This is a genomic window from Vreelandella gomseomensis, from assembly GCF_031451645.1.
In the GTDB taxonomy this organism is placed as follows: Bacteria; Pseudomonadota; Gammaproteobacteria; order Pseudomonadales; family Halomonadaceae; genus Vreelandella; species Vreelandella gomseomensis.
Window position 1 is genome coordinate 228,718 of sequence record NZ_JARWAI010000002.1, and the last position, 188,576, is coordinate 417,293.

Sequence of the window (188,576 nt, forward strand, 5' to 3'; positions counted from 1 at the left end):
TAGCACGACTCAATACCGCCGAGGCGGATTTTACCGCCCGTCTGGATAGCCTGCTTGACTGGGAGGGGGTGTCCGACAGTGCCGTTCAGGCGCGGGTCGACGACATTCTTGCCAGCGTAAAGCGTGAAGGTGATGCAGCGGTGATCGAGACCACCAATCGCTTTGATCGCGTATCGGTGACTTCGATGGACGAGCTTCGCCTGACCGCCGAACAGCTGCGCCACGCCTTCGAGCAGCTGCCGACGGCGCAGCGCGATGCCCTGGCCAGCGCGGCCGAGCGTATTCGCCGTTATCACGAGCACCAAAAGCCGGGTTCCTGGCAGTACGAAGAAGCCGACGGCACCGTGCTTGGGCAGCAGGTCTCGCCAATCGACCGGGCGGGCATTTACGTACCCGGCGGCAAGGCCGCCTATCCGTCTTCGGTGCTGATGAACGCCATTCCTGCCCATGTGGCCGGGGTTCAGGAAATCATCATGGTCGTGCCGACCCCCGACGGGGTGTTGAACGACCTGGTGCTGGCGGCGGCGCATGTAGCCGGGGTCGACCAGGTGTTTACCATCGGCGGTGCCCAGGCCATCGGTGCGCTTGCCTATGGCACCGAGAGCGTGCCGCGGGTCGACAAGATTGTCGGGCCGGGCAATATTTACGTGGCCACCGCCAAGCGGGCGGTGTTTGGTCAGGTGGGCATCGACATGATCGCCGGCCCCTCGGAAATCATGGTGGTATCCGACGGCCTTACCGATCCCGACTGGCTGGCCATGGATCTGTTTTCCCAGGCGGAACACGACGAGGATGCACAGTCCATTCTGGTCAGTTGGGACGCGGATCACCTGGCCCAGGTGGAGGCGGCCATTGAGCGCCTGCTGCCGACGCTGGAGCGCGCGGATATCGTCCGCGAGTCACTGCGCCGGCGTGGCGCCCTGATCCAGTGTCGTGATGCGGCAGAGGCCATCACGCTGATTAACCGCGTTGCTCCTGAGCACCTTGAGTTATCGGTGGAGACGCCGGATGCCTGGCTTGCAGACATTCGCCACGCCGGGGCGATTTTCATGGGGCGCTACACGGCCGAGGCGCTGGGCGACTACTGCGCAGGGCCCAATCACGTGCTGCCCACGTCGGGCACTGCGCGATTCTCATCGCCGCTTGGCGTGTACGATTTCCAGAAACGCTCGTCGCTGATTCACTGTTCCGCCGAGGGCGCCTCGATGCTCGGTGAGGTCGCCTCTGTGCTGGCACGGGGTGAATCGTTGACCGCCCACGCGCGTTCTGCCGAGTACCGCATCCGTCGGTCGTGAAGCGTGCGCCGGCGACCCTTCCGCGCTGCTAGGGCTGGGGTGACGGGTCGCCGCTTCGCCGCGTACCGTCGGTCTGCGGCAGCGATGAGGGAATGGGCCGTTCACCGACTTCCAGTGTCATCTCCTTGCGCTCACCGTCACGCACGATGGTGAGCGGCAGCGAGGTGCCCGGCTTGATGGACGCGATGTCGCTCATGGTAGCGCGGGCATCCAGGATCGGTTGGCCGTCGACGGCCAGCAGGACGTCGCCGGGCAGCAGTCCTGCCTTTTCGGCAGGCCCGCCGTCCACGACGCCCGCAACAATGACGCCCTGGGGGGTACGCAGTCCGAACGAGGCGGCAAGCTCCCGGGACAGCGCCTGGGCTTCAATGCCCAGCCAGCCGCGGATGACGCGGCCCTGAGTCACCAGTTCGTCGAGAACACTGTGGGCCAGGTTGGCCGGAATGGCAAAGCCGATGCCCTGCGAGCCGCCGGATCGCGAGAAGATGGCCGTATTGATGCCGACGAGGGCGCCTTCAGGGTTGACCAGCGCTCCGCCCGAGTTCCCGGGGTTGATGGCCGCGTCGGTTTGAATGAAGTCCTCGTAGGCGTTCAGCCCCAGGTGGCTGCGACCGGTGGCGCTGATGATGCCCATGGTCACGGTCTGACCCACGCCGAAGGGGTTGCCGATCGCCAGCGCGACATCGCCAACCGCCACATCGGTGGAGTTGCTCAGCTCGATGACGGGCAGTTCGTCCAGATCGATTTTCAGTACGGCCAAGTCGCTTTCCGGGTCGGTGCCGATCACCTCGGCAATCACCTCTCGCCCATCACGCAGGGCCACCTGAATTTCATCGGCCCCGTTGATCACGTGATGGTTGGTAAGGACATAGCCCTCTTCGCTGACGATGACGCCGGAGCCCAGGCTGGATAGCATGCGCTGGTGGGTGGTGGCATCATCGCCGTTGAAGAACTGCTGAAAGAACGGGTCCGACATCAGCGGATGTTCGTCGCGCTCGACGATGCGCGATGAATAGATGTTGACCACGGCAGGGGCTGCCTGATTGACCGCGTCGGCGTAGCTGGCAGGGCCTTGGTTGCGTGCCAGGGGAGCGGCTTGGCGAATGTCGGGGGGCGGGCGATCCGGGTCGCTTTGCTCGTCGGCGGTCGTTACCAGCGAAGGCGGTGGCTCCACGGTCTGTGGCGTCGAATTCAGGAAAGGCAGGGTAAAGCGATCTGGAAAGGCCAGTAATACCAGTGCTGCCAGCAACAAGCCTGTGATGATGGGCCATACATAAGGCAGCACATAGCGATGCATTGGACGTTCCTTTGATGATTGCAAAAGCGACGGAAGATTAGCACTGACAAGCCGTCAATATTAGACTATGAATGGTAACACTTTATGGGTTCATGTCTCATGGGTGCCGGCAAACCTCGAGGAGTGACGGTGATTCAACGCGATAGTTTAGTAGCGGCCTGTGACCATCAGCTGCACGCTTCACAGTTCAAGGATTTTACGCTTAACGGCCTGCAGGTGGCGGGCCGTGAGCAGGTGACACGGGTTATGACCGGCGTGACGGCCTGTCAGTCGCTGCTTGACGAAGCGGTGCGCTGGGAAGCCGATATGCTGATTGTTCACCATGGCTATTTCTGGAAGAACGAGCCCATCGCGATTACCGGCATGAAACACCGGCGAATCAAAACCCTGATGGATCACGACATCAACCTGCTGGCCTACCATTTGCCCCTGGATGCCCATCCCGAGATGGGCAACAACGCCGAGCTTGCCCGTCGGCTTGGCTGGAAGGTCGAAGGGTGCCTGGACGGCGAGCTGGGTGAAGGACTGCTATGGTCGGGGCGGGTGGCCAAACCGCTGAGTGCCAAGGCGCTGGCGGATCAGCTTGGCCAGGCCCTGGCGCGCGAGCCGTTACTGATCGAGGCGCCCGGCGTGGGCGATATCGAACGAATTGCCTGGTGCACGGGTGGGGCGCAGGACATGATCAGTGCCGCCTACGAAGGCGGCGCCCAGGCGTTTGTTTCCGGCGAAATTTCCGAGCGAACGACGCACCTGGCCAGAGAAATGGGCATTCACTACTTCGCGGCGGGGCATCACGCCACAGAGCGCTATGGCGTTCAGGCGCTGGGCGAATGGCTGGCCGATGAATATGCGATTACCCATCGCTTTGTCGATATCGATAACCCGGCTTGAGAGAGCCGCCCCGGTCGTCGCTGGCCAGGGGCGGTTTTGTTCGGTAGGCCTCAGTAGCGCGGTGCCGTTGCGGTCTCGTCGCTTGCGGTCTTGTCCTTGAGACCAAAATCCTCGGATAGCGTGCCGTTCTTGCCATCGGCGTAGTCCCGGGGCATGGCGGGTTCGCTGGCAGTGTCAGTGGGTGCCGAGGTTGTCGGGCGAAGGTCGCTGAGCGCGGCAGGATGATGCGTCAGCCTGTCGAGCTGCCACTGCCCGGCGTCTTCCTGGAGCTTCTTTTCCAGCTCGTCGGCTTCCTGGCGGATGGTCGCCAGCGATTCATGGACGCTGGACAGCTGGTTGCTGACGCCGTTTTTAAGCGACGCCACCTGATGCTCGCGTTCCAGCAGCGATTGACGCAGTGAGGCAAGCTGGCGCTGGCTCTTGCTGAGTAACCGGTAGCATCCTGCGCCGATTATCAGGCCGATCACCAGGCCTATTGCTGCATAGGTTAATGACTCGCTTTCCACATTGATCTCCCTTGATGCCTGCCGCTGCTCGTCGTGACAGCGTGTAATACAGTCGAGTGCCATTATAGGCGTCTTCATGATGGTTGGGTCAATGCTCATGCGCCAGCGCGCGGAACCACGTACAATTAGCGCTTTCATCGATAGCGTATGGCGCTTTTCAGCGATGTTGAACGGCAAGTAACGGGAGAATTGAACGATGAGGGCAACGTCGGCCGGCGGTGAATCTGCGCCTGGTGCGGCAACGCCAATGGGGCGTTATCGCGAGGACTTGGAGCGAGAAGGGTTTGAGTACGACGCCGCGCAGGAAGCGGCAGTGGCGCATTTGCAGCGCTTGTACGATGCGTTACTGTCCACGCCGACCACGGTGCCTAAAACGGTCCTTGCCAACAAGGGGCTGAAGGGGAAGGTGGCGGGGCTGATGGGCAAGAAGTCGGCACCCGCCGAGCCGGTGATGCCCAGCGTGGAAGGCCTGTATTTCTGGGGAGGGGTGGGCCGTGGCAAGACCTACCTGGTCGATACCTTCTACGAGTCATTGCCGTTTGCCGACAAGATGCGCACCCACTTTCACCGTTTCATGCAGCGGGTGCATAACGAGCTGACCCATTACAAAGGTGAAAAGAATCCGCTCACGCTGGTCGCAAGCAAGTTTGCCAGCGAAGCCCGCGTGATCTGCTTTGATGAGTTCTTCGTCAAGGACATCACCGACGCGATGATTCTGGCCAACCTGCTCGAGGCGCTGTTCGAGCGCGGCGTCGTGCTGGTGGCGACGTCGAATATCGTACCCGATGATCTCTACAAGGATGGCCTGCAGCGCGCCCGCTTCCTGCCGGCCATCGATTTGCTCAATCGCCATTGCCGCGTCGTGAATGTGGATTCGGGCGTCGACTATCGTCTGCGCGCCCTCGAGCGTGCGGAAATCTTTCATTCGCCGCTTGATGAGGCGGCCGAGCATGCGCTCGCGCGCAGCTTCCGGGAAATCGCCGGGCATGCAGGGGAGGCCAATGCTCCCCTTGAGATCAATCAACGCGTGCTGACGACGCGCCGGCTACACGACGACGTTGCCTGGTTCGAGTTTGCGGAACTTTGCGATGGACCGCGCAGCCAGAACGATTACATCGAGCTGGCGCGGGAATTTCACACCGTTATCGTCTCCAACGTGCCCACCATGCGCGGTGGCGATGACGATCAAGCTCGGCGCTTTATCAACATGGTTGATGAGTTTTATGACCGTGGCGTGAAGGTGCTGATGTCAGCGGCCGCGCCGGTGGAGTCGCTATACCGCGATGGCAAGCTGACCTTTGAATACCAGCGTACGCTCTCGCGTCTCCAGGAAATGCAGTCCCACGATTACTTGGCATTGCCGCACAAACCCTAAGTCGCGTAAGCCGTCATTGTCGTGCGGTGAATAGAGCACCGAAAAAGTGTCTGATGGGTATAGAAAGGCTTAACTTGGCGAATGGCTTGCTGTAGAATGCCGCCTCGCTACACGTTGTGGGGTCACTTGATCCGCAACCAAAAAAAATAGGGATGGTGCAACGCCGCTGATCGGCGTGTAGTACCCAACACATTTTAATTGGTGATTTCATCCATGAAGACGTTCAGTGCTAAGCCGCAGTCCGTCCAGCGTGATTGGTACGTTGTTGACGCAACGGACAAGACGCTCGGTCGTCTGGCTACCGAAATTGCTCGCCGCTTGCGCGGTAAGCATAAGCCCGAATTTACCCCTCACGTTGATACCGGTGATTACATCGTGGTCATCAACGCTGAAAAAGTCCAAGTGACCGGCAACAAGGCGAAGGCCAAGACCTATTACCGCCACACTGGTTACCCGGGCGGTTTGCGCTCCATGACGTTCGACAAAATGCTCGACCATGCCCCCGAGCGCATCATTGAGTCTGCCGTGAAAGGCATGCTGCCGAAAGGCCCGCTGGGCCGTGCCATGTACTCGAAACTGAAAGTGTACGCTGGTGCCGAGCATCCGCATGCTGCCCAACAGCCGCTTGAACTGAACATCTGAGGAACTCTTCGCCATGACACAGCAGTATTACGGTACCGGGCGCCGCAAGACTTCCACCGCGCGCGTCTTCATGAAGCCGGGTTCCGGCAAAATTACCGTCAACAACCGCGAGCTGGACCATTACTTTGGTCGCGTGACGGGCCGCATGGTCGTGCGCCAGCCGCTAGAGCTCACCGAAACGCTCAACCAGTTCGACGTTTACGTCACGGTTGAGGGTGGCGGTGGTTCTGCGCAGGCCGGTGCGATTCGCCACGGCATCACTCGCGCACTGATGAACTACAATGAAGACCTGCGTCCGACACTGCGTGCGGCGGGTTATGTCACCCGCGATGCGCGTCAGGTTGAGCGTAAGAAAGTCGGCCTGCGCAAAGCGCGTCGTCGCCCGCAGTTCTCCAAGCGTTAATCACGCGCAAGACTGTGGAAAACGCCCGGGCCAATGGCCCGGGCGTTTTTTTTTGCTACGACAACCACTTTTGCGGTCTGTGTAAAAGATGGGGTGGGTCTGGCGCTCAGTGTGTGGATTCAACTACCTTAATACAGAGACGACCAATAACAATACGAACCCTCGTCTGGGCAGCAAGCGATAGGCGAGGCTCAAGGGTGAGGGAGTGGATATGGCAAATGGCGGCGTTAACAGGGGGCGGCGTCGCTTCCTGGTAGGGGCAACGACCGTTGTCGGCGCAGTGGGGGCCGTGGGCGTGGCGATCCCCTTTGTGTCGGCATGGCAACCTAGCGCCAGAGCGCGGGCAGCGGGTGCCCCTGTTCAGGCCGATGTGTCGAAGCTCGCTCCCGGCCAGCGCATGACGCTCGAATGGCGAGGGCGACCAGTGTGGATCATTAATCGTACGCCCGAAATGATCGAGCGCACCGAAGCGTTTGCCGCTGACCGTCTCGCCGACCCCGACTCCAGGTCGTCGTTGCAGCCTTCCTACAGTACCGGTCAAATGCGCTCCATTAGGCCTGAAATAGGCGTGCTGATTGGTATCTGCACCCATCTGGGCTGTTCGCCTGTGTATCGGCCCGAGCCCGATGCGGACGGCGTAGGCGTTGATGACTGGCCCGGTGGTTTTTTCTGCCCCTGTCACGGGTCGCGATTTGACCTGGCGGGGCGAGTGTTCAGCAACGTACCGGCGCCGACCAATCTTGAAGTGCCCCCTTATCGTTTCGAGGGCGATAACATCATCATCGTTGGCGAAGATGAGGAGACGGCCTGATGGGTAATCCAAATAAAGCCAAAGCCCCACGCGGCCTGATGCGCTGGGTCGACGACCGCTTGCCGGCAACGCAGTTCTTTCAGGATCACCTATCTCACTATTACGCCCCCAGGAATTTCAATTTCTGGTATTTTTTCGGCTCGCTGGCGCTGCTGGTGCTGGTCAACCAGATCATCACCGGCATCTGGTTGACCATGAGCTTCAACCCCAGCGCCGAAGGGGCCTTTGACTCCATTGAGTACATCATGCGCGACGTGGAGTGGGGCTGGTTGATCCGCTATATGCACACCACCGGGGCTTCGGCCTTCTTCGTGGTGATCTATCTGCACATGTTTCGAGGCCTGCTCTATGGCTCCTACAAGGCGCCGCGCGAGCTGGTGTGGATATTCGGCATGGCGATTTATCTGCTGCTGATGGCCGAGGCGTTCATGGGCTACCTGCTGCCCTGGGGGCAGATGTCGTACTGGGGCGCGCAGGTGATTATTTCACTGTTCTCGGCCATCCCGGGGATTGGCCCGGATCTGGCGCAGTGGATACGCGGGGACTACCTGATTTCGGGCATTACGCTGAACCGCTTTTTTGCGCTCCACGTCGTGGCGCTGCCCATCGTGATTCTGGCGCTGGTGGTGCTGCATATCATCGCGCTGCACGAGGTGGGCTCGAACAACCCGGACGGCATCGATATCAAGCAGAAAAAGGACGAAGCCGGTAACCCGCGGGACGGGATTCCCTTCCATCCATACTACACCGTGAAGGATCTGGTGGGCGTGGCGGTCTTTTTATTCGTGTTTTGCGTGGTGGTGTTTTACTTTCCGGAAGGCGGGGGATATTTCATCGAGACGCCGAACTTCGAGCCTGCCAATCCGTTGCAGACGCCCGACCATATTGCCCCGGTCTGGTACTTCACGCCGTTCTACGCAATCTTGCGCGCGATCACCTTCTCGATATTTGGTCTGGAGGCGAAGTTTCTGGGGGTGATGTGTATGGGCGCCGCTATTGCGATACTGTTTGTGCTGCCCTGGCTGGATCGCAGTCGGGTGCGGTCAATGCGCTATAAAGGCTGGATCTCCAAGTTGATGCTGGCGTTATTCGCGGCCAGCTTCGTGACGCTTGGGGTGCTTGGGGTGTTGCCTTCAACCGGCGCCAGAACGCTGCTGGCCCAGGTGTGCACGGCGATCTACTTTGCCTATTTTCTGCTGATGCCAATCTATACGCGGCTGGAAACAACAAAACCCGTACCGGAAAGGGTGACTGGCTGATGAAAAAACAACTGATCGCGCTCATTGCCATCTTCGTGCCGCTTGCCGCCGTGGCTGCCGGTGGCGCCAGTGTGCCACATTCCATGGAGCCTGACTTGCAGGACCGAGCGTCGTTGCAAAATGGCATGAAACTCTACGTGAACTACTGCATGGGGTGCCATTCGCTCGAGTACCAGCGATTCTCGCGCGCCGCCGAGGATCTGGGAATTCCCCGGGATATTGCTGAAAACAACGTCATCTTTTCGCCGGACTTGGCGTTTAACGACCAAATGCAAACGGCGATGGACGAGGTCAACGGCGAGACCTGGTTCGGGGCTGCCCCGCCGGATCTGACGCTCTCTGCGCGCCTGCACGGTACGGACTGGCTGTATTCGTACCTGCTCAGTTTTTACCAGGATCCGGAGCGCCCCACGGGGGTTAACAACACGGTGTTTGAGCTGGTCGCCATGCCCAACGTACTTGAGCCTTTACAGGGCGTGCAGGAAAAGGTGTGCGATGACGCGGCGGCCTCCGAAGATGGCGAAGCGTCCGATGCTGACTGCAGGCTGGAGGTAACCGAGCAGGGCGAGCTATCCCCGGAGGCGTTTGAGCGCGCCGTTTATGATTTGACCAACTTCCTTGCTTATGTGGGAGAGCCTTCAAAGCTTAAGGCCCAGGCATTGGCGCCCAAGGTGCTCATCTTTCTATTTATATTTGGCGTGATGGCGTATTTCCTCAAGCGAGAGTACTGGCGCGACATTCATTGAGCGCATTGCTACAGGGCAACCCGGGGCGTGCGGCCAGACCGCGCGCCCTTTGCGTGTTAGCCTTGGCCTTAAAGCATGGCGTCGCCTTCCCCAAAGGTGGGGTGGACGTGTTATTATCCAAGATTGATTCGCTGCGAGGATGGTTTCATGGGAGTTGTGGCCAAACGGTCGTCAATGATTTTTTATTCAGGTAATGATGATCATTTCAGTCATCGTGTGCGCATTGTGCTGGCTGAGAAAGGCGTGGCGGTCGATGTCGTCGATGTATCCGGCGAGAATGTGCCTGACGAACTAGCCGACTTGAATCCCTATAACAGCGTGCCCACGCTGCTCGACCGCGATCTGGTGCTTTACGAGTCCAAGGTCATGATGGAGTACCTGGACGAGCGTTTTCCGCATCCGCCGTTACTGCCCGTGTATCCCGTCGCGCGTGCACAGAGCCGCCTCTGGATGCACCGCATTGAGCGTGAATGGTGCCCGATGGTCGAGCAGATCGTCAGCGGTGGGAAAAAGGATGCAGAGAAGGCGCGCAAGGAGCTACGCGAAAGCCTGATCGGCATTTCGCCTATTTTCGAAGATATGCCGTACTTCATGAGCGACGAGTTCACCCTGGTGGACTGTTGCCTGGCGCCCATTCTATGGCGCTTGCCTGCGCTGAATATCGAGCTGCCGGAAAAACAGGTGAAGCCGCTGTTGAGCTATATGTCACGTGTGTTTGAGCGAGACGCTTTCAAGGCCGCGTTGAACGAGCGCGAGAAAGAAATGCGTGCTTGAACCCACACGGGGCCTCGCCTGGCGGGGCTCGTCTGTCAGGAGGAGCGAGTCTAGATGAAATCGAGCCGTCCTTATATCGCCCGAGCGCTTTACGAATGGCTGGTGGATAATGAGCTGACCCCCCATCTGGTGGTGGATGCCACCCAGCCGGGTGTCGAGGTGCCGCGCCAATTCGTCCAGAACGGCCAAATCGTTTTGAACGTCGCGCCGACGGCGGTGCGCGACCTGTTCATGGAAAATCAGGCTGTCGGCTTTAACGCCCGGTTTGGCGGTCAGCCGATGCAGGTCATGATTCCCACGCCGGCGCTCATCGCCATCTATGCCCGTGAAAACGGGGCTGGGATGGTCTTCGGTCACGAACCGGAACTGACCTCGCTGGAAGAGGAGGAGCCGCTTGACGAGTCGCCTGCCCCTGGCAAGCCGACGCTTTCGGTGACCGATCCGACCCCTGATGCGGAGCCATCGTCGAATAACACGCCGCCGGACGTGTCTGACGATGCAGCCAAGGGTCAATCAGGCGGCAAGAAAAAGCCCTCGCTGCGTGTGGTGAAGTAGTCGTTTCTTAAGCACTGCGTTACCAGTGGATATAAAAAACCTCGCTGTCATGCAGCGAGGTTTTTTTGCCTAGCGCGTGGCGTCAGTCGATATATTCGAAGACTTTGACGATGCGTTGCACCCCCGCCACGTTGGAGACCGCGTTGACAATGCGATCCGCTTCCCCTCGGGTCACCATGCCCATGATGTAGACGCTGGCGTTTTCGGTGGTCACCTTGAGTTTCGAGGAATCGATGCTGTCGTTGGTGGCTAGCCGGCTGATCACGTTGCTGGTCAACCAGGTGTCGGTGAGGCGCTGGGTGGAGGGCAGGCGGGCGGCTACCGTCAGTTCGTTGTACACGTCGTTGACGCCGCGCAGGTCAGCGGTGACGTTTTCTGCCATGTCCCGCAGCTCTTCGCTGGGCACTTGGCCCACCAGCAGCACTGTGCCGTTGAAGCTGTGCGGGCGAATTCTTGCATCGCCCAGGCGTCCGTCAGCCCGCTCCAGCGCGTGCCCGACTTCCCGTTCGATGGTGGCGTCTACGGCCGCCACGTCTTCGCTACGCTGGCCGTAGTGGGATGAATCAACTCGGGTGTCGGTTGCACAGCCGGCCAGCAGGACGCTTGCACCCAGGGTGGCCGCCATTAGCAGGCGGGATAGACGCGACGAGGAAAGTGATAAGCTCATCATAAACAGGTTCCTTTTCATTGACGACGCAGCGGGGCTAGCCGCCGAAGAGTTGCTCATCGATTAGATCGCACAAACAGTGAATGGCCAGCAGGTGAACCTCCTGAATGCGTGCAGTAGAGGTGGCGGGAACGCGAATTTCGCAGTCGTCCTGGCCTAGCAGCGAGGCCATGTCGCCGCCGTCCCGGCCGGTGAGGGCCACTACCGTCATCTCGCGGTCATGGGCGGCCTGGATGGCCTGAACGATATTGGCCGAATTGCCGCTTGTCGAGATCGCCAGAAGGATATCGCCGGGTTGGCCCAGCGCCCTGATCTGCTTGGAGAAAACTTCGTTGTAGGTATAGTCGTTGGCGATTGAGGTAAGCGTTGAAGTGTCCGTGGTCAGCGCCAGCGCCGGCAGGCTTGGCCGTTCACGCTCAAAGCGGTTGAGCAGCTCGGAGGAGAAGTGCTGGCTGTCGCCAGCACTGCCGCCGTTGCCGCAGGCGAGAATTTTTCCTTCGCTCACCAGACACTGCACCATCATCTGGCTGGCGACTTCGATGAAAGGCGGCAGCACCTCGCTGGCATAGGTTTTGGTATCGATGCTGGCGTTGAAATGACCCAGTATGCGTGATTGAAAGTCCATTAGGGCTTCCTGATTGTGAATTCAAAAGGCGTCAAACGCGGCTTTCACCCACTCGATGTCGACATCAGGGGGCGTGCCGGTCATGGCGACAACATCAAAACGGCACGGTACAGGGTGACGCAACGCGGCCAAGTATAACCGTGCGGCGCGTATCAGTCGCTGCTGTTTCTGAACCGTCACCGACTCAAGTGGGTGTCCATGGCGACTTGATTTGCGGTGTTTGACCTCGACAAAGACCAGAATATCCGCATCCTGCATGATCAGGTCAAGCTCGCCGCCCTTGACGTGGTGGTTGCTGGCGATCAAGCGCAGCCCATGCTGCTGGAGCCATTGAGCAGCTAGCTGCTCAATGGCCTGGCCGCGGGCGCGTGCGGTTTTCGGGCTAGTCGCCATTGCGCTCGTCGTTGTCGGCTTGGTTCCCTTGCGTATCGCCCAGCAGGCCGGGGATCAGAATCGGCGAAGGGACACCGTTCTGGAACTTGGCCCAGGGAAGCTCGCGATAAATCCGTCCGTCGCTGGTGAGAAACAGTTTGCCGGTGCTGCCGTCGAAGCCTTGCAGTTGGGAAAAGTCCGACAGCCGGGTGGCGATTTCGTAGGCATCGACGCCCATGGCCATCAGCCGGAACATGGAGGCATCGGACTCTTCGCGCAGGCGCTGGTAGCTTGCGTAGAAGGGTAGTACCTCTTCGCCACCCACGGCGGCGTCGGGGATCTGCCAGGGAATATCCATGAACATGACATCGTTGAGATCCTGGTCAAGACGTATCTGGCGGGCCCCGTCGTGGAGATGAGAGGTCGCGTAGACGGGCAGATCCTGAGCGTAGTAGTAGTCCATGGTCGGTGGTACCTGGCGCGCGTATTCAGGCAGCGCGAGGAGGAAGAGGGCGTCGATATCATCAAGCCGGGCGCGTTCGCCGCGCACGTTTAGGGCGGTCTTTACCGCGTCGGAAACGGGGTTGCCCGGGTTGTAGCGCACTGCATTGGTGATATCGCCGCCTTGGCGCTGCCACTGATTCCAGAATGCTTCGCCTACGCGCTGCCCCCAGTCGTTGTCCGGCACCATCAGCGCCATCCGGCGGTGGCCATCCTGCCAGGCGCGACGGGCGGCCTGACGCGCTTCATCCTCGGCGGACAGGCCGTACTGGAAAAGCCGCTTTGCCTGGTTGCGCTCGCTGCTGCCGTAGTTGAGCGCCAGGGTGGGCACCGGCACGCTATCGCGTTGCTCGAGCTGGGTGACCTGTTCCTTGCTGAGTGGGCCAATCATGACCTGGGCGTTCATTTGCTGGACGCGGTCGTAAAGCTCGTCAAGCGAATATTGTGTGGCATCGAGGAAACTCAGCTGCACGTCATCGCCCTGGATGTCATGATGGCGACGCATGGCCGACGCGAGGGCCTCGGCCAGGTTGCTGAGGGCACCGGATTCGGGCAGTGCCACGGCGATCCGATTGATTGTCTCGCCTTCGAGTTCGGGTAGCGCAAAACGCTCGGGATCGGGCTTGTCGAGGGTCTCGCGTGCCCAGCGCTGGCGGTCTTCAAGGGTACGCTGGGCACGCGAGGGCATGGGCAGCTCGTCGTCAAGCACCTGGGTGGCGCGCAGTACGCTGTGGGGGTCGTCGAGTGCGCGAGCCAGCTCAGAAAACAGCAGCGCCCAGCGTACCCGATCTGACTCGGGCAGTGCCTGCTCGTCGATATTCCCGGCAGTCTCGAAGGCATCCTCACGCTCACCCTGACGGGCAAGGATGTCGGCCGCCTCGAGGCGCGTCATGGCTGCCTGTTCGGGCACCTGTTCCTCTGCCTGGCGGAGCAGTTGGCCGGGGTCTCGGTCGGGGGCCCGGTCGACAACGCTGGGAGACTGCGTCGCACAGCCCGCAACGAGAAGCGCCATGAGCGTAGCGGCGAGAAAGCCACGTAATGACTGTTTCATGTATCCTTCCTTAGTTTCCATTTGCGCCATCGCTGCTTGTCAACGATTTGACGGCTTCTGCACAAGCATAGCGTACCGAGGGGCAAGCCATTGACGAATTGGGAGTCACGATGACACAGACACCACCGGGAACATTGTACGTGGTCGCCACGCCGATTGGGAATCTGGATGACCTATCCGCCCGCGCGATTCGGCTGCTTGGCGGCGTCGCGCGAGTTGCCGCCGAGGATACCCGCCACAGCGCACGCCTATTGTCTCATCTGGGCTTGAACAAGCCGATGCTTTCCTTGCACGAACACAATGAAGCGCGACGGATTGACACCCTGGATCGTTACCTCGCTGAAGGCGAGGATATTGCCTTGATCAGCGATGCGGGCACCCCCTTGATCAGCGACCCCGGCTTTGTCCTGGTTCGCGAGTTGCGAGCCCGCAACCGCCACATCGTGCCCGTGCCAGGCCCCTGTGCCCTGATTACCGCGCTCTCCGGGGCGGGGCTACCAACCGATCGTTTCGTGTTCGGCGGCTTTCTGCCCGCCAAACCGGGGGCGCGCCGCCAGGCACTGGAGGGCTGGAAGACCCGCGAAGAGACGCTGGTGTTCTATGAATCCCCACACCGTATCGTGCATACCCTCGAGGCGCTCAATGAGCAGCTGGCCGAGCGCGACGTGGTATTGGCTCGCGAGTTGACCAAGACGTTTGAAACCTTTCTCCATGGGTCGCCAGCGTCCTTGCTTGCGCAACTGGCCGATGACCCCAATCAGGCGCGCGGCGAATTTGTGGTGATTGTCGCCGGTGCTCCCCCGGCGGTGCAAAGCAAGCAGCAGGCGATTGACGCGGATACCCTGCTCGACGCCCTGCTGGCCGAAGGGGTCGGCGTCAAGCAGGCGGCCGGGGTGGCCGCGCGCTTGTTCGGCGGCCGCAAGCAAACCTGGTATGCCCGGCTGCAGGCAATCAAAGGCGAGCATTGAGGCGAACGTAAGGCGCTGGTATGCTTGCCGCCGGAGTTGGCCAGACAGTCGCCGCTGACACCCCTCAAAAGGGGTCGGGGGAGGAAAGTCCGGGCTCCACAGGGCAGAGTGCCAGGTAACGCCTGGGCGGCGTGAGCCGACGGAAAGTGCAGCAGAGAGTAGACCGCCTACGCCTTTCGAGGCCGGTAAGGGTGAAAGGGTGCGGTAAGAGCGCACCGCGCGCCTGGCAACAGTGCGTGGCAAGGTAAACCCCACTCGGAGCAAGACCAAATAGGGATCCAATGGCGTGGCCCGCGCTGGGTTCGGGTAGGTTGCTTGAGCGCTGGGGTAACGCAGCGCCTAGAGGAATGACTGTCCACGACAGAACCCGGCTTATCGGCCGACTCCCCATCCACAAGGGCATGCCCCGGCATGCCCGCTTAATATCCTGTGAGTGTACTATGCCGTCACCTGACGTCGATCAGGCTAGCGCCCATTTCGAGCATACCAGCGTGCTACTGGACGGTGCCGTCGATGCCCTCGTGCATCAACCCGGTGGCGTGTACCTCGACGGCACCTTTGGTCGCGGCGGGCACTCGCGGGCGATTCTTTCACGCCTGAATGAAGCAGGGCGCTTGATTGCCCTTGACCGGGACCCTCAGGCCGTTGCCGCCGCCGCAGAGATTACTGATGCCCGTTTTAGGATGGTTCAGCGCGATTTCGCACGCCTGGCCGAAGTAGCCTACGAGCAAGGGGTGCACGGCAAGCTGGCCGGTATCCTGCTGGATGTGGGTGTTTCCTCGCCGCAACTGGACGACCCCGAGCGTGGTTTCAGCTTCATGCGTAACGGACCGCTGGACATGCGCATGGATCCCACCCAGGGAGAAAGCGCCGCCGACTTCCTCGCCCATGCCAGCGAGTCAACCATTGCGCAGGTGTTTAAATCCTACGGCGAAGAACGTTTTGGGAAACGGCTGGCGCGGGCGGTGGTGAACCGGCGCAGCGAAAGACCCTTTACGCATACCGTCGATCTGGCCGAGGTGTTGAAAGCGGCGCACCCCGCCTGGGAGAAAGGCCGGCATCCCGCCACCAAGGCCTTTCAGGGGCTGCGCATTTACCTGAACGGTGAGCTGGAGCAGTTGGATGCCGCCCTTGAGGCGGCGCTTGAGGCCCTGGCGCCGGGCGGCCACCTGGTGGTGATTAGCTTTCATTCACTGGAAGACCGCCGCGTAAAGCGGTTCATTCGCCATCACGTCCGGGGCGATACGCATTTGCCACGCGGCGTGCCGATTCGCGATGACCAGCTGAACCGTCGTCTCGAAGCGCTGGGCAAGGGAAGACGGCCGGGTGACGACGAAGTAACCGATAATCCACGTGCCCGCAGCGCGGTCATGCGAGCGGCGCGTAAACGAGTGTGATCAGGTCATCATGAGCATGGAGCAACTTGATCGTTGGCTGTCCACGTTGCAGGCCGAGTGGCCTTTTACCTTTCGCCTGAAGCCCTGGCCGGTAGCGTTCAGCTTTATGTTTATGGCTTGCCTGGCCACGGCGTTCTGCGTTGTCGTCACCACCCACGCCACGCGTGTACAGTATGCTCAGCTGCAGCAGTTGGAGCAGGAGGAGAATCAGCTCAACACCGAATGGGGCCAACTGCTCCTTGAAGAAGGTGCCTGGTCGACGCCCGCCCGGATCGAGCAGATTGCCACCCAGCGCCTGGGCATGCGTATTCCCGACGTCAACGACGTCGAGGTCATCCGGCCATGAGCTTTCAGCGCCGAGGCGTCAGCTCGCGCCAAGCCCCCGTCGCGCCGCCTCTGCCGGGAGGACGGTTTTTCTTTGTTCTGCTGATGATTGCCATCGCTTCGGCCATCCTGATAGGCCGTATTACCCTGCTTCAGGTCATTGACCGTCCGTTTTTGCAGAGTCAGGGCGACGCCCGCACGCTGCGCAACGAGACGATTCCCGCCCATCGGGGTATGATTACCGACCGCAACGGCGAACCACTGGCCATTTCGACGCCTGTCGTGACTCTATGGGCCAATCCTCAGGAGCTTCCCGACGACGCCATCCAGCGCATCGTATTGGCCCAGGCGCTGGGCATGTCGTTGGAGGCTTTCGAAGCCCGGGTGGCGCGCTACAGTGAACACGAGTTCATGTATCTGCGCCGTCAGATGACCCCCGAGGCTGCCCAGCGCATCCTCGACTTGCGCACGCCCGGTGTCTACCCCCAGCGCGAGTACAAACGCTATTATCCCGCCGGTGAGGTGGCCGCTCAGCTGCTCGGTGTGACCAACGTTGATGATGTGGGGCAGGAAGGTCTTGAGCTTGCCTATCAGCCACATCTGGCCGGCCATCCCGGCCAACGGCGTATTCTCAAGGATCGCCGGGGGCGGCTGGTCAGGGAGCTTGACGTGATCCGCGAAGCTCAGCCAGGTGGTGACCTGACGCTCTCGATCGATCAGCGGCTGCAGTACATGGCCTATCGTGAGCTGCGCTCGGCGGTTGCCGAAAACGACGCCGATGGTGGCATACTGGTCATGATGGACGCGCACAGCGGTGAAGTGCTGGCCATGGCCAATTTGCCGTCTTACAACCCCAACAATCGCGCCGGGCTCGATCCGCGAGGGCTGCGTAATCAAGCGCTGGTTGACGTCTTTGAGCCCGGCTCGGTGATGAAACCGCTGGCCATGTCGGCGGTGCTGGAAAGTGACGGGTTTGATCGACACACCGTCGTGGATACGTCGCCGGGCTGGATGCGTATCGATGGGTACACGATCCGCGATTTTCGTAATTACGGCGAGCTGGATCTGGCGGGTATTCTGGAAAAGTCGTCCAATATTGGTATGTCTCGCCTTGCCCTTGAGCTCGATGACACGGCGATCTGGGAAAAGTACCGGCAGCTTGGCCTTGGTCAAAGTACCGAAACGGGGTTCCCCGGGGAAGCCACCGGCCACTTGCCTTCACCGATACGCCTGTCGCGCAGCGAACGGGCTGCACTTTCCTATGGCTATGGCGTGTCCGTGTCGGCTGTCCAGTTGGCAAGTGCGTATACCGCCATTGCCAACGAAGGCACCCGCATACCGCCGTCCCTGTTACGCTTGTCCTCTCCCCCCGAGGGAACGCCGGCAATGCAGCCCAGCGTGGCCAATGACCTGTTGCATATTCTGGAAGACTCGGTGGCTGCCTATACCGGGGGGCGTCGCGCACGGGTGGAAGGCTACCGCGTGGGTGGCAAGACCGGCACCGTGCGTAAGTCCGGTGAGGGAGGCTACGCCAAGGATGCTTACCGGAGCGTGTTTGCCGGCATTGCGCCGATTTCGGATCCGCGTATTGTTACAGTGGTCATGATCGATCACCCGAAAGCCGGCGAATTCTACGGTGGCGCCGTGGCCGCGCCGGTGTTTTCGAGCGTGACCGGCAATGCGCTGCGGCTGTTGGATGTGCCCCCCGATCATGAAGTTGAATAGTGGGAAGGAGATTGCATGACGCTCAGCCCGAATGAGGTAAGACACGCCTTGACCAAGGTGTGGCCCGCCGGTGAGTTACCCCGTGAGCTGCCGGCGTTGCCCGAGCGCTTCGAGATTACCAGCGATTCGCGTCAGATCACGCCTGGCGATATTTTTGTAGCCGTCCCCGGCAGTCGCTTTGATGGTCGCGACTTTATCGACAAGGCGCTAGAGGCAGGGGCCGGACTGGTACTTGCCCATGCCGGGGAGGGTGACGTGACGCTCAGCGGCCGGGTGCTTGAGCTGCCGTACCTGACCCGTCGACTGGGAGAGCTTGGGCGAGCGCTCTTCCAGCAGCCTGATGGCCCGATGGTGATTGGCGTGACGGGCACCAACGGCAAGAGCTCGGTGACGCATTATATCGCTGCGTTGAGCGACGCGTTGGGCACGCCTGCCGGGGTCATCGGCACCCTGGGCGTTGGACGGCTGGGGGCGCTACGCGATTCGGGGCTGACCACGCCAGGGGCGCTTGCCATGCATGCGGCGCTGGGCGGGTTGGCGCACCAGGGCGTGCAGCGCGTCGCGCTTGAAGTCTCCTCCCATGCCCTTGACCAATCCCGGCTGGACGGCGTGGATATCACCACAGGGGTGTTCACCAACCTGAGCCGCGACCACCTGGATTACCACGGCAGCATGGCCGCTTATGCTGCGGCCAAGGCCAAGCTGTTCCGGCGCACAGAGCTTGAGCTTGCGGTCATGAATGGTGATGATCCGCTGGTTCGCCTGATGCTGGCCGGCTGTGATAGCGGCGTGCGCGTGCTGGCAACGGGAGGCGACGAGGCCGTCACGCTGCGCGTCGTGGGCTGGCACCCCCACAGCCAGGGGCAGGAGGCGTTGATTGCCACCCCTGAAGGTGAAAAAACGCTTTCGCTGGCGCTCATGGGGCGCTTTAACCTGGATAACGTGTTGCTGGCGATGGCGACCCTGCATGGGCTTGGCGAGCCGCTGGACGACTTGTTCGACGCCGCAGCGTCGCTTTCGCCGGTGTCCGGGCGCATGGAAGGCTACCGTCAGGCGGGCGCGCCAAGTGTTGTGGTCGACTATGCCCACACGCCGGACGCGCTCGACAATGCCTTGCGCGCGCTGGCGGGGCACGCGGGTCGTTTGTGGTGTGTGTTTGGCTGCGGCGGTGAGCGCGATACCGGCAAGCGCGCGGAGATGGCCCGCGTGGCAGAAACCCACGCCGACAGCGTGATCGTGACCGATGATAATCCCCGGGGGGAGGCGGCCGAGGAGATCCGTCAGGCGATTCTGGCAGGCTTCAGCGCCAAGGCGCAGCCGCTGGAAATACCGCAACGCGCTGAGGCAATTGCTTACGCGGTTCGCCAGGCCGAACCTGGCGATGTCATTCTGGTGGCAGGCAAGGGCCACGAGCCCTACCAGGAAATAAACGGGGTTCGCCACCCCTACCACGATGGCGAGGCGGTGCGAGCCGCCTTCGCCGCTCGCGAGGCGCGCTGAATGGACTGGACGCTAGGTCGTGTGGCCGATGCGCTTGCCATCGAGTCACCGTCTGCATTAGCGGCTACGCCGCTCAGCGGTGTGGTCACCGACACCCGTGACATGGTGCCCGGCGGGCTGTTTGTGGCGCTCAAGGGGCCACGGTTCGACGGCCACGATATGCTGGAAGACGCCCGCCAGGCGGGCGCCGTAGCGGCGCTGGTGGAGGCGCCGGTTGATAGTCCACTGCCGCAACTGGTGTGCCCGGATACTCGCCTGGGTCTGGGGTTGCTGGCCTCAGCCGCGCGTGACGCCTGGCCGGGGCCGATGGTGGCGGTAACCGGCAACAGTGGCAAGACCACGGTAAAGGAAATCACCGCCGCCTTGCTTGAACCCCTGGGCGCCGTTCACGCCACGCGTGGCAATCTGAATAATGATATTGGTGCGCCGCTTACCCTGTTGGCCCTGACCGCCATTCATCAGGCCGCCGTGGTCGAGTTAGGCGCCAATCATCTGGGCGAGATTGCCTGGACGACGCGCCTGGCGCGCCCCGGGGTGGCGGTCATTACCAACGTGACCGGTGCCCACGTGGGTGAATTTGGCGGGATGGGGCAGATTGCCCAGGCCAAGGGCGAGCTACTGAGCGGTTTGCAGCCCGATGGGGTGGCGATTTTGAACCGCGATGATCGTTACTTTTCCTACTGGCGCGCCTGTGCGGCGCCGCGCCGTGTCATCAGCTACAGCGTTGAGGGGCCGGCGGATATCTGCGCCCAAGCGCTTTCCTGTGACGCCCAAGGGCGTTATGCTTTCACGCTTGTTTATCAAGGCCACTCCCTGGGTCGGGTACAGCTACCGCTGCTGGGCAGGCATAATGTCAGCAACGCCCTGGCGGCGGCGGCGGCGGCACTCACCCTTAATGTGAATGCCGCGCAGGTAGTAGAGCGATTAACGCGCTTGACGGCGTTGCCCAACCGGCTGAGCGTTCTACCGGGGCTACGCGGCGCAAGCCTGCTTAACGACACCTACAACGCCAATCCCGGGGCGGTAAAAGCCGCCCTGGACACTCTGGTTAGCCTGCCTGGCCCCCACTGGTGCGCGCTGGGTGCCATGGGCGAACTGGGTGACGCGGCCCAGGAACTGCATGCGGAGATTGGCCGGTACGCGGCCCAACTGGGTATCGAGATGCTGGTTACCCTAGGCGACGCCGCGCGGCCGGCCAGCGAAGCATTTGATGGTGGACTGCATTTTAATGATCACGCGACGCTCGTGCGTCATCTTCACAATACGTTGCCGCCCCATGCCAGCTTGCTGGTCAAAGGGTCGCGCAGTGCAGGCATGGAACACATTGTCACCGCCCTGCGCACGGATGAAATAAGGTAAACGCCGTTCATGTTACTTCACCTGGCGAATTTTCTTGCGCAGTATCAATCTGCCTTTCAGGTCTTCAACTATTTAACGCTGCGGGTGATTCTGGCCGCCCTGACGGCACTGTTCCTGTGTCTGTGGCTGGGCCCGTGGGTGATCAGGCGTCTGGTTGAAGGTCAGATTGGTCAGGCGGTGCGCGATGATGGCCCCCAGTCGCATCTTTCCAAGGCCGGTACGCCTACCATGGGCGGCGCAATGATTTTGATGGCCATATCGATCAGCACCCTCGTCTGGGGGGATCTGACCAATCACTACGTCTGGGTGGTGCTGGGGGTGACCCTCGGTTTCGGCGCCATCGGCTGGATAGACGACTACCGCAAAGTCGTCGAGAAAAACCCCCGAGGGCTCCCCGCGCGCTGGAAATATTTCTGGCAGTCGGTGGTGGGCTTGGGTGCCGCCGTGATTCTGTACCTCACCGCTGCCTCGGCGGTGGAAACCAGTCTGTTGATCCCGACGCTCAAGGACGTTGCCATTCCCCTGGGCGTCTTTTATATCCTGTTGACCTATCTGGTTATCGTCGGCAGTTCCAACGCGGTCAACCTGACCGATGGCCTTGACGGCCTGGCCATCATGCCGACCGTGCTCGTTGCCATGGGGCTGGCGGTATTTGCCTATGCCGGGGGCAATACCCTGTTTGCCGACTACCTGCACATACCCTTCATTGCTGGAACCGGCGAGCTGGCGGTGTTTTGCGCCACGATAGCGGGGGCAGGGCTGGGCTTTCTATGGTTCAACACCTATCCTGCACAGGTGTTCATGGGCGATGTGGGGGCGCTGGCGCTGGGTGCGGCGCTGGGTGTCGTCGCGGTTATCGTCCGCCAGGAAATCGTACTGTTCATCATGGGCGGGATTTTCGTCCTCGAAACCGTTTCGGTCATTCTGCAGGTCGGCTCCTACAAGTTGACGGGGCGCCGCATCTTCCGGATGGCGCCATTGCACCACCATTATGAGTTGAAAGGCTGGCCCGAACCGCGCGTGATCGTGCGCTTCTGGATCATTACCGTCGTGCTGGTGCTGTTGGGACTAGCAACGCTCAAGGTGCGTTAAGCATCTAACACTTTCTTTCTTTTAATACCGTCGGGCCTTTAGCGGCCCGGTGTAAGGGAGCCGGGATGGTTCGCGTTCCACCAGGAATGACGTTAGTAGTGGGGCTGGGGATTTCCGGGCGAGCGATATGTCGCCATCTGACGCGCCAGGGAGAGCCCTTCATGGTGGCCGATACCCGCGAGCAGCCACCCGGGCTTGAGGCGTTCTGCAACGATCACCCCGAGGTGGCCGTGCATTGTGGTTCGCTTGAAGCGCTGAATCTTGAGGCTGCGGAAGAAGTCGTGGTCAGCCCGGGCGTCGACCCCTCTCACCCCGTGCTGGCGCCGCTGGCTGCGCAGCTCAATCCACGCACCGGCGAGCCTCGCCTAGTGGGCGAAATGGCACTTTTCGTGCGCGCCACTTCCGCTCCGATTGCCGCCATCACCGGCTCCAACGCCAAGTCCAGCGTGACCACCTTGCTTGGGCAGATGGCCCAGGCGTCGGGCATCAACGCTGCCGTGGGCGGCAACCTGGGAACCGCCGCGCTGGATCTTCTGTTACAGCAGCCCGACGCTGAGCTGTTCGTTCTTGAACTCTCCAGCTTCCAACTGGAAACAACGCCTCGCCTTGGCGCGAAGGTGGCGGCGTTTTTAAACCTCTCTGAAGACCACCTGGATCGACACGGCGACATGCTGGGCTACCGCAACGCCAAACAGGGCATTTTTCGTGGCGCTCAGCATGCCGTCGTCAATGCGGATGATCCGCTTACCTTTCCCGCTCAGCCGGTATCTGACCTCACGCGTTTCGGCCACCAGCCGCCCAGCGGCAACGACTGGGGGCTTGCGCAGGAGCAGGGGCGGTTGACGCTGATGCACGGAGCGACGCCCTGGCTCGGCGCTGACGAGCTGGCGATGATTGGCCAGCATCATTACCTCAATGCGCTAGCCGCCCTGGCCATGGGAGACGTGCTGGGGTTTTCCAGGCAAGCGATGTGTGACGCGGTCAAAGCCTTTACGGGCTTGCCCCATCGCAGCGAGTTGATTGGTAAGCTTAATGGGGTTCGCTGGGTAAATGACAGCAAGGGCACCAATGTGGGCGCGACATTGGCGGCCATCGAAGGTATTGGCGCCGATTTGCAAGGGCGCCTGATTCTGCTTGCGGGCGGGGTCGGCAAAGGGGCTGACTTTTCCCCTCTGGTGCCACCGTTGAGCCGGTCGGCACGCTGCGCGCTGCTGTTCGGCCAGGATGCACCGCAGTTGGAAGGGGCGCTGGCGAGGCATGTCGAAACGCGCACCCTGGCGACGCTGGAGCGTGCCATGGAAGCGGCTTACGCGCTCGCCGAGCCCGGGGATTGCGTTCTGCTTTCGCCAGCCTGTGCCAGTCTGGACCAATTTGCCAACTATCAGGCAAGAGGTGATGTTTTTCGACGCTGGGTAGAAGACAAGGCCCGGCAAATCGGTGAGGCCACCGCATGAAACGCTTACACAGCCTGCGCCAGAAAGTGTCGACACAGGGAATGTCCTGCGATGTCTGGTTGATCATGGTCGCCGTTGCCCTGGCCGGGTTTGGCTGGGTGATGGTGAGTTCCGCCTCGGTTGGGCTATTGGACGATAGTTATCATTACGCCCAGCAGCATGCACTGTTTTTACTGCTGGCAGTCCTGGCCTGTGTGTTTATGCTGTGTATCCCATTAGAGGTTTGGCGCCAGAACGCCGGGCTGATCCTGCTAGTGAGTATTGGGCTACTGACGCTGGTACTGTTCATCGGTCAGGAAATCAACGGCAGCAAGCGCTGGATCGCCCTGCCCGGGCCGCTACCCAGTCTACAGGTGTCAGAATTTGCCAAAATTGGCCTGATTCTTTATATGGCGGCCTTTATGTCGCGTTTCGCTTACGATCTCCGGCGCAAGCCGTTCAGCATGTGGCGGCCGCTCGCCGTGCTGGCCGTGCCAGCGGGCCTGTTATTTCTGGCGCCCGACTTTGGCGGCATGGTGGTGTTCACCGTCTGTGTGATCGGCATGCTGATGATGGCGGGGGCGTCGCTCACCCTGCTGGTCGGCAGTGGCAGTCTGCTGGCTACCGGGGCGGTGATGATGGTGGCACTGGAGCCCTATCGTCTGGCGCGCTGGACCAGTTTTCTTGATCCCTGGGCTGACCAGTTTGCCACCGGGTATCAGTTGACCCAGGCGCTGATTGCTTTTGGCCGCGGCCATGTAACCGGCACCGGGCTCGGCAACAGCGTGCAGAAGTTGCATTACCTACCCGAAGCCCACACCGACTTCATCTTTGCGGTGGTCGCTGAAGAGCTTGGCATGTTGGGCGCGATTACCGTGGTGTTATTATTTACCTTGTTAATTTCAAGGGCCATGTGGGTGGGGCGCCGCGCCGAGCTGTCTGGTCACCTGTTCGGTGCCTACGTCAGCTATGGTATCGGCTTTATTATCGCCGCTCAGGCCTTCATCAACATGGCGGTGAGTTCCGGACTGTTGCCTACCAAGGGGTTGACGCTGCCGCTGATGAGCTACGGCGGCTCAAGCTTGCTGGTGACGGGCGTGATGATAGGCTTGCTGCTGCGTACCGATGCGGAAACGCGGCATCTTCCCAAGCGTGCTCCGACACCCTACCGGTCTCGTCGTGAACCGCGCCTTTCATCATCAAGGTAAGGAGTTGCCTGTGACACAACCGACGCGCCGAGTGCTGATCATGGCAGGAGGAACCGGGGGCCACGTGATGCCTGCTCTATCGTTGGCACGCGCCTTGCTCGCGCAGCAGGTCGAGGTCGAGTGGCTGGGCAGCCCCAGGGGGATCGAAAACCAGCTGGTGCCCGAGGCGGGCATTACGCTGCATACCATTGCCGTATCAGGGCTGCGCGGCAACGGCCTGGCCGGCTGGCTGAAGGCGCCGCTGAATCTGACGCGTGCGGTTCAACAGGCGCGTCGGGTCATGCAAGGCTTCAAGCCGCAGGTGGTGGTCGGCCTGGGAGGTTTTGCCAGCGGCCCAGGCGGCCTTGCCGCCAAGACCCTGGGTATTCCGCTGGTGATTCATGAACAAAACGCGGTCGCCGGGTTGACCAACAGGGTGCTGTCGCGCCTCGCTACGCGCACCTATGCGGCCTTTCCCCAGGCGTTCGGCCCGCGTGCCGACGTAATCGGCAACCCGGTTCGTGATGACATCATTCCGTTGGGCAATACCCCGCGCACGGCGGCGAGCATGGCGTCCCGCCGGCTCAGGCTGCTGGTGGTAGGCGGGTCGCTGGGCGCGGTCGCCCTTAACGAACGCCTGCCGGCCGCGCTGGCCAGCCTGCCGGTTTCCCAGCGCCCGGACGTATGGCACCAGGCTGGCAAGGCACGCGATGCCGATACCGCCACGCTGTATAGCGCGCAGGGCGTAGAAGCCCTGGTCGAGCCCTTTATCGACGACATGGCGGGCGCTTATGACTGGGCCGACCTGGTGGTTTGTCGTGCCGGTGCGTTAACCGTTGCCGAGCTGGCTGCGGCGGCCAAGCCCGCCTTGCTGGTGCCTTTTCCGTTTGCCGTTGACGATCACCAGCGGGTCAATGCCCAGGTGCTCGTCGAGGCGGGAGCGGCGCTGTGCATTGTGCAGACCGAGCTGAGCGTCGAACGTCTAGGCCAGGAGCTGGCCAATCTTTTAACGCCTGACACCCTGGCAGCGATGGCGGCGAATGCGCGCCAGGCGGCCCATCTGGACGCGACTCAGCGCCTGGTCGCCGGGTGTCTGGCTGTCATACCGCAAGGAGAGACTGCGTGACCCACTCTGAAACCAAGGCGGCGCCTTCTTCAGCCGTCCCCAGTGGCCCAGGCATGCGCCGTATTCGGCGCATTCACTTCGTCGGCATTGGCGGCGCTGGCATGTGCGGCATTGCCGAGGTGCTGGCCAATCAGGGCTACGCCGTCAGCGGCAGCGACTTAAAGCCTTCGCCGGTCACCGAGCGGTTGGGTCAATGCGGCGTCCGCATATCGATCGGTCATGCGGAAGCGCACGTCTCCGGCGCCGATGTGGTGGTGGTGTCGAGCGCCATCGACCCGACCAATCCGGAAATTCGCTGGGCCCACGACCATCGCGTGCCGGTGGTGCGCCGTGCGGAAATGCTCGCCGAGCTGATGCGTTTTCGTCACGGTATCGCGGTGGCGGGCACCCATGGCAAGACCACCACGACCAGCTTGACGGCCACGCTTCTGGCCGAGGGCGGCCTGGACCCGACCTTCGTCATCGGCGGCAAGTTGACCAGTGCCGGCACCAATGCACGCCTGGGCGAGGGGGATTACCTGGTGGCGGAGGCCGATGAATCGGATGCCTCCTTCCTGCACTTGCAGCCGATGATGTCCATCGTCACCAACATCGATGCCGATCATATGGCCACCTACGGCGGCGATTTTTCGCGCCTCAAGAGTACCTTTGTCGAGTTTCTGCACAACCTGCCTTTTTACGGGCTGGCGGTGCTGTGTATCGATGACGCCAACGTTCGTGAATTGAGTGAGCAGGTCAAGCGTCAGTTTGTTACCTACGGTTTCGACGAGGATGCTGACTACCGCATCACCGATTTCGAACAGCAGGGCGGCGAGGTCACCTTTACCGCGCTGCGTCCGGGCGGTGCCGATCCCTTGCCTATTAGGCTGGCAATGCCTGGCCGCCATAATGCGCTCAATGCCATGGCGGCGATCGTTGTGGCCACGGATGCTGGCGTCAGCGACGCGGCGATTACGCGCGGGCTGGCCGGTTTTGCCGGGGTTGGTCGTCGCTTCCAGGTACACGGCCATTACCCGATGGCTGCCGGCGGTGACGTCATGCTGGTGGATGATTACGGCCATCACCCGCGGGAGGTGGACATGGTCATTCAGGCGGTGCGCGCGGGTTGGCCTGACCGACGGCTGGTGATGCTCTATCAGCCGCATCGCTACAGCCGCACACGTGACCTGTACGAGGATTTCGTACGCGTGCTTTCCCAGGTCGACACGCTGGTGTTGCTCGACGTTTACAGCGCGGGGGAGTCGGTGATACCCGGCGCCGAAGGACGTACGCTGGCAGGCTCCATTCGTCAGCGGGGCGAGGTCGACCCGCTTTTTGTGGAACACAAGCACGAATTGCCTGGCCTGCTGAACCATGTGCTGCGCCCCGGCGATATTCTCATTACCCAGGGGGCGGGTGACATAGGGGGTATTTCGCTGCGCTTGGCGCAAGCGCGGATGGCGTTGAATGAGGTGGTGCTGTGAGTGAAGCGAACGCTCAACCCGTGTCGCTCGAGCGGGTCGTGGTAGTCTACGGCGGTCACTCTGCCGAGCGTGACGTGTCATTGAAGAGCGGGGCCGCGATTATTGCCGCCCTGCAGCGTCAGGGCGTTAATGTACAGGGTTATGATCCCCGTGAGGGTGGATTGGTCGGGCTTGAAAAGCTGGCCCCGACAGCCGTTTTCGTGGCGCTGCACGGGCGCGGTGGCGAGGACGGCACCTTGCAGGGCGCGCTGGAGCTGTTGGGCATTCCCTATACGGGCAGTGGCGTTCTGGCGTCGGCGCTCGGCATGGACAAGCAGCGTACCAAGCAGGTGTGGCATGCGCTGGGGTTGCCAACCCCCGAAAGCATCATGCTGCATGCCCAGGCTGACTGGGCAGGTGTGGTGGAGCAGCTTGGCCTGCCGCTAGTGGTCAAGCCCGTGCACGAAGGTTCGACGCTGGGCATCAACATCGTCGACGATCAGGCCGCCCTGGAAGCGGCCTATCACGATGCGGCGAGGTTCGATGCGCGGGTCATGGCGGAGCGGTTCATTCAGGGCGATGAATACACGGTCAGCCTGCTGGACGGTCAAGCCTTGCCCGCTATCCGCGTTGAGGTGCCGGGCGGTTTCTATGACTACGAAGCCAAATACTTGACTGATACCACCGAGTACCACCTGCCCTGCGGGCTGTCCCAGGACGATGAAGCCATACTGGCCACGCTCTGCCAGCAAGCGTTTGACGCTATTGGCGGGGTGGGCTGGGGCCGCGTTGACGTCATGCGCGACGGTGAAGGGCGCTTTTGGCTACTGGAAGTCAATACCGTCCCAGGGATGACCGATCACAGCCTGGTGCCCCAGTCCGCAGCCCATGCCGGCATTGAGTTTGACCCGCTTGTCATGCGCATTTTGCAGACGGCCGGTCATCGGACGGCCGGTCATCGGACGGCCGGTCAGCAGAGTGACCCATGAAACAGCGCCAGGCCTGGTTGGGTGGCTTGATGTTGGGCCTGCTGTTGGTTGCCGGTGGGCAAGCACTCTGGCTGTGGCTTGACCGGCCCATCGAGCGCGTGTCGATTCGCGGCGACTGGGACTATGTCGATGCGGACTACTTGCGCACGCAGCTGGCGCCCGTGGTCGAGGATAGCCAGTGGTTATCCGCCGATCTGGGCGCGTTAAGGCAGCAGGCGCTGCGCATTGGCTGGCTGAATGAAGTCCGTATCACACGCGAATGGCCCAATGCGCTGGTTTTTGAGCTGGTTGAGCAGACCCCGGTCGCCCGCTGGAACGATGACTTCCTGCTCAATGAGGCCGGAGAGCCCTTTGCCTTTGCGCCGTTAGTCGTGCCCCAGGGCTTGCCCGACATGGCAGGCCCGGCGGGCAGCAGCCAAGAAGTACTGGATTACTATCACCAATTGACGCCGCATTTTGCCCAGATGGGCTTGCGTTTAACCCAACTGCGTTTAGAACCGCGCGGTGCTTGGCGATTGCAGTTAAACGACAGCGTCTGGGTGATGCTGGGACGGCGTCAGCACGAAGTTCGACTGGCGCGTTTAAGTGCTTCCTGGCAGCGTGAGTTGAGTGATTTAAGTGAGCGTATTCGCTATATCGATTTACGTTATCCAAACGGCGTCGCCGTGGCCTGGCATGGTGAAAGTGAATTTGATGTGCAAGAAGAGTAACCAATCGAAGAGCCGGTGTTTAAAGCGGTAAAGTAAGCAGTCGCTGTCGGTGAAATCCACGTCAGCGGGGTTTTATTTATGTGTTATGGCGACTATCGTGATATTTGGCTAGTCGTATTGCGCCGATTGTTTCTATACTATGGGCCTATCAGGCATCATATAAGCCGATTTCTTTGATTAAACTCGCTATTGCCCAAGCAAAGGCAAATGTTGGCACTGTTTTAATGTGTGCCAAGCAACATAGAGCGTTAATTGTATTTTATTTAAGGTGACAAGGAGATTTCCCGACTCATGGCAGGCTCACCCAACGCATCCAACATGGTGGTCGGGCTGGACATCGGAACGTCCAAGGTCGTCGCAATCGTCGGTCAGCCAACCGATGACGGCGGCATCGAAATCGCAGGCATTGGCTCACACCCGTCGCGGGGCATGAAACGCGGCGTGGTGATCAATATTGAATCCACCGTCCAGTCGATCCAGCGCGCCGTTGAAGAAGCGGAGCTGATGGCAGGGTGCGATATTCATTCGGTGTACGTGGGCGTTGCCGGCAGTCATATCAAATCGATGAATTCCGATGGGGTTGTCGCGATCAAGGAACGCGAAGTGACGCCTTCGGATATTGATCGGGTGATTGATTCGGCACGGGCAAGAGCCGTTTCGGAAGGCCAGCGCGTGCTGCACGTACTGCCTCAGGAATTCTCGATCGACGCCCAGGGCGGTATTCGCGAGCCGCTAGGTATGTCCGGGGTTCGCCTTGAGGCCCAGGTGCATTTGGTCACCGCGGCGCTTAACGCGGTACAGAACATCGAGAAGTGCGTGCGTCGTTGCGGTCTGGATGTGGATGCCATCATCCTTGAGCAGCTGGCGTCCAGCATGGCGGTGCTGACGGAAGACGAGCGCGAACTCGGCGTGTGCATGGTCGATATCGGCGGCGGCACTACCGATATGGCCATCTTTACCGAGGGGGCCATTCGTCACACGGCGGTGATTCCGATTGCCGGTGATCAGGTCACCAACGACATCGCCATGGCGCTGCGCACGCCGACGCAACACGCCGAAGAAATAAAAGTAAAATACGCCTGCGCGCTGACTCAGCTGGCCGCAAGCGACGAAATGATCAAGGTGCCTAGCGTGGGCGACAGGCCGGCCCGGGATCTTTCCCGCCAGGCCTTGGCCGAAGTGGTCGAGCCCCGCTACGAAGAACTGTTTACGCTGGTCAGGGACGAGCTGCGGCGCAGCGGCTATGAGGATATGGTCGCGGCGGGTGTGGTACTGACTGGCGGTACGTCACGCATGGAAGGCGTGGGCGAGCTGGCGGAAGAGATTTTTCACATGCCGGTTCGTATTGCGTGTCCGCAAAATGTTAAAGGGTTGTCAGACGTGGTACGTAATCCCATCTATGCAACGGGCGTTGGTTTACTGCATTATGCACTGCAGGAAACTCGCCACGGGCATGGTCGAGAAAGCCAAGGGGGAGTGATCCCCGTGCATAAGGGGCGTGCTGACGTCTCCCGGCGTGACGTCAAGGATGGCAGTGCAGCGCTGGCAAGAATCAAAGGCTGGTTCAAAGGAAATTTCTGACAGGGCCGCAAGCGCGGTTCAGGAGACGGGGCTTATGTTCGAATTGGTAGATAGCGCACCCTCGAGCAGTGCGGTCATCAAAGTGGTTGGCGTTGGCGGCGGTGGCGGCAACGCTGTCAATCACATGGTCGAAAGCAACATTGAAGGCGTCGAGTTTATCTGCGCCAACACCGATGCGCAGGCGTTGAAACGCGTGTCTGCGAAGACGGTTCTGCAGCTGGGTGGCGAGATCACCAAAGGCCTGGGCGCGGGAGCCAATCCCGACGTCGGCCGTCAAGCCGCGATGGAAGATCGGGAGCGTATTGCCGAGCTTCTCAACGGGGCTGATATGGTGTTCATCACCGCCGGTATGGGCGGCGGTACCGGTACCGGCGGTGCGCCCGTGGTCGCCCAGGTGGCCAAGGAGCTGGGCATTCTGACGGTCGCGGTGGTCACGCGTCCTTTCCCGTTCGAAGGGCCCAAGCGTATGCGTGCCGCCGAAGAGGGCATGAAGGAGCTCTCCGAGCATGTCGACTCGCTCATTACCATTCCCAATGAAAAGCTTCTTTCGGTACTGGGTAAAAACGCGACCTTGTTGACTGCCTTCAGCGCGGCCAACGATGTGCTGCTGGGTGCCGTTCAGGGTATCGCCGAGCTGATCACCAGCCCGGGCATTATCAACGTCGACTTTGCCGACGTGCGCACGGTGATGTCGGAGATGGGCATGGCAATGATGGGCACCGGCGGTGCCACCGGTGAAAATCGCGCCCGCGAAGCCGCTGAAAAGGCCATCCGCAGCCCGCTGCTGGAAGACATCGATCTGCACGGCGCCCGCGGCATCCTGGTCAACATCACGGCAGGCCCCGACCTATCGATTGGCGAATTCAACGACGTGGGCGCCACGGTTCAGGAGTTTGCCTCGCAGGAAGCCACGATCGTGGTGGGAACTTCCATCGACATGGAAATGTCCGACGAGCTGCGCGTGACGGTCGTGGCCGCCGGCCTGGACGGCAGCCAGCCGAAGGCAGCCGCTCGCGAGCCGGCTCGGCGTACCGCTGATACCTCCTCTGATTATCGCAAGCTTCAGCAGCCGACCGTCATGCGTCAGCAGGCGAATAACCGAGCCGAGGCAGCCGAAAGTGCGCCGGCGCGCCCTGAAAAACGTCGTGCTGCGGATGCCGACGATTATCTGGACATCCCAGCGTTTCTACGCCGCCAAGCGGACTGAAGCAACATCAAACAGGTTCACTGCTTCCGGCAAACGAGAGTTTTATTGGTTAAAACCCTCGTTTGCTGTTAGAGTGAACACTGTTTGATAACCTTCATCCCTCGCGGTTACCCGTCATCAGAGTTCGACCACTGCCCATGATCAGACAACGCACCCTACAGAATGTCATTCGCGCCACCGGAGTAGGTTTACACTCGGGGAAAAAAGTCCATTTGGCTTTGCGTCCGGCACCCGCCAATACGGGGATTGTGTTTGTCAGAACCGACCTGGACCCAGTGGTCCATGTGCCTGCGCGCGCAGAACTTGTCGAAGATACCAAGCTGTGCACTGCGCTCAGCTATCAGGGCGTCAAGGTGGCCACGGTCGAGCATCTGATGTCGGCGTTTGCCGGGTTGGGCATTGATAATGCGTACGTTGATGTCAGCGCGCCTGAAGTACCGATCATGGATGGTAGTGCAAGCCCGTTCGTCTTCCTGATTCAATCGGCGGGCATCCTCGAGCAGGAAGCGGCCAAGAAATTTATCCGCATCAAGCGTCCGGTCAGCGTGATCGAAGACGATAAAGAGGCGACGTTCCTTCCTCACCAAGGATTCAAGGTCTCGTTTGCTATCGACTTTGATCATCCGGTGTTCGACCAGCAGAAGCAAACGGCACTGATCGATTTCTCGACCACCTCTTTCGTGAAAGAAGTCTCCCGGGCGCGTACCTTTGGCTTTATGCGGGATCTGGAATTCCTGCGTTCCAATAATCTGGCACTGGGCGGCAGTCTGGATAACGCGATCGTGGTGGATGACTACCGGATCGTCAATGAAGGCGGGCTGCGGTACGAAGACGAATTCGTCAAGCACAAGGTGCTGGACGCCATTGGCGATCTTTATCAGCTTGGATATAGCCTGATTGGTGAGTTCCGCGGCGTAAAGTCAGGCCATGCCTTGAATAATCAGCTGTGCCGCGAGCTGATGGCGCAGCCGGATGCCTTTGAAATCGTCACGTTCGAGGAAGAAAAGGCCGTTGCCCCGATTTCCTACGCTGCCCCCGCCATGGCGTGATTGCCGGGTACGACATCATCGTTCAAAACGCACCGCCACGGCGGTGCGTTTTGCGTTATGGCGCCATCTTGAGGGTGGTCAGGCGTCAGGGGCGTGGGAGGCCAGTCGTTCCAGTGCCCTTTTGAGTGCCGGGTCAGTGGTGTCTTCGGCGCATTCAGCCAGGGTTTTGCCGGCATCTGCCGACAGGCTGCGGGTATTGCGCTTGGGTGCCACGACCGGGTGGACAGGGCGTACCTTGAAGGTAAAGCCCGTCACGCCCTCGAAGCCCGGCAATTGATGAATGAGGCCCAGCAAGCGATTCTGCTCGTAGCGCAGCCAGGTCAGCCATTGGGCCTGGCCGCTGATCAGCGTTAATCGGCCGTCGCGAAACCCGCCTACGTAAATATGCGCGCGCATTTCCTCAGGCAGGTGGGCCTGCAGGTGCCGCTGGGCCTGATCGATCAGCTTCGAGAGACGCATAAGCTTGCCGATATCGCCCGACTTGCCCATCAAGCGACTGATGGGCTGTGCCTGGGATCGCTTAACCTTTATACTCATACGCTTGATTCCTAAGGTATCGCTTATTACGCCACTGCATGGTGGTTTCGGGTGCATAGTGCCTGCCCGGTGATCAAAGCCTAACACGCTCAGGAGCTTGTCCACAGCATGTCGTCAGCGTTAAACAGAGCCTCGGTATTGCCGCGACGTCACCGCCGTCATGGCCTGGCGAGCTGGTGGCTGGCAGGGCTGTTGGTGGGCTGCCTGCTGCCCACCAATCTGACCTATGCTGACGCGCTGAGAGGCGGTGAGCGCAGCGTCGTGGCGTGTTTCTGGGTCCCTGCGGTGTTGCGCGCCCGTACGCGCATGATGGCCACTCGGCGTCGTATCCTGCGGCGCTGGTGGGTGGTGTTGAAGCCCGTCAGGCCGCTGCGCCAGCGCGTGGCGTTCCCTTCCTTTGTGAGTGTGCTCGTTGCCGAACACGATGTGTTCAGTCGTCGTGGTCCGCCGCATCAGCCCCCGTTTTTGTGCTGACACGTCAGTCAACCTTATATCATTCATGGAACGGGGTGACCCCATCAAGGGCGCTCGCTGAAAGTTGGAAACTACATGATCAATAATTTGTTACGCAAAGTCGTCGGTTCTAAAAATGACCGTGACGTTAAACGCATGCTGAAAAGCGTGCAGCACGTCAACGCGCTGGAAAGTGAATTCGAAGCGTTGAGCGATGCCGACCTCCAGGCCACCACGACCACCTTGCGTCAGCGATTGGAAAACGGCGAACCCCTGGACGACCTGTTACCGTCCGCCTTTGCGATGGTTCGTGAGGCCAGCAAGCGCGTCATGGGCATGCGCCACTTTGACGTGCAGATGGTGGGCGGGATCACCCTGCACCGCGGTCGTATCGCCGAGATGAAGACCGGTGAAGGGAAAACCCTGGTGGCGACACTTGCCGTCTACCTGAATGCGCTGCCGGCCAAAGGCGTACATGTGGTCACCGTGAACGACTATCTGGCGCGCCGCGATGCCGAGTGGATGCGCCCGCTGTATGAATTTCTGGGCCTAACCGTTGGCGTCATTTTTTCCGGCCAGACCAGTGCCGAAAAGCGTCATGCGTATCACTGTGATATCACCTACGGCACCAACAACGAATTCGGCTTTGATTACCTCCGCGACAACATGGCCTTTTCGCTGGAAGACAAAGTCCAGCGTGACCTGCACTACGCCATCGTCGACGAGGTCGATTCGATTCTGATTGACGAGGCCCGCACGCCGCTGGTCATTTCAGGTGCCGTCGACGAGAACACCGACCTGTACAAGGTGGTCGACCGTCTGTCGCAGCAGCTTGAGCAAGGTGAAGTGGCCGACGATGAAGAGGGCACGGTCTCGGGCGACTTCTTGCTGGACGAGAAGCAAAAGCAGGTCGAGCTCACCGAGCAGGGGCATAACAAGGTCGAGGCGTTGATGCGCGAGGAAGGGTTGCTGGGCGAGGAAGAGTCCCTTTACGCCGCCCAGAACCTCAACCTGCTCCAGCACATGCATTCGGCCCTGCGCGCTCGCCACCTCTACCACCTTGACGTTGACTATATGGTCTCGGACGACCAGGTAGTGATCGTCGACGAACACACCGGCCGTTCCATGCCCGGCCGGCGCTGGTCGGAAGGCCTCCACCAGGCGGTGGAAGCCAAAGAGGGCGTGACCGTTCAGCGTGAAAGTCAGACCCTGGCGTCGACGACCTTCCAGAATTATTTCCGCCTCTACGAAAAGCTGGCCGGGATGACGGGGACCGCCGATACCGAGGCTTTCGAGTTCCGCCAGATCTACGGGCTTGACGTGGTGGTTATTCCCACCAACCGGCCGCTGACGCGGAAGGACCTCAACGACCTGGTTTTTCTGAGCGCCGAGGAAAAGTACGAAGCCATCATTCAGGACGTCAAGGAGCAGACCGAAGCCGGGCGTCCGGTACTGGTGGGGACGGCGTCGATCGAGACCTCGGAGTACATCGCGCGGTTGATGCGTGAGGCCAATCTGGCATTTAACGTGCTCAACGCCAAGCAGCACCAGAGCGAGGCCGAGATCATTGCCCAGGCGGGTCGCCCGGGAGCGGTCACCATTGCGACCAATATGGCGGGCCGTGGTACCGATATCGTGCTGGGGGGTAACTGGGAGGCCGAAGCGGCCAAGCTCCAGCAGCCCAGCCAGGCGCAGATCGACGCGCTGAAAGCGGAGTGGCAGCAGCGCCACGATGCCGTGCTGGACGCCGGCGGCCTGCACGTGATCGGTTCTGAGCGCCACGAATCGCGGCGCATCGACAATCAGCTGCGTGGCCGCGCCGGGCGCCAGGGCGACCCGGGCTCGACGCGTTTTTTCCTGTCTCTAGAAGACAGCCTGATGCGGCTGTTTGGTTCAGACCGCGTCAAGCGGCTGATGCAGGCACTGGGGCTCGAGCGTGGCGAAGCCATCGAGCACAAGATGGTCTCCAACGCGGTAGAGCGGGCGCAGAAGAAGGTCGAAGGCCGTAACTTCGACATCCGCAAGCAACTGCTCGAATACGATGATGTGGCCAACGACCAGCGCCGGGTCATCTATCAGCAGCGTAACGATATCCTGGGGGCGGATGACGTGGCGGACGCTGTCGCGGGCATCCATGAGGAAGTCATGGACAGCACGATCAGTGACTTCGTCCCGCCGCAAAGCCTGGCCGAGCAGTGGGATCTGCCGGGCCTCGAAGCGCACTTGAAAACCGAGTTCAACCTGGACGCACCGGTGGTCGAGTGGGCTGAAGCCGACCCGCGCTTCAATGAAGAGAAACTGCGCGAACGGCTGCATACCATGCACCGTGAGGCCTACACTGCCAAGGTTGAGGCCGCCGGTGAGGCGCTCATCCGTCGTTTTGAAAAGCAGGTCATGCTGCAGGTGCTCGACACCCGCTGGAAGGAACACCTGCAGTCCATGGATCATCTGCGCCGCGGCATCCACCTGCGTGGCTATGCACAAAAGAACCCCAAACAGGAATACAAGCGCGAAGCGTTCGAGCTTTTTCAGCAGCTGCTGACTAACATCAAGGCTGACGTGACGCGCATTCTCAGCCATGTGCAGGTACGCCAGCCCGAAGAGGTCGAGGCGCTCGAGAAAAAGCGCCGCGAGGCCCTGGAGCGTGAAAAAGCCACTGCGGACAGCCGCCACGACGATCCGGCAGCGTCACCCGCTCAGGATGCCGACACCCCCGAAGAGGCCCCCGGGGCAGACGGCCGACCCGTGCGTCGCGAAGGCCCCAAGGTCGGCCGCAATGACCCGTGTCCGTGTGGGTCGGGCAAAAAATACAAGCAGTGCTGCGGTAAACTTGATTAAGTCAACAAGCCACGTCTTAGGAGAACTACATGGCGGTAGGAGAAAGGCCCTTTCCCACGATGCCGTCCCTTGAGGGGGTGCGTTTAGGCACGGCCATGGCGGGCATCAAAAAGCCGTATCGTCGTGATGTCGTGGTGATTGAACTGCCCGAGACGTCGACGGTGGCGGGGGTGTTTACCCGCAACGCCTTTTGTGCCGCACCTGTGACGGTGGCCAAGGCGCACCTGAAGCGTACCGCTGAAACGGGTGATGGGCCCCGTTACTGGCTGATCAATACCGGCAACGCCAATGCAGGCACGGGCGAGGCCGGCTACCAGGACGCTCTGCAAAGCTGCGCGACGCTTGCCAGGCAGGCGGGCGTTAATGACGCTGCGGTGCTGCCGTTCTCGACGGGGGTGATCGGCGAGCCGCTGCCCATGGCGCAGCTACTCGACGGTATCCCCGAGGCCTTTGCCAACCGGGCGGGGGATAGCCAGGCCTGGCAGCACGCTGCCGAGGGTATCCTGACCACGGACACGCGTCCCAAGGGGGCGAGTGTTCGCGTGGCGATCGGGGAGCGTGAGGTGGTCATCAACGGTATCGCCAAGGGGTCGGGCATGATCAGGCCCGATATGGCGACCATGCTGGCCTTTGTGGTGACCGATGCCGTGATCGAGCCATCCCTGCTCGAGCGTTTGCTGCGCGAAACGGTCGACCGCTCTTTCAACTGCATTACCGTGGATAGCGATACCTCGACCAACGATGCCTGTATGCTGGCGGCAGCTGGTACCGGCGCGCGCGTTGAAAGCGAGGCGCAGATCGACATCTTCCGCAATGCCCTGCAGCGGGTGATGACGGAGCTTGCTCAGTCCATTATCCGGGATGGTGAAGGCGCGACCAAGTTTGTCACCCTGCAGGTCGACCAGGCGCAGTCGCGCCAGGAAGCCCTCGATGTAGCCTTTACCGTCGCGCATTCGCCGCTGGTCAAGACCGCGCTATACGCCTCGGATGCCAACTGGGGACGCATTCTCGCGGCGGTGGGTCGGGCGCCGGTGGACGCTTTTGACGTCAGCAGGGTAACCATCGAGTTAGGCGACGTCCGCCTGGTGGAAGGCGGTGGACGGGCAAAAGGCTACACGGAGGCGGCCGGCAGCAAGGTGATGGCCGAAGACGAAATTACCATCCGCATCAGTCTGGGGCGGGGCGATGAAGCGGCCACCGTGTGGACTTCGGATCTTTCCCACGACTATGTATCGATCAACGCTGATTATCGTAGCTAGCCGGTGTCGGCCGGGTTGGGTATCCGGCCGTCAAGGGTAGCGTTAACCTCGCGATATAACACCGACCGCAACTGCTCAGCGGGTGTGCACACAGTGGATAAAGACGTAATGAATGTAATGGTTAAACGACGGGTTCATGTGGCAGCGGCTGCCATTATCAGCGCTGACAAGCGGCAAGTATTGATTGCCAGGCGGCCTTCCAACGTGGATCACGGCGGGCTATGGGAGTTCCCCGGCGGCAAACTGGCTCCCTATGAAACCGGGCTGGAAGGCCTGAAGCGCGAACTGCACGAAGAGCTGGGCGTCGAAATCGTACGCGCGCAACCATTGATTCGCGTGCATCACGAGTATTCTGACAAGCACATACTGCTGGACGTGTGGCAGGTGCACGAGTTTGCCGGTGAACCGTTTGGACGTGAAGGTCAGGCGGTGCGCTGGGTGCCCATGGAAGAGCTGGTCAACTACCCGTTCCCGGCGGCGAATCTGCCTATCCTGCGTGCCGTCATGCTGCCTACCGAATACCTGATCACCGGCGAAGAGGCCGATGAAGCCCGTTTTGAGGCGCTGCTGACCCGAGCGCTGAACGAGGACAACATCCGGCTGGTTCAACTGCGCGCCAAGCATCTGGCGCCCGAGGCCTACGTGGCCAGAGCGCAGCGCGCGCTGACGCTGTGCCGCGAGGTCGGTGCGCGGTTGCTGCTTAACGGTGATCCTTCGCTACTCGACCAGGTGGATGCCGACGGTATCCATTTGACCAGCGAGCGCCTCATGCAGTTGGAGCGTCGGCCGATCGCGGAAAACAAGTGGCTGTCTGCCTCGACGCATGATCCCAAGCAGCTCGCGCAGGCTGCTACTCTGGGCTGTGACTTTGTCTCGCTGTCGCCCCTGCGCACGACGCCGTCGCACCCTGAAGTCGCCCCCATCGGCTGGCACGACTTTCAGCAGTGGGTGGAGCGCGCCGGGATGCCGGTGTTTGCCCTGGGTGGCATGACCCGCTTTGACGCCAACCATGCCCGCGCGGTTGGCGCGCAGGGTATTGCCTCCATTCGCGATTTCTGGAAGTAACGCGCCGATCAAAAAACGCCTGCCCGGCTGACCGGGCAGGCGTTTTCGTTGCTGGGCAGGCTGAAACACGACGTGGCTCTGTCTTAAGGGGCAGTGAGCGCCGCTAGTGTTCAGGCAACACCTAGTCCCTGAAGCGCCGGGTCAATTCCCCATACGCATCGATGCGCCGGTCGCGCAGATAGGGCCAGATGCGCCGGGTGTTTTCGCTGCGCGCCATGTCGATATTGACCACCAGCTGCTGCGGCGTTTCGTCGGCTCGCGCCAGGATTTCTCCCTGTGGGCCGCACACAAAGCTGCCTCCCCAGAACTGAATGCCGGCGCCATTGGCGGATCCGTCAGCCTCGAAGCCAACGCGGTTGGCCACGATCACGGGCAGGCCATTGGCGACGCCGTGAGCGCGCTGGATTAGCGTCCAGGCGTCCTGCTGGCGGGCTTTCTCGGCATCGTCGTCGTTGGGATCCCAGCCAATGGCGGTGGGGTAGAGCAGTAGCTCGGCGCCGGCCAGGGCCATCAGTCGCGCCGCTTCTGGGTACCACTGATCCCAGCAAACCAGCACGCCCAGGCGGCCAAGCGACGTATCGATGGGGGTGAATCCTTCGTTTCGCGCAGCGTCGTGATCGCCGGGGGTGAAATAGAATTTCTCGTAAAACCCGGGGTCGTCGGGGATATGCATTTTGCGGTAGTGCCCCACGCGGCCCTGGGCGCGGTCATAGACCACCGCCGTATTGTGATAGAGCCCGGCCGCGCGGCGTTCAAACAGCGAGCCGACCAGCACAATGTCCAATTCCTCGGCCAGCGCCGCCAGCCGCTGGCCCGTGGGGCCGTCAAGCGGCTCGGCCAGATCAAACACGGCGGGGTCTTCGTACTGGCAGAAATAGTGCGTGGCATGCAGCTCCTGAAGCAACACCAGCTGCGCGCCCTGCGTGACGGCATCACGGATGCCCGCCTCGCTGGCGGCTAGGCTCCTTGCTTTATCCGGCCAGGCCGGCTGTTGGACGACGCCAACGGTCAACAGACGTTGCATGACGGTTCCTTATCGGTCGGGTGAGCGGCGAGCGTGCCTTGGGGCAGCTGCATGGTCAAGCAATGCAGGCTGCCGTGCTGGCGAATGACCTGACTGCACTCGATAGGAATAAGCGTATGTTCGGGAAAGGCGACCGCCAGCGCGTTTAGCGCGATAACGTCGGCGGGATCCCCGTAGGTGGGTACCAGTACAGCCCCATTGATGATCAAAAAATTGGCGTAAGTGGCAGGCAAGCGGCGACCATCGTCGGGTGCATAGCAGGCCTGAGGCCAGGGCAGCGGAATTAGTCGATAGGGCTCGCCATTACGCTGCCGAAACGCCTGCAGCTCCTGCTCCATCGCTTGCAGGGCTGGGTAGTGAGGATCCGTCGGGTCGTCGCAGCGGACATAGGCGATGGTCGAGGGGTCGCAGAAGCGCGCCAGGGTGTCAATGTGGCTGTCGGTGTCGTCGCCTTCCAGGTGGCCGTTGGCCAGCCACAGCACGCGGTCAACACCCAGGTCTGCCTCAAGCTGCGCTTCCAGGTCGCGACGCGTGAGCTGGGGATTGCGATTGGGATTCAGCAGGCAGGCTTCGGTGGTCAGCAAGGTGCGGTTGCCGTCCGTCTCGATGGCGCCGCCTTCCAGCACCAGCGCGCGCGAGCTGACCGGGCAGAGCCAGACGTCTGCGTCGGCAAGCCGGCGGGTTAACTGGTTATCGCGCTCGGCGGGAAATTTGCCGCCCCAGCCGGTGAAAGTGTAATCCAGCAGTTCCAGCTGCCCGTGCTGATCGGCAACGGTGATGGGCCCGTGATCGCGCGCCCAGGTATCGTCGATGGGCGCCACACAAAGCACTATCTGGCCCTCGGGCACGCCGTAGGCATGGAAAGTGGCAGCCAGCCGCGTACGGGTGGCGTCGTCGGACACGCTGATCAGCACCCGCTGGAAGCGTGTCACGGCGATGACGATGCGCTCCAGGGTGGCTTCAATGCAGGTCAGCAGCGGCTGCCAATCGCCATCCGGGCGTGGCCAGGTCAATTGAACGCCGTCTTGTGGGTGCCACTCGGGCAGTAAACGGAAGGTCGGAGTCGTCAATGTAAAGCCGCTCGCAGCGAAGATAAAAAGGGTAGGTGAAGCGGCGCAATTTAGGGGCTGGCGGGAAAAGTTGCAAGTGCTGATAAACACAAGGGAACGCTTCCGGTGGATGTCTCTCTAACGCCCGTCGACACATGCAGCGATGCTAAAAAAACCGTACCATGAGCGCTGACTTATAAGGAATGACGCCATGCTTGATCGTTTGCCTTTTCTGGTGGGGCTGCGCTATGTGCGCGCTAAACGCCGAAATCATTTTATTTCGTTTATATCGCTGACCTCCATGCTGGGACTGATGCTGGGGGTGGCGGTGCTGATTCTTGTGCTGTCGGTCATGAACGGCTTTGATCACGAGCTGCGCACCCGCATCCTGGGCATGGTGCCGCACGCCAAGATTGAAGCACGGGACGGCATGGTGGAGTGGCGGCCGCTGGCTGAACAGCTGATGCAGCGTGACCGAGTGGAGGGGGTGGCCCCGTACGTCGAACAGCAGGGTATGTTCTCCGTCGGCGGTCGCAACGAAGGGGCCATGGTCAACGGCATCCACCCCGAGTGGGAAGATAACGTGTCGATCATCGGCGATCACATGCAGCAGGGTGAGTTAGCCGATCTGGTGCCCGGCGAGTGGAAGGTGGTGCTGGGGTCGATGCTGGCACGCCGGCTGGGCGTTGGGGTCGGCGACCGGGTTACCCTGCTGGTTCCCGAGGCGTCGATTACCCCGGCCGGGGTCTTTCCGCGTCTTAAGCGCTTTACCGTCAGCGGGATCTTCAGCGTCGGGGCCGATCTAGATGCCACGCTGGCGTATGCCAATATCGAGGATATGCAGACGTTGGGCCGTCTCGGTGACGCCATTGGTGGTCTGCGCCTCGAATTGGATGATCTGTTTGTTGCCGGCAGTGAGACCCAGGCCATTCTCAACGAGCTGGGCCCTGGCTATCGCGGTAGCGACTGGACCTATTCCCAGGGCAACCTTTTCCAGGCGATTCAGATGGAAAAGCGCATGATCGCGTTGTTGTTGACGGTAATCATTGCCGTTGCCGCGTTCAATATCGTGTCGACCCTGGTGATGGTGGTCACTGACAAGCGCGCGGATATCGCCATATTACGCACCATCGGCGCCACGCCGCGCTCGATCATGGGCATCTTTATCGTTCAGGGGCTGGCCATCGGCCTGATCGGCATTGCTGTCGGGGTAGCCGTCGGGGTGCTCTTGGCGCTGACGATTTCCGACCTGATCGCCTGGGTCGAGAGCGCGCTGAATATCCAGTTCCTCGACGCCGGGGTGTACTTCATCAGCGATCTGCCATCGCGTCTACATTTTGAAGATGTTCGCAACATTGTGCTGGCCGCCTTTGGCCTGACGTTCCTGTCGACGCTGTACCCGGCGTGGCGAGCGGCGCGGGTTCAGCCTGCGGATGTGCTGCGCTATGAATAAGGATGCCACCATGTCTGAAACGACATCGACCAATGCCCCCGTCATGCTGCGCTGCGAGTCGCTTACCCGCACCTATAGCGAAGGCCCGCATGACTTGACCGTGCTGGATGCGCTGGATCTTGAGGTTCGCGCCGGCGAGCGCGTGGCCATCGTGGGTACCTCAGGGTCGGGCAAGACCACGCTGCTTAACCTGCTGGGCGGGCTGGATAGCCCCACCGACGGCAGTATCGTGATCGCCGACCAGCCGCTGTCGGGCTTGAAAGAGGCCGCGCTGGGCAAGTTCCGCAACCGCTATATCGGCTTTGTCTACCAGTTCCATCATTTGCTGGCGGAGTTCACGGCGCTGGAAAATGCCGCGCTCCCCTTGATCATCCGTGGTCAGGCGAAAAAAACCGCCGAGCAACGCGCCATGCAGATCATGACGCGGGTAGGCATGCAGGACAGAGCTGACCACAAGCCGGGCGAGCTATCCGGCGGGGAGCGTCAGCGGGTAGCGATTGCCCGGGCTCTGGTGACCGATCCAAGTCTGGTATTGATGGACGAACCCACCGGTAACCTGGATCAGACCACCGCCGCGACGATCCTTGCGTTAATGGACGAGCTGGCCAGGGAAAGCGCCTGTGCGTTCGTGATCGTGACGCACGATGTCGGCCTGGCGGCCCATCAAGACCGGGTGATGAAGTTGGACGCGGGTAAGCTCGTCGAGCAGAGCTAGTCGTCGAACTCCGCTTCGACGCGGGCGCGCCGCTGCCGGCGTTTTTGGCGGCGGCGCTTCCAATGGTGAGAAACGTGCCAGCGCCACATGAGGCGCACGGCCACGTTGGCCACCACCGCAAGCACCAGCGCCGATACCAGTGAGCCGAGTAACAGGGCCGGCATGATGTCGTGCATTTGCTCGGCAAGCCAGCGCGTGGAGATGCGCGAAGGCGCTTCCCGGAGCGGCGTGTCCAGCAGCAGGGTGCCAAGCCGATAATTGCCGTAAAAGACCAGCGGCATGGTCAGCGGGTTGGTAATCCATACCAGGCCGACGGCCAGGGCAAGGTTGCAGCGACTGAAGCGCGCACCCAGTGCGGCGGCGACCATCTGGCAAGGAATCGGCAGCATGGCGCAGAACAGGCCAATGCTGAACGCATTGGCGACGCTGCGTCGAGTCAGTTGCCACAAGCCCGGGTCGGCAATCAACGGTGCGATGAAACGCAGCGACCGCTGACGCCTGAGCGTATCGGGCTTGGGCATGTAGCGCTGGAAAAACCGGCGAGGCATGTCAGACACTCTTGCCCATGAATGTGGCCCATTATCCACAAGGCGCAGGGGTTCGGCTATGGTGGGGTAAGGAGGGCTTGCCAGGGAGGGGGCTATGCGCGTTGGGCTTGCCATGCCGACGGCACTGTCGGTGATGGCGGGAGGGGCACTCGGCGGCTGGCTGGGGCCGGGCGGCAATTCGCTGTGGCTGACCACGCTGCTTGGGATGCTGTTACTCGCCGCTGTGCGTGGCCGGTATTGTCTCTGGTGGCTGATGGCCTGCTGGGGGCTGGTGGCGGTGCAGTCTCAGTGGGCGAACCAGTTACCCTTGGGACTTACCGGCGAGGATGTACGCGTCGAGGGGCGAGTGGCCGAGACCCAGCAGGTCAAGGATGGTATGCGCCTTTTGCTGGACGTGCAACGCTGCGAGGCGCCTGCCCGGCGACCGGCCTGCAAGGGGCTTGAACGGGTTCGCGTCAGCGCTTACGCCTTCGCAGACGTATTGCCCAAGCCCGGTGAGCGCTGGCAGATGACGCTGCGCTTGCGCCCGCCCACTGGTTTCATGAATCCCGGCACGTTCGATTTTGCCCACTGGCTGTGGCGCGAAGGGATTCACGCCACCGGGTATGTGCGCCAGGATCCTCCTTCTAAGCGGTTGACCGCAGCGCCGTTCTCGCTTCGCCAGCAGGCGCATGCCGGCCTTCAAGACCAGCCCCTGGCACCGCGGACAAAGCGCTGGCTGGCGGCGCTGACGCTTGGGTTGGGTGATCAGCTTGTTCAGGATGACTGGGAGCTGCTCAACGCCAGCGGCACGACCCATTTGGTGGTCATATCTGGTTTGCACGTGGGGCTTGTGGCGTCGTTTGTCTTGCTGATTGCCCGTCAGGCAGCCCGCTGGGTGAGCCCAGGCAACTGGCGGCTTCAGGCATGGCCCTGGTGGCTATCCGGCGTGGCGGCGCTTGGCTATGCGGTACTCGCGGGGATGGCGCCGCCCGCGATGCGGGCCATGATCATGACCGTGGTGGGGCTCTGGGTGATGAGTGGGCGTCATGCGCCCGGACCCTGGCAAGGGTGGTGGCTGGCGCTGGCCGCCGTGCTGATGCTGGATCCCGTGGCCTTGTGGCGGCCTGGGCTGTGGCTGTCGTTTCTCGCCGTGGCCTGGCTGATCATCATCTGGCAAGGCAGGCCCCGGCCGCAAGGTCTGCGCGGTTGGGGCTGGGCATTGCTGCGCTCTCAGCTGTTGCTGGCGCCGCTGATGGCCGCCGCGGTGCTGATCGCCTTTGGCCGCGTGGCGCCGGCCGCCCCGCTGATCAATCTCATCGCGGTGCCCTTCATGAGCCTGGTGATGGTGCCCCTGGCGCTGCTGGGGTGGTTGCTGACGCCGCTGCCTTACGCGTCGACGGCCGCGTGGTGGCTTTTCGAGCAGGGGTTGGAGGTCTTCTATACCGCGCTTGAATACGCCGTGGTTCACTGGCCCCAATGGGAGCCGCCGCGTTACCTGCATCTGCCCTGGGCGTTAGGGCTGTGCGTCACGGCACTGAGCTGGGGGTTGCCGGGTATGGCTGCCTGGTTGAGGCGTGGTGCGCTGGTCGCGGTCATCGTAGTGCCTTTTTGGCCTGCGTCGCCACGTTCAGCAGAGGGAGAGCTCATCATCACCGTCTACGACGTGGGCCAAGGGCAGCTGGTGGAATTGCGCAGCGCCGATTACCGCATGCTGGTGGACACGGGCCCGCGCTATCGCTCAGGGTTCATGCCCATCGAAACCCTGTGGCCGCCCGGACAGTATTTCGACCGCGTCATGGTGAGCCACGGCGACAGCGATCATGCCGGCGGTGTGCAGGCGCTGCGCGACCAGCATCGGGTAGGCGAATGGCGCGCGCCGTCCAGCGAGCCACTCGCCGTGGCGAGCAATGCCTGCGAGCGGGGCGACCGATGGCAGCGTGATGGCGTCAGCTATCAGGTATTGTGGCCCAATGCCGAACAGGCCGAGGCGTCGGCCAATGACCGGTCGTGTGTGCTGGCCATCGACGTCGGCGGGCAGCGCGTGGTGATTACTGGAGATGTCGGGCGTGAGGTCGAGCGCCGCCTGGTGGGCGATCTGGATGCGCCGATCACGGCGTTGGTGGCCGGTCACCACGGCAGTGCCTCGAGTTCGGGGCCTCAGTTCGTGCGCGCGGCCGATCCCCGGCACGTCATTTTTAGCGCCGGGCGTGACAACCCCTTCGGCCATCCAAGCGACACGGTGGTGCGGCGGTTCCGCGAGCAGGGCAGCTGTTTATGGAACACCGCGCAGGACGGGGCTGTTCAACTGCGGCTCATGCCCGGGGCTGCACCTGAAATAAAAACCCTGCGCCAAGTGTTCAAGCCGCGACAGCGGTGTTGATGCCGCGCGCCATCAGGTAGAATTTCCCCACTGCACGCTAATGCTTAGGAGCTCGTGTGACTGAATCAGGCTGGGTCCTCTATAAACGTTTATTGAGTTATGTAAAGCCGCACTGGCGTGCCTTTAGCCTGGCGATCGTGGGGTTCGTCATTTACGCCGCGTCGAGTACGGCGCTGGCGGAGATGATGAAACGCCTGATTGACGGCATTCAAAACCCCGACGCCTCTTTCCGGCTATTTCTACCGATGTTCGTGATTATCATGTTTACCGCACGGGGCATCGGTACCTTTCTTAGCACCTATTTCATGGCCTACGTCGGGCGCTATGTCATTCATACCCTGCGCTGCGATGTCTTTGCGCATATGCTGCACCTGCCCGGCAAGTTCTTCGACCACCACTCGAGCGGTCACCTGGTGTCGCGGGTCACCTATCATGTGGAGCAGGTCGCGGGTGCGGCGACCAAGGCGTTCACGATTCTGCTGCGCGAAGGGCTGTTTGTGATTGGCCTGCTGGGCTATCTGTTCTGGACCAACTGGCTACTGACGCTGCTATTCCTGGGCGTTACCCCGATTATCGCCGGCGTTGTCAGCTACGCCAGCAAGCGTTTCCGGCGACTGTCCAAGCGTATCCAGCACTCCATGGGGGACGTCACCCACGTGGCCTCCGAGGCGCTATCAGGACACCGCGTGGTGCGTACCCACGGTGCCGAGTCCTACGAGCGACAGCGGTTTGAGCGCGTCAGCGAAGAAAACCGCCGCCAAAGCATGAAAGAAGCCATGACCCGCGCCATCAGTTCGCCGGTCATCTTGATTCTGGTGGCGATTTCCATGGCCATTCTGGTCTGGTTGGCCATGGCGCCTTCCCTGATGGCGAGCATGACACCGGGGGAGTTTGTTGCCTTTATTACCGCAGCGGCGCTGATGATCAAGCCGGTTCGTCAGCTGACGGAAATCAACAGCGAAATACAGAAAGGCATCGCGGCGGCCGCCGAGCTGTTCGGCCTGATGGATCTAACCCCGGAAAAGGATAGTGGCACCTACCGCGTCGAGCGGCTGGCGGGGAGCGTCAAGCTTGAAAACGTCAGTTTCCGGTATGCCGATGACCAGCCCTATGTGCTTCGCGACATCAATCTGGAAGTGGCGCCCGGTGAAATGGTCGCCATTGTAGGGCGCTCCGGTAGCGGCAAGTCGACCCTGGTGAGCTTGCTGCCGCGTTTCTACCATACCAGTGAAGGGCGCATTACCGTCGATGAGGTGGCCCTTGAAACGTACGCATTGCGCCCCTTACGCCAGCAGATGGCGCTGGTGTCCCAGCAGGTGACGCTGTTCAACGCCACGATCACCGACAACATTGCCTATGGCATCGACAACCCCGACCCGGCCGCCGTCAAGGCGGCGGCTGAGGCCGCCTACGCCGATGAATTTATTGATCAGCTGCCCCAGGGCTATGCCACGGTCGTCGGTGAGAATGGGGTGATGCTGTCAGGCGGCCAACGCCAGCGCCTGGCCATTGCCCGGGCGATTTTCAAGGATGCCCCGCTGTTGATTCTTGACGAGGCAACGTCGGCCCTGGATACCGAATCAGAGCGCTATATTCAGAAGGCGCTCGAAGACGTTTGTCAGGGGCGCACGACCTTGGTCATTGCCCATCGGCTGTCGACCATCGAACGCGCCGACCGGATTATTGTGATGGATCAGGGGCGTATCATCGAGCAGGGCAGCCATCAAACGCTGTTGGCGGCCGGCGGTGCGTATGCCGCGCTGCATCAGCTGCAGTTTCAGGAGCCCCAGTGAGCCTAGCCGACCGCTGGTTGGCCGGCGCCTATCAGGGAAGTCGCTGGCTGTGGCCGCTGCGGCCGCTGGGTCGGCTTTATCAATGGCTCATGCAGCGCCGGGCGAGCCAGTACGCGCGCGGAAAGCGCCCCGTCTGGCGCACGCCTGTTCCGGTGATCGTCGTCGGCAACATTACCCTGGGCGGCACCGGCAAGTCGCCGTTGGTGGCCTGGCTTGGGCGCTGGCTGACGGCTCAGGGGTGGTCGCCGGGCATTGTGTCCCGCGGTTATGGCGGGCGAACCCACGACCACCCGCTGCGGGTGACCACGACCACCCCGGTGGAGGAAAGCGGTGATGAACCGCTGATGCTCGCCCAGCAAACCGGTCTGCCGGTGGTGGTCGACCCCCAGCGAGGTCGGGGCGCAGCCGCGCTGGTGGAAGCCGGCTGCGACGTGATTATCAGCGACGATGGCTTGCAGCATCTTGCCCTGGCGCGCGATATTGAACTGGTGGTAATCGATGGCGCCCGCGGGTTGGGCAATGGCGACTGCCTGCCGGCAGGCCCGTTACGCGAGCCGCCGAGCCGCTTGAAGAGCGTTGATGCCGTGATCGTCAATGGCGACATCGCGACCCCGCTGCCGGTGGAGACCGTTTCCATGTGCCTGGTGCCCTCCGGCTGGCGTCGCCTGAGCGATGGCCAGCGCCTCCCGCTTACGCCGCTGCCGTTCAGCGGGCCGGTTAATGCGCTGGCCGCTATCGGCAATCCCGAGCGCTTCTTCGCCACGTTGGCGTCGCTCGGGGTCGTGGGAGAGTGGCACCCGTTGGCGGATCATCAGCCGTTGACCGAGGCGCTGTTGAGGCCGCTGCGCGGGCGTCCGCTGGTGATGACGGCCAAGGATGCCGTGAAATGCCAGAAAATTGCCCCGCCCGATAGTTGGGTTCTCGATGTGGAAGCGTCGCTTCCACCTGAATTTGCGCATTGGCTGACAGGCAAACTGTCAGCGCTTACCTGAGGTAGGAGAAACGCTCATGGATAAGGAACTGCTGGCGATGTTGGTCTGCCCGCTGTGTCAAGGCAAGCTGAAATACGACCGCGAGGCCCAGGAGCTGCGGTGTGTTTACGATGGCCTGGCCTACGCGATCGAGGAAGGTATCCCGGTCATGCTGCCTGAAGCCGCGCGCCCCCTGGATGTCGACGAAAAGCTACCCCCCTCGCCGGGTCGCACAGGAGAGGGTTGAATGAGCTTGGCGTTTACCGTGGTAATCCCCGCGCGCTATGGGTCAAGTCGGCTGCCGGGCAAGCCGCTGCTGGACATCGCCGGCGAACCAATGATCGCCCACGTTTGGCGGCGTGCCTGTCAGAGCCGGGCGAGCCGGGTGGTGGTTGCCACCGACGATGCGCGTATTAAAGCCGCCTTGAAGCCCTACGGGGCCGAGGTGGTGATGACGCGCCAGGATCACGCGTCAGGCACCGACCGGCTGGCCGAGGTCGCCGACCAGCTGGCGCTGGGCGAGGCCGAACTGGTGGTCAATGTTCAGGGCGATGAGCCATTGATTCCCCCGGCGCTGATCGATCAGGTCGCGGAGCGGCTGGCAGGCGATGACCGGGCATCCATCGCCACGCTCGCGGAGCCGATCACGGATGTCGACGCGCTGTTCAATCCCAACGTGGTAAAGGTCGTGCGGTCATTGCAAGGGCGCGCGCTGTATTTCTCAAGGGCGCCGATTCCCTGGGATCGTGAGCAGTTTTCTTCCCCGCCGTCGTTGCTGGGCACCGATGCGTGGCTGCGCCACATTGGCCTTTACGCCTATCGGGTGAGTTTTCTGCACGCTTACTGGGATTGGCCGGCCTCGAGCCTTGAGCAGTTGGAGCAGCTCGAGCAGCTGCGTGCCCTGCAGAATGGCCATGTCATCCAGGTCGCCCTTGCCTGCGACATCAATCCGGCAGGGGTCGATACGGCCGAGGATCTCGACCGGGTACGCGCGCTATTGTCCCCAGCATCGCAGAAGGAGTAAGTCGTGAACGTGTTGTTTGTTTGCCTGGGTAATATCTGTCGCTCGCCGACCGCGGAAGGCGTGTTTCGCCGCGCCTTGGCGCGTGCCGGTTGGCAAGATCGTGTGGAGGTCGATTCCTGTGGCGTCGGTGACTGGCATCTGGGTAAAGCGCCCGACCCGCGCGCGCAGGCGGCGGCCCGCCAACGGGGCGTCGATATCAGTGGTCTGAGGGCGCGCCAGTTGGTGCCTGAGGATTTCATGGAGTACGACTATGTGCTGGGTATGGATCACGATAATCTGCGCGCCATGCTGGCCATGAAGCCCGAGCAGGCCCGTGCGCATGTCGGGTTGCTGCTCGACTTTGCTGACGTGTCCGAAAGCGAAGTGCCGGACCCGTATTACGGTGGCGATGATGGCTTCGAGCACGTCCTGAACCTGCTGGAAGCCGCTGCTGATGGACTGGTCGATCACCTCCAGCGTGGCCGTTGAGGTGGCAGCGTGTGTCGTACAGCGTGAGGTAGACCTGCGCCATGCCAACACCCTGCGTCTGCCGTGTGTGGCCGAGCGTTATGCCGCGCCGCGCACGCTGGCCCAGCTGCAGCAGGTGCTTGCCGTGGCCCGCCGTGAAGGCTGCTCGATAACGCTGCTCGGCGGTGGCAGCAATGTGCTGCTGCCCGAGACGTTGAGCGGTATCGTCATCCGACCGGCACTCAACCAGTGGTGGCTGGAAGCGGATGCGCATGGGCTCACGGCCCACGTGGGTGCGGGGGTCAATTGGCATCAGCTGGTCATGGCATTGGCGACTGCAGGGCTGTGGGGCGCCGAAAACCTGGCCCTGATTCCTGGCGATTGCGGTGCCGCGCCGGTGCAGAACATCGGCGCGTACGGCGTGGAGCTTGCCGACCGCTTGAAGGCGGTGCAAGTGGTTGAGCGGGCCACCGGTGAGACGCGTTGGTTAAGTTCTGATGCCTGTCAATTTGGCTATCGTGACAGTATCTTCAAGGGCGAGCTCGCCGACAGCGTGGTGATCACCCAGCTGCAGCTGCGTGTCTCGCGCCAGCCCAAGGCCAGGCTGGACTACGGCGATCTGGCGTCGCGGGTGTCGGCATCGCCCACGCCGCTGGCGGTGGCCAATGCGGTGTGCGCGGTGCGCCGTGAAAAGTTGCCCGACCCGGAGCAGTTGGCCAATGCGGGCAGTTTTTTCAAGAATCCTGTCGTGCCGGATCAACAGGCGAATGCGTTGCGCGAGCGCTACCCTGCTATGCCGTGTTTTCCCCAGGGAAACGGGCTGACAAAGCTGGCGGCGGGCTGGCTCATCGACCAGTGCGGGCTGAAAGGCTTTCGTCAGGGCGCCTTCGGGGTTCACGAGCGACAGGCGCTGGTGCTGGTGCATTTTGGCGGCGGCAATCGCCAGGGCCTGCTGGCGCTGGCCGATACGGTCGCGGGTAAGGTGGCCGCGCGTTTTGCGGTTACGCTGACCCCGGAGCCGCGCCTGATAGAGACGTGAGCGGCGATACTTGCCAGGCATAAAAACGCCCCGCTTAAAAGCGGGGCGTTTTCGTTTCAAGGCGCGTCAGCGATCAATCGGAGCTGGCGTCCTGGGTCTGCTGCTTGCGCCGTTCGCGGGGATCATTGTGAGCGCGGCTGCGACGCCGACGCGGTTTGGCCGCCTCGTCGGCGACCGCGTCACCCTTGGGCGGCGCAGGTTGCGCTTCTTTGGGCGTTGCGGCTGGCTCGGCGGGTGTTTCCGGCGTAGCGTTGGCGGTGGGCGTTGTGGCCTGCGCGTCAGCCGGCTCGGCATCCGCCTGGGCCTTAGCTGCGTCGTTAGCGTCGCTGGCTTGAGGCGTGGCTGCCGGTGTGTCCGTTGACGCCTCGCTTGCGGCAGGCGTTGGCGCCGCCTCTGTCGCCGCAGGCTTGTTGGCATCGGCTTTCGCTTCGCCTGTATCTACCGGGGCGGTCACGTCGTCTGCCGTTTCAGGCGCCGTCGCGGCAGGCGTATCAACCTGCGGCTGAGCATCACCGGCGTCCTGATCCGTCGACGCCTTGGGGTCTACCAGCGGTGCTTCGGTAGGGGCCGAAGGCGCCGCTGCTTCCTCAGGAGACGCGGCGGCAGGGGGCGCTGATGCCTGGGTGTCCGCCGGGGCGTCGGCAGTCTTGGCGTCCTCTTGAGCGGACGTATCGGCGGGCGCCTGGGCCGTCTGGCTCACGTCGTCTTCAGTCGGCGATGCGCTGTCAGCAGCCTGACGCGACGCCTTCTTGGACTGACGACGCTGGTGCGTCGACTTGCGCGCTTTGGACGCTTCGGCGACGGGGCGCTCTGCGGTCGTTGCGGCTTCGTCGCTGCTGTCATCATCGGCAGCACTACCGGCCGGTTGCGCCGCATCGGCCTGGGTGTTGCTGTCTTCAGGCGTCTTAGCACTATCCTCAGCGACAGGAGACGTCGGCTGAGAGGCTTCCTCTTGAGTCGCCGACGCGCTATCCGCGCGGGTGTCGCTAGACGGGCTTGCGTCCTGGTCAGGCGTGCTGGCGTCTGCGCTCGGCGCTTCGGCGGCCTCGGCCTGAAGCTTCAGCTGTTCGGCTTCCGCCTTCGGGTTGATCGCCTGCTTGCGGGTGCGCTGACGCGGATTGTTACGCGTGCGCTTGGGCTTGCCGTCATCCTGTTTGGCGGCAGGGGCCTCGGCGCCGGCGCTATCCTGACCCTGATCGATGTCAGCTTTTGCGTTGCGTGGCGCGTCCCGGTTTGAGTCGCGGCGAGCCTTGGCGGGCGCGCTTTTGCCCGAGGCCTCGCTGTCGCTGTCTTTCGCGGAATCCGGCGTGGTATCTTTCTGACGGCTGGGCTTGTTGGCGCTGTCCTGACCGGTGCTGCCGTCGTCCTGCTGAGGATGGCGGCGGCGGTTGCGGGTCCGGCTGGGGCCGTTGCGCTTGTCTTTATCGCCGCTATCGTTGTCGGCGCTGCGCGACGCGTTATTCCGCTGGGTATTCTTGGCGCTGCTTTCCTCACGCTCGGCATCGCGCTCGCGTTTCGGCGGCGCTTCCTTGCGTGCGGGGGCAGGCCGCTGCTCGGCGGTTTTGCGCGGTGCGGCGGGTTCGGGCTCCGACTTGGTGGGCTTGGCCGGCTCGGCAGGCGCAGCGCGTTGGTCGTCGCCGCCCAGCAGCTTGGCAAAGCCGCGCATGAAGCGTCCCAGCATGCTGGCATCCCCGGCGCTGCTGGTCTGTGCGGCGCCCTGCGGGGCCGGGTCGCTCTGCAGTGACGCCGGTGCGGGGGCGTTGTGGGCAACGCTTTTAACCGCGGCTTCAGCTCGCTGGGCCGGGGGCACAAAGCTGGGATCGGGCTCTTTGCCCACGTCGGTGTCGGTGGACAGCTCGAAGCTCGACAGCGTCTGGCTGTCGTCTTCGTCGAGATGATCGTCGCGCAGACGCTGAACGTCGTAGTGCGGCGTGTCCATGTCTGGATTGGGCAGCAGCACCACGCGCACGCCCTGGCGGGATTCGATATCGGCCAGCACGCTGCGTTTTTCGTTGAGCAGGTAGGTGGCCACCGGCACCGGCAGAATGGCGCGAATCTGCGCGCTGCGCTCTTTCATGGCCTCTTCTTCGATCAGGCGCATGATCGACAGGGACATCGAACGGACATCGCGGATGGTGCCCTGACCGTTACAGCGCGGGCAGACCACGCCGCTGGTTTCGCCCAGCGACGGACGCAGGCGCTGGCGGGACATCTCCATCAGGCCAAAGCGCGAGATGCGCCCGATCTGCACCCGGGCGCGATCCAGCTTGAGGGCGTCGCGCATGCGATTTTCGACCTCGCGCTGATTGCGCGCCGGGCCCATGTCGATAAAGTCGATGACCACCAGGCCGCCAATATCGCGCAGACGCAGCTGACGGGCGATCTCGTCGGCGGCTTCGGAGTTGGTCTGCAGCGCGGTTTCTTCGATATCACTGCCGCGTGTGGCGCGGGCCGAGTTGATGTCGATGGATACCAGGGCCTCGGTATGGTCGATCACGATCGAGCCGCCCGAAGGCAGTTTGACTTCGCGCTGGTAGGCCGTTTCGATCTGCGATTCGATCTGGAAGCGCGAGAACAGCGGCACCTCGTCGGCGTAAAGCTTGATCTTCTGCTGATAGGAGGGCATCACCTGGCGGATGAAGGCCAGCGCTTCAGCATGAATCTCTGGGCTGTCGATGAGGACTTCGCCGATATCCTGGCGCAGGTAGTCGCGCATCGCGCGGATGATCACGTTGGATTCGCGGTAGATGAGGAACGGCGCGGCGCGTTTACCGGCTTCGGTGGTGATCGACTCCCACACCTGCACAAGGTAGTCCAGATCCCACTGCAGCTCTTCAGGGCTTCGGCCGATGCCTGCGGTGCGAACAATCAGGCCCATCTTGTCGGGGACGGTGAGCTGGCCCATGGCGTCTTTCAGCTGGCTGCGCTCGTCGCCTTCGATGCGCCGCGAGATACCGCCGGCACGCGGGTTGTTGGGCATCAGCACCAGGAAACGGCCGGCCAGGCTGATAAAGGTGGTCAAGGCCGCGCCTTTATTGCCGCGTTCTTCCTTGTCGACCTGGACGATGACTTCCTGTCCTTCCTTGAGCACTTCTTTGATGCTTGGACGACCGGAAACGTCCTTTACAAAATATTCCCGCGAGATTTCCTTCAGCGGCAGAAAGCCATGGCGTTCGGCGCCGTAGTCGACAAAGGCGGCTTCCAGAGAGGGCTCGACGCGGGTGATCTTGCCGCGATAGATATTGGCTTTTTTCTGTTCCCTGGCGCCAGACTCGATATCCAGGTCGTATAAACGTTGTCCATCAACCAGAGCGACACGCAGCTCTTCAGGCTGGGTCGCATTGATCAGCATTCTTTTCATAGTGTCTCGCATAGCGAAGCGTGCCGACGAACCACCTTGGGGGTGATGTGGCGAACCGCTGGGTGCTGCGTGCTTGTGCTCGGCGCATAGCGATGCTGACGCATTTTACCAGGAAGGCGTGATCGCCGACCTGGCCAATTGGGCGTTGAGTACGTGGCGGAGGCAGGACATGTTTCGGTGGCTGTCACGTCCATCCGGCCCTGCTGACACCGCCAACACCTGGCATTCATCGATTCACCAACACCGACCGTCGGCACGGTGTTGAACTTTGTCGTCATAAGCAGGCAGCGCGTTGTGACGTTTCAGCGTGGCTACTTAGGACGTGGCGTTTTAAACGATCGCCCGCCGTTGAGGGTCGGGCATGATCCTGTCTGCCGTCTTTGAAACCGGCGGCAGAGTTACTGCATTTTATTACGGAGAGGATGGGTAATGCGTACACTGAACCACCTCTCGTGCTCCGGCCTGCGTGTTGGTCGGGCAGGCGCTGGCCAATGACAGTGATGACATCTTCAATTACCTGATGACAACGCGATGGCATCAATGGTCTGCATCAGCCGGTAAGCGCTTTGGAATATAACAGTAAAGCTAACGACCAGCAATTGACGCATTGGGGGTTGGTCTACGGTAGAATGCCGTTTTTTAGCCTATATGCAGGAGTGCGCGGCAATGGCCGAAGGGCGCGAAGTACAGTGGGTGGACATTGCCCAAGAGCAATCCGGCCAGCGAATCGACAATTTTTTGATGACGCGCCTGAAGGGAGCCCCGCGTGCCTTGATCTACCGGATCGTGCGCAAGGGGGAAGTACGGGTCAATAAAAAGCGCGTCAAGGTGGATTACCGCCTCCAGGCCGGGGATCTGGTACGTATCCCGCCGCTGCGCCTCGCGCCCCGCGACGCCGTCAAGGACGTCAGCGATAATTTGCGTGACCTGCTGGTCGGCAGCGTCATCATGGAGGGGCCGGACTGGATGGTGCTCAATAAGCCGTCGGGCCTGGCGGTTCACGGTGGCAGCGGGGTCAAGATCGGTTTGATCGAGGCGCTGCGCCAGGTACGTGACGATCTGACGTTTCTGGAGTTGGTGCATCGTCTGGACCGTGATACGTCGGGCTGCCTGCTGCTGGCCAAGTCCCGGGATGCGCTGGTGACGCTCAACGAGGCGCTCAAGAAGCACGGCATGGACAAGCGCTATCTGGCGCTGGTGGCAGGCCGCTGGCCGGCCCGCAAGACCTACGAAAGCGCCCGTCTGGATCGTTATGATGCGGGCAACGGTGAGCGGCGCGTCAGGGTGGATCCTAACGGCAAGGTGTCGCGCACCCACTTTGCGGTCGTGGAAACCTTCGAAAAAGCCACGCTCATCGAGGCCGAGCCGGTGACCGGGCGGACGCATCAGATTCGTGTGCATGCCGCGCATGCCGGTCACGCGCTACTTGGGGATGACAAGTATGCCAATCGAGAGAGCGGCTTGCTTACCAAGCAGCTCGGGCTTGGCCGACTGTTCCTGCATGCTCGCGCGCTGACCTTTCCCGAGCCTTCCAATGGACGTCCGGTAACGGTCAAGGCGCCACTGCCTGAGGCGCTAGAAGACACACTTAATCGCGTGCGCCGATAAGGAGCTCCCATGCGCTATGAGCTGGTCATCTTTGATTGGGACGGTACGCTGATGGATTCGGTGCCGCGTATCGTTTCCTGCATGCAGACGGCGGGTATCGAGGCGGGGTTGGGGATGCTTCCCCAGGCGGATATCGAGAACATCATCGGTCTGGGGTTGCCTGAAGCCATTGAAACGCTTTGCCCGGGCATATCGCCAGAGCAGGCCGAGCGTCTTCGCCAAGGCTATGCGCATCAATTTGTGCATGTGGACACTACCCCGATGCGCTTTTTTGCCGGTGTGGAAGATCACCTGGCGCGTCTGCGCGCTTCTGGGGCACCGCGTCTGGCGGTCGCGACGGGTAAAAGCCGACGCGGGCTTGACCGGATTTTTCGCGAGACCGGCAGCCTCGACTGGTTTCATGCCAGCCGTACCGCCGACGAAACGCGCTCGAAGCCCCATCCGCAGATGCTGATGGAACTGCTCGACGAGCTGGCCGTGCCGCTGGAGCGGGCGGTGATGATCGGCGATACCGAATACGACCTGGAAATGGCCCGGGCGATAGGTATGCCACGGGTCGGGGTTAGCTATGGGGTGCATACTCCCGAGCGTCTGGCCGTCAGCCAGCCGGAAATGATTGCCCACAGCGTCGATGAGCTGTTTGCCTGGCTGCAGGCATAACTCGTCGGCGTGTTAATGAGGAAGCAGTGAGTGATGAAAGATGACGACTCGCGTCGCGACGAGCCCCAGGCGACACCGTCCGAGCAGCAATCCCCGGAAGACCGCTGGACTCAGGGCGCCGAAGTGCCCTCGGGGCAAGATAGTCAGCCGTCAGGGCATCCCGATGACGATCCCGAGACGCTGCGCGAGCGCCAGCGCCTGGCTCAGCTCGAGATGATGGACCACTGGATCGGCGGCGTGCTGGCCGAGCAGCGTCGTTCGCGCCGCTGGAAGCTGTTCTTCCGCCTGCTGATGCTTAGCCTGCTGGCGGCAGCCATCGGCATCGGGGTGTATCAATTTTATGCACCCGCGACGACTGCGCCGACGTCGCAGGCGCACCTAGCAAGGATCGACGTGAGCGGGGTGATTGCCGAGGATGCGCCCGCCAATGCCGAGCGGATCATCGAGGGGTTGCGCAATGCCTGGGACGCCGATAGCGCCAAGGCCGTGGTGCTCCACATCAATAGCCCGGGCGGCAGTCCTGTCCAGTCGCAACGTATTTATGCGGAAATCATGCGGCTGCGCGAATCAGGGGATAAGCCCATCGTGGCCGTCATCGAAGATATCGGTGCCAGTGGCGCTTACTACATTGCCGCCGCCGCTGACGACGTTGTGGCGTCACCGGTAAGTCTGGTGGGCTCCATCGGAGTGATTTATTCCGGTTTCGGGCTGCAGGACGCCATCGATCGGGTGGGCGTCGAACGGCGCGTGTTGACCGCCGGGGACAACAAGGCCTTTCTCGATCCCTTTCAGCCGTTTGACGACGAGGACGAAGCGTTCTGGCAGGGCGTGTTGAACAGTACGCATCAGCAGTTTATCGATGATGTCAAAGCCGGTCGCGGTGATCGCTTGAGCGATGATGAATCATTGTTCAGCGGCCTGGTGTGGAGTGGCGAGCAGGCCAAGGCGCTGGGGCTGGTCGATCAGCTCGGCACCATCGATGATGTTGCCCGCGACTACGCCGCCGACGCTGACTGGCGGAACTACACGCCGAGTCTCGATCCGTTTGATCGCCTGACCCGGCGCTTCACCCAGACAGCCATTCAGCTGATGGGCGTGGATACCTCGCCGTCGCCGCTGCGCTTTCAAGCCCCGTAAACTAGCCGGCGCCGAGCGGGTCGATGCTCGCCTGGCGCAGCATGTCGCAAAGCGCGATAAGCGGCAAGCCGATGAGCGCGTTGGGGTCGCGCCCCTCGAGGCGTTCGAAAAGGCTGATGCCCAGGCCTTCCATGCGGAAGCTTCCGGCGCTATCGAGCGGCTGTTCTTTATTGACGTAGACGCTGATTTCGTCGCGGCTGAGCTGTCTGAAAAACACGTCGAAGGGCTCTACATGGACCCGGTGCGTGTGGTGGCGGGTATCGAGCAGCGCCAGCCCGGTTAGAAAGGTGACTCGCTGGCCGGAAAAGCGGTTGAGGTTGTGCTCGGCGCGCTCGATAGTATGCGGTTTGCCTAGGATGTCGCCCTCAAAGACGGCCACCTGATCGGAGCCGATGATGCAGTGGCCAGGGAAGCGGTCGGCGACGGCATTGGCCTTGCTTAGCGCCAGTCGATGCACCAGCTGGTGCGGTGTTTCGCCTTGTTTGGGCGTTTCATCGATATCGGGCGAGCAGCACTGATAGGGCATCTGCAGGCGATCGAGCAGTTGGCGACGCGAACGTGAACTCGAGGCCAGCACCAGCGCGGGGGTCGGGTCAGGCATGGGATGTTCCTTGCTAAGACAGTGGCTTGAATCGGTCGTACCGCGATGAGGTAGTGTAACCGGGCCTGGTGCGTATCCTAGCCCATGACTGCAAAGAATTGTGCGCTTGGCTTTGACACCGGCATGGGGAGTGCCTATCATTGCGCGCCTATGTTGACCACACAACTCCCCAGCCGGGTCGAGCCTTACAAGCTTGCAACCCGCCGCGAACGACTCGAAGGCCTGGTAGCGCTTGATAAGCTGCCACGCCTTGCCGAAGAAGCCGGCCTCCAATCGGGCGACTGCCACGTCGTGCTCGAATTTGGCGTGGATACCCAGGGGCGGCGCGAAATTCGTGGCCACCTGCAGGCAACGCTGGCGCTACCTTGCCGCCGTTGTCTGGAGCCGCTCAGTCAGGACGTCGCCAGCGACTTTCTGCTGGGCATGGTTGCCGACGAAAGCCTGGCCGGCGAGCTCCCGGCCAGCCACGAACCGGTGCTGGTGGAAAATGAACAGCTGGACTTGCTGACGGTCGTCGAGGATGAACTGATCCTCAGTCTGCCCCAGGTGGTCTACCACGACGAGGCAGACTGTCACGTGTCGGCCGAGCAGTTGGTCAGCAAGACAGACGGCGGGGAAGAGGAATCAGCCCCTGCCAACCCTTTCGCGGTGCTTGGCACGCTGAAAGGCAAGAAGTAAGCACCCTTAAACCGACAGACCCTGGAGTACTCCCATGGCAGTTCAACAGAACCGTAAAACTCGTTCCAAGCGCGGTATGCGTCGTAGCCACGATGCGCTGACCGCTCCTACGCTGTCTCAGGACAAGGAAACGGGCACCACGCACCTGCGTCACCACGTTTCACCGGACGGTTTCTATCGCGGTCGCAAGGTCGTTGACGCATAACGCGTCCTGGCTTTTCGACAGGATCGAACGAACAGGTGCTCTGTGCGCCTAGCAATTGATGTCATGGGTGGCGATAAAGGCCCCTGTGCGCTGATTGAAGGGGCTGCCAGGGCCGTTGTTGACCACCCCGGTCTGGAGCTTGTTCTGTTTGGTTCGCGTCAGCAGATCACTGCTGAACTTTTGCGTTTGCCGCGGCCATTGGCTGCGGCAACGTCACGTTTGGCGATCCATGATGTGACCAGTAGCGTGGCCATGACGGCAACGGCGGCCTGGGCGTTGCGCCGCGGGCAGTCGACCAGCATGGCGCAGATGTTGCGCTGTGTGGCGCAGGGAGATGCCCAGGCAGGCGTCAGCGTCGGCAATACGGCGGCGCTGGTGGCGCTAGCGCGTCGCGAACTGGGCATGCTGGACGGCATGTCGCGCCCGGCGATCAGTACGGCCATCCCCGCGCGCCGGGGGCGGCGCTGCTACCTGCTCGATCTGGGCGCGAACGTCGATTCGCCGCCGCATCGTCTGGTGGAATTCGCCCTGATGGGCGCGGCGATGGCTCGCCAAGTCGACCAGATCGAGCGACCACGGGTGGCACTGCTCAACGTTGGTGCCGAGTCGACCAAGGGCAGCCTCAGCGTGCGCGAAGCCGACCGGCTGCTGCGCGAGTCAGCAGCCCGGCTGCCGTTTGCCTACCTTGGCTATGCCGAGGGCGGTGATATCTTTCAGGGCGAGCTGGATGTGATCGTCTGCGATGGCTTTGCCGGCAACGCGGTGCTCAAGGCCAGCGAAGGCCTGGCCGGCATGCTGGTCGAGCGCGTACAGTCAGCCTTTGCCTCACGCTTCAGGGGGCGTCTGGCGAGCTGGATCGCCAGGCCGATATTAACGCATTTAAAACAAGAGCTTGATCCGGTGCGCTACAACGGTGCCAGCTTGCTGGGTCTGCAGGGAATCGTCGTAAAAAGTCACGGTGGTACCCAGGCAGAGGGCTTTTACTATGCCATTCGTCGCGCCATGCAGGAGGTTGACAACAGCCTGCCTGAGCGGCTTGCCAAGCGCTGGGCCTGTTATGGATAGCGTTTTTATAGGTGCAATGGTTACGCCATTGCACCGCACGTTAGCGGGTCATGGCGAGCAGCAGGATGTGCCCACGACCGCGTCTATCGCTCAACTGAGCAAATGCCTACAAGAGCAAAGGTGAACGACATGTCTCAACCCCTTGCCCTCATTTTCCCCGGGCAGGGCTCGCAGCAGCTTGGGATGCTGCGCGAGCTTGCCGAGCGTTACAGCGTCGTGGGAACGACCTTTGAGGAAGCGTCGGATGCGTTAAGCTACGATTTGTGGAAGGTCGTCCAGGAGGGGCCGGAAGCCTCGCTAAACGCGACCGAGTGCACGCAGCCGGCGCTGCTATCCGCCAGCGTGGCCATATGGCGCGTCTGGCAGGAGCTTGAAGGGCCGCGTCCCACGGTGATGGCGGGCCATAGCCTGGGTGAATATAGCGCCATGGTATGCGCGGGCGCGCTGGGGTTTGCCGAGGGCGTCAAGCTGGTTCGCCTGCGCGGCGACGCCATGCAGCAGGCAGTGCCTGCCGGGGAAGGCGGTATGGCCGCTATCCTGGGCCTGGACAATGAAGCCGTTGAAGCGGCCTGCGCTCAGGCGGCGCAGGGCGAGGTGGTGTCGGCCGTCAACTACAATGCGCCGGGACAGGTCGTCATCGCCGGCGGTAAAGCCGCCGTCGAGCGAGCGATGGCGGCCTGTCAGGACGCCGGTGCCAAGCGTGCGATGCCGCTGCCGGTATCCGTTCCGTCGCACTGCGACCTGATGCGCCCGGCGGCAGAGCGTCTGGCGACCGCCATGCAGGACATCAACCTGCGCCCGCCACGCTATACCGTCATTCAGAATGTGGATGCCGAGGCCCACGCCGACGTTGACACGCTGCGCACCCGGCTGATCGAACAGCTTTATCAGCCCGTGCGCTGGACGTCCTGCGTAGAAGCAATGGCGGCGCAGGGGGCGAACGTGTTTATCGAGTGCGGCCCGGGCAAGGTGCTCACCGGCTTGAATAAGCGTATCGTGCGGGGTAGCAAGAGTCTGGCGGTGAACGACCCCGACAGCTTGGATGCCGCACTCGAGCTGGCGCGCGACGCGTTGGCGGATAATGCATGATAAGTGGTGACTTTCCGCTATCCTTGCTTGTTTACATGGCGAAAGGCAGGACCTTATGACCCAAGAACGTAGAGTGGCCCTTGTCACGGGGGCGAGTCGAGGTATTGGCCGGGCAGTGGCGTATGAGCTGAGCCGACAGGGGCGTATCGTCGTCGGTACCGCAACGACAGAGGCGGGCGCCGAAAAAATCGATGCCGCCTTTGCTGAGCAGGGCGTTGAAGGCGCTGGTTTATGCCTCGATGTGACCGACTCGTCGAGCATCGATGAGGTGCTGAAAACTATCGCCGAGCGCTTCGGCGCGCCGACGATACTGGTCAATAATGCCGGTATCACCCGCGATAATTTGCTGATGCGCATGAAGGAAGACGAATGGGATGCGGTGATGGACACCAATCTCAAGTCGGTCTACCGGGTCAGCAAGGCGTGTCTGCGCGGGATGACCAAGGCGCGTTTTGGGCGTATCGTGTCGATCAGTTCGGTAGTGGCGACCATGGGCAACCTGGGCCAGACTAACTATGCGGCGGCCAAGGCCGGCATGGAAGGCTTTAGCCGCGCCTTGGCACGCGAGGTGGCTTCGCGGGCCATTACGGTCAATGCGGTGGCGCCGGGCTTCATTGCCACTGACATGACCGAAGCGCTGCCGGAAGCGCAGCACGAGATGCTGTTGAAGCAGATTCCGCTGGCGCGGCTGGGGTCGGCGGAAGAAATCGCCGCGGCGGTTGGTTTTCTGACCAGTGATGCGGCAGGATACATCACTGGCGAGACGCTGCACGTTAACGGCGGTATGAACATGCGTTGATGGCCTTTGGTCTGGCGGTTGCGTCAGCTTAAGGGCGTCTATAAACTACCCCGCAGCTTTTGGCTTGCGGTTCCCAAATGGCTGGTTATCCAATACGGCTAATGTGAATGACTGGAGTACGTTGATGAGTACTATTGAAGAGCGCGTAAAGAAAGTAGTGGCTGAGCGCCTGAACGTTAAAGAAGAAGATATCCAGAATAGTTCTTCTTTTACCGAAGATCTGGGTGCTGACTCGCTTGACACGGTTGAGCTCGTCATGGCGCTGGAAGAGGAATTCGATACCGAGATTCCGGACGAAGAAGCCGAAAAGATCACTACGGTTCAAGAAGCCATCGACTACGTCAACGCCCATCAGTAAGGGGTAGTTGATGCAGCGAAACCGGGTAGGTGGCTTCATATCTACCCGTATTAAAAAGCCGTCCTTACAAGGGGCGGCTTTTTTGCTTTGCGGTCACACTGAATTTAACGTTCAATCTCCGTTATACTAGCGACAACATTGACGGCAATTACTGACCCGCATCGGGTCGAGTCACCATGAATCCCTGGAGGAAAGTTGATGGCGCGAAGAAGGGTAGTGGTAACTGGGTTAGGCCTGGTGACCCCCGTTGGAAATACGGTTCAAGAGTCGTGGGCCAATATCGTGGCCGGACAAAGCGGTATTGCGCCGATCGAACACTTCGATGCCAGCGGGTTCAACACGCGTTTTGGCGGATCGGTCAAGGATTTCGATATCAGTCCGTATCTGAATCCCAAAGATGCCCGCAAGATGGATCTGTTCATCCAGTACGGGATGGCGGCTGGCGGTCAGGCGGTTCAGGACGCAGGCATCGAGTGCAACGAGGATAACGCCGAGCGTATCGGCGTGGCCATCGGGTCGGGCATCGGCGGTCTGCCAATGATCGAGCACAACCACAACGCGCTGAACAAAGGCGGCGCGCGGCGTATTTCGCCGTTCTTTGTGCCGGGCTCCATCATTAACATGATCTCGGGCAACATGGCGATCCAGCACGGTTTCAAGGGCCCCAACATTGCCATCACTACGGCATGTACCACCGGTACCCATAACATCGGCTACAGCGCGCGCACGATTGCCTACGGTGATGCCGACGTCATGGTATGTGGCGGCGCGGAGATGGCTACCACGCCGCTGGGCCTGGGCGGTTTCTCGGCCGCCCGTGCGCTTTCGACGCGCAACGACGACCCCGAGGCCGCAAGCCGCCCCTGGGACGCCGACCGCGATGGCTTTGTGCTGTCGGATGGCGCGGGGGTGCTGGTGCTTGAAGAGTTTGAGCACGCCAAGGCGCGCGGTGCGACCATCTATGCTGAGCTGGCTGGCTTTGGCATGAGCGACGACGCCTATCACATGACGTCGCCGCCCGAAGACGGCAGCGGGGCCGCCATGTCGATGAGCAACGCCATCAAGGATGCGCAGCTTGATCCTGACAAGGTGGATTATATCAATGCCCACGGCACCTCGACGGCGGCGGGCGATCTGGCCGAAAGCCGCGCCGTCGAAAGTGTTATGGGGCAGGCGGCGCAGCGCGTGGCCGTCAGTTCTACCAAGTCGATGATCGGTCACCTGCTGGGTGCTGCCGGGGCGGTCGAGGCGGTGTTCAGCGTGCTGGCCATTCGCGACCAGGTGGCACCGCCGACGATCAACCTGGACAACCCCCAGGAAGGCTGTCGCCTCGATTATGTGCCGCACACCGCGCGTGATATGCGCATCGATGTAGCCCTGTCGAACTCCTTCGGCTTCGGCGGTACCAACGGTTCGCTGCTGTTCAAAAAGGTGTAGGTCACGATGAGTCAGCCCTGGGTGCCGTTTGATGACCGTGGGCTTTCCTATGGTGACGGTGTTTTTGAAACGATCCTGCTGTGCCAAGGCCGGCCGATGCTCTGGGCGCTTCACGTCAAGCGGCTTCTCGAAGGCTGCCGGCGGTTGGCGATTGATCCGCCCGATGAGTCGGCCCTCGCCGCGACCTGGCAGGCGCCCCCTGGTGGCGAGTGGGAAGTGCTCAAGATCATCGTCACCCGGGGTAGCGGCGGTCGCGGCTATGCGGTGCCCGAGGTGGCGACGCCACGGCTCATGAGCCGCCGCGTTCCGTTTCAGCCCGACCCTTCGGCATGGCGCCAGGGGGTCGGCGTGCGTATCTGTTCGCTGCGCCTGGCCCGGCAACCCTGTCTTGCGGGAATCAAACACCTCAACCGTCTTGAAAACGTGCTGGCTCGCCAGGAATGGCAAACGCCTGCTTACCGGGAAGGTCTGCTGGCTGATAGTCATGACATGGTCGTGGAAGCCACCAGCATGAACCTGTTTTGGCAGCAGGAAGGGCGACTCATGACGCCGGCCTTGGATCAGTGTGGTGTGGCGGGTACGCTGCGTGCTGGCTTGATTGAGGCGCAGCATGTGGTGCCTGCCCAGCTGGCACTGGATGAGCTGGCAGCGGTGAACAGGCTCTGGCTGGCGAATTCCGTCCAGGGCGTATGGCCCATCAGTGCGCTGTGGTCCTCCGAAGGTGCCTGTCTGCGCCGTTGGGAACCGCCGCAAGATGATCCCTTGCAAGCCGTGGCGCATCCGCTACTGGGTTATCCAGCAACCCCTTAACGCATTGAATATCGAGGTCTCATAGTGAAACGCATCTGGGCGGCCATGGCCGTGGTGGTGGTGCTTGGCGTGGCCGGTGTCGCCGGTGGCTATGCCGTTTGGCAGCAAAAGCTCAGCGCCCCTTTGGTGATAGATGAACCGGTGCTTTACCAGGTGCCTTCGGGCGCCGGCTTTAGTCGCGTAATTATGGATCTGGAAGCGCAGGGAGTCATTGATGATAGCTGGGCTTTTTTGCTGCTGATAAAGCTGGCGCCGGACGAGTTGCCGGCGTTGCGCACTGGGGAGTATCGGCTTTCCCCTGGAATGAACGGCAAGGAGCTCATTGCGCTGCTCGGCAGCAACGACGTCGTCACCTACTCGCTGACCTTTCCGGAAGGATGGACCTTTGAGCAGATGCGCGATCGCCTGAATGTCGCGCCCAAGCTTGAGCATCGCACGGCGGACATGAGCGATGAGAAGATCATGGCCCTGCTGGGCCGTGAAGGAACACATCCGGAAGGCTGGTTCTTCCCCGATACCTATCGCTATCACCTGGGCATGAGCGACGTTGATATCCTGCAGCAATCGCTGAGCCGGATGGAGCGGATGCTCGAAGAAGCTTGGGCGGAGCGTGCGGATGATCTGACCATCGACTCGCCTTACGAGGCGTTGATCATGGCCTCGCTGATCGAACGCGAAACCGGCGCGCCCGAGGAGCGGCGCGAAATTGCCGGTGTGTTCAAGCGGCGCATGGAGCGCGGCATGCGACTGCAGACCGATCCGACGGTTATCTACGGCATGGGAGGGCGCTACGAGGGCCAGATCACCTATGCCGATTTGCGCGAGGCAACCGCCTATAATACCTACGTAATTGACGGTCTGCCGCCTACGCCGATTGCCATGCCGGGTGAGGCGTCGCTGGAAGCCGCCGTGAACCCGCTGCCGGGGGACACTCTGTATTTCGTCGCGCGGGGAGACGGCACGCATAAGTTTTCACGCACGCTGCGCGAGCACAACAATGCCGTGAATCGGTATATCCGCAATCGTGACTAACAATGTTAAAGACCCAGAGGCCATGATGACGAAGCGCGGTCGCTTTATCACGCTAGAAGGCGGTGAAGGCGTGGGCAAGTCCACCAACATGCAGTACGTGGTGGCTTGGCTGGAAGCCCAGGGAATCGAGGTGGTCGCCACGCGGGAGCCGGGCGGCACGCCACGGGCGGAAGCGATGCGCCAACTGCTGCTCGACCCGGCCCCCGACGAATGGCTGCACACCGACGCCGAGCTGTTGCTGATGTTCGCCGCGCGAGCCCAGCACCTGGCTGAAAAGATTCTTCCCGCGCTGGCCCGTGGCGCCTGGGTGGTGTGCGATCGCTTTACCGATGCCACCTACGCCTACCAGGGCGGAGGACGCGGGATCCCGGCCGAGCGGATCGAAGCCCTCGAAGCTTTCGTGCAAAAAGGCCTGACACCTGACCTGACGCTGTTGCTGGATATGCCGCCGAGTGCCGCCAAGCAGCGCCTGGAATCACGCCTGCGCGACCAGCATACAACGCGGGATCGCTTCGAGCAGGAGCAGACGGCTTTCTTCCAGGCCGTGCGTGACGCCTATCGGGCCCGGGCGGCGCAGTCCCCCGAGCGGTTTGCACTGATCAACGCCGATCAATCGCTGGCGGCAGTGCAGTCGGATATCCGCGACACCCTGGCCGGACGGGCAACACTATGGCACTGAGCGGTGTGTTGCCCTGGCACCGGTCAACCTGGGCCCAGCTCTGCCGGCTTGCCGATACCGACCGAATGCCGCATGCCCTTCTGTTCAGCGGTGAGCATGGCGTCGGCAAGCAGGCGCTGGCGGACGCGCTCGTAGCGCGCACCCTGTGCGCCGCGCCCGATGAGCAGGCCTGCGGTCAATGCCGCAGCTGTCAGCTGCTAGCCTCCGGCTATCATCCCGATTTGCTGCGCATTGCCCCTGAAGAAGGCAAGCGCCAGATCCGCATTGATACCATCCGCGACGTCAATCGCTTCGTCTCGCAAACGGCGCAGCAGGGCGGCTATCGGGTTATCGTCATTTCGCCCGCCGAAGCCATGAACGTCGCCGCGTCCAATGCGCTGCTGAAGAGTCTTGAAGAGCCGGGTGACAGAACCTTGTTCGTGCTGCTGGCCGATGTGCCCTCGCGGGTGCTGCCGACCATTCGCTCGCGCTGCCAGCAGTGGCCGCTGCCCAGCGTGGCACTGGACGATTGCCTCGGCTGGTTGGCCGAGCAGTTGGCAAGCGATGACGAGGCGCGTTTCTGGTGGCAGGTGTCGGGTGGGCTGCCGCTGAGCGCGGTGGAGCTGGCGGCGCCCGAGGCGCGAGCGCTGCGCCACCAGCTGCATGACTGTTTCGAGCAGCTGGTGCGCGGCGGCGAGCCGGTGGCCGAGGCGGCGCGTCTGGATCGCCAGGCGATCGATGCGATTTTATGGTACGGTATTGCCTGGCTGGAAGACCTTATCAGGCTGGGGCTGTCCGGCACCACGACCTCCCTGCGCAACCCCGATCTGCTGCCGCTTTACCGTCAGGCGGTGAAAAACGCCCGGGTAAGGGACTGGTTCAAACTGCTGGATTATGCCCGCGAGCAGCGTAGGCTGCTTGCCGTCGGTTCGAACCCCAACCCCCAGCTCGTGCTGGAAGCCTGGTTGGTGCGCTGGTCGGCGCTTCTTCGCTCCTAGCGATGCGTCGGGTAACCCGATCGATTGACGAGGTGGTATGGCAACGCAAAAAGCGCTTTCGCTCACGGTGCCGGATGTGCCCACGTTACTGTCCGCCTACATGCCGTTTCTCGACCGCGGTGGCATGTTCATCCCCACGCGTGGCCGCTACGCATTAGGTCAAACGGTTTATTTACTGCTCACGCTGCCTGGTGAAAGCGAACGCCTTTCGCTGAGCGGCGACGTGATCTGGGTATCGCCCGACGGCGTTACCGGGCGCCGCATGCCCGGTATCGGCATCCATTTCAATACCCAGGATTACATGGTACGCGACCGTATTGAAACGCTGCTGGCGGGACAGCTGGACAAGGCCGCCCCTTCCTTTACCCTTTAACGCCCATCCTGAGAGCGACATGTTTGTAGATTCCCATTGCCACCTCGATCGCTTATCCGATGCTACCCACGATGGCAGCCTTGACGTGACCCTTGACGCGGCCCGCGCCGCCGGCGTCAACCAGTTTCTGGCCATTGCGGTGGCGCTCGCTGATATGCCCAAGCTTGCCGAGATTGCCCGGGCGCACGAGGACGTGGTGATTTCGGCCGGCCAGCATCCGCTGCACGACGCCCCTGAAGAACCCAGTGTCGACGCCATTCAGGAAGCCGCCGAGCAGTATGGGGCGGTGGCCATTGGCGAGACGGGCCTTGATTACCATTATGCAGACCGGGTGCCGGCGGCGGTTCAGCACGAGCGTTTCAAGCGCCACCTGATGGCGGCCCGCGAGCTCGAACTACCCGTGGTCGTGCATACCCGCGATGCCAAAGAAGATACGTTGGCATTGCTACGCGAGCACTGCGATCCGCAGGTCGGCGGGGTACTCCACTGCTTTACCGAAGATATCGAGATGGCGCGTGAAGCCGTGCGACTGGGCTTCTATATTTCACTGTCGGGTATCGTCACCTTCAACAGTGCCGAGTCGCTGCGCGAACTGGCTCGCCAGCTGCCCCTCGATCGACTGTTGATCGAAACCGACAGCCCTTATCTGGCGCCGGTGCCGCATCGCGGTAAACCCAATGAGCCCGCCTGGGTGGTCAAGGTCGCTGAATGCATCGCCCAGACGCGGGGTATCAGCGTGGATGAGGTCGCCATGCAGACCACCGCCAATTTCTATCAGCTGTTCCGCGGCGCATTACCTGAGGCCCCTGACGCGGTCAAGCAGGCGCTGGCGGATGCGGGGCTGGTGACAAGCTAGGCGAGGGCGAGGTAACTCCATGAACATAGACCGCTTGCTGGACTATCGGCAGGGTGCCTCCCGTATCCCGCCGCTTGACGACTGGCAGCCTGCGCTATCCGGCGACATGGATCTGCGCATTGATGCCCAGGGTGGCTGGTGGCACGAAGGGCAGCCGTTTGCCCGGGCAAGCGTCGCCCGGTTGCTGTCGTCACTGCTGCGCCGCGATGCCGACGGCTACTGCCTGGTGACGCCCGCAGAGCGTTGGCGCATCCAGGTGGACGATCGGCCCCTGGTCGCCGTGGAAGCCGATTTTTACGACGACGCCTGGTGGCTGACCACCCAGTTTGATGACGTGGTGCGGCTCGATGCTGACCATCCGCTAAGCGTAAGCGAAACACCCCAGGGCGAGTGGGTGCCGGAAATCGCCGTGCGTTTCGGGCTGGCGGCCCGGTTGCATCGCCACGTCTACTATCAGCTTGCCGACGCGGCGTCGCCCCGCGACGCCGACGGCGGGCGCCAGGCGCTGAGTGTTTACAGCGCGGGCCACTGGTTTCCCCTTGGCTATCTCGACGCAGACGAACCGGATGGGGCGACGCCCGGTGAGGCGCCGTGAAGCTCACCGCTGAACAGCAGGCCGTGATTCACCACGCCCAGGGCCACGCCCGTGTGGCGGCGGTTGCCGGCGCCGGTAAAACCACGACCATGGCCGCCCGCGTCCTGCATCTGCTCGCCAGCGATGTACCTCCCAAGCGCATTCTGGTGTTGATGTTCAACCGCTCCGCCAAGGATGATTTCCAGCGCCGGCTGGCCTCCATGGCCCCGGTGGGCCAGTCGCTGCCCGACGTGCGCACTTTTCACTCCCTGGGGCACCGGCTGACGCAAAGCCTGTGTCGCTGGGGGGTTCTGGAGAGCCGACGGCTGCTGTCGGCGGAGTGGCAGCTGGAGCGCCTGCTGCGCCAGGCCAGCCTCAACGTGCTCAGCGACGCCGTGGAACGCCGCGATACCGCGCTGGAGGGCGACCGGCTGGAGGCGTTGGCGCACTTCTGTGGTCTGGTCAAGGCCGAAATGCTTGCCCCCGAGTCGCTTTACCAGCGCCTCAATTACGACCCCGACACCGACTATTTTCCCGCCGCCTTCCACGAAGCCGAGCGCCTTCTGCAATATGAAGGCGTCATGACCTACGCCGACCTGCTTTATAGACCGTTGCTGGCCCTCGAAGCCGACAGCGACTTGCGCCGCCGCGTGGAAGGCTTCCTGGATCATGTGATTATCGACGAATATCAGGACATCAATGCGGCTCAACAGCGTCTGCTGGCGGTGCTGGCCGGTCGCCGTGCCTCGGTCATGGCGGTCGGCGACGCCAACCAATGCATCTACGAGTGGCGCGGCGCACGGCCGGATACCATGCTGGAGAACTTTACCGCCACCTTCGGTGAGGCCACCAATTATCCGCTCTCGACCACCTTTCGCCATGGCCACGCCCTGGCGCTGGCCGCCAACCATGCCATCGCGGCCAACCAGCGCCGACCCGACCAGCTGTGTCTGGCGGCGGCGGACAACCCGGATACGCGCCTGGTGGTGGGCCAGGGCGGACGGCATCTGCTGGACGCGATCATTGACTGGCAGGCCCAGGGCCGTGCGTTAAGCGACGTCAGTCTGTTGGTGCGCAGCTGGGCGTTGTCGGTGCCATTCCAATTGGCGCTGCTGCAGGCCGGTATTCCGTTTCGGCTGGCGCGGGAAGACCGGTTCGTCTTCCGCCTGCCGCTGGTGCAGGCATTGGCGGGCTATCTGAAGCTCTCTCGCCGACCGGCATTGCTGCAGGACCCCGAGCAGTTGACCCTGTTGCTTGCCCAGCCGACGCCTTTCGTGGCCCGCGAGCGCCTGCAGCGCCTGGCCCAGCAGCTTGCCAGCCGCCAGGCATGGCCGGAAAGTCACGACCCGGTGATCAGCGACTTGAAACCCATCCAGCGCCGTACGCTGAAAAAACGCTGGGCCTTGCTGTGCGAACTGCCACAGCTGAGCGCCTGGCCACCCGCCAAGCTGCTGCAGCACGTGGTCGACACCATCGAGGCCGAGAAAACCCTGAAGCGCGCCGCCGCGCGGCGTGATAAAGGCGAGGAGGACGTACGCCTGCTGGACGTTTTGATCGAGCAGGCGCAAAGCGTCGAAGACCCGGATGCGTTCATCGAGTTGCTCGAGCGTCCCGTGGAAAACCAGGCGGCGGGGGTGTTGATCAGCACCGTCCATGGTGCAAAAGGGCTGGAATGGCCGTTTGTCGCCGTTGCAGGGGTCAACGAAGAAGATTTTCCTTATTACAGCCGCGACAACCCGCTCACTGACGACCGGCTTGAAGAGGAGCGGCGGCTGTTCTACGTGGCCATCACACGCTCGAAAGAGCAACTGCTGGTACTGCACGACGGCGGCTCGCATCGGCCCAGTCGCTTCATTGCCGAAAGCGCCTGGCAGGACAGCATGCAGGTGGCCGCGTCCCTGACCCACACCAATCCATCAGCCACCCAGGTGACGGTAACCGCACCGGCGCTGGTGCAACGCTACCTGACCCAGCTGGGGCGCGACGATATCGTGCTGTCAGCCCCTGAGGTTCAAGAAGCCAGGGCGACGTATGCCGGGAGTGCTTTCTACCCAGGGCAGCGGCTGCATCATGCCGTGTTCGGTGAGGGCGAAGTGGCGACGGTGGAAGGCAACCCCAGTGATCCGGTCATCGACGTGCGCTTTGACCAGGCGGGCCGCCGACGGCTGATTGCCAGCCGTGCGCCCATCGAACGATTGGCCTGAGCACAACATAATCCCCCCCGCGCCAGAAGGCAGGCGCGGGGGCGGGCTGCAGACAGTGTTGCCTGACGTCGGGGCTACATGTTCGGGTAGTTCGGCCCGCCGCCGCCTTCCGGCGCTACCCAGGTAATGTTCTGGGCGGGGTCTTTGATGTCGCAGGTCTTGCAGTGGACGCAGTTCTGGAAGTTGATCTGAAAGCGCGGCTCACCCTTGTCGTCCTCGACCACTTCATACACTCCCGCCGGACAATAGCGCTGAGCGGGTTCTGCGTATTTGGGCAGGTTGTGGCGAATCGGCAGGTCGGGATCATCCAGGCGCAAGTGGCACGGCTGATCTTCCTCGTGGTTGGTGTTGGACAGGAACACCGACGACGGCTTGTCGAAGGATAGCTTGCCGTCGGGTTTGGGGTAGTCGATCCTGTCAAATTCGGCGGCGGGCCTGAGGGCGCCGTGATCGGTGGTCGTGTCATGGACGTTGGGCAGCTTGTTACCCAGCAGCTGGTTGGCAAAGTTGTATGCGCCGCCGCCCACGGTGCCGTATTTGTGGATGGCCGGCCCAAAGCTGGCGTTATCCTTAAGTTCTTGATAGGCCCAGCTGGCTTCCCATTTGGCGGTGAAGCTAGCGAGTTCCTGGGCGCCTTCGTCGCCGCCTTTGAGTGCCTCGAACACGCTCTCGGCAGCCACCATGCCCGACTTCATGGCCGTGTGCAGGCCCTTGATCTTGGCAAAGTTGAGCGTGCCGGCGTCGCAGCCAATCAGCAGGCCACCCGGGAAGGTCATTTTCGGCAGGCAGTTGAAGCCGCCTTTGGTGAGTGCCCGTGCCCCGTAGGCGACGCGCTTGCCGCCTTCGAGATACTGGCTGAGCACCGGATGATGCTTCATCCGCTGGAACTCGTCGAACGGCGAGAGCCATGGGTTCTGGTAGCTGAGATCCATGATCAGCCCGACCACCACCTGCTGGTTCTCAGCGTGGTAGAGAAACCAGCCGCCGTGGGTGTGTTTGTCCAGCGGCCAGCCCGACCCGTGCAGCACCACGCCGGGTTCGTGCTTGTCGGCGGGTACGTCCCACAGCTCTTTCAGGCCGATGCCGTAGTGTTGCGGGTCGCGACCGGCGTCAAGCGAGAATTCCTCGATCAGATGCTTGCCAATGTGGCCGCGAGCGCCTTCGGCAAACAGGGTATATTTGGCGCGTAGCTCCATGCCCGGCATATGGCCGTCTTTGGGAGAGCCGTCAGCGGCAACGCCCATGTCGCCGATCAGGATGCCGCGCACCGCGCCGTCTTCAACGATGGCTTCCTGGGCGGCAAATCCGGGAAATATCTCGACCCCTAGCGCCTCCGCCTGTTCCGCTAGCCAGCGGCACAGGTTGCCCGCGCTGATCACGTAGCGGGTCAGGTCGCCGCCGGTATTGTGCATGCTCTTGGGCACCAGGGCGTTGGGCAGCTTCTGCGCCTTGTCGGCATCTTTCAGCAGATAGACATCGTCGCGGATCGCGGGGGTGTTGAGCGGCGCGCCGCGTTCTTCCCAGTCGGGGAACAGCTCGTTGAGCGCGCGGGGCTCGAAGACCGCGCCGGAGAGAATATGCGCGCCGACCTCCGAGCCTTTTTCAACCACGCAGACGGTCAGTTCGTGTTCCGCCTCATTGGCCTGCTGCATCAGGCGGCAGGCCGCAGCCAGTCCCGATGGGCCTGCGCCGACGATGACCACGTCAAAGTCCATCACATCGCGTTCAACGTTATCCACCTGGTTGTCTCCTTATTCTCATAAGCGCTGTGCCTTATAAAAACACGGCCTTAATTTTAAACGGTCGTTTGCTTCTGGTTGTTTCTCATAATAGGCATAATACCTGTGTCAGGTCACGTCTACGATGCCAAATGGCAATTTCGCCCGCTGCCGTGGGCCCAGACGCCGTCTATGGCGCTTGGGCGTTCGACCAAGGCGACAAGCAGCCCCTATTGTTACAGGCAGGCTGGCTGTGGCAGATTAGTAACGTTTTTTATTTGCACGCCTAACAAACGCTTGAATGAATTTTGGCGGCCCGCCTACCGGAAGGTCGCAACGTGATACCAACCATTTATTCAGGGTGCCTGCCAGATAGGTGCCATCCCGGGTTAACGGCTTCATCACTACTAGCCAAGCGAGGAACCTATGAAAGTACTTGTCGCGGTCAAACGCGTCATCGACTACAACGTCAAAATCCGTGTCAAGGCGGATCATTCGGATGTCGATCTCACCAACGTCAAGATGGCCATGAACCCGTTCTGCGAAATTGCCGTGGAAGAAGCGGTTCGCCTGAAAGAAAAGGGCGTGGCGACGGAAATCGTGGTGGTCACCGTAGGCCCCAAGGCCGCCCAGGAGCAGCTGCGCACCGCGCTGGCGCTGGGTGCCGATCGTGCTATTCATGTTGAAACCGACGAGCGGGCCGAATCGCTGGCCGTTGCCAAGCTGCTGGCCAAGGTGGTCGATGAGGAGCAGCCGGGCATGGTCATCCTCGGCAAGCAGGCCATCGATACCGACAATAACCAGACCGGCCAGATGCTTGCGGCGCTGACCAACCTGCCGCAGGGCACCTTTGCGTCAGAGGTCGCGGTAGACGACGATAAGGTTCATGTGACTCGGGAAATTGACGGCGGCCTGCAAACCGTTGCGTTGACCCTGCCGGCGATTGTCACCACCGACCTGCGCCTCAACGAGCCGCGCTACGCCAAGCTGCCGGATATCATGAAGGCCAAGAAGAAGCCGATGGACGTCAAGACCCCCGCCGATTACGGCATCGAGGTCGCCTCCAGGGTCAGTCTGCTCAAGGTAGAATCCCCCGCCGAGCGCAAGGGCGGTGTCAAGGTCGCCTCGGTCGATGAGCTGATCGACAAACTGAAAAACGAAGCCAAAGTTCTTTAAGGTCGGTTCTTTAAAACCAGTACTTTAAGATAAGCGCTTTGAAAGGAGCTGATTTTATGAGCATTTTGGTACTTGCTGATGTACACGAAGGTCAATTGGCTGGCGCTACCGCCCATGTGGTGGCTGCGGCTAAAGCGATCGGGGGCGACATCGATGTGCTGGTTGCCGGAGAAGGCGTTCAAGCCGCGGCCGAGGAGGCCGCCAAGCTTGACGGGGTGACGAAGGTGCGTGTGGCGGATAACGCCGTTTACGCCCACCAGCTCGCCGAGCCAATGGGCGGACTGCTGGTCGAACTTGCCGATGATTACACTCACGTGCTGGCCAGTGCTTCCACCACCGGCAAGAACGTCCTGCCGCGACTGGCGGCCCTGAAGGACGTTAGCCAGCTTTCCGACGTGCTGGCCGTGGATAGCGCCGATACCTTCAAGCGCCCGATCTATGCCGGTAACGCCATTGCCACGGTGAAAAGCGACGATACGCTCAAAGTGATCACCGTGCGCACCACCGGCTTCGATGCCGTCAGCGAGAGCGGGAGCGCACCGATTGAAGCCGTCGACGTGGTGGTTGAAAACAGCCAGTCCCGCTTCGTCAAGGAAGAACTGGCCCAGTCGGATCGCCCGGAGCTGGGCGGCGCCAAGGTGGTGGTTTCCGGCGGCCGTGGCATGGGCAACGGCGAGAACTTCAAGCTGCTCGACGGCATCGCCGACAAGCTGGGTGCGGCAATCGGCGCCTCGCGCGCGGCAGTGGACGCAGGCTTCGTGCCCAACGATATGCAGGTCGGCCAGACTGGCAAGATCGTGGCGCCTGAGCTGTATATCGCCGTGGGGATTTCCGGTGCCATTCAGCACTTGGCGGGCATGAAGGACTCAAAGGTGATTGTCGCCATCAACAAGGATGACGAAGCACCCATCTTTCAGGTGGCCGACTACGGCCTGGTGGGCGACCTGTTCGAGATCCTGCCAGAGCTGGAAAGTAAGCTGTAACCATCTGAAATAACGAAATTAAAAGCCGGCTTCATGTGAAGTCGGCTTTTTTATATGAGCTGGGTTAGATAAACTGTCATTAGTTGACTAAAATACTGGGGCAAAAGCGAAATCAGCCCCTTGCGGTTGAAAAAGCAATGAGGTGACCATACGTAGTTATTGAAACCGGATATTGCTGAACGCAAAGAAAGCCACTGAAAGGAGATGATCAATATGGCACATACACTTCCAGAGTTACCCTACGCGTACGATGCGCTAGAACCGCACATTGATGCGATGACCATGGAGATCCACCATTCTCGTCACCACAACACCTACGTCACCAACCTGAATGCCGCGCTGGAAGGCACAGGTCTCGAAGACGTGCCGGTGGAAGAGCTGGTAGCCAACCTAGATCGCGTTCCGGACGATAAGCGTCAGCCGGTGATCAACAACGGCGGCGGCCATGCCAACCACTCCATGTTCTGGCAAATGATGTCGCCAAACGGCGGCGGTCAGCCACAGGGTGGCATTGCCAAGGCAATTGACGCTGAACTGGGCGGTTTTGAAGCCTTTCAGGATGCCTTCAAGAAAGCCGCGCTGGGTCGCTTCGGCAGCGGCTGGGCCTGGCTCTCCGTGACCCCCGAGAAGAAACTGGTCGTTGAAAACACCCTGAACCAGGACAGCCCGCTGATGCACGGCAACACGCCAGTGCTGGGTCTGGACGTCTGGGAACATGCGTACTACCTCAAGTACCAGAACAAGCGTCCCGACTACGTGTCCGCTTTCTTCAACGTCGTCAACTGGGAAGACGTTGAACGTCGTTACCAGGCCGCCGTTGCCTAACGTCCTGATGCGCCAGGTATGACGTCAATTCATGGCGTCTGCTAGCCGAAAACCGCCCACTGCCGAGTGGGCGGTTTTTTTTATGGTATGCGGCCACGTACTGAATACAGTTGGGCGTTAGCTGTCAATATCCTGTGGATGAAAAATACCACATATGCGCGAATTGATTTTCTATCGTCCCATATGTAGTATGCCTTGTATCTTCTAGCGAGGTCGGGCACAAGATATGTCCTACCCGAAAAATGCCGCGATGAAAAGGGTATAAGCCATGGAAATCCAGATTTACAGCAAGCCGTCCTGTGTTCAATGCACCGCTACCTATCGCGCGCTGGACAAGCAGGGACTTGAATACACCGTGATCGATATCACGGCTGAGTCGGGCGCTCAGGAAGAGGTGGAAGCGCTGGGATATCGCCAGCTCCCCGTGGTCGTCGCCGGTGAGGATCACTGGTCGGGCTTCCGTCCAGATCGCATTCAAGCCCTGGCGTAAGTCACTCATGCTGGCAAATGGACACGCGTCCTCCATGGTCGGCAACCTTGTGTACTTTTCCACCAAGTCAGGCAATACCCATCGGTTCATTGAGAAACTGGGGCTGGCCGCCCAGCGATTGCCGCTCGATCGCGACGCCCCCTTGTTGCAGGTAGACCACCCCTACATCCTGGTCACTCCCACCTACGGAGGTGGTCAGGCAAAAGGGGCTGTGCCAGGCCAGGTGATCCGGTTTCTTAATGACGAACACAATCGCCACCTGATACGCGGGGTGATTGCAGCGGGTAACACCAATTTTGGCGATGCGTTCGGTTTGGCGGGCCGCATTATTGCGGAAAAGTGCCACGTGCCGTTGCTTTATCGATTCGAACTGTTTGGCACCGACGAAGACGTCGCCAAGGTTCGCGAAGGAGTAGAAGAGTTTTGGAAACGACAACCTTAGCCTCGAAAGACGTAGCTGAAACGAAACGGCCTGCGGCGGCAAGCGACGGTCGCACCATGGATTACCATGCGCTGAACGCCATGCTGAATCTTTACGGTGCCAACGGTGAGCTACAGCTGGATAAAGACCGCGAAGCCGCACGTCAGTACTTCCTGCAGCACGTCAATCAGAACACCGTGTTTTTCCACTCCCTCGAAGAGAAGCTCGATTACCTGGTCGAGGAGCAGTATTACGAAGCGGGGACGCTCGAGCAGTATGACGTCGCCTTCGTGAAGGCGCTGTTTGAGCAGGCGTATGCCTACAAATTCCGGTTCCCGAGTTTTCTGGGCGCCTTCAAGTATTACACCAGCTACACGCTGAAGACGTTTGATGGCAAGCGCTACCTGGAGCGCTACGAAGACCGCGTCTGCATGGTCGCGCTTTCGTTGGCGCGGGGTAACGAAACGCTTGCCAAATCGCTGGTCGATGAAATCATCAGCGGTCGTTTCCAGCCGGCAACGCCGACCTTCCTGAACTGTGGCAAACAGCAGCGCGGCGAGCTGGTGTCTTGCTTCCTGCTGCGCATCGAAGACAACATGGAGTCGATTGGCCGTTCCATCAATTCGGCGCTGCAGCTTTCCAAGCGTGGCGGCGGCGTTGCCTTCCTGCTCAGCAATATTCGCGAGTCGGGCGCCCCGATCAAGCGTATTGAAAACCAGTCATCGGGAATCATCCCGATCATGAAGCTGCTCGAGGATGCGTTTTCCTACGCCAATCAGCTTGGGGCGCGCCAGGGTGCTGGTGCCGTGTACCTGAACGCTCACCATCCGGATATCCTGCGTTTCCTGGATACCAAGCGCGAAAACGCCGACGAGAAAATCCGTATCAAGACCCTCTCGCTGGGGGTGACGATTCCCGATATCACCTTTGAGCTGGCCAAGCGCAACGAGGACATGTACCTGTTCTCGCCCTATGACGTCGAGCGGGTCTACGGCGTGCCCTTCGGTGATATCAGCGTAACCGAGAAGTATCACGAAATGGTGGCGGACGCGCGTATCCGCAAGCAGAAAATCAACGCGCGTGCCTTCTTCCAGACTCTGGCCGAGCTGCAGTTCGAGTCCGGCTATCCGTACATCATGTTCGAAGATACGGTGAACCGCGCCAATCCCATCGCGGGCCGGATCAACATGAGCAACCTGTGCTCGGAAATCCTTCAGGTGAACACGCCGACGGATTACGACGAAGACCTCGGCTATCGGCATATCGGCCAGGATATCTCCTGCAACCTGGGGTCCATGAACATCGCCAAGGTGATGGACTCGGGCGACATTGGCACCAGCGTCGACGTGGCCATTCGCGGGCTCACCGCGGTATCGGAAATGAGCAACCTGAGCAGCGTGCCCTCCATTGCGGAAGGTAATGCCAAGTCTCGGGCGATCGGTCTTGGGCAGATGAACCTGCACGGTTTCCTGGCCCGTGAGCATATCTATTACGGTTCCGATGAAGGCCTTGACTTTACCAATCTGTATTTCTATTGCATCGCCTATCACGCGCTGAGGGCGTCAAACCGGCTGGCGATCGAGCACGGTGACACCTTTGCGGGCTTTGCCGACTCTACCTACGCGTCGGGTGAATTCTTCGACCAGTACACTGACCAGGCCTGGGAACCGCGTACCGAAAAAGTGCGTGGACTGTTTGAGCGCAGCGGTATTGCCTTGCCCACCCAGCAGGACTGGCAGGAACTGAAAACCAGCGTCATGGCGCATGGGCTATATAACCGGAACCTGCAGGCCGTGCCGCCGACGGGGTCGATTTCCTACATCAATCACTCGACGTCCAGTATTCACCCGGTCGCGGCCAAGATCGAGATCCGCAAGGAAGGCAAGCTGGGGCGGGTTTACTACCCGGCACCGTTCCTCAACGAAGCCAATTTCGATTACTTCCAGGACGCCTATGAAATTGGTCCTGAAAAGATTATCGACACCTACGCCGAGGCGTCCAAGCACGTCGACCAGGGCCTGTCGCTGACGCTGTTCTTCCCGGATACCGCCACCACGCGGGATATCAACAAGGCGCAGATTTACGCCTGGCGGAAGGGCATCAAGACCCTCTATTACATCCGCCTGCGCCAGAGCGCGCTGGAAGGCACAGAGGTTGAAGGCTGCGTATCCTGCACGCTTTAAGCGCCCGACGACTTTCAAGAGAGTGACGATATGAACATGATGCAACGTTTATCGCGGGTCGATGCGATTAACTGGAACCGTCTGCAAGACGATAAAGATCTCGAAGTGTGGAACCGTTTGACCAGCAACTTCTGGCTGCCGGAAAAAGTCCCGTTGTCCAACGATATCCAGTCGTGGAATACGCTGACGGATAAAGAGAAACAGCTGACCATTCGCGTGTTCACCGGCTTGACGCTGCTGGATACCATCCAGAGCAGTGTCGGCGCACCGGTACTCATGGAAGACGCGCGCACGCCCCACGAAGAGGCGGTCTACACTAATATCGCCTTTATGGAATCGGTTCATGCGCGCTCCTACAGCTCGATTTTCTCGACGCTGTGCACCACCCGGGATGTCGACGATGCCTTTCGCTGGAGTGAAGAAAATCCGACGCTGCAGGCCAAATCCGAGTTGATCCTGGGGCGCTACCGGTCTGACGACCCGTTGATGCGCAAGGTCGCCAGTGTCTTCCTGGAGTCGTTCCTGTTCTACTCCGGCTTCTATCTGCCGATGTACTGGTCAAGCCACGCCAAACTGACCAACACGGCGGATCTGATCCGCCTGATCATCCGCGACGAAGCAGTGCACGGCTATTACATCGGCTACAAGTTCCAGCAGGATTTGGCCGAGGCAACGCCAGAGCGCCAGCAGGAGGTCAAGGACTACGCCTACGAGCTGCTGCTCGAGCTGTACGACAACGAAGTCCGCTATACCGAGTCGCTGTACGACGAGGTAGGGCTGACCGAAGACGTCAAGAAGTTCCTTCACTACAATGCCAACAAGGCGCTGATGAACCTCGGTTTCGAGCCCCTTTTCCCCAGCAGCGAAACGGATGTCGACCCGACGATCATGGCGGCACTATCGCCCAACGCCGACGAAAACCATGACTTCTTCTCAGGCTCGGGGTCTTCCTACGTGATCGGCAAGGCGGTCGCCACCGAAGATGACGACTGGGCATTCTAGTCAGCGCTGGATAATGTAATCTGCTGGAAGACGGGAGCCCTTGAGGCTCCCGTTCTGGTTTGTAGCCGGCTAAAATTATTTGAACGCTAATGATAAATATTGTCATTTATTTTGTGGATGGTAGGCTATGCGCATCCAGAAGAAACGCAAATCGTTCTTATATTTGATAAGTCCTATATAGAGGCAGATAGCTGCCCGCAATCAGTGACGGAGAGTCGATGTGCTGAACAAGCCTTTCTTTGCCCTTGGGGGCTGCTGGCTGGCGTGTCTGCTAGCCAGCAGTTCGCTAATGGCAAGTGACGAGATGCTCGAGCAGGCCAGTCAAGGTATTGATGCCCAGCAGCTTCAAGCCGAACTTCAAGAGCAGATAGATAGCGCCGATGAACAGACCCGGGCGGCGCTTCAAGAGCTGCGCGAGCTTGAGCGCGATACGCGCCAGCTTGAATCGCAAAATGCTTCGCTGACGGGCCGTTTGGCCGAGGAAGCCGAGCGGCAGGCGCGACTGACCGCCGCGCTGGACACCCTGGCCGACACCCGCGCCGCGCTGCCGGACATCGAGCAGAGCATGCAAGCTCAGCTTACCCAATGGATCGAACGCGATCTGCCGTTTCTTAAAGAGCAGCGGCTGGCCCGGATTGAAACCTTGCAAAACGACCAGGGGGCGGAGCCCGCCGAGCAGATTGAAAGCATGCTCGATATCTGGCGCACGGAGCTGGATTACGGCCGAGAAATGGATACCTGGCGGGGGCGTTTGCGCTTGGCCGATGATCAGCAGCTGGAAGTGGACTTCCTGCGCATCGGGCGTATCGGCTTCTACTACCTGACGCCCGATGGGCGCCAGGGCGGCGTATGGAATGCCGAGGACGGCGAGTGGCAGTCGCTGAGTGCCGAACACCTTCAGGCGGTGCGTGACGGGCTGCGGATAGCGGAAGACCAGCGGGCGCCGGATATCCTGACGCTGCCGCTATCCATTACCGTATCGGCCGACCAAGGAGAGCAGCCATGATGCGCGATCTCAAGAAATGCCACCGTTATGTGATGGTAGCGCTGCTGATGGGGCTGACCAGCCTGAGCCCGTTGACAAGCGCGCAGTCGCAGGAGACAACCTCGCTGCGAGAGGCCCGCGAGGCCGCTGAAATTCGTGACCAGCAGCGCCTGATCGAGCTGCTGGACGACCAGGCAGCGCTTGAAGAGGCACTGGAGCAGGCGCGGGATCGCCAGCAAACCGCCCAGGCGCGTCACGATGCCTTGCAGGCACAGGACGCCGCGCAGTCGGTCGAGGCGGAGCGCCTGGCGGCGCGTCAGTCAGAGCAGGGCGAAGCGCTAAGCAATCTGCTGGATGCCCTCAACCAGCATAGTAACGAGGTGCGTAACGCACTGGGTGAAGATAGCTGGCTGACCTTGAATGAAGACGTGTTGCCGCCAAGGCTGAGTGACGTCAACGTGCTCGAGCGGGAAGTGCTGGAAGACGTGGTCGACAGGCTCGCCACATTGACGCGCAACACCGGCAATGCGGAGCGGCTTGAACGTCCCGTGGCCGATGCCAATGGCGAAATTGCGCCTCAGACCGTCGTGCGGCTGGGGGATTTTGCAGCGTTTACCAGCACCGATTTACTGCGCCAGGACGATGATGGGCATCTGACGGTGCTGCCCCGGACGCCCGGGGAAATAGCTGATTATCTGGCCGCTTATCATCAGGGCGAGACGCGCGTGATGGCCATGGACCCAACCCGAGGTAGCGTGATCGATGCCCTGGCGCAGCGTCCTACTCTGATGGAGCGTTTCCATCAAGGCGGGTACGTCGGCTATGTGGTCATTGCCTTGGGGGGCGTCGGTCTACTGGTCGCTTTGCTGCAATACCTGTATCTGCTGGCTACCAGCCAGCGGGTGAACCGCCAGCTCAAAAGCCCCGATCAACTCACGGATCATAATCCGCTTGGGCGTGTGCTGCTGCGCTTTGAAGGAATGGATAAGCATCAGACGCCGGAAGCACTGGAAGCACGCCTGGATGAGGCAGTGCTCGCCGAGCTGCCCCGTCTGGAACGGGGGCAGCCGATTGTCAAGCTGCTGGCGGCCATCGCGCCCTTGCTGGGGCTGTTGGGCACGGTCACCGGCATGATCGTGACCTTCCAGGCGATCACGGTGTTTGGCACCGGCGACCCACAGCTAATGGCGGGTGGGATCAGCCAGGCGCTGGTGACGACCGTCCTTGGCCTGATTACCGCCGTGCCGCTGCTGTTCGCGCAGACGGCGCTGTCAAGCCGCAGTCGCCACCTCACTCATGTCATTGAAGGTCGGGCAAGTGCCGCGCTGGCCGACCATCTGGAAGCGCAACAGCCTTCCCAAGACGCGTCGGTGAGCTGATATGGTGACCGTTCCCCTTTGGCTCGAACCCGTCGAAAGGCTCATGAGTGCGGGCGGCGTGGTGCTGGTCGTGCTGGCCGTTGTGGCGTTGCTGGTATTTGGCATGGCCATTGAGCGCTTCTGGTTCTACCGCATGACCTGGCGGCGAGCGCGCCGCCAGCTTGTCAATCGCTGGGCCAGGCGAGATGACCATCATAGCTGGAGTGCTCGCACGCTGCGCAACGTCTGGACGGAGGACCTTGTGATCCGTCTGCGCCGTCCGCTGCCCTGGTTGAAGCTGCTGGTGGCGTTATGCCCGCTGTTTGGCTTGCTGGGTACCGTGACGGGCATGATCGGCGTGTTCGACAGTCTGTCGCTGAGTGATACACACCAGGCCCGGGCAATGGCCGATGGCGTGGCAAGGGCAACGTTGCCGACGTTGACCGGCATGGCAATTGCCGTGGTCGGGCTTTTATTCATCAGTCGCCTGGAACACATTATTCGGCGCGAGGATCAGCGGTTGCACGACCGGATGGCGCGGGCAGTGGAGGAAAATGATGCGTAGACGACGTTCGATGGGCAGCGCTGACGAAAATACCGAGGTGAACCTCACGCCGATGCTGGACGTGGTGTTCATCATGCTGATTTTCTTTATCGTCACAACCAGTTTTATTAAGGAAAGCGGGATTGAAATCAACCGACCGGAGTCGAGTGACGCAAGCCCCAGGCCCGATGCCCAGGTATTGGTTGCGCTTTCGCCCGAAGGGGCGGTATGGGTGGATGGTCGCGCGATCGACGCCCACCGGGTGGGCGAAGAAGTCGCCGGGATGATCAGCGAGGATGGCTCGGTCGTCATCCAGGCGGATCGCGAGTCGACGACCGGACTGCTGATTGAAGTGATGGACCGTCTTGAACAGGCCGGCGTGGACCAGGTGGCGGTGGCGGCTAACCGGAGCGGCCAATGATACGCCAGGCATTATCCATGGTGAGTGGTGGGGTGTTGGCGATTGGACTGTTTTGGCTGTTGGCGCTGCTGGTCGCGCCGCCGGACGACCAGGTGGAACCACCAGAGCAGACGGTCTCGATGAACATGGTGGAAGCCCCCGAAGTAGCCCCGCAAGAAGAGGCACCACCCCCGAAAGCTGAACAGGCACCCACGCCTCCGTCACAGCCGATGCCGGCGCCCGAGCCGCCCCCGGTGGCCGACAGCACCATTGCCTTGCCGGAGATTGATCTACCCGAGCCGCCCGACGAGCCGGTGGAGATGGAGAGTGAATTGCCGGAATTGACCGAGGCGACGCCCGAGCCGGAACCCGAGCCGCCGCCAGAACCGGAACCGGCGCCTGAACCAACGCCGCAGCCCGAGCCCGTTGCTCAGCCAAGTGAAACCGAGCCTTCCGATGCCGAGCGCGAGGCAGCGCCAGAAGCGCCGCAGGAAGTGTCGGATGAACCGGTCAATGTCGGTCAGGCCGCGCCGACCAGCCGGGTCAATCCGACGTACCCTGCTCGCGCTCAGCGTCGCGGCATGGAGGGGTTTGTTGAGGTATCGTTTACCATTCGTCGTGACGGCAGCGTTGATGGCTCTTCGATTCGCATTACGGATGCCCAGCCACGCCGGGTGTTTGACGATGCGGCCCGCGATGCGATTGCGCAGTGGCAGTTCGAGCCTAGCGATCGGTTGCGCAACGCGACTCAGCGGATCGAGTTTCAGCTGCGCTAACGACTTTATGAGGTATGACCATGCGTGTATGGGGGTGCATCTGTTTAATCGGCTTGTGGGCATCGTTTGCCAACGCCAGCCCGGCGCTTCCCGGCGATATCATTGGCGACCTGAACCGCTTGCAAACGCAACTACGCGACGCGCAATACGCAAGCGTGGTCTCCCGGGCCACCCAGCAAGCCACCCGCCTGCAAACGGGTAATGCGGCTGACCGCTGGGCCAGCGCGCTGTATCAGCAGCTTGCCGCTAACGCACTGGCGCACCAGGGCCAGCCGGGTGATGCCGCAAATCGCTTGGTGCAAGCGCGTGAACTGGCCGCAGGCGAGCAAGCCCAGGTGGCCCGCTGGCTGCGCGAAGAAGTGTCGTTGCGCCACGCGGCGGGGCAAACGACGCAGGCCAGCGACTTACTTGCCGAGTGGCTCGAGTCCCAGGGCGCCGGTGCCCCTGCCGAGGATTACTGGAAACTGACCCGTTGGCTCGCCGACGACCAGCGTTGGCAGGAAGCGGCGGAGTGGCTTGAACGTAGCCTGAACCAAACCGCCGAGCCTGATGCTACCCAGCGCAGGTTGGCGCTGGTTGTCTATCAGCGCACCCAGCAAACCGATCAGGCGCTTGACCTGTTGCTGGGCGGGCTTGATGAAGGCAGCGATGGGGCTCACTGGCGCCAAGCTGCCGGGCTCGCTCAGCAGTCCGGTCAGCCTGGTATTGCCGCGGCGCTGTGGGATACCGCCTGGAAGCTGGGCAGGCTGGATGAAGACGGTGACCGCTGGCAATTGATACACCTGCACATGGCGGGGGGAACGCCCGCCCGGGCCGCCGAGTATCTTGAGACATGGCTTGAATCGGGCGACATCGTACGGGATGAGACCTCGCTCCGCCTGTTGGCGAACGCATGGCATCAAGCCCGCGATAGGACTCAGGCGCTTGATGCCTGGCAGGCGTTAGCGACACTGAGCAAAGAGGGCAGCGACTGGCGTCAGTATGGTCAGCTCGCTTTTGCCTGGGGGCAGGATGAACGTGCCGAGAAGGCGCTGTCGCGTGCCCAGTCGCTGGGCGATGACCAGGCGGGTGAATGGCTGGCGACGCTTGAGCAGTCACCGCGCTATTCACTATAAAGCTGGCTGCGGCGGTTATTCAGCCGGCGTCAGCGTGAGCGAAAAGTCGCTCCAGGTAGGCGCGTGGTCAGACGGGCGCTGCATGCCGCGCAGCACGTAGTCGATCCCGGCGTCGCTGACACAGTCGGCGAGCGGCTGGGTGACCAGAATATAGTCGATGCGTAGACCGCGTTTGGGGTCGCGGTCAAAGCCCTTGGAGCGGTAGTCGAACCAGCTAAACCACTCGTTGTTCGTCGGGTGGCAAAGCCGATAGCTGTCGTGCATTCCCCAGGCCTTGATGCCCGCGAGCCATTCGCGCTCGATGGGCTGGAAGCTGGTCTTGCCTTCGCGTAGCCAGCGCTTGCGGTTGGCGTCGCCGATGCCGATATCCTGGTCTTCCGGCGAGATGTTGAAGTCCCCCATCACCGCGACGCGTTCATCAGGGCGGTGTTGCTCATCGAGCAGGCGTGCCAACTGCTGATAAAAGCGGGTCTTGTGTGGAAACTTGGCGGGGTGCGCGACATTTTCGCCCTGGGGAAAATAGCCGTTCCACACGGTGACGGGTTGACCGTCGTCGGCCAGGAGCCTGACGCCGATCATGCGTCGCTGGGCGTCTTCCTCGTCGTCGGGAAAGCCGTAATACACCGCTTCCGGCGTCTGCTTGCAGAGCAGCGCGACGCCGTAGTGGCCTTTCTGGCCGAAGTAGAAGACGTGATAGCCCATGGCTTCTACATCGGCGAGGGGAAACTCGCTGTCCTGCACCTTGGTTTCCTGGAGGCCGATGACATCGGGCCTGTGCGTCTCGATCAGCGCCTGCAGCTGATGAAGCCGCGCACGAATGCCGTTGATGTTAAAGGACACAAGACGCATCACGAGCGGTCTCCGGGGTTATCCGTGTCTTTATCGGGGTGAATGGCGATGTCCTGGCCGCTTTGCTGACGGGCCAGTTTGCGCACCGCCTGGAGTTTGCGCTGCTGCTGTTTTTTTGCCACAAAACGGCGTGATGATGTCACCTGATCAGGGTTATCATGGCGCCACTTTTTATAGTCTTTACGCCGACCGGTACGGATGGTTACTTTATCCGCCAGCGAACGGGTCTTTTTTTTACGCGTCATATCGCGCTCCTTGGTTCAGATAGGGACGTATTCTAACAGCCTAGTGACCTCCTTCGACAGCAGGGCGCGCTCTTATTGCCAAGCCCTGTTACAATGCGCGCGTCAAGATGCCTAACATCCACAGCAATGGACAGATACATAGCCTATGAGCGAGTCGGAACAGACCACAGCGTCGGCCCAGAACCGCAAGCCTAAACGTCGCCGTCGGAAACCGCGTCGCCGTCAGTCGAATTGGGATCTTCGTCAGTTTCAGGTGCCTGCCGTGGCCGGCAAATGGCGCTTCCATGACTTTGATCTGCCGCTGCCGTTAATGCGCGCCATTCATGCCCTGGGGTTCGAATACTGCACGCCCATCCAGGCAGAGGCGCTGCGTCACACCCTGCTGGGCGGCGACATTGTCGGCAAGGCGCAGACCGGCACCGGTAAAACCGCTGCGTTCCTGATGTCGGCGCTGGCGTATTTCCTGGAAGAGCCCACGCCGGACGGCCAGAAAGCCGGTGCGCCTCGCGCGCTGATCATTGCGCCGACCCGCGAGCTGGCCCTGCAGATCGAAAAAGACGCCAAGGCGCTGGCGCGTTTCACCCACCTCAACGTGGCAAGCGTTGTCGGCGGGATGGACTATCAGAAGCAGCGTGACAGCCTGGGTAAAAAGATCGACCTGCTGGTCGCCACGCCCGGTCGACTGCTCGATTTCCACCAGAAGCGCGATATCGACCTTTCCGAAGTCGAAGTGCTTGTGCTCGATGAAGCCGACCGCATGTTGTCGATGGGCTTTATCCCCGACGTGAAGCGCATCATTCGCTACACGCCCAAGACAGAAGAGCGCCAGACCTTTCTGTTCTCGGCGACCTTCTCCGACGACATTCTCAACCTGGCCAGCCAGTGGACGAGGGAGCCGGCCCACGTCGAGATCGACGTCACCGTGGACAACCAGGCGGACATCGATCAGCGGGTCTACATGGTGTCGGACGACGACAAGCAGCGCCTGCTGGTCAAGCTGCTGGAGCAGGAAAGCTTCGAGCGCGTGATGGTGTTCGGCAACCGCCGTGATCTGGTGCGCAAGCTTGACGACCTGCTGAAAAAGGCCGGCGTGAGCGTGGCTATGCTGTCGGGCGATGTGCCGCAGAACCAGCGTATCCAGACCCTTGAGAGCTTCCGCGAAGGCGAGATCCAGGTGCTGGTGGCCACCGACGTGGCGGGGCGCGGGATTCACATTGACGATGTCAGCCACGTGATCAACTACACGCTGCCGGAAGACCCGGAAGACTATGTCCACCGTATCGGGCGGACCGGCCGGGCAGGCGCAAAAGGCGTTTCGATCAGCTTCGTGGGCGAGGAAGATGCCTTCTCGCTGCCGGAGATCGAGCGCTATATCAACGACAAGCTGCCCTGCGAGCATCCGCCGGAAGGTCTGCTGTAACGCGCATGCTGGATACCGCCCTGAAAAGCGAGATTCAGGAGGCCTACCGTCGCGTGGTGGAGCGCCTCGAGCTGACCCCGCGCTACGGCCAGCGGCTGATGATCGCCGAAATCTCCCGCACGCTGGGCGATATTGAAAGCGATGATGACGGCAAGCGAACTAGTGACCAGCATGTCTGCGTGCTCGAAGCCGGCACCGGGACGGGCAAGACGCTTGCCTACCTGATTGCCGCGCTGCCGATTGCCAAGGCGCGCGGCAAGCGTCTGATCGTGTCCACCGCGACGGTGGCGCTTCAGGAGCAGGTGCTCAATCACGACCTGCCGTCCCTGGCAACGCACAGCGGATTGAACTTTCGCTATGCCCTGGCCAAAGGACGCGGGCGCTACGTTTGCGTTGCGCGGCTTGATCAGGCCCTGGAAGGCACGGAACCCAACCCCACGCTGTCGCTGTTCGAGCAGTCCCTGCAGTCACCAGGCAGCGACTTGGGCGTGATTGCCAGCGACATGGCCGAGGCCTACGGGCAGGGCGAATGGGAAGGAGATCGCGACAGCTGGCCCCAGGCCATTGACGATGCCCATTGGCGACGCCTGACCGTCGATCATCGTCAGTGCACCGGTCGTCGCTGCGGTCACTTCGGTGCCTGTGCGTTTTTCCGTTCCCGGCGGGAGCTGGAAAATGCCGATATCATCGTGGCCAACCACGACCTGGTGCTGGCCGACCTGGCGCTGGGTGGCGGCGCCATTCTGCCGGATCCGGCCGACTGCATCTTTGTGTTCGACGAAGGCCACCACCTGCCGGACAAGGCGCTGTCGCACTTTGCCCATCGCTTTGCGGTGAATGGTTGCCTGCGCTGGCTGAAGACCCTCAAAAGCAGCCTGACCGACTTGAATCAGGCGCTGGCGGTTCAGCCGACGATTGCCCGACTGCTCGCCGGCCTGCCCGAGGTGATGCATAACCTGGAACCGGCATTGGGCGATGTGTTCAGCATGGGCCACCAGTTAGCAGGTCGCGGCAACGGTCTTGACGACGAAGAGGCCACCCACCAGTCGCGGTTTGAAAAGGGCCAGATACCCGATGCGCTTCGCGAACAGGCCGAACAGCTGCTGGTGATGTTCGCCACGCTTGCGCGCAGCCTGGAAAGCATCAGCGATATTCTGCGTGAAAGCCTTGATCCGGATAAGCAGACCGGGCTCGACCGCGAGCAGGCCGAGGACTGGCTGCCGCTGGTGGCGCTGTTGCACGGCCGCGCGCTCGAGGCTCACGCTCTATGGCAAGCCTTCAGCGAGCGGGATGCGGCCGATGCGCCGCCCAGCGCGCGTTGGATTACGTTGAACCGGGTGGCCGGTGAGCCGGAGGTCGAGTTTTCGGCAAGCCCGGTGTCCGCCGCACATACCCTGGCGAAACACCTCTGGGGGCGCTGCCATGGCGCCGTAGTCACCTCGGCAACGTTGACCGCGCTGGGGCGCTTCGAACGTCTTCAGGAGCGGGCGGGGCTGGCCAGTCGCTATCGTTATCAGGCGTTACCCAGCCCGTTCGATTACGCCAATGCCGTGTTGAGCGTGCCCAAGGAGGCGACCGATCCAAGCGACCGGGACGCCCACGAAAAGGCGATTGTCGATTTTGTGACGCGGCTGGCGGATCGGGAAGCGGCGCTGGTGCTGTTTTCTTCGAGGGCACAGTTGCGCGGTGTCGAGAAGGTGCTTGATGAGGCGGTCAGGGCGCGGGTGCTGGCGCAGGATGCCTTGCCCAAGCGCGAACTGATCGAACGTCACCGGGCGGCGGTGGACGGCGGCAAGGGCAGTATCATCTTCGGGCTGGCAAGCTTTGCCGAAGGCATCGACTTGCCCGGCAATTATCTTACCCACGTGGTGATTACCCGACTGCCGTTTGCGGTGCCCGATGATCCGGTGGGGGCCACGCTTGCCGAGTGGATCGAGAGCCAGGGCGGCAACCCCTTCATGCGGATCAGTGTGCCGGATGCCTCGATCAAGCTGGTGCAGGCCTGCGGACGGCTGATTCGTAAGGAAAGCGACACGGGGACGATCACCCTGCTGGACAGGCGCGTGCTCACGCGGCGGTATGGTCAGGCGTTGCTGGATGCGCTACCCCCGTTCAAGCGGGAGATTGCCTTGTAAGGGAGCGATTGCCCACGGCGATAGCCGCCGTGGGCAACGGGCAGGGCTAGGCCTGGCGACGCTTGGTCAGCATTGGGGCCAGCTTGTCGTTCATTTGGGTAAAGGCGTCAACGGTGGTTTGCCAGTCGATGCAGGCATCGGTGATCGACACCCCGTACTGGAGATCGCCGAGGTCTTTAGGCACCTTCTGATTGCCCCAGCCAATATTGGATTCGACCATCAGGCCGATGATCGACGTATTGCCCTCCAGTATCTGGTTGGTGACGTTTTCCAGTACCAGCGGCTGTAGCGCGGCGTCCTTGTTGGAGTTGGCGTGGGAGCAGTCGATCATGATGTTGGCGGACAGCTTGGCGTTCTTGAGCTCCCTTTCGGCCAGGGCCACGCTCACACTGTCGTAGTTGGGCTTGCCGTTGCCGCCGCGCAGCACTACATGGCCGTAGCCGTTGCCGCGGGTGCGAATAATGGCGACCTGCCCCGACTGGTTGATGCCCAGAAAATTGTGCGGGCTGGCGACGGACTGCAGGGCGTTGATGGCGACATCCAGGCTGCCGTCGGTGCCGTTCTTGAAACCGACCGGTGAGGACAGGCCCGAGGCCATCTCGCGGTGGGTCTGCGACTCGGTGGTGCGCGCGCCGATGGCGGACCAGCTGATGCAGTCCTGCAGGTACTGGGGCGAAATCGGGTCTAGGGCTTCAGTGGCCAGCGGCAGGCCGATCTCGGCAAGGTCGACCAGCAGCTTGCGCGCGATGTGCAGACCTTCGTCGATTTCAAAGGAGTCGTTGATGTGCGGGTCGTTGATCAGGCCTTTCCAGCCAACGGTGGTGCGCGGCTTTTCAAAATATACGCGCATCACGATATACAGGCTGTCGCTGACTTCGTCCGCCAGCGAGCGAAGGCGCCTGGCGTAATCCAGGGCGGCGTCGACATCGTGAATGGAGCAGGGGCCGACCACCATCAGCAAGCGCGGATCGCTGCCGTCCAGAATGCGCTGGATAGTGTGGCGACCCTCGATCACGGTGCGCTCGGCAGCCTCGGTAAGCGGCACATCCTGCTTTAGCGCTTCAGGGGTAGTGAGCACATCCTGGGCAAGGACGTTAAGGTTGTTGACCTGCTGATCTGACATTGTGCTACCTGTGCGTGCGTATTGGGCGAATAAAGAGCCCTACTATCGCTTGTCGGCGTACTAAAAATCAATTGTTGTGGAACTTAACGATGCTGAATGAAGTCAGCCGCTGGGTTTTGTGCAAGGGGGTAAACGCTTGATGCGCCGTGCAGAACGCGTAACACTTAGCCAACAGCGGACGATCACGTTAGAGTGCCACTTTTCATGTTATTCATATGATTAACCAATGCCCAAGGAACGCTATGTTGCTTGCTGTTAATGCCCAGTGTATCGGGTTTGAAGAGAGTTTCGCTCGGCGATCACTGCCCGAGCGGAGGGAGCGTGTGAATGGGCATTCGTGAAACAGACCAACAGCTCGTCGAACGTGCCCAGAAAGGCGATACGCGTGCGTTTGATCTGCTGGTAAAGAAATACCAGCACAAGATCATCGGCTTGATCGGGCGCTACGTCCACGACCATTCCGAGGTGCATGACGTGGCGCAGGAAGCCTTCATCAAGGCCTATCGGGCGCTGGGCAAGTTTCGCTCGGAAAGCGCTTTCTATACCTGGATGTACCGAATCGCCATCAATACCGCCAAGAATCATCTGGTATCCCGCGGGCGCCGCCCGCCGGGCAGCGATCTGGATATCGTCGACGCCGAGATCGTCGATCAGAGTGGCCGCCTGGCCGATGCGGAGTCGCCGGAAGCTGCCATCGCCCGGGATCAACTGGAAGCCGCCGTCTATGAAGCGATCGAAAAGCTGCCCGATGACCTGCGTACCGCGATTACCCTGCGCGAGCTGGACGGGCTGGCATATGAAGACATTGCCCAGGTGATGCAGTGCCCGGTAGGCACGGTGCGTTCGCGGATCTTCCGCGCTCGCGAAGCGGTGGACGAACATATTCGCCCGCTGGTGACCACGGCACGGAACAGTCGCGAGGAATAGTGGTCAACGGGGAGGCGCTGAAACGTAATGGCGAAAAACTGCCGATGACCGTGAACTGTTTGGCGGCATCACCGTCAAAGCCATTGCATTGAAGCAGACAGTTAAAAAAATGCGTTTCTCGCGCTGTTTATTTTTTAGCGCTGTTTTGGCAGGCCATGCGGCTTGACGATGCAGCGAACAGTGAAACGATCGAAGGTGTTGTTTACACCGTGGCGAAGTGGTCTGCCTAGGCTTGGCCTGTGGAGCTGCCGGTGAATGCCAACGCGAAGGCGACAGGTTGCGATGGTCATCAGCGCTTCTTCTCAACAGTTGAGGGTGTGAAGTATGAGTCAAAACACACGGGAATCACTTTCGGTATTAATGGATAGCGAAAGTGATGAGCTAGAACTACGCCGAGTGTTGAAGGCACTACCGGACGATGACGATGCCGCCGAGACGTGGCGACGTTACCATCTGGCGCGAAGCATGATGCGGCGCGAGCGCGACGTGGATGTCAGCGTCGACCTGTCTGCTGGCGTCATGGCCCGATTGCAGGGTGAGCCTGCCCCGGCACTGGAAAGCGATACGCCACCCGCCCGAACCGGCAATGTGTCATTTGCCCGTGGCGCAGGCGTTGCGGCGGCGGTATCGCTCATGGTGATTACCGGTGTGCAGTTCTTTGGCAGCGGCGGCGGTACGCCAGAGCAGGGTGGCAACGTGGCCTCCAGTTCGGTGCCCGCATCATCCAATCAGGTTCAGCCGGTCAACCTGGCCTCTTTGCCGTCTGTAGACAACGGCCAGTCGACCGGTGTGCCGTCTTCCCAGACGCCCATGTTCGAGCAAACCCCTTTTCGTCTCAGCGGCCAGTCGTCGGGCAGTGGCCTGATGAACGTCAGCGAAGGCGGTTTCTCCGTTTCCCAACAGGGCGTATCGGCACAGCAGGGTATGAACATCGACGTCGAGCAGTTGCGCATGCTGCAGTCCTACCTTGAGCAACAGACTCAGGGGGCTGCGGGCGGTCAAGACGACCAGTGGATGCCGTTGATGCGCTCTTCTGGGGTGACCGAACCCTTGGGCCAGCGCTGATCAATCTGAAGAGACTTCAATACGATGGAATGCCTATGGATGTTGAAAAGAGCCTTTCTCTATTTCAGCATCCTTTTTTTTGTCCACGGTATCAGTGTGGGCGATAGCGTCAGGCAGCATACCCATGAATCGGCATAGAGGCAGGGATGATGTTGCAAGGAGCGGATAAGCAGTTGATCGAACGTCGCGGGCGCGTGGTGGGATACCACCCGCAAGGCATCGTCGTCGAAGTGGCGGCGTCACTTGGGTGCGTGCAGTGTGCAAAGGGCCAGGGCTGTGGCGCCGGGCTGCTTGCGCGCCGTTCAGCGTGGCAACTGGCGGTAGACCTGCCGTCTGATCGCGAAGGCGCATCATTGCCTGCTGTGGGCAGCGAGGTGACGTTGGTCATGCCGCGTAGTTTCGTGACTCGGTTGACGTGGCTGATCTACGGCTTGCCGTTACTGATGGCGCTGGTGACGGCCGCCGTCGGAAGCATGTCGGCGGTGACATGGCTGGCGCCGAGTCTCTTTTTCGGCGTCTTGGCCGTTAGCATGTTGGGCCTCAAATATGCCTTGGGTCAGCGTGCGGAGCAGTTTCGTCCGCATCTGGCCGATGCTGCGTGATTGGTGGCTCGTGTGAATTGCATTGACCTGGGTTGATCTAAACAGTGTTTTATTAGGAGTTGTTACATGAAGCGCTTGATACCTTCCGCATCATTATGGTTCTGCTGCGTTTTGCTGCTGTCGCTGGCAACTACTGCCCACGCGCAAAACCTGCCGGATTTTACCGAACTCGTCGAAGATGCCGCCCCTGGTGTGGTCAACATTTCCACCAGCCGTACCGTGCAGCGAGCGGCTTCGCCCTTTGATAACTTCGGCGGCCAGGAAATCCCCGAGATATTTCGCCACTTCTTCGGCGATAGCTTCCCCGCACCGCCAGGAAGCAGCCGTGGGCGCCCGGAAGAGCGCCAGTCGCTGGGCTCCGGTTTCATCATCAGTGAAGACGGCTATGTGATGACCAATGCTCATGTGGTGGATGACGCCGATGAAATTCTCGTGCGTTTGAATGATCGTCGCGAACTGCCCGCCGAACTCATCGGCAGCGACCCGCAAACCGACGTGGCGGTGCTCAAAGTGGATGCCGATGGGCTTCCCACCCTGGCGCTGGGTGATTCGGATGCCCTTCAGGTTGGGGAATGGGTCGCCGCCATTGGCTCGCCGTTCGGTTTCGATCACTCGGTGACGGCGGGTATCGTCAGTGCCATCAACCGTACGCTACCCCGCGATGCCTACGTACCCTTTATCCAGACCGATGTGGCGATCAACCCCGGTAACTCGGGCGGACCGCTTTTTAACCTGGACGGTGAAGTCGTCGGTATCAACTCCCAGATCTTTACGCGCAGCGGCGGATTCATGGGCGTTTCCTTCGCGATTCCCATCAATGTGGCCATGGACGTCGCCGATCAGCTACGCGAAGACGGGTACGTCAACCGTGGCTGGCTGGGCGTGATGATTCAGCCCGTCTCCAGTGACCTGGCCGAGTCCTTCGGGATGCAAGAAGCCGAAGGCGCGCTGATCGCGGATCTGGATCCTGAGGGGCCAGCCGCCGAGGGCGGGCTCAAGGCTGGCGACGTGATTCTCGAAGTCAACGGCGAGACCGTTGATCGCTCAAGCAGCTTGCCGCGCCTGATCGGTCGCGTGGCACCCGGTGACGAAGTGGATCTGCGCCTGATGCGGGACGGTGAAGAGCGCAGCGAAACGGTCGAGTTGGGCAGCTGGCCCAATGCTGAGCAATCCTCGACACCATCGGCGTCCAGCGACAGCCAGGTGCGGCTGGGTGCCTATGTGGCTGCAATCGACCCTGAGACCCAGGAGCAGCTGAACCTGCAGGGCGGTGTGGTCGTGCGTGACGTCGAGCCCGACAGCGTCGCGGCACGCGCGGGCCTTCGTCCTGGCGATGTGCTGGTCAGCCTGGATCACCGCAGCCTGTCCTCGCCGGAAGATCTGCGCCGCATCGTCGACGAGCTGCCGACGGATCGAGCGATTCCCCTGCGGCTTTACCGCGATGGCCGCTCGTTGTTCGTGGCGTTGCGCTTTGAATGACGAATTGACGGTGTCAAGTCGGCAGCCCGCTCCCCATGGCGGGCTGCCGTTTTTTTTGCCTGCTTTTTTGCACATAGCACCGAAACCGTCCTAACGGTACAATGGCGTCAAATTTCTACTGCGTAACCCGAGGCAATTTTTTTAATCGTACATGGTTGCGTACATATAGCGGATTAAAAACGCCCAATGAGCCAAGAAAAAGATAGCAAGATCAAGCACATAAGAAACTTCTCGATCATCGCGCATATCGACCACGGCAAGTCCACGCTGTCAGACCGCCTGATCCAGACCTGCGGCGGCTTGACCGAGCGCGAACTGAAAGAGCAAGTGCTTGATTCCATGGATATCGAGCGCGAGCGGGGCATCACGATCAAGGCCCAATCGGTCACTCTGGATTACACGGCGCCGGACGGGCAGGTCTACCAGCTCAACTTCATCGATACGCCGGGACACGTGGACTTTTCCTATGAAGTATCGCGGTCCCTGTATGCCTGCGAAGGGGCGCTGCTGGTCGTTGATGCCGCCCAGGGCGTAGAGGCCCAGTCCGTGGCCAACTGCTATACCGCCGTGGAGCAAGGGCTGGAAGTATTGCCGGTGCTCAACAAGATCGACCTGCCCCAGGCCGAGCCCGACCGGGTGGCCCAGGAAGTCGAGGAGATCATCGGCATCGATGCCACCGATGCCTGCCAGGTCTCGGCGAAAAGCGGCATCGGTATCGACGCGCTGCTGGAGCGGCTGGTGCGCGATATCCCACCCCCCAAGGGAGATCCGGACGCCCCTTTGCAGGCGCTGATCATCGATTCCTGGTTCGATAACTACCTTGGCGTTGTATCGCTGGTTCGCCTGTTCGACGGCACCCTGCGCAAAGGCGACAAGATACGCATCAATTCCACCTGCCGGGACTGGAATGCAACGGAAGTGGGTATTTTCACCCCGCTGCGCAAGCAGACCGATATCCTGCGCGCGGGCGAGGTGGGCTTCATCGTCGCCGGTATCAAGGACATTCACGGCGCGCCAGTAGGCGATACCATCACGCACACCAAGACACCGGATGTGCCCAGGCTGCCAGGCTTTAAAAAGGTCAAGCCGCAGGTATATGCCGGCATATTCACCGTCAATTCCGACGACTATGAAGATTTTCGTGATGCGTTGGAAAAGTTGGCGCTTAACGATGCGTCGCTGGAGTACGAACCGGAAAACTCGGATGCGCTGGGCTTTGGTTTTCGCGTGGGCTTTCTGGGCACGCTCCATATGGAGATCATCCAGGAACGTCTGGAACGCGAGTACGACCTTGACCTGCTGACCACTGCCCCGACCGTGGTCTATGAGCTGTCAATGAAAAATGGCGATCTCGTCTATGTATCCAATCCGTCCAAACTGCCCGACATGGCCGACGTCGAGTACATGCGTGAGCCTATCGTGCGGGCAAGCATTCTGGTGCCCCAGGAATTTGTCGGCAACGTGATCGCCGAGTGCGAGCAGCGCCGCGGTACCCAGTTGGACATGCAGTTTCTGGGCAACCAGATCCAGCTCACCTACGAGCTGCCCATGTCGGAAGTGGTGATGGACTTCTTTGATCGACTCAAGTCCATATCGCGCGGCTATGCCTCGCTCGAATACAATTTCGAACGCTTTGAAGCTGCCCAGCTTGTCCGTCTGGACGTGATGATCAACGGTGATAAGGTGGATGCGCTGGCGGTGATCATTCACCGCGATCACGCCCATTCTCGTGGCCGACTGCTGGTGGAAAAGATGAAAGAGCTGATCCCCCGGCAGATGTTTGACGTGGCCATCCAGGCAGCAATCGGTGGCCAGGTGGTGGCGCGCTCCACCGTCAAGGCCATGCGCAAGAATGTGACCGCGAAATGTTACGGCGGTGACGTGAGCCGCAAGAAAAAGCTGCTCGAGAAACAGAAAGCCGGTAAGAAACGCATGAAGCAGGTCGGCCGGGTGGAAATCCCCCAGGAAGCCTTCCTTGCTGTACTCAAGGTTAACGACTAGGGAAGATGTCCACCCATGGATTTTGCATTATTGCTGGTACTTGCCGTTGCGCTTTCCGGCGTTATCTACTTGCTCGATGTGGTCTGGTTGCGTCCCAAGCGCCGCGAGCGGGTCGCCCATGCCGAGGCACAGACTCAGGAAGGGCTTGACCCGGCGACCCGTGAAAAACTACTCAAAGAGCCCTGGCCGATCGATTATTCGCGCTCTTTCTTCCCGGTGCTGCTGGTCGTGCTGATCGTCCGCAGCTTTGTGGTCGAGCCGTTTCAGATTCCCTCCGGCTCCATGCGTCCAACGCTTGAGGTCGGTGATTTTATCCTGGTCAACAAGTTCGCTTACGGACTGCGTCTGCCGGTCGTCAACACGCGCTTTCTTGAGGTGGACGATCCCGAGCGCGGCGATGTGATGGTGTTCCGCTTCCCCGAAGAGCCTTCGGTCAACTTCATCAAGCGCGTGGTGGGGCTGCCCGGCGACCGTATCCGCTATGAAGACAAGCAGCTGTACGTCAACGGTGAGCCGGTATCCAAGGAGTTGATGGAGGAAGCGGCTTCCCAGCAGCTGTTGCTCGAGGAGCATTTAGGCGAGGTCGAGCACTATATTTATAACAACCCCCGCGACCCAGGCCCGCAGATGCGCGAAGTCGAAGTGCCCGAAGGTCACTACTTCACCATGGGCGATAACCGTGACCACTCCAACGACAGCCGCTACTGGGGGTTTGTGCCCGAGGAAAACATCGTCGGGCGCGCCTTTGCCGTCTGGATGCACTGGGAAGGCGGGCTGCCAAGTTTTACCGACGTGCGCCGCATTGAGTGATGAGGCCGACCGTCATGCTTAGCCATTATTTTTTAGTCAACGTCAATGACGTAGGGGCCCCGTGAGTACTTCGTTAACCGCTTTTTGCCGACGCATCGGCCATACGTTCGGCGATGCCACGCTGATCGAACTGGCCATGACCCACCGCAGCTACGGCGGTCGCAACAACGAACGCCTGGAATTCCTGGGCGATTCCATTGTCAATTTCGTCATTGCCGAAGCCCTCTATGAGCGCTTCCCCCAGGCGCGGGAAGGGCAGCTTTCACGTCTGCGCGCCCGCCTCGTGAAAGGCCAGACCCTGGCGGAGCTGGCCAGGGAAATGACGTTCGGCGAGTGCCTGCGGTTAGGCTCAGGCGAGATGAAAAGCGGCGGACATCGCCGGGAATCGATTCTCGCGGATGCCGTCGAAGCGGTGATCGGCGCTATTTACCTTGATGCGGGCATGGACGCGGTGCGCGAGCGCGTACTGGCCTGGTACGCCGAACGGCTGTCCAACATCTCGCTTCAGGATACCCAAAAAGACCCCAAGACGCGGCTGCAGGAATTCCTGCAGTCCCGCCAGGCGGCACTGCCGCGCTACGAGGTGGTGAGCGTCAAGGGAGAAGCCCATGCACAGACGTTCACCGTGGAGTGCTATATCGACCTGTTAAGTGACCACACCACAGGCAAAGGCCCGAGCCGCCGCCACGCCGAGCAGCAGGCGGCCGAAGAAGCGCTCGCTTATCTTGAAAAACGTCCTGGAGACAATGCATGAGCCAAACCTGTGGATTCGTTGCGATTGTCGGCCGTCCCAACGTCGGCAAGTCCACCCTGATGAACCGCATCCTGGGGCAAAAGATCTCGATTACCTCCCGGCGGCCGCAAACCACGCGCCACCAGGTCATGGGGATCAAGACGGAAGGCGACGCCCAGTTCATCTATGTCGACACCCCCGGCATGCACATCATGTCCAAAGATCGCAATAAAGCGATCAACCGGTTCATGAATCAGGCGGCGACCCAGGCACTGCGCGACGTTGACTGCGTGGTGTTCATCATTGACCGCACCCGCTGGACCGATGAAGACCAGGCGGTGCTCAAGCGCCTCGAGCATGTCAAAGCTCCCATTATCCTGGCGGTCAACAAGGTGGATCGGCTGAATGACAAGGGCGATCTGCTGCCCTGGCTGGCCGACGTGGGCGCGCGGCGTGAGTTTGCCGCGATTGTGCCGATTTCGGCCAAGCACGGTACCCAGGTGGATACGCTGGAAGCGGAAGTCGCCAAGCATCTTCCCGAAAGCATCCACTATTTCCCGGAAGACCAGATTACCGACCGAAGCCTGCGCTTCATGGCGGCGGAGCTGGTGCGTGAAAAAGTCATGCGCCAGTTGGGCGACGAGTTGCCCTACCAGATGACCGTCGAAATCGAAGAGTTTCGTGAAGCCGGGCGCGTCACGCACATCAGCGCGCTGATTCTGGTCGAGCGCCAGGGCCAGAAAGTCATCCTGATCGGTGAAAACGGCGAGCGCATCAAGAATATCGGCCGTGAAGCCCGGCTGGACATGGAGCGAGCGTTGGGCACCAAGGTCATGCTCAACCTGTGGGTCAAGGTGAAGCGTGGCTGGTCTGACGATGAGCGGGCGCTGAAAAGCCTGGGCTACGATCTCGATTGAGCGTAGGCATGTCGGCGGAACCTGCCTTCCTGCTGCACCGCAGGCCATACCGCGAAACCAGTGCGCTTGTGGACCTGTTGACGCTGCATCACGGCCGGATACGGGCTGTGGCTCAGGGCGGCCAGCGGCCGACGTCGAAATCGCGGCAGCGTCTGCAGCCGTTTACGCCGCTGCTAGTCACCTGGCGCGGCGAGCGTGAGCTCAAGCGGCTGACCCTGATGGAGTCCCGTGGGACAACAGCGCTGCTGGCGGGGGAAGGCCTGCTGTGCGGGCTTTATGCCAATGAAATTGCCACGCGTCTGCTGCCCCTGGAGCTTCCGGCCAGTGATGCCTTTGCTTTTTACACCGCCTTGTTAGAAGCCTTGCCGGCGCCCGCCGCTCGGGCGCTGGCGCTGCGCCGCTACGAATGGTCGCTGCTGGAGGCGCTGGATGCCACGCCGCGCTTCTGCACCCCCGACGGCGGTGCGCTCGACCCTCAGGCTCAGTACCGATTCGATGCGGACAGCCGTGCGTTCATCCCGGCCGCCAAGGGGCTGGACGGGCGCACCCTGCGCTATATTGATCAGCATGACTGGCAGGAGCCGACACTTGCCAACGCCTTGAAAGCCGTCATGCGTGCCGCGCTGGCACCGCTCCTGGGTGCCAGGGCACTACGCTCCCGCGAACTGATGCTCGACCTTGCCAAACGTCGCCAACGCTAGGCGACACCCCCTGTTTTGACTGGAGGCTATTATGCATCCCCCTCGGATATTGTTAGGCGTCAACATCGACCACATTGCCACGCTGCGCCAGGCACGCGGTACCCGCTATCCGGATCCCGTGCAGGCGGCTTTGTTAGCCGAAGAGGCGGGCGCTGACGGCATTACCGTCCACCTGCGCGAAGATCGCCGCCATATCCAGCTGCGCGACGTGAAGCTGCTCGCCGAGGTGCTCAATACGCGTATGAACCTCGAAATGGCGCTGACCGAGGAAATGCTGGCGCTGGCCGAAGAGATTCGCCCCGCCCATGTTTGCCTGGTGCCCGAGAAGCGCGAAGAGCTGACCACCGAAGGCGGTCTCGACGTGGTTGGAGGTGTTGACGCCATTGCCAGCGCCTGCCAACGCCTTGCCGCTGCCGGCTGCGAGGTGTCGCTGTTCATCGACCCGGAGGCCGACCAGATCGACGCGGCCCAGCGTGCGGGGGCGCCGGTCATCGAGCTGCACACTGGTGCTTATGCCGACGCGCGACCCGGCAGCGAGACCGCCACGGCCGAGTACCAGCGGCTGACCGCTGCCGCCACGCATGCGGTGTCGCTGGGGCTGGTGGTCAATGCCGGCCACGGGCTGCATTACCACAACGCCGAGGCCATCGCCGCATTGCCGGGCATCAACGAGCTGAACATCGGCCACGCGATTATTGCCCGCGCGCTGTTTGTGGGGCTGAAAGACGCCGTTGCCGACATGAAGCGGCTGATCATCGCGGGTCAGGAAGCCGGGCTCATGGCGGCGCTGGACGCCCACGATCACGCGCATGACGACCATGTTCATGACGGCTGCTGCGGGCACTGATCGGTGATCGTCGGGATTGGCTCGGATATCGCTCGGGTCGAGCGCTTTGCCCGCGCAATAAAGCGCCATGGGCCGCGTTTCGCGCAGCGCATTCTGGGGCCCGAAGAGCATCGGGTATGGCAGCACAAGGCTCAGCCGGTGGCGTTTCTGGCCAAGCGGTTCGCCGCCAAGGAAGCCTTCGTCAAGGCGCTTGGGCTGGGGCTACGGCGTGGCCTGCAGTGGTGCGATATCGAGGTGCTCAACGACCCGTTAGGCAAGCCGCTTCTGACACTCCACGGGGCGGCCGCCGACAAGGCGGCCGCCGCTGGGGTAACCGCCATGCATGTTACGCTGAGCGATGAAGACGACTATGCCATCGCGTTTGTCGTGCTGGAGCGTTAAGTCGCCCGCCGCTAGCCAAGCGTTCCCCGCTGGGCAATGAGCCTGTCCATCGCCTGGTAAAGATCCTGAATCAGCGTGTCCACGTGGTCCAGCCCGCTTGTGCGTAGCCGGGTTTCCAGCGTTTCGACAATCAGCGCCAACTCTGGCGCGCCGCAGTAGCGGCTGGCACCGTTGAGTCCATGGACGCTGTCGATTAGCGCTTCCAGATCGCGCTGCTGATAAGCAGCATCCATGGCGTCGCGGGTGGCAGGCAGATGGTCGATCAAGCGCCTGAGCTGGGCGCGCGCAAGGTCTTCCTTGCCTCCCGCCAGACGGGTGCCGAGGGTCAGGTCGATGGCCGGCAACGTGGCGGATGCAGCCCCTGTCGTGAACGTACCGCTCGGCCGGGGTTTCTTGACCGGCGGCGCCTGGGTCGGCGTGATGCCCAAAAAACGACTGAGCAGCTGATTCAGATCATGCTCGTCAATGGGTTTGATGATGACGTCGTCCAGCCCTTCCGCCAGCCAGCGCTGGCGTTCGCTGTTCAGCGCATGCGCGGTGACCGCCACGATCGGGCAACGGCCCCAGCGCTGGCTCAAGCGTCGCAGCGCCTGGGTGGTCTGCACGCCGTCCATCCCGGGCATGCGAATATCCATGAACACCATATCAAAGGTCTGCTCACGGCCTATCTCGATGGCTTGCTGACCACTTTCCGCCAGGGTGATCTGCCGCCCGGGCGCCTCGAGCAAGGCACTGAGCAGCTGACGGTTGGAGGTGTTGTCATCGACGACCAGTAGCCGGTGGTGGTCATCGGCGACGCTAGATGCGACGGCGGGGGAGGGCAGTGGTCGCGGCTCGCCCACCGGAACCAGCAGGTGGGTTAGTGAGGCCACCAGCTGCGCCCGGGTAAACGGCTTGCACAGCAGTTCGCCCTTGAACGGGAAGTCGAGCGTTGGAAGCTCGAAGCTGGAGCCGTTGACGAGCACCAGCGCTGGGCAGCGTATCGTACGAATGAACGCCTGCCACTCGGCCAGGGCCGCATCCTGCAGCTCGTCCCGGTCAAGGCTGATCAATACGAGATCGCAGTCTGTATCGCTTGCCAGCCCCACGGGGATGGCCCCCCAGCGTTGCAGCAGGTGCTCGAGCACATGCCGCGTGGTGGTGTGGGGCTCATGAACACCAATGATTGGGCCATCGAGCAATAGCTCGGGGCTGCGTTCGTCGGCGTGGTGCGCCTGGAGTGGCAGGGTGAACGAGAACGTCGTGCCTTTGTCCAGCTCGCTTTCGACGCTGATGTCACCGCCCATGCGATCAATGAGCTGTCGGCATATGGTCAGGCCCAGCCCGCTGCCGCCGAATTGGCGCGGGTGGCTGGGCGCGGCCTGGGAAAAAGCGCTGAACAGCTGTTGCTGGTGTTCCTCGCTCAAGCCGATGCCCGTATCGCTGACGCTGATGTTCAGCACGACATGCTTGCCCGTGAAATGTTCGAGCATGACCCGCACGACCACATCGCCCTGCTGGGTAAACTTCAGGGCGTTGCTGACCAGGTTGTTGAGTACCTGATGCAGCCTCAGGGGATCGCCGCACAGCGGGGTGGGCACGTCGTCGTACACCATGGCGACCAGGTGAAGGTGCTTGCGCTGGGCTTCGGGCGCATGCAGGCCGAGCACCTCGTCGACCAGGGTGACAACGTCGATGTCGGCTTCTTCCAGCGTCAGGCGGTTGGCCTCGAGCTTGGAAAAATCGAGGACGTCGTTGACCAGCATCAGCAGATTATCGCAGGCACGGTGAACGTGCTGGAGCCAGTCACGCTGGCGGTCGTCGAGGCTAGAGCGCCCCAGCAGGCGACAAAAACCGATAATGCCGTTCAGCGGCGTGCGGATCTCGTGACTCATGTTGGCGAGGAACTCGGACTTGACCGTATTGGCACGCACGGCGCTGCGATGGGCTAGATCAAGCTTGATATTCTGCTCTTCGATGGTCTCCATGGACTCCTGTAGTTCGCTGGTCGCCTGTTCGATCTGCGCCTGCATGTCATGCTGGGACTGTTGCAGATGCATCGCCAGCCCATTGATCTGCCTGGCGAGCTGATTGAACTCCATGGTGTGGTGTGACGCGAGCGTCTGTTCATAGTCGCCGCGCGACAGCCGATAAAGGGCATGACTGGCGTCTTCAACGGGCCGGGTGACGTAGCGGCTGAGGGCAAAGGCAATCAAGAACAGGCACAGCCCCAGCAGCATGCCGCCGAGGCTCAAGCCGGCGATCATCTGGTAGCGGGCCAGATTGAGCGAGCTGGTGTCGATCGTGGCTTCCAGCCACCCCGCCCGGGCAACTGAACCGCTTCCCGTGGTCGAGGGGGTGAGGGGCACCTGCAAGCGCCAGACGCTTTCGTCGGTTTCCAACTGTGTGGCGTCGGGAGGAGAAGACAATCGTGACGTCTGATGGGTGCGTCCGCGAACCAGAAGGCGACTGTTCTGGTCGTCAAAGACGGTCACGGAACTGACGCCTGGCTGCTCGAGAAGTCGCGCGACGCGGGTTTCCAGCTGATCGATATTGGTATCCAGCAGCGCCTCTGCCAGGCTGGGGGCAATGTATTCGCTGGCGCTGACGACGCGCTCTTCCAGAAGCGCCCGGGCTTTATGGTCGTTCTGCACAACGAGGAGTATCGCCATGCCGGCATACACCACGAGGGGAAGACCAAGCAGCGCAAAAAGAAGTCGCGTGTTCAAAGACATGAAAGCAGCCTGCTGATTCAAGAGGGTTACCTGTCCAGTGTACGGTAGCACCGATATAATGCAGGGTAACGGTCACGATAAGGAATCGATACGATGGATTATCCCACGTTGGAAGACGTAGTTGGCAATACGCCGCTGGTTCGCCTGAAGCGGATCAGTGCCGGACGTAACAATACCCTGCTGGCGAAGCTCGAAGGCAACAATCCGGCGGGCTCGGTGAAAGACCGCCCGGCGCTGTCCATGCTCAGCGAAGCCGAAGCGCGCGGCGACATTACCCCTGGCGACACCCTGATCGAAGCCACGTCGGGCAATACCGGCATTGCCCTGGCCATGGCTGCGGCCATGAAGGGCTACCGGATGGTGCTGGTGATGCCGGAGAGCGCGTCCGAGGAACGCAAACAGGCGATGGCCGCCTTCGGCGCGACGCTGATCTCGGCGAGCAAAGCAGGCGGCATGGAAGAAGCCCGGGATATCGCCGATGGCATGATCGCCCGGGGCGAGGGCAAGCCGCTCAACCAGTTCGCCAATCCGGATAATCCCCTGGCGCACTACCGCACCACCGGCCCCGAAGTATGGCGGCAAACCGGCGGAGAAGTAACCCACTTTGTCAGCTCCATGGGCACCACCGGGACCATCATGGGCGTGTCGCGCTACCTGAAAGAACAGAACCCGGAAATTCAGATTGTCGGCCTGCAGCCCGCTGACGGTGCGAGCATTCCCGGTATCCGGCGTTGGCCGACGGAATATCTGCCCGCCATCTTCGAAGCGCCGCGCGTGGATAACACTCTGGATATCGCTCAGCACGAAGCCGAGGAACATATGCGTCGTCTAGCCCGTGAGGAGGGCATCTTTGCTGGGGTCTCGTCGGGTGGCTGCCTGGCCGGTGCGCTGCGTATTGCCGAACAAACCGAGAATGCGGTCATCGTGTTTATCGTCTGCGACCGCGGAGACCGCTATCTCTCCACGGGCCTGTTCGCCCCGGAGGTATAGATGGCCATGTTGGGAAAACGCCGGCCCCCACGGCCTGCCTCAGGGCATTCCGGGCTGGCCCGTCAGCAAACCGCCAAGCCATCTACCCCGTCGGCCCAGGACGCGTCCGCCCTGGTCGTTGAACGCCTCGCCCATGACGGGCGCGGGGTGGCACATACTGCCGCTGGCAAGACGGTCTTCATTGATCAGGCGCTACCCGACGAACACGTTGAGGTGGCCGTTCACCTGACCCGCAAGCGTTATGACGAAGCGCACGTGAAGCAGGTGCTGAGCCCATCGGAGAAGCGCGTCTCACCGCCGTGCCCGCATTTCAGCCACTGTGGCGGCTGCGATTTACAGCACCTGGCCATGGACTCCCAGCGGGCGCACAAAGAGGATGTGGTGCGCGACCTGTTTGCCCGTCAGGGCATCACCCTGGGCGGGGTGGAATCGCTTTACAGCGAGGCGCAGGGCTATCGGCGGCGCGCCCGCCTGGGCGTCAAGGTCGACGGCGACGGCCACCCGCGGCTAGGCTTTCGCGCGGCCCATTCCCATCGGCTGGTCGATATCGAAAGTTGCCTGGTGCTGGTCGAACCGCTGCAGGCACTGATCACCCCGTTGCGCGGGTTGCTTGACACCCTGGAGGCGCCGCGCCAGGTCGGGCATATCGAGCTGCTGGCGACGGATACTCAACGGGTGGTGTTGGTCCGTCAGCTCAAGGCCAACGTTGCGGACGCCGAACGATGGCAGGCGTTTGCCGATCAGTATCAACTGGCATTGGGCACCTGGTTAGGGCGGGAGTCACCGGAATTGCACTGGCATGGTGCGCCGCCAGCGCTGGAAGAGCGCCTGGCAATACCCGGTGGCACGCCCCTGACGCTAACCTTTGCCCCGGGCGACTTTCTGCAGGTGAATGCCGAGGTGAACCAGCAGATGGTCGCCACCGTTGTTGACTGGCTGACGCCTACCCCCGACCAACGGCTGATGGATTTATTTGCCGGCATTGGTAATTTCAGTCTGCCGTTGGCCGCGGCCGGCGCCGACGTTCATGCGGTGGAGGGCAGCCCCTCCATGGTGGCAAGGCTGGCCCGCAACGCCGAACGCAACCAATTGAGCGTTTCCGGTCAGCAACTGGATTTGAGCGATCCGGCGACCGTTGCCACGCTGCTGCGCGACGAAGGCGACAGGGACGCGCTGGTGCTTGATCCACCGCGCAGCGGTGCGGAAGCGATCTGTCAGGGGCTGGCGCGGCGTCCGGTCGCGAAGGTGGTGTATATTTCCTGTGATCCTGCCACGCTTGCCCGGGATGCGGCACACCTTGTGCATGCGGGTTACCGTATTACGCAAGTCGCGGTGGCCGATATGTTCATGCACACTGCGCATATGGAAACGCTGATGCTGTTTGAGCACACAGGGTGTGAATGAACGCAGCAAGCCTCGGCAGCCGATCTACGGGTCGCTGCCCCGAAAGGATGAGATATCGTCATGGTAAAAGTGCGTGAAGACCAGCCGCTGACCGACAGCGGAAAGGTGGATCTGCAGCAATGGTTAACGCGCCTGCAAGAAGATGTGCGCCTGCCGGAGCCTGAGCGTTTGCATCAGGCCTGCGAGCTCGCCCAGACCCTGGAGCTGGACGCCCCCAGGTCGCATCGCGTCTGGCTGACGCCGGGGTCGAGTTTTCGCATGGGCCTGGAAATGGCCGACATCCTGGGCGAGCTGAAGCTCGACCAGGCGACCCTGGAAGCTGCGGTTCTCTACCGGGCAGTGCGCGAAGGCCTGTTGAGCCTGGAAACGGTGACCAAACGATTTGGCGACGAAGTGGCCAGCCTGATCGATGGCGTCCTGCAGATGGCCGCGATCAGCTACCCCTTGGCGCCCAACCACGGCATGGGCCAGCACAATCAGCAGGAAAACCTGCGCAAGATGCTGGTCAACATGATCAGTGACGTGCGGGTCGCCCTGATCAAGATTGCCGAGCGCACCTGCGCGCTACGCCAGGTCAAGGATGCGCCCCGGGAAAAATGCCTCCAGGTGGCCAGGGAAGTCGCCGATATCTACGCGCCCCTGGCGCACCGCCTGGGTATCGGGCAGATCAAGTGGGAGCTCGAAGACCTCTCGTTTCGCTACCTGCACGAAGACGAATACAAGGCGATCGCCAAGCTGCTGGCCGAAAAGCGCCTGGATCGTGACCGCTACATCAATGACGTGGTCGAGACCCTCAAGGGCCTGATGGAAGCCCAGAACATCCACCATTACGACGTGGACGGGCGCGCCAAGCATATCTATTCGATCTGGCGCAAGATGAAGCGCAAGCGGATTGACTTTTCCCAGGTTCACGACGTGCGCGCCGTGCGCATCCTGGTGCCCGAAGTGACCGACTGCTATACCGTGCTGGGGATCGTGCATTCGCGCTGGCATCACGTGCCCAACGAGTTTGACGATTACATCGCCAATCCCAAGAAGAACGGCTATCAGTCGCTGCACACCGCCGTGATGGGCCCGGAAAACAAGGTGCTCGAGATTCAGATTCGCACCTTTGCCATGCACGACGAAGCCGAGCTGGGGGTCTGCGCCCACTGGCGCTATAAGGGCCATGACACCAACGCCAAGAGCCGCAGCTATGAGGAAAAGATCGCCTGGCTGCGTCAGGTGCTGGAGTGGCAGGACGAGGTCGGCGGCTTTGGCGACCTGCGCGAAGGGCTGTCCAGCGATGTGGCGCCGGATCGCATCTATGTGTTTACCCCCGACGGCCATGTGATCGACCTGCCGCGCGTCGCCACGCCGATCGACTTCGCCTACCGCGTACACACCGAGATCGGCCACCGCTGCCGAGGGGCCAAGATCAACGGCCGTATCGTGCCGCTTACCTACAAGCTGAAATCCGGCCAGCAGGTCGAGATCCTTACCGCCACCAAGGGCGGCCCCAGCCGCGACTGGCTGAACCCCAGCCTGGGCTATGTGCGCACCTCCCGCGCCCGGGCGAAGATTCAGGCCTGGTTCAAGTATCAGGCGCGGGATCAAAACCTCGACGAAGGCCGCGGGCTGTTTGAACGCGAGATGCGCCGCCTGGATATCGAGGGGCTGGATCTGCCCAAGCTGGCGAAAGCCGTCAACTATCAGACCGCGGACGATATGTACGCGGCCCTGGGCGCCGGCGACCTGCGTATCGGCCAGGTGCTCAACCAGGCCCAGCAGCTGTTTGGCGAATCCGACGACCAGGAACAGCTCGATCGCCTGCTGGCCAAGCCCAGGCGGCAGTCCAGCAAGGCGACCAAAAGCGATATCACCGTGCTCGGGGTGGGCAATCTCAAGACCAGCATGGCCAACTGCTGCCGGCCGGTACCCGGCGAGCCGATTGTCGGCTTCATCACCCAGGGGCGCGGCGTCACCGTGCACCGCCAGGACTGCAGCAACATTCTGCAATTGCGCCTGGATGAGCCCCAGCGCATCATCGAAGTGGAATGGGGCGAGCGTGCCCAGACGCGCTATCCGGTGACCATCGAGATTCAGGCCTGGGATCGTTCAGGCTTGCTGCGCGATGTCACCGGCCTGCTGGGCAATGAAAAGGTCAACGTCCTGGCGGTCAATACGCTGACCGACACCGACGAAGGCATTGCCCGCCTGCGCATCACCCTGGAAGTCGATGGCCTGGAAGCGCTGGGTCGGCTGTTCTCGCGCATTCAGCAACTGCCCAACGTGACCGAGGTTCGCCGTCTGCGCGATACCGACCCTGACAAGAATGTCCATGGAGGAGGGAGCTGATGCGCTACTCGCTGGACGATCTGCTCACCCTGATGCGCGTGCTCCGCGACCGTGAGCAGGGCTGCCCCTGGGATATCAAGCAGGATTGGGAGAGCATCGTCCCCCACACCCTTGAAGAAGCCTACGAAGTGGCCGATGCCATCGAGCGGCGTGCGTTCGACGAGCTGCCCGGTGAATTGGGCGACCTGCTGTTTCAGGTGGTCTACTACGCCCAGTTTGCCGCCGAAGAGCAGCGCTTCGACTTCCACGACATCGTCGACACGCTCACCGCCAAGATGCTGCGTCGCCACCCGCATGTGTTTCCCGACGGCACCCTGGCATCGCGCCGCCCGCCGGGCGTCACCGCCGACGACGTGCAGACCCGGCAGGTCAATAGCCGCTGGGAGGCATTGAAGGCCGATGAACGCGCCGAGCGTACCGACCAGCCGCCCTCGGTGCTCGACGACGTGCCGCGCACCCTGCCAGCCCTCAGCCGGGCTGCCAAGCTTTCCAAGCGGGCCGCGCGAGTGGGGTTTGACTGGCCTGATTCCCGTGGCGTGCTGGCCAAGATACGCGAAGAGCTCGATGAGGTGGAAGAAGCACTTGCCACCGGCGATCAGCAGCACGCCCATGAAGAGGTCGGCGACCTGCTGTTTGCCGTGACCAATCTGGCGCGCACCCTCGGGGCCAATCCCGAGCAGTGTCTGCGCGCCACCAATGCCAAGTTCGAACGACGCTTTCGCTACGTCGAGGGTGCCCTTGAGGGCGCGGGGCGTCCGCTGGCCGAGGCTTCGCTTGAAGAGATGGAAAGCCACTGGCAGACGGCCAAGGCCGAAGAAAAAAACTGAGTCACTCCTGATTTCCTATTGATGCGACCCCTGCAAGGAGGCCACGCCATGAGCCATGACCTACACGAATCGCTACGCGATAACGTGCGTATCCTGGGCGACAGCCTGGGGCGAACCATTGCCGATGATTTAGGCCAGGGATTCGTCGATAAAATCGAAACCATTCGTGCCCATGCCAAGCAGGGGCGGCAGGGCGACTCGCTCCAGCAGCGCGATCTGATCGAGTACCTGCGCAAGCTTCCCGAACAGGACCTGCTGCCCGTCACCCGGGCGTTCAACCAGTTTCTCAACCTGGCCAATATCGCCGAGCAGCATTACCGGGCGCGTTTTCGCCGCGTCGAGGACTATAAGCCGGGCTCGCAGCCGGTGCTCGGTGAGCTGCTGAAACGCGCCGAACAGGCGGGTAATTCGCCGCGCAAGCTGGTCGAGACCCTGGCCAACATGCGCGTGGAGCTGGTGCTGACCGCGCACCCCACCGAAGTCATCCGCCGCACGCTGATCCAGAAGTACGACGCCATCGACGACTGCCTGACAGCCATCGAAGGTTCGGAAGACTATCCCGAGCGTGGCACCCGTGCTCAGGGGCGGCTCGAGGAGCTGATCAGCCAGGCGTGGCACACTGACGAGATCCGCCATGAACGACCCACGCCCGTCGATGAGGCCAAGTGGGGGTTTGCGGTCATTGAAAACTCGCTGTGGCAGGCCGTGCCCGACTTTCACCGCGACCTGGACAACCTGCTGCTGGACACCGCCGGTGAGCGTCTGCCGCTGGATGCCGCGCCGATTCGCTACGCGTCCTGGATGGGCGGCGATCGCGACGGCAACCCCAACGTGACCTCGCGGGTGACCAGGGAGGTACTGCTGCTGGGCCGCTGGATGGCCGCAGACCTTTACCTGCGCGACCTCGAACAGCTCAAGACCGAGCTTTCCATGTGGAAGGCCAACAGCGCCTTGAAGGCGGAAGTCGGCGACGTGGCCGAGCCTTACCGCGAACTGCTCAAGCGCCTGCTGGGCAAGGTGGAATCCACCCGGGACTGGGCCAAGGCCGAGCTGGACGGACGCAACTATGACGGCGGGCCGATCATCGAAACTCGCGACCAGCTGTATGCGCCGCTGCTGGCCTGCTATCGCTCGCTGTGCGACGTTGGCCTGGACACCATCGCCAACGGCGCGCTGCTCGACACGCTGCGCCGGGTGGCGGTGTTCGGCGTGACGCTGACCAAACTCGACCTGCGCCAGGAGGCCAGCCGCCACGCCCAGGTGATGGAAGAGCTGACCGCTGCGTTGAACCTGGGTCACTATCGCGACTGGGATGAACAGCAGCGTCAGGACTTTCTGCTCGCCGAGCTCGACTCGCGGCGTCCGCTGATTCCGCGCCGCTGGGAATGCTCGGCGGAAACCCGCGAGGTGCTGGACACCTTCAAGGTCATCGCCAAGGAGCACGCCGAAGCCCTGGGCACCTATATCATTTCCATGGCGGCTGAGCCCTCCGATGTCCTCACCGTGGCCCTGTTGATGAAAGAAGCGGGCGGCCAGGTGACGCTGCCCATCGCGCCGCTGTTTGAAACCCTCAACGACCTCGACCATGCCGGTGACGTGATCGACCAGCTGCTGGCGCTGCCGGGCTATCGCAAGCTGATGCGCAACGGCCAGGAAGTGATGATCGGCTACTCCGACTCGGCCAAGGACGCCGGCCAGCTGGCGGCGGCCTGGGCGCAGTACCGGGCGCAGGAGTCGTTGGTCAACGTCTGCGAGCGCCACGGCGTCGATTTGACCCTATTCCACGGCCGCGGCGGCACGGTCGGTCGGGGCGGCGGCCCCGCCCACGCGGCGATTCTCTCCCAGCCGCCGGGATCGGTGAACGGCAGTCTCCGGGTGACCGAGCAGGGTGAGATGATTCGCTTCAAGTTCGGCCAGCCGGATATCGCCCTGCGTTCGATGGAAATCTACGCCTGTGCGGTGCTCGAGGCCACGCTGCTGCCGCCCAGGACCCCCGAGCCCCACTGGCGAGAGGAGATGGACCAGCTCGCCAAGGTCGCCCACGCCGCCTATGTTGGGGTGGTGCGCGAAGATCCCGATTTTGTGCCGTACTTCCGTGCGGTCACCCCGGAAGGTGCCCTTGGCCGGCTGCCGCTGGGGTCGCGGCCCACCAAGCGCCGTCAGGACGGCGGGGTGGAGACTCTGCGCGCCATCCCATGGATATTCGCCTGGACGCAGATTCGCCTGATGCTTCCCGCGTGGCTGGGCAGCGGCGAAGCGTTCTCGCGGCGTCTCGAGCAGCCTGGCGGCCGCGAGGTGTTGCAGGAGATGCGCAATGAGTGGCCGTTCTTTGGCACCTACCTGGACATGCTGGAGATGCTGCTGGCCAAGGCTGACGTGGCGATTTCGGCCTACTACGAGCACCGCCTGGTGGACGAGCCGTCGCTCAAGGCACTGGGCAAGCAGCTGCGTGAACGCTTTGCGCGCCTGGAAGAGGCCGTGCTGGATATTCTTCAGCAGGACGCGCTGCTGGAAAACACCCCGCTGATTCGCCAGGCGATCGATGTGCGCAATCCTTACATCGATCCGTTGCACGGCCTGCAGGCAGAGCTCCTGCAGCGTAACCGGGATGCCGATGGCGCGATCAGCGCCGACCTTTCCCGCGCGCTAATGGTGACCATGGCGGGGATCGCTGCGGGTCTGCGCAATACGGGCTAGGCAACCCCCATTAATGAAAGGAGGCGTCAATGCCTGAAGAGGCTCAAACGGTACTCGATTTCTGGTTTGAAACCTTGACGCCTGCTCAGTGGTTTAAAAAAGACCCTGAGATGGATCGTGCGATCTCGGCACGGTTTGGCGTCCTGCATGTCCAGGCAGGGCAGTGTGAGTGCTACGCATGGCGCCAGACCGCGCACGGCCGGTTGGCTGAAATCATTGTCTTGGACCAGTTCTCGCGTAACATCTACCGCGACGATGCGCGCGCCTTCGCCAACGATGCGCTGGCACTGGCGCTCGCCCAGGAAGCGGTGGCGGCCGGTGTCGATGCCGACTTGACCCCCGTCGAGCGCAGTTTCCTGTATATGCCGTACATGCACAGCGAGTCAGCCGCCATTCATGCCCTGGCGATGCCGCTGTTTGACCAGCCGGGGTTGGAGAGAAACCGGGACTTCGAGGTTCGCCACAAAGCCATCATTGACCGGTTTGGGCGTTATCCGCACCGCAATGCGGTGCTGGGCAGGGCATCCACCCCGGAAGAAGTCGCGTTTCTCAAGCAGCCGGGCACGTCTTTTTAAGCGGTTACCTTTTTCACTTTTGCCGATGGCGCTTTATGTCGTTACGAAAATCTACTCGCATCAACAAATACATCAGCGAAAGCGGACTCTGCTCGCGGCGCGAGGCCGACCGCTTTGTGGAGCAAGGCAATGTCTGGATCAACGGCCGCCGGGCCACCACCGGGGATCAGGTCGTTCCGGGTGACCGCGTCAAGGTGAACGGCCAGGACATCGAGCCCCAGGAAGAAGAGGATGTCGTCCTGATTGCGCTCAACAAGCCGGTGGGCATTGTCAGCACGACCGAGTCGAGTGAAAAAGACAACATCGTTGATTTCGTCAAACACGGCACGCGCATCTTTCCGATCGGCCGCCTGGACAAGGACTCCCAGGGGCTGATTTTGCTGACCAATAACGGCGATCTGGTCAACAAGGTGCTGCGCGCCAACAATCAGCACGAGAAAGAGTATCGGGTGACGGTCAACAAGCCGATCACCGAGGAGTTTATCGACGGCATGCAAAACGGCGTGCCGATTCTTGGTCAGGTCACCAAGAAATGCCACGTCGAGAAGCTGTCGACGTTCGAGTTCTCCATCACCCTGGTGCAGGGGTTGAACCGCCAGATCCGCCGGATGTGCGAGTACTTTGGCTACGAGGTTATGCAATTGATCCGCACGCGGATCATGAACGTCTCGCTCAAGGGGCTGGCGCTGGGTGACTGGCGGGACTTGACCGTCAAGGAATTCGATACCCTGGTGGCGCTCACCGAGCGCTCGGAGGCGGCTCCGGCCCCACGCACCGCGTCTGCCAAGCAACGTGGGCCTAAAAAAGGCGCCCAGCGACCGGGTAACAAGGGGCGCGATGGAACGGGAAAAGGCGGCAAAGCGGGCAAACCCGCAGCCAAAGCCGGGGCAGGGCGCTCTAAATCCAAAAGTGCTGGGCCCAAAAGCGCTGGCGGCAAACCGGCACTGAAAGGCAAGCCCGGTGCCAAGCCGGCCGGCAAGAAAGCCGCCGCGCCCGGCAAGGGCGGGGCGCCCAAGAAGCCGGGGAAAAACAAGCCGTTCAAGGGTAAGGCGGGCCCGCGCCGTAAGTCGTCTTCCTAGCCGTTAGCTGTCGTAGGCAAACAGGAAATTAGCGATCAGCTCCTTGCCGCCTTCGGTGGCAAACGATTCCGGGTGAAACTGAATGCCGTGAATCGGATAGTCGCGGTGCTTCACGCCCATCAGCTCAAACTCACCGACCGCCTGCCAGCGGCTGCGCTGTTCGAAGTTGTCGGCCGCCAGACCGCCGACGGTGGCGGTGACGTCCAGGCATTCGGGTAGCGAGTCCGCATCGGCAATCAGCGAGTGGTAACGCATGACCTCGAGCTGGTCGGGCACGCCGCTGAACACCGAGCAGTTATTGTGGTTGATTGGGCTGATCTTGCCGTGCATGGGGAGTGGCGCTTTGACCACCTTGCCACCGAACACGTGCACGATGCCCTGCATCCCCAGACACACGCCCAGCAGCGGCGTGGTCTTGCCCAGCTTCTCGATCACTTCCGCACACACGCCAAAGTAGCGCGGGTCGTCCGGCGAGCCGGGGCCTGGGGAGATGATGATGCGATCCGGCGCCATGGCCTCGATGGCCTGAAAATCGATCTGGTTGTTGCGTTTGACGATAATCTCGAAATGGGGAATCGCCCGACGATTTTTCTCGGTCGTCAGAATCTCACCGATAAACTGGTAGAGGTTATAGGTGAAAGAATCGTAGTTATCGATGATGAGCACCTTCATGCGTGGCTCTCCGTGTCCTTATCCGTACTCATGAAAGGGGCAAGGGCTTTGCGGGTGCCCGCAAACTTGCGGCGAATCTCTTCATACTCGTCGGCGGCGTTGCTGTCGAAGACGTTGCCGCCACAGGTTTGCACGTAGGCGCGCTCGCCGTTGACGAACACCGTACGGATGGGAATGGCAAAGGTGCAGTCACCGTTAAACGAGAACTGTCCCACCGCACCGCCGTAGGGGCCACGCCCGTCGGTTTCTAGGTCGTCGATGATTTTCATCGCCTCGATCTTCGGCGCCCCCGTCAGCGTACCCGCCGGGAAATTGCTGGCCAGCGCCGTGAACATGTCGTCACCCTCGGCGATAATGCCGACGATCTCGCTGGAAATATGCTGCACGTGGCTAAATCGCTTGATATCCATCAGGCTGCGCACCTTCACCGTGCCAAACTGCGCGACGCGGCCGATATCGTTGCGATGCAGGTCGACGATCATGTTGTGCTCGGCAATCTCCTTGGGGTCGTTGAGCAGCGCCCGGGCAAGCTGGGTGTCTTCCTGAGGCGTTTGGCCCCGGGTGGTGGTGCCCGCCAGCGGGAACGTCTCCATTTCACCCTGGCGCAGGCGGAATAGCAGTTCGGGGCTTGCGCCGATCAGCTTCTGCTCGCCAAACTTGACGTAGTACATCTGCGGCGAGGGGTTGATGGTACGCAGCTGGTCGTACAGCGCCAGGGTATCGCCCTGGATCTGGAAGCGCTTCTTGAACCCCACCTCGCACTGAAACACCTTGCCGTCGATGATGTCCTGCTTCACCTTGGCCACCGCCGCAGCGTGCTCATCCTGGCTCATGGTGTCGCCCAGCGCCTTGATATGCAGCGGGCCGGGGGGCGTATCGTCAGCGTCGATCAGCGTCTGCAGAAACTCATAGCGGCTGTTGTCGTAGTAAAAGTAGGTGACTTCCCCGGTCATCTTGTCGAGGATCAGGCCATCCTTGTACAGCCCGAAGCGAAAGGTATCGAAGTCGTCGCTGGCCTTGAGCGTCAGCGAGGGCTCGAAGTACTGCATGGCATCGTAGCCAAGATAGCCGCTCAGTCCGCCGGCATACTTGCGGGAAATGATATTTTGCGGGATCAGACTGCGCAGCAGGTCGTAGGGGTTATCGCTCGGGTAGTGGTTGGCATGGCCGTCGCGGTCTTCGATGGTCAGCGTCTTGCCGTTGGCGTAGAGCGTGTACTCGGGGTCGAAGCCGATGATCGAGTGACGCGCCATGTGGCTGTCCTCGCCAAGCGACTCCAGCATGTAGCAGGTATCGAATTGCCGCTCGATTTTTTGAAACAGGGCAAAAAAATCGCAGTCCGCCGCCAGGGTCACGTAGTGAGGCTTGCGCGGCAGCGTAAAAGGCTGCGGGCCTTCTGCAGCGTGCGTTTCGGCAGTTGTCATAGGTGATCGGTCCATGAAGAAGGTAACGTTGTTAGGGCACGGGAGCCACGCGATACGGTGGCGATACCCACGCCCAGGGTGTCGGCAATCTTGCGGTGGGGCACGCCCTCACGCAGCAGCTTGAAAATCTGCAGGCGCTTACTGATTTCTTGGTACTCTGCAGGCGTCAGCAGGCTGGCCAGCGCCTTGTGCATTGCCTCTGGAGAGTCGATGGCAAGCAAATGGCGAACCAGCTCCGCCTGGTAATCATCGTTTGAGCGCATATCCTAAAGGCACCGTTGGCCACCGGGTAACAAGCAATGTACTAGCGTACTAGTACGCTATATGATTGTGCCGTGAAGTCAAGCCGATTGAACCAATAGATTGAAAAAATAAAAGGACCCTCGATGACCGCGTACTTTATCCAGGCGTTTATTTATCTTGTGGCGGCGGTGATTGCCGTCCCCCTGGCGAAACGCTATGGGCTTGGCTCGGTGCTTGGCTACCTGATGGCCGGCGTGGTCATTGGCCCGATACTGGGGCTGGTGGGCCAGGAAACCACGACGATCCAGCACTTTGCCGAATTTGGCGTGGTGATGATGCTGTTTCTGGTCGGTATGGAGCTCGACCCGAAAGGCCTGTGGGCGATGCGTGTTCGGCTGATCGGCCTGGGCGGGCTGCAGGTGATGCTGACCACCGCCGCAGGAACCGCGATTGCCTGGTGGCTCGGGCTTGCCTGGCAAACGTCCCTGGCCATCGGCTTGCTGTTCGCGCTGTCCTCGACGGCGATTGTGCTGCAAACCCTGAGTGAAAAAGGCCTGGAAAAAACCGAGGGCGGCCGGAGCGCCTTCTCCGTGTTGCTGTTCCAGGATATCGCGGTGATTCCCATGCTGGCGTTGATTCCCCTGCTGGCGCTACCCGAGTTGATGGGCGCCGGTGGCGATCAAGCCAGTCACCCGAGCATCAGCCTGGTGGCGCACTTGCCCGGCTGGGCGCATGCCCTGGTGGTGGTCGCGGCGATCGGCAGCGTGATTGCCGGCGGTTACTACCTTGGCCCGAAACTGTTTCGCTATGTGGTGGGCTCGGGATTGCGTGAGGTGTTCACGGCTACGGCGCTGATGCTGGTCATCGGTATCGCCGCGCTCATGAGCCTGGTGAATCTTTCCCCGGCGCTGGGCGCGTTTCTGGCCGGTATCGTACTGGCCAACAGCGAGTTCAAGCATGAAATCGAAGCCAATATCGAGCCTTTCAAGGGGCTTCTGCTGGGCCTGTTCTTTATCACCGTCGGCGCGGGGATCGACTTTCAGGTACTGGCCTCGCAGTGGGACACGGTGCTGGTACTTGGCGTCGTGGTGATTGCCGTCAAGGCGGCCATTCTGCTCGTCCTGGCGTTGCTGTTTCGGGTGCATCGCAGTAACGGCTGGCTGTTCACCCTGAGCCTTGCCCAGGCCGGTGAGTTCGGGTTTGTGCTGTTGACCTACAGCGTGCAGAACAGCGTGATTCCCGTCGAGATTTCCCAGGTGCTGTCGCTGGTCATCGCGCTGTCGATGTTCCTGACGCCGCTGTTGTTTATCGCCTACGACCGCCTGGTGCTGCCGCGCTATCGTCGGGTCAAAAACGACGGGCGCGAGGCGGATGCCATTGAAGAACAGGCGCCGGTGATCGTCGCGGGCGTGGGGCGCTTCGGGCAGATCATTTGTCGCCTGTTGCGTGCCAACAACATGCCCATCGTCGCGCTCGATCATGAACTCGAGCAAATCGAGAACCTGCGGCGAATTCATATTAAAAGCTATTTCGGCGATGCTGCTCGCTCAGACCTGCTGGAAACCGCCGGTATCGAACAGGCGCGCTTGCTGGTCGTGGCCATTGATGACCGTAAGCGGGCTGTTGAGCTGGTCAAGCACGTCAAGCATTACTACCCCCATGTATGGGTGCTGGCCCGGGCGTTTGACCGCGGACATGGTTATCAGCTGCGTGAAGCCGGCGCCGATGACGTCGTCAGTGAAACCTACCACTCCGCACTTGAGCTGGGCGGCCATGCGCTGACGGCCATGGGGGTTCACCCCATGCGCGCCAAGCAGATGACCTGGGCGTTTGTGCAGAATGAAGAGGCCCACGAGGACGAGCTTTTTGAAGCCTGGAAGAATATCGAAGAAGGCATCAACTTCAGTCCGCGCTACGGCGAACTGTTCATGAAGCTCGAAGAAGCGCTGAACAGCGCCATGCAGCAGGATTGGCCCGAGCCCCAGCGTGAGGATGTGCCAATCTGGACGCCGCCTGAAGCGGATAATCCATGACCCCCCCCCCTTCATTGCTGACGTGCTCAGACAAGCATCGACGACTTGAATAAGGCCTGGCGGTCGATGGCGTTTCCCGACAGCATGAACTCGCCCATACCCCGGTAGTGCAGCGATGTCTGCTCATCCGCCGAAGGGGCGACATGGGCTTTAACGACCTCAAAGATAAACAGGTTGTAGCGTTCGATCATGGCGTCATCGTGCAGCCGGCACTCGAAGGACGCGTAGCATTCCTCAATTCGTGGTGCATCGATCTTTTCTGACTCGCCAGGGGACAGACCAAAGGCGTCGAACTTGTCGACCTCGCGCCCTGAACAGTTGCCGATACCTACGACCGCATCGACAAGCGACGCCGGGGGAATATTGATCACGCATTCGCCGCTGTTATGCACCAGCGCATGGGAGTGATTGCCAGTGTCGATAACGCAGCCGATAAGCGAAGGGGAAAACGCCATGACCATGTGCCACCCCAGAGTCATGATGTTGGTTTGCTTTCGCCAATGCGATGACACCAGCACAACAGGGCCAGGTTCAAGAAAGTGCCTGACGTTGGAGACCGGAAAGTCCTCTTTCTTCGTAGGGTGTGGCATCAATAATCTCCGATTAGATTAGTTATCCAGCCGGACGTCGCATCAAGGTCATCAATACCCCGGCGCTGATCTGCCGGTTAATGGCACGGAAATGCAAGTCGCCGGCATCTATGTACAAGAAATGCGCTGCCCCAGGAATCACAGTGAGGAGACTCACCGTGATCATTCGGTGCATGAAACCGACGACGAGGCGCTGCTGTTTGGCGCCACGTCTGTAGAGGGTAGCGACAATGTTACATATAGGGTCTTCAAAAAGGCTAGCTAACGACATCCTCACTTTCTTTGGTCAGTTGGAAGATACCCAGGGCGCCATTGACAGCACTTTTTTCAGCGAGCTAGGTCGCAACGCGGATGTGTTTTCAACCATTCAATCGTTTATTGATCGGGCGTCCGCGTCAGAAGAGGCGCTATCCCAACAGTTAGCGTCAATGACCAGCAGGCTTGAGGACATGGAAAGGCAGCATGCAGAGGTCATCCGCCAAAGAGATGACCGCCTTCGAGCATTGGAAGCAGAGTGCCAGCGCCTGATGGGGGAGCAACGGGTATGGGAGATGATACAGCTGACGCTCACCGAAGGCGTCTGGGACTTTGTCGTGTATCATGGCGATATAGAGGATCCATCAAGCGAGATGATCATCACCGACCAGTTCAGAAACCTTCTGGGCTATACCCGGGAGGAGATGCCTGACGGGATGGACAGCCAGAAGGACATTACCCATCCTGACGATCTGCCCAATATTCTGGCGGCGTTTGAAAAGGAAATTCTCTCGCCGTCGGGCACGGGCGAATACGTGGAAGAATTTCGCATGTACCATAAACAACACGGCTATTGCTGGTTTAGGGAGCGTGGCCGGGCCATCCGGGATGAAGGCGGGCAGCTTTTACGTGTCATCGGGGCGGTTCGCAACATCGAGGATGAGCGGTCGGCCAAGTCAGCTCATGAAACCATCGTCGAGAACAATCATAAGACTTACCATCAGGTGTCAGAGGTGGTGGACGTTATCAGCCAGATTGCGACCCAAACCAATCTGCTGGCGCTCAATGCCGCCGTTGAGGCAGCACGAGCGGGCGAGGCGGGCAGAGGGTTTTCGATCGTCGCCGATGAAGTCAAGAAACTGGCCAACCAAACGCAGGAAGCCACCCAACGCATTCAAGACGTCCTGGACTCCCAGGAGCAGTAAAAACGTTCAGCGGCGCGCCGTGGGGGCAGGCTGACCCGATGATATCGATAGCCGTTCAGCGTTAGGCGTCGGGATCGGAAGGCAGCTCATCTGGATCAAGCGCTTGCACTTCCTTAAGCAGGCTCATCAAGGTGCGGTATTTCTCGTCTCCCAGCGCCCGCTGGATCTTCTTGTATTGATGGATCATCTCACCTTTCATTTCATCGAAAAGCGCATTGCCCTTTGCGGTAAGCGTCACGCACAGACGCCGCTGGTCGGCGGCAGGTTTCCAGCGTTCCACCAGGCCATTCTGTTCCAGTCGAACCAGGACGCCGGTCAGGCTGGGCGGCAGTATACAGGCGAGCTTGGCCAGTCGGTGGCTTTCCAGGGTTTGATCTTCCGATTGCCACAAAATGCGGATCACTCGCCATTGCTGTTCGGTTATGTTGTGGCGATTGAGGTGAGGCCTGAAGAAGTCCATCGCTGACTCACGCGCTTGCATCAATGCCAACGTCAAGGAAGGGGTAGGGCGTACCATGTGTTGCCTTTTCTAAATAGCCACCAGCCAGGCAAGCTGTCTGATGGCAATGAGAACATTACCTGATCGTCGAATACGCCAGCACGGCGGTCTGGCAACGTGAAAGCATACGGTGCACGACAGAAGGTGACAAACGTGGATGCAAAAATCTCACATGCTGCTGCTGTGGAGACTCGACTATCCTGAGATGACATGAATAGTTTAACAGTTAGAGGGGGTGCTCGGCCCGTTATGGTGCAGCCATGATGGCCGTGGGAATAGGTGGGGGCGGAAAGCCAGAGACCAGCGCTGTGAATGTCACTCAGGGCCAATAATGCTGGCAAGTAACAACAAGACGCGACGGCTGAAATGCTTTATACCTTGATTCAGCGGACAGTGAGAATAGCTGTTTTGGGGGGAGCCAAACTGCTGATATGGCGCGGAAGTTGCTTGACTAAAAAGCCAACAATAATCTCGAGGTCAAGGAGAATCATGGTGAGTAGTGAGCAATCCATTATCCGGGAACACCCATGTACGGCTGCGCTCGTCGAGCGTCAAACCCACGATGTTGTCGAGCATGCGCAAACGCCAAGTGGATGGACGCTCAACTATGAGCAGGTGTCGGCCGGCAAGTTCTTGGGTCAGATCTCCCAGTTGGAGTTGCCCAATATCCAGATTATCGAAGATCAAACCAATCAGGCGATGATCAAGAGTGGGGAGGCCTTCAAAAATACGATCTGCTTTAGTATCTCGACGCGCAAAAGCCCCTCTGACCTGATTTGCCTTGGTAATATCTTTACCACCCCGGGGCTGCTTGTCTCCGATGCTCAGGATCTACCTGAATTAAGAACGCCGGCAGGACTGCAGGTGTTTAACTTGAGTGTGCAAAAGGATTTGCTGATTGACTATATCGTTAAGCAGAACCTGGCATTTGAGGCCAGCTGTGCTCCTTACTTTTTCCCTTTTAGTCAGCCGCATGACCAGAATGCGCTGGCGCAGGCGGTCGAGCGTATATTCCTGCTAAGCAAGCAGGGACAGCTCGCAAAACCAGTACAAAAGAAGAATGCCCAAGACCTGCTGCTGATGCATCTGCTGGATACATGTGAAACGGCTTGCTTGCCTCCCCTGTCGACGACACGAAAAAAGCAGATGGTGGATCGTGCACGTAAATACGCGATCGAGCATAGCGATACTCCTCTGTCCATCATGGACTTATGCAACCACGTAGGAGCCAGTCGACGAAAGCTGCAGTATTGTTTTCAGGATGTGCTCGGCATCAGTCCAGTGTCCTTCCTGCGTATACTGCGGCTCAATGCCGTTCATAAAGCCCTGTGTACCGGAAGCGAAGACAAGCAGATCCAGGATATTGCCGCCGAATGGGGGTTTTGGCATTTAGGTCACTTTACCTCGGACTACCGTAACCTGTTCGGAGAGCGCCCGTCAGACACCCGGGGGAGAATGAAAAGCAGGTTTGCCAATCTCGGATAACGCCCTTTCCGGTAGCGTCATAAGCTGAAATGGCTCATTCAGAGACATAGAGGCAATACAATGACTCCAAGAAAAACAATGCTACCCCGCATTTTATTGGCACTCACCTGCAGCTATTCAGCGGCTTCCATGGCCACCGAAAATGGCTCACCGACGACGGCAATGGGGCTGCTCGATTTTGGCGCAGGTTATCTACCTCCCACCACCGACAATGGAACAGTGGGCTTCCGAGCCGCGTATTACTCAACGGATGCCCAGAAAGATAACGACGGCAACGATACGGGCAATGATTTCTCGCTAGATGTGCTCTCGCTGTCAATGGCCTATTTCTACATGACGGATCAGAAAGTGCTGGGCGCCCGTTACGGTTTCGGTACGGTCGTGCCTTTCTTCAAGATGGACTCCGAGCTGCAGGTCAAGCGAGGCGGCACAACGTTGTTCAGTGATCAGGCGGATGTGTTTGAACTGGCGGATATCCAGTTCATGCCGATGTTACTGCAGTGGACGCCAAGCCCCAATCTGTCGATCTTTGCACAGTTCCAGATCCAGGCGCCCACGGGGGATTACGATTCAGAGCGCCTCGTCTCCCCGGGGCTGAATCACTGGGCGTTTACACCTCAGGCGGCGTTTACCTATGTCAGCGATAGCGGCTATGAGGTCTCGTCTTCGTTTCAGCTCGACATCAATACCCGCAATGACGACACCGACTACCGGAGTGGCACGGAGTATCGCCATGAGTTTGCGGTAGGCAAGCATGTGGGCCCATGGACGGTCGGCGTCGGTGGCTATCACTATCAGCAAATTACCGATGACGATGCCCCGGGCCTTGAAGGCGGTAATCGCGCATCGGTGGTGGCCGCAGGGCCTGCCATTGGCTTCTTCGACCCAGGGTCGTCGATTCCGCCGATCAGGTTCCATGCTTACAAGGAGTTTGGCGCCGAGAACCGCACCGAAGGCTACAACATCGGCTTAACAATGGCGTTCAGCTTCTAAGGAGGTCATGATGAGCAATGCACATTTACCCCGCGAAGCGGGGCGTTCTCAGGGCAGCGTGCTGGTGTTGGGGAGCAGCCTGACCATCATGGGATCCGTCATGGTGGCGCCCATCATTCCCAAGCTGATCGCGGAATTTGCGGCCAGCGAACCTCGCGTCGAGGTGCTGGCACCGCTGGCGATTACCGGCCCGGCATTAGCCATTGCCATATTTGCGCCTTTGGCGGGCTGGCTTGCGGATAGCGTGGGTCGAAAACTCATATTGATCTTCGCCACCTTGCTTTATGCGCTGCTGGGGGCTGCGCCTGCACTCCTCAATGATCTCCAGTCGATCGTCATTGCCCGTTTTCTTTTCGGCTGTAGCGAGGCCATGGTGATGACCTGCTGCACGGCATTGATTGCAGACTATTGGCAGGGCGAGCGCAGACTCCGCTATATCAATGCGCAGGTTATCTCGATCGCGCTGGTGGGCGCCCTGTTTTTTGTCATCGGGGGGGCGCTTGGCGAGCAATCCTGGCGCACGCCTTTCTATCTCTACCTGCTGCCTCTGTTGCTTGTCATACCGATGATGAAAGTGCTCTGGGAACCCCTTGCACGTTCTGAGCAGGATGAAACGCCCGATAGGCAGCGCATTGATGGGGTTGCCTTGGTGGTTGGCTATGCGTTGATTCTCGGTGGCATGGTGTTGAGCTTTGTCGTGCCCGTGCAAACCCCCAGGCTGATGGTTCAACTGGGAATCGCATCAAGTACGTTGATCGGCATGGCGACGGGGGCTGGTCTGCTCGCCTCACTGTTGGGCGCGCTGGCCTGGCCGCTGATTCGCAAGACCATTGGCATCAAGTGCACCAACGCCCTGCTGCTGGCCTTGATGTCCTCCGGACTGCTGCTGCTCATCAACGCCGGCTCACTCACGGGTATTTTTATTGCCGTCGTCATTCATGGTGTGGGGGCTGGGTTATTAGTTCCCAATGCGCTTACCCCGGTCATGAATGCGTTGAACAAGCGCCAAAATGGACGAGGAATGGGCGGATTTACCTCCTGCCTTTATCTAGGCCAGTTTGTCAGTCCCTTGTGTGTCGCGTTCCTGGTATCAATGACCGGCATGCTGACGCATGCCATCGCCATGCTGGCATTGATCGGTTTTGGATCAGCCGTCATCTGGTTGTTGTATGCCTTCTTTGCTAAACAGAGCGACACGCCTCCCTTAACCACCACAGCCGATAAGTGATAGTAAAATGACACGCGATATACATACGTTGATGGATAGTCAGGATGGCGTTGGGCTTGCCGAGAAGATCCGGCAGAAGGACGTCACACCCAGTGAACTGGTAACGGCGGTCATCGATCGCCTGGAAGCCGTCAACCCTCAGCTCAATGCGCTGGCCGAGCCACTGTATGAACAGGCGCAGAAGGCGGCAAAGGAAAACGTCGACACGCGGCAGCCATTTTGTGGTGTTCCCACCTTCGTTAAGGATCTTTTTTCGCCCCTCAAGGGGGCCAGGATGGCCAGTGGTTCCTTTGCATTGGGTGAGACGCGCGCGGAAATCGATGCCGAGGCCGTTGCTCGGTTGCGGCGCGCGGGTTGCCTGTTCGTGGGTACCAGCACCTCCCCCGAGTTTGGCACTTCCTATACCACCGAGTCGAGCCGGTTTGGGGCAACGCGTAATCCCTGGAACCCGGAGAGAAGCGTGGGCGGTTCGAGTGGCGGTGCTGCCGCTCTGGTGGCTGCCAGGGTGGTGCCGTTTGCCCACGGCAACGATGGCGGCGGCTCCCTTCGGGTGCCGGCGTCCTGCTGCGGGATTTTTGGCCTTAAACCCACGCGGGGCAGAATGCCATCAGGCCCGATGGTAGGTGAGGGCTGGGGAGGCATGGGGACGCCTCACGCGATGACCCTGTCGGTGCGCGACAGCGCAGCGTTACTTGATGCGACTAGCGGGGCGGACCTCGGAGCCCCCTATGCCGCTCCGGAACAGCGTGACTCCTTTCTGAACGCCGTGGAAAGGTCGCCTGGGACGTTGCGCATTGCCGTGGTGGAAAGCATGGCCCCCTGGGAATCAGGCGCCGAGGCGCGAGAAGCCGTCCAGCTTACCGCGTCGTTATGCGAATCCCTGGGACACCGCGTTGAATCGGTATCGTTGCCGGTGAACCTGCCCGAGTTTATTCATAATACCTTCAGCATCATCGCGCCCAACACGCAGAATTTCATCAATACTCTCGGCGAGATGCGCGGATCTCCTGTCAAGGATAGCGAGCTGGAACCTCGCACCAGGGTGATGCTGAGGGAAAAAGGCCATCTCGACGCCACCACCTACATTACGGCCATCGAGTATATGCATGCGCTGGGCAGAACGGTGGCGGGTTTCATGCGTGACTACGATCTGATCTTGACGCCGACATTGACACGCAAACCGCCCATCATCGGTGAGTTGGACGCCTTTGACGATACGCTGAGTCTTGAAGACATCATTCATCGGTTTCATGGCTATTCGCCCTTCACGGCTATTTTTAACGCGACCGGCCAGCCCGCCATGTCGGTTCCGCTGTACTGGACGCAGGATAGTCTGCCGATCGGCAGCCATTTTGCCGCGCGATTCGGTGACGAAAGTACGCTGCTGTCGTTGGCGGCTCAGCTTGAGCAGGCGCGCCCCTGGGCGAATAAGCGGCCACCCGTCAATGCCATGACGAGCTAGCATTCGCGCGTCGGTCTAGCAGCATTTAAAACGGCAGGTGCAGCGAAGCGCTGAGGGTATTCAGATGGTCGAGGGTGGGAGCGTCGATACGTTCGTACTCGAGGCGGCTGACCAGGCGATCGAAGGTGAGGGTGGCGCCAAACCCCTGAAGGAGGGCGGTGCCGCCATCATCGAGTTCCTGCGCCGGACGATAGCTTTTACCGCGCCATTCGGTAAGCCCTGACTTGGCATAGACGCTGAATGATCCCAAGCGCAGGCCAGCGACCAGGGCGCCGCCCAGGCTCAGGGTGTCCATGATCAGGGAGCTTGAAGAGACAGGCACTTCTTCGCTTTCCCGGTAGGCCAGTTCAGCGCCAAGGTCCAGGTGAGGTAGCTGCCAGGGACTGAAGCCGGCCGATAGGCGGAACCCGCTGGTATATCGGTCAATGCTGGTCAGGTCGCTGCCTTCGAGGATGACGCCGTTTTCCAGTTTCAGCAGCTCGCTATGCGGCGAGGTGTAGGCCAGAGGCGAGGCGTCGTCAGCAAAGGTGCTGGCGTAGGGGACTGCACAGCATAGGGGGACTGCACAGCATCGTAAGGTGCTCGCCAAGCGTTTCATTGGCATTTTTTGTACCTGGAAGCGTCAAGTAAAAGCGGATCTTTTGAGGGTAGCAACTGGCCCTGGTTTGTGCCAGCTTATTTGCCGTAACCCTACTGCTGGTCGTTCAGCCCCAGTTCCTCGATGGAGATGTCGCGCATCTTGAACTTCTGGATCTTGCCGGTGACGGTCATCGGGAATTCATCGACGAACTTGAAGTAGCGCGGAATCTTGAAGTGGGTGATCTTGCCCTTGCAGTACTCGCGCAGGTCTTCGCCGCTAATCTCGTGGTCGGTACCGTTGAGTTTGACCCAGGCGATCAGCTCTTCGCCGTACTTCTTGTCCGGCACGCCGGTGACCTGGACGTCCGAAATGGCGGGATGGGTGTAGAAAAATTCCTCGATCTCCCTGGGATAGACGTTTTCGCCGCCGCGAATCACCATGTCCTTGATCCGGCCAACGATCTGGACGTAGCCCTCGTCGTCCATGGTGGCCAGGTCGCCGGTATGCATCCAGCCGGTTTCGTCGATGGCCTCGGCGGTGGCCTTGTCGTTGTTCCAGTACTTCAGCATGATGCTGTAACCGCGAGTACACAGCTCGCCAATTTCACCGCGGGGCAGAATGCCGCCGTTACCGGGGTCGACGATCTTGGTTTCCTGATGCGGCTGGGTACGTCCGACGGTCGAGACACGTTTTTCAATGCTGTCGTCGGCACCGGTCTGGGTCGACACCGGGCTGGTTTCGGTCATGCCGTAGGCAATCTGTACGCCTTTCATGTGCATCTTGCTAATCACCTGCTTCATGATTTCCGCCGGGCAAATCGACCCCGCCATGATGCCGGTGCGCAACGACGACAGGTCCGTACTCGGGAAGTCGGGATGGTCGAGCTCGGCGATAAACATGGTGGGCACGCCAAACAGGGCGGTGGCTTTCTGTTCCTGCACCGCCTCGAGCACCTTGCCGGGGTCAAAGCCCTCGTCCGGGTAGATCATCGCCGCGCCGTGGGTCATGCAGCCCAGGTTGCCCATGACCATGCCGAAACAGTGATACAGCGGCACCGGAATCACCAGGCGGTCTTCGCTGGTAAACCCCATGCTTTCGGCGACAAAGAAGCCGTTGTTGAGAATATTGTGGTGGGAAAGCGTGGCGCCTTTGGGGAAGCCGGTGGTGCCCGAGGTGTACTGAATGTTGATCGGGTCGTCGAACTGCAGCGTGGCTTGAAGGTCGTCGACGTCGGTCTGACTCACTTGATTCGCTTCGTCCATCAGGTCGGCCCAGCGCCACATGCCGTTGTGCTTGTCGGCGCTCAGGTTGATGACGCACTCAAGGTCGGGCAGTTTTTGTGATTTCAGGTTGCCCTCGGTGCTGGCCTTGAGCTCGGGGGCCAGTTCATACAGCATGCCGCGATAGTCCGACGTTTTGAAACTGTCGGCCGTTACCAGGAAGCGCGCACCGGACTGGTTGAGCGCAAACTCCAGCTCGTGGGTGCGGTACGACGGGTTGATGTTGACCAGAATCGCGCCGATTTTGGCGGTGGCGAACTGTGTCACCGCCCACTCGCTGCAGTTGGGTGCCCAGATGCCCACCCGGTCGCCTTGCTTGACGCCAATGGCGAGCAGAGCGCGGGCACAGCGATTGACTTCTTCCTGTAGCTCGCGGTAGCGCCAGTGAATGTGCTGGTGGAGCACGATCAGCGCGTCGTTATCAGGATACTGTGCGGCGATCTGGTCGAATTTATCGCCAATGGTCATGCCCAGCAGGGGTTTGTTGGCGGTACTGCTGGTGTAGCTTGGAAGGGTAAGTGCAGGTGATGCCATGGTATCTCTCCACATATTATTGTCTTGTCCGAGGGAACAGGCAGCGACGGTTTGTTATTGGTTATGCGCTGACGCGGCCTTTGGCCAGGGCGACTCTTGAGCCGGGTTGGCGCCCCAGTTCACCGGTAATCCAGTAGCCGGTATCAATCACCGCCTGGAGGTCAACGCCGGTATCGATGCCCAGCCCTGCCAGCAGGTAGAGCACGTCTTCGGTGGCCACATTGCCCGAGGCGCCCTTTGCATACGGGCAGCCGCCGAGCCCGGCGGTGGACGCATCAATCACGCTGACGCCTTCTTCCAGTACGGCATACAGGTTAGCCAGCGCCATGCCGTAGGTATCATGGAAATGCGCCGCCAGACATTCGATGGGTACCTGCTGACGGGTCGCTTCGATCATGCGTTTGGCGGCCAGCGGTGTGCCCACGCCAATGGTGTCGCCCAGCGAGATTTCGTAGCAGCCCATCTCATACAGCGCTTTGGCCACTTCGGCCACTTTGTGGGGCGCAATCTCGCCTTCGTAGGGGCAGCCCAGCACACAGGAAACGTAGCCTCGCACCCTTACGCCGGCGTCGTTGGCGCGTTCGAGCAGCGGCGCAAAGCGCGCCAGGGACTCGGCAATGGAGCAGTTGATATTCTTTTGTGAAAACGTCTCAGACGCCGCCCCGAACACGGCGACTTCCTCAACGCCCGCCGAAAGCGCGTTCTCCAGGCCCTTCAGGTTAGGTGTCAATGCCGAATAGACCACCCCCGGCCGACGGTCGATGCCGGTCATCACCTCGGTGGCATCGCCCATTTGCGGCACCCATTTGGGCGAGACAAAGCTGGCGGCTTCGATGTGCGCGAGTCCCGCTTTGGCGAGCCGCTCAATCAGCGCCATCTTGGTCGCGGTGGGTACCATGTCCCCCGGCTCGTTCTGCAAGCCGTCCCGGGGGGCCATTTCAAACAGTTTGACGGACGTCGGCAGCGCCATGGGGTAGCTCCTATTCGCTGGGGGCAAAGTCGAGCAGCACGTCGCCCTGGCCGACGGTATCGCCCGCCTGGAAGTGGAACGACGCCACGCTGCCATCGGCCGGGGCGTTCATGGTGTGCTCCATCTTCATGGCTTCCATGATCATCAACGGCATGCCTTGCTCGACGCTGGCGCCAGGTTCCACGAGCAGGGCGACCACGGTGCCGTGCATCGGCGCGGTGAGGGTCGACTCGGCCTCATGGTGGCCATGGTCGATGGCGTCGATGCGCCGCCAGAACAGGCGTGTTTCACCCCTTGGGTCGGCCATGACCACCACGTGCCCATCGCGGCGTGCCTGCAGCCGGCGACGGTGGCCATCCAGCGTGACCGCGACCGCATCGCCGCTGAGCGGCTGCAGGCTGGCGGTTAGGGTTTCGTCGCCGATGGTAAGGTGCCAAAGCGCCTCGCCGGCGCTGCGCTTACCTTCAACAATGACCACGGCTTCATCGCTATCCGGCGCCTGGGCGCTTGCGGGGTCGCACAGCGCAATGCGAATGGTATGCGGCGCATTGAGTCGGAAACCGTCGTGGCGGTCCCAGGGCGAGTCGCTCTCGCATTCCTGGGCAAGCTGGTGCAGGCCAATCAGCGCCGCGCTGGCGTAGGCTTCTCGGTCGTAAGTACGAGGGGCAAACAGCGTCGCCTCGTTGCGCTCGATAAAGCGCGTATCCAGCTCCGCGTTCTTGAAGCCAGGATGGGTCGCCAGACGCATCAGAAAGGCGCGGTTGGTCACCACGCCCTGAACGTCGAGCGCTGCCAGGGCACGGTTGAGCGTCGCCAGGGCGGCGTCCCGGTCAACGCCGTGAACGATCAGCTTGGCGAGCATGGGGTCGTAGTGCATCGACACCGTATCGCCGCTTTCCACCCCGCTGTCCAGACGTACCTGGTCGTCGCTTAAACCCGCGCCCTCCAGATCCAGCGCGAAACGCGTCAGCAGGCCGGTGGCGGGCAAGAAATCCTGATCCGGGTCTTCGGCGTAAAGGCGCGCTTCAAAGCTATGCCCGGTGATGGTCAGTGCGTCCTGGGTACAGGGGAGCGGCTCGCCCATGGCTACGCGCAGCTGCCATTCGACAAGGTCCTGGCCGGTGATCATCTCGGTGACCGGGTGCTCGACCTGCAGGCGGGTGTTCATTTCCATAAAGAAGAACGACCCGTCCGCATCCAATAGAAATTCGACGGTGCCGGCACCTACATAGCCGATTTCTTGGGCAGCGCGCACCGCAGCGTCGCCCATGGCGCTGCGCAACTCTGCCGTCATGCCGGGGGCGGGGGCTTCTTCGATGACTTTCTGGTGGCGGCGCTGCACGCTGCAGTCGCGCTCGAACAGGTAAGCGCCGTTGCCGTGGCGGTCGCAGAACACCTGCACTTCCACGTGGCGGGGCTTGACCAGGTATTTCTCGATCAGCATGCGATCGTCGCCGAAGGCGGCTTTGGACTCGCGTCGGCAGCCGTCTAGGGCGGCCTGAAAGCCATCCCCCGATTCGACGACGCGCATCCCCTTGCCGCCGCCACCGGCGCTGGCTTTGAGCATCACCGGGTAGCCGATCTTGTCGGCCTCGTCGCGCAGCAGGGCGTCGCTCTGGTCGTCGCCGTGGTAGCCGGGCACCAACGGCACGCCCGCATTGGCCATGCGTGCCTTGGCGGCGGATTTATCGCCCATGGCGGCAATCGCCGAGGCGGGCGGACCGACAAAGGTGATACCCGCCTGCTCAAGGGCTTTGACGAAGTCGCCGTTCTCGGAAAGAAAGCCGTAGCCGGGGTGAATCGCACCGCTGCCGGTGCGTCTGGCGGCCTCAATGACCGCCTCGACGTCGAGGTAGCTTTCCCGCGCGGCGGCAGGGCCGACGCGGATCGCCTCGTCGGCTTCACGCACGTGTCGGGCGCCGGGATCGGCGTCGGAATAGATGGCGACGGTTTTTAGCCCCATGCGGCGCGCGGTGCGCATCACGCGGCAGGCAATCTCGCCCCGATTGGCGATAAGCAGCGTATCAAAGGGCGTCGTGCGAGCGGCGTTTTCGTTTTTATCGATAATCGGCGAATGACTCATGAGCGACGCTCCGACGCGTTAGGTGTGTTATTCGGTTCGGCCCAGGTTGGGCGACGCTTTTCCAAAAAACTCGCCAGGCCTTCCTGGCCTTCAGGGCTTACCCGCAGACGGGCGATGACCTGGCAGGTATGCTCGCGGGTGGCGTCCGCATCGGTTGTCTGGGCCACCGTAGCCATCAGCGCCTTGGTGGCACGCTGGGCCTGGGGCGAACCCGCCAGCAGCGTGGCCAGCATGGCGTCCACTGCGCTATCCAGGGCGTCGTGTTCCACCACCTGATGGGCCAGGCCGAGCTCAAGCGCCGTCGGTGCGTCCATCACCTCGGCGGTCAACGCAAAGCGGCGCATCTGACGCTCGCCGAGGGCTCGCTGAACGTAGGGGCTGATCACCGCGGGCGACAGGCCGATCTTGACTTCGGAAAGGCAGAACCTGGCTTTTTCGGAGGCCACGACCACGTCACAGCAGGCGGCAAGGCCCACCGCGCCACCGAAGGCGGCTCCCTGTACGCGGCACAGCGTGGGGCAGGGCAGCGTGTCCAGACCGTGCATCAGCGCGGCGAGTTTGCGCGAATCGGCGAGGTTATCGTCAAGGTCGTAATCGACCATGCGTTTCATCCAGTTCAAATCGGCTCCGGCCGAGAAGCTCTTGCCTTCAGAGCCCAGCACCACCACGCGCACGTCGCCCGTGTCCGCAAGCGAATGCAGCCGGCTCAAATGATCGTTCAGCTCGGCGATCAAACTGTCGTCAAAGGCATTGTGCACCTCGGGGCGATTCAGGGTTAGCCAGGCGACGCCGTGGTCGATGGTGAGTGTCGAATAAGCCATGCTCATTGCCCCTTACATCCGGAACACGCCAAAGCGTGTCTCTTCGACTTCAGCATTCATCGCGGCAGCCAGTGAAAGCCCCAGTACATCGCGGGTTTGCAACGGGTCAATCACGCCGTCGTCCCACAACCGGGCGCTGGCGTAATAGGGATGGCCCTGGTGCTCGTACTGCTCGCGGGTGGGTTGCTTGAAGGCTTCTTCTTCCTCCGGCGTCCACTCGCGGCCCTCGCGCTCGTGCTGCTCGCGTTTCACCTGGGAAAGCACGCCCGCCGCCTGTTCACCGCCCATCACGGAAATACGCGCGTTGGGCCACATGAACAGCAGGTTGGGGTCATAGGCGCGGCCGCACATGCCGTAGTTGCCGGCGCCGAAGCTGCCGCCAATCAGCACCGTGTATTTGGGCACCTTGGCGCAGGCCACGGCGGTGACCAGCTTGGCGCCGTGCTTGGCAATACCTTCGTGCTCGTACTTGGAGCCGACCATAAAGCCGGTGATGTTCTGCAGGAAGATCAGCGGAATCTTGCGCTGGGCGCACAGCTCGATAAAGTGCGCGCCTTTCACGGCGCTCTCAGAAAACAGCACGCCGTTGTTGGCGACGATGCCCACCGGGTAGCCGTGAATATGGGCAAAGCCGGTGACCAGCGTATCGCCGTAGTAGCGCTTGAATTCGTCAAAGTCAGAGTCATCGACGATGCGACCAATGACTTCCCGCACGTCATAGGGTTTTTTAAGGTCGGTGCCCACAATGCCATACAGCTCGGCGGGGTCGAGCCTGGGTGGCTTGGGCGCCTGCATGGCCAGCTGGCCGCGCTTCTGCCAGTTGAGCCGTGAGACACAGGCGCGTGCCAGCTGCAGCGCGTGGGCGTCGTTTTCGGCGTAGTGGTCGGCCACGCCGCTGATCTTGGCGTGCACGTCGGCACCGCCCAGGTCTTCCGCGCTGATGCTCTCGCCGGTGGCGGCTTTTACGAGCGGTGGGCCGCCGAGGAAAATAGTGCCCTGCTCTTTAACGATGATCGACTCATCGGCCATGGCGGGCACATAGGCGCCGCCCGCGGTGCACGACCCCATCACCACGGCGATTTGCGGAATGCCCTCGGCAGACATAGTCGCCTGGTTGTAGAAGATGCGCCCGAAGTGGTCGCGGTCGGGGAAAACTTCGTCCTGGCGGGGCAGAAAGGCGCCGCCGGAATCGACCAAATAAATGCACGGCAGGCGATGCTTGCGGGCGATTTCCTGGGCGCGCAGGTGTTTCTTGACGGTCATCGGGAAGTAGGTGCCGCCTTTCACCGTGGCGTCGTTAGCGACAATCACGCACTCCACGCCGGAAACGCGGCCAATGCCGGTGACCACCCCGGCGGCGGGCACGTCGCTTTCATAGAGGTGATGAGCGGCCAGCGCGGAAAACTCCAGAAACGGCGAGCCTTCGTCAATCAGGTGATTGATGCGGTCGCGCACGAACAGCTTACCCCGGCTTTCGTGGCGCTCGCGGGCCTTGGCGCCGCCGCCCTGGGAAATGGCCGCAGTGAGTTCGCGCAGCTGGCTAACGTCCTTGCGCATCGCCGCTTCGTTGGCCTGAAAGACATCGCTGCGCGGATTGATCTGGGTTTTTAAAGTGCTCATGGCGCGACCCTGCTGATGTTTGTTAAAGGCTTTCGTTGAAGAGTTCGCGGCCGATCAGCATCCGCCGGATCTCGCTGGTGCCCGCGCCGATCTCATACAGCTTGGCGTCGCGCAGCAGTCGCCCGGTGGGGTACTCGTTGATGTAGCCGTTGCCGCCGAGCAGCTGAATGGCATCCAGCGCCACCTGGGTAGCCTTTTCGGCGCAGTAGAGAATCACCCCGGCGGCGTCCTTGCGGGACGTCTGACCACGGTCGCAGGCGCCCGCCACGGCATAAAGATAGGCCCGGCAGGCGTTCAGGGTGGTGTACATATCCGCTACCTTGCCCTGCACCAACTGGAATTCACCAATCGACTGATTGAACTGCTTGCGTTCGTGGATATAGGGCAGCACCACGTCCATGGCAGCCTGCATGATGCCGATAGGGCCGGCCGCGAGCACGGTGCGCTCAAAATCCAGGCCGCTCATCAGTACGCGAGCGCCTTTACCTTCGTCACCGAGAATGTTTTCAGCGGGAACGGCGCAATCCTGGAACACCAGCTCGCAGGTGTTGGAGCCGCGCATGCCAAGCTTGTCGAGTTTCTGGGCGGTGGAGAAACCGGGCATGCCCTTTTCGACAATAAAGGCGGTGATGCCTTTGGAGCCGGCGTCCGGGTCGGTCTTGGCGTAGACCACCAGGACGTCCGCATCCGGGCCGTTGGTGATCCACATCTTGTTGCCATTGAGAATGTAGTGATCGCCGTCTTTCTTGGCTCGCAGCTGCATGGAAACCACATCCGAGCCCGCACCGGGCTCGGACATGGCCAGTGCCCCTACATGGTCGCCGCTGATCAATTTGGGCAGGTACTTGGCCTTCTGCTCGGCGGAGGCGTTGATCTTGATCTGGTTGACGCACAGATTGGAGTGGGCGCCGTAAGACAGTGCGACGGAGGCGCTGGCGCGGGAGATTTCTTCCATGGCAATACAGTGAGCGAGATAGCCCATGCCACTGCCGCCATCCTCTTCAGAAACGGTAATGCCCAACAACCCCATATCGCCAAACTTCTTCCATAAATCATTGGGGAATTCGTTGTTACGGTCGATTTCGGCGGCGCGTGGCGCAATCTCGCTGGCGGCAAAGGCGTTGACCTGTTCGCGCAGCATGTTCAGTTCGTCATCGAGGCCAAAATTGAGTTCTGAGTAGTGTGAAAACATGGTCAATCACCTGTTGTGCATTGTTTTAGCGAGTGTGGTCTTGGCGAGCGCGTGCTGGCGGTAGGGCGTGGGCGGCCTTATCAGTGCATGGTCGCGGAAGACGACGATGCTTTATCGGAGGACGCCGACTGCTCTTCTTCGCGTTGTTTTTGATGTAGCTCTTCGAGCGCCTCGCGGCAGCGGGCTTCTGCGCTTTCAAGTTCGAGCTGCACCATGGTGATGTCTTTCATTTGCTGGTCGAGGGCCGCCCGGCGTTCGGCAATCTTGGTGAGCATCAAATTCAGCTGCTTTTTACTGCCGCTGCGGGTTTCATCCCAGAGCTCGAATAGTTCGCGAATTTCGGCCAGTGAAAACCCCAGCCGCTTGCCGCGGATGGTCAGTTTCAGGCGAACCCGGTCCTTGCTGCTGTAAATGCGAGTCTGGCCCCGGCGAGTCGGGTGCAGCAGCTCCTGATCCTCGTAAAAGCGGATGCTGCGGGTGGTCAGGTCAAACTCGCTGGCCAGTTCACTGATCGAATAGGTTTTGCTCATGATCGATACTCTCTCAATAGGGCGTTCTCAATAGGGCGTTGTTCCAGACGTATGCCGCTATGGAACACGGCCACCGAGGCGGAAACAAGTTTACGTTGACGTTAAGCAGTTGTCGCCGGTGACATGAAGATGGCCGGTATGGGGCGAATGGGCAGCAGCATCCACCAAAGGTATAGAAAGCAAGTGATTGCTTGTGACAGAAGTAAAATATAAGTTAACGTAAACGTCAATTAAAAGACCGCAGACAGTGCCTAAGCGTGCTCCGGAGAGTCACCATGAATTTCGAACTCAGTGAAGATCAGGTTGCGTTCGCCGATATGGCTCGCGCCTTTGCCCAGAAGGAACTGGCCCCCCACGCCGCCGAGTGGGATCGCGATGCCGTTTTCCCCGTCGAGGTGATCCGTAAAGCTGGCGAGCTGGGGTTCTGCTCGCTTTACGCGCCGGAGAGCGTCGGCGGGCTGGGGCTTTCGCGGCTGGATGCCAGCATTATCTTCGAGCAGCTGTCGATGGGCTGCACCTCGACCACGGCGTACCTGACCATCCATAACATGGTGACCTGGATGGTGGCCGATTACGGCAAGCCTGCCACCATCGAAAAGTGGGGCGAAAAGCTGGCCACCGGCGAGCTTCTGGGCTCGTACTGTTTGACCGAACCCAACTCGGGCTCGGATGCCGCATCGCTGAAAACCACCGCCAAGCGCGACGGCGATGATTTTCTCATCACCGGCAGCAAGATGTTCATTTCCGGCGCGGGCAGCACCGACGTGCTGGTGGTGATGGCGCGCACCGGCGGCGAGGGCGCGGCCGGGGTGTCCGCCTTCGCCGTGAACGCCAACGCAGACGGCATCAGCTACGGGCGCAAAGAAGACAAGATGGGCTGGAACAGCCAGCCGACCCGGACGATTACCTTTGAAGACGTACGGGTGCCCGCGCAACAGATGCTCGGCAACGAGGGCGACGGCTTCAAGATCGCCATGAAAGGCCTGGACGGCGGGCGGATCAACATCGCCACCTGTTCCATCGGCACCGCCCAGCAGGCCATCAACGAGGCGCGTGCCTACATGCTCGAACGCAAGCAGTTCGGCAAACGCCTGGCGGATTTCCAGGCGCTCCAGTTCCGCCTGGCCGACATGGTGACCGAGCTTGTCGCCGCGCGTCAGCTGGTGCGCCTGGCTGCCACCAAGCTGGATGCCGAAGACGCCGATGCAATTGCCTACTGCGCCATGGCCAAGCGCTTTGCCACCGATGTAGGCTTCAAGGTGTGCGACGAAGCGCTGCAGCTTTACGGCGGCAACGGCTATATCAAGGAATACCCCATGGAACGCTTCGTGCGTGATACCCGCGTGCATCGTATTCTAGAGGGAACCAACGAGATCATGCGCCTGATCATTTCACGCCGCGTGCTGGCGGAAGGTGCCGCCGAGCTGTAAGCGCTGGAAAGCCGGTCGTTGATTCAATCATTGTGGTGATTGCCCCGAATAAGGATGGTGAGATGAGTAGCGTACTGTTTACCGAACACCCCACCCAGGACGGCCACGTCATTGCGGAAATAACCCTCAACGCCGAGCGCTCGCTCAACGCGCTGACGCTGGAAATGATCGAGGAAATACTGCCGCGCCTGGCCGAGTGGCGAGAAGACAACCGCGTGGTGGCCGTGCTACTGGACAGCGCCGGCGACAAGGCCTTCTGCGCCGGTGGCGATGTGGTCAATCTCTACAAGGCGATCAAGGGCGAGGGCGACCCGGATTTCCCCGAACGCTTTTTCGACCACGAGTACCGGCTGGATTACGCGCTGCACACCTACCCCAAACCGGTGATCTGCTGGGGCAACGGCATTGTCATGGGTGGCGGAATGGGCCTGCTCAGCGCGAGCAGCCAACGCGTGGTGACCGAAACTTCGCGCCTGGCGATGCCCGAGGTCACCATCGGGCTGTACCCGGATGTGGGGGCCAGCTGGTTCCTGAACCGCCTGCCCAACGGTACCGGACGCTTTCTTGCCATGACCGGCAGCCAGATCAACGCGCCGGATGCCGTCCACCTCGGCCTTGCCGACCGGGCGATTGCCAGCCACCAGCGCGATGCCATGGCGAAGAAGCTGACCAAGGCCTCCTGGGGCGAGGGCGCAAAGACCGACGCCCACGGGGTGGTCAATCGCATTCTACGCGAGCTGGAGCAGACCTCGCAGCCGGTGTTCGAGGAGCTCGAAGCGCCGGTGTATAAATTCTCGCCGCTGATCCGCGAGCTGATGGATCACGACACCGTCGAGCAGATTGTCGCGGCCATCCGCGCGGTAAACAGTGACGATCAATGGTTTACCAAAGCACAGAAGACACTGGCGAACGGTAGCCCGGTATCCATCCGGCTGATCGACGAGCAGCTCAAGCGCGCCAAGTACATGTCGCTGGCCGAGGTGTTCCAGGCGGAGCTGGCGCTTTCGGTTCAATGCTGTCGCCACCGGGAATTCCCCGAGGGCGTGCGCGCGCTGCTGGTGGACAAGGACGGCAAGCCCGAGTGGACCTATCCCGAGGTGGCGGCCGTTGAGGATTCGTTCATCGACGAGCTGCTGACGCCGCCCTGGGCAAATAACCCCCTCGCCAACCTGAGTTAAGTAGAACGACCATCACGATCAACAACAAGGACAATCGCCATGACAACCGTCGCATTTATCGGCCTGGGCAACATGGGCGGCCCGATGGCCGCGAACCTGGTCAAGGCAGGCTTTCAGGTGCGCGCCTTCGACCTGTCGACAAGCGTGCTTGCCACTGCCAAATCCCAGGGCTGTGAGGTGGCAAGCTCCGCCCAGGACGCGGTGAAAGGCGCCGAGGTGGTGATCTCCATGCTGCCCGCCGGCAAGCACGTAATGGGTCTGTACGCGGAAGGTGATGCGCCGCTGTTCGACGTCATCAAACAAAGCGCGCTGGTCATCGACTGCTCGACCATTGATGCCGACACCGCCCGCAACGTCGCCGCCATCGGCGCCGAAAAAGGCATTGGCTTTGTGGATGCGCCGGTATCCGGCGGTGTCGGCGGCGCCCAGGCGGGCACGCTGACGTTTATCGTCGGCGGCTCGGAGGCCCAGTTCGAGCAAGCCAAACCGGTGCTGGACGCGATGGGCAAGAATATCTTCCACGCGGGCGACCAAGGCGCCGGGCAGATCGCCAAGGTGTGCAACAACATGTTGCTGTCGATCCTCATGGCAGGCACCTGCGAGGCAATCAACATGGGCGTCAAGAACGGCCTGGATCCGGCGGTGCTGTCGGAGATCATGAAGCAAAGCTCCGGCGGCAACTGGGCGCTCAACGGGTATAACCCCTACCCGGGCGTGATGGATAATGCGCCGGCCTCTAAGGGCTATCAGGGCGGTTTCCAGGTTGACCTGATGATCAAGGACCTGGGGCTTGCCATGGACGTCAGTCAGCTCAGCGCCTCACCGGTGCCCATGGGCTCCGCTGCCCGCTCGCTGTTTACCTTCCATAAAGCCAATGGCAACGGCAAGTTCGACTTTTCCAGCCTGATGCGCTTTTATCAGGACAGCGACGGCAGCGCCTGACAGACAAGCGGGGGACGGGGCCGCGACTAGCCTCGTTCGTCCTTGGAAGTTCCCATCACGATATGGGTAGAGATGGCGTTGAGGTGTGCCTGGGTGCCCAGTATCTCGGTATGAAAGCGCTTGTAGCTCGCCAGATCCTGGGTTTCGACGCGCAGCAGGTATTCGAACGGGCCGGCAATGTTGTGGCATTCCACCACTTCCTTGGCGACCGCCATGGCGCGCTCGAACCCCTCCTGGGCCGCCTTGGTATGCAGCGATAGCCCTACCGTCACGTAGGCGACAAAGCCTCGGCCCAGGGGCTCTGGGTCAGTCACCACGCGGTAGCCGCGGATGACGCCGTTTTTCTCCAGTTCCTGGACGCGGCGCAGGCATGCCGAGGGCGACAGATCAATGCGTTGGGCAAGTTGAACATTGCTGACCTTGGCGTCGCGCTTCAGTGCTTGCAATATTCGGTGGTCAGTGGCGTCTATTTTCATGATTTATTGCGTGATTTAGTGTCATGCGTTGATATTAGGCGCAACATTGCGCTCATTAGAACGTAAAATTCTACGCTATACCCCTTGCATGGAGATAGCGCCGATGAACGCAACCGTCCTGGCGGGCTTGATGACCTTCGCCTTTGTGACCACGGTAACCCCGGGACCCAACAACCTGATGCTGATGGCGTCTGGCGCGAACTTCGGCTTCAAGAGAACCCTGCCGCATATGCTGGGCATCATGGTCGGCGTGAGCGTGATGGTATTGATCGTGGGCGGCGGGCTGATGGCGCTTTTTGATGCGTATCCGATACTGAATACGTTGCTGCAAGCCGTTTCCATCGCCTATTTGCTCTGGCTGGCATGGAAGGTAGCCAATGCCGCACCGCTGAAAGCTCGCGATGAAACGGGCACGCCCATGACGTTTCTGCAGGCCGCCGCTTTTCAATGGGTGAACCCCAAGGCCTGGGCGATGTGCCTGTCGGCCATCACGCTCTACGCGCCGGACCATACGCTGCTTTCGGTCGTGCTGGTGGCGAGCGTATTTGCCCTGGTGAGTTTTCCCGCGATTTCAGTATGGGCCTGGTTGGGCCTGGTGGTACGCCAATGGTTGACCAGCCCCCGTCGCTACCGGGTGTTCAATATCGCCATGGCGGCGTTGCTCGTCGCCTCGCTATATCCGGTGCTGGGGCTTAACGGCTAGCCGCCAGGTAGCGGTTCTCAAGCGTCGCTAAATCGGCATCCAGCGCCTGCAGCACGCCACACGGCAAGCCATGGCGCTGAGCACTCTCAATCAACGGCCGCAAAATCGCCCCGCGCTCGGTGGGGCGTAGTGCCTCCACGTCCTGCAGCATCGAGGCTTTATTGTTGGCGGTGTTCGCCACCACCTGCCAGACCAGCGCCAGCCACGCGGCATCGCCTTGCCCCTCCGTTGGCGGCTGAATGCCCTCGGCCTGCATGACCGCCGCGACTTCCTTCACCACTGTCTGAACTCGACCTGCATACGCCGCGTTGCTCAATTCACCGTTGCGCACCCCATGCAGGGCCACCAGCGGGTTGATCGCCGCGTTCACCGCCAGCTTCTGCCAAAGCCGGGCGCGAATATTGCTCACTGCCGTGGTGGCAAGGCCCGCCTGGGTTAGTGTCTCGGCAAGTGCCTGTGAAAGCCCGCTGTGCTGATGGTTTAAATCGCCCACAAACGTCGCCCCGCGCCCCGCATGTACCACGCCGGTATCGCCGGTTAAATACGCGCCCTCTGTGGTGGTCGCGCACAGCACCGGCCCGGGCCAGGCTTGGGTAATGCGCGGTTGGGCGAGAAAGCCGTTCTGCCAAAGTACCAGCGGGATAGTGGGAAGAATCACATCCGCGATGCTCCCAAGCGCCGCCTCAGCGGCTATCGCCTTGGTGGTGATATGCACAAAGGCAGCTGTGTCAGGCAATGCGGAAACCAACTGGTCAACGGTGAGCGTGTTCAGTAGGTGCTCACGCATCTCGCCTTCCGGTGTGGTCAGCGTTTGCTGGCCGGGCAGCGGACGGCGGCCAATCAGCGTCACGTTAGCCTGCGGCGCAAGCGAGTGCGCTAACAAACGACCAATGGCGCCGGGGCCGAGTATCCAGTGGGAGGTCATCATTGAAGGTGTCTTGAGCAGCGGCTGTGGCGTCAAGCTTACCTTTTTCTGTATAAGGTGGTGAAGATGAGGTGGGGCGTGTGGTTGGTCGATAACTAAAAAGCCCCGCTTCGCGAGAAACGGGGCGCAAAACTAGCGGTTCAAAATCGTTTAGAAATTGAAGCCGAAGTTGGTCTGAACGCTGGTGTGCCACTGATCATCGGTCGGTGAACCAAAGTAACCGAGCGCATTGCGGTTGGCGACAACGCTGAACCAGGCGTAATACGGGCCAGCGGTCACTTTCATGCCCAGGTCGTTGAGCATCGGATCGTCGACATCACCGAAACCACCATTGACCGGCGAGTAATTGTCTTCCGGGCTGATGTAGCTGAAGTCATTGTAGAAGTAGAGGTTTTCGATGGCACCCCAATCAACATCCATGCTGTAGCCCAGGCTGGCTGAATACATCTGGCCTTCGGCGGGGATCAGGTAGTTAAAGTTGAAGGCGCCGATCTGCATGACATTGTCGGAAATACCGCTGGCTGCTTCATCCGGATTTTCAGCGTCGTACTCGTAGGCAGTAGCCTGAAGCTGCGTAAACCAGGCGCCGTAGGTGCCGTTCAGGCCAATCGCTGCCTGCCAGCTGTTACCGCTATCGTTGGTCTGCTGGTTGTAGAGCTGCCCGCCTTTTGCCGAGACGTTGACTTCGGTGGTGTAGTCGGTGCCTTGGCCGAAGGTGTAGGCGACACGACCGGCCACCTGGTTTTCTTCGGAGTTGCCCTGAGCGCTGCTGCCGACCGGGTTGGCGCCATAGTGCTCGTTGCCATCACCCAGCTGGTCGCTCTTGAAGAAAGCCAATGAGGTGTCCCAGGCGCCTTGGGTATGATCCCACTTGATACCCGCGTTCTGGTTGTCGTTGAAACCGGAAAGGTAAGGCAGGGTGCCGTACCAGCCGAGGTAGCCATAATCCATGTTGCCGAACGGCGTCTGAACCAGGCCCACCTTGACGGTGTCGTTATTGCTCGCTTCATAGCCCATCCAGCCCTTCTTGAGGAACTGGTAGCCGTCGTAGAAACGATACTCCAGCGAGTACAGGAAGTCGTCGTGTTGCCCGTCTACGCCCAGTACGAACTTACCAAAGCCCAAGTCGCCGCCGGTGTCCTTATCGACTTGATCCCAGTCATTATAGGTCCCGTTCAGCTGAAGGGTGCCGGTGACCTGGGTCTTCTGGATCGAATCCAGCACAGAGCGGTTTTCCTCAGCAAGCTCACGCGTCTGCTGGACATCCTGGCTTTGCGCTTCCGCTGTGGCGGAGGACTGGGCCTCAAGCTGCTGCTCCATGCGCTCGACTTGATCGCGCAGAGCATCCAGCTGGCGCTGCATGGCCTCGGTGTCCTGCTGGGCCAGGGCCGGTGCGGCAAAGGCCATGGTGCCAGTAACGCCCACGGCAAAGCCGGCGGTCTTGAATGATCGCTGTAACATAGTGTCCTCTCTTGCTTCAAGTCTTGGGTCGTCGCCCGAGCTGACTAGCCCTGCGAGCTGACCCCTGAACGTATTGAACCGCCACAGTGGCGCGACCACGCGACAGCATGACCGCTACCCTCGGTGAAACCGGGGGCTGGCGCTGAGCAATGGCATGACACGTCCTGTGCGAAACATGCGGATGTCGCGGTTGCAGCGGAAACTGATTTTTTTGTTATAAAAATAACGGTAACAAAATAGGGCGTTTAATAAAAAAACGTAATGGATAAAGGCTCAACGTTCGCCATCGCTCAGCATGGTGTGGACGTAATACAAAAGTCCCTCAGCCATGTCTGGAAAAGGGGTAGCAGTCCGGATAGATCGCTTATACAGTTGCGTTATGTAGGTATAAACAGCCAGGAGGTGGCTTTTGGACAGGCTTGAAAGGGTGATGTACGTCGAGGACGATCCAGATATCCGAGAAATTGCCTCCATGTCGTTAGGTGACGTGGGCGGCTTGACGGTCAAGGTATGCGAGTCTGGCGAGCTTGCACTCAGTGAAACGGAGGCGTTTGCGCCACAAATGATTCTGCTGGACGTAATGATGCCCGGTATGGACGGTCCAAGAACCTTGCTCGAACTGAAGCGCCAGGGGCTCATTGGCGAATCGGTAGCCGTTGCTTTCATGACCGCTAAAGTCCATCCCGAGGAAGTGGCACGGTACAAGGAAATCGGTGCGACAGACGTCATTGCCAAACCCTTTGATCCCATGACGCTCGCTGACGATGTGCGCGCTATCTGGAAAGCTTTTCATGGCTGATCCGACTTCTTCCCAGGCTTTCGCCCAGCGTTTAAAGGCGCTTTCGGAGGCGTACTCGAAACGCCTCGACGCCGATTTCGAGCGACTCCAAGCGCTGGTCGAGCAGGTCGTCGAAGATCCATCCCGCCTCGACTCTCTTCACCAGATACATGCTGTCCTGCATTCTCTGGCAGGCTCCGCCGGTACCTTTGGCTTTGAGCGGCTGGGGCGCCAGGCTCGGGAATACGAGCGACAGATTAACGGGCTGCTGAAGCAAGAGTCCATCCAGTCGCTGCCGACCCGCGAATGGGTGGCGCAATTACAAGACACGCTTGAGGCGGACAAGCGCCAAAAAGCCGTGGTGGGTCTGGAGACTTCTCGCCAAGACGACGTTGACGGTGAGCCCGCTATCTGGCTCGTGGAGCGAGACCCCATGTTAGCGGAATACATGGCGCAACAGCTTCACAGCTTTGGCTTCCAGGTGCGGCACTTCAGCGATGCGCAAGACCTTGCCGAGGTGGATGATGCCTCACCGGATCTATTATTGATCGACCATCGCGGCACGCGACATGCAGCGATCAAGACAAACCCGGTGGACTTTTGGCTGTCGCAACTCAGTCGCTATAGCTGTCCCGTGCTTTTTACGGGCAGCGAAGAAAGCTTTACGGCGCGACTTCAGGCGCTGCGAAGCGGCGGGCAGAATTATTTTGCCAAGCCCCTGGACATGATCAAGCTGGCTTCCCACATCGCGCAGCTGATCAAAACGAAGGATAGCCAGCCCGAGCGCGTGATCATTGTCGAGGATGACGTCGAGCTGTCGCAGCATCTTGCATGCGTGCTGGAAGCGGCGGGCATGCAGGTCAACGTGTTTGATCATCCTGAAGCGTTCTTCGATGCCCTCAATGATATCAACCCTGAACTGATCCTCATGGATCTCTGGCTGCCCGGCATTACCGGGGCGGAAATAGCCGCACTGCTGGGCCAGATGGAGCGCTGGTCACAGCTGCCGATCGTCTATCTTTCAGCCGAACCCGATGCAGAACTGCGTGGGCAGGCGCTATTGAAGGGAGGCGATGCCTTTCTCGAAAAGCCTATCGATACGGATCTTCTCGTCAGTCTCTGCCGATCGCGTGTCGTGCGGTTACGCAGACTTGAGCAAACCAAGACCCGAGATGCGTTAACCGGGCTTCTCAAGCACGCCAGTATCAAGGGAGCCCTGCAGGATCAGTGGCAACTGGCGCAACGCAAGCCCCAAGGGTTTTGTGTGGTGATGCTCGACATCGACCATTTCAAGGCCGTCAACGACACGTATGGGCATGCGGTCGGTGATTTGGTCATCGCCGCTGTGGGAACCTTGCTTCGCCAGCGTTTCAGGAGCACCGATAAACTAGGCCGATACGGGGGAGAAGAGTTTACGCTGGTGCTGATTGATTGCACCGCTGACCATGCTGTCAGCATGGTCAATAGCCTGCGTGAAGACTTTTCCGCCATTCAGTTTACGGGAGGGGGCGAGCCGTTTGCCTGTACCCTGTCGGCAGGCGTGGTCGACAACCAGGATTTTCCTGACGATACCGCCGAATCCTTGCTTAACCGGGCTGATCAAGCGCTTTACCAGGCCAAAAACAGCGGCCGTAACCGTACTTGTTTGGCATCAGAAACGCAGCGCGAGTGATCTGACAGCTGAGGTTGACCATGAAGGTACCACCGATCCCCGACAACGAAAGCGATCGCCAGTCTGCGCTGAACAAAACAGGCCTGCTCGATGGCGTGTCAGAAGCGCGCTTTGATCGTATTACGCGCCTCGCCCGTCACGTATTTTCCGTGCCGATTGCGCTGGTGTCACTGGTGGATGGGGATCGGCAGTGGTTCAAGTCCTGTCAGGGGCTGGGTGTCGACGAAACACCGCGCGAGTTCTCATTCTGCGCGCATGCCATTTTGAGCCAGTCGCCATTGATTGTTGAAAATGCCCTGGACGATGCACGCTTTGCCGATAATCCGCTTGTTATCGGCGAGCCGAATATTCGTTTCTATGCCGGTGCGCCGTTGCACACTGCCGACGGTTACCGGATCGGGACGCTATGCCTGATTGATACCCAGCCAAGAACCCTTTCAGCAGATCAGGTAGGTATGCTTGCCGACCTGGCAGCAACCGTCGAGGCGCTGATACAGGCCGATGAAATCAGCCAGATGTCCTACTCGGCGCTGGAGTCTGAGCTGATGGCCAGTCGCGACCACATGGCCTCGCTGATCAGTAACATGCCGGGCGTTACCTATCGCTGCTTACACGATGCGCAATGGACCATGTTGTACATCAGCGGGCAGGTGGATCGGGTCAGCGGCTACCCGGCAGCCGATTTGATCGGTAACCAGAACGCCTGTTACGCAGACCTGATCCACCCGGACGATGCCTTCATGGTCGAAAAGGCGGTACAGACTGCCGTTGCCAACAGTGTTGGCTGGCATGTCGAGTATCGCATCCGGCATCGTGATGGCACCTGGCGCTGGGTGGAAGAAAGGGGGCAAGGCGTTCCAGGCAACGCTGAACATCCGATGGTTCTGGAAGGCTTCATCGTCGACATCACGCGCGAACAGAACACGCTCAGCCAGCTTAAAAAGCATCACGACGCCCTGGTGCTGCTCAACGATATCGTATTTTCTTCGCAGGAAACGCTGGATGGCAAGATCAATCACGCCCTGGCGACAGCCAGGCAATACCTGCAAGTGGATCTGGCCATTCTTAGTCAGATCGAGGGTAATATCTATACGGTGCGTTGGATGGAGGCAGCACCAGGCGCGGCATTGTCTCCAGGCCAGCAGTTCATGCTGGGGCAAACCTGGTGCCAGTTCCTCTTTTCGGGCTGCTCGGATGAAGAGCGTGAGCTGTTTGTCGCGAATGTCGAGCAAAGTGAGTTCAAGCGCCACCCCTGCTATCGGGAAAACCCGTTGGGTGCCTATATCGGCATCGCCATCGACATAGAGGGCCAAGCCTTCGGTACGCTGAACTTTTCGGCCAGCAACGCCCGGGCGGACGATTACGATGATAGCGAGAAGCTGTTTATTCGCTTGTTGGCGCGCTGGCTGTCCGACCTGCTGGCCAACAACCTTCATAACGAGCGTCTCAGCAAGTTAACGGCGCAACTGCCTGGCGTGACCTACCAGTTCCGACGTTTCGCTGACGGTCGCATTATCTTTCCCTTCAGCTCGCCCCAGATTGAGGATTTCTACGGCCTCACTCCGGCACAGGCGGCCGAAGATGCCACCCCCGCTTTTGCGCGGATTCATCCCGACGACCTGAGCGCCATCCAAGCCTCCATCGAGCACTCGTCAGAGACGTTGGAATACTGGACGGCTATGTATCGTGTGCAATTCGAGGGAGTTGGGTATCGCTGGATCATGGGGCATGCCAAACCGGAACGTCTCGTGGACGGAAGTACCCTGTGGCACGGCTATCTGCATGACATTCACGAGTGGGAGCAGGCGCGTCAAGCCCTGGAAAACAACGAAGCTCGCCTGCGCGGGCTGTTCGATTTTTCCCCCATCGGCATCGCGCTGAATGATTTTGCAACCGGGCGTTTCATCGATTTGAACGACGCGCTCATTGCGCCAACCGGGTATACCCGGGAGGAGTTTGTGTCACTGAGCTATTGGGATGTCACACCCAAGGAGTACGAAGCCGCAGAGGATCAGGCGCTTGCCACCTTGAAGGCAACAGGACGCTACGGCCCCTTCGAGAAAGAGTATATTCGTAAAGATGGCAGCCGTTATCCGGTGCGTTTACAGGGCATGCTCAGCCAGGAGCAGGATGGTCGCCAAGTGATCTGGTCACTGATCGAGGACATCACCGAACGTCGTAAGCTGGACAAGATGAAAGACCAGTTCATCTCGACCGTGAGCCACGAACTGCGTACGCCTCTGACCTCGATCAAGGGGTCGCTTGGCCTTGTGAAGGGCGGTGCCGCCGGAGATCTGCCCGACCAGGCCCAGTCACTCATCAACACCGCAGAACGCAATGCCCAGCGGTTGGCCGCGTTGATCAATGATTTGCTGGACATGGAAAAGCTGGTGGCCGGCAAGATGCCCATGAACTTGACGGTGCAACCCCTGGCCCCGTTGCTAAAGGATGTGGTTGACAGCCTGCAGGGCTATAGCGAGCAGCACCAGGTAGCGATACAAGGTGCCGATGCCTGGCCATCCGTTTGCTGTCAGGTGGATGGCCCACGCCTGATACAGGCCCTCACCAACCTGTTATCCAACGCGATCAAGTTCTCGCCGCCAGGACAAACGGTTGCGCTAGTCGTGACAGCCACCGAGCACACTGTCGAGATCTCAGTGCGCGATCATGGCCCCGGCGTCGCACCGGCGTTCCGCGATCGTCTCTTTCAGCGGTTTGCCCAGGCAGACAGTAGCGACACTCGTAAGCTGCCGGGCACGGGCCTTGGTCTGGCAATCAGCCAGGAAATCTGCCATCAGATGGGAGGCGAGGTTGGCTACCGCGATGCGGTGGGTGGCGGCGCTGACTTTTTTATTGTCTTGCCCAGGAAACACGTATTGTGAAAGCCCCGCTAAGCGTCCGCATCGTGCTACTCGTCGTCCTCATGAGCGGTATTTTGGTGGGCGGCATTCTGGTGACGGTCTACCCGCTGTTAGTGAAGAACTACGAGACCATCATCGCGGAGCGTGAAGCGGCGGAAATCGATGGGCTGGCGTCCGAGCTTGAGTTATCGCAGCAGCAGCGGATGCTTGCGCTGGAAGCCTTTGCCACGCGCTTGCTGACGGATGAAGGCCGGCTTCGCGATCGTCAGGCGCTGCAGGCGCTGCTTCAGCAGCCATCTGTGGCCAGCCAGCTGTTCCCCGACGGGTTGCTGATCTTTGATGCAGAGGGCACGGCTATCGCGGAAAATAGCCACGTACCAGGCCGATTAGGCACCAACTACATGGATCGTCCCCACTTCCAGCGTGCCCGGCAAACCCGCGAAGCGATCATATCGGAGCCGATCATGGGGCGTACCACCGGCTTGCCGTTGATCTCCTACCTGCAGCCCATCCTGTCGCCGGATCAACGCATCATCGGATACACCGGCGGATTGGTGGATCTATCCAACACGCCGCTTATCGACGCTGAAAAATGGAACGAGGAGCAATCGAGCATCATCACCTTGATTGTAGATCCGCAGCATCGCCTCTTTGTGTCCATGCGGGAACGGTTCGACACGCCCGAACCGCTCCCCGACGACGGTGAGGACGCGCTGGTCGACGCCGCCCTGTCGCTCAGCCCTGCCGGCACCGTTGTCGCCTACCAGCAACGCCCTTACCTGGTGACGACCCAGCGGCTGGAATCCCTGGGCTGGATCGTGCTGCGCGCATTACCCTATAGCGATGCCATCGCCCCCGCAAAAGCCTCCTTTCGGCAGTTCCTGCTGATCGCTCTGGTTGCCATGTCACTGGTGGGGCTGGCGGGGGCGTGGATCGCTCGAACCCTGACACGCCCCATAGAGCGCATCACGCATCGCATTGATCACATGGCCGACGATGCGCGTTTTGATAGCGACTTTCTTGAGCAAGGCGGCCCTGAGGTTCGCGCCCTCGCGCATTCCATGAACCGTTTGGCGAACGAGCGAAAAGTGGCTGACGATGCGATACGCAACGCCGAACGTTTTTTATCCAACATCCTTGAAGCGGCCTCTGAAGTGGCCATCATCGCCACCGATACCGCCGGCGTCATTACCGCCTTCAATAAAGGCGCCGAGCATATGCTGGGCTACAGCAAGTCAGAAATCGTAGGCAAGCAGACCCCGGCCATCTTTCATCGCCAGGAGGAGGTGAGCGTACGGTCAGCGCAGTTAACGACTGCGTTCGGTAAACCCGTCGAGGGCTTCCGGGTGTTTGTGGAAAAAGCCGAGCTGGATGGTTCCGAGGTACGGGAGTGGACGTACGTGCATAAGGATGGCCGTCATGTGCCGGTATCCCTGGTGGTGACGCCCATGCGTGGTGATGACGGTGACATCAGCGGTTATCTGGGTATTGCTGAAGACATCACCGAGCGTAAACGAGCTGACCAGATGAAAAACGAGTTTATCTCAACCGTCAGCCACGAATTGCGCACGCCCTTGACCTCTATTTCGGGTGCATTGGGGTTGATGATGGGGGGCGGCGCCGGCGAGCTTCCTGACAAGGCCCAGAAACTGCTGACGACCGCGCACCGTAACAGCAAGCGTTTGGCGCACTTGATCAACGACTTGCTGGATATTGAAAAGATCGCTGCGGGCAAGCTGCATTTTGATATGCAGGTGCACGCGCTGATGCCGCTGATTGAACAAGCCATGGAGGCTGACCGCAGCTATGGCAGTCACCGAGGCGTGACACTATTACTGGCCGAGGAGATACCTGAGGTATTCGTCAACGTGGATGCCCAGCGGATGCTGCAGGTGCTTGCTAACCTGCTCTCCAATGCGATCAAGTTTTCGCCGGACGGGGATACGGTCACCGTCTCGGTTGAAGCATCGGACAACAAGGTTATCGTCAGCGTTATCGATAACGGACCCGGCATACCCGATGCGTTTCACGAGAAAATCTTTCAGCGTTTCGCCCAGGCCGATTCGTCTGACACGCGCGCCCAGGAGGGGACGGGGCTGGGGTTGGCCATCACGCGGGAACTGATAGATCACATGGGAGGGCGCATTGATTTCGAGTCCAGCGAAGGCAAGGGCTCGCGTTTCTTTTTTGAATTGCCATTGGTTGCAACAGCGGCGGAAACGTCCCCGTCATCGCTATCCGCTGTTGATCAGGATCACGCTCCCAGGATCCTTGTCGTTGAAGACGATAGCGATATCGCCACACTTCTCGCTCATATGCTGAGCGATGCTGGCTATCGCGTCGATATCGCCCTGACCGGTCACGAGGCGCAAAAAAGGCTCCAGGAAACACATTACGACCTGATGAGTCTGGATCTGATGCTGCCCGACATGAGTGGGTTGGATATCATTTATACGCTGCGTGAACACCCCGCTACCGCTGACCTGCCGGTTGTCGTGGTGTCCGCTCAGGTGGAGGAGAATCGGCTGGCACTCAGCGGGCAAGCAACCGGCATCGACTGGCTGGCCAAACCGATCGATCAATCGCGGCTAATCGACATGGTTGGACGGCAGTTATCAGACACGTCGATACAGTATCCACGGATATTGCATGTCGAAGACGACGCCGATTTACATGAAGTAATCTGTGCCATGGCTGGCGATCACTATACCTTTGAAGCCGCGCGCACCCTGCAAGAAGCTCGCAAACGCCTGCAACAGACGACTTTTGACGTCGTGCTTCTGGACATAGGGCTGCCGGACGGGTCGGGCTGGGAACTGGTGGAAGATGTTCGTGCTCGTCAGCCTGATGCGAAGGTGGTCATCTTGTCCGGAGCCGATATGGCACAGCAGCATCACGACAAGGTCGAGGCCGTTCTGCTCAAATCCAGGCTATCCAAAGACGCCTTGATTCGTGGCATCGACGCACGCATTCAGTCATCACGATTAACGGGCAGGGCACCCACCGGTTGGCAAGGTTGATATCGGCGACTGGGACAGCCCTTTATCCGTCTGCATGCATGTCACGGGCAGCGCGTCCCACCCTATCGATGCCGTGCAAGGCATGGGCGTAAGAGAGCATGCTGACAGTGCCTGGTTAGAAATGCCGGCTCCGCTGGGCCGGCTTTCTCCGGGAAAGGTCACCGAGATCAGGGCGCGATGCGGGTGTTGGCGTCGGTAAAGCCTATCAGCGAAATATCCAGATCCATGCGGTCACCGCGAGGGCCGATCATGCTGAGCGTTGCGCTACTGCCACTGCGCAGCTGCTGCAACATCGACGGTTCAATGGGCGCGTCGGCCCGGCACCCTTGCGCCTGGCAGACCTGATAGGGGAACTGGATGGGCTCGCCGCCATCTACGCTCAATTGCAAACCCGCGGCCAGTCGCACCCCCAGCGGCACGAAAAAGCTCATCACCGGGTCATCGATCTGCGGCGGGTAGTTGAAAATTACCTGCATCAAGGGCTGGTCGCTGCCAGGTTGCGTGACCAATTGTGCCATCGCACAAGGATTCGGGCCCTCGGCATTACGCTGGCAGCGAACCTCCCAGTCCTGGAACGACTCAGTGGTGACATCATTACCGGACGCTGTTCCGGGTTCTTGTTGGCTGAAAGCGCTGGGTGAAAACGCCAGGATCGATAATAGCCCCGTCGTGAGTAGGGTTTTAGCAAGATGGTGCGGCATTGGCGTAACCTCCGGTTGTTTCGCTAATGGTAAATAACAACCTCTACCATGCCTGCTTGTTTGCTTTAGGTCGAGCCCCGTTGCTACCGCTAACCGCAGTTCGACGCTTGACGCTAAGGTCTAGTAGGCTTCGTTCCACTTTTGACAGTCGTGAGGATCTACCACCATGACGCATGCAACGATTCTGCAGCAAGGAACTATCCATTGCTTTCCCGCTGGTTTGCGCGATGAGCAAGGCAAACTGGTCAATGCCGAGGTATCGGCCGTGCTTTACGACGGCAAGCGATTGATCCTGGCCAGCGACAAACCGGTACCTGGAGAACATCGTTCAGCGGTGTTTGCCGTGCCGATGAGCGCGCAGGGGCCAGATGACAGTCGACTGGAGTACTACACCACTCCGCTTATCAAGCAGGCCGTCAAGTATGAGGACTTATCCCTCACGGCAGATGGCCGTTACGTATTGGCGACCACAGGCTTTGATCGAATCGACAGCGAAAGCCATGCCCTGAACGACTACAACCATTTGCTGATTTGGCCGCTGGGCAAACCTGAAAGCGTGCAGGTAGTGGATCCGGACCCGAGAGATGGCGTTGAGGGCTCACTGGAGCTGCGCACCAAGCTCGATGAAGCGGTTGGCTATCCCTACTACAAAGTCGAGGGACTTGCCGCAGTACCTGGAAAGCGCGGCGATGGCTTGTTGCTGTTCGGTATCCGCGAACAGGGGCAGGCACATGATGACTTCACCTATGTAAGCCGTATTGTGGGCGCCCATTACGAAATGAGTGAAAGCGGCAACCTGGTATTCATCGATAAAATGCGCGAGCACTACGCCTTCGAGCCGGGCAACCACCCCGCGGTTCGTTACGACTGCGGCCTGTCGAGTCTGGAGTATGATCCATACCACGGGCGTCTTTACTTGCTAAACAGCTTCGAGGTTGAGGAAGCAGAGGAGGAACGCATCGGTGGTTATCTTTGGGAGGTCAGCCTGGATGATTTCCACGCGGGAAGCCGTCCATCGCTGGTGACCACGCCATCGGGGCTTCCGCTGGAATTTGAACACAAGGCAGAGGGCCTTGCCGTACTGGACCATGATCGCCTGTTTGTGGCCTACGATAACGATCGACACCTTGGGCTGGGCAGCGTAGACGAGCGTGACGAACGGCACGCCTGTGAGGCGCCCTTTACCCTGTTGCAGGTTGCCTGACGCCATGCTGCCACAGCAATGCATTTGCGCTTCTTGTTACACCTCATGGTCGAGTGCCGCTCACAACTACTATTGAGGAGATGTCGTGCTTTTATCCATTCTGGCGATCCTGCTGGGGTTTGTTCTGCTCCTGTGGAGCGCTGACCGTTTCATCGATGGTGCCTCGGCAGTGGCGGGGCACATTGGGTTACCGTCTTTGGTGATTGGCATGGTAATCGTCGGGTTTGGCACCTCGGCGCCGGAGATCGTCGTGTCCATCATGGCCGCCCTTGATGGAACCCCCGAACTGGCCCTTGGTAATGCGCTGGGATCCAATATCTATAACGTTGGCCTGATCGTCGGCGTGACGGCTCTGATCATGCCGATTGCAGTGCATTCGAAGATTATTCGCCGTGAGCTACCGCTGCTATTACTGTTCGGAGCCGTGGCAGGCGGATTTTTCTGGAACGACCAACTTAGCCGATGGGAATCTCTGTTGTTACTGATTGGGTTCTTTGGCCTGATGGCCTGGACGACCTGGACAGCTCTGCGTGGCAAGGGAGATCCATTAGTTGAAGAGGCGCAGGCGCTTTCGTCGCCTCCCATGACGCTTGGACGCGCCATCTTTTGGCTCTTGGCTGGGTTGACGCTACTGTTGGTGAGCTCGCGGATGCTGGTCTGGGGGGCTGTGTCCGTGGCGAGTGCTCTGGGCGTGAGCGATCTCATCATCGGACTCACGATCGTGGCGCTGGGTACCTCACTGCCGGAGCTGGCATCCTCCATTGCGGCGGTACGCAAGGGGGAGCACGATATCGCCATTGGTAATGTGGTTGGCTCCTGTATGTTCAATTTATTAGCGGTGGTGGGCATTGCTGGCGTTATTGCACCAATGGAGGGACTTTCGACAGAGGTCATGCGCCGAGACTGGCCGGTGATGATGGCCATGGTAGTGGGCCTGTTCATCATGGGCTACGGGGTTCGCGGCGCAGGACGCATTAATCGCATTGAAGCAAGCGTTTTACTGCTGGGGTTGGTGGTTTATAACGGCTGGCTGGTCAATGCTGTGTTGACAGTCTGAGAGGCGATGCCCCCGCTATGGTGAGCTTGGTTGCTAGATTGCTCGTTGGCGTGACGTGACCTGGCGCGCAAGTAGGCGATTGAAGGGGGATTGGGGCTGGGCCTGTCATGGCTAGGCCCAGCCCATGAACCTTATTCAGCCGCGTTGGGGAAGAACAACTGCTGGCCTTTTACTTCGAATTCGCCAATGGCTTGTTGGCCCTCATCAGAGAGGAGCCATTCGTGCCATTGTGCTGCCAAATCTTGCTTGATGTGCGGGTGGCGTTCCGGATTAATCAGAATACTGCCGTATTGATTGAAAAGCGCATCGTCGCCCTCGAACAGTAACGTCAAGTCTTTGGGGTTTTCAAAAGCGACCCAGGTAGCGCGGTCACTCATCACGTAGGCGTTCATGCCAGCGGCGGTATTGAGTGTCGGGCCCATGCCGCTTCCCAGCTCGCGATACCACTCGCCTTCAGGCGACACACCCGCAGCGTCCCACAGGCGTAGTTCGGCGCGATTTGTTCCGCTGTCATCGCCGCGCGAGACGAAAGGCGCTTCTTCTTCGGCGATGAGCGTGAACGCTTCCGTCACGTTCTCTGCGTCTGCAATGCCTGCCGGGTCATCCGTCGGGCCGATGATGACGAAATCGTTATACATGACGTTGGCGCGTTCGATTCCGTAACCTTCTGATACAAAACGCTCTTCGCCGGCCGTGTCGTGCACAAGGAGGCTGTCCGCGTCGCCACGGCGGGCAATTTCAAAGGCTTGACCCGTTCCCACGGCGACAACACGTACATCGATGCCGGTAGCCTCGGTAAACTGTGGGTTGATGTGATCAAACAGGCCCGAATTTTCGGTAGACGTAGTGGAGGCGAGGGTGATGAAGTCTGCGTCTTCTTGGGCTTGTGCCGTCAAGGCGAGGCCCATAAGGCTTGTGGTCGCGAGGATCAATCCGGTCTTTTTCATCTTTTCCTTCCTTCTTTTGAGTTGATGCAAAGGGGGTAATCATTCGTCTGGCTGCGTGGCATTGAATGGGTACCTGATCGCTTTGCTTGGTGGAATCTTGAAGCAATCGGTGCGGGCCGTCGTTGTGAATGTTTCGCCGTATATATTGGTATGAGGCGATTGGTTTATGGCGCAACAGCCCCGCTGGCTGATGTCGTTTCCTGTATTGCGTCCTGTCTGCAGCCAGGCAGCCCTATGAACCTCATGGCCATGCAATGGTTGACCTGTCCATCGGGCAACATTCAATTAAGTGTCAGCGCAATAAAGAAAGTAAGCCGCGTCGGAGAACTGTTTGGATACGCCCTTGAGTTGCATTATCTACCGTGATGGGTACGTTTGCACTTAGCGCTGTAATTTATGCATTCATATGCATACAAGCTGTATTTTGAATACGCATCTGCCGCTCCCGACTGTCCCGCTAACAGATGGGGTGATCACTGAGTAACGCGTACGCCTTCGACCCATCATCTACCGAAAGATGCTTGCCGTGCGCTCGGTGATTTAGGGGCGTTACTGCCGCTTAGCCTTGGTGCTATAGGCGTGGCAGGCTTGGCGCCGATATCTGTTCTGTTGGGCTTCGCTGCTTTTATATCGCAACGGGGCTTTATTATCGTCTGCCTATACCGGTACAGCCGCGAGCGGTGTGCTGATCGGCGCGGTGTTGCTGCTGTCAGGGGCGACGGGCAGGATCAACTGGCTAGCCCGGCTGGTGCCCAGGTCGGTTCTGAGCGGTATCCAGTGAGGATTGGGACTGTTGCTCGCTCACATGAGCATTGACCTGATGTCCACGTCGCCGCTTGTCGGGGTGGTCACGTTGTCTGAACTGGTGATCATTTTGGGGGCATTGCCACATTTCCCTGCAGCGCTATTGAGGCTTGGGGGGAGTAGCTTTCGGCAATCTCTCAGCGTAAATTACGCGTTTTGGCAAGGCGAAACGGGGAGCACTTTACCCGCACCGCCTACTGACATGAGGAAATGAGGACATGAGCGCATTACAGGATTTTTGAAGCCGCTTAATATACGCTACGATTCTGTCGCCAGACACGCTCCATGAATCCTGAACCGCGCGGAACCCTCCATCATGTACCGGCGATTATTGTTACCCTTTTTCCTGCTAGGGCTGCTCGCATTTCTGGCGGGCTGCGGAGAAACGCCCACCGGGCGGTCTCAGGTGGCGTTGGTACCCAACCCGCTGATGGACGATATGGGGCAGGACGCCTTTAACCAGCTGCGCGAGCGCCAGCCGGTGAGTGGCAATGCACAGGCGAATCGCCTGGTACAGTGCGTGGCCGAACACGTGATCGCCGGCGCCGAGGCAAGCTATCTCGGACTGGATTTCCCCAAACGCTGGGACGTGGTGGTGTTTGAAGACCCATCCCCCAATGCGTTTGCCCTGCCGGGTGGTCACATTGGTGTGCATAGCGGTTTGCTGCAGGTCGCTGAAACCCCCGCCCAACTGGCGGCAGTGGTCGGGCATGAAGTTGCTCACGTACTGGCCGACCATGGTAACGAGCGGCTGACCCAACAGCTTGGTATCAAGGCCGTCCTCCTGGTCGTCGGGTTGCTGGGGGAGGGGGATTTTGGCAGTCAACAGTTGATGCAGGCGTTGGGGATCGGCGCCCAGTTAGGCATCCGTCTGCCGTTCAGCCGTGCCCATGAAGAGGAAGCCGATCTGATGGGCCTGGAGATCATGGCCCGTGCAGGATTCGATCCGCAGCAGAGCGTCGCGCTGTGGCAAAACATGGCGGCTAATGGCGGTGACCAGCCCCCAGAATTTCTCTCGACGCACCCGGCCCACGAAACGCGCATTCGCGGCTTGGAACAAGCGCTGGAAGACGCCACGGCGATCTACCGGTCGGCTACCCCGGCTGACTGTTCGTGAAGTGAGGTGACCCATGATGTCTAATCCGGGGCTGTGGCTATTGTTGGCCGACGCATTGCTGGTCATTCATGTGCTGTTCGTCGCGTTTGTCGTGCTCGGTTTGTTAGCCGTGTACGCGGGCTATTTTCTGAACTGGCAGTGGGTGCGCAATCGGGTGTTTCGCATTGTGCACCTAGGCGCTATCGGCTATGTGGTGGTGCAATCCTGGCTAGGAGCCGTCTGCCCGCTAACCACCTGGGAAATGGCACTGAGGGCAGAGGCGGGCGCCGCTACCTATGCGGGGTCGTTTATTCAGCATTGGCTGCAGAGCCTGCTCTATCATATCGCCCCAGACTGGGTTTTCATGGCGGTGTACACCGTGTTTGGCGGTCTGGTGCTGGCTAGCTGGTCTATGGTGCGGCCTGGTCAGCGTCAACGCTAAGTAAGCTGCTGGGTGCGTGTACTAGACTTTTCACAATGAAGCGTGATCAGGAGGCAAGCCATGCGGCATCTTTACCTGATGCGTCACGCCAAGGCCAAGCAGCCCCGTGGCGACATGACCGATCACCAGCGGCCGCTACGCAAGCGGGGCAAGCATCAGGCAGCGGTGATGGCGCCTGTGTTGCAGCGCTGGCAAGCGTTGCAAGGGGAGGTCTATGTCAGCACGGCGGCGCGCACGCGGGAGACATTCGACGATATCGCAGCGCAACTGCCTGACCGTACTTTGGCGAATTCGGTTCACTTCGATGAAGCCCTTTACACCTTCGATATTGAAGCGCTACTGGCATGGCTGAAAGCGTTGCCTGGCGAGGCCGAGCGCGTGTTGATTATCGGCCATAATCCCGCTCTGGTGGATCTTGCCCGTTGGTTCGATAAGGCAGCACCGCCATCGCTGCCCACCGGTAGCGTGCTGCATGTCACGCTGCCTGATAGGCCCTGGTCATCCATGGGTCAGGGCGGTGCCGAGCTAGTAGGGCAGTTGAGCCCGGCGGAGGCCAGTTATCCGCTTTTCAAGCGCTTGGCACCCAAGCAGCCCGACCATAAGCGCGACACAGCTAGCCATATCCATGCCATGCTCGAGCATCAGTACCGGATGATCAGGGCGTTAGAGCCGGGAGTGGTCGCGGGCATCGATCCTGAGTTTCTGCATCAGTACCGGGTTAACTTGCGCCGTAGCCGGGCAGTGTGCGAATCCGTGCTTGCCATTACCAAGGTGCCCGGCCTGAAGAAGAGGCTGAAGCGGCTCAAACGGCGTGCCCAGGCCACCAGCGACCTGCGCGATCTGGACGTATTTCTGGAGGATCTGGATAAAACCCAGCCACCGCTTTCCGCCAACACTCGCCAGGGCTTGCAGCAATGGCTCGAGGGTTTCCAGCGGGTGGAGCATCATACCCTTTGCCAGCAGTTAAGCGCGCCGGAGTACGCTGAAGAGCTGCAAGGCTGGCAGCGTTTTATAGCGTCGGGGGAGTTTGATAAGGCGTTGTCCACACTTTCACCCAAGCGTATTCACGCGGTACTGGAGGAGCGCATCGCACGCCACGATGACGATCTGGCCGCACTCTCGTTCGACGCTTCTGACACCGCCTTACATGAACTTCGCAAGAGCTTGAAGCGCATCCGCTATCTGGCCGACCTGATGCCAGACATCTCCAAACCGTTTTTATCCGAGCTGAAGCGCCGTCAGCGTCTGCTCGGTGACTTTCAGGATTTGTTCACCCGACAAGTCTGGCTGGATGCCTTCTGTGCTAATGCCGATAACGGCCAAAGGCAGAAGCAGGAGTGCAGTCAATGGCGCGCTGAGCTGGAAAAAACAAAGCACAACCTGCGCAAAGATGCTTTGGCGTTAGCACCCTTGCCCAAGGCTCAAAAGTAACCTTGCCGTTTTGCTCACTAGGGTCGCTGCCGGTTGCGACGCGCTACCATGTGGGGTGAAGCGCGTGCCGCATGCTGAATATCACCCGAGATACCGGCGAGTTTCTTCAGGTGCTGGTCAAGGCCACCAGGGCGCACCGGGTGCTTGAGATTGGCACCTCAAACGGCTATTCGACGCTGTGGCTTGCTCAGGGGGTGGAGCCCATTGGCGGGCATGTCACTACTGTATAACTTTCCGATTACAAGCTTGATTTAGCCGCCAGGAATTTTGAACGCTCGGGCCTTGGCAAATTTATCACCCAGCGCCAGGGAGAGGCGGGCGCTTACCTGGCAAGCATGCCGTAGACCAGCGTTGATCTTGTCTTTCTGGATTCGCAACGCGCTGACTACGTGCAGTGGTGGTCAAGTATCCAGCGCGTTTTGAGCAAACACGGGCTTGTCGTCGTCGACAACGCCCTTTCGCATGCCGACGAGATGGCGCCTTTCGTGGCGCTTGTGGAGGCGACCGCTGATTTCAGCACTTGCACCGTTCCCGTCGATAACGGCCAGTTCCTGGCCACTCGTGTGCCACGCTCGTCGTGAGCCTGGCATCCAGGCCGTCAGGGTACGCCATGTAACCGCGCGTCAAAAAAGGTCATGAAGGCACGCGCCTTGGCGGTCACATGCCGCCCCGGCGGATATACCGCGTAGACACCAGCTTCGGGCAGTATCCATTCTTCAAGCACGCGTACCAGGCGTCCGGCGGCGATCTCTGGCGCTGCGGTCATGTCCGGCATGACAGAAAGCCCCCCTCCAGCGACCATCAGCGCGACCAGGCTCGCCGTCGAATTGGCGGCCAGCCCCGCGCGCATTTGTACCTCATGCCGCTCATCACGTCGTTGGAACGTCCAGGTTAACGGCGCTTTTAACGGCGTAAAGGCGATCCATGCATGGTCTTCCAGCGCCTTGGGATGGCAGGGCGTGCCGTGACGTTCCAGGTAATCAGGGGCCGCCATTACATGCTGTTGAAAAGTGCCTATGCGACGCGCGCGAAGCGTGGAATCTTTGAGCCAGCCTAAACGAAACGCTAAATCGATACCGTCCTGCACCATGTCGCTTACCTGGTCGCCGCTGCGTAGTTCTATATGCAGGGCCGGGTGCAAGCGGCTAAAGGCGACCACCGCGCCACTCAACACCTCGGCGGCGTAATCTTCGGGGGCTGTGATACGCAACTCGCCGTGAAGCTGTTGGGTGTCACTGGCGGCACTGGCAAGTGCCCCCTGTAGATCCGTTAATAGCGGATGGCATTGATGGTAGAGCGCTTCTCCGGCCTGGGTGAGTTGGACCCGCCGCGTGGTGCGGAGAAACAGCGTGACCCCCAGGCGCGTTTCCAACTGGCGAATTTGCAGGCTTACGCGGGTTTTCGTACAGCCTAGCCGCTCCGCCGCCTTGGTAAAGCTGCCTGCCTCCACCAGCGCGATAAAGATCGGCAAACCGTTTAAATCGAACTCATTGGCGGTGGTCATGTGGCGCTCTATTGTTATCAAATCAACAACAGTAAATTACGAAAACCGCTATTTTTCAAATCAATGAGGCGCCCGACAATGCAGTGACGACCCATTGAAGGAGTACTGTGATGAAGATTGCACTGATCGGCGCCAGCGGATTCATTGGTTCTGCCCTGTTAACCGAGGCGCTCTCCCGCGGCCATCATGCGAAGGCACTAGTCACTCGCCCTGAACGGGTGACGTCGCATGAACATGTCGTTAGCGTTAAAAGCGATGCGTTGAATACCGCTGAGCTTGCCCAGCAGCTACGCGGTGTCGAGGCCGTTGTCAGCGCTTTCAGCAGCCACGCCCAGAAGGATGTATTCGGCTATTATCTCAAGGGATTCCAGTCGATTCTGGCCGCCACTCAACACGCGTCAGTCCCCAGGTTGCTGATGGTCGGTGGTGCGGCCACACTTGAGGTGGCGTCGGGTAAGCTGTTGCTGGACACGCCGGATTTTCCCGACGAGTATCGGGCCATGGCGGAGGGGGCTAAAGCTGCTCTGGATATATTGCGGGAGCAAACGGCCCCGGCGTGGACGTTCCTGTCTCCCGCCGCTGAGATTTTTCCTGGCGAGCGCACGGGCAACTTCCGGCTGGGGAGCGATACGCTGCTCACCGATAGTGACGGCAACAGCCGTATTTCCGCGCAGGATTACGCCATCGCCATGATCGATGAGCTGGAAGCGCCGCGCCATACCTATCAGCGCTTCTGCGTCGCCTACTGAGCAAATTCTTATAGTCCCTTACCCGCACAGGTGAGGGGCGCTTCATTAGTCCCAGGTATCCTTGCGCTATCATCATCTTCGTGACCGGGCGGCCTGTATGCCTCACACTGCCATTATATCCCTTTCGGATGCCTACCCTTGACCACCGCCGCCTGGTTTGTATTGATCGGAATCCTGTTGATCACGATGGGGCTGCGTTCTGCTTTTCTGCAGCGAATGCGGCTGACGCCGTCGATTGTCTATCTGGCTATCGGGGTCACCCTGGGGCCGTCGCTGCTCGGTGCGTTTCATTTCAACCCGCTCAAGCAGGCGCACCTGCTGGAAGTGCTCGCTGAAATTGCGGTGTTGGTGTCGTTGTTTATCGCGGGCATGAAAATGCCGTTGCCCTTCAGATGGCGCGAATGGCGTGTGCCGGTGCGGCTGGCGTTTGTCTCCATGTCGATCAGCGTCGCCCTGACGGCTGCTTTCGGCTACTACATACTGGCTTTACCACTGGGGGCAGCGGTTGTGCTGGGCGCTATACTGGCGCCTACCGATCCGGTGCTGGCCACCGACGTGCAGGTTCGCCACATGGGCGATAAAGACCCGCTGCGGTTCACGCTGACCAGTGAAGCGGGCATGAACGATGGCAGTGCCTTTCCGTTTGTGATGCTCGGGCTCGCCATGCTCAGCGCGCCGCTCAGCCTGGACATGCTCCAGGGGTGGCTGCTGAAGGAGATACTCTGGTCCACGCTCATGGCGCTGGTGGTGGGCGTGGTCATGGGGCGTTTATTGGCTCAGCTGGTATGGAAGCAACGCTTCATGATCAGCGAGGGGCCTTTGCTGGATGATTTTCTCGGGTTGGGCCTGATCGGCGTGGTGTATGGCGTCTGCCTGCTGCTCGATGCGTGGGGCTTTCTGGCGGTGTTTGCGGCGGCCATTGCGCTGCGCCAGTCGGAGCGCAAGCTGGCGAATACTCATGCACCCGCCTCAGACGTTCCGCCCGTGCCTGACACGTCGATCCTCGACGAGGAGGCAACGCCCCAACACGGTACGCAAGTGGCAGAAGGCTCGTTGGTGTTCAAGGAATCCCTCGAGCGGCTTTCCGAGCTGGTGCTTGTCATGCTGCTGGGTGGGATGCTGTTTATTGATTCGTGGAGTATGCGGGCGGTTGGCCTGGCGCTCTTTCTGTTTGTTATCGTGCGCCCGGTCAGCGTCTTTATCGGCCTGCTTGGCTCGGGAACGCCGATGCGCCTGCGGATGCTGGTAGGGTGGTTCGGCGTGCGCGGTATCGGCTCGATCTATTACCTGATGTTCGCGATTGTCTTTGGTCTGCCGGAAGCGCTGGCGGTGGAGTTCATCCACATTACGCTGGTGGTGATCGTGCTGTCGATCATTATCCACGGACTCACCGTCAAGCCGATGATGTCAAAGTGGTGGCCATAAACCGAGCAAAGATACCCTCTATCATTGCCAGCGAGCCTCTTCGGTAAGTAACACCACAGGAACAGCACAATGGATGTGATTGGCAACATCATCGTCTCCGAGTTTTCGGATTTTAACGATTTAAGAGAATTTGTCGTGGTGGTGCTGCGGCTGCTGATGGCGGCACTACTGGGGGGACTGCTGGGGCTGGAGCGCGAACAGAGCGGCAAGGCGGCGGGCATACGTACCCATATGCTGGTATGCATGGGCGCTGCGCTGTTTATCTTGATTCCTGCGCAAGCGGGTATTTCCGATTCGGAGATGAGCCGCGTCATTCAAGGAGTTATAGCGGGCATCGGCTTTCTTTGCGCCGGTACCATCATTACCCGTAAAGACGACCAAGGCACCTCAGGGCTGACCACGGCGGCAGGCATCTGGTTTACCGCCGCCATCGGCATTGCCGTAGGTCTGGGGCGCGAGCAAACGGCCGTATTATGTACGCTGCTGGCCTGGCTGGTGCTTTACGTGGTGCCGTTCTTCTCGCGTTTCATCAGCAGGAAAAAAGCGAACCAAGACGAGGACACCGACGACACCGACGACACGCCGGATGCCTGAGGAACCAGGGTATCTGCTGGTGTAGCGGTGTCAGTGTGCTCTATTGGCAGAGCGCTACTGTGGAGCCCCCTTCATTTCATGATTTGAAGACCCCGTTAGTTTTTTGTCGTCGTTTTCTTTCTCCCGCCCGGGCTTTTGCGTCTAACGTACCGTTTGCCTGTCTGGCTGGTGCGCTTGGCGACCCCTCCCGCTTCTCCCTTGGCGGTCTGCAAGCTGTGCTTCAGCTTGCCTGCGTCGCTATGGGTGAGCAGGCTGCGTAAATCCTCCAGCAGGGCCTGTTGAAAGGCGTATGCGTCGTCCTGCTGCTCGGCGATGGCGCGCAGGCGCTGCTCCCATAGGGCGGTGCGTTCCGGCGTGCTAACGGCGCTGGGCAGGGCGGCGATGAGCGCGGTGCCCAGTCTGGTGGCGCGCAGGGCTTTCTGCTTGCGGATCAGGTAGCCGCGTTGCACCAGGGTTTCGATAATCCCGGCGCGGGTCGCTTCGGTGCCCAGGCCGTCGGTGTCGCGTAGGGTGCGGCGCACGGCCGGGTCGTCCACGTAACGTCCGATGTTCATCATCGCCTTGATCAGGCTGGCGTCGGTGAAGGGTTCCGGCGGGCGGGTTTCTTTTTCCTCGACGCCTGCGCCGAGCGCCTGGCAGGCTTCGCCCTGAGTCAGCGGCGGCAGGGGTGGGGTGTCTTCGCGGGTGGTAAACAGCGGCTTCCAGCCGGGGTCGAGGATGCTCAGGCCGCGGGCGCGGAAAGCCTCTTTCAGCAAGGTGAACTCTGCCTTCACTTCAAAAGTGCGCAGCGGGCGGTAGAACTGGGCCATCACGTTGCGCACGATCAGCCGGAACACCTGGCCCTCAGTGGCGGATAGCTGGCTTAAGTCCGCCGGTTTGCCGGTGGGGGCAATGGCGTGGTGCGCGCCTACCTGCTTGTCGTTCCAGGCCTTGGAGCGTAGGGAGAAGTCGGCACCGTCGAGCCACTGGCGCAGGGTATCGTCGTTCTGACAGGCACCGCTCAAGCTGCGCTGGGCAAGCGAGAGGTGGTCTTCGGGCAGGTAGCGGCAGTCGGAGCGCGGGTACGTAATCAGCTTGTGCTGCTCGTAAAGCCGCTGGCAGATATCCAGCACCACCTGCGCGGAAAGCCCGTGGCGGCGGGCGGCGTCGACCTGCAGGGCAGAAAGCGAATAGGGCAGCGGCGGCGCCTGGCGCTTTTCCTGCTGCTCCAGCTGGGTCAGCTCCCCAGTTGCCCCAGGCAGCTGCGCCGCCAGCGCGTCGGCGGGGGCGCGGTCGATCAGTCGCCCCTGTTCATCCAGCGGCTGATGTTCCTTGGGTACCCACCAGGCTCGTAGTTGCCCCTGGGCAACCTGCAGGTCTACCCATAGCGGGTAGAAAGGATGGGGCACGAAATCACGGATGGCGTTGTCGCGGCGCACGATCAGCCCGAGCACCGGGGTCTGCACGCGGCCCACGGAAAGCACGCCGTCGTGGCCCGCCTGGCGGCCCGTAAGCGTCCAGGCGCGGGTCAGGTTGATGCCGTAAAGCCAGTCGGCGCGGGCGCGGGCCTGGGCTGCCTGGTAAAGCGGCTGGAACTCGGCGTTGGAGCGAAGTGTTGTGAGGGCTCGACTCACCGCCGGGCGGTTAAGGTCGCTGATCAGCAGCCGCTGCACCGGGCCGCGATACTTCATGTGCTCGATCACTTCCTGGACCAACAGCTGGCCTTCGCGGTCCGGGTCGCCGGCGTGAATCACTTCCTTGGCCTGCTTGATCAGCTTGCGAATTACCGCCAGCTGCCCGCGGGCCTTGGGGCGCGGCGCGAGCTGCCAGGTAGAGGGCACAATCGGCAGCCGGTCGAGCCGCCACTGTTTGTCGGCGGGGTCGTAGGCTTCCGGCGCGGCCTGTTCCAACAGATGGCCAAGGCACCAGGTCACCGTGGTATCGCCGCAGACAATCGCGCCGTCCTGACGCTGGGCGTTGCCGGGGAGCGCGTCGGCAATCGCCCGGGCCAGGCTGGGTTTTTCGGCGATAATCAAGCGCATGCGGGCTAGGCCTGAGTGGTTGAACGTGACTGTTATGGTACCAGACAGCAGGCGGTGTTGAGCATCCTGCAAGGCTGTCGATGAAATGATACGCAGCCTTTATGCGTATAGCTTTTGTATAAATATGAATGATTGCGTAAGCTGTGGGCAGATGGTCAACAAGGTAGCTGCCATGCGAGATCGCGGTAGAACACGACGTTTAATGGGATTGGGGGCGCGCACCGGCGGTGCGCTGCTCAAGACGCGCCTGGGTGGCCAGGCGGACTGGCAGTCCTTGGGTGAAGCGCTGTTTGAGGGGCTTTCCGAGCTCAAGGGGCCGGCCATGAAACTGGCGCAGATCATGTCCCAGTGGGATGATCTCTTGCCACCAGACCTGGCCGAGGAGCTGTCGCGCCTTCAGCGCCAGGCGGAGCCCATGCCCTGGCCGCGTATCCGCGAGGCGCTGGTGATGCAGTACGGCGAGCTGGATTCGCGCTTTCGCGACATCGAAGAGCGGCCCTTTGCCAGCGCTTCCATGGGGCAGGTGCACAAGGCGGTGACTCACGAGGGCGAGACGGTGGTGCTCAAGGTGCAATACCCCGGGCTTGCCGACGTGCTGGAAAGCGACCTCAAGCAGGTGAGGCGCATCATGGGGCTGGGTCGCTGGTTCAAGGTGCCCCAGGCGCGTCTGGACGCGCTGTTTGAAGAGCTGGCGGCGGGACTGCGCGACGAGCTTGATTACCGCGCCGAGGCTGACGCCATGGCCCGCTACCGCGAACGCTACCAGGCCGATAGCCGCCTGGTGATCCCCGAGCCGCTGTTCGAGCTTTCCGGCCAGCATGTGCTGGCGATGCGTTTTGTGGACGGCACGCCGCTGCGCGATCTGGAAAGTGCCGACGACGACACCCGCCAGAAAGTCGCCGTGGCGTTGGCGGACTGGATCACCGAGGAGCTGTTTACCTACGGCGAGCTCCACGCCGACCCCCACGCAGGCAACTTTGCCGCCGATGAGCAGGGCCGGCTGGTGATCTATGACTTTGGCGCGGTGATCCCGGTGCCAGAGGCGCGTCTCAACGCAATGATGCAGCTGCTGGAGGCCACGCTGGCCCATGACCCCATGGCCATGGACGAAGCGCTGGTACAGATGGGCGGCCGCCAGGGGCAGGGCGCGCCGCTGTCGCTTTACCGTGAATCCGCCGCGTGCGTCGCCCCGCTGTTTGCCCCTGGCGAGCAGGATTTCAGCGACGTGCGTGTTCACCGCCGGCTGCGTGAATTGACCCCCAAGGTCTGGGCGGCGATGGATCGCCTCCAGCCGCCCGCCGAGACCCTGCTGCTGTCCCGCGCCTTGAACGGTCACTACTGGAACCTGGTGCGCCTCAAGGCGCGCCTGGACATGCATTCGCGCGCCCAGCCGTTACTGGAATGGGCACGCAAGGCTTAATCAGAGGTTCCCAAGGTTTTTAGCCAGAACACCATCGTCTTGTGGGTTTCGTCCGCTTCCCCGATGTCTTTCCAGGCAAAGGTGGTGGCAAGCTTGCCGTGGCGCTGGTAGCCCTGGGCATTCCAGAAGCCGTGGAGCGGGCGATAGTCCGTCGGCTCCTGGGGATGGCCGCTGGGACGCTCCACGGCGCAGAAGGCGGCGATCTCGAACCCCTGGTGTCTGGCATGCGCTTCGCGCTCGGCCATGAACTGCTTGCCAATGCCGCGGCCGCGGTAGTCGTGTAGCAGCACCGACTCGCCGTAGTAAAACACCCGCTCGGGGTCGATGCCGTTGGCCTCGAAGGGGCGGCGAAACGCGTCGACTTCGTCTTTCAATGGCTGCCCGGTGGCCGCGCCTACCAGGGTGTCACCGTCGAAGGCCAGCACGAACAGGCTTGCCGGGTTCTCCGCGTAGCGGCCTAGATAGTCTGCCTCGTAGCCCAGGTCGCCGTCGTAAAGATAGGGAAAATCCCGAAATACCCGAATACGGAGCCGAGCAAGGGCGTCCAGATGGGGCGCGATGGCGTGGCCTTGGCAGGCAGTAAGGGTCAGTTCGTTCATGGCATTGCTCTGAATGGTTAAAACGCTGCGTCGTCAGGTGGATGGCTGAACCCTAGCAGTCCGTGACGATGGCGCCAATCCTCTCTGTGTGCCCCCTGTCGGTCATGCTAAACTATGGCGCTTTTGGATACGGTATTTAACACAGTGGAGACGGCAATGCTGGCGGTATGGGTCGATCAGCTGCTGGGATTTGCCTCCGGGGCACTCTCGGCAATCAGGCAACAAGAACATTATCCGGATTTCATGACCTGGGTGCGTGCCGAAGGGGCGAGTTATTTCAACGACGACCTGGCCACCGCCCAGGCGCTTGCGCCCATTCTGTGGTCGCAAACCCCGCTGGAGCGGCTGGACTTCGCCTGCGAACCTCTAGCCACGCCGGGCCGCAACGAGCCCTGCTGGTGCGATTCTGGACGCAAGTTCAAGCAGTGCTGCTCGCAGGTCGAGTTTCCGACGGACATTCCCGAGCAGATGATGTGGATGCTCTCGCTGCGCGAATGGAAAGGCGCGACGCTGAAAGCCGCGCTTGAGAGCCAGCGCGCGCTGCCCCAGGCGCTTCTCGAGGCCGGGCTGATTGCCGCCGAAAGCGGCCAGAGCGGTCGTGCCATGCAGATTCTTGAGTCGCTTTTCGACGGTAGCGACTGGTCGCGGCTGCCCGAGCAGGCTGAACCGGCCTTTGAAATTCTGCTGGACATCTACCAGGAGCGCGGCTTTAACCGCAAGCGTGCCGACCTGTTGGACGAAGTGCTCGAACGCGGCCCGCTGTTCCTGCGCGGGGTGGCGCTGGAGCGGCTGTGTTTGACGCATCTGGATAATGATGACCTGGACAGCGCCCGGGCGGCCTTCGTCAAGGCGCAGCAGGCGCTGCCGGATTCGCCCACGCTTGCCTACATCGAAGCCATGCTGTTGCTTCACGAAGGCCACGAGCGCGAAGCCAAGGAGCGCGCCAACTTCTGGTATCGCCGCCTGGTTCGGCAGGGTGATCTGGACGAGGAGCAGCTCGACTTCCTGGCGGCGCTGGCGGATAACCCGGGCGCGACGCTTGCGGATCAGTTGCTCAGCGCCGAAGAAGACCTGGCAACGCCGCTGATTTCGCTGCAGGCACTGCTTGCCGCTTTGCCGACCGCGCCCAAGATCGACATCCATCAAGATCCCGAGTCCGGGCATCTGGAATACCGCACCAGCGCCCGCGAGGCGACGCTGTTTGCCGCCTGGCACGAGCAGTTCCAGGTAATGGTCGATGACGACGTGGCGCTGGGCTTTCGGGGCGACCCCTGGGGCAATGCCGTGGAGTGGATGTCGGCGCTGTGTGCCCACCCCGAGTGGCTGGATGCTCCCCAGGTCGTGCAGGACTTGACCCTGGCCTTGACCAGCCGGTTCGGCAGCCTGCCGTGGATGGCGCCCAGCCTGCTGGCGCCGCTGGCCCAACGACTTTCCCGCTGGCTGTCCCAGGCGCGGGCCGCTGGCGACGGCAGCCTGCGCTGGGACGATGCCGATAACGCCATGCTGCTGCGCATCGGGCTGGCGCTGGTGGTGGGCATGGAACGGGGGGCGCGTCAGCACTCCCGCGAGCTGGCCGAGGAGCTCCTGGCGATCGACCAGGAAGACAGTCTCGGCCTCAAGGAGCTGGTGCTCGATCAGCTGCTGCGCGACGACCGCAACGAAGAAGCGCTGGCGCTTACCGAGCACGCACGCGACGACGGTTCTCTGGAGCTGGGTCTGCTCATGGGGCGCACGCTGGCGCTGTACCGGCTGGGCCACCGCGAGGCAGCCGAACGCTCGCTAAAAGAGGTGGTTGCCCATAACCGCTACACCCTGGACATGATCTGCGCCGAGAACCCACGGCCGGTCATGCCCCACCCCGACGGCCAGGTAGACCCGGGTTCCCGGGCCGAGGCCTGGCAGTATCGCACGCTGATGCGCGATCAGTGGCGGACGACCCATGGCGCGCTGGATTGGCTCGATGCTCATCGCCCCGCGAGTCGTTAAGGCTCAGTGCTCGCCAAGTTTGGGGCGGGCACCAACTGGCGGTCACGGTTGATCCAGATCGCCAGGGCAATGGCCGGCAGGCCGAGCAGGGTGGCCAGCACGAAAAAGCTGGCGTAGCCCTGGCCGGCGACGACCAGCCCGCCAAAGCCGCTCAAGAACTTGCCGGGTAGCGTCATCAAGGAGGAAAAAAGCGCGTACTGGGTGGCGGTGTAGGCGCGGGACGTCAGGCTCGATAGAAAGGCGATAAACACCGCGCTGGCCAGGCCGTTCGCCAGGTTGTCGCCGGTAATCGTCAGCACCAGCATGGGCAGCTGATTGCCGATCAACGCCAGGGCCGCGAACAGCAGGTTGGTGACCATGACGATGCCGGCGCCGACGATCAGCAGCGGCCCGATGCCGTAGCGTGCCACCAGCAGCCCGCCGAGAATGCCCCCCGCAATGCTCATCACGATACCGAACACATTGGTCACGTTGGCGATGGTTTCCAGCGAAAATCCCAGGTCGATATACAGCGGATTGGCCATCGAGGCCATGGCCAGATCACTGATGCGAAACACCCCGATAAACACCAATAGCCACAGCGCCTTGACCCCATAGCGGGTGAAGAAGTCGGTGAACGGGCAGACGATGGCGCCAATCACCCAGGCGCCGATGCGGCGCAACAGTTTGGGCTTGCCCCGGCTGGCGCGAATAAACGCTCGCACCTTGGGTTCGTGAATCAGCTGTATCGACAGCGACGTCCGCTTGGGTTCCGGGCGCAGCAGCACGGTCAGCACGCCGACGCCGACGAGCGCTGCCATGGTCAGGTACGCCACCTGCCATGACACCGCCGAGGCGACATACAACGCCAATGCTCCGGCGGCGATTAACCCACCGCGATAGCCGATGATATAGGTTGACGCCATGGCGGCTTGCACATCGTCGTCTGCGGATTCGATGCGAAAGGCATCGATGGCGATATCCTGGGTGGCTGAGCCAAAGGCCACCAGCAGAGCAAAGGCCGCGACCCAGCCCAGATTGTCTACCGGGTCGAGCCCGGCGAGGCCAACGAGCCCGCCGGCAATCATGGCCTGGGCGAGCAGCATCCAGCCGCGCCGCTGGCCGAAGTGGCGGGTGAGCACCGGCAGCGCCAGACGGTCGACCACCGGGGCCCAGAAGAACTTGATCGAATAGAGCATGCCAATCCAGGCGAAAAAGCCGATCGCCGCGACCTCCACGCCGTCGCTGCGCAACCAGGCGGAGAGCGTCGAGAACACCAGCAAAAAGGGTAGCCCGGCCGAAAACCCTAAAAACAGCATGGTAATCACCGGGGCGCGCAGGTAGATCGCCAGCGCAGCGCGCCAGCTGCGCTGGGGAGTGGGGATGGGCATTCAGGGTGACTCCTGGGTAAGACGGTGACAATGGCCTGATGATAAGCTATGCCCACGCTTGGACACACAGGCGACAGCTTACCGGAGAGGAGTTTTGTATGTCGATTTCAGCGCATTGCGTGGTAACCCTGCACTATGTCTTGAAAGACGTGTTGAGCGACGGCGACGAGCAGGTGCTCGATGACTCCACGTCACGGGATAAGCCGCTCGAGTATCTGCACGGCCACGGCAATATCTTGCCGGGGCTTGAAAGCGCCCTTGAAGGCCAGGAGGAGGGCGCCGAACTGAGCGTCACCCTCGCACCGGCCGAGGCCTACGGCCTGTACAACGATGCGCTGGTACAGACCGTCACCCGCGCATCCTTTGGCAATGCCGAGCTTAGCGTCGGCAGCCGCTTTCAGACCGAAGGCGAAGCCGGGCCGCAGATTGTCACTGTGCTGGATATAGGCGGAGACCAGGTGACGGTGGATACCAACCATCCCCTGGCGGGGCATACCCTGCGCTATCAGGTCAGGGTGCTGACCATCCGCGAGGCAACGCGCGCGGAGTTGGCCAAGGGGCATCCATTGCCTCCAGGGACGGAACACAGCAAGGTGGAAGATCGCAAGGTGCTCTAGTTGCGTTGATACGCTTGACTGGCAAGCCAGCGCGGACTGGTTTAGAGTTTTTATCGTGAACCTGAAGCGATGACACAGGAGATGCCGCCGGATGCAACTTGCCGTATTGATGGGATTTTTGCTGGCGGCGGTAGCCCCGCTGTTGCATCACTGGTTCGGTGGGCAGACGGCACGCGTCATGGCGGCGTACCCCGCCCTGATAGCCGTCTGGCTGCTGGGGCTGGCCCCCGAGATACTGGCCGGCGAGACGCTGCTGCTGGAGTGGGCCTGGGTGCCGGGGCTGGATATCAGCCTGACGTTCTTTATCGACGGGCTGGCGTGGCTGTTCGCGATGCTGATCACGGTGATCGGCGCCCTGGTGCTGGTCTACGCGGGCGAGTACCTGCGCGGCCATCGCGACCTTGCCCGTTTCCTGGTGATCATCACCGCCTTCATGATGTCGATGCTGGGCCTCGTGCTGGCCGACAATCTGGTGACGCTGTTCGTCTTTTGGGAGCTCACCAGCATCACCTCTTACCTGCTGATCGGCTTCAATCACACCGACCCGGAAGCAAGAAAGTCGGCGTTGCAGGGGCTCTTCGTCACCGCGGGCGGTGGGTTGGCGCTGCTCGCCGGCTTCGCCATGCTGGGGGTTGCTGGCGATAGCTGGTCGCTCGTCGAGCTCAACGCTCAGGGAGAAGCGCTGCGCGAGCATGCCCTCTACGCGCCGCTGCTGGTCTGCGTATTGCTCGGCGCCTTCACCAAGTCGGCCCAGTTTCCTTTTCACTTCTGGTTGCCCAACGCCATGGCGGCGCCCACGCCGGTCTCCGCCTACCTGCACTCGGCGACCATGGTCAAGGCGGGCATCTACCTGCTGGCGCGCCTGCATCCTTCGCTGGGTGGAACCGAACTTTGGGTCATCACCCTGTCGCTGGTGGGCGCGCTGACCATGGCCACCGGGGCTTTCCTGGCTATCCAGCACACCAATATCAAGAAGCTGTTGGCCTACTCCACGATCATGGCGCTGGGCACGCTGACCATGCTGCTGGGCATCGGCACCGAAGGGGCATTGACAGCGTTCGTGGTATTCCTGCTCGCCCACTCTCTCTATAAAGGCGCGCTGTTCATGGTCGCCGGCATCCTCGACCACGAGACCGGCACCAAGGACGTCACCGCCATGGGCGGCTTGCGCCCGCTGATGCCGCGCACCGCCGTTGTCGCCGTGGTGGCCGGGTTATCCCTGGCCGGTCTGCCCCCGTTGCTGGGCTTCTTGGGCAAGGAGTTGATGTTCAAGGCGGTGCTTGAAGCCGATGCCTGGCGTTGGCTGATTCTGCTGCTGGCCTTCACGGCGGCCTTCCTGACGCTGGCGGTGGCAGCCGTCGTGGTGCTGCGCCCCTTCGCCGGGAAACGTCGCGAGACGCCCAACGCGCCCCACGATCCACACCGGGACATGCTTCTCGGGCCGGCACTGCTGGCCGGGCTGTCGCTGGTCTTCGGCCTGGCGCCGGGGCTGCTGGAGGGCCTGGTATCGGCCACCGCCTCGGGGATCGGCACCGCTGAAGTGGCGGCGCACCTGACGCTGTGGTATGGGGTCAACCTGCCGCTGATGCTGTCGCTGGTGAGCCTTGTCCTGGGTATTCTGGTATTCCGCCACTGGGATCGGGTGCGTGCCGCCCTGGCACGGTTGGAACCGCTCATGGCCCGAGGCCCCGAGGCCGGCTATGAGGCGATGATGCGCGGCTTGGTGACGGTTGCCGAAGGGCAGACGCGGGTGCTGCAGAGCGGCTACATCCGCAACTACCTGGTGATGACCCTGCTGGTACTGCTGGGCCTGGTGGGCCATGCGCTGTTCTTCCGGCACTCGCCGAGCTTTTCTTTCTCGGTGGACGCCTATTTCCATGAGGTGGTCACCGCAGGGCTGATGGTGGCCGGTGCGGTGACTGCCTGTGTCATGCGCTCGCGGCTGGCCGCGGTCGCCGCGGTGGGCATCATGGGCTTCTCCATCGCGCTGACCTTCGTGCTGTTCAGCGCGCCGGATCTGGCCATCACGCAACTGCTGGTGGAGACTCTGACGGTGATCCTGCTGGTGCTGGTGCTGTTTCGCCTGCCGCGCTTCGCCACCCTGTCCACTACGACGGAGCGTCTGCGCGATCTGGTGGTCGCCGGCCTGATGGGCACCATGGTCACGCTGCTGATGCTCTCGGTACTGGGTGGCGAGCGGCTGCCCAGAATCTCCGACTACATGGTCGAGAACAGCCAGCCGCTGGGCCATGGTCACAACATCGTCAACGTCATCCTGGTCGACTTCCGGGCGCTGGACACCCTGGGGGAAATGTTCGTGCTGGCCCTGGCGGCCATCGGTGTCTATGCCATGATGCGCTTCCACGCCGAAAAGTACGACGCCAAGCCTACGCCTCCGCCGGAGAGATACGATGATTAAACCGGGTACGCTGATCCTCACGGTCGCCGCGCGTCTGCTGATGCCGCTGCAGTTGCTGTTCTCGGTGTTTCTGTTACTGCGCGGTCACGACGAGCCAGGTGGCGGCTTCATCGCCGGCCTGGTGGCGGCGGGGGCCTTCGCGCTTTATCTCTTCGCCTTCGGGCGACGGGCCATGCACGCCATCCTCAAGGTCTCGCCGCGCGACCTGGTCGGCATGGGGCTGCTGCTGGGGGTGCTCTCGACGTTGCCTGCCTGGTGGGTCGGCGATCCTTTCTTTACCGCCCAGTGGTGGACCATTCCGATCATCGACTTCAAGGCCTCGACGCCGCTGATCTTCGACATTGGGGTCTATCTGGTGGTGCTGGGCTCGGTGCTCACCGCGATCAGCGCCCTGATCAAGACCGACCAGGAAGACCAATCTGACTCCGAGGAGGCTACATGGAACCCTTGATGGCCGTGTCTATCGGCATCCTGTTCGCCACCGCCATTTACATGATGTTGCGCCGCTCTATCGTCAAGCTGGTGATCGGCCTGATGCTGCTTTCCAACGCCGCCAACCTGCTGATCTTCGTTACCGCCGGGTTGACCCGGGGGGCGCCGCCGCTGGTGCCGCCGGGCATGAGTGCCCCCGAGGGCGCGGTCGCCGATCCGCTGCCCCAGGCCCTGGTGCTCACCGCCATCGTCATTGCCTTCGGCGTACTGTCTTTCGCGGTGGTACTGGTGCGGCGTGCCTGGGAGATCGTGCGCGCCGATGACCTCGACAAGATGAAGGATACCGACACGTGATGCCGCAGATCGCGCTGCCCATCCTGATCCCGCTGCTCGCCGGTGCCGTGTCGCTGGTATTCTGGCGCTCCCGGGGCATGCAACGTTTCGTCGCCGTGGCCGGTACCGCTGGCCTGCTGATCACCGCCATCTGGTTGCTCGCCACGGTGAATCGCGAGGGTATCCTGGTGATGCACATGGGCAACTGGCAGGCGCCCTTCGGTATCAGCCTGGTGGCCGACCTGCTGGGCGCCATCATGGTGGTGCTCACCGGTATCATCGGTTTTGCCGTGGCGCTTTACTCTCTGGCGGCCACCGGTCGCGGCCACGAGAAGTTTGGCTATTTCCCGCTGATGCATCTGCTGCTGGCCGGGGTGGCCGGCGCCTTCCTCACCGGCGACATCTTCAACCTCTACGTTTGGTTCGAGGTAATGCTGGTGGCGTCCTTCGCGCTGCTGATCCTCGGCAGCGAGAAGGCGCAGATGGAGGGCGCGATCAAGTACGTGACCTTGAACCTGGTATCCTCGGTGATCTTCCTGGTGGCCGTGGGCCTGCTCTACGGCATGGTCGGCACCCTCAATATGGCCGACATCGCCCGGCGCATCGCTACCCTGGAAGACACCGGCATGGTCGATGTGCTGGCGATGATGTTCATGGTCGCCTTCGGCATCAAGGCGGCGGCCTTCCCGCTGTTCTTCTGGCTGCCGGCGTCCTACCACACGCCGCCGGTGGCGGTGTCGGCGTTGTTCGCCGGGCTGCTCACCAAGGTGGGAGTCTACGCGCTGTATCGGGTGTTCACGCTGATCTTCAACCAGAGCCCCGGCTATACCCACGAGATCCTGCTCTGGGGGGCGGGGCTGACCATGCTCTCCGGGGTACTGGGCGCGGCGGCCCAGTACGAGTTCCGCCGCATCCTGTCGTTCCACATCGTCAGCCAGATTGGCTACATGATCCTGGGCCTTGCGCTGTTCACGCCGCTGGCGATCATCGGCGGGGTCTTCTATATCATGCACCACATCATTGTGAAGACGAATCTCTTCCTGGTCAGTGGCATCGTGCGGCGTCTGCGGGGAACTTACCAGCTCAAGCAGCTGGGCGGGCTGTATCGCAGCCATCCCTGGCTGGCCGTGCTGTTCCTGATCCCGGCCCTGTCGCTGGCGGGCATGCCGCCGTTGTCCGGTTTTTTCGCCAAGTTCATCGTGATCCGTGCGGGCGTTGAGGCTGAAGCCTGGGGCGTGACCTTCATTGCGCTGCTGGTCGGCCTGCTGACGCTCTATTCGATGGTCAAGATCTGGAACGAGGTGTTCTGGAAGGCGCCTCCGGAGGAAGGCGACATCGATCCCTACCCGGCGGTGGGCCATCGCGAGATGTGGCTGATGACCGCGCCGGTGGTGGGGCTTGCGCTGTGTACCCTGTTCATCGGCCTGAATGCCGAGCCCATCTATGCCCTGGCCGAGGCCTCGGCCAACCAGCTGCTTGACCCGTCTCGCTACATCGAGGCGGTGCTGGGCGAAAGTGAGGAGGTGATGCCATGATCGGTGCCGCCTGGAACCTGCTGCTAGGGTTTGCCTGGGTGGTGCTCACCGGCGACTTCAGCGGACGCAATCTGCTTGCCGGCCTGGTGTTCGGCTACGTGGTGCTGGCGTTGATCCAGTCCCAGGTGCCGGCGCTTGCCGGCCACGCCCAGCGCCTGCCGCGGTTGATCATGTTCATCGGCTTTTTCCTCAAGGAGCTGGTGCTGGCCAACCTCAAGGTGGCCTTCGATATCATCACGCCGCCCTGGTACATGAAGCCCGGGGTGATCGCCATGCCGCTCAAGGCGAGCAACGAGTTCGAGATTGCGTTTGTCGCCAATCTCATCTCGTTGACGCCGGGCACGCTGACGCTGGACGTCTCCGACGACCGCCGGGTGCTTTACATCCATGCCATGTTCCTCGACGACGAGGACGAGCTGCGCCGGAGCCTAGCCGAGCTTGAGCGCCGCGCTCTGGAGCTGTTCCATTGAGAATGTCATTGAGAGTGCCATTGAGAGGAGGGAAGCCGTGTCGACCGTCATTCTGCTGAGCCTGGCGCTCATGTGTCTGGCCCTGTGCTTGGCCTTCGTGCGCCTGTTCAAGGGCCCCAGCCTGCCCGACCGGGTGGTGGCCCTGGAGCTCTTCTCGTCGATCCTGGTCGGCACCATCGGCCTGGTGGCGATTGCCACCGACGTGCCCAGCCTGCTGGACGTGGCGATCGTCATGGCGCTGATGGCTTTCATGGCGGCCATTGGCTTCGCGCGTTTCCTGGAACGCGGAGGACCCCGCGATGATTGAACTGCTCAAGGGCACGCTGATCCTGGTCGGTGCTGTTTTCATGTTCCTCGCCGCTCTGGGGCTGGTGCGCATGCCCGATCTGCTGACGCGCATGCATGCCACTACCAAGGCGGCAACCCTGGGCGCTACCCTGATCATGCTCGCGGTGGCCCTGCATTTCGGCGAGGTGGCGGTGGTCGCGCGGGCCTTCGGGGTGATTCTGTTCATCATGATAACCGCGCCGGTGGCAGCCCATGTGATTGGCCGAGCAGGCTACTTTGTGGGGGCACGGCTATGGAGCGGGACGGTCAAGGATGAGTTGAGACCCAATTACGATCCCTTGACCCATGAGCTTAAAAGCGGGCTCGAAACCCAGGAGAACGCCAAGCGTCATCCCCGGGAGACCGATTCGGATTGACCTTCCTTGTCCGACGTTAGGGGGGCTCGTTGGCATTGAGTTAGTAGCCGTTGAAAGGAAAAGTAACATTGAGAATGGTAAAGTTGCTCTATCGTTAATTTTTGAGATGTTTGCTCTATGGCGGCTACCGTTCTCAGGCGTTGCATGCGTTCGTGCCCATGGCGTTCCTGGGTATTGGGGATGGGCTTCTGCGTGTTGCTGATACCGACTGCAAGCATGGCAGAGACGTTACGCCTGATCGATGGCGATGACGTCGAGGCCATCAGTATTGAGCAGCTGCGTCAGCAGTCCAACCATCAATTTGAGCTGTTCGATCCTTACCAGGGTGAAAGCGTGACCATGCGGGGGATGCCTTTCAAGGACTTTCTCACCCGTCACTTTGGCCGCGTTCCCGCCATGCTGCGCTTTACGGCGTGGGATGGTTACCGGGTGACGCTGGATGGTTGGGAAGACGCCAGCTGGTATCTGGTCACCATCGAAAACGACCAGCCTTTGACCCTGCGTTCAAGGGGGCCGGTGCGCCTGGTGGAGCGTGATTATGCGAACCGGGACGTCAATAACCTGCGCGAATTCAACAACTGGATCTGGATGATTCGCAGTATCGAAGCCGTAGGTAGCCCATGAGGCCCTCCTTTTTCTCAGCAAAGCGTCGTGAACGGCGTCAGCCGCTCCACCGGCCCGGCCGCCACGTGACATGGCTGTCCCTTAGCCTGCTGAGCTTCATGGCGTTGATGACCCTGATCATTTTCGAAGCCCGCTGGGTGTTTCCCGATATTCAAGCGTATTTCAGCCAGTCGGGAAATTTGACCGGCCAGCAGCTGGCCACGCGCTCGCGTCATTACTTGCAGAATGCACAGGAGCGCCTGTTGGACGTGCCAGGGCCAGAGGCCCGTGCGCAAGCGATCACCGACATTGAGCTGGCTTACGGACTGTTCGATGTGGATATCTATCATCAGCGTTATGCATGCACCGCTGCCAGCTTGGGCGTACTCGATGAAACACTGGCAGCCCTCGAGGCGGATAGCGCGTTACCGGTCGTGCTTGCCCGGGAGCTGTTCAACCCCATCAACTGCCTGACGGAAATCGAGATGGGGCAGCTCGACCAGCGCGGGGAAGTCATCACCGAGTTTGCCGATAGAACCGGGTGGCATCATCAGGTGCTGATTTATTCCAGCGTGCTGATCTTCTTTGTCGGCCTATTGTTCTGGTGGCTGCATGAACGCCAGCTGCGCCGTGCCGAGAAAGCCACCCAGGAAACGCTCACCTGGATGGAGCGCGCCATGCAGGACCCGTTGACCGGCATCGGCAATCGTAGCGCACTGCATCAGGATGTCATGCAGCAACAGTCGCAGTCGCTTGGGCTGGTGCTGGTCGATATCGATTTTTTCAAACAGTATAACGATGCCATGGGGCATCCGGCCGGCGACACCCTGTTGCGCCAGCTGGCGCAGCTGATCGCCAATGCCTTGACCGATGAGGCCACCCTGTACCGCCTGGGCGGCGATGAGTTTGCAGCGCTGCTGCCTTGCGAAGACGCGGCGACGCTTGAAGCCTATTGCCAAAAGTTGCACCGGCAAGTACAGCAATCAGAGTTTACCCATGTCGCTCATCCGGATAAAAAACAGGTCACGCTGAGTATTGGGGCCACCTGTTTCGTGGCCTCGGAATCCGGGTTTGCCAGCGCTTATGCAGCGGCGGATAAGGCGCTCTACCAGGTGAAAACCTCGGGCCGGGATAACTGGCGAATCATTGACGTCGCATGATGTCGGCATGTAGCGGGGCCAGGCGGCCGAGCAGTTCGTTTTGTTCCGCCAGCGGCACGCCTTCATCCTCAAGGGCGTCGGCCAGGTACTCGACCACCCGATTGAAATGCGCATCGTTGATGCCCATGTGCTGGTGGGCACGATCCATGGGCGGCCCGTCATACTGACAGGGGCCGTCGCTGATATCGCAGAGCTGGGTGGCGAAGGCCTCGGCGAAGTGGTCGATGTTGGTGTTGGCAAAGAACACCACGACCTCAGGGTCGTCCGCTACGCGGTAGAGCATGTTCTCGACCACGTTTTCGAGGGTCGGCATGCCGCCGAGTCGCGTGTAAAGCGATGGCTGGGTCGTCTCCTGGGCCGCACAGCCCGTCAGCCAGAGGGCCAGCAGCGGGATGGCGTAGCGGCGAAAGCGCATGGTGGAATCTCCTTGGCGGGTCAAAAGGCTACTTGAAGCGAGGCATAGGCGCCTTTCTGCGAGGCAAGCCCGGCGATATCGCCAAGTGACAGCCAGGCGGCGGTAAGCGAGACGTGCTTGTTGAAGAAATAGGCGCTGTAAAGGCTTTGCCAATCGTCTTCTTCGGCAGCACCGAGCAGGTCGGGCTTTTGGCGGTACTCCATGCCCACGACCCATTGCGGCGTCAGGAACACGCCGAGGCTGCCTTCCGCGACCCACTGACGACCACCGTTGTCGCCGCCAAACCCCAGCAGCCCGCCCTGGTTGGCGTCGGTGTTACGCAATGTGGCGTTAAGCAGCAGGTTGCGCCCGGCGACGGCGCCAAACCAAAGCTTGCTGGCGCTCAGGTAGACATCGTTGCCTTGGCCGTCCTTTGCGCCCAGCGCCTTGGGGATTGTGTCGTCGGCCACGGACTTGTGCTGGACACCCACGCTCCAGATGCCCCAGGGGTGGTACAGCACATCGCCGAACAAGCGCACCTTTCCGCCGACGATCGTTTGCGCAAGCTCGCCGCCCAGGGTGTCGAGGTCTAGGGTCTGGCGTGCCACCGACATCTCGACGCGGTCATAAAGGTTGGCGCTGGCCGCTTTCACCGTCAAGCGGTAACCATCCAGCCAGGCGCGGGATAGCGAGGCGGTGGCGCCCACTTCCTGCTCGCTGGCGGTGCTGGTGAGCACTGCCCAGGGCGAAAGGCCACCGCCTGCGGCTCCCTCGATGGCGCTGACGCCCCCGGTGCCCAGAATCCGGCTGCCGGCAAGCGCACTGCCGCTGAACAACAATGCCGATACGACGGCCAGCGTCGCGATGCGTCTGGTCAGCGTGGGTGGAGATGAGATACGCATGCTGGTGTCCTCACGGTCGTCGCAGGGCGAGTGGGTAAAACGGCTTAATGGGTAAAGATGAACGGCTCGACGCTGTTCAGCCAGGGGGCGACTTCGTCGCTGGGCATGGGTTTGGCAATCCAGTAGCCCTGCAGGTAATCGCACCCCAGGCGATTGAGCAGGGCGGCGCTGGCGGCGTTTTCGACCCCTTCGGCAACGATGCGCAAGCCCAGGCTGTGACCCATCTCGATGGTGGAGCGCACGATCGTCAGGTCATCGTCCTGGGTATCCAGCTTGAGTACAAAGGACTTGTCGATCTTGAGCTCGTTGACCGGCAGGCGTTTGAGCTGGGCGAGCGACGAATAGCCGGTGCCGTAGTCGTCGATCGCGATCGACACGCCGAGCTGACTGAGTTCCTCAAGCGTTCGCGCCGCAGCGTCGATGTCCTGCATGACCGCGCTTTCGGTGACTTCCAGGCTGAATTGATCGGCGGCGAGCTGGTAACGCTCCAGCAGGTCGGCCAGTTGCCGGGCAAGCCTTGAGTCGCTGACGTCGCTGGCCGACAGGTTGACGGCCACGCTGACGCGATAACCCTCTTCTTGCCACTGATAGAGCTGGGCGGCGACGTGCTCGAGCATCCATTGGCTGAGCTGGCGAATATTGCCGGAGCGTTCGGCCAGCCCGATAAACTCGTCCGGCGGCACGAAACCAAGCGAGGGGTGCCTCCAGCGCATCAGCGCTTCAAACTGACATACCTGGCCGGTTTGCGTGGTCACCTTTGGCTGATAGGCCATCCATAATTCGTTATTGCTGACGGCATCGCGCAGATCGCGTATCAAGGTCAGCTGGCGCAGGTGGCGTTCGTCCTGACCTTCGATGTAGCGTTGGTGGGCATGGGGGTGGTGGCGCGCCAGGTCCAGGGCAATGTCGGCGCGGCGCAGCAGTAGCTGGGCGCTCTGACCGTGGGCGGGGTAACTCACTTCGCCCATGGCCAGCGTCAGGCTGATCAGCGATTTATCCAGCTCGATGGGCGTGGAAAGGTCGTCGCGCAGACGGCGATGCCAGTCCGGCGAGGCGTAAGGCACGTCCATCAGCAGCAGGAATTCATCGCTTGCCAGGCGGTAGGCCGACTGAACGGGCGCGGGCTGGGCCCGTAGGCGCTGCGCCAGGGTCACCAGAACATGATCACCCAGCTCATAGCCGAAGGTGTCGTTGATAGTGCGGAAATCCTTGATGGCCAGGCGCAGCAGGGTAAAGGGTTGCGCTGCCTGGATACGCTGGTTGATATCCTCCAGCGCGCTCATCCGGTTGGGCAGGTCGGTCAGCAGGTCGTGGCGCGACTGGTGGCGCAGCGTTGCTTCGCGCTGGGCAATATCTTCCTGCATCGAGCTTAACGTCCCGGCGAGCAGGCCCGCCTCGCTGCGCGGCGATTCCTCGGGCAGCGTGACGCGTTCGCCCTGGCCGATGCGCCGGGCGGCGTCGGCCAGCGCCACCAGCGGACGGCTGATGCTGCGGGCGCTCCAGGCGGCAACGGCCAGCGCAAACACTAAAATGAGCGCGACGATGGCCAGGAGTTGCCACTGCAGGTCGTCGTAGGCGGCCAGCAGCTCGTTGCGCGACAGCTGAATCAGCGCAAAGGTCTGATTCTCGCCGTCGCTATAGAGGACGCTTGCATAGGTCAGGTAGCGATCGTCCGGGCTCATTTGGCTTGTGAGCGAGTAAGCGCCGTCCATGGCGGCGCTGCCCAGCCGGGCAAGCGTCTCGGTTTCGGCCTGGGGATGGGTGCTGGCGATAAACGTCAGCGTCTGGGGCGTGGCGTAATTGACCACGCTGATGTCCAGCCCGGTAAGGGCGTTGATTTCTTCCACCACGGCATCGTCGATCAGAAAGCCCATGCCCACCCAGCCGATCACGTTGGGCGCATAGACTGGCAGCAGAACAAATTCGTAGGGCTGGCCGTCGGCGATGACGACATCCACCGCCGAGCCCTGCTGGCGTGCGGTGTCAAACAGCGCGGGAAAAGGCATCGGCGTTTGTGCTGGATGGTGGCTGCTGGCCAGCAGCTCGCCGTCCAGGTCGCTGAGCAGCACCATGTCGGCATCGGCTCGATCCCCGTGGTTGGCCAGGACGGAGCGGAGCGTGTCGTTGTCCTGGGACGACACGGCACTCTTGAAGCCGAAATCATCCGCCAGGATCGTCACGTTATCGCGTAGCTGCTCGCCACGACTTTCGAGCACCTGGTTGAGAATGCGGGCGCCTACCTCCAGGCGCTGGTTGCCTTTGGCGAACGCATCCTGCTGGGTGGCATGCAGAAACGCCAGGCCGGTGGCCAGTTGCGACACCACGACCACGGTCAACAACACGAGCATCAGGCGGGTACGAAAGCGCATGGAGGGTTATCCGATCCTTATAGTGAGACCGTGCACTAGGCGGCCTCGTTGAAACGTTGCTGCAGAGGCGAAGGTTGCGGGCGCGGCTGGGGCGTGGCATTCAGCTCCAGAGGTACCGTCAGGTGGTCGGCCGGTGTGATGTGGCCCTCCCACCAGCGCTGCTGGCTGTCGTCGAGCCGCTGGTGCCAGACCCGTACGCGGTGCTCACCCGGCGGCAGTGTTGGCAGGGTCACCTGGCCTGTGCTGTCGGTCAGGGTATGGAAGGGCGCCTCGCTGACCACGACAAAGGCCTGCATGTGGTCGTGAATGTTACACCCGAGCACTACCACGCCCGGCTTGTCGAAGCGGACGGGGGGAGGAGTTTCCTGCAGGTAGAGGTTGAGGTTGAACGTCTTGGCCGGTGAAAACGAGTAGACGTGATGGCGAGTGATGTCTTCGTTGGGAAATGCCACCTGGCTCATGACCGGTATCGCCAGCACCTCAGGGTGAAATGCGGCGTCACGCTGGGCAATCTGTTCCACGCCGGTATCCGCCGATGCGTCATGGGGAAAATAGACTTCGACCACGGCGTTGGCCAGCGGTTGGCCGTCGGCGTCGGTGACGCTGATTCGCGCGTCGTCCGCCAGACCAGGCGGGCTGACGCTGAACAGCGCCATAAGCATGGCGATGCCTGCAAGCGTTCGGTACACCCCTTTTAAATACGCCATACGTTTTCCTTATCAGCCGCGTCAGATGAGTCGTCACTATCATGCGAGATTACGCCCGCAAAGTCATGCTTCTGGCCTTAACGATTGGGTCACTCCGTCGCGGTGTTTGTGGCTTGCTTACTGCCAGTGATCCCGCCAGGCATGCAGCACCCGCTCGGGGTACCAGGTCTCGCCCAGGCTACCGTTGTAGCGCGCCAGGGCGCGGGTGAAATCACCGTTTTCCACGGCCAGATAGTGGGCAAGGATGGTACACCCATAGCGCAGGTTGCGCGTCGGGCGGCGCAGGTCATCCATCGGCAAGCCAAGCTCCTCGACCCAGAACGGCATGATCTGCATGAGCCCAACGGCCCCGGCCGACGACACCGCATCGGCATCGAAGGCGCTTTCCACCTGGATCAGGGCCAGCACCAGGGCGGGCGGTAGCCCGGCCAGGCGTGCTTCCTGGTAGACGTGAGTCAACAACTCGCGGCGTTTCGTTGGCATCGCCATGAACTCCGCCAACGGCACGTCCATGCGCTTGCGCCATTGGCGCATCAGCCACTGCTGCTGGGGCGTCTGTTGCTGATCGGTGTCGGCCAGGGTCGGGCGCAGCGATGCAGGCAGGGAATCTGCCTGCGTGGCCGGGACGATGATGGGCCAGCCGAGGGTCAGGCAGATCGCCAACAGTGGCCGCGCCAAGGCCATGGCGCGGCCTGGGCGGGGGTTATGGTGCGGTGGGCGCAAGACCGGCTTTTTCGCGCAGGAAGTTGACGATCTGCTCGGCCGGCACCATCGTCGCGTCGCTGTCCCGGCGGCCCTTGTATTCCAGCTCGCCGTTGTCCAGGCTGCGGTCGCCGATCACCAGGCGGTGCGGCACGCCCATCAGTTCCAGGTCGGCAAACTTGACGCCGGGACGGGTGTCGCGATCATCGAGCAGCACATCCAGGCCCGCCGCGCTCAACGCTTGATAAAGCCGCTCGGACTCTTCGCGCACGCGCTGAGACTTGTGCGCGTTCATCGGCACCAGGGCAACGTGGAAAGGCGCCAGGGCATTGGGCCAGATAATCCCGGCGGCGTCGTGGTTCTGCTCGATGGCAGCGGCCACCACGCGAGTAACGCCAATGCCGTAGCAGCCCATCCAGGGGTGGCTGGTCTTGCCGTTGTCGCCGAGCACGCTGGCGTTCATGGCCTCGGAGTATTTCTTGCCGAGTTGGAAGACGTGGCCGACCTCAATGCCGCGTTTGATCGAAAGCGTGCCGTTGCCGTCGGGAGACGGGTCGCCCTCGACCACGTTACGCAAATCGGCCACGGTGGGCAGCGGCGTGTCGCGTTCCCAGTTGATGCCGAAGTAGTGCTTGTCTTCGATGTTGGCACCGGCGCCGAAGTCGCTCATCAGGGCGACACTGCGGTCGATGATGACGGGCAGTTTGAGGCCCACCGGGCCCAACGACCCGGGGCCGGCGCCAATCGCCGCGCGAATTTCCTCTTCGCTGGCCATGGTCAGCGGGCTTGCCACCTGGGGCAGGTTCTCCGCCTTGACTTCGTTGAGCTCGTGGTCGCCGCGCACCAGCAGGGCGACCAGGTCATCCTCCGTGCCCTTGACGATCAGCGTCTTGACGGTCTTCTCGATAGCCAGGCCGAACTGCTTGACCAGCGCGGCGATGGTCTTGGCATCGGGGGTGTCGACCAGGCGCATGTCTTCCTGAGGGGCGGCCCGGGTGGCATCGCTGCCCAGCGGCGCCGGCAGGGCTTCGGCTTTCTCGATGTTGGCCGCGTAGTCCGAGGCGTTGGAGAAGACGATGTCGTCTTCGCCTGAATCCGCCAGCACGTGGAATTCATGCGACCCTGTGCCGCCAATCGAGCCGTTGTCGGCAATCACCGGCCGAAAGTCGAGGCCCAGGCGAGTGAAAATCCGAATGTAGGCATCGTACATCGCCTGATAAGTGTCTTTCAGTGACGCCTCGTCCAGGTGAAACGAATAGGCATCCTTCATGATGAACTCCCGCGAGCGCATCACCCCGAAGCGCGGGCGGATCTCGTCGCGGAACTTGGTCTGAATCTGGTAGAAGTTGACCGGCAGCTGCTTGTAGCTGGCAATTTCCTTGCGCACCAGGTCGGTAATCACCTCTTCATGGGTGGGGCCAACGCAATAGTCGCGTTCGTGGCGGTCTTTCAGGCGCAACAGCTCAGGACCGTACTGTTCCCAGCGGCCGGATTCCTGCCACAGCTCGGCCGGCTGAACGGCGGGCATCAGCACTTCCAGGGCACCGGCGCGATCCATTTCCTCGCGCACGATGGCTTCCGCCTTGCGCAGCGTGCGCAGCCCCATCGGCAACCAGGTGTACAGACCCGAGGTAAGGCGGCGGATCATGCCCGCGCGCAGCATGAGTTGGTGGCTGATCACCTCGGCATCGGCCGGGGTTTCTTTCAAGGTGGCAATGAGTAGTTGGCTGGCGCGCATGGGCGAGAGCATTCCTTGTTGAAGGGGCGGACCCGTTATCGTTCGTCGGGGCATTGTAAGGCCAAGCGGGTAGGGCGGCAAAATCGCGCCGCCCCCAAGGACGCTGACGTGGCCTTGGGGTGTGCTAAACTCAACGCGTTTTACCCTACATAACATTGATTAATAACGGGGAGACCCTGCATGCAACGGACAGTGACACGGTGGTTGAAAGGGGCCGTCATCGGCGCGTCGGTTATCGCCATTAGCGGCTGCGGCACCCTTTTTCATCCGGAACGCAAGGGCCAGTTGAGCGGAGATATCGACCCTGTCGTCGCGGTCGCTAATGGCGTTGGGCTGCTGTTCTTTATCGTCCCGGGGGTGATTGCCTATGCCGTCGACTTTTCCAACGGCACCATCTATCTACCCAGCCGGACAAGCGGCGATATCGACACGCAGCCGCTGGACGGCAATCGCGACATCGCCGCGCTGGAAAAGCTGCTTTCCGAGCAGGCGGGCCAGCCGGTGAGCCTGGAGCACGAGCTGATGAAGGTGGAAGCGGTGGATAGCCTGGATGAAGCCCTGGCAATGGTGCGCATGTCTGGCGTGATGGATGATGATCGCCTTTCGGCCATGTAGTCACGCCTTTCCGCCAATACCGGGTGTCAGACACATCAGCGTCGCCTGGCGATGAGGTGGCGGGTGACCATCCCGGCGATCAGCCCCCAGAAGGCGCCGCCGATGCCCAGCAGAGTAATGCCCGAGCCGGCGAGCAGAAACGTCACCAGCGCGGCGTCGCGTTCGTCGGGCTTCGAGAACGCATCGGCTAGCCCGTTGCTCAACGTGCCCAGTAGGGCGATGCCCGCCACGACCGCCACCATGGCCCCGGGCAGTGCGGCAAACAGCGCCGTGACGGTGGCTGCAAAGACCCCCAGCAGCAGATACAACAGCCCGGCGACGATACCGGCCGGGTAGCGGCGCCTGGGATCCGGGTGGGCATCCGGGCCGGTACACACGGCGGCGCTGATGGCGGCCATGTTGAGCGCGTAACCGCCAAAAGGTGCCAGCACCAGGGTGGCGCCGCCGGTCGCTACCAATAGCGGCGAGCTGTTTGGCGTATAGCCGGCAGCGTTCAGCACGGCCATGCCCGGAACGTTCTGGGTGGCCATGGTGATGATGAACAGCGGAATTGCCACGCTGATCAGCGTCGCCAGAGAAAACTCAGGCGCCATGAGTACTGGCAGGGTAGGCGCCAGCGGCAGGCCCTCAATCGCCAGTTGACCCTGCAACATGGCCCAGATAATGCCGGTCAACACCACGCCGGGTACGGCAAGCGTCGGCCAGAAGCGCCGCCCGATGCCCCACGCGGCCAGCAGCGCCAGGGGCATGAGCCAGTGCTGCTCGAGCCGGGTAAAAATCTCCAGGCCGAAATTGAGCAGGATGCCCGCCAGCATGGCCGAGGCCAGGCTGCTCGGGATATGCCGCATCAGCCGTTCGAACACACCGGTGAGACCACACAGAGTGATCAACCCCGCCGAGACGATGAAGGCCCCAATCGCCTCCCCCAGCGGCACGCCTGGCAGGTTGGTCGCCAGAAACGCTGCCCCGGGCGTCGACCAGGCGGTCACCAGCGGCATGCGGTAACGCCACGATAGCCCCAGCGACGTCAGCCCGACGCCAATGCCCAGCGCCCACAGCCAGGAACTGGTCTGGGCGCTGGAGGCGCCGGCGGCGGAGGCCGCCTGAAAGATGATCGCCGCTGAACTTGTGTAGCCAATGAGCACCGCGACAATGCCCGCCGTCACGTTGGAGAGCGAGATATCGCGCTTGAGACATGGGATATCGGAAGAAGGCGTCGGCATGGCAGTGACTCGTTCGCGGCTGGCGTCTGGGAAAACGCTCAGCCGCGTCAATGAGGCCGAGCATTATAACGTACAAATCAGCCTATCACCGTGCGCTATAACGCACAACGTCGGTGAGTACTGCGCCTGTTCATGCGAACTATGAGGATTGGGCACGGTGGGAAAGCGCGGCGGCACCGCCTGATGGCCCACCGGGGTGAGGTGCGTGTCCCAAGGGGTATTGGTGGCGCCAAATACACGGTTAGCGGTAACGGCTTTCCAGTCAAATTCAGGCGTATTGGTCTTGCCGAGAAAAATCGCCCCGGCCTCACGCAGCATGCGCGCCGGGGGCGCATCGGTATCGCAGAGCCCGTCGGCGCTGGTCAAAGAACCCGTGCGGCAGGGCATACCGGCCACCTCGGTCAAATCCTTCATCGATACCGGAATGCCATCAATGGGGCTAAGTGGTTTGCCCTGGCCCCAGCGCCGGGCCGAGGCCTTCGCAGCCTGCTCTGCGCCTTCGGCGTCCACATGGACGTAGGCGTTAACGGCCTCGTTAAATTGGTCAATCCGCGCCAGCGAGGCACGTGTTGCTGCGATTCAGCGCCGCGCTGAAGCCTTCTACCGCAGAGGTGGCTGTCGCATCGTTCATCTTCGCCAGGATCAGGTAACCGCTTTTGAGTTC

The 188,576-nt window shown here is 61.0% G+C and carries 173 protein-coding genes, 1 other RNA gene and 1 pseudogene (1 of these 175 running past the window's edge); 128 read left to right on the forward strand and 47 right to left on the reverse strand.

Annotated features, from left to right (window positions below; translation table 11 throughout):
* A protein-coding gene (gene hisD, locus QC815_RS03210) for a histidinol dehydrogenase (protein ID WP_309766934.1) crosses the window boundary here: on the forward strand, positions 1-1,295 show its 3' portion. 25 nt of this gene lie to the left of the window's left edge; only the last 1,295 of its 1,320 coding nucleotides appear in the window; the start codon falls outside the window, past its left edge; its stop codon occupies positions 1,293-1,295.
* A gap of 28 nt (positions 1,296-1,323) precedes the next feature.
* On the opposite strand, the gene QC815_RS03215 is transcribed toward hisD, so the two are convergent.
* Positions 1,324-2,592: a Do family serine endopeptidase gene (locus QC815_RS03215; protein ID WP_309766936.1), complete on the reverse strand. Its 1,269-nt coding sequence runs from the start codon at positions 2,590-2,592 to the stop codon at positions 1,324-1,326.
* A gap of 129 nt (positions 2,593-2,721) precedes the next feature.
* Here QC815_RS03215 and QC815_RS03220 point away from each other — a divergent pair, with 129 nt between their 5' ends.
* A complete protein-coding gene (locus tag QC815_RS03220) occupies positions 2,722-3,483 on the forward strand; it encodes a Nif3-like dinuclear metal center hexameric protein (RefSeq protein WP_230446625.1) in 762 nt (253 codons plus the stop codon).
* 50 nt (positions 3,484-3,533) lie between these two features.
* On the opposite strand, the gene QC815_RS03225 is transcribed toward QC815_RS03220, so the two are convergent.
* Positions 3,534-4,067, reverse strand: coding sequence for a Z-ring associated ZapG family protein (locus QC815_RS03225; RefSeq protein ID WP_309766938.1), 534 nt, complete (start codon positions 4,065-4,067; stop codon positions 3,534-3,536).
* Positions 4,068-4,185: 118 nt separating this feature from the next.
* On the opposite strand from QC815_RS03225, the gene zapE reads away from it, so the two are divergent.
* From zapE to QC815_RS03265, 8 genes are all read left to right on the forward strand, one after another.
* Positions 4,186-5,364, forward strand: coding sequence for a cell division protein ZapE (gene zapE, locus QC815_RS03230; RefSeq protein WP_230446627.1), 1,179 nt, complete (start codon positions 4,186-4,188; stop codon positions 5,362-5,364).
* Between the two features lie 213 nt (positions 5,365-5,577).
* Positions 5,578-6,006 carry a 50S ribosomal protein L13 gene (gene rplM / locus QC815_RS03235; protein ID WP_016913499.1) on the forward strand — a complete coding sequence of 143 codons (429 nt, stop codon included), beginning with the start codon at positions 5,578-5,580 and terminating at the stop codon, positions 6,004-6,006.
* A 13-nt stretch (positions 6,007-6,019) separates the two neighbouring features.
* Positions 6,020-6,409 carry a 30S ribosomal protein S9 gene (rpsI, locus tag QC815_RS03240; RefSeq protein WP_230446628.1) on the forward strand — a complete coding sequence of 130 codons (390 nt, stop codon included), beginning with the start codon at positions 6,020-6,022 and terminating at the stop codon, positions 6,407-6,409.
* Between the two features lie 211 nt (positions 6,410-6,620).
* Positions 6,621-7,220: a ubiquinol-cytochrome c reductase iron-sulfur subunit gene (gene petA, locus QC815_RS03245; protein WP_309766940.1), complete on the forward strand. Its 600-nt coding sequence runs from the start codon at positions 6,621-6,623 to the stop codon at positions 7,218-7,220.
* Positions 7,220-8,479 carry a cytochrome b gene (locus QC815_RS03250; RefSeq protein WP_230446630.1) on the forward strand — a complete coding sequence of 420 codons (1,260 nt, stop codon included), beginning with the start codon at positions 7,220-7,222 and terminating at the stop codon, positions 8,477-8,479. Before petA ends, QC815_RS03250 begins: the two co-directional genes overlap by 1 nt.
* Positions 8,479-9,225 carry a cytochrome c1 gene (locus QC815_RS03255; RefSeq protein ID WP_309766942.1) on the forward strand — a complete coding sequence of 249 codons (747 nt, stop codon included), beginning with the start codon at positions 8,479-8,481 and terminating at the stop codon, positions 9,223-9,225. The genes QC815_RS03250 and QC815_RS03255 overlap by 1 nt, the downstream gene beginning before the upstream one ends.
* A gap of 147 nt (positions 9,226-9,372) precedes the next feature.
* Positions 9,373-9,999, forward strand: coding sequence for a stringent starvation protein SspA (sspA, locus tag QC815_RS03260; RefSeq protein ID WP_230446632.1), 627 nt, complete (start codon positions 9,373-9,375; stop codon positions 9,997-9,999).
* A 54-nt stretch (positions 10,000-10,053) separates the two neighbouring features.
* Positions 10,054-10,554, forward strand: coding sequence for a ClpXP protease specificity-enhancing factor (locus QC815_RS03265; RefSeq protein WP_230446633.1), 501 nt, complete (start codon positions 10,054-10,056; stop codon positions 10,552-10,554).
* Between the two features lie 82 nt (positions 10,555-10,636).
* Here QC815_RS03265 and QC815_RS03270 read toward each other — a convergent pair whose 3' ends face one another.
* Genes QC815_RS03270 through QC815_RS03285 form a run of 4 tightly spaced genes read right to left on the reverse strand, consistent with a single transcriptional unit; the run spans position 10,637 to position 13,770 of the window.
* On the reverse strand, positions 10,637-11,221 hold the full coding sequence (locus QC815_RS03270; RefSeq protein ID WP_230446896.1) for a BON domain-containing protein: 585 nt from the start codon (positions 11,219-11,221) through the stop codon (positions 10,637-10,639).
* A gap of 37 nt (positions 11,222-11,258) precedes the next feature.
* Positions 11,259-11,846, reverse strand: coding sequence for a phosphoheptose isomerase (locus QC815_RS03275; RefSeq protein ID WP_230446634.1), 588 nt, complete (start codon positions 11,844-11,846; stop codon positions 11,259-11,261).
* A gap of 21 nt (positions 11,847-11,867) precedes the next feature.
* Positions 11,868-12,239 carry a YraN family protein gene (locus tag QC815_RS03280; RefSeq protein ID WP_230446635.1) on the reverse strand — a complete coding sequence of 124 codons (372 nt, stop codon included), beginning with the start codon at positions 12,237-12,239 and terminating at the stop codon, positions 11,868-11,870.
* Positions 12,229-13,770 (reverse strand): penicillin-binding protein activator, encoded by a 1,542-nt coding sequence (locus QC815_RS03285; protein WP_230446636.1) that lies wholly within the window; start codon positions 13,768-13,770, stop codon positions 12,229-12,231. Before QC815_RS03285 ends, QC815_RS03280 begins: the two co-directional genes overlap by 11 nt.
* A gap of 110 nt (positions 13,771-13,880) precedes the next feature.
* On the opposite strand from QC815_RS03285, the gene rsmI reads away from it, so the two are divergent.
* The 17 genes from rsmI (at position 13,881) to lpxC (ending at position 32,859) form a co-directional block, all read left to right on the forward strand.
* Complete coding sequence (gene rsmI, locus QC815_RS03290) at positions 13,881-14,738, forward strand: 16S rRNA (cytidine(1402)-2'-O)-methyltransferase (protein ID WP_309766945.1); 858 nt, start codon at positions 13,881-13,883, stop codon at positions 14,736-14,738.
* 32 nt (positions 14,739-14,770) lie between these two features.
* Positions 14,771-15,129: RNase P RNA component class A (gene rnpB / locus QC815_RS03295), an RNA gene on the forward strand.
* A 49-nt stretch (positions 15,130-15,178) separates the two neighbouring features.
* Positions 15,179-16,135 (forward strand): 16S rRNA (cytosine(1402)-N(4))-methyltransferase RsmH, encoded by a 957-nt coding sequence (rsmH, locus tag QC815_RS03300; RefSeq protein ID WP_230446638.1) that lies wholly within the window; start codon positions 15,179-15,181, stop codon positions 16,133-16,135.
* A 10-nt stretch (positions 16,136-16,145) separates the two neighbouring features.
* On the forward strand, positions 16,146-16,481 hold the full coding sequence (gene ftsL / locus QC815_RS03305; RefSeq protein WP_230446639.1) for a cell division protein FtsL: 336 nt from the start codon (positions 16,146-16,148) through the stop codon (positions 16,479-16,481).
* Positions 16,478-18,184: a peptidoglycan D,D-transpeptidase FtsI family protein gene (locus tag QC815_RS03310; RefSeq protein WP_230446640.1), complete on the forward strand. Its 1,707-nt coding sequence runs from the start codon at positions 16,478-16,480 to the stop codon at positions 18,182-18,184. Before ftsL ends, QC815_RS03310 begins: the two co-directional genes overlap by 4 nt.
* 15 nt (positions 18,185-18,199) lie before the next feature.
* Positions 18,200-19,684, forward strand: coding sequence for a UDP-N-acetylmuramoyl-L-alanyl-D-glutamate--2,6-diaminopimelate ligase (locus tag QC815_RS03315; RefSeq protein ID WP_230446641.1), 1,485 nt, complete (start codon positions 18,200-18,202; stop codon positions 19,682-19,684).
* Positions 19,685-21,043 (forward strand): UDP-N-acetylmuramoyl-tripeptide--D-alanyl-D-alanine ligase, encoded by a 1,359-nt coding sequence (locus QC815_RS03320; protein WP_230446642.1) that lies wholly within the window; start codon positions 19,685-19,687, stop codon positions 21,041-21,043.
* 9 nt (positions 21,044-21,052) lie between these two features.
* On the forward strand, positions 21,053-22,135 hold the full coding sequence (gene mraY, locus QC815_RS03325; RefSeq protein WP_230446643.1) for a phospho-N-acetylmuramoyl-pentapeptide-transferase: 1,083 nt from the start codon (positions 21,053-21,055) through the stop codon (positions 22,133-22,135).
* A 65-nt stretch (positions 22,136-22,200) separates the two neighbouring features.
* Positions 22,201-23,589, forward strand: coding sequence for a UDP-N-acetylmuramoyl-L-alanine--D-glutamate ligase (murD, locus tag QC815_RS03330; protein ID WP_230446644.1), 1,389 nt, complete (start codon positions 22,201-22,203; stop codon positions 23,587-23,589).
* On the forward strand, positions 23,586-24,776 hold the full coding sequence (ftsW, locus tag QC815_RS03335) for a putative lipid II flippase FtsW (protein ID WP_230446645.1): 1,191 nt from the start codon (positions 23,586-23,588) through the stop codon (positions 24,774-24,776). The genes murD and ftsW overlap by 4 nt, the downstream gene beginning before the upstream one ends.
* Before the next feature lie 10 nt (positions 24,777-24,786).
* On the forward strand, positions 24,787-25,881 hold the full coding sequence (murG, locus tag QC815_RS03340) for an undecaprenyldiphospho-muramoylpentapeptide beta-N-acetylglucosaminyltransferase (protein ID WP_309766948.1): 1,095 nt from the start codon (positions 24,787-24,789) through the stop codon (positions 25,879-25,881).
* 53 nt (positions 25,882-25,934) lie between these two features.
* Positions 25,935-27,344 (forward strand): UDP-N-acetylmuramate--L-alanine ligase, encoded by a 1,410-nt coding sequence (gene murC / locus QC815_RS03345; protein WP_309767071.1) that lies wholly within the window; start codon positions 25,935-25,937, stop codon positions 27,342-27,344.
* Complete coding sequence (locus QC815_RS03350; RefSeq protein WP_230446646.1) at positions 27,341-28,312, forward strand: D-alanine--D-alanine ligase; 972 nt, start codon at positions 27,341-27,343, stop codon at positions 28,310-28,312. The genes murC and QC815_RS03350 overlap by 4 nt, the downstream gene beginning before the upstream one ends.
* Positions 28,309-29,022 (forward strand): cell division protein FtsQ/DivIB, encoded by a 714-nt coding sequence (locus QC815_RS03355; RefSeq protein ID WP_230446647.1) that lies wholly within the window; start codon positions 28,309-28,311, stop codon positions 29,020-29,022. Before QC815_RS03350 ends, QC815_RS03355 begins: the two co-directional genes overlap by 4 nt.
* 291 nt (positions 29,023-29,313) lie before the next feature.
* Positions 29,314-30,603 (forward strand): cell division protein FtsA, encoded by a 1,290-nt coding sequence (gene ftsA, locus QC815_RS03360; RefSeq protein ID WP_230446648.1) that lies wholly within the window; start codon positions 29,314-29,316, stop codon positions 30,601-30,603.
* A 34-nt stretch (positions 30,604-30,637) separates the two neighbouring features.
* Positions 30,638-31,810, forward strand: coding sequence for a cell division protein FtsZ (gene ftsZ, locus QC815_RS03365; protein WP_230446649.1), 1,173 nt, complete (start codon positions 30,638-30,640; stop codon positions 31,808-31,810).
* 137 nt (positions 31,811-31,947) lie between these two features.
* Positions 31,948-32,859, forward strand: a complete 912-nt coding sequence (gene lpxC, locus QC815_RS03370; RefSeq protein ID WP_230446650.1) for a UDP-3-O-acyl-N-acetylglucosamine deacetylase — start codon at positions 31,948-31,950, stop codon at positions 32,857-32,859.
* A 78-nt stretch (positions 32,860-32,937) separates the two neighbouring features.
* Here the strand turns inward: lpxC and QC815_RS03375 are convergent, their stop codons facing one another.
* Positions 32,938-33,396, reverse strand: coding sequence for a DUF721 domain-containing protein (locus QC815_RS03375; protein ID WP_230446651.1), 459 nt, complete (start codon positions 33,394-33,396; stop codon positions 32,938-32,940).
* A gap of 108 nt (positions 33,397-33,504) precedes the next feature.
* Here QC815_RS03375 and QC815_RS03380 point away from each other — a divergent pair, with 108 nt between their 5' ends.
* From QC815_RS03380 to QC815_RS03395, 4 genes are all read left to right on the forward strand, one after another.
* Complete coding sequence (locus QC815_RS03380) at positions 33,505-33,870, forward strand: hypothetical protein (RefSeq protein WP_230446652.1); 366 nt, start codon at positions 33,505-33,507, stop codon at positions 33,868-33,870.
* A gap of 75 nt (positions 33,871-33,945) precedes the next feature.
* Complete coding sequence (gene secA / locus QC815_RS03385) at positions 33,946-36,687, forward strand: preprotein translocase subunit SecA (protein WP_309766952.1); 2,742 nt, start codon at positions 33,946-33,948, stop codon at positions 36,685-36,687.
* Between the two features lie 29 nt (positions 36,688-36,716).
* Positions 36,717-37,946 (forward strand): bifunctional glutamate N-acetyltransferase/amino-acid acetyltransferase ArgJ, encoded by a 1,230-nt coding sequence (gene argJ / locus QC815_RS03390; RefSeq protein ID WP_230446654.1) that lies wholly within the window; start codon positions 36,717-36,719, stop codon positions 37,944-37,946.
* 108 nt (positions 37,947-38,054) lie between these two features.
* Positions 38,055-39,011 (forward strand): Nudix family hydrolase, encoded by a 957-nt coding sequence (locus QC815_RS03395; RefSeq protein WP_309766954.1) that lies wholly within the window; start codon positions 38,055-38,057, stop codon positions 39,009-39,011.
* Positions 39,012-39,132: 121 nt separating this feature from the next.
* Here the strand turns inward: QC815_RS03395 and QC815_RS03400 are convergent, their stop codons facing one another.
* Both QC815_RS03400 and QC815_RS03405 read right to left on the reverse strand, forming a co-directional pair.
* Positions 39,133-40,035: a carbon-nitrogen hydrolase gene (locus QC815_RS03400; protein WP_230446656.1), complete on the reverse strand. Its 903-nt coding sequence runs from the start codon at positions 40,033-40,035 to the stop codon at positions 39,133-39,135.
* Entirely contained in the window at positions 40,020-41,105 is a 1,086-nt protein-coding gene (locus QC815_RS03405; protein WP_230446657.1) for an agmatine deiminase family protein, read from the reverse strand. Before QC815_RS03405 ends, QC815_RS03400 begins: the two co-directional genes overlap by 16 nt.
* A gap of 190 nt (positions 41,106-41,295) precedes the next feature.
* Between QC815_RS03405 and QC815_RS03410 the strand changes: the two genes are divergently transcribed.
* Both QC815_RS03410 and QC815_RS03415 read left to right on the forward strand, forming a co-directional pair.
* Positions 41,296-42,537 carry a lipoprotein-releasing ABC transporter permease subunit gene (locus tag QC815_RS03410; protein ID WP_230446658.1) on the forward strand — a complete coding sequence of 414 codons (1,242 nt, stop codon included), beginning with the start codon at positions 41,296-41,298 and terminating at the stop codon, positions 42,535-42,537.
* Between the two features lie 10 nt (positions 42,538-42,547).
* Complete coding sequence (locus QC815_RS03415) at positions 42,548-43,252, forward strand: ABC transporter ATP-binding protein (protein ID WP_230446659.1); 705 nt, start codon at positions 42,548-42,550, stop codon at positions 43,250-43,252.
* Here the strand turns inward: QC815_RS03415 and QC815_RS03420 are convergent.
* Entirely contained in the window at positions 43,249-43,800 is a 552-nt protein-coding gene (locus QC815_RS03420) for a DUF2062 domain-containing protein (RefSeq protein ID WP_230446660.1), read from the reverse strand. The genes QC815_RS03415 and QC815_RS03420 overlap by 4 nt on opposite strands.
* 94 nt (positions 43,801-43,894) lie before the next feature.
* Here QC815_RS03420 and QC815_RS03425 point away from each other — a divergent pair, with 94 nt between their 5' ends.
* Genes QC815_RS03425 through murB form a run of 7 tightly spaced genes read left to right on the forward strand, consistent with a single transcriptional unit; the run spans position 43,895 to position 51,436 of the window.
* Positions 43,895-46,162 carry a DNA internalization-related competence protein ComEC/Rec2 gene (locus QC815_RS03425; RefSeq protein ID WP_309766958.1) on the forward strand — a complete coding sequence of 756 codons (2,268 nt, stop codon included), beginning with the start codon at positions 43,895-43,897 and terminating at the stop codon, positions 46,160-46,162.
* Positions 46,163-46,218: 56 nt separating this feature from the next.
* Complete coding sequence (msbA, locus tag QC815_RS03430) at positions 46,219-47,955, forward strand: lipid A export permease/ATP-binding protein MsbA (protein ID WP_230446662.1); 1,737 nt, start codon at positions 46,219-46,221, stop codon at positions 47,953-47,955.
* Positions 47,952-48,947, forward strand: a complete 996-nt coding sequence (lpxK, locus tag QC815_RS03435; protein WP_230446663.1) for a tetraacyldisaccharide 4'-kinase — start codon at positions 47,952-47,954, stop codon at positions 48,945-48,947. The genes msbA and lpxK overlap by 4 nt, the downstream gene beginning before the upstream one ends.
* Before the next feature lie 16 nt (positions 48,948-48,963).
* Positions 48,964-49,173, forward strand: a complete 210-nt coding sequence (locus tag QC815_RS03440) for a Trm112 family protein (RefSeq protein ID WP_230446664.1) — start codon at positions 48,964-48,966, stop codon at positions 49,171-49,173.
* On the forward strand, positions 49,174-49,950 hold the full coding sequence (kdsB, locus tag QC815_RS03445) for a 3-deoxy-manno-octulosonate cytidylyltransferase (protein ID WP_230446665.1): 777 nt from the start codon (positions 49,174-49,176) through the stop codon (positions 49,948-49,950).
* A 3-nt stretch (positions 49,951-49,953) separates the two neighbouring features.
* Positions 49,954-50,418 (forward strand): low molecular weight protein-tyrosine-phosphatase, encoded by a 465-nt coding sequence (locus tag QC815_RS03450; protein WP_309766961.1) that lies wholly within the window; start codon positions 49,954-49,956, stop codon positions 50,416-50,418.
* Positions 50,384-51,436 (forward strand): UDP-N-acetylmuramate dehydrogenase, encoded by a 1,053-nt coding sequence (murB, locus tag QC815_RS03455; RefSeq protein ID WP_230446667.1) that lies wholly within the window; start codon positions 50,384-50,386, stop codon positions 51,434-51,436. Before QC815_RS03450 ends, murB begins: the two co-directional genes overlap by 35 nt.
* 73 nt (positions 51,437-51,509) lie before the next feature.
* Here murB and rne read toward each other — a convergent pair whose 3' ends face one another.
* Positions 51,510-54,797 carry a ribonuclease E gene (gene rne / locus QC815_RS03460; RefSeq protein ID WP_309766963.1) on the reverse strand — a complete coding sequence of 1,096 codons (3,288 nt, stop codon included), beginning with the start codon at positions 54,795-54,797 and terminating at the stop codon, positions 51,510-51,512.
* 666 nt (positions 54,798-55,463) lie between these two features.
* On the opposite strand from rne, the gene QC815_RS03465 reads away from it, so the two are divergent.
* The 3 genes from QC815_RS03465 to sppA are packed head-to-tail and all read left to right on the forward strand — an operon-like array spanning position 55,464 to position 58,202.
* On the forward strand, positions 55,464-56,405 hold the full coding sequence (locus tag QC815_RS03465; RefSeq protein WP_230446669.1) for an RluA family pseudouridine synthase: 942 nt from the start codon (positions 55,464-55,466) through the stop codon (positions 56,403-56,405).
* Between the two features lie 9 nt (positions 56,406-56,414).
* On the forward strand, positions 56,415-57,065 hold the full coding sequence (locus tag QC815_RS03470) for an HAD family hydrolase (protein ID WP_230446670.1): 651 nt from the start codon (positions 56,415-56,417) through the stop codon (positions 57,063-57,065).
* Between the two features lie 33 nt (positions 57,066-57,098).
* A complete protein-coding gene (gene sppA, locus QC815_RS03475; protein ID WP_309767073.1) occupies positions 57,099-58,202 on the forward strand; it encodes a signal peptide peptidase SppA in 1,104 nt (367 codons plus the stop codon).
* 1 nt (position 58,203) lies between these two features.
* Here sppA and QC815_RS03480 read toward each other — a convergent pair whose 3' ends face one another.
* On the reverse strand, positions 58,204-58,803 hold the full coding sequence (locus QC815_RS03480) for a Maf family protein (RefSeq protein WP_309766965.1): 600 nt from the start codon (positions 58,801-58,803) through the stop codon (positions 58,204-58,206).
* Between the two features lie 150 nt (positions 58,804-58,953).
* On the opposite strand from QC815_RS03480, the gene QC815_RS03485 reads away from it, so the two are divergent.
* The 15 genes from QC815_RS03485 to QC815_RS03555 all read left to right on the forward strand — a co-directional run bounded on the left by QC815_RS03485 (position 58,954) and on the right by QC815_RS03555 (position 71,939).
* Positions 58,954-59,481, forward strand: a complete 528-nt coding sequence (locus tag QC815_RS03485) for a YceD family protein (RefSeq protein ID WP_230446899.1) — start codon at positions 58,954-58,956, stop codon at positions 59,479-59,481.
* Between the two features lie 34 nt (positions 59,482-59,515).
* Complete coding sequence (gene rpmF, locus QC815_RS03490) at positions 59,516-59,686, forward strand: 50S ribosomal protein L32 (protein WP_230446673.1); 171 nt, start codon at positions 59,516-59,518, stop codon at positions 59,684-59,686.
* 42 nt (positions 59,687-59,728) lie between these two features.
* Complete coding sequence (gene plsX / locus QC815_RS03495) at positions 59,729-60,751, forward strand: phosphate acyltransferase PlsX (protein ID WP_230446674.1); 1,023 nt, start codon at positions 59,729-59,731, stop codon at positions 60,749-60,751.
* Positions 60,752-60,880: 129 nt separating this feature from the next.
* Positions 60,881-61,840, forward strand: a complete 960-nt coding sequence (gene fabD, locus QC815_RS03500) for an ACP S-malonyltransferase (protein ID WP_230446675.1) — start codon at positions 60,881-60,883, stop codon at positions 61,838-61,840.
* A 55-nt stretch (positions 61,841-61,895) separates the two neighbouring features.
* Positions 61,896-62,639 (forward strand): 3-oxoacyl-ACP reductase FabG, encoded by a 744-nt coding sequence (gene fabG, locus QC815_RS03505; protein WP_230446676.1) that lies wholly within the window; start codon positions 61,896-61,898, stop codon positions 62,637-62,639.
* Positions 62,640-62,763: 124 nt separating this feature from the next.
* On the forward strand, positions 62,764-62,997 hold the full coding sequence (acpP, locus tag QC815_RS03510) for an acyl carrier protein (RefSeq protein ID WP_008956801.1): 234 nt from the start codon (positions 62,764-62,766) through the stop codon (positions 62,995-62,997).
* Between the two features lie 198 nt (positions 62,998-63,195).
* A complete protein-coding gene (fabF, locus tag QC815_RS03515) occupies positions 63,196-64,434 on the forward strand; it encodes a beta-ketoacyl-ACP synthase II (RefSeq protein WP_230446677.1) in 1,239 nt (412 codons plus the stop codon).
* A gap of 6 nt (positions 64,435-64,440) precedes the next feature.
* Complete coding sequence (pabC, locus tag QC815_RS03520; RefSeq protein WP_230446678.1) at positions 64,441-65,244, forward strand: aminodeoxychorismate lyase; 804 nt, start codon at positions 64,441-64,443, stop codon at positions 65,242-65,244.
* Between the two features lie 21 nt (positions 65,245-65,265).
* On the forward strand, positions 65,266-66,276 hold the full coding sequence (gene mltG / locus QC815_RS03525; RefSeq protein WP_230446900.1) for an endolytic transglycosylase MltG: 1,011 nt from the start codon (positions 65,266-65,268) through the stop codon (positions 66,274-66,276).
* 25 nt (positions 66,277-66,301) lie between these two features.
* On the forward strand, positions 66,302-66,955 hold the full coding sequence (gene tmk, locus QC815_RS03530; protein WP_309767075.1) for a dTMP kinase: 654 nt from the start codon (positions 66,302-66,304) through the stop codon (positions 66,953-66,955).
* Positions 66,946-67,932: a DNA polymerase III subunit delta' gene (locus tag QC815_RS03535; RefSeq protein ID WP_230446679.1), complete on the forward strand. Its 987-nt coding sequence runs from the start codon at positions 66,946-66,948 to the stop codon at positions 67,930-67,932. Before tmk ends, QC815_RS03535 begins: the two co-directional genes overlap by 10 nt.
* Positions 67,933-67,969: 37 nt before the next feature.
* The gene (locus QC815_RS03540; RefSeq protein ID WP_230446680.1) at positions 67,970-68,305 is read left to right on the forward strand and encodes a PilZ domain-containing protein; all 336 of its coding nucleotides are present in this window, start codon (positions 67,970-67,972) and stop codon (positions 68,303-68,305) included.
* A gap of 19 nt (positions 68,306-68,324) precedes the next feature.
* Positions 68,325-69,161, forward strand: a complete 837-nt coding sequence (locus QC815_RS03545; protein ID WP_230446681.1) for a TatD family hydrolase — start codon at positions 68,325-68,327, stop codon at positions 69,159-69,161.
* A 19-nt stretch (positions 69,162-69,180) separates the two neighbouring features.
* The gene (locus tag QC815_RS03550) at positions 69,181-69,756 is read left to right on the forward strand and encodes a DUF1285 domain-containing protein (RefSeq protein ID WP_230446682.1); all 576 of its coding nucleotides are present in this window, start codon (positions 69,181-69,183) and stop codon (positions 69,754-69,756) included.
* Positions 69,753-71,939, forward strand: coding sequence for an ATP-dependent helicase (locus QC815_RS03555; RefSeq protein ID WP_230446683.1), 2,187 nt, complete (start codon positions 69,753-69,755; stop codon positions 71,937-71,939). Before QC815_RS03550 ends, QC815_RS03555 begins: the two co-directional genes overlap by 4 nt.
* Before the next feature lie 74 nt (positions 71,940-72,013).
* Here QC815_RS03555 and QC815_RS03560 read toward each other — a convergent pair whose 3' ends face one another.
* Positions 72,014-73,678: an electron transfer flavoprotein-ubiquinone oxidoreductase gene (locus QC815_RS03560; RefSeq protein ID WP_230446684.1), complete on the reverse strand. Its 1,665-nt coding sequence runs from the start codon at positions 73,676-73,678 to the stop codon at positions 72,014-72,016.
* Positions 73,679-74,083: 405 nt separating this feature from the next.
* Between QC815_RS03560 and QC815_RS03565 the strand changes: the two genes are divergently transcribed.
* The 13 genes from QC815_RS03565 to QC815_RS03625 all read left to right on the forward strand — a co-directional run bounded on the left by QC815_RS03565 (position 74,084) and on the right by QC815_RS03625 (position 85,915).
* Entirely contained in the window at positions 74,084-74,833 is a 750-nt protein-coding gene (locus tag QC815_RS03565) for an electron transfer flavoprotein subunit beta/FixA family protein (RefSeq protein ID WP_230446685.1), read from the forward strand.
* Between the two features lie 56 nt (positions 74,834-74,889).
* Positions 74,890-75,816: an electron transfer flavoprotein subunit alpha/FixB family protein gene (locus QC815_RS03570; RefSeq protein ID WP_309766973.1), complete on the forward strand. Its 927-nt coding sequence runs from the start codon at positions 74,890-74,892 to the stop codon at positions 75,814-75,816.
* A gap of 213 nt (positions 75,817-76,029) precedes the next feature.
* A complete protein-coding gene (locus QC815_RS03575; RefSeq protein ID WP_230446687.1) occupies positions 76,030-76,641 on the forward strand; it encodes a superoxide dismutase in 612 nt (203 codons plus the stop codon).
* A gap of 268 nt (positions 76,642-76,909) precedes the next feature.
* Positions 76,910-77,131: a glutaredoxin-like protein NrdH gene (gene nrdH, locus QC815_RS03580; RefSeq protein WP_230446688.1), complete on the forward strand. Its 222-nt coding sequence runs from the start codon at positions 76,910-76,912 to the stop codon at positions 77,129-77,131.
* A 7-nt stretch (positions 77,132-77,138) separates the two neighbouring features.
* Positions 77,139-77,573: a class Ib ribonucleoside-diphosphate reductase assembly flavoprotein NrdI gene (gene nrdI / locus QC815_RS03585; RefSeq protein WP_230446689.1), complete on the forward strand. Its 435-nt coding sequence runs from the start codon at positions 77,139-77,141 to the stop codon at positions 77,571-77,573.
* Positions 77,555-79,735, forward strand: coding sequence for a class 1b ribonucleoside-diphosphate reductase subunit alpha (gene nrdE / locus QC815_RS03590; protein WP_479694310.1), 2,181 nt, complete (start codon positions 77,555-77,557; stop codon positions 79,733-79,735). The genes nrdI and nrdE overlap by 19 nt, the downstream gene beginning before the upstream one ends.
* 30 nt (positions 79,736-79,765) lie before the next feature.
* Positions 79,766-80,737, forward strand: coding sequence for a class 1b ribonucleoside-diphosphate reductase subunit beta (nrdF, locus tag QC815_RS03595; RefSeq protein WP_085918803.1), 972 nt, complete (start codon positions 79,766-79,768; stop codon positions 80,735-80,737).
* A gap of 220 nt (positions 80,738-80,957) precedes the next feature.
* On the forward strand, positions 80,958-81,743 hold the full coding sequence (locus tag QC815_RS03600; protein WP_309766978.1) for a DUF3450 domain-containing protein: 786 nt from the start codon (positions 80,958-80,960) through the stop codon (positions 81,741-81,743).
* The gene (locus tag QC815_RS03605) at positions 81,740-83,101 is read left to right on the forward strand and encodes a MotA/TolQ/ExbB proton channel family protein (RefSeq protein ID WP_309766981.1); all 1,362 of its coding nucleotides are present in this window, start codon (positions 81,740-81,742) and stop codon (positions 83,099-83,101) included. The genes QC815_RS03600 and QC815_RS03605 overlap by 4 nt, the downstream gene beginning before the upstream one ends.
* A 1-nt stretch (position 83,102) precedes the next feature.
* Complete coding sequence (locus tag QC815_RS03610; protein ID WP_230446691.1) at positions 83,103-83,645, forward strand: MotA/TolQ/ExbB proton channel family protein; 543 nt, start codon at positions 83,103-83,105, stop codon at positions 83,643-83,645.
* Entirely contained in the window at positions 83,638-84,045 is a 408-nt protein-coding gene (locus QC815_RS03615) for an ExbD/TolR family protein (RefSeq protein WP_085918800.1), read from the forward strand. The genes QC815_RS03610 and QC815_RS03615 overlap by 8 nt, the downstream gene beginning before the upstream one ends.
* Positions 84,042-84,800, forward strand: coding sequence for an energy transducer TonB (locus QC815_RS03620; protein WP_309766983.1), 759 nt, complete (start codon positions 84,042-84,044; stop codon positions 84,798-84,800). Before QC815_RS03615 ends, QC815_RS03620 begins: the two co-directional genes overlap by 4 nt.
* 14 nt (positions 84,801-84,814) lie before the next feature.
* Positions 84,815-85,915 (forward strand): tetratricopeptide repeat protein, encoded by a 1,101-nt coding sequence (locus QC815_RS03625; protein ID WP_309766984.1) that lies wholly within the window; start codon positions 84,815-84,817, stop codon positions 85,913-85,915.
* 15 nt (positions 85,916-85,930) lie between these two features.
* Here QC815_RS03625 and xthA read toward each other — a convergent pair whose 3' ends face one another.
* Together xthA and QC815_RS03635 are read right to left on the reverse strand one after the other, a co-directional pair.
* Positions 85,931-86,764, reverse strand: coding sequence for an exodeoxyribonuclease III (gene xthA, locus QC815_RS03630; RefSeq protein WP_230446693.1), 834 nt, complete (start codon positions 86,762-86,764; stop codon positions 85,931-85,933).
* A complete protein-coding gene (locus QC815_RS03635; RefSeq protein ID WP_230446694.1) occupies positions 86,764-87,009 on the reverse strand; it encodes a hypothetical protein in 246 nt (81 codons plus the stop codon). The genes xthA and QC815_RS03635 overlap by 1 nt, the downstream gene beginning before the upstream one ends.
* 145 nt (positions 87,010-87,154) lie before the next feature.
* On the opposite strand from QC815_RS03635, the gene rhlB reads away from it, so the two are divergent.
* Both rhlB and dinG read left to right on the forward strand, forming a co-directional pair.
* A complete protein-coding gene (gene rhlB / locus QC815_RS03640; protein ID WP_230446695.1) occupies positions 87,155-88,429 on the forward strand; it encodes an ATP-dependent RNA helicase RhlB in 1,275 nt (424 codons plus the stop codon).
* A 5-nt stretch (positions 88,430-88,434) separates the two neighbouring features.
* Entirely contained in the window at positions 88,435-90,564 is a 2,130-nt protein-coding gene (gene dinG, locus QC815_RS03645) for an ATP-dependent DNA helicase DinG (protein WP_309766986.1), read from the forward strand.
* 46 nt (positions 90,565-90,610) lie between these two features.
* Here the strand turns inward: dinG and QC815_RS03650 are convergent, their stop codons facing one another.
* Positions 90,611-91,687 carry a 3-deoxy-7-phosphoheptulonate synthase gene (locus QC815_RS03650; protein ID WP_230446697.1) on the reverse strand — a complete coding sequence of 359 codons (1,077 nt, stop codon included), beginning with the start codon at positions 91,685-91,687 and terminating at the stop codon, positions 90,611-90,613.
* 327 nt (positions 91,688-92,014) lie between these two features.
* On the opposite strand from QC815_RS03650, the gene rpoE reads away from it, so the two are divergent.
* The 11 genes from rpoE to acpS all read left to right on the forward strand — a co-directional run bounded on the left by rpoE (position 92,015) and on the right by acpS (position 102,150).
* On the forward strand, positions 92,015-92,614 hold the full coding sequence (gene rpoE / locus QC815_RS03655; RefSeq protein WP_230446698.1) for an RNA polymerase sigma factor RpoE: 600 nt from the start codon (positions 92,015-92,017) through the stop codon (positions 92,612-92,614).
* Between the two features lie 324 nt (positions 92,615-92,938).
* Positions 92,939-93,679, forward strand: coding sequence for a sigma-E factor negative regulatory protein (locus QC815_RS03660; RefSeq protein WP_230446699.1), 741 nt, complete (start codon positions 92,939-92,941; stop codon positions 93,677-93,679).
* A gap of 146 nt (positions 93,680-93,825) precedes the next feature.
* Positions 93,826-94,281: a SoxR reducing system RseC family protein gene (locus QC815_RS03665; RefSeq protein ID WP_309766989.1), complete on the forward strand. Its 456-nt coding sequence runs from the start codon at positions 93,826-93,828 to the stop codon at positions 94,279-94,281.
* Positions 94,282-94,347: 66 nt separating this feature from the next.
* Positions 94,348-95,760 (forward strand): DegQ family serine endoprotease, encoded by a 1,413-nt coding sequence (locus tag QC815_RS03670; protein WP_230446701.1) that lies wholly within the window; start codon positions 94,348-94,350, stop codon positions 95,758-95,760.
* A gap of 186 nt (positions 95,761-95,946) precedes the next feature.
* Positions 95,947-97,761 (forward strand): translation elongation factor 4, encoded by a 1,815-nt coding sequence (gene lepA, locus QC815_RS03675; protein ID WP_309766992.1) that lies wholly within the window; start codon positions 95,947-95,949, stop codon positions 97,759-97,761.
* Positions 97,762-97,776: 15 nt separating this feature from the next.
* Complete coding sequence (lepB, locus tag QC815_RS03680; protein WP_230446703.1) at positions 97,777-98,571, forward strand: signal peptidase I; 795 nt, start codon at positions 97,777-97,779, stop codon at positions 98,569-98,571.
* A 61-nt stretch (positions 98,572-98,632) separates the two neighbouring features.
* Positions 98,633-99,325, forward strand: coding sequence for a ribonuclease III (rnc, locus tag QC815_RS03685; protein ID WP_230446704.1), 693 nt, complete (start codon positions 98,633-98,635; stop codon positions 99,323-99,325).
* Complete coding sequence (era, locus tag QC815_RS03690; RefSeq protein WP_230446705.1) at positions 99,322-100,221, forward strand: GTPase Era; 900 nt, start codon at positions 99,322-99,324, stop codon at positions 100,219-100,221. Before rnc ends, era begins: the two co-directional genes overlap by 4 nt.
* Positions 100,222-100,229: 8 nt before the next feature.
* Positions 100,230-100,922 carry a DNA repair protein RecO gene (gene recO, locus QC815_RS03695; RefSeq protein WP_230446706.1) on the forward strand — a complete coding sequence of 231 codons (693 nt, stop codon included), beginning with the start codon at positions 100,230-100,232 and terminating at the stop codon, positions 100,920-100,922.
* A gap of 31 nt (positions 100,923-100,953) precedes the next feature.
* Positions 100,954-101,769: a pyridoxine 5'-phosphate synthase gene (pdxJ, locus tag QC815_RS03700; protein WP_230446707.1), complete on the forward strand. Its 816-nt coding sequence runs from the start codon at positions 100,954-100,956 to the stop codon at positions 101,767-101,769.
* Positions 101,770-101,772: 3 nt separating this feature from the next.
* Positions 101,773-102,150: a holo-ACP synthase gene (gene acpS / locus QC815_RS03705; protein WP_230446708.1), complete on the forward strand. Its 378-nt coding sequence runs from the start codon at positions 101,773-101,775 to the stop codon at positions 102,148-102,150.
* A gap of 11 nt (positions 102,151-102,161) precedes the next feature.
* On the opposite strand, the gene QC815_RS03710 is transcribed toward acpS, so the two are convergent.
* Positions 102,162-104,864 (reverse strand): ATP-binding protein, encoded by a 2,703-nt coding sequence (locus QC815_RS03710; RefSeq protein WP_309766996.1) that lies wholly within the window; start codon positions 104,862-104,864, stop codon positions 102,162-102,164.
* 93 nt (positions 104,865-104,957) lie between these two features.
* Between QC815_RS03710 and cysM the strand changes: the two genes are divergently transcribed.
* From cysM to rluF, 7 genes are read left to right on the forward strand one after another with little or no spacing between them, the layout of a single operon-like run.
* A complete protein-coding gene (gene cysM, locus QC815_RS03715; RefSeq protein ID WP_230446710.1) occupies positions 104,958-105,854 on the forward strand; it encodes a cysteine synthase CysM in 897 nt (298 codons plus the stop codon).
* Positions 105,855-107,258, forward strand: coding sequence for a TRAM domain-containing protein (locus QC815_RS03720; RefSeq protein ID WP_309766998.1), 1,404 nt, complete (start codon positions 105,855-105,857; stop codon positions 107,256-107,258). It abuts the gene before it with no gap.
* Between the two features lie 60 nt (positions 107,259-107,318).
* Positions 107,319-109,595 carry a GTP diphosphokinase gene (relA, locus tag QC815_RS03725; protein ID WP_230446712.1) on the forward strand — a complete coding sequence of 759 codons (2,277 nt, stop codon included), beginning with the start codon at positions 107,319-107,321 and terminating at the stop codon, positions 109,593-109,595.
* A complete protein-coding gene (gene mazG / locus QC815_RS03730; protein ID WP_230446713.1) occupies positions 109,595-110,422 on the forward strand; it encodes a nucleoside triphosphate pyrophosphohydrolase in 828 nt (275 codons plus the stop codon). The genes relA and mazG overlap by 1 nt, the downstream gene beginning before the upstream one ends.
* 48 nt (positions 110,423-110,470) lie before the next feature.
* Positions 110,471-113,119, forward strand: a complete 2,649-nt coding sequence (ppc, locus tag QC815_RS03735) for a phosphoenolpyruvate carboxylase (protein ID WP_230446714.1) — start codon at positions 110,471-110,473, stop codon at positions 113,117-113,119.
* Positions 113,120-113,148: 29 nt separating this feature from the next.
* Complete coding sequence (locus QC815_RS03740) at positions 113,149-113,694, forward strand: DUF924 family protein (protein ID WP_230446715.1); 546 nt, start codon at positions 113,149-113,151, stop codon at positions 113,692-113,694.
* Between the two features lie 35 nt (positions 113,695-113,729).
* Positions 113,730-114,773, forward strand: a complete 1,044-nt coding sequence (gene rluF / locus QC815_RS03745) for a 23S rRNA pseudouridine(2604) synthase RluF (protein WP_230446716.1) — start codon at positions 113,730-113,732, stop codon at positions 114,771-114,773.
* A 3-nt stretch (positions 114,774-114,776) separates the two neighbouring features.
* Here rluF and QC815_RS03750 read toward each other — a convergent pair whose 3' ends face one another.
* The 3 genes from QC815_RS03750 to QC815_RS03760 are packed head-to-tail and all read right to left on the reverse strand — an operon-like array spanning position 114,777 to position 117,132.
* Positions 114,777-115,445, reverse strand: coding sequence for an anthranilate synthase component II (locus QC815_RS03750; RefSeq protein ID WP_230446717.1), 669 nt, complete (start codon positions 115,443-115,445; stop codon positions 114,777-114,779).
* Positions 115,442-116,869, reverse strand: a complete 1,428-nt coding sequence (locus QC815_RS03755) for an anthranilate synthase component I family protein (RefSeq protein ID WP_230446718.1) — start codon at positions 116,867-116,869, stop codon at positions 115,442-115,444. Before QC815_RS03755 ends, QC815_RS03750 begins: the two co-directional genes overlap by 4 nt.
* Positions 116,866-117,132, reverse strand: coding sequence for a Trp family transcriptional regulator (locus tag QC815_RS03760; protein WP_230446719.1), 267 nt, complete (start codon positions 117,130-117,132; stop codon positions 116,866-116,868). Before QC815_RS03760 ends, QC815_RS03755 begins: the two co-directional genes overlap by 4 nt.
* Before the next feature lie 123 nt (positions 117,133-117,255).
* On the opposite strand from QC815_RS03760, the gene QC815_RS03765 reads away from it, so the two are divergent.
* Positions 117,256-119,145, forward strand: a complete 1,890-nt coding sequence (locus QC815_RS03765) for a monovalent cation:proton antiporter-2 (CPA2) family protein (RefSeq protein WP_309767003.1) — start codon at positions 117,256-117,258, stop codon at positions 119,143-119,145.
* A 26-nt stretch (positions 119,146-119,171) separates the two neighbouring features.
* On the opposite strand, the gene QC815_RS03770 is transcribed toward QC815_RS03765, so the two are convergent.
* Positions 119,172-119,735 (reverse strand): flavin reductase family protein, encoded by a 564-nt coding sequence (locus QC815_RS03770; protein WP_230446721.1) that lies wholly within the window; start codon positions 119,733-119,735, stop codon positions 119,172-119,174.
* A 230-nt stretch (positions 119,736-119,965) separates the two neighbouring features.
* On the opposite strand from QC815_RS03770, the gene QC815_RS03775 reads away from it, so the two are divergent.
* Complete coding sequence (locus QC815_RS03775; protein ID WP_309767005.1) at positions 119,966-120,916, forward strand: methyl-accepting chemotaxis protein; 951 nt, start codon at positions 119,966-119,968, stop codon at positions 120,914-120,916.
* Positions 120,917-120,977: 61 nt separating this feature from the next.
* Here QC815_RS03775 and hpaR read toward each other — a convergent pair whose 3' ends face one another.
* Positions 120,978-121,433: a homoprotocatechuate degradation operon regulator HpaR gene (gene hpaR / locus QC815_RS03780; RefSeq protein ID WP_230446722.1), complete on the reverse strand. Its 456-nt coding sequence runs from the start codon at positions 121,431-121,433 to the stop codon at positions 120,978-120,980.
* A 471-nt stretch (positions 121,434-121,904) separates the two neighbouring features.
* Here hpaR and QC815_RS03785 point away from each other — a divergent pair, with 471 nt between their 5' ends.
* From QC815_RS03785 to QC815_RS03800, 4 genes are all read left to right on the forward strand, one after another.
* Positions 121,905-122,900, forward strand: a complete 996-nt coding sequence (locus tag QC815_RS03785; RefSeq protein ID WP_230446723.1) for a helix-turn-helix domain-containing protein — start codon at positions 121,905-121,907, stop codon at positions 122,898-122,900.
* Between the two features lie 78 nt (positions 122,901-122,978).
* Complete coding sequence (locus QC815_RS03790) at positions 122,979-123,893, forward strand: SphA family protein (protein ID WP_309767008.1); 915 nt, start codon at positions 122,979-122,981, stop codon at positions 123,891-123,893.
* Positions 123,894-123,903: 10 nt separating this feature from the next.
* Positions 123,904-125,121, forward strand: a complete 1,218-nt coding sequence (locus tag QC815_RS03795) for an MFS transporter (protein WP_309767011.1) — start codon at positions 123,904-123,906, stop codon at positions 125,119-125,121.
* Between the two features lie 7 nt (positions 125,122-125,128).
* Positions 125,129-126,583, forward strand: coding sequence for an amidase (locus QC815_RS03800; RefSeq protein WP_230446726.1), 1,455 nt, complete (start codon positions 125,129-125,131; stop codon positions 126,581-126,583).
* A 25-nt stretch (positions 126,584-126,608) separates the two neighbouring features.
* Here QC815_RS03800 and QC815_RS03805 read toward each other — a convergent pair whose 3' ends face one another.
* The 8 genes from QC815_RS03805 to QC815_RS03840 all read right to left on the reverse strand — a co-directional run bounded on the left by QC815_RS03805 (position 126,609) and on the right by QC815_RS03840 (position 136,193).
* The gene (locus QC815_RS03805) at positions 126,609-127,181 is read right to left on the reverse strand and encodes a hypothetical protein (protein ID WP_422828365.1); all 573 of its coding nucleotides are present in this window, start codon (positions 127,179-127,181) and stop codon (positions 126,609-126,611) included.
* A gap of 92 nt (positions 127,182-127,273) precedes the next feature.
* Positions 127,274-128,977 (reverse strand): AMP-binding protein, encoded by a 1,704-nt coding sequence (locus QC815_RS03810; protein ID WP_230446728.1) that lies wholly within the window; start codon positions 128,975-128,977, stop codon positions 127,274-127,276.
* A gap of 61 nt (positions 128,978-129,038) precedes the next feature.
* The gene (locus QC815_RS03815; protein ID WP_309767016.1) at positions 129,039-129,947 is read right to left on the reverse strand and encodes a hydroxymethylglutaryl-CoA lyase; all 909 of its coding nucleotides are present in this window, start codon (positions 129,945-129,947) and stop codon (positions 129,039-129,041) included.
* A 10-nt stretch (positions 129,948-129,957) separates the two neighbouring features.
* Positions 129,958-132,030, reverse strand: a complete 2,073-nt coding sequence (locus QC815_RS03820; RefSeq protein WP_268902713.1) for an acetyl/propionyl/methylcrotonyl-CoA carboxylase subunit alpha — start codon at positions 132,028-132,030, stop codon at positions 129,958-129,960.
* Positions 132,027-132,851, reverse strand: coding sequence for an enoyl-CoA hydratase/isomerase family protein (locus tag QC815_RS03825; RefSeq protein ID WP_230446730.1), 825 nt, complete (start codon positions 132,849-132,851; stop codon positions 132,027-132,029). Before QC815_RS03825 ends, QC815_RS03820 begins: the two co-directional genes overlap by 4 nt.
* Before the next feature lie 12 nt (positions 132,852-132,863).
* Entirely contained in the window at positions 132,864-134,471 is a 1,608-nt protein-coding gene (locus QC815_RS03830; RefSeq protein WP_230446731.1) for a carboxyl transferase domain-containing protein, read from the reverse strand.
* Between the two features lie 22 nt (positions 134,472-134,493).
* Positions 134,494-135,663: an isovaleryl-CoA dehydrogenase gene (locus QC815_RS03835; RefSeq protein ID WP_309767019.1), complete on the reverse strand. Its 1,170-nt coding sequence runs from the start codon at positions 135,661-135,663 to the stop codon at positions 134,494-134,496.
* Between the two features lie 80 nt (positions 135,664-135,743).
* On the reverse strand, positions 135,744-136,193 hold the full coding sequence (locus QC815_RS03840) for a MerR family transcriptional regulator (RefSeq protein WP_230446733.1): 450 nt from the start codon (positions 136,191-136,193) through the stop codon (positions 135,744-135,746).
* 275 nt (positions 136,194-136,468) lie between these two features.
* On the opposite strand from QC815_RS03840, the gene QC815_RS03845 reads away from it, so the two are divergent.
* The 3 genes and pseudogenes from QC815_RS03845 to mmsB form a co-directional block, all read left to right on the forward strand.
* Positions 136,469-137,623, forward strand: a complete 1,155-nt coding sequence (locus tag QC815_RS03845; protein WP_309767021.1) for an acyl-CoA dehydrogenase family protein — start codon at positions 136,469-136,471, stop codon at positions 137,621-137,623.
* 62 nt (positions 137,624-137,685) lie between these two features.
* A complete protein-coding gene (locus QC815_RS03850; protein ID WP_230446735.1) occupies positions 137,686-138,801 on the forward strand; it encodes an enoyl-CoA hydratase/isomerase family protein in 1,116 nt (371 codons plus the stop codon).
* A gap of 27 nt (positions 138,802-138,828) precedes the next feature.
* Positions 138,829-139,743, forward strand: a pseudogene (gene mmsB, locus QC815_RS03855) (3-hydroxyisobutyrate dehydrogenase); the annotation flags it as partial.
* Between the two features lie 26 nt (positions 139,744-139,769).
* Here the strand turns inward: mmsB and QC815_RS03860 are convergent.
* Positions 139,770-140,219, reverse strand: coding sequence for an Lrp/AsnC family transcriptional regulator (locus QC815_RS03860; protein WP_230446737.1), 450 nt, complete (start codon positions 140,217-140,219; stop codon positions 139,770-139,772).
* Positions 140,220-140,322: 103 nt separating this feature from the next.
* Between QC815_RS03860 and QC815_RS03865 the strand changes: the two genes are divergently transcribed.
* Entirely contained in the window at positions 140,323-140,922 is a 600-nt protein-coding gene (locus tag QC815_RS03865) for a LysE family translocator (protein WP_230446738.1), read from the forward strand.
* On the opposite strand, the gene QC815_RS03870 is transcribed toward QC815_RS03865, so the two are convergent.
* Together QC815_RS03870 and QC815_RS03875 are read right to left on the reverse strand one after the other, a co-directional pair.
* Positions 140,912-141,847 (reverse strand): ketopantoate reductase family protein, encoded by a 936-nt coding sequence (locus tag QC815_RS03870; RefSeq protein WP_309767078.1) that lies wholly within the window; start codon positions 141,845-141,847, stop codon positions 140,912-140,914. The two genes, QC815_RS03865 and QC815_RS03870, sit on opposite strands and share 11 nt — an antisense overlap.
* A 150-nt stretch (positions 141,848-141,997) precedes the next feature.
* Positions 141,998-143,308: a hypothetical protein gene (locus QC815_RS03875; protein ID WP_230446739.1), complete on the reverse strand. Its 1,311-nt coding sequence runs from the start codon at positions 143,306-143,308 to the stop codon at positions 141,998-142,000.
* 409 nt (positions 143,309-143,717) lie between these two features.
* Here QC815_RS03875 and QC815_RS03880 point away from each other — a divergent pair, with 409 nt between their 5' ends.
* From QC815_RS03880 to QC815_RS03895, 4 genes are read left to right on the forward strand one after another with little or no spacing between them, the layout of a single operon-like run.
* On the forward strand, positions 143,718-144,107 hold the full coding sequence (locus QC815_RS03880; RefSeq protein ID WP_230446740.1) for a response regulator: 390 nt from the start codon (positions 143,718-143,720) through the stop codon (positions 144,105-144,107).
* Positions 144,100-145,758, forward strand: coding sequence for a diguanylate cyclase (locus QC815_RS03885; protein ID WP_309767025.1), 1,659 nt, complete (start codon positions 144,100-144,102; stop codon positions 145,756-145,758). Before QC815_RS03880 ends, QC815_RS03885 begins: the two co-directional genes overlap by 8 nt.
* 20 nt (positions 145,759-145,778) lie before the next feature.
* A complete protein-coding gene (locus QC815_RS03890) occupies positions 145,779-148,640 on the forward strand; it encodes a PAS domain-containing protein (RefSeq protein WP_309767027.1) in 2,862 nt (953 codons plus the stop codon).
* Entirely contained in the window at positions 148,637-151,639 is a 3,003-nt protein-coding gene (locus QC815_RS03895) for a response regulator (RefSeq protein ID WP_309767029.1), read from the forward strand. The genes QC815_RS03890 and QC815_RS03895 overlap by 4 nt, the downstream gene beginning before the upstream one ends.
* A gap of 167 nt (positions 151,640-151,806) precedes the next feature.
* On the opposite strand, the gene QC815_RS03900 is transcribed toward QC815_RS03895, so the two are convergent.
* Positions 151,807-152,340 carry an invasion associated locus B family protein gene (locus QC815_RS03900; RefSeq protein ID WP_230446744.1) on the reverse strand — a complete coding sequence of 178 codons (534 nt, stop codon included), beginning with the start codon at positions 152,338-152,340 and terminating at the stop codon, positions 151,807-151,809.
* Positions 152,341-152,506: 166 nt separating this feature from the next.
* Here QC815_RS03900 and QC815_RS03905 point away from each other — a divergent pair, with 166 nt between their 5' ends.
* Positions 152,507-153,544 carry a hypothetical protein gene (locus tag QC815_RS03905; RefSeq protein WP_230446745.1) on the forward strand — a complete coding sequence of 346 codons (1,038 nt, stop codon included), beginning with the start codon at positions 152,507-152,509 and terminating at the stop codon, positions 153,542-153,544.
* A gap of 85 nt (positions 153,545-153,629) precedes the next feature.
* On the forward strand, positions 153,630-154,601 hold the full coding sequence (locus QC815_RS03910) for a calcium/sodium antiporter (protein ID WP_230446746.1): 972 nt from the start codon (positions 153,630-153,632) through the stop codon (positions 154,599-154,601).
* Between the two features lie 131 nt (positions 154,602-154,732).
* On the opposite strand, the gene QC815_RS03915 is transcribed toward QC815_RS03910, so the two are convergent.
* A complete protein-coding gene (locus QC815_RS03915; RefSeq protein ID WP_422828346.1) occupies positions 154,733-155,548 on the reverse strand; it encodes an ABC transporter substrate-binding protein in 816 nt (271 codons plus the stop codon).
* A 619-nt stretch (positions 155,549-156,167) separates the two neighbouring features.
* Here QC815_RS03915 and QC815_RS17350 point away from each other — a divergent pair.
* The 5 genes from QC815_RS17350 (at position 156,168) to QC815_RS03935 (ending at position 159,551) form a co-directional block, all read left to right on the forward strand.
* A complete protein-coding gene (locus tag QC815_RS17350; RefSeq protein WP_422828367.1) occupies positions 156,168-156,329 on the forward strand; it encodes a molybdate transporter family protein in 162 nt (53 codons plus the stop codon).
* 339 nt (positions 156,330-156,668) lie between these two features.
* Positions 156,669-157,469: a M48 family metallopeptidase gene (locus QC815_RS03920; RefSeq protein ID WP_230446747.1), complete on the forward strand. Its 801-nt coding sequence runs from the start codon at positions 156,669-156,671 to the stop codon at positions 157,467-157,469.
* A 13-nt stretch (positions 157,470-157,482) separates the two neighbouring features.
* Positions 157,483-157,890, forward strand: coding sequence for a DUF2784 domain-containing protein (locus QC815_RS03925; protein ID WP_309767032.1), 408 nt, complete (start codon positions 157,483-157,485; stop codon positions 157,888-157,890).
* 60 nt (positions 157,891-157,950) lie between these two features.
* Entirely contained in the window at positions 157,951-159,321 is a 1,371-nt protein-coding gene (locus QC815_RS03930) for a CHAD domain-containing protein (protein WP_309767033.1), read from the forward strand.
* Between the two features lie 71 nt (positions 159,322-159,392).
* Positions 159,393-159,551 (forward strand): O-methyltransferase, encoded by a 159-nt coding sequence (locus QC815_RS03935; protein ID WP_230446750.1) that lies wholly within the window; start codon positions 159,393-159,395, stop codon positions 159,549-159,551.
* Positions 159,552-159,919: 368 nt separating this feature from the next.
* Here the strand turns inward: QC815_RS03935 and QC815_RS03940 are convergent, their stop codons facing one another.
* Positions 159,920-160,825, reverse strand: a complete 906-nt coding sequence (locus tag QC815_RS03940) for a LysR family transcriptional regulator (RefSeq protein ID WP_309767036.1) — start codon at positions 160,823-160,825, stop codon at positions 159,920-159,922.
* 110 nt (positions 160,826-160,935) lie between these two features.
* On the opposite strand from QC815_RS03940, the gene QC815_RS03945 reads away from it, so the two are divergent.
* From QC815_RS03945 to QC815_RS03955, 3 genes are all read left to right on the forward strand, one after another.
* On the forward strand, positions 160,936-161,574 hold the full coding sequence (locus tag QC815_RS03945) for an NAD(P)-dependent oxidoreductase (RefSeq protein ID WP_230446752.1): 639 nt from the start codon (positions 160,936-160,938) through the stop codon (positions 161,572-161,574).
* A 138-nt stretch (positions 161,575-161,712) separates the two neighbouring features.
* Positions 161,713-162,999: a cation:proton antiporter gene (locus tag QC815_RS03950; RefSeq protein ID WP_230446753.1), complete on the forward strand. Its 1,287-nt coding sequence runs from the start codon at positions 161,713-161,715 to the stop codon at positions 162,997-162,999.
* Positions 163,000-163,068: 69 nt separating this feature from the next.
* On the forward strand, positions 163,069-163,593 hold the full coding sequence (locus tag QC815_RS03955) for an MgtC/SapB family protein (RefSeq protein ID WP_309767038.1): 525 nt from the start codon (positions 163,069-163,071) through the stop codon (positions 163,591-163,593).
* Between the two features lie 95 nt (positions 163,594-163,688).
* Here QC815_RS03955 and QC815_RS03960 read toward each other — a convergent pair whose 3' ends face one another.
* Positions 163,689-165,614 (reverse strand): DNA topoisomerase III, encoded by a 1,926-nt coding sequence (locus QC815_RS03960; RefSeq protein WP_309767039.1) that lies wholly within the window; start codon positions 165,612-165,614, stop codon positions 163,689-163,691.
* A 172-nt stretch (positions 165,615-165,786) separates the two neighbouring features.
* Here QC815_RS03960 and QC815_RS03965 point away from each other — a divergent pair, with 172 nt between their 5' ends.
* On the forward strand, positions 165,787-167,034 hold the full coding sequence (locus tag QC815_RS03965; RefSeq protein WP_309767041.1) for an ABC1 kinase family protein: 1,248 nt from the start codon (positions 165,787-165,789) through the stop codon (positions 167,032-167,034).
* Here QC815_RS03965 and QC815_RS03970 read toward each other — a convergent pair.
* Complete coding sequence (locus QC815_RS03970; protein ID WP_309767043.1) at positions 167,031-167,633, reverse strand: GNAT family N-acetyltransferase; 603 nt, start codon at positions 167,631-167,633, stop codon at positions 167,031-167,033. The genes QC815_RS03965 and QC815_RS03970 overlap by 4 nt on opposite strands.
* A 156-nt stretch (positions 167,634-167,789) precedes the next feature.
* Between QC815_RS03970 and QC815_RS03975 the strand changes: the two genes are divergently transcribed.
* Entirely contained in the window at positions 167,790-169,619 is a 1,830-nt protein-coding gene (locus QC815_RS03975) for an SEC-C domain-containing protein (protein ID WP_230446758.1), read from the forward strand.
* Here QC815_RS03975 and QC815_RS03980 read toward each other — a convergent pair.
* Entirely contained in the window at positions 169,616-170,989 is a 1,374-nt protein-coding gene (locus QC815_RS03980) for an AmpG family muropeptide MFS transporter (protein ID WP_230446759.1), read from the reverse strand. The two genes, QC815_RS03975 and QC815_RS03980, sit on opposite strands and share 4 nt — an antisense overlap.
* 98 nt (positions 170,990-171,087) lie before the next feature.
* On the opposite strand from QC815_RS03980, the gene QC815_RS03985 reads away from it, so the two are divergent.
* The 10 genes from QC815_RS03985 to QC815_RS04030 all read left to right on the forward strand — a co-directional run bounded on the left by QC815_RS03985 (position 171,088) and on the right by QC815_RS04030 (position 179,262).
* Positions 171,088-171,606 (forward strand): FKBP-type peptidyl-prolyl cis-trans isomerase, encoded by a 519-nt coding sequence (locus QC815_RS03985; RefSeq protein WP_230446760.1) that lies wholly within the window; start codon positions 171,088-171,090, stop codon positions 171,604-171,606.
* A gap of 91 nt (positions 171,607-171,697) precedes the next feature.
* The gene (locus tag QC815_RS03990; protein ID WP_230446761.1) at positions 171,698-174,025 is read left to right on the forward strand and encodes a putative monovalent cation/H+ antiporter subunit A; all 2,328 of its coding nucleotides are present in this window, start codon (positions 171,698-171,700) and stop codon (positions 174,023-174,025) included.
* Entirely contained in the window at positions 174,018-174,476 is a 459-nt protein-coding gene (locus QC815_RS03995; protein ID WP_230446762.1) for a Na+/H+ antiporter subunit B, read from the forward strand. Before QC815_RS03990 ends, QC815_RS03995 begins: the two co-directional genes overlap by 8 nt.
* On the forward strand, positions 174,464-174,811 hold the full coding sequence (locus QC815_RS04000; RefSeq protein ID WP_230446763.1) for a Na+/H+ antiporter subunit C: 348 nt from the start codon (positions 174,464-174,466) through the stop codon (positions 174,809-174,811). Before QC815_RS03995 ends, QC815_RS04000 begins: the two co-directional genes overlap by 13 nt.
* Positions 174,808-176,325: a Na+/H+ antiporter subunit D gene (locus tag QC815_RS04005; protein ID WP_230446764.1), complete on the forward strand. Its 1,518-nt coding sequence runs from the start codon at positions 174,808-174,810 to the stop codon at positions 176,323-176,325. The genes QC815_RS04000 and QC815_RS04005 overlap by 4 nt, the downstream gene beginning before the upstream one ends.
* Entirely contained in the window at positions 176,322-176,795 is a 474-nt protein-coding gene (locus QC815_RS04010; protein WP_230446765.1) for a Na+/H+ antiporter subunit E, read from the forward strand. Before QC815_RS04005 ends, QC815_RS04010 begins: the two co-directional genes overlap by 4 nt.
* A gap of 37 nt (positions 176,796-176,832) precedes the next feature.
* Complete coding sequence (locus QC815_RS04015; RefSeq protein WP_027335551.1) at positions 176,833-177,102, forward strand: MrpF/PhaF family protein; 270 nt, start codon at positions 176,833-176,835, stop codon at positions 177,100-177,102.
* The gene (gene mnhG / locus QC815_RS04020; RefSeq protein ID WP_230446766.1) at positions 177,095-177,499 is read left to right on the forward strand and encodes a monovalent cation/H(+) antiporter subunit G; all 405 of its coding nucleotides are present in this window, start codon (positions 177,095-177,097) and stop codon (positions 177,497-177,499) included. Before QC815_RS04015 ends, mnhG begins: the two co-directional genes overlap by 8 nt.
* Positions 177,500-177,643: 144 nt before the next feature.
* Positions 177,644-178,123: a hypothetical protein gene (locus QC815_RS04025; protein ID WP_309767047.1), complete on the forward strand. Its 480-nt coding sequence runs from the start codon at positions 177,644-177,646 to the stop codon at positions 178,121-178,123.
* A gap of 65 nt (positions 178,124-178,188) precedes the next feature.
* The gene (locus tag QC815_RS04030) at positions 178,189-179,262 is read left to right on the forward strand and encodes a GGDEF domain-containing protein (protein WP_230446768.1); all 1,074 of its coding nucleotides are present in this window, start codon (positions 178,189-178,191) and stop codon (positions 179,260-179,262) included.
* Here QC815_RS04030 and QC815_RS04035 read toward each other — a convergent pair.
* From QC815_RS04035 to QC815_RS04060, 6 genes are all read right to left on the reverse strand, one after another.
* Positions 179,246-179,677 carry a group I truncated hemoglobin gene (locus tag QC815_RS04035; protein WP_230446769.1) on the reverse strand — a complete coding sequence of 144 codons (432 nt, stop codon included), beginning with the start codon at positions 179,675-179,677 and terminating at the stop codon, positions 179,246-179,248. The genes QC815_RS04030 and QC815_RS04035 overlap by 17 nt on opposite strands.
* Before the next feature lie 20 nt (positions 179,678-179,697).
* Positions 179,698-180,558, reverse strand: a complete 861-nt coding sequence (locus QC815_RS04040; RefSeq protein ID WP_309767049.1) for a DUF3034 family protein — start codon at positions 180,556-180,558, stop codon at positions 179,698-179,700.
* A 44-nt stretch (positions 180,559-180,602) separates the two neighbouring features.
* Positions 180,603-182,927 (reverse strand): putative bifunctional diguanylate cyclase/phosphodiesterase, encoded by a 2,325-nt coding sequence (locus QC815_RS04045; protein ID WP_309767051.1) that lies wholly within the window; start codon positions 182,925-182,927, stop codon positions 180,603-180,605.
* A 35-nt stretch (positions 182,928-182,962) separates the two neighbouring features.
* On the reverse strand, positions 182,963-183,634 hold the full coding sequence (locus QC815_RS04050; RefSeq protein WP_309767053.1) for a cupredoxin domain-containing protein: 672 nt from the start codon (positions 183,632-183,634) through the stop codon (positions 182,963-182,965).
* Positions 183,635-183,751: 117 nt separating this feature from the next.
* Positions 183,752-184,318, reverse strand: a complete 567-nt coding sequence (locus QC815_RS04055) for a transglycosylase SLT domain-containing protein (protein WP_230446773.1) — start codon at positions 184,316-184,318, stop codon at positions 183,752-183,754.
* Between the two features lie 19 nt (positions 184,319-184,337).
* Positions 184,338-186,074, reverse strand: a complete 1,737-nt coding sequence (locus QC815_RS04060) for a proline--tRNA ligase (protein WP_230446774.1) — start codon at positions 186,072-186,074, stop codon at positions 184,338-184,340.
* Positions 186,075-186,254: 180 nt separating this feature from the next.
* Between QC815_RS04060 and QC815_RS04065 the strand changes: the two genes are divergently transcribed.
* Positions 186,255-186,689 (forward strand): hypothetical protein, encoded by a 435-nt coding sequence (locus tag QC815_RS04065; RefSeq protein WP_230446775.1) that lies wholly within the window; start codon positions 186,255-186,257, stop codon positions 186,687-186,689.
* A gap of 35 nt (positions 186,690-186,724) precedes the next feature.
* Here QC815_RS04065 and QC815_RS04070 read toward each other — a convergent pair whose 3' ends face one another.
* On the reverse strand, positions 186,725-187,912 hold the full coding sequence (locus tag QC815_RS04070) for a benzoate/H(+) symporter BenE family transporter (protein ID WP_230446776.1): 1,188 nt from the start codon (positions 187,910-187,912) through the stop codon (positions 186,725-186,727).
* 63 nt (positions 187,913-187,975) lie between these two features.
* A complete protein-coding gene (locus QC815_RS04075) occupies positions 187,976-188,491 on the reverse strand; it encodes an amidase family protein (protein WP_309767080.1) in 516 nt (171 codons plus the stop codon).
* Positions 188,492-188,576 lie beyond the last annotated feature (85 nt).

Coding starts and splice junctions, on each gene's coding strand:
- QC815_RS03215 (WP_309766936.1), bottom strand. CDS start 2,592: ATGCATCGCTATGTGCTGCCTTATGTATGGCCCATCATCACAGGCTTG.
- QC815_RS03225 (WP_309766938.1), bottom strand. CDS start 4,067: ATGAAGACGCCTATAATGGCACTCGACTGTATTACACGCTGTCACGAC.
- zapE (WP_230446627.1), top strand. CDS start 4,186: ATGAGGGCAACGTCGGCCGGCGGTGAATCTGCGCCTGGTGCGGCAACG.
- rplM (WP_016913499.1), top strand. CDS start 5,578: ATGAAGACGTTCAGTGCTAAGCCGCAGTCCGTCCAGCGTGATTGGTAC.
- rpsI (WP_230446628.1), top strand. CDS start 6,020: ATGACACAGCAGTATTACGGTACCGGGCGCCGCAAGACTTCCACCGCG.
- petA (WP_309766940.1), top strand. CDS start 6,621: ATGGCAAATGGCGGCGTTAACAGGGGGCGGCGTCGCTTCCTGGTAGGG.
- QC815_RS03250 (WP_230446630.1), top strand. CDS start 7,220: ATGGGTAATCCAAATAAAGCCAAAGCCCCACGCGGCCTGATGCGCTGG.
- QC815_RS03255 (WP_309766942.1), top strand. CDS start 8,479: ATGAAAAAACAACTGATCGCGCTCATTGCCATCTTCGTGCCGCTTGCC.
- sspA (WP_230446632.1), top strand. CDS start 9,373: ATGGGAGTTGTGGCCAAACGGTCGTCAATGATTTTTTATTCAGGTAAT.
- QC815_RS03265 (WP_230446633.1), top strand. CDS start 10,054: ATGAAATCGAGCCGTCCTTATATCGCCCGAGCGCTTTACGAATGGCTG.
- QC815_RS03270 (WP_230446896.1), bottom strand. CDS start 11,221: ATGAGCTTATCACTTTCCTCGTCGCGTCTATCCCGCCTGCTAATGGCG.
- QC815_RS03275 (WP_230446634.1), bottom strand. CDS start 11,846: ATGGACTTTCAATCACGCATACTGGGTCATTTCAACGCCAGCATCGAT.
- QC815_RS03280 (WP_230446635.1), bottom strand. CDS start 12,239: ATGGCGACTAGCCCGAAAACCGCACGCGCCCGCGGCCAGGCCATTGAG.
- QC815_RS03285 (WP_230446636.1), bottom strand. CDS start 13,770: ATGAAACAGTCATTACGTGGCTTTCTCGCCGCTACGCTCATGGCGCTT.
- rsmI (WP_309766945.1), top strand. CDS start 13,881: ATGACACAGACACCACCGGGAACATTGTACGTGGTCGCCACGCCGATT.
- rsmH (WP_230446638.1), top strand. CDS start 15,179: ATGCCGTCACCTGACGTCGATCAGGCTAGCGCCCATTTCGAGCATACC.
- ftsL (WP_230446639.1), top strand. CDS start 16,146: ATGAGCATGGAGCAACTTGATCGTTGGCTGTCCACGTTGCAGGCCGAG.
- QC815_RS03310 (WP_230446640.1), top strand. CDS start 16,478: ATGAGCTTTCAGCGCCGAGGCGTCAGCTCGCGCCAAGCCCCCGTCGCG.
- QC815_RS03315 (WP_230446641.1), top strand. CDS start 18,200: ATGACGCTCAGCCCGAATGAGGTAAGACACGCCTTGACCAAGGTGTGG.
- QC815_RS03320 (WP_230446642.1), top strand. CDS start 19,685: ATGGACTGGACGCTAGGTCGTGTGGCCGATGCGCTTGCCATCGAGTCA.
- mraY (WP_230446643.1), top strand. CDS start 21,053: ATGTTACTTCACCTGGCGAATTTTCTTGCGCAGTATCAATCTGCCTTT.
- murD (WP_230446644.1), top strand. CDS start 22,201: ATGGTTCGCGTTCCACCAGGAATGACGTTAGTAGTGGGGCTGGGGATT.
- ftsW (WP_230446645.1), top strand. CDS start 23,586: ATGAAACGCTTACACAGCCTGCGCCAGAAAGTGTCGACACAGGGAATG.
- murC (WP_309767071.1), top strand. CDS start 25,935: ATGCGCCGTATTCGGCGCATTCACTTCGTCGGCATTGGCGGCGCTGGC.
- QC815_RS03355 (WP_230446647.1), top strand. CDS start 28,309: ATGAAACAGCGCCAGGCCTGGTTGGGTGGCTTGATGTTGGGCCTGCTG.
- ftsA (WP_230446648.1), top strand. CDS start 29,314: ATGGCAGGCTCACCCAACGCATCCAACATGGTGGTCGGGCTGGACATC.
- ftsZ (WP_230446649.1), top strand. CDS start 30,638: ATGTTCGAATTGGTAGATAGCGCACCCTCGAGCAGTGCGGTCATCAAA.
- lpxC (WP_230446650.1), top strand. CDS start 31,948: ATGATCAGACAACGCACCCTACAGAATGTCATTCGCGCCACCGGAGTA.
- QC815_RS03375 (WP_230446651.1), bottom strand. CDS start 33,396: ATGAGTATAAAGGTTAAGCGATCCCAGGCACAGCCCATCAGTCGCTTG.
- QC815_RS03380 (WP_230446652.1), top strand. CDS start 33,505: ATGTCGTCAGCGTTAAACAGAGCCTCGGTATTGCCGCGACGTCACCGC.
- secA (WP_309766952.1), top strand. CDS start 33,946: ATGATCAATAATTTGTTACGCAAAGTCGTCGGTTCTAAAAATGACCGT.
- argJ (WP_230446654.1), top strand. CDS start 36,717: ATGGCGGTAGGAGAAAGGCCCTTTCCCACGATGCCGTCCCTTGAGGGG.
- QC815_RS03395 (WP_309766954.1), top strand. CDS start 38,055: ATGAATGTAATGGTTAAACGACGGGTTCATGTGGCAGCGGCTGCCATT.
- QC815_RS03400 (WP_230446656.1), bottom strand. CDS start 40,035: ATGCAACGTCTGTTGACCGTTGGCGTCGTCCAACAGCCGGCCTGGCCG.
- QC815_RS03410 (WP_230446658.1), top strand. CDS start 41,296: ATGCTTGATCGTTTGCCTTTTCTGGTGGGGCTGCGCTATGTGCGCGCT.
- QC815_RS03415 (WP_230446659.1), top strand. CDS start 42,548: ATGTCTGAAACGACATCGACCAATGCCCCCGTCATGCTGCGCTGCGAG.
- QC815_RS03420 (WP_230446660.1), bottom strand. CDS start 43,800: ATGCCTCGCCGGTTTTTCCAGCGCTACATGCCCAAGCCCGATACGCTC.
- QC815_RS03425 (WP_309766958.1), top strand. CDS start 43,895: ATGCGCGTTGGGCTTGCCATGCCGACGGCACTGTCGGTGATGGCGGGA.
- QC815_RS03440 (WP_230446664.1), top strand. CDS start 48,964: ATGGATAAGGAACTGCTGGCGATGTTGGTCTGCCCGCTGTGTCAAGGC.
- kdsB (WP_230446665.1), top strand. CDS start 49,174: ATGAGCTTGGCGTTTACCGTGGTAATCCCCGCGCGCTATGGGTCAAGT.
- murB (WP_230446667.1), top strand. CDS start 50,384: ATGGACTGGTCGATCACCTCCAGCGTGGCCGTTGAGGTGGCAGCGTGT.
- rne (WP_309766963.1), bottom strand. CDS start 54,797: ATGAAAAGAATGCTGATCAATGCGACCCAGCCTGAAGAGCTGCGTGTC.
- QC815_RS03465 (WP_230446669.1), top strand. CDS start 55,464: ATGGCCGAAGGGCGCGAAGTACAGTGGGTGGACATTGCCCAAGAGCAA.
- QC815_RS03470 (WP_230446670.1), top strand. CDS start 56,415: ATGCGCTATGAGCTGGTCATCTTTGATTGGGACGGTACGCTGATGGAT.
- sppA (WP_309767073.1), top strand. CDS start 57,099: ATGAAAGATGACGACTCGCGTCGCGACGAGCCCCAGGCGACACCGTCC.
- QC815_RS03480 (WP_309766965.1), bottom strand. CDS start 58,803: ATGCCTGACCCGACCCCCGCGCTGGTGCTGGCCTCGAGTTCACGTTCG.
- QC815_RS03485 (WP_230446899.1), top strand. CDS start 58,954: ATGTTGACCACACAACTCCCCAGCCGGGTCGAGCCTTACAAGCTTGCA.
- rpmF (WP_230446673.1), top strand. CDS start 59,516: ATGGCAGTTCAACAGAACCGTAAAACTCGTTCCAAGCGCGGTATGCGT.
- fabD (WP_230446675.1), top strand. CDS start 60,881: ATGTCTCAACCCCTTGCCCTCATTTTCCCCGGGCAGGGCTCGCAGCAG.
- fabG (WP_230446676.1), top strand. CDS start 61,896: ATGACCCAAGAACGTAGAGTGGCCCTTGTCACGGGGGCGAGTCGAGGT.
- acpP (WP_008956801.1), top strand. CDS start 62,764: ATGAGTACTATTGAAGAGCGCGTAAAGAAAGTAGTGGCTGAGCGCCTG.
- fabF (WP_230446677.1), top strand. CDS start 63,196: ATGGCGCGAAGAAGGGTAGTGGTAACTGGGTTAGGCCTGGTGACCCCC.
- pabC (WP_230446678.1), top strand. CDS start 64,441: ATGAGTCAGCCCTGGGTGCCGTTTGATGACCGTGGGCTTTCCTATGGT.
- tmk (WP_309767075.1), top strand. CDS start 66,302: ATGACGAAGCGCGGTCGCTTTATCACGCTAGAAGGCGGTGAAGGCGTG.
- QC815_RS03535 (WP_230446679.1), top strand. CDS start 66,946: ATGGCACTGAGCGGTGTGTTGCCCTGGCACCGGTCAACCTGGGCCCAG.
- QC815_RS03540 (WP_230446680.1), top strand. CDS start 67,970: ATGGCAACGCAAAAAGCGCTTTCGCTCACGGTGCCGGATGTGCCCACG.
- QC815_RS03545 (WP_230446681.1), top strand. CDS start 68,325: ATGTTTGTAGATTCCCATTGCCACCTCGATCGCTTATCCGATGCTACC.
- QC815_RS03550 (WP_230446682.1), top strand. CDS start 69,181: ATGAACATAGACCGCTTGCTGGACTATCGGCAGGGTGCCTCCCGTATC.
- QC815_RS03565 (WP_230446685.1), top strand. CDS start 74,084: ATGAAAGTACTTGTCGCGGTCAAACGCGTCATCGACTACAACGTCAAA.
- QC815_RS03570 (WP_309766973.1), top strand. CDS start 74,890: ATGAGCATTTTGGTACTTGCTGATGTACACGAAGGTCAATTGGCTGGC.
- QC815_RS03575 (WP_230446687.1), top strand. CDS start 76,030: ATGGCACATACACTTCCAGAGTTACCCTACGCGTACGATGCGCTAGAA.
- nrdH (WP_230446688.1), top strand. CDS start 76,910: ATGGAAATCCAGATTTACAGCAAGCCGTCCTGTGTTCAATGCACCGCT.
- nrdI (WP_230446689.1), top strand. CDS start 77,139: ATGCTGGCAAATGGACACGCGTCCTCCATGGTCGGCAACCTTGTGTAC.
- nrdF (WP_085918803.1), top strand. CDS start 79,766: ATGAACATGATGCAACGTTTATCGCGGGTCGATGCGATTAACTGGAAC.
- QC815_RS03605 (WP_309766981.1), top strand. CDS start 81,740: ATGATGCGCGATCTCAAGAAATGCCACCGTTATGTGATGGTAGCGCTG.
- QC815_RS03610 (WP_230446691.1), top strand. CDS start 83,103: ATGGTGACCGTTCCCCTTTGGCTCGAACCCGTCGAAAGGCTCATGAGT.
- QC815_RS03615 (WP_085918800.1), top strand. CDS start 83,638: ATGCGTAGACGACGTTCGATGGGCAGCGCTGACGAAAATACCGAGGTG.
- QC815_RS03620 (WP_309766983.1), top strand. CDS start 84,042: ATGATACGCCAGGCATTATCCATGGTGAGTGGTGGGGTGTTGGCGATT.
- QC815_RS03625 (WP_309766984.1), top strand. CDS start 84,815: ATGACCATGCGTGTATGGGGGTGCATCTGTTTAATCGGCTTGTGGGCA.
- xthA (WP_230446693.1), bottom strand. CDS start 86,764: ATGCGTCTTGTGTCCTTTAACATCAACGGCATTCGTGCGCGGCTTCAT.
- QC815_RS03635 (WP_230446694.1), bottom strand. CDS start 87,009: ATGACGCGTAAAAAAAAGACCCGTTCGCTGGCGGATAAAGTAACCATC.
- rhlB (WP_230446695.1), top strand. CDS start 87,155: ATGAGCGAGTCGGAACAGACCACAGCGTCGGCCCAGAACCGCAAGCCT.
- dinG (WP_309766986.1), top strand. CDS start 88,435: ATGCTGGATACCGCCCTGAAAAGCGAGATTCAGGAGGCCTACCGTCGC.
- QC815_RS03650 (WP_230446697.1), bottom strand. CDS start 91,687: ATGTCAGATCAGCAGGTCAACAACCTTAACGTCCTTGCCCAGGATGTG.
- rpoE (WP_230446698.1), top strand. CDS start 92,015: ATGGGCATTCGTGAAACAGACCAACAGCTCGTCGAACGTGCCCAGAAA.
- QC815_RS03660 (WP_230446699.1), top strand. CDS start 92,939: ATGAGTCAAAACACACGGGAATCACTTTCGGTATTAATGGATAGCGAA.
- QC815_RS03665 (WP_309766989.1), top strand. CDS start 93,826: ATGATGTTGCAAGGAGCGGATAAGCAGTTGATCGAACGTCGCGGGCGC.
- QC815_RS03670 (WP_230446701.1), top strand. CDS start 94,348: ATGAAGCGCTTGATACCTTCCGCATCATTATGGTTCTGCTGCGTTTTG.
- lepA (WP_309766992.1), top strand. CDS start 95,947: ATGAGCCAAGAAAAAGATAGCAAGATCAAGCACATAAGAAACTTCTCG.
- lepB (WP_230446703.1), top strand. CDS start 97,777: ATGGATTTTGCATTATTGCTGGTACTTGCCGTTGCGCTTTCCGGCGTT.
- era (WP_230446705.1), top strand. CDS start 99,322: ATGAGCCAAACCTGTGGATTCGTTGCGATTGTCGGCCGTCCCAACGTC.
- recO (WP_230446706.1), top strand. CDS start 100,230: ATGTCGGCGGAACCTGCCTTCCTGCTGCACCGCAGGCCATACCGCGAA.
- pdxJ (WP_230446707.1), top strand. CDS start 100,954: ATGCATCCCCCTCGGATATTGTTAGGCGTCAACATCGACCACATTGCC.
- QC815_RS03710 (WP_309766996.1), bottom strand. CDS start 104,864: ATGTCTTTGAACACGCGACTTCTTTTTGCGCTGCTTGGTCTTCCCCTC.
- cysM (WP_230446710.1), top strand. CDS start 104,958: ATGGATTATCCCACGTTGGAAGACGTAGTTGGCAATACGCCGCTGGTT.
- QC815_RS03720 (WP_309766998.1), top strand. CDS start 105,855: ATGGCCATGTTGGGAAAACGCCGGCCCCCACGGCCTGCCTCAGGGCAT.
- relA (WP_230446712.1), top strand. CDS start 107,319: ATGGTAAAAGTGCGTGAAGACCAGCCGCTGACCGACAGCGGAAAGGTG.
- mazG (WP_230446713.1), top strand. CDS start 109,595: ATGCGCTACTCGCTGGACGATCTGCTCACCCTGATGCGCGTGCTCCGC.
- ppc (WP_230446714.1), top strand. CDS start 110,471: ATGAGCCATGACCTACACGAATCGCTACGCGATAACGTGCGTATCCTG.
- QC815_RS03740 (WP_230446715.1), top strand. CDS start 113,149: ATGCCTGAAGAGGCTCAAACGGTACTCGATTTCTGGTTTGAAACCTTG.
- rluF (WP_230446716.1), top strand. CDS start 113,730: ATGTCGTTACGAAAATCTACTCGCATCAACAAATACATCAGCGAAAGC.
- QC815_RS03750 (WP_230446717.1), bottom strand. CDS start 115,445: ATGAAGGTGCTCATCATCGATAACTACGATTCTTTCACCTATAACCTC.
- QC815_RS03755 (WP_230446718.1), bottom strand. CDS start 116,869: ATGACAACTGCCGAAACGCACGCTGCAGAAGGCCCGCAGCCTTTTACG.
- QC815_RS03760 (WP_230446719.1), bottom strand. CDS start 117,132: ATGCGCTCAAACGATGATTACCAGGCGGAGCTGGTTCGCCATTTGCTT.
- QC815_RS03765 (WP_309767003.1), top strand. CDS start 117,256: ATGACCGCGTACTTTATCCAGGCGTTTATTTATCTTGTGGCGGCGGTG.
- QC815_RS03770 (WP_230446721.1), bottom strand. CDS start 119,735: ATGCCACACCCTACGAAGAAAGAGGACTTTCCGGTCTCCAACGTCAGG.
- QC815_RS03775 (WP_309767005.1), top strand. CDS start 119,966: ATGTTACATATAGGGTCTTCAAAAAGGCTAGCTAACGACATCCTCACT.
- hpaR (WP_230446722.1), bottom strand. CDS start 121,433: ATGGTACGCCCTACCCCTTCCTTGACGTTGGCATTGATGCAAGCGCGT.
- QC815_RS03785 (WP_230446723.1), top strand. CDS start 121,905: ATGGTGAGTAGTGAGCAATCCATTATCCGGGAACACCCATGTACGGCT.
- QC815_RS03790 (WP_309767008.1), top strand. CDS start 122,979: ATGCTACCCCGCATTTTATTGGCACTCACCTGCAGCTATTCAGCGGCT.
- QC815_RS03795 (WP_309767011.1), top strand. CDS start 123,904: ATGAGCAATGCACATTTACCCCGCGAAGCGGGGCGTTCTCAGGGCAGC.
- QC815_RS03800 (WP_230446726.1), top strand. CDS start 125,129: ATGACACGCGATATACATACGTTGATGGATAGTCAGGATGGCGTTGGG.
- QC815_RS03805 (WP_422828365.1), bottom strand. CDS start 127,181: ATGAAACGCTTGGCGAGCACCTTACGATGCTGTGCAGTCCCCCTATGC.
- QC815_RS03810 (WP_230446728.1), bottom strand. CDS start 128,977: ATGGCATCACCTGCACTTACCCTTCCAAGCTACACCAGCAGTACCGCC.
- QC815_RS03815 (WP_309767016.1), bottom strand. CDS start 129,947: ATGGCGCTGCCGACGTCCGTCAAACTGTTTGAAATGGCCCCCCGGGAC.
- QC815_RS03820 (WP_268902713.1), bottom strand. CDS start 132,030: ATGAGTCATTCGCCGATTATCGATAAAAACGAAAACGCCGCTCGCACG.
- QC815_RS03825 (WP_230446730.1), bottom strand. CDS start 132,851: ATGGCTTATTCGACACTCACCATCGACCACGGCGTCGCCTGGCTAACC.
- QC815_RS03830 (WP_230446731.1), bottom strand. CDS start 134,471: ATGAGCACTTTAAAAACCCAGATCAATCCGCGCAGCGATGTCTTTCAG.
- QC815_RS03835 (WP_309767019.1), bottom strand. CDS start 135,663: ATGTTTTCACACTACTCAGAACTCAATTTTGGCCTCGATGACGAACTG.
- QC815_RS03840 (WP_230446733.1), bottom strand. CDS start 136,193: ATGAGCAAAACCTATTCGATCAGTGAACTGGCCAGCGAGTTTGACCTG.
- QC815_RS03845 (WP_309767021.1), top strand. CDS start 136,469: ATGAATTTCGAACTCAGTGAAGATCAGGTTGCGTTCGCCGATATGGCT.
- QC815_RS03850 (WP_230446735.1), top strand. CDS start 137,686: ATGAGTAGCGTACTGTTTACCGAACACCCCACCCAGGACGGCCACGTC.
- QC815_RS03860 (WP_230446737.1), bottom strand. CDS start 140,219: ATGAAAATAGACGCCACTGACCACCGAATATTGCAAGCACTGAAGCGC.
- QC815_RS03865 (WP_230446738.1), top strand. CDS start 140,323: ATGAACGCAACCGTCCTGGCGGGCTTGATGACCTTCGCCTTTGTGACC.
- QC815_RS03870 (WP_309767078.1), bottom strand. CDS start 141,847: ATGACCTCCCACTGGATACTCGGCCCCGGCGCCATTGGTCGTTTGTTA.
- QC815_RS03875 (WP_230446739.1), bottom strand. CDS start 143,308: ATGTTACAGCGATCATTCAAGACCGCCGGCTTTGCCGTGGGCGTTACT.
- QC815_RS03885 (WP_309767025.1), top strand. CDS start 144,100: ATGGCTGATCCGACTTCTTCCCAGGCTTTCGCCCAGCGTTTAAAGGCG.
- QC815_RS03890 (WP_309767027.1), top strand. CDS start 145,779: ATGAAGGTACCACCGATCCCCGACAACGAAAGCGATCGCCAGTCTGCG.
- QC815_RS03900 (WP_230446744.1), bottom strand. CDS start 152,340: ATGCCGCACCATCTTGCTAAAACCCTACTCACGACGGGGCTATTATCG.
- QC815_RS03905 (WP_230446745.1), top strand. CDS start 152,507: ATGACGCATGCAACGATTCTGCAGCAAGGAACTATCCATTGCTTTCCC.
- QC815_RS03915 (WP_422828346.1), bottom strand. CDS start 155,548: ATGAAAAAGACCGGATTGATCCTCGCGACCACAAGCCTTATGGGCCTC.
- QC815_RS03920 (WP_230446747.1), top strand. CDS start 156,669: ATGTACCGGCGATTATTGTTACCCTTTTTCCTGCTAGGGCTGCTCGCA.
- QC815_RS03925 (WP_309767032.1), top strand. CDS start 157,483: ATGATGTCTAATCCGGGGCTGTGGCTATTGTTGGCCGACGCATTGCTG.
- QC815_RS03930 (WP_309767033.1), top strand. CDS start 157,951: ATGCGGCATCTTTACCTGATGCGTCACGCCAAGGCCAAGCAGCCCCGT.
- QC815_RS03935 (WP_230446750.1), top strand. CDS start 159,393: ATGCTGAATATCACCCGAGATACCGGCGAGTTTCTTCAGGTGCTGGTC.
- QC815_RS03940 (WP_309767036.1), bottom strand. CDS start 160,825: ATGACCACCGCCAATGAGTTCGATTTAAACGGTTTGCCGATCTTTATC.
- QC815_RS03945 (WP_230446752.1), top strand. CDS start 160,936: ATGAAGATTGCACTGATCGGCGCCAGCGGATTCATTGGTTCTGCCCTG.
- QC815_RS03955 (WP_309767038.1), top strand. CDS start 163,069: ATGGATGTGATTGGCAACATCATCGTCTCCGAGTTTTCGGATTTTAAC.
- QC815_RS03960 (WP_309767039.1), bottom strand. CDS start 165,614: ATGCGCTTGATTATCGCCGAAAAACCCAGCCTGGCCCGGGCGATTGCC.
- QC815_RS03965 (WP_309767041.1), top strand. CDS start 165,787: ATGCGAGATCGCGGTAGAACACGACGTTTAATGGGATTGGGGGCGCGC.
- QC815_RS03970 (WP_309767043.1), bottom strand. CDS start 167,633: ATGAACGAACTGACCCTTACTGCCTGCCAAGGCCACGCCATCGCGCCC.
- QC815_RS03975 (WP_230446758.1), top strand. CDS start 167,790: ATGCTGGCGGTATGGGTCGATCAGCTGCTGGGATTTGCCTCCGGGGCA.
- QC815_RS03980 (WP_230446759.1), bottom strand. CDS start 170,989: ATGCCCATCCCCACTCCCCAGCGCAGCTGGCGCGCTGCGCTGGCGATC.
- QC815_RS03985 (WP_230446760.1), top strand. CDS start 171,088: ATGTCGATTTCAGCGCATTGCGTGGTAACCCTGCACTATGTCTTGAAA.
- QC815_RS03990 (WP_230446761.1), top strand. CDS start 171,698: ATGCAACTTGCCGTATTGATGGGATTTTTGCTGGCGGCGGTAGCCCCG.
- QC815_RS03995 (WP_230446762.1), top strand. CDS start 174,018: ATGATTAAACCGGGTACGCTGATCCTCACGGTCGCCGCGCGTCTGCTG.
- QC815_RS04000 (WP_230446763.1), top strand. CDS start 174,464: ATGGAACCCTTGATGGCCGTGTCTATCGGCATCCTGTTCGCCACCGCC.
- QC815_RS04010 (WP_230446765.1), top strand. CDS start 176,322: ATGATCGGTGCCGCCTGGAACCTGCTGCTAGGGTTTGCCTGGGTGGTG.
- mnhG (WP_230446766.1), top strand. CDS start 177,095: ATGATTGAACTGCTCAAGGGCACGCTGATCCTGGTCGGTGCTGTTTTC.
- QC815_RS04025 (WP_309767047.1), top strand. CDS start 177,644: ATGCGTTCGTGCCCATGGCGTTCCTGGGTATTGGGGATGGGCTTCTGC.
- QC815_RS04035 (WP_230446769.1), bottom strand. CDS start 179,677: ATGCGCTTTCGCCGCTACGCCATCCCGCTGCTGGCCCTCTGGCTGACG.
- QC815_RS04040 (WP_309767049.1), bottom strand. CDS start 180,558: ATGCGTATCTCATCTCCACCCACGCTGACCAGACGCATCGCGACGCTG.
- QC815_RS04045 (WP_309767051.1), bottom strand. CDS start 182,927: ATGCGCTTTCGTACCCGCCTGATGCTCGTGTTGTTGACCGTGGTCGTG.
- QC815_RS04050 (WP_309767053.1), bottom strand. CDS start 183,634: ATGGCGTATTTAAAAGGGGTGTACCGAACGCTTGCAGGCATCGCCATG.
- QC815_RS04055 (WP_230446773.1), bottom strand. CDS start 184,318: ATGGCCTTGGCGCGGCCACTGTTGGCGATCTGCCTGACCCTCGGCTGG.
- QC815_RS04060 (WP_230446774.1), bottom strand. CDS start 186,074: ATGCGCGCCAGCCAACTACTCATTGCCACCTTGAAAGAAACCCCGGCC.
- QC815_RS04065 (WP_230446775.1), top strand. CDS start 186,255: ATGCAACGGACAGTGACACGGTGGTTGAAAGGGGCCGTCATCGGCGCG.
- QC815_RS04070 (WP_230446776.1), bottom strand. CDS start 187,912: ATGCCGACGCCTTCTTCCGATATCCCATGTCTCAAGCGCGATATCTCG.